The sequence below is a fragment of the Egibacter rhizosphaerae genome (assembly GCF_004322855.1).
GTDB classification, from domain to species: Bacteria; Actinomycetota; Nitriliruptoria; order Euzebyales; family Egibacteraceae; genus Egibacter; species Egibacter rhizosphaerae.
In genome coordinates this window covers 57,672-285,503 of sequence record NZ_CP036402.1, presented here as the reverse complement: position 1 = coordinate 285,503, position 227,832 = coordinate 57,672, and the positions used below count along the sequence as shown (strand labels likewise).

Annotated in this window: 198 protein-coding genes, 3 tRNA genes, 1 other RNA gene and 2 pseudogenes (2 of these 204 running past the window's edge); 117 read left to right on the top strand and 87 right to left on the bottom strand. The window is 72.0% G+C overall.

The genetic code is table 11. The annotated features are described in order from the left end of the window. From ER308_RS01255 to ER308_RS21240, 4 genes are all read right to left on the bottom strand, one after another. Window positions 1-240, bottom strand: the 5' end (the start) of a protein-coding gene (locus tag ER308_RS01255) for a putative PEP-binding protein (protein ID WP_131153329.1). The gene continues 459 nt to the left of window position 1, outside the view; the window shows 240 of its 699 coding nt (coding positions 1-240); the start codon lies at window positions 238-240; its stop codon lies beyond the left edge, outside the window. A 132-nt stretch (window positions 241-372) separates the two neighbouring features. After that, window positions 373-1,521 carry an acyltransferase family protein gene (locus ER308_RS01250; protein WP_131153328.1) on the bottom strand — a complete coding sequence of 383 codons (1,149 nt, stop codon included), beginning with the start codon at window positions 1,519-1,521 and terminating at the stop codon, window positions 373-375. Continuing rightward, window positions 1,518-2,375, bottom strand: a complete 858-nt coding sequence (locus ER308_RS01245) for an HAD-IIA family hydrolase (protein ID WP_131153327.1) — start codon at window positions 2,373-2,375, stop codon at window positions 1,518-1,520. Before ER308_RS01245 ends, ER308_RS01250 begins: the two co-directional genes overlap by 4 nt. 41 nt (window positions 2,376-2,416) lie before the next feature. After that, complete coding sequence (locus ER308_RS21240; protein ID WP_165491713.1) at window positions 2,417-2,563, bottom strand: hypothetical protein; 147 nt, start codon at window positions 2,561-2,563, stop codon at window positions 2,417-2,419. Window positions 2,564-2,882: 319 nt separating this feature from the next. Here ER308_RS21240 and icd point away from each other — a divergent pair, with 319 nt between their 5' ends. The 7 genes from icd (at window position 2,883) to ER308_RS01210 (ending at window position 9,626) form a co-directional block, all read left to right on the top strand. Then, the gene (gene icd, locus ER308_RS01240) at window positions 2,883-4,085 is read left to right on the top strand and encodes an NADP-dependent isocitrate dehydrogenase (RefSeq protein WP_131153326.1); all 1,203 of its coding nucleotides are present in this window, start codon (window positions 2,883-2,885) and stop codon (window positions 4,083-4,085) included. After that, window positions 4,082-4,312, top strand: coding sequence for a hypothetical protein (locus tag ER308_RS01235; protein ID WP_131153325.1), 231 nt, complete (start codon window positions 4,082-4,084; stop codon window positions 4,310-4,312). Before icd ends, ER308_RS01235 begins: the two co-directional genes overlap by 4 nt. Before the next feature lie 75 nt (window positions 4,313-4,387). After that, a tRNA-Cys gene (locus ER308_RS01230) sits at window positions 4,388-4,462 on the top strand. Window positions 4,463-4,711: 249 nt separating this feature from the next. Continuing rightward, complete coding sequence (locus tag ER308_RS01225; protein ID WP_131153324.1) at window positions 4,712-4,969, top strand: hypothetical protein; 258 nt, start codon at window positions 4,712-4,714, stop codon at window positions 4,967-4,969. A gap of 24 nt (window positions 4,970-4,993) precedes the next feature. After that, window positions 4,994-5,302, top strand: coding sequence for a ribonuclease HepT family protein (locus ER308_RS01220; protein WP_131153323.1), 309 nt, complete (start codon window positions 4,994-4,996; stop codon window positions 5,300-5,302). Between the two features lie 297 nt (window positions 5,303-5,599). Further along, a complete protein-coding gene (locus tag ER308_RS01215; RefSeq protein ID WP_205745819.1) occupies window positions 5,600-8,620 on the top strand; it encodes a DEAD/DEAH box helicase in 3,021 nt (1,006 codons plus the stop codon). Between the two features lie 34 nt (window positions 8,621-8,654). Then, entirely contained in the window at window positions 8,655-9,626 is a 972-nt protein-coding gene (locus ER308_RS01210) for an SWIM zinc finger family protein (RefSeq protein ID WP_131153321.1), read from the top strand. 84 nt (window positions 9,627-9,710) lie between these two features. Here the strand turns inward: ER308_RS01210 and ER308_RS01205 are convergent, their stop codons facing one another. From ER308_RS01205 to hutU, 10 genes are all read right to left on the bottom strand, one after another. Further along, on the bottom strand, window positions 9,711-11,741 hold the full coding sequence (locus ER308_RS01205) for a TRAP transporter permease (protein WP_131153320.1): 2,031 nt from the start codon (window positions 11,739-11,741) through the stop codon (window positions 9,711-9,713). Window positions 11,742-11,827: 86 nt separating this feature from the next. Beyond that, a complete protein-coding gene (locus tag ER308_RS21235) occupies window positions 11,828-13,036 on the bottom strand; it encodes a TAXI family TRAP transporter solute-binding subunit (protein WP_165491712.1) in 1,209 nt (402 codons plus the stop codon). 86 nt (window positions 13,037-13,122) lie between these two features. Beyond that, window positions 13,123-14,142: an ABC transporter substrate-binding protein gene (locus tag ER308_RS01190; protein WP_131153319.1), complete on the bottom strand. Its 1,020-nt coding sequence runs from the start codon at window positions 14,140-14,142 to the stop codon at window positions 13,123-13,125. A gap of 74 nt (window positions 14,143-14,216) precedes the next feature. After that, the gene (locus tag ER308_RS01185; RefSeq protein ID WP_131153318.1) at window positions 14,217-14,930 is read right to left on the bottom strand and encodes an ABC transporter permease; all 714 of its coding nucleotides are present in this window, start codon (window positions 14,928-14,930) and stop codon (window positions 14,217-14,219) included. Further along, window positions 14,930-15,610, bottom strand: coding sequence for an ABC transporter permease (locus tag ER308_RS01180; RefSeq protein ID WP_205745818.1), 681 nt, complete (start codon window positions 15,608-15,610; stop codon window positions 14,930-14,932). Before ER308_RS01180 ends, ER308_RS01185 begins: the two co-directional genes overlap by 1 nt. Then, window positions 15,607-16,689 carry an ABC transporter ATP-binding protein gene (locus ER308_RS01175; RefSeq protein ID WP_131153317.1) on the bottom strand — a complete coding sequence of 361 codons (1,083 nt, stop codon included), beginning with the start codon at window positions 16,687-16,689 and terminating at the stop codon, window positions 15,607-15,609. The genes ER308_RS01180 and ER308_RS01175 overlap by 4 nt, the downstream gene beginning before the upstream one ends. Before the next feature lie 101 nt (window positions 16,690-16,790). Then, window positions 16,791-18,104, bottom strand: coding sequence for an imidazolonepropionase (gene hutI, locus ER308_RS01170; protein ID WP_131153316.1), 1,314 nt, complete (start codon window positions 18,102-18,104; stop codon window positions 16,791-16,793). Beyond that, complete coding sequence (locus ER308_RS01165) at window positions 18,101-19,462, bottom strand: formimidoylglutamate deiminase (RefSeq protein WP_131153315.1); 1,362 nt, start codon at window positions 19,460-19,462, stop codon at window positions 18,101-18,103. Before ER308_RS01165 ends, hutI begins: the two co-directional genes overlap by 4 nt. Beyond that, a complete protein-coding gene (locus ER308_RS01160; RefSeq protein WP_131153314.1) occupies window positions 19,459-20,715 on the bottom strand; it encodes an allantoate amidohydrolase in 1,257 nt (418 codons plus the stop codon). Before ER308_RS01160 ends, ER308_RS01165 begins: the two co-directional genes overlap by 4 nt. Continuing rightward, a complete protein-coding gene (gene hutU / locus ER308_RS01155; RefSeq protein ID WP_131153313.1) occupies window positions 20,712-22,382 on the bottom strand; it encodes a urocanate hydratase in 1,671 nt (556 codons plus the stop codon). The genes ER308_RS01160 and hutU overlap by 4 nt, the downstream gene beginning before the upstream one ends. Window positions 22,383-22,613: 231 nt before the next feature. On the opposite strand from hutU, the gene ER308_RS01150 reads away from it, so the two are divergent. Then, window positions 22,614-23,651 (top strand): YeiH family protein, encoded by a 1,038-nt coding sequence (locus tag ER308_RS01150; protein WP_165491711.1) that lies wholly within the window; start codon window positions 22,614-22,616, stop codon window positions 23,649-23,651. A gap of 17 nt (window positions 23,652-23,668) precedes the next feature. Beyond that, entirely contained in the window at window positions 23,669-25,147 is a 1,479-nt protein-coding gene (locus tag ER308_RS01145) for an aromatic amino acid lyase (protein WP_165491710.1), read from the top strand. Window positions 25,148-25,223: 76 nt separating this feature from the next. On the opposite strand, the gene ER308_RS01140 is transcribed toward ER308_RS01145, so the two are convergent. Further along, window positions 25,224-25,589 (bottom strand): Na-translocating system protein MpsC family protein, encoded by a 366-nt coding sequence (locus ER308_RS01140; protein WP_131153310.1) that lies wholly within the window; start codon window positions 25,587-25,589, stop codon window positions 25,224-25,226. A gap of 268 nt (window positions 25,590-25,857) precedes the next feature. Between ER308_RS01140 and ER308_RS01135 the strand changes: the two genes are divergently transcribed. From ER308_RS01135 to ER308_RS01125, 3 genes are read left to right on the top strand one after another with little or no spacing between them, the layout of a single operon-like run. Then, entirely contained in the window at window positions 25,858-26,454 is a 597-nt protein-coding gene (locus ER308_RS01135; protein ID WP_165491709.1) for a cysteine dioxygenase, read from the top strand. Next, a complete protein-coding gene (locus ER308_RS01130) occupies window positions 26,451-26,873 on the top strand; it encodes a rhodanese-like domain-containing protein (protein WP_131153308.1) in 423 nt (140 codons plus the stop codon). The genes ER308_RS01135 and ER308_RS01130 overlap by 4 nt, the downstream gene beginning before the upstream one ends. Next, the gene (locus ER308_RS01125) at window positions 26,866-28,320 is read left to right on the top strand and encodes an aromatic amino acid lyase (protein WP_131153307.1); all 1,455 of its coding nucleotides are present in this window, start codon (window positions 26,866-26,868) and stop codon (window positions 28,318-28,320) included. Before ER308_RS01130 ends, ER308_RS01125 begins: the two co-directional genes overlap by 8 nt. Here the strand turns inward: ER308_RS01125 and ER308_RS01120 are convergent. Beyond that, entirely contained in the window at window positions 28,304-28,972 is a 669-nt protein-coding gene (locus ER308_RS01120; RefSeq protein ID WP_131153306.1) for a DUF1684 domain-containing protein, read from the bottom strand. The genes ER308_RS01125 and ER308_RS01120 overlap by 17 nt on opposite strands. A gap of 234 nt (window positions 28,973-29,206) precedes the next feature. Between ER308_RS01120 and ER308_RS01115 the strand changes: the two genes are divergently transcribed. Together ER308_RS01115 and ER308_RS01110 are read left to right on the top strand one after the other, a co-directional pair. Beyond that, window positions 29,207-29,584 (top strand): hypothetical protein, encoded by a 378-nt coding sequence (locus tag ER308_RS01115; protein WP_131153305.1) that lies wholly within the window; start codon window positions 29,207-29,209, stop codon window positions 29,582-29,584. 236 nt (window positions 29,585-29,820) lie between these two features. Next, window positions 29,821-30,648: an aldo/keto reductase gene (locus ER308_RS01110; protein WP_131153304.1), complete on the top strand. Its 828-nt coding sequence runs from the start codon at window positions 29,821-29,823 to the stop codon at window positions 30,646-30,648. Between the two features lie 3 nt (window positions 30,649-30,651). Here ER308_RS01110 and ER308_RS01105 read toward each other — a convergent pair whose 3' ends face one another. Then, complete coding sequence (locus ER308_RS01105; RefSeq protein WP_131153303.1) at window positions 30,652-30,882, bottom strand: hypothetical protein; 231 nt, start codon at window positions 30,880-30,882, stop codon at window positions 30,652-30,654. A gap of 107 nt (window positions 30,883-30,989) precedes the next feature. Further along, a complete protein-coding gene (locus ER308_RS01100) occupies window positions 30,990-32,513 on the bottom strand; it encodes an ABC1 kinase family protein (RefSeq protein ID WP_131153302.1) in 1,524 nt (507 codons plus the stop codon). 113 nt (window positions 32,514-32,626) lie between these two features. On the opposite strand from ER308_RS01100, the gene ER308_RS01095 reads away from it, so the two are divergent. Genes ER308_RS01095 through ER308_RS01085 form a run of 3 tightly spaced genes read left to right on the top strand, consistent with a single transcriptional unit; the run spans window position 32,627 to window position 34,563 of the window. Beyond that, window positions 32,627-33,187: a LemA family protein gene (locus ER308_RS01095; RefSeq protein ID WP_131153301.1), complete on the top strand. Its 561-nt coding sequence runs from the start codon at window positions 32,627-32,629 to the stop codon at window positions 33,185-33,187. Between the two features lie 2 nt (window positions 33,188-33,189). Further along, the gene (locus ER308_RS01090) at window positions 33,190-34,113 is read left to right on the top strand and encodes a M48 family metallopeptidase (RefSeq protein WP_131153300.1); all 924 of its coding nucleotides are present in this window, start codon (window positions 33,190-33,192) and stop codon (window positions 34,111-34,113) included. Between the two features lie 42 nt (window positions 34,114-34,155). Next, window positions 34,156-34,563, top strand: a complete 408-nt coding sequence (locus tag ER308_RS01085) for a YjbQ family protein (protein WP_131153299.1) — start codon at window positions 34,156-34,158, stop codon at window positions 34,561-34,563. A 98-nt stretch (window positions 34,564-34,661) separates the two neighbouring features. On the opposite strand, the gene ER308_RS01080 is transcribed toward ER308_RS01085, so the two are convergent. Further along, window positions 34,662-35,111, bottom strand: a complete 450-nt coding sequence (locus ER308_RS01080; protein WP_131153298.1) for a methylglyoxal synthase — start codon at window positions 35,109-35,111, stop codon at window positions 34,662-34,664. A 143-nt stretch (window positions 35,112-35,254) separates the two neighbouring features. Continuing rightward, complete coding sequence (locus tag ER308_RS01075) at window positions 35,255-35,671, bottom strand: universal stress protein (RefSeq protein ID WP_131153297.1); 417 nt, start codon at window positions 35,669-35,671, stop codon at window positions 35,255-35,257. 198 nt (window positions 35,672-35,869) lie between these two features. Here ER308_RS01075 and ER308_RS01070 point away from each other — a divergent pair, with 198 nt between their 5' ends. Together ER308_RS01070 and ER308_RS01065 are read left to right on the top strand one after the other, a co-directional pair. Next, window positions 35,870-36,241, top strand: coding sequence for an ACT domain-containing protein (locus ER308_RS01070; RefSeq protein WP_131153296.1), 372 nt, complete (start codon window positions 35,870-35,872; stop codon window positions 36,239-36,241). Window positions 36,242-36,256: 15 nt separating this feature from the next. Continuing rightward, on the top strand, window positions 36,257-41,038 hold the full coding sequence (locus ER308_RS01065) for an NAD-glutamate dehydrogenase domain-containing protein (protein WP_131153295.1): 4,782 nt from the start codon (window positions 36,257-36,259) through the stop codon (window positions 41,036-41,038). A gap of 34 nt (window positions 41,039-41,072) precedes the next feature. Here the strand turns inward: ER308_RS01065 and ER308_RS01060 are convergent, their stop codons facing one another. Continuing rightward, window positions 41,073-42,368: a citrate synthase gene (locus tag ER308_RS01060; RefSeq protein ID WP_131153294.1), complete on the bottom strand. Its 1,296-nt coding sequence runs from the start codon at window positions 42,366-42,368 to the stop codon at window positions 41,073-41,075. 190 nt (window positions 42,369-42,558) lie between these two features. Between ER308_RS01060 and ER308_RS01055 the strand changes: the two genes are divergently transcribed. Further along, window positions 42,559-44,343 (top strand): sugar phosphorylase, encoded by a 1,785-nt coding sequence (locus ER308_RS01055; protein ID WP_165491708.1) that lies wholly within the window; start codon window positions 42,559-42,561, stop codon window positions 44,341-44,343. A gap of 36 nt (window positions 44,344-44,379) precedes the next feature. Here the strand turns inward: ER308_RS01055 and ER308_RS01050 are convergent, their stop codons facing one another. The 7 genes from ER308_RS01050 to ER308_RS01020 all read right to left on the bottom strand — a co-directional run bounded on the left by ER308_RS01050 (window position 44,380) and on the right by ER308_RS01020 (window position 51,158). Beyond that, a complete protein-coding gene (locus tag ER308_RS01050; RefSeq protein WP_131153292.1) occupies window positions 44,380-45,354 on the bottom strand; it encodes a glucosyl-3-phosphoglycerate synthase in 975 nt (324 codons plus the stop codon). After that, the gene (locus ER308_RS01045) at window positions 45,355-46,014 is read right to left on the bottom strand and encodes a plastocyanin/azurin family copper-binding protein (protein ID WP_131153291.1); all 660 of its coding nucleotides are present in this window, start codon (window positions 46,012-46,014) and stop codon (window positions 45,355-45,357) included. A 79-nt stretch (window positions 46,015-46,093) separates the two neighbouring features. Further along, window positions 46,094-46,963: a cytochrome c oxidase assembly protein gene (locus tag ER308_RS01040; protein ID WP_131153290.1), complete on the bottom strand. Its 870-nt coding sequence runs from the start codon at window positions 46,961-46,963 to the stop codon at window positions 46,094-46,096. A gap of 23 nt (window positions 46,964-46,986) precedes the next feature. Further along, window positions 46,987-47,319, bottom strand: a complete 333-nt coding sequence (locus ER308_RS01035; protein WP_131153289.1) for a cytochrome C oxidase subunit IV family protein — start codon at window positions 47,317-47,319, stop codon at window positions 46,987-46,989. A gap of 11 nt (window positions 47,320-47,330) precedes the next feature. Then, window positions 47,331-47,966 carry a cytochrome c oxidase subunit 3 gene (locus tag ER308_RS01030; RefSeq protein ID WP_205745816.1) on the bottom strand — a complete coding sequence of 212 codons (636 nt, stop codon included), beginning with the start codon at window positions 47,964-47,966 and terminating at the stop codon, window positions 47,331-47,333. Further along, entirely contained in the window at window positions 47,966-49,894 is a 1,929-nt protein-coding gene (gene ctaD / locus ER308_RS01025) for a cytochrome c oxidase subunit I (protein WP_205745815.1), read from the bottom strand. The genes ER308_RS01030 and ctaD overlap by 1 nt, the downstream gene beginning before the upstream one ends. 88 nt (window positions 49,895-49,982) lie before the next feature. Further along, a complete protein-coding gene (locus tag ER308_RS01020; RefSeq protein ID WP_131153288.1) occupies window positions 49,983-51,158 on the bottom strand; it encodes a cytochrome c oxidase subunit II in 1,176 nt (391 codons plus the stop codon). Window positions 51,159-51,347: 189 nt separating this feature from the next. Between ER308_RS01020 and ER308_RS22970 the strand changes: the two are divergent. The 8 genes and pseudogenes from ER308_RS22970 to otsB form a co-directional block, all read left to right on the top strand. Then, window positions 51,348-51,857: pseudogene (locus tag ER308_RS22970) on the top strand (GNAT family N-acetyltransferase); the annotation flags it as partial. A gap of 129 nt (window positions 51,858-51,986) precedes the next feature. Further along, on the top strand, window positions 51,987-52,496 hold the full coding sequence (dut, locus tag ER308_RS22965; RefSeq protein ID WP_420826232.1) for a dUTP diphosphatase: 510 nt from the start codon (window positions 51,987-51,989) through the stop codon (window positions 52,494-52,496). A 78-nt stretch (window positions 52,497-52,574) separates the two neighbouring features. Then, window positions 52,575-52,648 (top strand) — tRNA-Gly (locus ER308_RS01010). 118 nt (window positions 52,649-52,766) lie between these two features. Then, window positions 52,767-53,180, top strand: coding sequence for a hypothetical protein (locus ER308_RS01005; protein ID WP_131153286.1), 414 nt, complete (start codon window positions 52,767-52,769; stop codon window positions 53,178-53,180). 55 nt (window positions 53,181-53,235) lie between these two features. After that, entirely contained in the window at window positions 53,236-54,717 is a 1,482-nt protein-coding gene (locus ER308_RS01000) for a wax ester/triacylglycerol synthase family O-acyltransferase (protein WP_165491707.1), read from the top strand. 15 nt (window positions 54,718-54,732) lie between these two features. Beyond that, window positions 54,733-55,512, top strand: coding sequence for an XdhC family protein (locus tag ER308_RS00995; RefSeq protein WP_131153284.1), 780 nt, complete (start codon window positions 54,733-54,735; stop codon window positions 55,510-55,512). A gap of 37 nt (window positions 55,513-55,549) precedes the next feature. Beyond that, on the top strand, window positions 55,550-56,311 hold the full coding sequence (locus tag ER308_RS00990; RefSeq protein WP_131153283.1) for a 5-formyltetrahydrofolate cyclo-ligase: 762 nt from the start codon (window positions 55,550-55,552) through the stop codon (window positions 56,309-56,311). Beyond that, window positions 56,308-57,087 carry a trehalose-phosphatase gene (gene otsB / locus ER308_RS00985; RefSeq protein WP_131153282.1) on the top strand — a complete coding sequence of 260 codons (780 nt, stop codon included), beginning with the start codon at window positions 56,308-56,310 and terminating at the stop codon, window positions 57,085-57,087. Before ER308_RS00990 ends, otsB begins: the two co-directional genes overlap by 4 nt. Before the next feature lie 14 nt (window positions 57,088-57,101). On the opposite strand, the gene ER308_RS00980 is transcribed toward otsB, so the two are convergent. From ER308_RS00980 to ER308_RS00970, 3 genes are read right to left on the bottom strand one after another with little or no spacing between them, the layout of a single operon-like run. Beyond that, window positions 57,102-58,541, bottom strand: a complete 1,440-nt coding sequence (locus ER308_RS00980; protein ID WP_131153281.1) for an alpha,alpha-trehalose-phosphate synthase (UDP-forming) — start codon at window positions 58,539-58,541, stop codon at window positions 57,102-57,104. Between the two features lie 11 nt (window positions 58,542-58,552). Next, entirely contained in the window at window positions 58,553-59,275 is a 723-nt protein-coding gene (locus ER308_RS00975) for a lipoyl protein ligase domain-containing protein (protein ID WP_131153280.1), read from the bottom strand. Further along, complete coding sequence (locus ER308_RS00970; RefSeq protein ID WP_131153279.1) at window positions 59,272-59,583, bottom strand: DUF3467 domain-containing protein; 312 nt, start codon at window positions 59,581-59,583, stop codon at window positions 59,272-59,274. The genes ER308_RS00975 and ER308_RS00970 overlap by 4 nt, the downstream gene beginning before the upstream one ends. Before the next feature lie 95 nt (window positions 59,584-59,678). Between ER308_RS00970 and ER308_RS00965 the strand changes: the two genes are divergently transcribed. The 4 genes from ER308_RS00965 (at window position 59,679) to ER308_RS00950 (ending at window position 62,122) form a co-directional block, all read left to right on the top strand. After that, a tRNA-Val gene (locus ER308_RS00965) sits at window positions 59,679-59,752 on the top strand. A gap of 166 nt (window positions 59,753-59,918) precedes the next feature. Further along, complete coding sequence (locus tag ER308_RS00960; RefSeq protein ID WP_131153278.1) at window positions 59,919-60,974, top strand: alpha/beta fold hydrolase; 1,056 nt, start codon at window positions 59,919-59,921, stop codon at window positions 60,972-60,974. Between the two features lie 197 nt (window positions 60,975-61,171). Continuing rightward, window positions 61,172-61,552, top strand: coding sequence for a cupin domain-containing protein (locus ER308_RS00955; RefSeq protein WP_131153277.1), 381 nt, complete (start codon window positions 61,172-61,174; stop codon window positions 61,550-61,552). Window positions 61,553-61,657: 105 nt separating this feature from the next. Beyond that, complete coding sequence (locus tag ER308_RS00950) at window positions 61,658-62,122, top strand: GreA/GreB family elongation factor (RefSeq protein ID WP_131153276.1); 465 nt, start codon at window positions 61,658-61,660, stop codon at window positions 62,120-62,122. Between the two features lie 13 nt (window positions 62,123-62,135). On the opposite strand, the gene ER308_RS00945 is transcribed toward ER308_RS00950, so the two are convergent. After that, window positions 62,136-64,199 carry a cell wall-binding repeat-containing protein gene (locus ER308_RS00945; RefSeq protein WP_131153275.1) on the bottom strand — a complete coding sequence of 688 codons (2,064 nt, stop codon included), beginning with the start codon at window positions 64,197-64,199 and terminating at the stop codon, window positions 62,136-62,138. Window positions 64,200-64,458: 259 nt separating this feature from the next. Here ER308_RS00945 and ER308_RS00940 point away from each other — a divergent pair, with 259 nt between their 5' ends. Together ER308_RS00940 and ER308_RS00935 are read left to right on the top strand one after the other, a co-directional pair. Then, window positions 64,459-65,574 carry a WD40/YVTN/BNR-like repeat-containing protein gene (locus tag ER308_RS00940; protein ID WP_131153274.1) on the top strand — a complete coding sequence of 372 codons (1,116 nt, stop codon included), beginning with the start codon at window positions 64,459-64,461 and terminating at the stop codon, window positions 65,572-65,574. Next, a complete protein-coding gene (locus tag ER308_RS00935) occupies window positions 65,571-65,897 on the top strand; it encodes a MoaD/ThiS family protein (protein ID WP_131153273.1) in 327 nt (108 codons plus the stop codon). Before ER308_RS00940 ends, ER308_RS00935 begins: the two co-directional genes overlap by 4 nt. 6 nt (window positions 65,898-65,903) lie before the next feature. Here the strand turns inward: ER308_RS00935 and ER308_RS21230 are convergent, their stop codons facing one another. Continuing rightward, a complete protein-coding gene (locus ER308_RS21230; protein WP_165491706.1) occupies window positions 65,904-66,062 on the bottom strand; it encodes a hypothetical protein in 159 nt (52 codons plus the stop codon). A gap of 144 nt (window positions 66,063-66,206) precedes the next feature. Continuing rightward, complete coding sequence (locus ER308_RS00930) at window positions 66,207-67,214, bottom strand: hypothetical protein (protein WP_131153272.1); 1,008 nt, start codon at window positions 67,212-67,214, stop codon at window positions 66,207-66,209. A gap of 65 nt (window positions 67,215-67,279) precedes the next feature. On the opposite strand from ER308_RS00930, the gene ER308_RS00925 reads away from it, so the two are divergent. Continuing rightward, on the top strand, window positions 67,280-67,663 hold the full coding sequence (locus ER308_RS00925) for a hypothetical protein (protein WP_205745814.1): 384 nt from the start codon (window positions 67,280-67,282) through the stop codon (window positions 67,661-67,663). A gap of 29 nt (window positions 67,664-67,692) precedes the next feature. Here ER308_RS00925 and ER308_RS00920 read toward each other — a convergent pair whose 3' ends face one another. From ER308_RS00920 to ER308_RS00900, 5 genes are all read right to left on the bottom strand, one after another. Further along, entirely contained in the window at window positions 67,693-68,238 is a 546-nt protein-coding gene (locus tag ER308_RS00920; RefSeq protein WP_131153270.1) for a hemerythrin domain-containing protein, read from the bottom strand. 106 nt (window positions 68,239-68,344) lie between these two features. Next, on the bottom strand, window positions 68,345-71,119 hold the full coding sequence (acnA, locus tag ER308_RS00915) for an aconitate hydratase AcnA (RefSeq protein WP_131153269.1): 2,775 nt from the start codon (window positions 71,117-71,119) through the stop codon (window positions 68,345-68,347). 34 nt (window positions 71,120-71,153) lie between these two features. Then, on the bottom strand, window positions 71,154-71,843 hold the full coding sequence (locus ER308_RS00910) for an HAD family hydrolase (RefSeq protein WP_165491705.1): 690 nt from the start codon (window positions 71,841-71,843) through the stop codon (window positions 71,154-71,156). Window positions 71,844-71,912: 69 nt separating this feature from the next. Next, window positions 71,913-72,362: a hypothetical protein gene (locus ER308_RS00905; protein ID WP_131153267.1), complete on the bottom strand. Its 450-nt coding sequence runs from the start codon at window positions 72,360-72,362 to the stop codon at window positions 71,913-71,915. Window positions 72,363-72,637: 275 nt separating this feature from the next. Beyond that, window positions 72,638-73,213 carry a DUF4399 domain-containing protein gene (locus ER308_RS00900; protein WP_205745813.1) on the bottom strand — a complete coding sequence of 192 codons (576 nt, stop codon included), beginning with the start codon at window positions 73,211-73,213 and terminating at the stop codon, window positions 72,638-72,640. A gap of 300 nt (window positions 73,214-73,513) precedes the next feature. On the opposite strand from ER308_RS00900, the gene ER308_RS00895 reads away from it, so the two are divergent. The 4 genes from ER308_RS00895 to ER308_RS00880 all read left to right on the top strand — a co-directional run bounded on the left by ER308_RS00895 (window position 73,514) and on the right by ER308_RS00880 (window position 76,550). Beyond that, complete coding sequence (locus ER308_RS00895) at window positions 73,514-73,813, top strand: Dabb family protein (protein WP_131153266.1); 300 nt, start codon at window positions 73,514-73,516, stop codon at window positions 73,811-73,813. Between the two features lie 168 nt (window positions 73,814-73,981). After that, window positions 73,982-75,175, top strand: a complete 1,194-nt coding sequence (locus ER308_RS00890; RefSeq protein WP_131153265.1) for a Nif3-like dinuclear metal center hexameric protein — start codon at window positions 73,982-73,984, stop codon at window positions 75,173-75,175. Continuing rightward, the gene (locus tag ER308_RS00885) at window positions 75,172-75,903 is read left to right on the top strand and encodes a zinc ribbon domain-containing protein (protein ID WP_131153264.1); all 732 of its coding nucleotides are present in this window, start codon (window positions 75,172-75,174) and stop codon (window positions 75,901-75,903) included. The genes ER308_RS00890 and ER308_RS00885 overlap by 4 nt, the downstream gene beginning before the upstream one ends. Then, a complete protein-coding gene (locus ER308_RS00880) occupies window positions 75,900-76,550 on the top strand; it encodes a class I SAM-dependent methyltransferase (protein ID WP_165491704.1) in 651 nt (216 codons plus the stop codon). The genes ER308_RS00885 and ER308_RS00880 overlap by 4 nt, the downstream gene beginning before the upstream one ends. A gap of 6 nt (window positions 76,551-76,556) precedes the next feature. On the opposite strand, the gene ER308_RS22960 is transcribed toward ER308_RS00880, so the two are convergent. Together ER308_RS22960 and ER308_RS00870 are read right to left on the bottom strand one after the other, a co-directional pair. Further along, a complete protein-coding gene (locus ER308_RS22960) occupies window positions 76,557-76,916 on the bottom strand; it encodes a DUF190 domain-containing protein (protein ID WP_420826231.1) in 360 nt (119 codons plus the stop codon). Window positions 76,917-77,393: 477 nt separating this feature from the next. Continuing rightward, on the bottom strand, window positions 77,394-78,857 hold the full coding sequence (locus ER308_RS00870; protein WP_131153261.1) for an LCP family protein: 1,464 nt from the start codon (window positions 78,855-78,857) through the stop codon (window positions 77,394-77,396). 235 nt (window positions 78,858-79,092) lie between these two features. Between ER308_RS00870 and rnpB the strand changes: the two genes are divergently transcribed. Then, window positions 79,093-79,471, top strand: an RNA gene (gene rnpB / locus ER308_RS00865) — RNase P RNA component class A. A 71-nt stretch (window positions 79,472-79,542) separates the two neighbouring features. Then, the gene (locus ER308_RS00860; protein WP_165491703.1) at window positions 79,543-80,334 is read left to right on the top strand and encodes an HAD family hydrolase; all 792 of its coding nucleotides are present in this window, start codon (window positions 79,543-79,545) and stop codon (window positions 80,332-80,334) included. Here ER308_RS00860 and ER308_RS00855 read toward each other — a convergent pair. Next, window positions 80,331-81,362 carry a RecB family exonuclease gene (locus ER308_RS00855; protein WP_131153259.1) on the bottom strand — a complete coding sequence of 344 codons (1,032 nt, stop codon included), beginning with the start codon at window positions 81,360-81,362 and terminating at the stop codon, window positions 80,331-80,333. The genes ER308_RS00860 and ER308_RS00855 overlap by 4 nt on opposite strands. A gap of 176 nt (window positions 81,363-81,538) precedes the next feature. Here ER308_RS00855 and ER308_RS00850 point away from each other — a divergent pair, with 176 nt between their 5' ends. Both ER308_RS00850 and ER308_RS00845 read left to right on the top strand, forming a co-directional pair. Then, window positions 81,539-83,176 carry an ABC transporter substrate-binding protein gene (locus ER308_RS00850; protein ID WP_205745812.1) on the top strand — a complete coding sequence of 546 codons (1,638 nt, stop codon included), beginning with the start codon at window positions 81,539-81,541 and terminating at the stop codon, window positions 83,174-83,176. A gap of 65 nt (window positions 83,177-83,241) precedes the next feature. Next, window positions 83,242-84,138, top strand: a complete 897-nt coding sequence (locus tag ER308_RS00845; RefSeq protein ID WP_131153257.1) for a DUF368 domain-containing protein — start codon at window positions 83,242-83,244, stop codon at window positions 84,136-84,138. 19 nt (window positions 84,139-84,157) lie between these two features. Here the strand turns inward: ER308_RS00845 and ER308_RS00840 are convergent, their stop codons facing one another. From ER308_RS00840 to ER308_RS00830, 3 genes are all read right to left on the bottom strand, one after another. After that, a complete protein-coding gene (locus ER308_RS00840) occupies window positions 84,158-85,936 on the bottom strand; it encodes a S9 family peptidase (protein ID WP_131153256.1) in 1,779 nt (592 codons plus the stop codon). Window positions 85,937-85,989: 53 nt separating this feature from the next. Next, a complete protein-coding gene (locus ER308_RS00835; RefSeq protein ID WP_131153255.1) occupies window positions 85,990-86,466 on the bottom strand; it encodes a YbhB/YbcL family Raf kinase inhibitor-like protein in 477 nt (158 codons plus the stop codon). A 76-nt stretch (window positions 86,467-86,542) separates the two neighbouring features. After that, window positions 86,543-87,730 carry a pyridoxal phosphate-dependent aminotransferase gene (locus ER308_RS00830; protein ID WP_131156837.1) on the bottom strand — a complete coding sequence of 396 codons (1,188 nt, stop codon included), beginning with the start codon at window positions 87,728-87,730 and terminating at the stop codon, window positions 86,543-86,545. Between the two features lie 318 nt (window positions 87,731-88,048). Between ER308_RS00830 and ER308_RS00825 the strand changes: the two genes are divergently transcribed. Continuing rightward, window positions 88,049-88,534, top strand: a complete 486-nt coding sequence (locus ER308_RS00825; RefSeq protein WP_131153254.1) for a Dps family protein — start codon at window positions 88,049-88,051, stop codon at window positions 88,532-88,534. Window positions 88,535-88,571: 37 nt separating this feature from the next. On the opposite strand, the gene serB is transcribed toward ER308_RS00825, so the two are convergent. After that, window positions 88,572-89,810 carry a phosphoserine phosphatase SerB gene (gene serB, locus ER308_RS00820; protein WP_131153253.1) on the bottom strand — a complete coding sequence of 413 codons (1,239 nt, stop codon included), beginning with the start codon at window positions 89,808-89,810 and terminating at the stop codon, window positions 88,572-88,574. Between the two features lie 91 nt (window positions 89,811-89,901). Here serB and ER308_RS00815 point away from each other — a divergent pair, with 91 nt between their 5' ends. After that, entirely contained in the window at window positions 89,902-90,444 is a 543-nt protein-coding gene (locus ER308_RS00815) for a hypothetical protein (protein WP_131153252.1), read from the top strand. 77 nt (window positions 90,445-90,521) lie between these two features. Beyond that, window positions 90,522-91,757, top strand: a complete 1,236-nt coding sequence (locus ER308_RS00810; protein WP_131153251.1) for a MarP family serine protease — start codon at window positions 90,522-90,524, stop codon at window positions 91,755-91,757. Between the two features lie 22 nt (window positions 91,758-91,779). Here ER308_RS00810 and ER308_RS00805 read toward each other — a convergent pair whose 3' ends face one another. Next, the gene (locus ER308_RS00805) at window positions 91,780-93,198 is read right to left on the bottom strand and encodes a class II 3-deoxy-7-phosphoheptulonate synthase (protein ID WP_131153250.1); all 1,419 of its coding nucleotides are present in this window, start codon (window positions 93,196-93,198) and stop codon (window positions 91,780-91,782) included. 138 nt (window positions 93,199-93,336) lie between these two features. Here ER308_RS00805 and ER308_RS00800 point away from each other — a divergent pair, with 138 nt between their 5' ends. Then, on the top strand, window positions 93,337-94,101 hold the full coding sequence (locus ER308_RS00800) for a 3-hydroxyacyl-CoA dehydrogenase (protein ID WP_131153249.1): 765 nt from the start codon (window positions 93,337-93,339) through the stop codon (window positions 94,099-94,101). Between the two features lie 89 nt (window positions 94,102-94,190). Here ER308_RS00800 and ER308_RS00795 read toward each other — a convergent pair whose 3' ends face one another. Beyond that, window positions 94,191-95,798, bottom strand: coding sequence for a hypothetical protein (locus tag ER308_RS00795; protein ID WP_131153248.1), 1,608 nt, complete (start codon window positions 95,796-95,798; stop codon window positions 94,191-94,193). A 104-nt stretch (window positions 95,799-95,902) separates the two neighbouring features. Beyond that, a complete protein-coding gene (locus tag ER308_RS00790) occupies window positions 95,903-96,397 on the bottom strand; it encodes a hypothetical protein (protein WP_131153247.1) in 495 nt (164 codons plus the stop codon). Window positions 96,398-96,582: 185 nt separating this feature from the next. Here ER308_RS00790 and mutM point away from each other — a divergent pair, with 185 nt between their 5' ends. Further along, window positions 96,583-97,467 (top strand): bifunctional DNA-formamidopyrimidine glycosylase/DNA-(apurinic or apyrimidinic site) lyase, encoded by an 885-nt coding sequence (gene mutM, locus ER308_RS00785; protein WP_205745810.1) that lies wholly within the window; start codon window positions 96,583-96,585, stop codon window positions 97,465-97,467. A 9-nt stretch (window positions 97,468-97,476) separates the two neighbouring features. Here the strand turns inward: mutM and ER308_RS00780 are convergent, their stop codons facing one another. Then, a complete protein-coding gene (locus ER308_RS00780) occupies window positions 97,477-97,839 on the bottom strand; it encodes a hypothetical protein (RefSeq protein WP_131153246.1) in 363 nt (120 codons plus the stop codon). A gap of 36 nt (window positions 97,840-97,875) precedes the next feature. Then, complete coding sequence (locus tag ER308_RS00775; protein WP_338029778.1) at window positions 97,876-98,460, bottom strand: ATP-dependent Clp protease proteolytic subunit; 585 nt, start codon at window positions 98,458-98,460, stop codon at window positions 97,876-97,878. A 163-nt stretch (window positions 98,461-98,623) separates the two neighbouring features. On the opposite strand from ER308_RS00775, the gene ER308_RS00770 reads away from it, so the two are divergent. Then, on the top strand, window positions 98,624-99,445 hold the full coding sequence (locus ER308_RS00770; protein ID WP_131153245.1) for an IclR family transcriptional regulator: 822 nt from the start codon (window positions 98,624-98,626) through the stop codon (window positions 99,443-99,445). Here ER308_RS00770 and ER308_RS21225 read toward each other — a convergent pair. Beyond that, window positions 99,442-101,058, bottom strand: coding sequence for a hypothetical protein (locus ER308_RS21225; protein ID WP_165491702.1), 1,617 nt, complete (start codon window positions 101,056-101,058; stop codon window positions 99,442-99,444). The genes ER308_RS00770 and ER308_RS21225 overlap by 4 nt on opposite strands. A 334-nt stretch (window positions 101,059-101,392) precedes the next feature. Between ER308_RS21225 and ftsH the strand changes: the two genes are divergently transcribed. Next, window positions 101,393-103,330 (top strand): ATP-dependent zinc metalloprotease FtsH, encoded by a 1,938-nt coding sequence (gene ftsH / locus ER308_RS00760; RefSeq protein ID WP_165491701.1) that lies wholly within the window; start codon window positions 101,393-101,395, stop codon window positions 103,328-103,330. After that, window positions 103,327-104,034 (top strand): NADPH-dependent F420 reductase, encoded by a 708-nt coding sequence (gene npdG, locus ER308_RS00755; protein WP_131153243.1) that lies wholly within the window; start codon window positions 103,327-103,329, stop codon window positions 104,032-104,034. The genes ftsH and npdG overlap by 4 nt, the downstream gene beginning before the upstream one ends. On the opposite strand, the gene ER308_RS00750 is transcribed toward npdG, so the two are convergent. Beyond that, the gene (locus tag ER308_RS00750) at window positions 104,031-105,437 is read right to left on the bottom strand and encodes an anthranilate synthase component I family protein (protein ID WP_131153242.1); all 1,407 of its coding nucleotides are present in this window, start codon (window positions 105,435-105,437) and stop codon (window positions 104,031-104,033) included. The genes npdG and ER308_RS00750 overlap by 4 nt on opposite strands. After that, on the bottom strand, window positions 105,415-105,651 hold the full coding sequence (locus ER308_RS00745) for a hypothetical protein (RefSeq protein WP_131153241.1): 237 nt from the start codon (window positions 105,649-105,651) through the stop codon (window positions 105,415-105,417). The genes ER308_RS00750 and ER308_RS00745 overlap by 23 nt, the downstream gene beginning before the upstream one ends. Window positions 105,652-105,864: 213 nt before the next feature. Here ER308_RS00745 and ER308_RS00740 point away from each other — a divergent pair, with 213 nt between their 5' ends. From ER308_RS00740 to ER308_RS00725, 4 genes are all read left to right on the top strand, one after another. Further along, window positions 105,865-106,422, top strand: coding sequence for a cob(I)yrinic acid a,c-diamide adenosyltransferase (locus ER308_RS00740; protein WP_131153240.1), 558 nt, complete (start codon window positions 105,865-105,867; stop codon window positions 106,420-106,422). Then, window positions 106,419-107,285: a helical backbone metal receptor gene (locus tag ER308_RS00735; protein WP_131153239.1), complete on the top strand. Its 867-nt coding sequence runs from the start codon at window positions 106,419-106,421 to the stop codon at window positions 107,283-107,285. The genes ER308_RS00740 and ER308_RS00735 overlap by 4 nt, the downstream gene beginning before the upstream one ends. Further along, a complete protein-coding gene (dtd, locus tag ER308_RS00730) occupies window positions 107,273-107,725 on the top strand; it encodes a D-aminoacyl-tRNA deacylase (protein ID WP_131153238.1) in 453 nt (150 codons plus the stop codon). The genes ER308_RS00735 and dtd overlap by 13 nt, the downstream gene beginning before the upstream one ends. A gap of 168 nt (window positions 107,726-107,893) precedes the next feature. Further along, window positions 107,894-109,039, top strand: a complete 1,146-nt coding sequence (locus ER308_RS00725; RefSeq protein WP_131153237.1) for an EAL domain-containing protein — start codon at window positions 107,894-107,896, stop codon at window positions 109,037-109,039. Here ER308_RS00725 and ER308_RS00720 read toward each other — a convergent pair. Continuing rightward, on the bottom strand, window positions 109,017-110,711 hold the full coding sequence (locus ER308_RS00720; RefSeq protein ID WP_131153236.1) for an NAD+ synthase: 1,695 nt from the start codon (window positions 110,709-110,711) through the stop codon (window positions 109,017-109,019). The genes ER308_RS00725 and ER308_RS00720 overlap by 23 nt on opposite strands. Window positions 110,712-110,914: 203 nt before the next feature. On the opposite strand from ER308_RS00720, the gene ER308_RS00715 reads away from it, so the two are divergent. The 7 genes from ER308_RS00715 to ER308_RS00685 all read left to right on the top strand — a co-directional run bounded on the left by ER308_RS00715 (window position 110,915) and on the right by ER308_RS00685 (window position 121,435). Next, window positions 110,915-112,276 (top strand): ammonium transporter, encoded by a 1,362-nt coding sequence (locus ER308_RS00715; protein WP_205745809.1) that lies wholly within the window; start codon window positions 110,915-110,917, stop codon window positions 112,274-112,276. 100 nt (window positions 112,277-112,376) lie between these two features. Beyond that, window positions 112,377-113,702 carry a glutamine synthetase family protein gene (locus ER308_RS00710; protein ID WP_131153235.1) on the top strand — a complete coding sequence of 442 codons (1,326 nt, stop codon included), beginning with the start codon at window positions 112,377-112,379 and terminating at the stop codon, window positions 113,700-113,702. A gap of 23 nt (window positions 113,703-113,725) precedes the next feature. Further along, window positions 113,726-116,731, top strand: a complete 3,006-nt coding sequence (locus ER308_RS00705; RefSeq protein WP_131153234.1) for a bifunctional [glutamine synthetase] adenylyltransferase/[glutamine synthetase]-adenylyl-L-tyrosine phosphorylase — start codon at window positions 113,726-113,728, stop codon at window positions 116,729-116,731. Window positions 116,732-116,801: 70 nt separating this feature from the next. Further along, window positions 116,802-118,025: a poly-gamma-glutamate synthase PgsB gene (pgsB, locus tag ER308_RS00700; RefSeq protein WP_131153233.1), complete on the top strand. Its 1,224-nt coding sequence runs from the start codon at window positions 116,802-116,804 to the stop codon at window positions 118,023-118,025. Continuing rightward, a complete protein-coding gene (gene pgsC / locus ER308_RS00695) occupies window positions 118,026-118,481 on the top strand; it encodes a poly-gamma-glutamate biosynthesis protein PgsC (RefSeq protein ID WP_131153232.1) in 456 nt (151 codons plus the stop codon). A 60-nt stretch (window positions 118,482-118,541) separates the two neighbouring features. Further along, entirely contained in the window at window positions 118,542-119,690 is a 1,149-nt protein-coding gene (locus tag ER308_RS00690) for a CapA family protein (protein WP_131153231.1), read from the top strand. Then, entirely contained in the window at window positions 119,687-121,435 is a 1,749-nt protein-coding gene (locus ER308_RS00685; protein ID WP_131153230.1) for a gamma-glutamyltransferase family protein, read from the top strand. The genes ER308_RS00690 and ER308_RS00685 overlap by 4 nt, the downstream gene beginning before the upstream one ends. 111 nt (window positions 121,436-121,546) lie before the next feature. Here the strand turns inward: ER308_RS00685 and ER308_RS00680 are convergent, their stop codons facing one another. The 8 genes from ER308_RS00680 to ER308_RS00645 all read right to left on the bottom strand — a co-directional run bounded on the left by ER308_RS00680 (window position 121,547) and on the right by ER308_RS00645 (window position 131,262). Beyond that, window positions 121,547-121,972, bottom strand: a complete 426-nt coding sequence (locus ER308_RS00680; protein ID WP_131153229.1) for a hypothetical protein — start codon at window positions 121,970-121,972, stop codon at window positions 121,547-121,549. Window positions 121,973-122,201: 229 nt separating this feature from the next. After that, window positions 122,202-123,599 carry a type I glutamate--ammonia ligase gene (gene glnA, locus ER308_RS00675; protein WP_131156833.1) on the bottom strand — a complete coding sequence of 466 codons (1,398 nt, stop codon included), beginning with the start codon at window positions 123,597-123,599 and terminating at the stop codon, window positions 122,202-122,204. A 197-nt stretch (window positions 123,600-123,796) separates the two neighbouring features. Next, entirely contained in the window at window positions 123,797-124,939 is a 1,143-nt protein-coding gene (locus ER308_RS00670) for a mechanosensitive ion channel family protein (RefSeq protein WP_131153228.1), read from the bottom strand. Between the two features lie 108 nt (window positions 124,940-125,047). Then, window positions 125,048-126,010 carry a lipoyl synthase gene (lipA, locus tag ER308_RS00665; RefSeq protein WP_205745808.1) on the bottom strand — a complete coding sequence of 321 codons (963 nt, stop codon included), beginning with the start codon at window positions 126,008-126,010 and terminating at the stop codon, window positions 125,048-125,050. 86 nt (window positions 126,011-126,096) lie between these two features. Then, window positions 126,097-126,786 carry a lipoyl(octanoyl) transferase LipB gene (lipB, locus tag ER308_RS00660; RefSeq protein WP_131153226.1) on the bottom strand — a complete coding sequence of 230 codons (690 nt, stop codon included), beginning with the start codon at window positions 126,784-126,786 and terminating at the stop codon, window positions 126,097-126,099. Between the two features lie 48 nt (window positions 126,787-126,834). Further along, the gene (gene sucB, locus ER308_RS00655; RefSeq protein WP_240732149.1) at window positions 126,835-128,526 is read right to left on the bottom strand and encodes a 2-oxoglutarate dehydrogenase, E2 component, dihydrolipoamide succinyltransferase; all 1,692 of its coding nucleotides are present in this window, start codon (window positions 128,524-128,526) and stop codon (window positions 126,835-126,837) included. 101 nt (window positions 128,527-128,627) lie between these two features. Then, window positions 128,628-130,034 carry a dihydrolipoyl dehydrogenase gene (gene lpdA / locus ER308_RS00650; RefSeq protein ID WP_131153224.1) on the bottom strand — a complete coding sequence of 469 codons (1,407 nt, stop codon included), beginning with the start codon at window positions 130,032-130,034 and terminating at the stop codon, window positions 128,628-128,630. 142 nt (window positions 130,035-130,176) lie between these two features. After that, entirely contained in the window at window positions 130,177-131,262 is a 1,086-nt protein-coding gene (locus ER308_RS00645) for a glycerate kinase (RefSeq protein ID WP_165491699.1), read from the bottom strand. A gap of 186 nt (window positions 131,263-131,448) precedes the next feature. Between ER308_RS00645 and msrA the strand changes: the two genes are divergently transcribed. From msrA to ER308_RS00610, 7 genes are all read left to right on the top strand, one after another. Next, window positions 131,449-131,943, top strand: a complete 495-nt coding sequence (gene msrA, locus ER308_RS00640; RefSeq protein ID WP_205745804.1) for a peptide-methionine (S)-S-oxide reductase MsrA — start codon at window positions 131,449-131,451, stop codon at window positions 131,941-131,943. A 132-nt stretch (window positions 131,944-132,075) separates the two neighbouring features. Then, on the top strand, window positions 132,076-132,447 hold the full coding sequence (locus tag ER308_RS00635; protein ID WP_131153222.1) for a HesB/IscA family protein: 372 nt from the start codon (window positions 132,076-132,078) through the stop codon (window positions 132,445-132,447). Window positions 132,448-132,606: 159 nt separating this feature from the next. Continuing rightward, window positions 132,607-134,514 (top strand): 2-oxoacid:acceptor oxidoreductase subunit alpha, encoded by a 1,908-nt coding sequence (locus ER308_RS00630; protein ID WP_131153221.1) that lies wholly within the window; start codon window positions 132,607-132,609, stop codon window positions 134,512-134,514. Window positions 134,515-134,537: 23 nt separating this feature from the next. After that, window positions 134,538-135,569, top strand: coding sequence for a 2-oxoacid:ferredoxin oxidoreductase subunit beta (locus ER308_RS00625; RefSeq protein ID WP_420826266.1), 1,032 nt, complete (start codon window positions 134,538-134,540; stop codon window positions 135,567-135,569). A gap of 144 nt (window positions 135,570-135,713) precedes the next feature. Then, the gene (locus ER308_RS00620; RefSeq protein WP_131153220.1) at window positions 135,714-136,244 is read left to right on the top strand and encodes a response regulator; all 531 of its coding nucleotides are present in this window, start codon (window positions 135,714-135,716) and stop codon (window positions 136,242-136,244) included. Window positions 136,245-136,247: 3 nt separating this feature from the next. Beyond that, window positions 136,248-137,327, top strand: a complete 1,080-nt coding sequence (gene trpD / locus ER308_RS00615) for an anthranilate phosphoribosyltransferase (RefSeq protein WP_131153219.1) — start codon at window positions 136,248-136,250, stop codon at window positions 137,325-137,327. A gap of 82 nt (window positions 137,328-137,409) precedes the next feature. Further along, entirely contained in the window at window positions 137,410-139,599 is a 2,190-nt protein-coding gene (locus ER308_RS00610; RefSeq protein ID WP_131153218.1) for a cation:proton antiporter domain-containing protein, read from the top strand. Window positions 139,600-139,605: 6 nt separating this feature from the next. On the opposite strand, the gene ER308_RS00605 is transcribed toward ER308_RS00610, so the two are convergent. Beyond that, window positions 139,606-139,929, bottom strand: a complete 324-nt coding sequence (locus ER308_RS00605) for a WhiB family transcriptional regulator (RefSeq protein WP_131153217.1) — start codon at window positions 139,927-139,929, stop codon at window positions 139,606-139,608. A 212-nt stretch (window positions 139,930-140,141) separates the two neighbouring features. Here ER308_RS00605 and ER308_RS00600 point away from each other — a divergent pair, with 212 nt between their 5' ends. The 4 genes from ER308_RS00600 to ER308_RS00585 all read left to right on the top strand — a co-directional run bounded on the left by ER308_RS00600 (window position 140,142) and on the right by ER308_RS00585 (window position 143,371). Continuing rightward, entirely contained in the window at window positions 140,142-140,948 is an 807-nt protein-coding gene (locus tag ER308_RS00600; RefSeq protein ID WP_131153216.1) for an enoyl-CoA hydratase/isomerase family protein, read from the top strand. A gap of 305 nt (window positions 140,949-141,253) precedes the next feature. Next, window positions 141,254-141,493 carry a hypothetical protein gene (locus tag ER308_RS00595; RefSeq protein ID WP_131156830.1) on the top strand — a complete coding sequence of 80 codons (240 nt, stop codon included), beginning with the start codon at window positions 141,254-141,256 and terminating at the stop codon, window positions 141,491-141,493. Between the two features lie 104 nt (window positions 141,494-141,597). Then, on the top strand, window positions 141,598-141,948 hold the full coding sequence (locus tag ER308_RS00590) for a hypothetical protein (RefSeq protein ID WP_131153215.1): 351 nt from the start codon (window positions 141,598-141,600) through the stop codon (window positions 141,946-141,948). A gap of 73 nt (window positions 141,949-142,021) precedes the next feature. Continuing rightward, window positions 142,022-143,371 carry a M48 family metalloprotease gene (locus tag ER308_RS00585; protein ID WP_131153214.1) on the top strand — a complete coding sequence of 450 codons (1,350 nt, stop codon included), beginning with the start codon at window positions 142,022-142,024 and terminating at the stop codon, window positions 143,369-143,371. 369 nt (window positions 143,372-143,740) lie between these two features. Here the strand turns inward: ER308_RS00585 and ER308_RS00580 are convergent, their stop codons facing one another. Next, window positions 143,741-144,886, bottom strand: coding sequence for a glycosyltransferase family 4 protein (locus ER308_RS00580; RefSeq protein ID WP_131153213.1), 1,146 nt, complete (start codon window positions 144,884-144,886; stop codon window positions 143,741-143,743). Window positions 144,887-145,049: 163 nt separating this feature from the next. On the opposite strand from ER308_RS00580, the pseudogene ER308_RS00575 reads away from it, so the two are divergent. After that, a pseudogene (locus tag ER308_RS00575) lies at window positions 145,050-146,222 on the top strand (diguanylate cyclase domain-containing protein); the annotation flags it as partial. Window positions 146,223-146,350: 128 nt separating this feature from the next. On the opposite strand, the gene ER308_RS22175 reads toward ER308_RS00575, so the two are convergent. Next, a complete protein-coding gene (locus ER308_RS22175; RefSeq protein ID WP_131153211.1) occupies window positions 146,351-147,703 on the bottom strand; it encodes an MFS transporter in 1,353 nt (450 codons plus the stop codon). A 209-nt stretch (window positions 147,704-147,912) separates the two neighbouring features. On the opposite strand from ER308_RS22175, the gene glgX reads away from it, so the two are divergent. After that, a complete protein-coding gene (gene glgX, locus ER308_RS00565; protein ID WP_165491697.1) occupies window positions 147,913-150,141 on the top strand; it encodes a glycogen debranching protein GlgX in 2,229 nt (742 codons plus the stop codon). After that, a complete protein-coding gene (gene treY, locus ER308_RS00560; protein ID WP_131153209.1) occupies window positions 150,138-152,894 on the top strand; it encodes a malto-oligosyltrehalose synthase in 2,757 nt (918 codons plus the stop codon). The genes glgX and treY overlap by 4 nt, the downstream gene beginning before the upstream one ends. On the opposite strand, the gene ER308_RS00555 is transcribed toward treY, so the two are convergent. The 3 genes from ER308_RS00555 to treZ form a co-directional block, all read right to left on the bottom strand. Then, window positions 152,891-155,371 carry a DUF3536 domain-containing protein gene (locus ER308_RS00555; RefSeq protein WP_131153208.1) on the bottom strand — a complete coding sequence of 827 codons (2,481 nt, stop codon included), beginning with the start codon at window positions 155,369-155,371 and terminating at the stop codon, window positions 152,891-152,893. The two genes, treY and ER308_RS00555, sit on opposite strands and share 4 nt — an antisense overlap. A gap of 21 nt (window positions 155,372-155,392) precedes the next feature. Then, the gene (locus tag ER308_RS00550; protein WP_205745801.1) at window positions 155,393-156,346 is read right to left on the bottom strand and encodes an alpha/beta fold hydrolase; all 954 of its coding nucleotides are present in this window, start codon (window positions 156,344-156,346) and stop codon (window positions 155,393-155,395) included. Window positions 156,347-156,441: 95 nt separating this feature from the next. Further along, window positions 156,442-158,274, bottom strand: a complete 1,833-nt coding sequence (treZ, locus tag ER308_RS00545; RefSeq protein ID WP_165491696.1) for a malto-oligosyltrehalose trehalohydrolase — start codon at window positions 158,272-158,274, stop codon at window positions 156,442-156,444. 111 nt (window positions 158,275-158,385) lie between these two features. On the opposite strand from treZ, the gene ER308_RS00540 reads away from it, so the two are divergent. Beyond that, entirely contained in the window at window positions 158,386-160,071 is a 1,686-nt protein-coding gene (locus ER308_RS00540; RefSeq protein ID WP_131153206.1) for a proline--tRNA ligase, read from the top strand. 246 nt (window positions 160,072-160,317) lie between these two features. Here ER308_RS00540 and ER308_RS00535 read toward each other — a convergent pair whose 3' ends face one another. Continuing rightward, the gene (locus ER308_RS00535) at window positions 160,318-160,743 is read right to left on the bottom strand and encodes a GNAT family acetyltransferase (protein ID WP_131153205.1); all 426 of its coding nucleotides are present in this window, start codon (window positions 160,741-160,743) and stop codon (window positions 160,318-160,320) included. Window positions 160,744-160,887: 144 nt separating this feature from the next. Between ER308_RS00535 and ER308_RS00530 the strand changes: the two genes are divergently transcribed. Both ER308_RS00530 and ER308_RS00525 read left to right on the top strand, forming a co-directional pair. Then, window positions 160,888-161,673 carry an O-methyltransferase gene (locus ER308_RS00530; RefSeq protein ID WP_131153204.1) on the top strand — a complete coding sequence of 262 codons (786 nt, stop codon included), beginning with the start codon at window positions 160,888-160,890 and terminating at the stop codon, window positions 161,671-161,673. A gap of 54 nt (window positions 161,674-161,727) precedes the next feature. Further along, complete coding sequence (locus ER308_RS00525) at window positions 161,728-162,909, top strand: NAD(P)/FAD-dependent oxidoreductase (protein ID WP_131153203.1); 1,182 nt, start codon at window positions 161,728-161,730, stop codon at window positions 162,907-162,909. A 6-nt stretch (window positions 162,910-162,915) separates the two neighbouring features. Here ER308_RS00525 and ER308_RS00520 read toward each other — a convergent pair whose 3' ends face one another. Both ER308_RS00520 and ER308_RS00515 read right to left on the bottom strand, forming a co-directional pair. Further along, window positions 162,916-163,737, bottom strand: a complete 822-nt coding sequence (locus ER308_RS00520; protein ID WP_131153202.1) for a hypothetical protein — start codon at window positions 163,735-163,737, stop codon at window positions 162,916-162,918. Between the two features lie 10 nt (window positions 163,738-163,747). Next, window positions 163,748-164,350, bottom strand: a complete 603-nt coding sequence (locus ER308_RS00515; RefSeq protein WP_131153201.1) for a hypothetical protein — start codon at window positions 164,348-164,350, stop codon at window positions 163,748-163,750. 229 nt (window positions 164,351-164,579) lie between these two features. Here ER308_RS00515 and ER308_RS00510 point away from each other — a divergent pair, with 229 nt between their 5' ends. Then, window positions 164,580-166,103: an IS1182 family transposase gene (locus ER308_RS00510; RefSeq protein ID WP_131156828.1), complete on the top strand. Its 1,524-nt coding sequence runs from the start codon at window positions 164,580-164,582 to the stop codon at window positions 166,101-166,103. Between the two features lie 252 nt (window positions 166,104-166,355). Then, window positions 166,356-167,447 carry an IS630 family transposase gene (locus ER308_RS00505; protein WP_131153200.1) on the top strand — a complete coding sequence of 364 codons (1,092 nt, stop codon included), beginning with the start codon at window positions 166,356-166,358 and terminating at the stop codon, window positions 167,445-167,447. A gap of 318 nt (window positions 167,448-167,765) precedes the next feature. On the opposite strand, the gene glgB is transcribed toward ER308_RS00505, so the two are convergent. From glgB to ER308_RS00485, 4 genes are read right to left on the bottom strand one after another with little or no spacing between them, the layout of a single operon-like run. Next, window positions 167,766-169,970 carry a 1,4-alpha-glucan branching protein GlgB gene (gene glgB, locus ER308_RS00500; RefSeq protein ID WP_131153199.1) on the bottom strand — a complete coding sequence of 735 codons (2,205 nt, stop codon included), beginning with the start codon at window positions 169,968-169,970 and terminating at the stop codon, window positions 167,766-167,768. Next, the gene (locus ER308_RS00495; protein WP_131153198.1) at window positions 169,967-171,478 is read right to left on the bottom strand and encodes a maltokinase N-terminal cap-like domain-containing protein; all 1,512 of its coding nucleotides are present in this window, start codon (window positions 171,476-171,478) and stop codon (window positions 169,967-169,969) included. The genes glgB and ER308_RS00495 overlap by 4 nt, the downstream gene beginning before the upstream one ends. After that, entirely contained in the window at window positions 171,478-173,193 is a 1,716-nt protein-coding gene (gene treS / locus ER308_RS00490) for a maltose alpha-D-glucosyltransferase (RefSeq protein ID WP_131153197.1), read from the bottom strand. The genes ER308_RS00495 and treS overlap by 1 nt, the downstream gene beginning before the upstream one ends. Before the next feature lie 35 nt (window positions 173,194-173,228). After that, entirely contained in the window at window positions 173,229-175,196 is a 1,968-nt protein-coding gene (locus ER308_RS00485; RefSeq protein WP_131153196.1) for an alpha-1,4-glucan--maltose-1-phosphate maltosyltransferase, read from the bottom strand. A 351-nt stretch (window positions 175,197-175,547) separates the two neighbouring features. On the opposite strand from ER308_RS00485, the gene glgP reads away from it, so the two are divergent. From glgP to ER308_RS00465, 4 genes are all read left to right on the top strand, one after another. Further along, window positions 175,548-178,181 (top strand): alpha-glucan family phosphorylase, encoded by a 2,634-nt coding sequence (gene glgP / locus ER308_RS00480; RefSeq protein WP_131153195.1) that lies wholly within the window; start codon window positions 175,548-175,550, stop codon window positions 178,179-178,181. Further along, on the top strand, window positions 178,163-179,881 hold the full coding sequence (locus ER308_RS00475; RefSeq protein ID WP_131153194.1) for an alpha-amylase family glycosyl hydrolase: 1,719 nt from the start codon (window positions 178,163-178,165) through the stop codon (window positions 179,879-179,881). Before glgP ends, ER308_RS00475 begins: the two co-directional genes overlap by 19 nt. Before the next feature lie 310 nt (window positions 179,882-180,191). Continuing rightward, window positions 180,192-181,574 carry an NADH-ubiquinone oxidoreductase-F iron-sulfur binding region domain-containing protein gene (locus ER308_RS00470; RefSeq protein ID WP_131153193.1) on the top strand — a complete coding sequence of 461 codons (1,383 nt, stop codon included), beginning with the start codon at window positions 180,192-180,194 and terminating at the stop codon, window positions 181,572-181,574. A 40-nt stretch (window positions 181,575-181,614) separates the two neighbouring features. Continuing rightward, window positions 181,615-182,052 carry a hypothetical protein gene (locus ER308_RS00465; protein WP_131153192.1) on the top strand — a complete coding sequence of 146 codons (438 nt, stop codon included), beginning with the start codon at window positions 181,615-181,617 and terminating at the stop codon, window positions 182,050-182,052. Between the two features lie 186 nt (window positions 182,053-182,238). Here ER308_RS00465 and ER308_RS00460 read toward each other — a convergent pair whose 3' ends face one another. Further along, on the bottom strand, window positions 182,239-184,578 hold the full coding sequence (locus ER308_RS00460) for an HD family phosphohydrolase (protein WP_131153191.1): 2,340 nt from the start codon (window positions 184,576-184,578) through the stop codon (window positions 182,239-182,241). 268 nt (window positions 184,579-184,846) lie between these two features. Further along, on the bottom strand, window positions 184,847-185,251 hold the full coding sequence (locus tag ER308_RS00455) for a hypothetical protein (RefSeq protein WP_131153190.1): 405 nt from the start codon (window positions 185,249-185,251) through the stop codon (window positions 184,847-184,849). Between the two features lie 69 nt (window positions 185,252-185,320). On the opposite strand from ER308_RS00455, the gene ER308_RS00450 reads away from it, so the two are divergent. Both ER308_RS00450 and ER308_RS00445 read left to right on the top strand, forming a co-directional pair. Further along, window positions 185,321-187,333, top strand: coding sequence for an ABC-F family ATP-binding cassette domain-containing protein (locus tag ER308_RS00450; RefSeq protein ID WP_131153189.1), 2,013 nt, complete (start codon window positions 185,321-185,323; stop codon window positions 187,331-187,333). Window positions 187,334-187,415: 82 nt separating this feature from the next. Continuing rightward, entirely contained in the window at window positions 187,416-188,123 is a 708-nt protein-coding gene (locus ER308_RS00445) for a Bax inhibitor-1/YccA family protein (protein WP_131153188.1), read from the top strand. A 117-nt stretch (window positions 188,124-188,240) separates the two neighbouring features. Here the strand turns inward: ER308_RS00445 and ER308_RS00440 are convergent, their stop codons facing one another. Continuing rightward, entirely contained in the window at window positions 188,241-189,491 is a 1,251-nt protein-coding gene (locus ER308_RS00440) for an endo-1,4-beta-xylanase (RefSeq protein WP_131153187.1), read from the bottom strand. 183 nt (window positions 189,492-189,674) lie between these two features. Between ER308_RS00440 and ER308_RS00435 the strand changes: the two genes are divergently transcribed. Then, window positions 189,675-190,241, top strand: coding sequence for a TIGR03086 family metal-binding protein (locus ER308_RS00435; protein WP_131153186.1), 567 nt, complete (start codon window positions 189,675-189,677; stop codon window positions 190,239-190,241). A 60-nt stretch (window positions 190,242-190,301) separates the two neighbouring features. On the opposite strand, the gene ER308_RS00430 is transcribed toward ER308_RS00435, so the two are convergent. From ER308_RS00430 to ER308_RS00415, 4 genes are all read right to left on the bottom strand, one after another. Next, window positions 190,302-191,114, bottom strand: coding sequence for a class I SAM-dependent methyltransferase (locus ER308_RS00430; RefSeq protein WP_131153185.1), 813 nt, complete (start codon window positions 191,112-191,114; stop codon window positions 190,302-190,304). Between the two features lie 2 nt (window positions 191,115-191,116). Then, window positions 191,117-192,151: a phosphotransferase family protein gene (locus ER308_RS00425; protein WP_131153184.1), complete on the bottom strand. Its 1,035-nt coding sequence runs from the start codon at window positions 192,149-192,151 to the stop codon at window positions 191,117-191,119. A gap of 67 nt (window positions 192,152-192,218) precedes the next feature. Continuing rightward, a complete protein-coding gene (locus tag ER308_RS00420; RefSeq protein ID WP_131153183.1) occupies window positions 192,219-192,629 on the bottom strand; it encodes a nuclear transport factor 2 family protein in 411 nt (136 codons plus the stop codon). Continuing rightward, window positions 192,626-193,714: a methyltransferase domain-containing protein gene (locus tag ER308_RS00415; RefSeq protein ID WP_131153182.1), complete on the bottom strand. Its 1,089-nt coding sequence runs from the start codon at window positions 193,712-193,714 to the stop codon at window positions 192,626-192,628. The genes ER308_RS00420 and ER308_RS00415 overlap by 4 nt, the downstream gene beginning before the upstream one ends. Before the next feature lie 184 nt (window positions 193,715-193,898). Here ER308_RS00415 and ER308_RS00410 point away from each other — a divergent pair, with 184 nt between their 5' ends. The 6 genes from ER308_RS00410 (at window position 193,899) to ER308_RS00385 (ending at window position 201,695) form a co-directional block, all read left to right on the top strand. Then, entirely contained in the window at window positions 193,899-196,889 is a 2,991-nt protein-coding gene (locus ER308_RS00410; RefSeq protein ID WP_165491695.1) for an AfsR/SARP family transcriptional regulator, read from the top strand. A gap of 175 nt (window positions 196,890-197,064) precedes the next feature. Then, a complete protein-coding gene (locus tag ER308_RS00405) occupies window positions 197,065-198,972 on the top strand; it encodes an ABC transporter ATP-binding protein (RefSeq protein WP_165491694.1) in 1,908 nt (635 codons plus the stop codon). 99 nt (window positions 198,973-199,071) lie between these two features. After that, the gene (locus ER308_RS00400; RefSeq protein ID WP_131153179.1) at window positions 199,072-199,992 is read left to right on the top strand and encodes an NAD(P)-dependent oxidoreductase; all 921 of its coding nucleotides are present in this window, start codon (window positions 199,072-199,074) and stop codon (window positions 199,990-199,992) included. A gap of 168 nt (window positions 199,993-200,160) precedes the next feature. After that, window positions 200,161-200,400 carry a glutaredoxin domain-containing protein gene (locus ER308_RS00395; protein WP_205745800.1) on the top strand — a complete coding sequence of 80 codons (240 nt, stop codon included), beginning with the start codon at window positions 200,161-200,163 and terminating at the stop codon, window positions 200,398-200,400. A gap of 13 nt (window positions 200,401-200,413) precedes the next feature. Further along, window positions 200,414-201,325, top strand: a complete 912-nt coding sequence (locus ER308_RS00390; protein WP_165491693.1) for a DMT family transporter — start codon at window positions 200,414-200,416, stop codon at window positions 201,323-201,325. A gap of 10 nt (window positions 201,326-201,335) precedes the next feature. After that, complete coding sequence (locus ER308_RS00385) at window positions 201,336-201,695, top strand: arsenate reductase family protein (protein ID WP_131153177.1); 360 nt, start codon at window positions 201,336-201,338, stop codon at window positions 201,693-201,695. A gap of 72 nt (window positions 201,696-201,767) precedes the next feature. Here the strand turns inward: ER308_RS00385 and ER308_RS00380 are convergent, their stop codons facing one another. Beyond that, window positions 201,768-202,412 carry a TetR/AcrR family transcriptional regulator gene (locus tag ER308_RS00380; protein ID WP_205745799.1) on the bottom strand — a complete coding sequence of 215 codons (645 nt, stop codon included), beginning with the start codon at window positions 202,410-202,412 and terminating at the stop codon, window positions 201,768-201,770. Between the two features lie 87 nt (window positions 202,413-202,499). On the opposite strand from ER308_RS00380, the gene ER308_RS00375 reads away from it, so the two are divergent. Continuing rightward, complete coding sequence (locus ER308_RS00375) at window positions 202,500-203,528, top strand: phosphotransferase family protein (protein ID WP_131153176.1); 1,029 nt, start codon at window positions 202,500-202,502, stop codon at window positions 203,526-203,528. A 185-nt stretch (window positions 203,529-203,713) separates the two neighbouring features. Then, window positions 203,714-203,986, top strand: coding sequence for an HU family DNA-binding protein (locus ER308_RS00370; RefSeq protein ID WP_131153175.1), 273 nt, complete (start codon window positions 203,714-203,716; stop codon window positions 203,984-203,986). Between the two features lie 144 nt (window positions 203,987-204,130). Here ER308_RS00370 and ER308_RS00365 read toward each other — a convergent pair whose 3' ends face one another. Further along, on the bottom strand, window positions 204,131-204,925 hold the full coding sequence (locus ER308_RS00365) for a chlorite dismutase family protein (protein WP_165491692.1): 795 nt from the start codon (window positions 204,923-204,925) through the stop codon (window positions 204,131-204,133). A 96-nt stretch (window positions 204,926-205,021) separates the two neighbouring features. Between ER308_RS00365 and ER308_RS00360 the strand changes: the two genes are divergently transcribed. The 6 genes from ER308_RS00360 to ER308_RS00335 all read left to right on the top strand — a co-directional run bounded on the left by ER308_RS00360 (window position 205,022) and on the right by ER308_RS00335 (window position 210,607). Beyond that, window positions 205,022-205,864, top strand: coding sequence for an alpha/beta fold hydrolase (locus tag ER308_RS00360; protein WP_131153173.1), 843 nt, complete (start codon window positions 205,022-205,024; stop codon window positions 205,862-205,864). A 136-nt stretch (window positions 205,865-206,000) separates the two neighbouring features. Continuing rightward, entirely contained in the window at window positions 206,001-207,794 is a 1,794-nt protein-coding gene (locus ER308_RS00355) for an AMP-dependent synthetase/ligase (RefSeq protein ID WP_131153172.1), read from the top strand. A 27-nt stretch (window positions 207,795-207,821) separates the two neighbouring features. After that, window positions 207,822-208,682 carry a rhomboid family intramembrane serine protease gene (locus ER308_RS00350; RefSeq protein ID WP_131153171.1) on the top strand — a complete coding sequence of 287 codons (861 nt, stop codon included), beginning with the start codon at window positions 207,822-207,824 and terminating at the stop codon, window positions 208,680-208,682. A gap of 52 nt (window positions 208,683-208,734) precedes the next feature. Next, complete coding sequence (locus ER308_RS00345) at window positions 208,735-209,346, top strand: SRPBCC family protein (protein ID WP_131153170.1); 612 nt, start codon at window positions 208,735-208,737, stop codon at window positions 209,344-209,346. A gap of 68 nt (window positions 209,347-209,414) precedes the next feature. Next, entirely contained in the window at window positions 209,415-210,080 is a 666-nt protein-coding gene (locus ER308_RS00340) for a hypothetical protein (protein WP_131153169.1), read from the top strand. A gap of 80 nt (window positions 210,081-210,160) precedes the next feature. Beyond that, on the top strand, window positions 210,161-210,607 hold the full coding sequence (locus ER308_RS00335) for an SRPBCC family protein (RefSeq protein WP_131153168.1): 447 nt from the start codon (window positions 210,161-210,163) through the stop codon (window positions 210,605-210,607). A gap of 315 nt (window positions 210,608-210,922) precedes the next feature. On the opposite strand, the gene ER308_RS00330 is transcribed toward ER308_RS00335, so the two are convergent. Further along, the gene (locus tag ER308_RS00330; RefSeq protein WP_205745615.1) at window positions 210,923-212,188 is read right to left on the bottom strand and encodes an IS110 family RNA-guided transposase; all 1,266 of its coding nucleotides are present in this window, start codon (window positions 212,186-212,188) and stop codon (window positions 210,923-210,925) included. Between the two features lie 99 nt (window positions 212,189-212,287). On the opposite strand from ER308_RS00330, the gene ER308_RS00325 reads away from it, so the two are divergent. The 7 genes from ER308_RS00325 (at window position 212,288) to ER308_RS00295 (ending at window position 219,330) form a co-directional block, all read left to right on the top strand. Then, on the top strand, window positions 212,288-213,499 hold the full coding sequence (locus ER308_RS00325) for an ArsA family ATPase (protein WP_165491691.1): 1,212 nt from the start codon (window positions 212,288-212,290) through the stop codon (window positions 213,497-213,499). Between the two features lie 64 nt (window positions 213,500-213,563). Beyond that, window positions 213,564-214,022: a hypothetical protein gene (locus ER308_RS00320; RefSeq protein WP_131153166.1), complete on the top strand. Its 459-nt coding sequence runs from the start codon at window positions 213,564-213,566 to the stop codon at window positions 214,020-214,022. Window positions 214,023-214,074: 52 nt separating this feature from the next. After that, window positions 214,075-215,193, top strand: a complete 1,119-nt coding sequence (locus ER308_RS00315; RefSeq protein WP_131153165.1) for a baeRF10 domain-containing protein — start codon at window positions 214,075-214,077, stop codon at window positions 215,191-215,193. Window positions 215,194-215,230: 37 nt separating this feature from the next. Then, window positions 215,231-216,211, top strand: coding sequence for an ROK family protein (locus ER308_RS00310; RefSeq protein ID WP_131153164.1), 981 nt, complete (start codon window positions 215,231-215,233; stop codon window positions 216,209-216,211). A gap of 149 nt (window positions 216,212-216,360) precedes the next feature. Continuing rightward, complete coding sequence (locus ER308_RS00305) at window positions 216,361-217,119, top strand: lysophospholipid acyltransferase family protein (protein ID WP_240731895.1); 759 nt, start codon at window positions 216,361-216,363, stop codon at window positions 217,117-217,119. Window positions 217,120-217,201: 82 nt separating this feature from the next. Further along, on the top strand, window positions 217,202-218,239 hold the full coding sequence (locus tag ER308_RS00300) for a 6-phosphofructokinase (RefSeq protein WP_205745797.1): 1,038 nt from the start codon (window positions 217,202-217,204) through the stop codon (window positions 218,237-218,239). Between the two features lie 65 nt (window positions 218,240-218,304). Further along, window positions 218,305-219,330 (top strand): GntG family PLP-dependent aldolase, encoded by a 1,026-nt coding sequence (locus tag ER308_RS00295; RefSeq protein ID WP_205745796.1) that lies wholly within the window; start codon window positions 218,305-218,307, stop codon window positions 219,328-219,330. A gap of 28 nt (window positions 219,331-219,358) precedes the next feature. Here the strand turns inward: ER308_RS00295 and ER308_RS00290 are convergent, their stop codons facing one another. Further along, window positions 219,359-221,608 (bottom strand): Stk1 family PASTA domain-containing Ser/Thr kinase, encoded by a 2,250-nt coding sequence (locus tag ER308_RS00290; protein WP_131153161.1) that lies wholly within the window; start codon window positions 221,606-221,608, stop codon window positions 219,359-219,361. Between the two features lie 226 nt (window positions 221,609-221,834). Between ER308_RS00290 and ER308_RS00285 the strand changes: the two genes are divergently transcribed. From ER308_RS00285 to ER308_RS00250, 8 genes are all read left to right on the top strand, one after another. Then, the gene (locus ER308_RS00285; protein ID WP_131153160.1) at window positions 221,835-222,263 is read left to right on the top strand and encodes a hypothetical protein; all 429 of its coding nucleotides are present in this window, start codon (window positions 221,835-221,837) and stop codon (window positions 222,261-222,263) included. Window positions 222,264-222,414: 151 nt separating this feature from the next. Continuing rightward, the gene (gene thiO, locus ER308_RS00280; RefSeq protein WP_131153159.1) at window positions 222,415-223,596 is read left to right on the top strand and encodes a glycine oxidase ThiO; all 1,182 of its coding nucleotides are present in this window, start codon (window positions 222,415-222,417) and stop codon (window positions 223,594-223,596) included. Window positions 223,597-223,601: 5 nt separating this feature from the next. After that, entirely contained in the window at window positions 223,602-223,811 is a 210-nt protein-coding gene (gene thiS / locus ER308_RS00275; protein ID WP_131153158.1) for a sulfur carrier protein ThiS, read from the top strand. A 2-nt stretch (window positions 223,812-223,813) separates the two neighbouring features. Continuing rightward, on the top strand, window positions 223,814-224,665 hold the full coding sequence (locus ER308_RS00270) for a thiazole synthase (RefSeq protein WP_131153157.1): 852 nt from the start codon (window positions 223,814-223,816) through the stop codon (window positions 224,663-224,665). Further along, window positions 224,662-225,318, top strand: a complete 657-nt coding sequence (thiE, locus tag ER308_RS00265; RefSeq protein ID WP_131153156.1) for a thiamine phosphate synthase — start codon at window positions 224,662-224,664, stop codon at window positions 225,316-225,318. Before ER308_RS00270 ends, thiE begins: the two co-directional genes overlap by 4 nt. A gap of 273 nt (window positions 225,319-225,591) precedes the next feature. Next, window positions 225,592-226,530, top strand: a complete 939-nt coding sequence (locus tag ER308_RS00260) for an ABC transporter substrate-binding protein (RefSeq protein WP_131153155.1) — start codon at window positions 225,592-225,594, stop codon at window positions 226,528-226,530. Window positions 226,531-226,998: 468 nt separating this feature from the next. Continuing rightward, window positions 226,999-227,268, top strand: a complete 270-nt coding sequence (locus tag ER308_RS00255; protein ID WP_131153154.1) for a DUF6504 family protein — start codon at window positions 226,999-227,001, stop codon at window positions 227,266-227,268. A 40-nt stretch (window positions 227,269-227,308) separates the two neighbouring features. Then, window positions 227,309-227,832, top strand: the 5' portion of a protein-coding gene (locus ER308_RS00250; protein ID WP_131153153.1) for a nitroreductase family protein. It continues 142 nt past the right edge of the window; the window shows 524 of its 666 coding nt (coding positions 1-524); it begins with the start codon at window positions 227,309-227,311; the stop codon falls past the right edge of the window.

Sequence of the window (227,832 nt, the reverse complement as noted above, 5' to 3'; positions counted from 1 at the left end):
GGTGACCCTGGCCTCCTCGTCGATCCACGAGGCGATGCGCTCGAGCTCGTTCACGTGCGCGACCAACGGCACCATGATCTCGACGTCGGGCGCGTACCCCCCGCCCTTGAGTTCCGCGGCCGCCTCGAGCAGGGCTCGCACCTGCATGCGGTAGAGTTCCGGGCGGAGGATGCCGAGCCGGCAGCCACGGGCACCCAGCGTCGGGTTCACCTCGGAACGCGCGCGAGCGGCGGCGAGCAGCCGCTGCTCCTCGGCGTTGAGCTCGCCGCGGTCCTCGGCGACCGCGCCCTCGACGAGGGTCGAACGGCCCCTCGGCGGCGCGCGAACGGCCCTGTGCGCGGGGGCCCGTGGCGCCGGGGAGCGAGTCCCGAGCTACGCGTCCGACCGGGTGCGGCGCCACCGGTCGGTCAGGGTCCAGGGGGCGTGGAGCACCGCTTCCAGCGGGCCCCGTGGGAACACGGCGCGCCACGCGACCGCGATCGCGATGCTGAGGAGCACGCCTGCCGCCAGCCGAGCCGCGGCCGGCCCCACCTCGTCGGCGGTGAGCTCATCGAACCACTCGTGGAGCGCGAGCAGGTGGCCGACGTAGACCGTGAGCGCGAGCTGGCCGGCGGCCGTGAGCGGCCAGACCGCCCGGGGCGCGAGATCCGCCACGAGCAGCAGCAGGGCCAACACGAGCACGGCCGAGGCCGTCGCGTCGATGATCCACAGCGGCATCTGCCCGTGGGGCTCCAGCGCCCACAGATGGTCCCAGTCGAGGGACTCGGTCACGTCGCCCCACCGCTGCTCGGCCAGCCGCCCGATGCCCTGCGCGGCGCCGGTCACGGCGACGGCACCGACGGCGAGCCAGAGCTGGAGCCGGCGTTGGTTCAGGGGACGACGCGCCAACCACATGCCGATCAAGAACGGCGCTGCCCAGGTGACCAGCGGGTACGGCCCCGAGAGCACCAGGCCGTGCAGGATCTCCAGCGGCGGGTCGCCCATCTCGATGGTCTGCCGGGCGAACGTCTCGGGGTCCTCGCGCTGACCCCACAGGTTGAGGACGGGCCCGAGCAGCGTCGATGCGGCCGCAAGCAGCAACAGCCACCGGTCCCGCAGCCCGAGCACGACGATCCCGAGCAGGAAGAGGACGGCGTAGTCCTGCAGGATCACGAGCACGTTGTGGTCGAGAGTCTGCAGGGCCAGTCCCAGCGGCAGCAGGATCGCCGCGCGCCAGGCCAGCCGAAGTCGGGAGCGGGCAGGGGTCGCCGATCGGGCCCGCGCCAGCAGGGTGACACCGACGCCGGCCAGCAGGCCGAACAGCACCGCGGCCCGTCCGTGGGGTAGTGCGTAAGCCGTGCCCGCGGCTCCCTCGGCGTCGGTGGGGCCGATGTGCACCGCGAACATCCCTGCGATGGCCAGCGCTCGCGCCGCGTCGATGCCCCGCAGCCGCGCCCCCTGGCTCGTGGCGGCGGATGGTGCCCACGCGGTCGGTGGGGCGGGCCCGCCGGCATCGGCATGGCCGTGAGGGTGAGGCGTCACCGGTCGACCCCGGCGGGCCAACCGTCGGGTGCGAGCAGGCTGTCGAGCCGGTCGACGACGAGGTCGGGCCGGTCCTCGGGGGCTGCCGCTCCGACGTCGTCCATCCCGTCGTCCCCGGTGAGCACCAGCGCCGAGGTCGCCCCCGCACGCCGGGCCATGCGGATGTCGGTGCGCAGGCGGTCGCCGATCATGAGGGCCCGGTGCGGGGGCACGTCGAGCCCGCGCAGCGCGGCGTCGAGCATGGCGGGGTCCGGCTTTCCGAGCGTCACCTCGCAGGTCGTGCCCGTGCACGCCTCGATCGCGGCGACGATGGCCGCGCAGTCCGGCTCCCCCCGTCCCGAGGGCAGGGGGCAGTACGGATCGGGGTTGGTGGCCACCAGCCTCGCGCGCTGGTGGAACCAGATCGCGTCGAAGGCGGCCTGGAGTTTGCCGTAGTCGAATCCCCGGTCGTAGCTCGCGACGACCACGTCGGTCAGCGCGGGATCCTGGGTGACGTGTACCCCCGCGCCCTCCAGGGCACGGACGAGCGGGGCCTCGGCGATCGGGTAGACGGCGGCGCCGGGGGCGTGGTCGAGCAGCCATCCGGTCATCGCGACCACCGTGGTCACGATGTCGTCGACGGGGGTGGGCACGCCCAGCTCGGTGAGCTTCCGGGCGTACTGCGCCGGGTCGCGCGTGGGGTTGTTCGTCACGAAGCGGACGGGGATGCCGCGGCCGCGTGCCGTCTCGATGAAGGTGGCCGCTCCGGGCAGCAGCCGGTTGCCCAGGTAGACCGTGCCGTCGAGGTCCAGCACCACGGCGTGGACCTCGTCGAGCCCTCGCGCACGCGGCCGCTCGGCCGGACCCTCGGCCATGGGTGTCCTCCGGAAAAGACGGGCCGGGGTGCTGGGCCTGGTCAGCCGGCCCGGTCGGTGTCCTCCCATGACCGACTCGCCCTGGCCTCGATGCGGGCAAGGGCTGCATCCACCCCGGCGAGGAACGCGTCCGGGTCATCGTACAGCCATGCCCGGTTCGCGAGCTCCTCGCGCAGTTCGCTGGTCATTGGTCCCCCAGAGCCTTCCGGAGACGCCGGATCGCCTCACCGGGGTTCCCCTGTCCCCGAGTCGAGCGGCGCGTGGTGGGTGCGTGACACGCTGGTCGCGCACCTGCCCGAGCGTAGCCTCCGAGCGTTGCCCTGCCGTTGCCTCGGGGTGAAAACGGGCCGACGACGTGTGCGCGGTGCGTGCTCCCGCTGCGGCGTGTGGGTTGTGGCACGGCGGTTATGCTGCCGAGGCACTGCCGCCGCAGCCGATCGTTCGCGGGGGCGTCCTCGCGTGAGGCGCTGGTGGGGGACCCCGACCGCGACAGACAGGAGTTGAGCCGTGGCCGAGATCATCCAGCAGACCGACAAAGGGCTCGACGTACCCGACGAGCCGATCGTCCCCTTCATCGAGGGGGACGGGACCGGGGTGGACATCTGGCCGGCCAGCCAGCGGGTCTTCGACGCGGCCGTCGACAAGGCGTACGGCGGACAGCGTCGCATCTCGTGGAAGGAGGTGCTCGCCGGCGAGAAGGCGAAGAACCAGACCGGCGACTGGCTGCCCGACGAGACCGTCGAGGCCTTCCGTGAGCATCTCGTCGGGATCAAGGGGCCACTGACCACCCCGGTGGGTGAGGGCTTCCGCAGCCTGAACGTGGCGCTGCGGCAGATCCTCGACCTCTACGTGTGCCTGCGGCCCGTCCGCTGGTTCACCGGCGTGCCAAGCCCGGTCAAGCACCCCGAGAAGGTCGATATGGTCATCTTCCGGGAGAACACCGAGGACGTCTACGCGGGCAAGGAGCTCCAGGAGGGTACCGAGGACGCCCGCAAGGCCATCGACTTCTTCCGTGAGACCTACGGCTGGGACATCCGGCCCGACTCGGGTATCGGCATCAAGCCGATCAGCGAGACCGGCACGAAGCGGCTCGTGCGCGCCGCGATCCAGTTCGCGGTCGATCACGGCCGCCAGAGCGTGACCCTGGTGCACAAGGGCAACATCATGAAGTTCACCGAGGGCGCGTTCATGCAGTGGGGCTACGACCTGGTGCGTGAGGAGTTCAGCGACGTCGCGGTCGGCTGGGAGGACTGCGGGGGCGACCCCGGCGACAAGATCCTCGTCCAGGACGTCATCGCCGACGCGATGCTGCAGATGGTCCTCCTGCGGCCGGAGAACCACGACGTCATCGCGACGATGAACCTGAACGGCGACTACATCTCCGACGCGCTGGCCGCGCAGGTCGGTGGGATCGGGATCGCGCCGGGCGGCAACATCAACTACGAGACCGGCGTGTCGATCTTCGAGGCGACGCACGGCACCGCGCCGAAGTACGCGGGCCAGGACGTCGTCAACCCCGGCTCCGTGGTCCTCTCGGGAGAGTCGATGCTGCGCCGCATGGGCTGGGACGAGGCCGCCGACCTCGTCGTCAAGGGCCTCGAGGGCGCGATCGCCGACAAGGTCGTCACCTACGACTTCGCGCGCCAGATGGACGGGGCGACGAAGGTCAAGACGAGCGAGTTCGCCGAGGCGATGATCGAGCGGATGTGAGCCATGCTCCGGCCACGGGGCGCGCGGCTCGCCGCGCGCCCCGCCTCGCGCCCGACGAACGCCTCGCGGGCTACATCACGCGCCGCGGGCGCTTCGCGAGGAAGGACCCGTCGAAGGGGCGCAAGCTTCCCGGGCGGTGGAAGTGGCTCGGGGCACTCCTGTGGGTGGCGTGGCTGGCCTACCCCTTCTGGCAGGGCTGGCGCGAGCGGGCAGCCGACGACGGTTGACGTTCGGTCGGTCGCGGCTCGCGCGCCCGACACGTGGCCGGAGCCGGCGCCGCGTGCGAGACTTGAGGACGCTTCGGCCGGGTAGCCAAGTGGTAAGGCAGCGGACTGCAAATCCGCTATTCACGGGTTCGATTCCCGTCCCGGCCTCCATCCATCCATCCATCGGGTCTTTCGGGTATTCCGGGGTGAGTGTCCCGGATATTCGCGTCCGGGTGTTCATTCGTTAGGTTGAGGCGGGCGCCAGCCGATGGCGGCGGCAAGCCGCTGACGACCTCTGTGTACCGGGCCCGTTCTGGCGCCCGGATACGCTGACCTCGACCGCGGTAGTGACACCACCGCACGCGCCGGCGCTGACGAGCGTCCCCATCGAAAGGAGGTGGAACGGGTAGCATGATTTGCATGACCGACGTCACCAGCTACGAACGCGCCACCGCCGAGCAGGTGCGGGCCCACGCCGACCAGCTTCGTGCTGCCGCACAGGCCGCCGGCCTGTCCAACGTGCGCATACGCGACGACGGCACCCTGGTAGTGCACTCACCCGACCCCGGCTACCGCCAGATCTTCGACCTGGCTGACCGCGCCGAGGACATCGTTGGCTGCTACGTCCACGTGATCGGTGACAACGTGCCGGCCGCTGAGGGCGCTCGCCCCCTGTGAGCCGCGTCGACCAGCGGCTCGACGATGTCGACGCCGCGCTCGCCCACATCAGCGAGCTGCTGCCCGACGACTACGAGGCCTGGCAAACGCGACCCCGCCTGCCAGCTCGCCGTCGAGCGGCTGTGGATCCTCGCCGGAGAAACCAGCGAACGCTACCGACGAGACGCGGGCATCCCGCGCGGCGTCGAGCCGTGGCGCGAACTGCGCCGCTACCGCAACCTGCTCGCCCACCAAGAGCCCGCCGAGCGGGACCCAGGGCGCGTGTGGACCGAGACCATTCGTGATCTCGACAGACTCCGCACCGACATGCGCGCCCACCGGCAACATCCCTAATCCCGCGCCGCCGCCCACCTTCGGGCGGCGGCGCGGCTGCCGTCCGTGCCGCATCTCGCCCCGGCGTCACGGACCGAGCGCCCCGATGTCCGAGATCGCGGCGAGACTGGTGTGCAACCTGGCCCGGTCGCGGGTGCGAGGCACCTCGCCGAGACCGGCCTTGAGCTCCAGGTCGTGGAACGCACAGCGCCGAACTGAGCCTCGAGCGGGGACCCCTATCCCGACGGGGATATGATATCCCCGTACCTTCCCCTTGACGGTTCGCGACGAGTGGTTCGCCACGAGTGGGAGGGCTCAGTGTCCCAACTGGCGCTGCCGGGACGGCTGCAGGCGACCTTCTGGCCCGGCGGCCGTGTGCCGTCCGACGGTCATCTCGCCCTGTGGGGCGTCGACGACCTCGAGGCCGCGGCGACGGCGCATGCGTTGCCCGGGGGCGCAACCGTCACGTTGCCGACGGTGCTCCCCCGAACGCCTCGGGCGCGCACCCGCGTCGTCACGGCTGAGGTTCCCGCACTCCTGATCCCGGTACTCCCTGCGGCTCGGGCGTTGGCGGCCTGGTCCGCACCCGCCGACTGGCCCCCTTGGCAGCGGCCGGCGGATTCGCTGCTCGCATGGAGCGTCGCGGCGAAGATCGCGCTCGAGGTGGTGGCGGCCGGGGGCCTCGTCCCGACGCTGCGGCCGGCGGGCCCCGACGGCGCGGTCGCTTCCTGGCGGCTGGTGCCCCCCCGCGACGGTCGGTGGGAAGCCCTCGGCCAGGCACTGCCTCCGGCCGCTCACGCATTGCCCGACGACGCCGACGAGGCAGCCGTGTGGTCGCCCGTCGCACTGTTCGGCGCATTCGGCGACGCCGTCGCGGACGCGTGTGGCCGGGCGCTCGACGGTCCGGTCGCGGCCGGGGCGTCCGCGAGCCGTAGCTGGGTCGCCGGCCTCATCGGGCCCGATCCGCTCGTGACGATCGACGGTGCACAGCACGGCTCCTGGGACGACGCGGTCGACCACGGGCCTGCCGAGGACGGTCTCGCCGCCCAGGTAAGCGCGTGGGCTGCGCCCCTGATCGATCGCGACGCGCCGACCGCGGCCCGGCTCTGTCTGCGCCTCGATACGCCGGTGACCGACGAGCCCGACGCCCCGTGGCGCGTCGACTACCTGCTGCAGGCGGCGGACGACCCGAGCCTGCTCGTGCCGGCCGACCAGGTATGGGACGCTCACGCGACCACGCTCGAGGCGCTCGGGCGCCACGTCGGCGACCCCCAGGAGTCGCTGGTGCGCGGCCTCGCCGAGGCTGCGCGGCTGTTCCCACCGGTCGAGCGCAGTCTCGCCGAGCCGCGGCCCGCCGGCCTCGAGCTCGACACAGAGGAGGCCGCGCAGCTCCTCACGGACCGTGCTGGCGAGCTTGCCGCAGCGGACGTGGGGGTGTTACTGCCCGCCGAGCTGACCGCCAGCGGTGCGCGACGCCTGCGGGCTCGTATGCGCGTGTACGACTCGCCGCCCGACCCTGGCAAGGGCATCACCGACGCGGGCCTCGACGAGGAGACCATCGCCTCCTTCGAGTGGGAGGTGGCGCTCGGCGACGACACGATCTCGGCCCGGGAGCTCGCCGAGATCGCCGCCATGAAGTCCTCGCTCGTGCGCTGGCGTGGCCAATGGGTGCGCGTCGACCCCGACGAGGCGCCGCGACTGGCGGACATCGCGGGTCAGCAGGGCGAGTTGTCCGGGGTCGAGGCCATCGCGATCGCGCTGTCGGGCGAGCGCGAGGTCGACGAGCTCGGGGAGGTCGAGGTCATCGCTGACGGTGCGCTGGCCGATCTCGTCGCCGATCTGCGCGCGGGCGAGTCCGGGCCCGGCGAGCCACGCCTCGACGGCATCACCGCCGAGCTGCGGCCCTACCAGCGCCGCGGGGTCGCGTGGCTGCAGGCTCTCGCCGACCGGGGCCTCGGCGCGCTGCTCGCCGACGACATGGGCCTCGGCAAGACGCTGCAGACGATCGCCCTGCTCGCCGATCGCGCGGGTGAGCGCCCCAGCCTCGTGGTCTGCCCCACCTCGGTGGTCGGCAACTGGGAGCGCGAGCTCGCCCGTTTCGCCCCGCATCTCGAGGTCGTACGCCATCACGGTGGCGAGCGGGCGGGGTACGCGGCGGAGGTTCCCGCGGGCGCGGTCGTGGTGACGAGCTACGGGCTGGTGCGCCGCGACATCGATCTGCTGGCCGACGTCGCCTGGGAGTGTGTCGTGCTCGACGAGGCACAGCAGGTGAAGAACCCCTCCTCGCAGGGCGCGCAGGCGGTGCGGCGACTCGAGAGTCGTCACCGGGTCGCGCTCACGGGTACCCCGGTGGAGAACCGCCTCTCGGAGCTGTGGTCGGTGCTCGACTTCGCCAACCCGGGCTTGCTCGGCCCGTTCGCCAGGTTCAAGGAGCGCTACGCGGTCCCCGTCGAACGCTGGCGCGACCCCGACGCGACCGCACGGCTGCGCCGCCTCACCGCTCCCTTCCTGCTGCGGCGGGCGAAGACTGACGCGTCCGTGGCTGCCGACCTGCCCGCCAAGCACGAGGTCGACGTCTCCTGCACCCTGACCCGCGAGCAGGCGACGTTGTATCAGGCCGCGGTCGCCACGATCCTCGACGACGAAGGCCTCGGCGAGGGCATCGAGCGTCGCGGGCGGGTGCTCAAGCTCCTCATGGCCCTGAAGCAGATCTGCAACCACCCCGCGCAGTACCTGGGGGAGGACGGCGGCACGCTGGCCGGGCGGTCCGGCAAGCTCGACCGCACCGCCGAGATGCTCGCCGAGATCACCGACAACGGCGCCCGTGCGCTGGTGTTCACCCAGTTCCGCGAGATGGGGGAGCTGCTCGCCCGACAGCTGCAGGCGGCGCTGGGGCTTGCCGACGTGCCGTTCCTCCACGGCGGTGTCGCGCAGCCGGCCCGAGATCGAATGGTCGAGCGCTTCCAGACCGACCCGTCGTGCCCCCCTGTGCTGCTCGTGAGCCTGAAGGCCGGCGGCACCGGGCTCAACCTCACCGCCGCGACCCACGTCGTGCACTACGACCGCTGGTGGAACCCCGCGGTCGAGGACCAGGCCACCGATCGTGCCTACCGCATCGGTCAGAGTCGCGAGGTGACCGCGCACAAGCTCGTCACCGCCGGCACGCTGGAGGAGCGCATCGCCGCCCTGCTGGAGGACAAGCGGGCCCTCGCCGATGCCGTCGTCGGCGAGGGGGAGGCCTGGCTCACCGAGTTGTCCGACGCCGAACTGCGCGAGCTCGTCGAGCTGTCCGATGTCGGCTCGGGGTCGGGCCCCCGTGAGCGGGAGCCCGCCGCGTGAGGGCCGGCGCAGGCGATGTCGGAAGGCCATGGCGATGAGCCCGCCGCGTGCCACGTTCGGCCTCACCTGGTGGGGGCAGCGCTGGATCGGGGCCCTCGAGGCTCTGGGCGCGGCCTACGCCAATCGGCTCCCGCGGGGGCGCACCTATGCCCGCAAGGGCACCGTCGAGGGCCTCACCGTGGACGTGGGCGAGGTGACCGCGCGCGTCGTTGGTTCTCGAGCCACGCCCTACCGGGTACGGCTGCGCCTGCCGGTGTTCACCGACGCGCAGTGGGCGGAGGTGGTGGCAGCGCTCGCCGGTGAGATCCGCCACGTCGCCGCGTTGCTCGACGGGCAGATGCCCTCCGACGTCGATGAGGTGCTCGCCGCGTGCGGCGTGTCGCTCTTCCCTGGTCCGCGCGAACTGGACACGCGTTGTTCCTGCCCCGACGCGGTGAACCCGTGCAAGCACGTTGCCGCGGTGCACTACACGCTGGCCCAGACCTTCGACGCCGACCCCTTCCTGCTGCCCGAGCTGCGTGGGCGGGATCGAGACACCCTGCTCGCCGAGCTGCGCGCGGCTCGCGCGGGTGGCGCGGTGGCGAGTGCTGAGACCGAGCCCGACGAGCCCATCGTGGCGCTTGAGGCGTTGTCGGCGGGTTCGCTGTTCGACGCGCGCGGCGACCTCGCCGCGATCACGGTGCAGCCACGTCCGCCGGAGGATCCCGGCGCGGCGGTCCGTCGCCTCGGGGCGCCCCCGGGTGCGGACGCCGAGGTGCTCGAGGCGCTGGTCGAGGGCGCCGCCGAGCAGGCGTGGGGACTTGCGACCGGGGAGGGGGAGGTCGGCGAGGACCTCGACCCGGAGCTGGTCGACGCGGTCCGGGACCTCGCGCCCGCGACGAGCGCGGAGCTCGCCGAGGCACTCGGAGCGACCGTCGCGGACGTGCGTGAGCGTGTCCGCCCGCTCCTCGAGGCAGGAGCGGTGCGGCGCTCCGGCCACGCGCGCGGGACGCGCTACTGGGTCTGACACCCCACGTCACGACGGGGCCGACCCCTGGTCGTCAGGCAGCGGTCGGAACGCGTGCCCGGCGGTGCTCGTGGGTGAGGGGCGTCAGGTCCCGCTGGCGGCTTGCTCTCGTGCCTGGGCCAGCTCGGCCGCCGCGCGCGCACGCGTGGTCCGCAAGGCCAGGAAGATGGCGGCCGCCACCAGGAGCGCGAGCGGCAGGGCGATCGGCAGGATCGGGTGCGCGAGCAGGCTGACGGACAGGATCCCGAGCACCAGGCGGATCGTGCGGTTGCGCGTCGTCGAGCCGCTGAAGACCGCGTGCAGGCTCGTGATGATCCCGAGCGTCGCGACGAGGACCATCGCCCCGGGCAGCAGCTGCGGCACGCCGGGCTCCTGGACGACCTCCGGCCAGGTGAACAGCGCGACCATGAGGATCAGCAGCGGCAGGCACATCTCGATCGCGCGGATCATCGTCCTCGTGAACGACGCGTCGGCGATTTTCGAGGTGACCGCCGCCGTCACCGAGGTGGGCGGGGACAGCTCGCCGAACGCCGCGATCAGGAACGCGTAGAAGTGCACCTGCCACGGGTCGAGGCCGGCGGAGATCATGAACGGCGCGATGACGACCGCGACGATGATGTAGGTGGGCGCGGGGGGCAGCCCCATTCCGACGACGTAGCCGAACACGAAGGCGACGAGGACGACGAGCACGAGGTTGATGCTCGCGACCTCCACGAGGACCTGACCGACTGCCGTCGGCACACCCGTGATCGTGAACGAGGCGGTGACGAGCCCCAGCGTCGCGAGCAGCAACGTGAGCTCGGACGTCATGCGCGCGAATGTCTCGACGAAGCCCTGGTAGGGAGCGAGGAGGTGGCGGGGCTGTCGCAACTCCCGTGACCGCAACAGGCGGATGACGAGCATGACCGAGAGCACCACGAGGAGGGCGAAGAACACCCGCTGCGCCGACTGCATCGCCGGTGCCCGCTGCACCCCCATGAACCAGATCAGGCCCGCGATGGCCGCCGCGTAGGCGAGCAGGTTCGCCTTGTCGGTGAGGCCGAGGCGCTCGACGTCGGGGACGTAGCCGGCCGCGTTGAACCGCGCGGCCAGGAGGTACACGGCGAGGCTCACGCCGAGGAAGTAGATGATCGCGGGCGCGAACCCGCGTGCCACGATGTCGAAGTAGCTGACCCCCATGAAGTCGGCCATCAGGAACGCCGCGATCCCCATCAGGGGCGGCATGAGCTGCCCCCCGAGCGACGTGGCGGTCTCGATCGCGGCCGCTCGCACCCGGGGAATCCCCGAGCGGATCAGCGCGGGGATCGTGACCGAGCCGGTCGTCGCCGCGTTGGCGGCCCCGCTGCCGCTCACCGCGGCGACACCGAACGAGCCGATCACCGCGGCCTGCGGCAGCAGGCTCGGCGAACGTGACGCCAGGCGCTGCGCACCCTTGAGGATCGAGTCGATCGCGCCGAAGCCGCGCAGGATCGCGAGCACGAGGATGAACGACCCGATCAGCGTGAGGCCGAGCTGGGGGAGCTGCTCGAAGACGCCGGTGCTGGTCTCGAGGCTCATCGACGTGACGACGCGGTCCCACGACATCCCGGAGTGGCCGAACAGGCCCGGGATGAAGCCGCCGTAGACCACGTACGCGATGAGCAGGAGGTTCAGGACGAAGAGGGGGACGTACTTGCGCCGGCTGTACTCGAGCAGCAGCACGATGAGGGCCGCACCCGCGAGCATGTCGGTCTCGTTCCACCGGCCGACGCGGACGGTGCGGATGTCGTCGAACTCCACGAAGAGATAGCTGCCGGCTGCCGCGGCAACGGCGATGAAGACCATCGCGATCGCCGCGCTCACGAGTGGCGGCAGGCGCGGATAGAGCTCGCCGCGGCGCAGGTCATCGAGCGCGGCGAGCACGTACGCGACGGGTACGAGCCCCACGGCCAGCTGCGTCGGTCCCCCGGCACCCGTCGCGTAGTAGTAGAGCAGGGCGGCGGTGAAGAAGAGCGCGACCCCGTAGAAGGCGATCGTGGCGGCCGTCCGCAACCACGCGGGTTGGCGGTTCCCCGAGCGCGCCTCGCCCTCGGGGACGGTGCCCTCCTCGGTCGATCGCTCGGTCTGCTGCGCCATTGGTCACCTGGGATCCGACGGCAAGGACGTCGCGGGGCCACCGTCGCCGGCGGCCCCGCGGATGCTACTACCGCTGCGCGGGTCGATTACTCCGCGATGCGGTCGTCCCACTCGTCGTTCCACACGCCCTGGTCGCGCATCCAGTCGGCCATGCCCGGGTGCACCAGCACGTCGTCGACCGAGGACTCGACGCCGCGCCGCTGGAGGTCGGCGGGATCGTTGGCGAGCACCTCGAACGCCCCGTCGGCGTCCGCGAGTTCGTCCGCGTGCTCGGCGATGACATCGAGCTTCTCGTACACGTCCTCGGCGCTGACGTCCGGGCCTACGTGGAAGCCGTAGAAGAACGGCACGAACAGGGCCTCGTCGACCCCGATGTCGGTGTCGAAGTGGTCGGGGTCGATCGAGACGACCTCCATGCCGGCGTCCTCGATCGCGGCGACCTCCTCGTCGCTCGGGTTGAGGACCTGTCCGTCGGTCTGCAGCAGCCCCTCGTTCACCCAGGGCGCCGGGGTCGTCTCCGAGGTGGTGTAGGCGGGCATCGCGGAGATGTCGCCCTCCTCGAGCGAGCTGCCGGCCACGCCCGTGTCGACCTCGACGTACTCGTGCTCCGCGCCGGCGGCCTCCATCGCGGCCTCCAGGTTCGCGCGGACGTCCCACGGGGCCGGCGAGGTGAACACGGGCTCACCGGTGAGGTCCGCCCACGACTCGAACTCGTCGGCGTTGTCCTCGTGGATCGCGAGCCCGGTCTCCATCGGGTAGGCCCAGAAGGACATCACCAGGTCGCGTTCGGCGTCGTCGCTGAAGCCCTCGTAGCGGTCCCGGTCCTCGGCGGCTTCGGCGAAGCCGATGTCGGCCCCGTAGTAGGCGTCGAAGTCGCCGGTGGCGTAGCCGATGACGCTCTGCAGCGCGCCGCCGGTCGGCAGGACGTCCGTGTGGAAGCCCTCCCACTCGCGGTTCAGCAGCGCGGAGAGGTTGACCAGAGCGGTGTGCCCGGAGGACCCCACGTCCGAGGTCGCCCACTCGATCTCGGTGGCGTCGGGGTCGGTCTCACCCTCGCCCTCGTCGAGCGCGGGCTCCTCCTCGTCCTCCTCGTCCTCCTCGTCCTCCTCGGCCTCCTCGTCCTCGGGTTCGTCGGCCTCCTCGGCCTCCTCGTCCTCCTCGTCCTCGTCGGGCTCGTCCTCGACGTCGTCCTCGTCGACGTCCTCGTCGCCGAGTTCGGCCTCACAGGCCGCGACCAGCAGCGCGAGGCCGAACAGCACGGCGATCAGGGAAAGGATGTGGGGGCGCGTTCTCATGTGGCCTCCGGGTCGGTCGGGGTCTTACGCCTGTCGTAGCGCGGGGGGCGATTGTACGGGGCTGAATCGTTCGATGCGCGGAGTGCCTACTCGACGATCCCTTGCTCGGTCAACCAGTCCTCGGCGACGAGGTCGGGGTCCTCGTTCTGGAGCTCGGTGCGTTGATTCAGGTCCAGAAGCTCGTCGAGGGTGAGCGCGGCCGAGACCTCGTTCAGTGCCTCGGTGAGATCATCGCTCACGGCGTCGTCGCGGACGACCGGCACGAGGTTCTCGCTGGGAACGAGACCCTGGTCGTCCTCGAGCAACACCCAGTCGTTCTCGCGGATGACCGGCTGGGCCGTGAACAGGCGCGCGACATCGATCTCGTCGGTCTCGAGCGCCTCGATGGTGAGTGGCCCGCCGGCGTCGAGCTCGACGAACTCGGCGAACTCGATGCCGTAGACGCGCTCGAGGCCGGGCAGTCCGTCGTCGCGCTCGACGGCCTCCGGCGCACCGCCCATCACGAGCTCGCCGGCGACCGGTTCCAGGTCCGACAGCGTCTCGAGGTCGTACTCCTCGGCGGTCTCGGCGGTGACGACGTGCCCGTTCTGGTTCTGGGCGTCGGCCGGCTCGAGGACGGTGACGTCGTGTTCGGCGAGTTCGCCCTCCAGGTCGGCGTACAGTTCCTCGGCGTCCGTCTCGGCCTCCAGTCCGCCCTCGGTCAGGTGGTTGAGCAGCGACCCCACGTACTCGGGCAGCACGTCGATGTCGCCGTCCTGCATGGCCTGGAAGTACACCTCGCGCGCGCCGATGTTGAACTCGGTCTCGACCTCGAGCCCCGCCTCCTCGAGCGCGAGCGCGTAGATGTTGCCGAGCAGCACCGACTCGGGGAAGTCCGCCGAGCCCACGGTGACCGGTCCGGCCTCCTCGGCGCCGGCGTCCCCGTCGTCGGGTTCGTCGGGTTCGTCGGGTTCGTCGTCCTCGGGTTCGTCGGGTTCGTCGTCCTCGACCGGATCGTCGTCGGGGTCCTCCTCGAGCGGGTCGTCGGCGCAGGCCGCAGCGAGCAACGCGAGGGCGAGGAGCAGGGCCAGCAGCCCACCGGCACGGTTCGTCCTGCTACACCACATCGGGCATCCTTTCGTGTCCCTTGGATCGTACGGTAGACGTTCGCGGTCGACGTGGCGCCCGCTCGAGAAACCCGTCAGGCCACCGGACTGGGTATCTGTTGGGCCGGCTGGGTCGCAGCCTCCTGCTCCTGCAAGCCGCCGGGCACGACCGCTCGTTGCACGAGTGCGAGCACTCCCTCCATGGCCAGCGAGAGCAGGGCCACCAGCACGGCGCCGACGAGCATCTCCGCGAAGTTCAGGCGGGCGAGGCCACCGAAGACGTAGGAACCGAGCCCACCGATACCGACGAGATTCGCCAGCGTGGCGGTCGCGATCACCTGCACCGCCGACGTGCGGATGCCCGCGAAGATGAGCGGGAGCGCGTAGGGCACCTCCACCCGCCAGAGGACCTGGAACCCGCGCATGCCCATGCCCTCGGCGGACTCCCGGACCTCGGAGTTGACCTCGCGCACCCCGGTGTAGGTGTTCGTGAGGATCGGCGGGATCGCGAAGGCGACCAGGGCGATGAAGGTGCCGGTGAACCCGAAGCCGATCAGTATCGCGAAGAGGACGATGATGCCGAACGAGGGCACGGCGCGACCCGTGTTCGCGAGGTTGATCGCGAGCGTCCCGCCTCGCCCGGTGTGCCCTACCCAGAGACCGACCGGCAGCGCGATCGCGATCGCGGCCGCGAGCGAGGACAGCGAGTACCAGAGGTGCTCCAGCACACGGCTGGGGATGCCGCGGCTCCCTGCCCACCGGTCCGGGTCGGCGATCCACTCCCACACCTCGAGCGGTAGGTCAGGCATCAGCTCGCCCTCCGGCGCCAGGGGGTCAGCAGCCACTGCACCGCCAGCAGCGCGAGGTCCAGGGCGACCGCGAGCAGCACCGCGAGCACCAGGCCGACCAGCGCGGGAGTGGGGAAGCGCCGCATGACCGCGTCGGTGAACAGGTCGCCGAGACCCCCCGAGCCGACGAGCGTGGCCACCGTCGCCAGCCCCACCGTCGTGACGGTCGTGATGCGCAGGCCCGCGATGATGACCGGCAGCGCGAGCGGCAGCTCGACGGTGAGGATCTGCCGGGCACGCCGGTAACCCATCGCCTCGGCCGCTTCCCGGACGTCGCGATCGATGCCGTTGAAGCCCTCGACGGTGTTGCGCACGAGGACGAGCAGGGTGTAGATCGCGAGGGGGACCACGGCGGTGGTCATCCCCAGACCGGTCACGCCGACCATCAGGACGAACAGCGCGATGGACGGGACCGTGAACAGCAGGCCCGCGAAGCCGATGAGCGGCGGGTACAGCCACTGCCAGCGCACGGCGGCGAGCGACAGGGGGAACGCGAGCACGAGGCCGAGTGTCACCGGATAGGCGGTGAGCTGGACGTGCTCGACGAACAGCTCGCCGACCATCGGCGCGTTGCGCTCGATCCATGCCCAGTCGACGAGCGGTTGGTCGCCGGTGATCGCGACCGCGGGGGTGGGGCTCATCGCAGCTCTCGGCGGAGGCGCTCGGCGGTCAGCACGCCGCGGTAGCGCCCGTCACCGTCGGTGCAGACCGCGAGGCCGGCCTCGTTGGTCATGATCGTCTCGAGGGCGCGACGGAGGCTGTCGGCGGCGGACACGGTCGGTGCGCGACCGGTCGGGGCCGCGCCGAGCGTGCCGGCGCCGTTGAGCTCCGAGAGACGGACGATCCCGTGCGGGCGCTCGTCGTCGACGATGACGACCCAGTCCGTACCGGCCGTCGCGGCGACGTGCCGGGCCTCGTCCACGCCCGTGCCGGGGCTCGCCGTGGCGCCCGGCTCGGGCGGCAGGTCCCCGACCGTGCGAAGGGCGAGGCGCTTCAGACCGCGCTCCTCGCCGAGGAAGTCCGCGACGAACGAGTTCGCGGGCTCGGCGAGCAGCCGCTCGGGGGTGTCGTACTGCTCCAGGACCCCGCCGACGTTGAAGATGGCGATGCGGTCGCCCATCTTGATCGCCTCGTCGATGTCGTGGGTGACGAACACGATGGTCTTGCGCACCTCGGCCTGCAGGCGCCGGAACTCGTCCTGCAGGCGCTCGCGGACGATCGGGTCGACCGCGCCGAACGGCTCGTCCATGAGCATGATCGCCGGGTCGGCGGCGAGGGCGCGGGCGACCCCGACGCGCTGGCGCTGCCCGCCCGAGAGCTGGTGGGGATAGCGCTGGGCCATCTCGCGCTCCAGGCCCACGAGATCCATGAGCTCGTCGACCCGCGCGGCGATCCGGTCCTTGTCCCAGCCGAGCAGCTGCGGGACGGTCGCGATGTTGCCAGCCACCGTCCGGTGCTGGAACAGCCCCGTCTGCTGGATCACGTAGCCGATGCCGCGTCGCAGCTCGTGGGTCGGCTGGGACATCGCGTCGGACCCGTCGATGAGGATCCGCCCCGCCGTGGGCTCCACCATCCGGTTGACGAGTCGCAGCGTCGTGGTCTTGCCGCAGCCGGAGGGGCCCACCAGGACCGCGACCTCGCCCTCGGCGACGTCCATCGAGAGATCGCGGACCGCCACGGTGCTGCCGTACTGCTTCGACACCGAGTCGAACGTGATCACGAACGTTCCTCGCCAGCAGACGTTCCGCGTGAAGCGCGCATGATAGGGGACCCCAGCCTGTGCGTGGTGTGGCGATCGATGTCGAGCATGCCCCGCGAGCCTCACCGCATCACGCGACCTCCCGTCACGACCCGGCGGCCGTCCTTCAGTACCTCGGCGACGAGGTTGGTGCCGAAGCGGTTGGTGACCGCCGCGGGATGCTCGGCGTCCCAGACGACGAGGTCGGCCGCCTTCCCCGGTTCGAGGCTGCCGCGTTCGTCGGCCACGCCGAGCGCGTGCGCGCCGTTGATGGTGGCCATGTGCCACGCGGCGGCCGCAGACAGCCGGAACAGGCGCACCGCGAGCTCCAGGACCGTCTGCATCGAGCGGGTCGGCGACGTGCCGGGGTTGTAGTCGGTCGACAGGGCGAGCCGGGCGCCGGCGGTCACCAATCGACGCACCTGCTCGGGCAGGTGGGGTTTGGTGACGTGGCCGGTCGGGTCGGGCGTGAGCTCCCCGAGGTGGTGCGCGACCCCCGGCAGGAGCACCCCCACCGTGTCGGCGGCCACGAGCGCGGCGATCGCGTCGGCGTCCGCGTGGTCGAGGTGGTCGACCGAGGTGGCGCCGTGCTCGACGGCGAGCGCCGTGCCCCCGACGTCGGCGGTCTGGTCGGCGTGGACCTTGAGGTCGAACCCGGCCGCGACGGCTGCGGTGAGCAGGCGGTGGCTCTCCTCGCGCGTGAACCCGAGGGGGTCGATGAACACGTCGAAGAACCGCGCGTGCTCGCGGGCCGCGGGGAATGCGCCGATCACCGCGTCGACGAACGCGTCGCGGTCGTCGGCGCGCTCGGGGGGCAGCGCGTGGGCCCCGAGGAACGTGGGGACGAGCGTGATCGGGTGCGTGAGCCCCGCCGAGAGCCGCAGCAGGCGGAGTTCGCCATCGGCGTCCCCGCCGTAGCCGGTCTTCGCCTCGCTGGTCGTCGTCCCGTGGGCGAGCATCACGTCCAGATCGGCCAGTGCGCGCTGGCGCAGCTCCTCGTCCGGGGTCGCGGCGGTGTGGGCGATCGTCGCGGGGATGCCGGTGGCTGCGCCCTCCGGTGGGGGCACGCCCCGGATCCTGCGATCGTACTCCTCGTGACGGGACCCCCCGTGGGCGAGGTGGACGTGGCTGTCGACGAAGCCGGGGGTCACCAACCGCCCCTCCGCGTCGACGATCGCGGCCTCGCGGTACCGCGGCCGCAGAGTCTCGGTCGGGCCCACGTCGGCGACGCGACCGTCGGCGACCGCGACCGCCCCGCCGGGGATGGTCTCGAGGTCGTCGAGGGCGTGCCCGCGCGCTCCCCCCGGTGCGGTGCGCGCCGTGACGAGCCGCCCGGCGTTCACCACGAGCAGCTCGACGGGATGGGCGAGCGGTGTCCCGGCGGCCGCCGAGCTCATGCGATGGCCTCCTCGACCTCGGCGAGCGCGCGGGCCAGCGCGTCGGGCACGTCGATGCGCTGGTGCACGCGGTCGCGGACGACGGGTTCGCCGCCGACGATCACGTCGGTCACGTCGCTCGCGGTGGCCGCGAAGATCGCGTGCGCCCCGGCGGTGGCGGCGGTCGCGCCGGCGGTGCGCGGGCTCGCGAGGTCGATCGCGACGAAGTCGGCCAGCGCGCCGGGTCGCAGCGCGACGTCCCAGCCGAGTTGGCGGTGCCCGTCCGTGGTCGCCGCGGCGAGCAGCCGCTCGGGGGAGTGGTGGCCACGCTCGCCGGTCACCAGGCGCTCGTTTAGTTCGATGGCTCGGGCCTCTTCGAACAGGTCGATCACCGCGTGGCTGTCGCTGCCGACGCACAGGGGGCTGCCCGCGTCGGCGATCGCCCGTGCGGGACCGACGCCGTCGGCGAGCTCGCGCTCGGTCGTCGGGCACAGGCACACGCCGTTGGTGGCGCCACCGAGCGCCGCGATGTCGGCGTCGTCGAGGTGGGTCGCGTGGACCGCCGTCAATCGCGGACCGAGGACGCCGTGTTCGGCCAGCACGCCGGTGGGCGTGCGGCCCGTGGCCTCGCGGCACGCGGCGTTTTCGGCCGGCTGCTCGGAGACGTGGACGTGCAGCGGCGCCTCGCGGGCGTCGGCCCAGGCGACGACGGTGGGCATCGCGTCGGCCGGCACCGCGCGGACGCTGTGGATCGCCGCTCCCCGCCGTAGCCGCGGGCCGTCGGACAGGTCGCTCGCGCGCGCCGCCCAACGGTGCACGTCACCGTCGCCGAAGCGCCGCTGCGGCCCGGTCAGCTCGCGGCGGTCGAAGCCCCCGCGCAGGTAGCAGGTGTCGAGCAGGGTGAGGCGGATCCCGGCCGCCCGTGCGGCCTCGGCCAGGGCGCGGCCCATCGCGTTGGGGTCGGCGTAGCTCGCGCCGTCGGGTGCGTGGTGCAGGTAGTGGAACTCGCCGACGGCCGTGACCCCGGCGAGCGCCATCTCCGCGAACACCGCGGTCGCCAGTCGGTGGTACCGGTCGGGGTCGAGGACCCCGGCGATCGCGTACATCCGTTCACGCCACCCCCAGAAGTCACCGGCTCCCTGATGGGTGCGCGCGCGCAACGCCCGGTGGAAGGCGTGTGAGTGCACGTTCGCCAGCCCCGGCACCACGAATCCGTCGAGCCGCGTCGCCTCGGCCGGCGGGGAGGTCCCGGCGCGGACGTCCACGATCCGCTCCCCCTCGGCGAGGATCGTGACATCGGATCGAGCGGCGCCGTCGACCCACGCCAGTTCGGCGTGATGGACCCGGCGCGTCCCGGCGGACGCGGCATCCGGGCTCATGCCGCCAGCTCCCGGAGGACCGCCGCCAGCGCCCGCACCCCCTCGACGCAGTCGTCGGCGTCGGCGTGCTCGCCCGGGCTGTGGCTGATGCCCTCGCGGTTGCGGATGTAGAGCATCCCCGTCGGGATCGCCGCGGCGAGCGCCCCGGCGTCGTGCCCCGCCGCGGTCGACAGCGACACCGGGCCCCACTCCGCGGCCCGCAGGATGCCGTCCAGGCGCGAGCGCAGCGCGGGATCGAACACGACGCCAGGGGCGTAGGCCTCTCGCCGACGTTCGCAGGAGACCCCGGTGGCCTCGGCGGAGGCCGAGGTGGTCGCGGTGACCGCCTCGAGCAGTGCTTCGACGGTGGCGTCGTCCTGCGCGCGTGCGTCGAGCCAGGCGCGCACCCGCCCCGGGACGGCGTTGGTGCCCCCCGGGTGGACCTCGACCCGCCCCACGGTGGCGACCGCGTCGCGCGCGAGCGCCTCCCGACCGGCCGCGCCGATCAGCGCCGCGAGTGTTCCCATCGGGTCGCGGCGGTCGGCCATGCGGGTGGTGCCCGCGTGGTTGGTCTCGCCCGAGAGCGTGAAGGCCCAGCGCCCGTGCGGGCGGATTCCGGTGCCGATCCCGACCGGCTGATCGGCGAACACCAAGCCACGGCCCTGTTCGACGTGCAGCTCCACGAACGCTCCGACGCGGCGGAGCCGGTCGGGATCGGGGCCGATGGCGTCCGGGTCCACACCGGCGGCCGCGAGGGCGTCGGCGAGGCGGATCCCGTCACGGTCGCGGCGCTCGAGCACCGAGTCGGGGGCGAGCGTCCCGGCGGCGAGCCCGCTGCCGAAGCAGGGTGTGTCGTACCGGGCGCCCTCCTCGTCGGCGAACGCGCCGACCGCCAGCGGCCGCGACGGCGTGAACCCGTCCGCCCGCAGCGCCTCCACGGCACTGAACCCGCTCACGACGCCGAGCGCGCCGTCGAACGCGCCGCCGTCGGGCACGGTGTCCAGGTGGCTGCCGGTGACCACGGCCGCGCCGGGCGCGAGGTCATTCAGCCGCCGGTCGTCGGGCCACCACCACGCCCACCGGTTGCCGTTGCGGTCGATCTCGACCTCGAGTCCCAGGTCGTCCGCTTGTCGATCGAACCACCCCGCCGCGGCCGCGTCCGCGTCGGTCCAGGCGAAGCGGTGGTAGCCGCCGGTCACAGGGTCGCGGCCGATGTCCGCGAGCGGGTCGAACCGGGCGGCGAACGCCGCGTGCGGGTCGCGTTCGACGTTCACGGACGCTCCCGCATCGGCAAGCGCTGCCCGCGTGTCCGAGCGACCTCGGCGGCGCGCTCGTAGCCGGCGTCCGCGTGGCGCATCACCCCCGAGGCGGGGTCGTTGGTGAGCACGCGCTCGAGCTTCTCGGCGGCCAGCTCGGTGCCGTCGGCGACGGCGACCACCCCCGCGTGCAGCGAGCGGCCGATCCCCACACCCCCGCCGTGGTGGAAGCTCACCCACGAGGCGCCGCTGGCGGTGTTCAGCAGCGCGTTCAACACCGGCCAGTCGGCGATCGCGTCGCTGCCGTCGGCCATGGCCTCGGTCTCGCGGTGCGGCGAGGCGACCGACCCGCTGTCGAGGTGGTCGCGGCCGATCACGATCGGTGCGCTGACCCGACCGGTGGCAACCAGCTCGTTGAAGTGGGCACCGAGCCGGTCGCGCTCGCCGAGGCCCAACCAGCAGATCCGCGCCGGCAGCCCCTGGAAGGCGACCTTCTCGCGGGCCTCGCGGATCCAGCGCACGAGCCGATCATCGTCGGCGAACTCGGCGAGTGCGGCTTCGTCCGTGGCAGCCAGGTCGGCCGGATCGCCCGACAACACCGCCCAGCGGAACGGACCGCGCCCCTCACAGAACTGCGGGCGGATGTAGGCGGGGACGAACCCGGGGTAGTCGAAGGCGCGCGGATAGCCGCCGAGCTGGGCCTCACTGCGCAGGCCGTTGCCGTAGTCGAACACCTCGGCGCCGGCGTCGAGGAACGCGACCATCCCGGCGACGTGCTCGACGATCGACTCGCGGGCCCGCCGGCGGTACTCCTCGGGGTCACGCGCGCGCAGGTCGTCGGCCTCCTTCAGCTCGAGCCCGGTAGGCACGTACGCGTGCAGGTCGTGCGCCGAGGTCTGGTCGGTCACGACGTCGGCGGGAAAGCCCTGCTCGGCGAGGTCCGGCACGACCTCCGCGGCGTTGCCGCGGACGCCGATCGACAGGGGCCTGCGCTCGTCCCGGGCCGCGGTGGCCCGGCGCACCGCGTCATCGAGATCGCCGGCCACCTCGTCGAGATAGCCGTGCTCGAGGCGGCGCTCGATCCGGGCGGGGTCGACCTCGACGCAGACCGCGACCCCGTCGTTCATGGTGATGGCCAGCGGTTGCGCGCCGCCCATGCCGCCGAGCCCCGCGGTCAGCGTGATCGTGCCGGCCAGCGAGCCGCCGAAGCGTTGGGCCGCCACGGCCGCGAAGGTCTCGTAGGTTCCCTGCAGGATCCCCTGGGTGCCGATGTAGATCCAGCTGCCCGCGGTCATCTGCCCGTACATCGTGAGCCCGGCCTCCTCCAGCCGGCCGAACTCGCCCGGGGTCGCCCAGTCCGGGACGAGGTTCGCGTTCGCGATGAGCACCCGCGGCGCCCACTCGTGGGTCCGGAACACCCCGGCCGGCTGACCCGACTGCACGAGCAGGGTCTCGTCGTCGCCGAGGTCGCGCAGCGTCTCGACGATCGCGTCGAACGCCTCCCACGACCGCGCAGCCCGCCCCGAACCCCCGTACACCACGAGATCCTCGGGACGCTCGGCCACCTCGGGGTCGAGGTTGTTGCACAGCATCCTGAGCGCCGCTTCCTGGGCCCAGTTCCGGCAGGTGCGCTCGGTGCCGCGCGGCGCGGTCACGGGCCGGGCCGTGGGGCCGTCGTCGGGCATGCCCGGTACTCCTCGAACAGGGGCGGGCCACGGGCGTCCCGCGTCGAGATTGACGCGTAACGTCGTCATGCCGCAGGATTGGCGGCGCATCGCACCATCCCGGTCGGGGGGCGTCAAGCCGCTGCCACGGTCTTGTCACGTCCGCACACTCGGTGGGATGGGGCCGCGTCGACGGCGGCCGCCGGTGATGTGACCTTCGTGCACCCGCTGCCCAGGAGGGCCCCACCCACCGTGATCGAGTCGCGCCGCTCGTCGGGCGCCGACGGGGTCGTCCCGCGCTGGGTCGGGCGCCTGCCCGGGCTCGCGACCGTGGCCGGCCTCGCCGGGATCGGGTTACTGGTCGAACGCTGGGTGCCCCTGTTCGGCGCGGCGGTCGTAGCGGTGGTGGCCGGGGTGCTGGTGCGCTCGATCCTCGGGTTGTCCGAACGTCTGCGTCCGGGGGTCGGCTTCGCGGCGAAGCAGGGGCTGCAGATCGCGATCGTCCTGCTCGGAACGGGGTTGGGGCTGCAGCAGGTCGGGGGGATCGGGGGCTCGGCCCTCGCGGTGCTCGCCGTTGTCGCGCTCGGGGGGATCGCGGGCATCTGGGGGCTCGGCCGGCTGCTGCGGGTTTCGTGGGAGCCCCGCGCCTTGCTCACCGTCGGCACCGTGGTGTGCGGGGGCACCGCGATCGGCGTGCTGGCCCCCACCATCCGCGCGCGCAGCGACGACGTCGCCGTCGCGATCGGGGTCGTGTTCGGCATGAACCTGCTCGCGCTGCTCGTGTTCCCCCCGCTGGGGGGTGCGATGGGGCTCGACCAGGCGGCGTTCGGGGTGTGGGCGGGCGCGGCGATCAACGACACCTCCTCGGTGGTCGCGGCCGGCTACTCAGTCGGCGAGGAGGCCGGCGACGTCGCGACCGTGGTCAAGCTCGTCCGCACGACGTTGATCCTCCCACTGGTCATCGCCTTCGGGTTGTGGGCCCAGCAGCGGGCCGCGGAACAGGCGGGCCTCACCGCGGGGCAGGCCCTGCGCACCCTGCCCGCCTTCCTGCTCTGGTTCGTGGCGGCGGCCGGGCTGCAGAGCGTCGGCGTGATCGACGCGCTCGGGCTCGGCTTCCTGCCGGAGGTCGGACGGACGCTCATGGTGATGGCGCTGGCCGGAGTGGGGCTCGGCGCCGACCTAGGGGCGGTCAGGCGTGCCGGTCCCCGGCCCCTGGTCGTGGGCGCGGCAGGGTGGTTGCTGATCGCCGTCCTCGCTCTCGCCACGATGGCGGCCACCGGCTGGTGGTGACCCGCAAGGAGCGCCTCGTGCCCACCGTTCGGCACCCCGACGACCTCGACCGCTCCACGCTGGAACGGGTCGCCTTCGAGGGCGCGCCGCTGTCGATCGAGCCGGCGCTGCTCGCCCGCGTCGACGAGCACCGGGAACTGATGCTCACCGCTCTGGCGGGCGAACGGGTCTACGGGGTGACGACCGGCATGGGGTTTCTGTCCACGATCGACCTCGACGACGAGGCCCGCGCGAGCCACCAGCGGCGCCTCCTGCTCGGTCGCGCGGTCGGCTCGGCGCCGTGGCTGCCCCCCGAGGAGGTGCGGGCGATCATGCTCGCGCGCCTCGCGGAGTTCCTGCACGGCAACTCGGGGGTCAGCGGTGCCCTGTGCAGCTACATCGCCGACCGGTTGAACGACGGCTTCTGCCCGGCCGTTCCCGAGCGCGCCGTGGGTGCCGCCGGGGAGATCCAACCGCTGGCGCACCTGTTCCAGACGTTCGTCGGGGTGGGCCTCGTGCTCGGCGATCGGGGCGGCACCGAGGAGGCGGAGGCCGCGCTCGCCGGTCGCGGCGTCGCGCCCTACGAGCCGGGACCCAAGGAAGGACTCGCGCTGCTGGCCGGTGCCCCCGCGGCGGTCGGGCTGAGCTCGGCGCGGCTGCGGGTGGCGGAGCGGCTCTCGGCCCAGCAGACCGTCGTGGCCGCCGCCGCGTGCGAGGGCATCGACGCCCCACGTAGCCCGTACTCCTCGGAGCTCGGCGGCCTCGCGCGCGACCCCGTGCTCGCCGGTGTCCTCACCGAGCTGTCCGGGTTGCTCGGCGACGGTGTCGCCGACGCCGGTCACCAGGCTCCGGTGTCGTTCCGGGTCGTGCCGCAGGTCCTCACCCAGCTGCGGCGCACGGTCGTGCGCCTCGGCGAGGACACCGATCGTCGTCTCGGGGCGGTCACCGATTCGCCCGCCTTCGTCGACGGCCGCTTCGTGACCTCGGGCGCGTTCCATGCGATCGACCTCGCGAGCGGACTCGATCACCTCGCGCTCGCGCTCGCGCAGGTGGGGGAGCTCGCGGTGCAGCGGACGCATCGACTGCTCGACGAGCGCGTGACCGGCCTTCCCGCGCAGCTCACCCGTGAGGCCGGCGGCTGCGGGCTCGTCGTCGTGCACAAGCGCGCGGTCGGGGCGCTGAACGAGCTGCGGCGGCTGGCTGCGCCCGTGTCGCTCGGGGCCGCCGACACCTCGCTCGGCCAGGAGGACGTCCAGACGTTCACGTTCGAGGCCGCCGCGCGGCTGCGCCGCGTCGAGGAGCTCGCCACGGAGATCACCGCTTGCGAGCTCCTCTGCGTCCGGCAGGCCTGGTGGCTGCGCGGGCGCGCGCCGGAGCACGGCGTACTGGGTGCGCTCGCCGGCGTGGTCGCCGGAGCGGTGCCTCCGGTGGAGGAGGATCGTCCGCTCGGCCCCGAGATCGACCGGCTCGTGGCCCTGCTCGATGCCGACGGTCTGCCACCTCCGCCGTCCGCATGACCTCGCCGGTGCCCCCCTCTGGGCGGGAGTGTGTGCGTGAGTGATCAGAACCCCGCCCGGACGCGCCGGTCTCCGGCTAGTCCGCCTCGCGGAGTTGGCTGTCGAAGACGAACACGCGCGCTGCGTAGCCGGTGAGCGGGTCGACCCTCGCGAAGTACGCATCCGGCTCATCACCGACGATCGCGGCCACCTCGCTGCAGAAGTCGTCCTTGGTCGCGAGGTGCAGCGCGTCGTGGTGGGCGAGCACCGAGCTCATCTCCCCGCGATCCACCAGCGTGCGGTCGGCGACCGTCAGGGTGTCGAGGCTCAGCACCGTCACGATCTCCGGGTCGCCCTCGCTCGTCGACACGCGCACCGAGCTGGGCCCGCGCCCGTAGAAGTCCCGTTCGAGACGCGTGACCGCCTCGCCGATGGCGGCCCGCTGGTCCTTGCTGATGGCCATCCGGGAGTGTCCTCTCGCTTGCACGCGAGCGAGCTCGCGCCGATACCATCAGCGTATCGGGCTCGCCCGGTCGGCAGCGGCCGGGCGGGACCGGACGGACACAGGCTCGTCACCGGTGAGGCAGCGCACGCGCGTTGGCGCACAGGTGGCGGGCGAGGCTAGGGGAGGCCGTGTCCGGGTGTACGGCCGGCGCGCCTCGACCGTCGCCGGTCCGGTGGTGCTGGTCGCTCGCTCGCTCGGACCTCCCCGCGTCGGTGGAGGACTGACCGTGTCGACAATCACGCACATCGAGATCCGCGACCCCTACCTCATCGACCATCCGGCGGTTCAGGAGCTGCCCGAAGGCCCCCTCGACCGCGACTCCCTCGGCCGGCTCGCGCGGGAACTCGCCGCCGATCCCCGAGTCTGGCGCCCCTACGTGCGACACGACCCCTCGGGCCGTTGGTTCGCGCGCTTGCTCTGGCGCCCCGAGCTGGAGGTCTACGTGCTCGGTTGGGCACCCGGCCAGGAGACGACGATCCACGACCACGGCGAGACCGCCGGCGTGTTCTGCGTCGCCGAGGGGCGGCTGCACGAGGACCACACGCGACGCGCCGGACGGGTCCCGACGGGAGACCGGTTGCTCGCCCGCACGCTGGGTCCCGGCGACGTCGCGACGTTCGGGCCGGAGTACCTGCACAACCTCGGCAACCGAGAGCAGGGTCCGGCGACGAGCATCCACGCCTACTCCCCGCCGCTGTCGGTCATGCGGTTCTACGACGACGTCGACGGCACGCTCGGACCGGTCTCCGAGTGGCGGATCGAGCCGCCCACGGCCGATCCGGCGCTCGCCACGGCGACATCGGGTCAGCGGGACACGCGATGAGCGCGACCGAGACCCGGGAGCCCGTCGGCATCGCTCGGATGCTCGCCGACGCACGGGCACGCCTGCGCCGGCTCGGACCGGAGGAGGCCGCGGAGGCCGTGGGGCGCGGGGCGGTGCTGGTCGACATCCGACCGCAGGCCCAGCGGCGGCGGGAGGGAGAGGTGGCCGACGCTTGGGTCATCGAGCGCAACGTGCTCGAGTGGCGCTTCGATCCCCGGTGCGAGGCGCGCCTGCCGTGGGTGCGCGATCACGACGTCGAGGTCGTGGTCATGTGCTCGGAGGGCTACACCTCGAGCCTCGCGGCCGCGAGTCTTCGGGAGCTCGGCCTGCACCGCGCCACCGATCTGGAGGGCGGCTACTGGGCCTGGGTGGCCGCCGGGCTCCCGACGGTGCCCGGCGGACGCGAGCCCGATGGGTGAGACCCCACCCGGCGCCCGCGAGCCGCTCGACGGGGAGACGCTCGATCCCGCCCGGGTCGCCCGGATCGCGGCCGAAGGGGGGCGGGCCGACCTCACCCGGGGTGCCCGCGAGCGCAACGAGCAGGCAGCTCGCCTGGCCGACGACCTCGTGTCACGGGGCGAGTCGCTGTACGGGCGCAACACCGGCGTGGGGGCGCTCCTCCGGGAACGTGTGGAGCCGGTGGACGCGGGTGACCACTCGCGACGGCTTCTGCGCAGCCACGCCGGCGGCGCCGGGGAGGTCGCGTCCATCGAGCGCGCCCGCGCGCTCATGGTCGTCCGAGCCAATCAGCTCGGTGCAGGCGGCGGCGGGGTCAGCTCATCGCTGCACGAGGCGATCGTGCGGGCGCTCAACGCGGGCGTGGCCCCGGCGGTGCACCGGATCGGCTCAATCGGCACGGGCGACCTCACGGCTCTGGCCGAGCTCGGGCTCGCGCTCGCCGGCGAGGGCCGCTGGCTCGGGCACGCCCACCCACCGGAGCCGGTCGACATCGCACCGGGTGACGCGATCGCGCTGATGTCGTCGGGGGCCGCCACGCTGGGGGAGGCCGCGCTCGCCAGCGACGAGCTGAAGCGACTGCTCGCCGGCGCGGAGATCACGGCCGGGCTCACGTTCACCGCAGCCCGTGCGAACCCCGCTGCCCTTGACCCGAGGGTCCACGCCGCCCGGCCGCATCCGGGGCAGGTCGCGGTGGCGCGTCGCCTCGCCGAGCTCGTGGGGGCGGCAATGCCCGCGCGCTCGCAGGATCCGGTGAGCCTGCGGAGCATCCCGCAGGTCCAGGGGGCTGCGCGCGACGCGGCGGACGAGCTGGGGCGCGTGCTGCAGGTCGAGCTCAACGCGGCGGCCGAGAACCCGCTGCTCGACGTCGAGGTCGGGCGGGCACTGAGCAACGGCAACTTCCACCTCGCGCGCCTCGCGCTCGTGCTCGACCAGGTTCGGGCGTCGCTGGTGCAGGCCGCTGCGCAGTCGGTGCGACGGGTGGCGGCACTGTGCGACGAACGGGTGACCGGCCTCTCGGCGTTCCTGGCCGGCGAGGACGCGCCGGGCAGCTCGGGGGCGATGATCCTCGAGTACACCGCGAGCGCCGCGCTCGAGGAGCTGCGGGCGGCCGCGGCACCGGCGACGTTCGCACCGCCGGTGCTCGCGCACGGCCAGGAGGACCACGCGAGCTTGGCACCGCAGGCCGCACGCGGTCTGAGTCGGGCGCTCGAGCACTACACGACCGTCGTCGCGGTCGAGCTCGTCGCGGCGGTCCGTGCGCTCCGGCTGGCGAGCCACCGACCGGCTTCGGCCGCTGGCGAGCGCGCCTACGACGCCGCGGCGTCGACGCTGCCCACGCGAATGGAGGATCGCGACCTCTCGCGGGACATCGCCGCTGCGGCCGACCATCTCACCAGCGGCGGCTAGTCGGCGAGGCATTCACCGATTGGGCGAGGCATTCACCGACCGGCACCGCCACGTCCAACCAGTTGCTCGGCGGGGCCAGCGGGCAGGACCACTCCGCGTCGTAACAGCACGACGGGTGATAGGCGAAGTTGAGGTCCAGCACCAGTTCGCCGTCGGGCGTCGTCCCGAGGTCGGCGCCCTTGCAGGTGTCGAGCAGGTAGCGGCCGCCCCCGTAGGTCGTGTCGCCGTTGGTGGCGTCGCGGAACGGCACGAACAGGCCTCCGCCGTAGGCGTGCAGCCAATAGACCTCGAGCGAGCCGACGGGCAGGGCCACCCGCCCGATGCGTTCGAAGAGCAACGGGGGACCGGTGCTGATCGGCAGTTCGAATCGCTCGTGGTCGACGTCGGTCTCCACGGGCGCGGTGAACGCGAACGAAGGGTCGTAGGCGAAGTAGGGCACGGGCGGGCCGGCGGTGGGGTCGAAGGGCGCCGTCGGCAGCGGTGACTCGGGATGGGTCGCGAAGAGTTCGGCCCGCCGCTCGCGCCATTCCTGGTGGGCAGTCGCGGGGTCGCGGGGCCACCGGGCGCGGACGTCGGCGTAGAGCCCGTGCACGCGCCGCCGCCAGTCGGCGAGCGCGAGGGCCCCTGGTTGGGTGGGCCAGGGGTCGATCATGGTTGGGTGGGCCAGGGGTCGATCATGGTTGGGTGGGCCAGGGGTCGATCATGGTTGGGTGGGCCAGGGTCGATCATGGCCCGCGAGCCTTCCCCGTTTCCCGCGGGCCAACCGGCGCGTTCCGTGGCACCGACCACGGGAGCGTGCCGCCCGTGTCGGGCTATCATCGGGTGATCGATCGACCCGCACGGTGCCGGCGCGCCGACGGGTCCCGACCGTCGAACGTTGCGAGCGATGGCCAACCGCAAGCCGTCTTGGGACGACCGGGAGTGGGAGCAGGTCTGGGATCAGCTGCTCGGACCGGCTGAGCGGCACCAGATCATGCGAGACGTCTGGTTCGGCAGGCTGCCCGAACAGCCCTTCGAGCGTCGCGTGGCGATCGAGTTCGCCCGGCGCTGGCGACGGCGTGCGATCTGGTTGTCGCTGCTGTGGTTCGTGTGGGTCGGGTACTGGATGCTCTCCCTGGTCGGCGAGCTGACGTGGGCGACCCACACGCCGCCGCCGAGCTACCCCTACGTGATGGCGCTGGTCGGGGTGCTCGGTGTGGTCGCCTGCTTGCACGGTCGGCGCCGCATCCTTCCGGTCGCGGTGACGCCGGAGGGACCGCGCTAGCGTCATCCACGCGCTCGCCGCGGCGACCCCCGGGCGGTGGGGGCGGCACCTCCCCGTCCGCCGTGCCGAGGAACCGACGAGCCGCAGCCCCGACGAGCCGCAGCCCCGACGAGCCGCAGCCCCGACGAGCCGCAGCCCCGACGAGCCGCAGCCCCGACGAGCCGCAGCCCCGACGAGCCGCAGCCCCGACGAGCCGCAGCCCCGACGAGCCGCAGCCCCGACGAACCGGAGTCCCCGTGAGCCATGTGACCGTCCGCGGCGAGGATGTGCCGGCCCTCGGCCTCGGCACCTTCCAGCAGTCCGGCGACGAGTGCTACCGCGCGGTGGGGCACGCCCTCGCTGTCGGCTACCGCCATGTCGACACCGCCCAGATGTACCGCAACGAGGCCGAGGTCGGGCGGGCGATGGCCGAGGCGTCCGTGCCCCGCGACGCGGTGTTCGTGACCACGAAGCTCGCGCCCCGCAATCTCACGCCCGACGCGGTCCGCAGCAGCCACGAGCAGAGCCTGCGCGATCTGCGCGTCGACGGCGTCGACCTGCTGTTGATCCACTGGCCCAACCCGGACGTTCCGCTCGAGGACACGCTCGAGGCGATGGAGACCCTGCGCGCCGAGGGCAAGGCCCGCCACTTGGGGGTGAGCAACTTCCCTCCGAGTTGGCTGGATCGCGCGGCCAAGCAGACGGAGTTGCTCTCGAACCAGGTCGAATACCACCCCTACCTGAACCAGCGCGACCTGCTGGAGCGGTGCGCGCAGCACGACCTCGCCCTCACCGCGTACTCGCCTCTGGCGAGGGGAGCGATCTCCCGGGATCCGGAGATCCGTGCCATCGCGGACGCCCACGGGCGCACGCCGGCACAGGTGGTGCTGCGCTGGCTCTTGCAGCAGGACCGCGTCGTCGTGATCCCCAAGGCGACCGCGCCGGCGCGTGTCGAGGAGAACTTCGACGTCTTCGACTTCGAACTGGCCGGGGACGAGATGGCCGCGATCCACGCCCTCGACCGCGGCAACGCCGGACGCGAGATCGATCCCCCGAGCGCGCCGGACTGGGAGCGGACCGACTAGCGGCTAGCAGCGCGGGGAGGCGGGCAGCACCCCCGCCGCTCGCTCCCCGAGGCCGCGCGCGCCGGCGATCGTCGCCCCGACGACCCCGGCGCCCCCGTCGCTCCACGGGAGGTTGTCCCCCCAGAAGGCGTAGGCCAGCAGTACGAGCACGATGAAGGCGAAGACGGCGACGGCCCGTCGCTTGCTGACCCGGCGCGGGCGCCGGTTCGCGTCGTCCTGCTTGACCCGGGCCATCCCCTCAGCGGAAGAGTGTGTCAGCCCGGCCCGGCTGTTCATCAGGGCGCTACCCCAACCGAACATCGAGCGCCTCCCCGCGTGTGGTGGCGACAATGGTAACGGCGCTACGCGAGGTAGGGGGAGGCGTCGATGAACGGCCGCTCGGCCCGCCCGAGCTCGGTCTCGGGCGGCGCGCCTTCCCAGAACTCGTGCATGATCCGGTACCAGTTCGCGTGGGCACGCAGGCGTCCCAGGATCGAGTTGACCCCCCACTGGATGCGGTTCAGCAGCAGGTAGTCCGCCGGGAGGTTCAGGCGCCGCAGCATGTCGATGTGGCCGAGCCGGGGGTCGGTGGTGGTCCGGATGACCTCGCGGGCGAACTCGGGGGTGTAGGTCCACTGGCGGTCGGCGAGGACCGGCGCGTTGATGATCGCGAACCAGTCGAAGACCCGCTGCGGGTCGATCCGAGCGCGTGGCGGGATGAACCCCGCGTCCTCGAGGACGGTGACCAGCCGGTCGGCGTCCCCGTTCGACACGGCCTGGAGCGCCTCGGTGAGCGTGTTCCGGGTCTGGCTACGGAACAGCTTCACGCTGCCGAAGTCGAGGAACACCACGGAGCCGGCTTCGGGGCCGGAGGTGGGGAACAGGTAGTTGCCTGGGTGCGGGTCGGCGTTGAACAGGCGGAAGCGGTGGAGCGACCCGTAGACGAAGCGGAAGATGATCTCCCCGTACCGGCGCTGCTCCTCGTCGTCGCTGGTGGCGAGCATGGTGTCGAAGTCGCGGCCCTCGAGGTACTCGGTCACGAGGACGCGCGGACGGCACCAGTCGGAGAAGACGTGCGGCACCCGGATGAACGGGTGCCCGTCGTAGCGCACCGCGAACGCGTGCTGGTACTGCGCCTCGCGTTGGTAGTCGAGCTCGTCGATGAGGCGCTCGCGCATCTCCTCGAGCAGCGGACGGATCTCGAGGTTGGGGGAGACGACCCGCGCCATCGGGGCGAACGCCTCGGCGTTGGAGAGATCGGCCTCGATCGCCTCGGCGACGCCCGGGTACTGCACCTTGACGACCACCTGGGTGCCGTCCGGTAGCGCGGCGCGGTGAACCTGCCCGATGCTGGCGGCCGCGAGGGGCTCCGGCTCCCAATCGGCGAACACCTCCTCGGGGCGTGCGCCGTACTCGTCCCGCACCACGCCGGCGATCGACTCCGGATCGGCCGCGGGGGCGTGATCGGTGAGCTGGCCCAGCGTCTGCTGGTAGGCGCCGGCGATCTCGGGAGGCAGGTCGAGATCCACGAAGCTCGCGATCTGCCCGATCTTCATGGCCGCGCCCTTCATCGAGCCCAGCATCTCGAGCATCCGCTCGGCGGTCTCGGCGTGGAACTCGGGCTCGGCCTCGGCGTCGCGCAGACCGCGCAGCCGTGAGCTCACGTAGCCGGCGCCCGTCGTGGCCGACAGTCGCGCGAGGTCAGCGCCGCGCTGGGCCCGGCTGCCGAGCCCGTCCCGCGTGCGGCGGGGTGCTCGCGCGGAGCGTCGGGGTCCGGCGGTGGCGGGACCGGTGGCGGGACCGTCGTCGACGGCGTCGTCCCCCTCGTGGCCGACGCGATCGTCGTTTGGGGAACCCGGGTCATCGCCGTCGCGGGATGAAGGCATGCCCCCATTGTGCCGACCGGGGTACGGGGGGCCCGTTGCGCCGATGGGCGATCAGGGTGGGTTCCCGTCTACGATGAGGATCGCGGAGCCGACGGGAGAGGAGGGCAAGCGGGATGCTCGAGCTGGTCCTCGTGCTGCTCGCGGCCGGCGTGCTGCTCGCCGCGATCCTCGGGGTGAACCGGCTCGTGAAGTTGCGCAACCGGGTGTCCTCGGCGTGGGCCGACCTCGAAGTTCAGCTCACCCGCCGGCGCGAGCTGATCCCGAACCTCGTCGCGACGGTGGAGGGCTATGCTCGCCACGAGCGGGACACGCTCGAGGCCCTCGCCACCGCCCGGGCGGCCGGGGACCGATCGCGCGAGGACCCGCGCCGGTCCGCCGACGCTGAGGAGCAGGTCGATCGCCGACTGGCGTCGGTGGTCGCACTTGCCGAGGCCTATCCTGATCTCAAGGCGGACGAACGGTTCCGCGAGCTGCACAACGAGCTGGTCGGGACCGAGAACAAGATCGCCTTCAGCCGTCAGCTCTACAACGACACCGTGACCGCGTACCGGACCGCGACGCGATCGTTCCCCGGCGTGTTGTTCGCCCGGCGGCTCGGCTTCGAGCCACCGGCCCTGTTCGACGCCGACGTGGGCGAGCGCGGCGCAGCCACAGTCCAGCTCGACCGGGAGTAGCCGTGCTCTACGACCAGCTCGACCGCAACCGCTGGATGACCGCGCTCATGTTCGGCGGCTTCGCCCTCCTCGTCCTCGTGGTCTCCGTCGCGATCGAGGCGGTGGTGACCGGGGGGAACGTGTCGGCGGCGTCGGGGATCATCGCGACGGTCATCGCCGTGGTGGCCATCCTGATCGCGTGGTTCCAGGCCGACCGGATCATCCTGTCGTCGCTGGGCGCGCGCGAGCCGAACCCCGATGTCGCCGAGGAGCGCCGGATCGTCGACCTCGTCGAGAACCTCGCGATCGCCGCGCAGGTGCCCGCACCGAAGGTCTACATCATCGACGATCCCGCGCCGAACGCCTTCGCGACCGGTCGCAGCCCCGAGAAGGGCGTCACCGCCTTCACCACGGGTCTGCTGCAGAAGATGAACCGCCAGCAGACCGAGGCCGTCGCCGCGCACGAGCTGAGCCACATCGTGAACCGGGACGCGCTGGTCGGGGTCGTGGCGGCGGTGCTGGTCGGCGTGGTGCTCATCGTCTGCCGCCTGCTCCTGCGGGTGCTCATCTTCGGCGGCGGACGCCGGCGCGGTGGCGGAGGAGGGGGGCATCCCGCGATCATGATCCTCGGGATCGTCGTGATCGTGCTGGCGCCGATCTTCGCGATGCTGTTGCGCTTCGCCGTCAGCCGGCGGCGCGAGACGCTCGCCGACCTCAACGCCGTGAAGCTCACCCGTAACCCGGACGCGATGATCGGCGCACTCGAGGTCCTCAACGGCGACGAGACCCAGGTCGACTTCGGCCACGGGCTGGCGAGCCACCTCTGGATCGAGGGGCCCGAGCACGAGCGCGGCTCGTGGCTGGATCGGCTCACCGCGACCCACCCCCCGATCCCCGAACGAATCGAGGCCCTGCGCGCGGTGGCCGGCGACATGCGGTTCCGCTAGCTCCCCGTTCCCCGCTGCGCACGACCGACTGAGGAGGCTGTGATGGAGTCGACCGTGCTCGAGGTGACGACCGGATCCTCGCGCGGGGTCCACGATCTCACCGACGAGGTCGCCGGATGGTGCGCCGGTCGCGGCGACGGGCTGCTGCACGTCTTCGCGCCGCACGCGACCTGTGGTCTCGCGCTCGTGGAGACCGGGGCCGGCAGCGAGCACGATCTCCTCAGCGCCGTCGACGAGCTGCTGCCCCGCGACGAGGGCCGGTGGCAGCATCGGCACGGCCCGCCGGGCCACGGGGCCGATCACGTGCTCCCTGCGCTCGTCGCGCCGTTCCTCGTGCTACCGGTCGACGCGGGTGAGCCGGCGCTGGGCACGTGGCAGCGCGTGTGCCTGGTCGACCCGAACGCCGACAACCCCCGCCGTCGGGTGCGCGTGAGCTTCCTCGCCGGGTAGCAGAGCCGAGGCGGCGCGGTCCCGCCCGGAGGCGAGTCGGCGATGCACGCCGGATGGCCCGATCGTCGGTGTGGGTCGGTGACGGCCCGGCCTCGGTGTCAGGCGGCCGATCCCGACGACTCCCGATCACCGGCGAACTCCGGCATCGTGCGCTCGTAGGGCGCGTGCAACAGCGGCGAGGACACGAGATAGTCGGCTGTGGCGCGGTTGGTCGCCACCGCCACGTTCCAGACCGTGGCGATCCGCAGGAGCGCTCGCACGTCGGGGTCGTGGGGCTGTGCCTCGAGCGGGTCCCAGAAGAAGATGAGGAGGTCGACCGCGCCCTCGGCGATGCGCGCGCCGAGCTGCTGATCGCCACCGAGCGGCCCGGACAGCATCGTCTCGACCTCCAGGCCCAGCTCGTGGGTCAGGATGCTGCCGGTCGTCCCGGTGGCGACGAGCTCGTGTGCGGCCAGGATGTCGCGATTGAACGCTGCCCACTCCGCGAGGTCGACCTTGCGGTGGTCATGCGCGACCAGGGCGATGGTCTTGCGGCCGGTCCGAGACATCGCCGCTCCTTTCGTTTCGTGGGCGACGAAGCCATACGTACCAGCTTCGGGCGGGCGGGGAATTACCTGACCGTGTCGATCGGGCACGTCCCCCGTGAGCGGACCACGTTCGGTGGCGGGCGCCCGGCCGCCGAGGCCGGTCCCTAGGCTCCCTCCGCCTCGGAGTCCGCCTTCACCGCGAGCACGGGGCAGTCGGCGCGGAGCAGGATGTCCTGCGCGTTGCTGCCGAGCACCAGCTTGCCCACCGGACTGCGGCGACGAAGCCCGATGACGATCAGGTCGACGTCCTCCTCGGCGCTGAACTCGATCAGGTCCTCGGCGGGCGATTGGCCTCGCACCAGCTCGCGCACCTCGTAGTCGATGTCCTCGGCGCCCAGCTGTTCGTGGATCTGCTCGAGCTGCTCGCGGTAGGTGATGACCTGCTCCGCTTCGTCACGCGTCCCGCCCCGCATCGAGTGCAGCACGACGAGCTTCGCATCGCGCAGCCGCGCCTCGGCGACCGCCGCCTCCAGCGCCGCCTGTCCCTCGGGTGAGATCAGGTAGCCGACCAGGATGCGCACATTGGCTCCGTTCTCTTGGCGCCCGCACGGCGCGACCGTCGGTTCGGTAGCGTAGTCTGCATCGCGCGGCAACAGGAGACCGGGTCCCGGACCGCCCACGGGGCTGCCCCGATGCGCTCGTCGGGGCATCCGGAGCGCGCGGGGAGGGGACGCTCACTGCGCCGCGGGCGAACGCGATGCCGACGCGAGGGAGCGACCATGGCCAAGGACATCGTGCTGATCCCCGACGACCGGCCCGGCATGCTCGCGCGCCTCGGGGAGGCGGCGGAGCAGGCCAACATCAACATCGAGGGCGTCGCCGCGTTCACCGGCGAGGGCAAGGGCGTGGTCCACGTGCTCGTTCCCGACGCCGAGCACGCGCTCGAGGCGCTGCGGGCTGCGGGACTCGACGTTCGGGCCGCACGGGACGTCCTGGTCGTGGACTGCCCCGACGAGCCGGGGGCGCTGGGCAAGATCTGCCGCCGACTCGCCGACGCGGGGGTGAACATCCAGCAGGCCTACCTGGCGACGCAGACGCGGCTCGTGCTCGCCGTGGACGATCCGGACACCGCTCGCAACGTGCTCGGCTGACGAGTCTTCGCGGCGATGTCCAACGGCCCCAACACCCGGGACCCCGGTGGGTCCTCCGAGTCGGACGTGCACGCGAGGGTCGCGGCCGGTGCGCCGGACTCCTCGGCGGGGGATGGCGAGGCCCCCGTCGATGACTCGATCGCGGCGGCGGCCTCCGCCGCGGCCACCCGTGCCGCCGACGCGGGGCCCGACCCGGTGCTCGAGGGGCTCGCCCTCGCGGTGGCCCGCCGCCTCCCGCCACGGGAACGTGATCCGGACGCCATCGCGGAGGCGGTGCGCCACGCGGTGGCGGTGCTCGAGGGTCGGCGCGGGAGACAGCTGCACATCGCCATCGACGAGCACGGGGTGTCCGGGGGCGGGGAGCGGATCAGCTCCCGTCACGGCGCGACCACCATCGATGTGAACTGCCCGGACGGGCCCTACCTGCTGGCCACCGCGCTCGCCGAGTTGCGCCGCCGGGACCTGGCTCCCGCATGGGTGCTGCACCCGGTGCTCGGCGTCGCGCGTGGGCCCGAGGGGGAGCTGCGGACGGTTCGGCCCGCCCGGTCGGCCACGACCCGCGAGGCCTGGCTGCACCTCGTGCTGGATCGCCGGCTCGAGGTCCACGAGCGCGCCGAGGTCGCCACCGACCTCGAGGAGGTCCTCGAGGACGCGCGAGCCGTCGGCGCCGCCGAAGGGGAGATGCGCGACCGGGTGGCCGGGGTGGCACGACAGCTCGCCGACGCCGCGAGCGACGACGGAGCCCCGCAGGCGTCCCACGAGCTCTCGGCGTTGCTGGACTGGCTGCTCGCCGGGCGCTTCGCGCTGCTGGGCCTCGTCGACGCCGAGGGGCGCCGGTACGGGCTGGCCGGCCGGCGGATCGACCTGCCCCCGCCCCCCGGCGACCTCAGCGGTCCGGACGCTCTCACCGTTCGCCGCCGCCCGCAGGTAAGCAGCGTCCTGCGTCGCGAACGGCTCGTGGAGATCGCGACCGCGGGCGTGCGGCTCGTCGGCCTGTTCGAGCGCGAGGCCCACGCCGACCCGGTCGACGTCGTTCCCGTGGCACGACGACGCCTCGCGGCGCTCATCGCGGCCGAGGACCTCGTCGAGGGATCCCACGACGAGCGTGGCCTGCGGGGGCTGTTCGCCTCGCTGCCCCTGCCCGAGCAACTGGGTCGGGAGGTCGGCGCGCTGCGTCGCGACCTCGTCCCGCTCCTCGCGTTGCGAGAGCGTAGTGGCGTGGCCGTGCGCGGACGCGTGGGCGAGGACGGCGATGCTCGGGTGTTGGCCACGCTCCCGCGCGAGCGCTACTCGCCCGCGGTGCGTGAGCTGCTGGTCGCCGCGCTGGTGGCCGAGCTCGGCGGGGTCGGCGCCGAGGCACACGTCTCGTTCGGCGACGCGTCGGTCGGCGATGCCGGTGGGATCCTGCTGCACTTCACCGTCCATGCGGGTAGCGAGCCGCTCGCCGAGCCCGATCTCGCACGGCTCCAGGAGCTCGTCCGTGACGGCACGCGGACCTGGCCGGACCGGGTGGTGGCTGCTGCGGGAGAGGGGGAGCAGCAACGTGTCGCCGATTGGGCGCGGCTCCTGCCCGAGGGGTACCGAGCCGAGACCGACCCGGACGAGGCCCTGGCGGACGTGCGGGTGCTCGAGTCCCTGCTCTCCCAGCCCCACCCCGCCCGGGTCCGTTTCGCCGTCGAACCCGACGGTCGCGTCACCGCGCGCCTCTACCACCGCGGGGAGCCGATCGAGCTCTCGCGCCTCCTCCCGGTCGTCGAGTGCCTCGGATTCGTCGTGGCCGACGAACGCCCGCACCGCGTCGAGCGGGCGGGACAGGTCTGGCACCTGCACCGGCTGGGGCTGCGACCTGCGACCGGGGGACCGGCCCCGGAGCAGGTACGGGCGCACGCCGACCAGGCGGACGCCGCCGTTGTGGCGGCACTCCGAGGCCGGACCGAACCGGACGAGCTCGACCGGCTGGTCCTCACCGGCGGTCTTCGCTGGGACGACATCGCGGTGCTCCGCGCGTACCGGAGGCTGCGCCGCCAACTCGGCGTCGGGTTCACCGAGGCGTACCAGAACGCGGCCCTGACCGGGTATCCCGACGTGGCCCGCGGCCTGCTCGACCTTCTCGCGGCGCGTCTGCACCCCGAGGAGCCAGCGTCCAGCCGCGCGGAGCGCGTGACGGCGGCCCGTGAGAACCTCGACGGGGCGCTCTCGGAGGTCGAGCGGTTCGACGAGGACCGCATTCTGCGCGGCTACGCGGGGCTCATCGAGGCCACCAATCGCACCAATCGCTGGCGAGCGCGTGACGACGTCCGATTGGCCCTGAAGCTCGACAGCGCGGCGGCAGTGCGGGCCCTCGGGGCGACCCCTGCTCGCACCGGGCCCCGCGTCGAGACCTTCGTGTACGCGCCCGAGGTCGAGGGCGTGCACCTGCGCGGCGGCCGGATCGCTCGGGGCGGGGTGCGGCACAGCGACCGGCGTGAGGACGTGCGCGCGGAGGTCGCCGACCTCGCACGCGCCCAACAGCAGAAGAACGCGGTGATCGTCCCCGAGGGGGCGAAGGGAGGCTTCGTTCCGAAGCGGGACACCCCGGCCCTCGACGCCTACTCCATGTTCGTGCACGCCCTGCTGGACGTCACCGACAACGTGGAGGCGGGGGAGGTCTCCCCGCCCGCGGACGTGCACCCCTCGGACGGGGACGATCCGTACCTCGTCATCGCTCCGGATCGAGGCACCGCGACCTTCAGCGACAGCGCGAACGCGATCGCCCTCGAACGCGGCTTCTGGCTCGGGGACGCGTTCGCCTCCGGAGGATCCACCGGCTTCGACCACAAGCGCATGGGCATCACCGCGCGTGGTGCGTGGGTGGCTGTACGTCGACACCTGGCCGCACTCGGTATCGACGTCGACCGTGATCCCGTCACCGCCGTCGGCATCGGCGACATGTCCGGCGACGTGTTCGGCAACGCCCTCTTGCAGAGCCGCGCGGTGCGGTTGCTGGCTGCCTTCGACCACCGCGACATCTTCCTCGACCCGCACGCCGACGCGTCGGAGGGGTACGAGGCGCGCGCGGAGCTGGCCCGACAGCAGCGCTCGAGTTGGCAGGACCTCGACCGCCGCGCGCTCGGCTCGGGGGGCGGGGTCTGGTCGCGCGCCTCGAAGGCGATCCCGCTCTCGGACGAGGTACGCGAGTGGCTCGGGTTCGACGCTGGGAGCGCCAGCCCACCCGAACTGGTGCGCGCGATTCTGGGTGCGCCGGTCGACCTGTTGTTCGCGGGCGGCGTCGGCACGTTCGTCAAGGCGTCGGACGAGCGGCACTCCGATGTGGCCGACCGTGGGAACGACGGGGTGCGGATCGACGCGAGCCACCTGCGGGCCCGGGTGGTCGGCGAGGGCGCGAACCTCGCGCTCACCCAACGTGCTCGCGTGGAGTACTCCCGCCGCGGGGGCCGCTGCCACACCGACGCGATCGACAACGTTGCCGGCGTGGCGACCAGCGACGTCGAGGTCAACACGAAGATCCTCCTCGACGAAGGGGTCGCCACCGGACGGATCGACCCCGAGGAGCGGGACGCGCTGCTCGCTCGCGCGGAGTCCGAGGTGGCCGAACGGGTACTCGCCGATTGCGACCGGCAGGTCCGGGCTCTCGCCCGTGAGGTCGACGCGAGCGAGGGTCAGCTGGATGCGTACGCGAGCCTGGCCGAGCGACTGGAGGGCGTCGGACGCCTCGACCGAGACGCGGACGTGCTGCCCGACGACGATGAGCTGGCCCGGCGTCGGCGGGCGGGCGCCGGACTGGTGCGCCCCGAGTTGGCGGTGCTGCACGCGGCGAGCAAGCAGGATCTGCGGGCCGCAGTGCTCGCGAGCGACCTGCCGGATGACCCTTCGCTGTCCGGCCTGCGCGACGATGCGTTCCCCGCCACCGTCCGGGCCCGGGTCGGGTCCGAGGACCTCGAGCGACATCGCCTGGCTCGCGAACTGGTTGCCGCCCGCCTGTCCAACGAGCTCGTCGACCGGATGGGGCCCACCTGGATCGACCGTGTGGCCGACGAGCTGGGCGTTGCGCCCCCACTGGTCGCACGGGCGTGGTGGATCGCGCGCGGCGTGCTGGGCGCGGCCACGCTCGCCGACGAGCTCGGGGCGCTCGGCGCGGACGTCGATGCGGGCATGGTGCGCGCGGCGGAACGTTGGCTCGTCGACGTCACCGACCGGACGGCCCGGAGTTACGTCGCCGACGGACGAGCCGCGGACGAAGCGCTGGCCGGGGACCTCCCGGTGGTCGAGGCCGTCGATCGGGCGCTCAGCACCGCTCCCGGCCGACGCCGCGTCGGTGCGCCCTGGACCCGGGAGCTCCCGGCCCCGCTCGTGGAGCGGCTCGCCGCCGCTGGGGCGCGCGAACTGGTCCCCGACGTGGCCGCCGTCACCCGTGATGTCGGGGTCGACCCGGTGCACGTCGCGGCCACCTTCGCGGCGGCTGAGGCGGCCCTGCCGTTCCAGGACGTGAGCAGCCACCTGGCCGACGCGCCACGTGAAGGCGTCTGGGTGCGTCGCCAGCGGGCGGGTCTCGCGGACGACCTTCGGCGCGCCCGGCGAAGGGTCGCACGGGTCGCGGTGCGTCTCGCGCCGGCCGACCCGCCCGAGGACGCGGTCCGGGCGCTCCTGGAGGCTCGGGAGAGCCTCCACGAGCGCGCCCTCGAGATGGTGGCCGCACTCGCGGACGAGGCCCCGCCGAGTCTCGACGCGATCGGAGTGGCGGTGCGCGCACTCCGGGACCTGGCGACGACCGGCGAGGGGGTCGCCCGCAGCGGTTGACGCGGCCCGCGCGGGTCAGCCCGACGCGCGGGGGTCAGCCCGACGTGCGCTCCTCGATGCCCCGGTACTCGCGCTCGGGGTGGCCGGTGTAGATCTGCCGTGGACGGCCGATGCGGTTGTCGGGGTCGGCGTTCATCTCGCGCCACTGCGCGATCCACCCCGGCAGCCTCCCGAGGGCGAACAGCACGGGATACATGTCGATCGGCAGCCCCATCGCCCGGTAGATGAGCCCCGAGTAGAAGTCGACGTTGGGGTAGAGGCGACGCTCGACGAAGTAGTCGTCGTTGAGCGCGGTCTCCTCGAGCTCCTGCGCGATCTCGAACAGGGGGTCGCTGCCGGCGAGCTTCCGGATGACGCGGTCGGCGGTGTCCTTGATGATCCGCGCCCGCGGGTCGTAGTTCTTGTAGACCCGGTGTCCGAAGCCCATGAGGCGGAACGGATCGTCGGGGTCCTTCGCGCGCTGGATGAAGTCGCTGGTGTCGCCGTCCGCGTCGCGGATCCCCTTGAGCATCTCCACCACGCGCTGGTTCGCCCCGCCGTGCAGCGGCCCCCAGAGCGCGTTGATGCCGGCGCTGACCGACGCGAACATGTTCGCCTGACTCGAGCCCACCAGGCGCACCGTCGACGTCGAGCAGTTCTGCTCGTGCTCGGCGTGCAGGATCAGAAGTTCGGTGAGGGCGCGGGCGAGGTCCGGATCCACCTCGTACGGCTCGGCGGGGACGGCGAACATCATGTGCAGGAAGTTCGCGGCGAACTTGAGGTCGTTTCGGGGGTAGATGTAGGGCTGCCCGATCGACCGCTTGTAGGCGAACGCTGCCACCGTGGGCAGCTTGGCCATGAGCCGGTAGGTCGAGACCTCCACGTCCCACGGCTCCGTGGGGTCCTGTTGGTTCTGGTAGAAGGTTGACATGGCGCTCGTTCCCGCCGAGAGGATCGCCATGGGGTGCGCGTCGCGGGGGAAGGCGTCGAAGAAGGGCTTCATGTCCTCGCGCAACAGCGTGTGGTAGGTGATCGACTCGCGGAAGCTGTCGAGCTGTTCGCGGGTGGGCAGGTCGCCGTAGATCAACAGGTACGAGGTCTCGATGAAGTCCGAGCGCTCGCAGAGCTGCTCGATCGGGTAGCCGCGGTAGCGGAGGATCCCGTTCTCGCCGTCGATAAAGGTGATCTCGCTCTTGACCGAGCCGGTGTTGCCGTAGCCCGGGTCGTACGTGACCAGGCCGGTCTCGCTCCGCAACTTCCGGATGTCGATCGCCTGCTCGTTCTCGGTCCCGGTGAAGACCGGACCCTCGTACGCATGCCCGTCGAACTCGATCCGTGCGTGATCAGTCATCGATCGTTCCTCTCGCCGGATGCCGGACCGCGACGCGCGGCATCAACCGGACGTAGCCTACCTTGTCGATCCCAAACCGATGGGCCTTCGGGGGTCCTGTTGCTCGGTCATCGCTTCGCTCGCTCGACGGACCTGCGCACCCATCGATCCGCCGAGCCGCCCACCCTGCGTTCTGCGAGCCTGTGCCGCCATGACCACTCCTCACCCCCGCAAGCAAGTTGCTGACGACTACGTCCGCCGGTTGCGCGACCACCTCGACCGCATCTACGGGCCGGGGGCAGCCGCCGGTGTCCACGAGCGGCTGGTGCGGCTCGTGCAGGACACGGCGACGCGGTTGGCCGATCGGCGTCCCACCGCGCCTGCCGATCCGCCCTTCGACGAGCGCGACGTGCTCCTCATCACCTACGCGGACCAGATCCGCGAGCCCGACGCTCGCCCGCTCGACACGCTGCACCGGTTCACTCGAGCCCACCTGCAGGACGTCGTGAGCGGCGTCCACCTACTGCCGCACTACCCCTCGACGTCCGACGACGGGTTCGCGGTCGCCGACTACACGGCGGTCGATCCGAGCTACGGCACTTGGCGCGACGTGGTGCGGCTCGCCGAGGACGTCGACCTGATGCTCGACGCGGTGGTGAACCACACGTCGGCGGGTTCGGTGTGGTTTCGCAAGTGGCAGCGCGGCGACGAGGCCTTCCGCGACTTCTTCATCGAGCTCGACCCGGAGGCCGACACCGGCTCGGTCGTGCGCCCGCGCACCTCGCCGCTGCTCACACCCGTGGACACCGCCGACGGCCCCCGCTGGGTGTGGACGACGTTCAGCCCCGACCAGGTCGACCTCAACTACGCCAATCCCGAGGTGCTGCTCGCGGTCAGTGAGGTCCTGCTGTTCTACGTCGAGCACGGCGCCCGGCTCTTGCGGCTCGATGCCATCGCCTTCCTCTGGAAGGCCCTGGGCACCGCCTGCATCCACCTGCCGGAGACGCACGAGATCGTGAAGTTGTGGCGCACGATGCTCGACGCCGCCGCGCCCGGAACCCTGATCGTCACCGAGACGAACGTCCCGCACCACGAGAACATCAGCTACTTCGGCAACGGGGACGACGAGGCGCATCTCGTCTACCAGTTCCCCCTCCCGCCGTTGGTCCTCGCAGCCTTTCACTGGGCTGATGTCCGGACGCTCCGCGACTGGCTCAAGACGCTGGAGACTCCCTCGGATCGGACCTCCTTCCTCAACTTCCTGGGCTCCCACGACGGGATCGGGCTCCGGCCGGTCGAGGGCCTGCTCACCGACGGGGAGATCCGCCACCTCGGCGAGCTCGTGCAAGCCCATGGGGGAGGGGTCTCGTACCGCGCTCGGCCGGACGGTTCCCAGAGCCCCTACGAGCTCAACACCGTGTACTTCGACGCCCTGAATCCGGCGGACACCGTGGAGTCCACCGAGCGGCAGGTCGCTCGGTTTCGGGCGGCTCATTCGATCCTGCTCGCGCTGCAGGGTGTGCCCTTGCTGTACATCCACGCCCTCCTGGGAAGCCGCAACTGGACCGACGGTGTCACACGCACCGGTCGGCTGCGTACGATCAACCGCGAGAAGCTCGCTCGCGGCGAGCTCGAGGCCGAGCTCGCCGATCCGTCATCGCTCCGGCGGATGGTGCTCGACGCGCTCGCGGGGCTGATCCGGGTTCGCCGTGAGGAGCCGGCGTTCCACCCGGCCGGGGCGCAGCGGATCCTCGACGGGACGCCCGCGGTGCTCGCGATCGAGCGGACGAGCCTCGACCGCACGCGTCGCGTCCTGGCATGCACCAACGTCTCGGGTGTGCCGCAGCGGTGCCGACTCGGGCGGGACGAGGGGCTGGAGCGCCCCGGACGGTGGCGCGAGATCCTGCACGGGGGCTGCGTCCGGGGCGATCGCGACGGGACGTTGGAGGTCGAGCTGCCCCCGTTCGGCGTCGCGTGGCTGGCTGACGAGGCTTGAGGCGGGCTCGTTCCGTCGTGATCGCGTCCCCGGCGTCTATGCCAGGGAATCGAGGACCTGCGCGATCGGGGGGCGTTCCCGTACCCCGACGTCGTGGTGCACGGATTCGACGCGGTCGTCGGAGTCGCGCACGAACTGCGTGAGACTTCGCGGGATCTCGCCGTCGCGAAAGAGGGTCGTGGGGTCGATGCGGCCCTCGGCCGCGAGCCGGTGCATCGCGACCTGGGCGATGGTGGCCGCCATCCGCGAGAGGTCGGGCAGCGGTTGGTGGTGATGGATGCGCTCGCCCACGTCGACCTGAGCGAGCGCCTCGGGGCCCGCGTGGGCGAACGTGTCGACGAGCAACCCGAACTCCACCCCGTAGCCGGTGAAGAAGGGGAGCTGCTCGAGCAGCGACCGCCGTCCCGCGTACTCACCCGCGAGCGGCTGGACGACCGCGGCGAGCTCGGGCCAGAACAGGTTCAGCAGTGGCCGGGCGAGGAGCTCGGTGACCCGGCCGCCCCCTTCCTCGGCGCTCCCGCGGTCCCCGACGGATCGCTCGTAGAACGCCTTGACGAGTTGCACCTCGGGCTCGGCCAGGAAGGGCACGAGCAGTCCCCACACCAGCGCTGGATCCGGCTTGTGCAGATCGGCGTCCACGAAGACGACGACCTGGCCGCTCGTGACCGCGAGGGAGCGCCAGAGCGCGTCACCCTTTCCCAGGGAGGGCTGATGCTCGGCGAGGATCGCCGTGTCCCGGTGCACGCGGGCGCCGGCCGCAGCGGCGCGTTCGGCCGTGGCGTCCTCGCTGCCCCCGTCCATGACGACGAGTTCGTCCACAACGTGCTCGGGAAGGGAGGCGACCATCGAGACGACGTCCGCGATCGTCGCCGCCTCGTTGCGCGCCGGGATCACCACGGAGACGGTGAGCTCGCTCTCCATCTTGCGGGCAGCGACCTCGTAGGGATGGTGGTCCAGAGCACGATACGTGCGACGCGCGAACCACTCGTCGCTGCCTCGTGCGGGCGACACCTAGTCGGTCACCTCGAGGGTGAACTCCATCCCTGCTTCCCGGTGGCCGGGCACCGAGCAGTAGAGCGTGTAGGTACCGGGCTCGAGCTCGACGGTGCCGGTCCCGGTCTCTCCTCCGCTGGTGAGCGGGACGATCTCCTCGTCGCCGAGCTCCTCGACATGGATGTCGTGTTCGGTCTGGCCCTCGTTCTCCATCACGAAGCCGATCTCGCCTGCGGAGACCTGGTCGGGGACGTCCTCGTAGTACATGTCTCCCGCCACGAGCTCGACGGTCTCGTCGGCGTCGAGGTCCTCGGCGTCCTCTTCACCGTTCTCCTCGCCGTTCTCCTCGTCCGCGGGCTCCTCCTCGCCGTGCGCGGTGGGGGGAGTGATCTCGCGGGGACCGACCGCGTTGGCGATGATGCCCGCGCCGACCACCGCGGCGAGGCCGACGGCGATGCTCACCGACAGCGTTCGGACGGGCACGTGCTTGCGGCTGCCCACGAGCGACGCGACGAACAGGACGTAGCCGGCGAGCAGTAGGGCGACCAGCGTCGCCCCGATCGCGGGGATGGCCAGGAAGATCCGGGACATCGAATAGCCGAAGAGGGCGATCGCACCCAGCACGCCGAGCGGCAACAGCAGCGGGGTGAAGTAGCGCTTGCGGAAGTTCTCGTTCATCTCGCGTGGCCTCGTCGTCGCAGGTCGGCATGGGCAGCGGCGGTCGTCCGCGTGGGTGATGGCGTCTCACGCGTGCAGCCTAGGGCTCCGGGGGCGGGTCGGCCCGTCGGGGATGACGGGCGCCCTGCGGCAACTCGGGCGCCACGTCGCGCCAGTACCGTATGTCCGGGGCCCCGTTCTCCTCCTCATAATGCCAGCGCAGGAACAGCGCCAGGATGACCCCCCAGAGCAGCAGGACGCCCCCGATCTTGAACACGAGTCCGGCGATCTGCTGGTCGAGGAGGGGATCCAGCCCCCACAGGGGTGCGGTTAGCGCGTAGGCGTCGAACCAGGCCTCGCCGCCGTAGGTCAGGACGCTGGCGGGGACCGCGGGCAGCGTCGACTGGGCGAACAGGTAGGCGATCGCCCACGGGTACTCGAGGGGTGGCATCTCGGGCAGCGGGGACAGCACCGGCCACCACAGCACGAAGGCGACCGCGACCAGCGCGAGGTGCGTGCCCGTGTGCAGCAGATGATGGGTCGCGGCCGTGTTGACGAGCGCCGGCCAGTGCAACGCGATCAGGGCGCTGTTGAAGAGCAGCAGGGCGGTGAGGGGGCGGGTGAGCCACCGCCAGGCAGCGCGCAGCGGTGCGGGTGAGAGCATGCCGCGCAGCAGCCAGCCCGGGAGTCCGAGGAGCAACAGCGGGACGGCGACGAACGCGAGCAGCAGGTGCTGGACCATGTGGGCCGCCAGCATCTCGCTGGCCAGCGCGTGCAGCGGCCAGTCGAGGGTCAGCCAGAGGACGAGCACGCCGGCCGCGAAGGCCCACAGCTGCGACCGGGAGACGGCCCGCGTGGCCGGAGCGCCCGGGGTTCGCGAGCGCAGCACGGCCGCATAGGCCACCAACAGGCCGCCGGCGAGCAGCCAGACCTCGGGGTGCGGCTCCCATCCGAACGCGGACGGTCCCACGGGACGGCCTCAGGTGTTGAGGGCTACAGGGACATGATGGCGGTGACCAGGAACAGCACGGACGCGAAGGCCAACCCGATCGCGAACAAGCGACGGAAGAGGGGCGTGTCGAACCGCAGGTGCATGAACCAGAGGATGACGAGCAGGAACTTCATGATCGTGAGCACGATCAACACGGGAACCGCGACCCTGCTCGCGATCGGCAGGAAGTGGATCGCCACCTCCATCGCGGTCAGGACGGCGAGGATGGCCGCCACCTCGATGTACTCCCTGACGCCGGGGTGGTTGTGGTGGTCGTCGCCGTGCTCGAGGTCCTCGCCCTCGGTCGTCGACTGCTCGGTGGTGGGGTTGGCCATGCGTGCCCTCGCTACTCGACCGGGACCAGGTAGATGAGCGTGAAGATCACGATCCACACGATGTCGACGAAGTGCCAGTAGAGGCCCACGTTCTCGACGATCTCACTCCTGCGGTGGTTCAGCTTGCCCATCAGCGACCGCGACCACAGGATCAGCAGCATGAGCACCCCGACGGTCACGTGCACGCCGTGGAAGCCGGTGAGCACGTAGAAGCTCGTCGTGAAGGGGCTCGTCGAGAGGGTCATGCCCTCCTCGATGAAGACCGTGAACTCGTAGATCTGCCCCGACAGGAAGATCGCGCCCATGAGCGCGGTCGCGAGCAGCCACGTCCGCATCATGCGCTCGTCGCCCCGTTGCGCTCCTGTGAGGGCGAGCACGATCCCGAGAGAGCTCATCAGCAGCACGAACGTCGAGACGGAGGTGAACGGGATGTCGTAGATCGTCCCGGGGTTGATCTCCGGCGAGTCGCCGTACGACGTCATGTAGATCAGGTACGCGGCGACGAAGGCCCCGAAGAAGAGGCATTCGGAGGCGAGGAACACCCACATGCCGAGCTTCTCGTTGCTCACCCCGAGGCTCGGGGCGGGGTGGTCGCCTCCGCCCGCGGGCTCGCCCCCGCCGTCGGTCGTCGTCGTGGCCTCGGCCATCAGTGCTCCTCCTCGGCGGTGGGCTCGAACGCCCAGCCGAACGCTCCGAACAGCAGGATCGCGATCCCGGTCGCGATGATGCCCCACATGAGCGCACCGCCGGTGAACGGGCCGTAGCCCATCACGAAGATCCCCAGGGCGACGATCAGCGGGTAGAAGGATCGGTCCGGCATGTGGATGTGCTCGGGGTGGTGCTCGCCCTCGTCCTCGGGGCCCGCGTGGTCGTGCGACGCGCCGGCGGGCACCCGGACCCCGCGACCACGTCCGACCGCGTACTTGCGGTGCCAGAGCTCGTCGCGGGCGGTCACCTCGGGCACGACGTCCCAGTCGTGCTGGGGTGGCGGCGAGGTCGTCATCCATTCGATCGTGCGGGCGTCCCAGGGGTCGTCACCGGCGATCTCGCCGTGGCGCTTGCTCCACACGACGTTGATGAGGAACAGCAGCACGCTGAACGCGATGATGAAGGAGCCCCAGGTCTCCACCTGGTTCCAGAACTCCCAGCCGTAGCCGGCGGGGTAGCTGTCGATGCGTCGGGGCATCCCCTGCAACCCCACGATGTGCATCGGCGCGAACGTGAGGTTGAAACCGATGAAGGTGAGCCAGAAGTGCCACTTGCCGATCCGCTCGCCCAGCATGCGGCCGGTCATCTTCGGGAACCAGTAGTAGACCCCCGCGAAGATGCCGAACATCGTGCCGCCGAAGAGCACGTAGTGGAAGTGCGCAACGACGTAGTAGGTGTCGGTGTGCTGGTAGTTGTGCGGGACGATCGCGTGGGTCACACCCGAGAGCCCGCCGATGGTGAACATCGCGACGAGCCCGAGAGCGAACATCAGCGCCGTCGTGAAGCGGATGCGACCGCCCCATATCGTGCCGAGCCAGTTGAAGATCTTCACCCCGGTGGGGACCGCGATGAACATCGTGGTGAGCGCGAAGGCGCTGTTGGCGACCGGGCCGAGCCCCGAGGCGAACATGTGGTGCGCCCAGACGCCGAACCCGAGGAAAGCGATCGCCAGCCCGCTGAACACTAGCGCGGAGTAGCCGAAGACCGGCTTGCGGCTGAACACCGGCAGCACCTCGGAGACGATCCCGAAGGCCGGCAGGATCAGGATGTAGACCTCGGGATGGCCGAACAGCCAGAACATGTGCTGCCACAGGATCGGGTCGCCGCCCTGGGTGGGGTCGAAGTACCGTCCGTCGAAGCGGACGTCGAACATCAATTGCCAGAGCGCGACCGCGATGATCGGGATCGCGAACAGCAGCAGGAAGTTCGTGACCAGCGACATCCAGGTGAACACCGGCATCCGCATGAGACGCATGCCGGGCGCTCGCATGTTGAGGATCGTGGTCACCATGTTCACGGCCTGGATCAGGGACGCGAGCCCGACGATCTGCAGCCCCACGGAGTAGAACAGCATCCGTGACGCGTGGCCGGCGTACACGTCGGTGTTGCCGGGGTCGGGCCCGACCTCGCTCGACAGCGGCGCGTAGTTGAACCAGCCGCCGTCGGGCATACCCCCGAGGAAGATGCTCGAGTAGATGAAGATGCCGCCCAACAGGAACACCCAGTACGACAGGGCGTTCAGGCGGGGGAAGGCGACGTCGCGCGCGCCGATCTGCAGCGGGAGCACATAGTTGAAGAACCCCGCGGACAACGGCATGAGCGCGAGGAAGATCATCGTCAGGCCGTGCATCGTGAACAGCTGGTTGTACTGGTCCGCGTTCAGGACCTGCCCGTCGGGGCCGGCCAGCTGGACGCGGATCAACAGCGCCTGGATGCCGGCGATGACGAAGAAGGTGAAGGCGGTGACGAAGTAGAGGATGCCGATCCGCTTGTGATCGACGGTCGTCACCCAACTCCAGAAGCCCGTCTCCTTGCTGGGCCGCCGGAGCAGCCGGCTCGGCTCCGGTGCTTCGGTCATGGCGCTCATGCGCTCGGCTCCTGTCGGACCTGCTCGCTGTCGGATCGGTGGATCGTCGGTTTGGCTTCGCGGGCTCGGGCGTTGGTCCGCACCGTCGCTACTCGAGGCTCATGAGGTACTCGACCAGCGGCTCGACCTGCTCGGGGTCCATCTGCTCGTCCTCGATGAGGTTGGGCATCTGCGCGCCGGGCTTGAACTCCTGTGGGTCCTCCAGCCACGCGCGCAGGTTCTCGCGGTTGGACTCACGGAAGCCGCCGGCCATCGTGTCGCGGGTCGCGAAATGGGTGAGGTCGGGGCCGATCCGCACCTCGGCGGCTTGCCCGTCCGGTCCCTCATAGCCCTCGATGGCGTGACACTGGATGCACGCCGCCTCGGTGAAGGCCTGCTCGCCCTCGGCCACCAGGTCCTCGTCGGCCTCGTCGGCCGGCTCGGCCGGTTCGGACTGCTCGTCGAGCCACGCCTGGAACTCGTCGGGCTCCTGGGCGATGACCTGGAACCGCATGCGGCTGTGCGAGAGCCCGCAGAACTGGGCGCACTGGCCCTCGTAGCGCCCCACCTCGTCGGCCTGGATCGACATGTTGCGCACCTGGCCCGGCACGATGTCCTGCTTGCCGGCGAGGCGGGGGACCCAGAACGAGTGGAGCACGCCCTCGGCCGCACCGCCCTCCTTGGGTCCGACGCCGCCGGGATCCGGCTGCTGGGCCGACAGCGCTTCCATGTGGAGGTAGACCGGCTGCTCGGTCGGGATGTGCAACTGCGTCGACGTGACGACGTCCTGCCCCTCGTCACCGAGGTACTCGAACTCGAACCAGTACTGCTTCGCGACGACTCGAACCTCGAGGGCATCGTCGGGCTGCGCCGCGAGGTCGAAGGTCGTCTGGATGGTCGGGACCGCGATCACCGCGAGGATCACGGCCGGCACGAGCGTCCAGAGGATCTCGAGGCGGGTGTTGCCGGCCACCTGCCTCGGGAGCTCGGAGTCGTCCTCGTCGGACCGGCGGCGGAAGCGGACGATCGCGAAGATCAGGATCCCGTTGACGAGGATGAAGACCCCGACCGCGATGGGGAACACGATGTTCCACAGCTGGTCGGGCGCTTCCGCGAAGGGCCCGGCGGTATCGAACGTGTCCTGCGGCGCGTCCGGTGCGCAGGCGGCCAGCACCGACACGAGCAGCCCGAGCACCGCGGCGCGAAGGAGGCCGCGGCGCCACCTGCCCCGGGTGGGACCGGTCACCGGCCCCCTCGCGGCCGAGCGGGTCGCCGGAGCCTTCATGAACCCTCCTGGTGGACGTCGTGACGACGAGCTGCCGCCCCCGCGCGGGGAGCGGACCCCGCCCGCGGGCCGCGGAGAGTCTACCGCCGGGCGGCGGGAGCGCCGCCATCTGGCGGACCAGGCGGACCAGGATGAGACGTCGGTGCGAGCGTCGCCGGATCGGACGATGGTCACGGCGTCAAGTGTGGCATGGAGGAGCTTGGGGACCCAAACCTGATCGGGAGCGCGATGTCGGGTGATCCGCCGCGGGCGCTAAGGTTCCGGGTCGTGTCCGGATCCAGAGTTCAACTCATGCGCAACCCACCGGTCGACGATCGACTCGAGGCGCGCATCGTCGACCTGTGGGTGCGGGTGACCAACGCCGGCGGTGCGGTCGGGTTCCTCAACCCGACGAGCCACGAGGCGGTCGCCCCCCTTGCGCGGCAGCAGCTCTCCGCGGTGACCGCTGGGCGGGACGACCTCGTCGTGGCCCGTGACGGGGACGAGGTGCTGGCCCTCGGGTTCCTCGCCACGCGAGCCAGCGAGGTGTCCGGACACGTCGGGACGATCCAGCGGTTGCAGCGCGACCCGCAGGTGCGGGGCGGTGGGCTGGGGGCCCGAGTGCTCGCGGAGCTCGAGCAGGCCGGCTGGGAGCGGGAGCTCAGCCGGCTCACGCTGACCGTCCGTGCCGGCACCGGTCGCGAGGCCTTCTACCTCGCGCACGGGTGGCAGCTCGACGCGCGCCTGCCCGGGCGCTTGCTGGATGCGATCGGTGCCGAGGTCGACGAGCTGCACCTCTCCAAGCCACGGCCGGCCTCGGACCCCCGGCCGAGCGGGGAGGTCCCGCGGCTGGTCGACGGTGAGGCCCCGCGAGCGTCTGGCACCGGGAAAACAGCCGCGCCGCTGCCCGTGCGACGCCTCGATCTCGACTTGCCCCTCCCGGATTACGCGCACCCGGGTGATGCCGGCCTCGACCTGTACGCGGCCGAGGACGTGCGCCTGTCGCCGGGAGCACGGGCAGTGGTGGGCAGCGGACTCGCGGTCGCGATCCCCGAGGGACACGTCGGGTTGGTGCATCCTCGATCCGGCCTCGCGGCGCGGCACGGCGTCACGCTCGTCAACGCGCCCGGCACGATCGATGCTGGCTATCGCGGCGAGGTGAAGGTCGTGCTCGTCAACCTCGATCCCGCTGAGCCGGTGACGCTGCACCGCGGTGACCGCATCGCGCAGCTCGTGGTGCAATCGGTCGCGCACGTGGCACCGGTCGAGGTGGACGAACTGCCCGAGTTCGAGGATGCGCACGAGCAGACACCGGGGGGTGCGCGGGGCGCCGGCGGGTTCGGGTCGACGGGTCGGTGAGCAGGGGTGACGACCCTGGCGTCCGGGACCGCCGGAGAGTTGCGGTCCCGTGACGGCTGCGGCAGCATGTCCATCGACGCGGACGTAGCTCAGCTGGTTAGAGCGTCTCGTTGCCAACGAGAAGGTCGCGGGTTCGAATCCCGTCGTCCGCTCGGTCCGACCCCGGTGTGGCCGGGGTCGACGTGTGTCGGGCGGACCAGGGACGACGGCGCCGGTCCCGCGGGTAGGGCCCCGACGCCGTCCGGATGCCGGGGGCGAGGAGCGGCAGCCATGGGTGACATCGGAGCCATCCGACCGCTGCTCGTCTCCGTGGATGGGGACGATCCCGTGCGCGTCGCCCTCGAGTGGGAACGCGAGCTGTACGTGGGGGAGGCCCCGGGTCCGTCGAGCGGGGACGCCGGTGACCGCCGGCACGAACGGGTCGTGGCGGCCGGTGGCGCGACGCTGCAGGCCCTCGATCAACTGACTCCGTCCGCGGTGACGTTCGCGCTCGAGTGGGCGGCCGTGGTGCACACCGCCGCCGAGCTGCCCGACCTCGTCGTGGCGATGCCCCGCGTGGAGGTCGCGGGCGTGCCGATGCGGTATGCCGGGGCGGTGGTCGACGACGGGGACGATCCCGCGTTGCTGGCGGCCAGGGCCACGCTCGATGCGCTCAACCGACGGCTGGGGGTCACCGGACTCTAGACTGGCGACGTCCGCGGCCTGCGGACATCGCCAGTCTCCGTGCCGTGGGGGGCCCATGCACGACCGCCTCGGGGCGCTGGATGCGTCGCTGCTCGCCCTCGAATCGCCATCGACGCTCCTGCACACCGGAGGGGTGAGCATCTTCGGGCCCGGGCTCGACTCCACGAGCGTGCACGATCGCCTGCGCGAGCGCCTCCCCCGGGTCCCGCGAGCCCGTCAGCTCCTGCGTCCGACGCCGCTGGGCGGCAAGCCCGTGTGGATCGACGCACCCGCCTTCGACCTGAGCTACCACTTGCGGCACGCGGCGCTACCGTCGCCCGGGACACTCGAGCAGCTCGGGGATTACGTCTCACGCCTCATCGGGCGACAACTCGACCGGTCCTACCCCCTGTGGGAGCTGTACGTCATCAAAGGGCTCGAGGGCGGCCGCACCGCCCTGTTCGGCAAGATCCACCTCGTCATGGCGGCGGAACAGGAGCAGGAGGGGGATCCGTTCGCCGCCCTGCTCGACGAGGCGCCCGACGCGGAGGAGGCCTCCGCCCCCAGGATCGACTCGGAGCCCGAGCCGCCGCCTTCCCCGCTGGAGCTGACCGTCGATGCGGTGCGGGAGCGCACCGTCGCGGCGGTACGACTCGGTGCGCGGGCCGGCGGTGCGGTACGGCGGCCCGCGCAGGCACGCGCAGCCGCTTCGGCGGTCGCGACGTCCGCGCTCGGGCTCGTGGCGCGCGCGGCGCGGACCGCACCGCCCAGCCCGCTGAACCGGCCGCTCACCCGCCACCGACGGTTCGCGTTCGCGTACGCGGAGCTCGCCCAGCTGCGCGACGTACGCAGCGCGTACGGGGGGACGATCAACGACGCGGTCGTGGCGGTCGTGGGCGACGCCGTCGGGCGGCTGCTGCGCAATCGTGGCTACGATACGAAGGACCTCGACCTGCGGGTCATGGTGCCGGTGCGTGTGGAGGAGGCCGGCACGGGCGAACCGCTGCCCGGCGCGCACACGCTCCGGGAGGGGGCGGTGGGGGTGCTCGCGCCCCTGCCGGTCATGGAGATGGACCCCGTCGCGCGCCTGTACCGCGTGATGGGGGAGCTCGCGCACCTGCGCGACAGCGGTCAGGCGGTTGCCGCGGACCGGCTCGCGAAGGTCGCCGGATTCGGTCCGCCGGGCCTGCACGCGATCGCCGCCCGCCTCGCGATCGGCGAGCAGCGCTACAACCTCGCGCTGTCGAACGCGCCCGGCCCGCAGTCACCACGGTGGCTGGCTGGCGTGCCGCTCGAGGCCAGCCACCCGTTCATCCCGCTGGCCGGCGACGCGGGCCTGTCGGTCGCGGTGAGCTCGTATGCGGGCTCGCTGTGCTTCGGGCTGCTCGGTGACCGGCGCGCGGTGCCCGACGTCGAGGACCTCGCCGGCCACCTGCACGACGCGGTCGTGGATCTCGTCGCGGCCTGTGGGGCGCGCACCCGCGACGGGGTGCACCCACCGTGCCCGCGCGCCGCCGACGGGCCCGAGGACGAGGGCGGCCCCGACGAGTCGGGATAGGCTCGGAGGATCACGATGGAGATCTACGATGCGCTGGCCAAGGCTCGCGGCCGGGGGGAGCGAGCGGTCCTCGTCACCGTGCTCGAGGTCGCCGGGGACGCGCCGAGCCATCCGGGCGCCAAGCTCGTCGTGACCGACCAGGGCCCGGTCGCCGGCACCCTCGGGTGCAGTGAGTTCGACCACGCCGGGCGGCGGCTCGCCGGCGAGGCTCTCGCGGGCGGCGAACCACTGCGCCGGCGCCTCGACTTCGACGAGCACGGGCACGAGCGTGCCCTCGAGCTGTTCGCGGAGGTGCACGAGCCCGAACCCGCGGTGCTGATCCTCGGCACGACCCCGGTCGGTCGTGAGGTGGCCGCGCTGGCGCGCCGGCTGGAGCGGCGGGTCACGCTCGTCGGCCCGGGGGGTGACGCGACGGTTCCCGCCGGCGTCGAGGTGCGCGCCGACGACCCTGAGCGGTACCTGCTGAACGCCCCGCCGGGGTCCTCGGATGCCGTGCTCGTCACCGACCACGACGCCCCCTGGGTCGAGGAGGTCCTCCGCGTCGCACTCGCCAGCGAGGCCTACTTCGTGGGGATGCTCGGCAGCCGCCGCCACGCGCCCGACGCGGTGCGGACACTACGCGCACAGGGAGTGCCGGAGGCGCACATCGCGAAGCTGCGCGCGCCCGTTGGGCTCGACATCGGCAGCCGGACGCCCGCCGAGATCGCCCTGTCGATCATCGCCGAGATCGTCGCGGCCGAGCGCGGCGCCGACGGGGGTCGGCTCGGCCTCGACTGGTCGGCGCAGCCAACGTGAGCCCGCCCGGACCCGGCGCCGAAGGGAGCCTGCGCGCGTGAGCCGTGACCACGACGCCGACGCCGGGGGCGACCCCGCGGTCCTCGGGGCCAAGCGGGCGCTGCGTGAGGAGGTCTGGCAGGCGCTGTCCGACGCCGGTGCGGCGCGGTTCCCGGGCGCGCGCAACCGCATCCCGAACTTCTCCGGCGCCGAGGAGGCGGCGCAGCGGCTGGCTGCGCTGCCGGAGTGGGATCGGGCCGACGCGGTTAAGGCCAACCCGGATGCCCCACAGCGGCCGGTGCGAGCCCGCGCGCTCGAGGACGGGTTGGTGTGCTACCTCGCGGTGCCACGCCTGGCGGGTGAGAAGCCCTTCCTGCGCCTGGATCCCGACCGGCTCGAGGTCGCACCCCGGGACGCGGCCTCCATCAAGGGAGGGGAGGCGCACGGCGAGCTCGTCGGTGTCGACGAGATGGAGCCCGTCGACCTCGTCGTGAGCGGGTGCGTCGCCGTGGATCGGCGCGGCGCGCGTCTCGGCAAGGGTGGCGGGTTCGCCGACCTCGAGCTCGCGCTCGCCGTCGAGGCCGGCGTGGTCACCGAGGACACCGTGGTGGCGACCACGGTCCATCCCCTGCAGGTCGTCGAAGCCGACCGAATCCCGCTGGCCGAACACGACACCACCGTCGACGTGATCGTCACTCCCACCGAGGTGATCCGCTGCCCCCGTGAGCGGCCCCGACCGGCCGAGATCGCGTGGGACGCGCTGACCGACGAGAAGATCGCCGCGATCCCGTTGCTCCGGCGGCTCGTCGGGCGCGCATGACCCCCGAGGAAGCCGCTCAGCGGCTCGCCGCCGACCCCGGGCGCACCGCGTTGTGCTGTGACTTCGACGGGACCCTCGCCCCGATCGTCGACGACCCTGCGGACTCCGCGCTGCCGGAGGGGACCCGGGAGGCGCTGTGGCTGCTCGCGCGACGGCTGGGCCGCGTCGCGCTCGTATCGGGCCGTCCGGCCGGCTTCCTCCTCGAGCGGGCTGCCATCGAGGGGATTGCACTCTACGGCCTCTATGGGTTGGAGGAGGCCGAGGCCGACGGGACGGTAAGGCCGCATCCCGACGTCGCTCCGTGGGAGGACGCCGTCGGTGAGGCGAAGGCGTGGCTCGCCACCGAACTGGACGGTCATCCCGGCATCGTGATCGAGGACAAGGGGCGCTCGGTCGCGGTGCACTGGCGTCACGCCCTCGATCACGCGCGGGCCGAGCTGATCGTCGGGGTCACCGTCGACACGATCGCCGAGGCCACCGGGCTGACGGCCGAGCCGGGCAAGCTCGTCGCGGAGCTGCGTCCGCCCGTTCCGGTCGACAAGGGCGACGTGGTCGCCCGCGTGGCTGCCGACGCGGCGGTGGTCGCCTACGCGGGGGACGACCGTGGCGACATCCCCGCGTTCGCGGCGGCTCGTCGGCGGGGAGGCATCGCGATCGGCGTCGACCACGGCGTCGAGACGGCGGACGAGGTCCGGGCCGCCTGCGACGTGCTCCTCGACGGGGTGGCCGCGTTCGGGACCTGGCTCGATGGCCTCGCGGCCCGTCTCGCTCCCTGACCTCGCCGGATGGCTCACCCTCGGCGGGCCTCGACCGCCTCGCGCAGCAGACGCCGCTGTTCGCCCAGCCACTCCTCGGGCGCGCCGATGGTCACGGCACCTCGCAGGCGATTGGCCCGCTCGGCGCGTTCGCCAGCGTCCATCGTGAGCGCCAGGTGTAGCGCGGCTGCTTGATCCTCCACGTCGAACGGGTTCACGGTGATCGCGCCGCCGGACAGCGTCGTCACCGCGCCCGCCTCTCGTGAGAGCACCAGAACCCCGTCCGCGTGGTTGAGTGCCGGGCCCTCCTTGGCCACCAGGTTGGTCCCGTCGCGGACGGGGTTCGCGAGCAGCACGTCGTAGCGCTGCAGCGCCGCGATCGCCGCCGGGTAGTCGTCCACGACGCGCAGGTCGATCGTCTGCTCGCCGAAGCGCTCGGCGATCCGTGCGGCGAGCTGCTCGCAGTGCTCGACGTAGGCCCGGTAGGCCGGTACGGACTGGCGCGAGGGATTGCAGATCGCGAGGTGCTGAACGCGCTCGCGGTGCTCGGGATGGCGTTCCAGGAGGAGCTCGAACGCCTGCAGGCCACGCGCGATGTTCTTCGACAGGTCGGTCCGGTCGACGCGCACGATCAGCCGACGTCCGTCACGGGAGGCGTCGAGTCGCTCCCCGGCCTCCCGGGTCGCGGGCGCGTCGGCCGCGCTCACCAGGGCGGTCTCGTCGACGCCGAGCACGACGTCGGTCACACGCGTGCGGCCCCATTCGTGCTCCACGGTCTCGCCGGAGAGGCGCGCGCCGAGGGTCTCGTGGGTGCATCGCCGCAGGGCCGAGGACCATTCGGGTGCGCTGGTCACGACGACGTCGGCCTGCAACAGGCCCTCGAGGGCGTCGCGGGCCACCTCGTCGGGCAGCATCGCGAGCTCACGGGGCCGCGCCCACGGGGTGTGGATGTAGCTGAGGATCGGCGCCTCGGGCCAGTGGGCGCGGATCGTCCTGCCGGCGGTGAGCAGGTGGTAGTCGTGCAAGTGGACCTCGGGCCGGTCGCCGCCGGCCTCCAGGACGGCCTCGGCGACCTGCCGGTTGACCGGCAGGTAGCCGTCGCGCCAGTCCGACGACCACGGGCGGTGGGGTTCGTACGGCGCGTTCCACATGCCGTGCACGGTGAACCACAGCAGCTCGTTGGCGATGCGGTTGTAGTACGCCTCGAAGCGCTCGTACCCGGGATCGACGAGCGACAGGCGGAAGCGGCTGCCGTCCGCGTCGACCTCGAAGGTGCCCGGATGCTCGGCGGCCACCCGGCGATCGGTGTCCGACAGAGCGACCGACACCCAGGTGCCCGGCTCGTCCTGCAACGCGCCCCCGAGCGCGGTCACCAGGCCGCCGAACCCCCGCCGACTCTCGAGGTCGCCGTTCTCGTCGTACGCGAAGCGCACCGGACCGCGGTTGCTGGCGATGAGAAGCTGATCGGTCTGCATGGTGTGGCCTCCTACCCATCCACACGGTCGGTGAACGCCCGTTCCACCGTGCGCACGATCGTCGTGTCGTCAGGGGGTGGATCCAGGACGTCGTCGAGCCCGACGGCCGCGTCGTGGATCTCGGGATCGGACGGATCGGCTCCCAGCGCGGCCAGGAGGCGCTCGGGGCACCACCGGCGCAGGAGTCCGCACTGCACCAGCGCGCCGTGACGGCGTCGACGTTGGGCGAGGCCGACGAGCTTGCGGCCGCCAACCAGGACCTCCCCGCGTCCGGGGACCGCGTAGCAGACGGCCGCCAGGAGCTGCGCGCGGGGGTCGGTGCCCGGCGGGGGAGCGGCGTCGGGATGGACCGTGAGATCGGGCACGCCGAGGTCGGCGAGCGCGGTGCGCCAGGCCTCCCCGACGGTGAGGAAGACCCCGCTCAGCTCGTGCGTGCCACGCGGACCGAGCCACTCATCATCCGCGGGCAGGAGCACGTCGAGTGAGAGCATCCCCGGATCGAGCAGCACCGCACCACCGCCGGAGCCGCGGGTCACCTCCTCGATGCCGACGGTGCGGCGCAGGGTCAGGTGTCGTTGCCCTCGGCCCCGCACGATCGCGGTCCGGCTCGCGCGGTACCAGCGCAATCGCGGTACCGGGTCGTCGGCGAGCCGGTCGAGGAGCGCCTCGCTCCGCGCGAGCAGCGACGTCGGCTCGCCGACCTCCAGCGGATCGATGACCCACGATCGGCTCATCCCACGTCGCGGACCATCCCGTACTTGTCCTCGTACGTGGTCATGTTCGTGTTCAGCGCGTTCATGACCTTGCCGACCATGGTCGGGGCGATCTTCACTCGTGAGACGACCTCCGCTCGCGCCTTGCCGCCCTCGCCGCCGGGCAGCACCTGGCAGAAGTCCAGCGTGAACTCGTGTGGCGAGTGGCTGATCACCAGGAAGTTCGCGTAGACCCCGTGCTTCATCTCGTCATCGACGTGGACGCTGACTTGGCGTCCACCCCCGCTCTCGGGCGGGGTCGGCTCGGGTGGGGTGGGATCGTCGCTCATCGCGCGCTCCTGTTGGTGGGTTGGCTGCAGGGGATCCTAGGTCCCGGGCCGTCGAGGCGTCGGTGGCGATGACCGGTAGACTCGACCCCTGTCGCGGGCGCTTAGCTCAGATGGCGAGAGCGCGTGCCTTACAAGCACGAGGTCGCTGGTTCGAGTCCAGCAGCGCCCACTGCACTGTCGGAGGTGGCGCGTGCCCGACCTCCACGCGGCAGACCCGGAAAACCCGGTAGACGTCACGTGCTGGCCGCACCGACTCGTCGTCGCCGAGTGTGCTGGGCCGGCAGTGGCCCAGCGCGGGGTGGAGGGCCGCGGAAGCAGGTTCGAAGGGGCGCGACATGGGGTCGAGCGTCGCCACCGTTGAGTTCTGTCGGCTCGCCGACGGGTCGCGCGTGGCGTACGCGACCGTTGGTCACGGTCCGGCACTGGTGATGCTGCCCGGGTGGCTGTGCCATCTCGAGGAGAGCTGGGCGCATCCGGCGGCGGCGAGTGCGCGTGCCAAGTTCGCGGGGGCGCGCCGGTTCGTGTGGTACGACCGGCTCGGCTGCGGGTTGTCGGACCGTGAGGGGTTCGAGCCGTCGCTGGACAACGACGTCGACCAGCTGGTGGCGGTGTTGGACGCAGCCGGCATCGACCGGGCCGATCTGATTGGCTACTCCTTCGGGGCGCCGCCCGCGGCGGTGTTCGCCGCTCGCTATCCCGAACGTGTCGACCGGCTGGTGTGCTACTCGGCCTTCGCCCGCGGCACCGCCATCAGTACCGCCGAGGGGTCCGAGGCGCTGAAGCACCTGATCCGCCTTGACTGGGGGCTGGGGTCGCGCGCGCTGGCCAGCAGGCTGGTGCCCAACGCCAGCTCCAGGGACCTGGCATGGTTCGACCGCTTCCAGCGCACCGCGGCGTCGGCGGAGACGGCCTGCCGGCTCCTGGATCACCAGTGGACGATGGACGTGCGCGAGGCGCTGCCCGCCATCCGCGCGCCGACGCTGGTGCTGCACAACCGCGACGACCGCGCGGTGCCCCTCTCGGCTGGGCAGGAGATCGCCGCCCTGGTTCCCGGCGCGGAGCTGCGCGTGCTCGACGGCAACGAGCACGACCCGTTCATCCGGGATTCCGGATCGGTCGTCGAGTCGATCCTCGCCTTCGTCGATGGACGGCCCCAGCCGGCCGAAGCCGCCCCGCCACCCCCCGGGGTCGTGCTGACCCCGCGGGAGCGGGAGGTGCTAGTGCTGATCGCGCGCGGAGCGGCCAACAAGCGGATCGCCACGACGCTGGGGGTGACCCTGGCGACGGTGGAGCGTCACGTCACCAACCTCTACCGCAAGCTGGATGCCAACGGGCGGGCGGATGCCGTGCTGGCCGCGGTCGACATGGGGCTGGTCTCCCCGACGAGGTAGGTGCCGGGGGTTCCGCGGGGCCGCGCGATGAACGCGGCCATCGGACCTACGGGGTTTCCATGAGTTGACCCTGCGGGGGGTCCGCGACGCGGACCGCGTGCTTTCGGCCGTAGCGTCCCTGCCGTCGTCCCACGGCGTCGTTGACCGGGATCAGCCGTGGCACGGCACCAGCACGCCCGCGATGGATAGGAGGGCTCATGCCGCGAACGGAACCCATCAACGTGCCGATCGAGGAGATGCCGGTGGAGGTCGCCGACGGAGACCTCGTGACCCGCTATGCCGAATGGGGTGATCTCGCCGTTCGTCACCTGGACCTGCCGGCCGGCACCGACCTCGCACCGGTGCTCAAGGGGCTGCCGGACGATCGATGTGTCAGTCCGCACTGGGGCATGATCCTCGAAGGCGCCGTTCACCTCGAGCATGCCGACGGTCGACGCGACGTGGCCCACGCCGGCCAGGCGTACTTCTGGCCCGCCGGTCACCTGGCCTGGACCGAGCAGCGCACCGTGTTCTTCGAGGTAGGGCCGCTCGCGGAAATGCGCCACGTCCACGAGCACATCACCGGGGACGGCGGCTGACCCCGGTGGAGTGACCGCCGGGCCTAGCGTGTTTACTCGAAGGGGGTATCATGAAGCAAAGCTTCATCGAACCGCCCCTTATCGACGCGCCGGGAAGTGAGCCCCATGACCACCGAGACGCAGGCACCAGCAGCTCCGCCGGTCCTGACCAGCGACGGTCGAGCGTGGCTGCAGGGACGTCGCGACCGTGCCGCCGCACGCCTCGCCCAGGTCGAGGAGGAGCTGACCCTCGACCGTTCCGAGGGACTGTTCGAGGAGCGACGTCAGCTGCAGGCCCAGATGCACGACTGGGACGCTCTCCTCGCCCGCGCGGTGGCCCCCGGCGAGCTGCGCGACGACCCGACATTGGTCGAGGTCGGCGACGAGGTCGTGGTCGAGCTGCCCGACCGGACGCGCGAGACGCTGTTGATCGTCCACCCCGCCGAGGCGGCCATGGACGCGCACCGTACGTCCAGCGCTTCCCCGCTCGCGCAGGCGGTGCTCGGCCACCGCCCCGGTGACCGGGTCACCGTGCAGACGCCGGCGGGCGTCTACGGCTGCACGATCGTGGCGCGCGAGCGCAGCTCGTAGCGAGCCACCGCGATCAGGGGTCGCCAGCGGGTCCCTGCGGGTACGGCCAGCCGTTCGGCACGCACGCCCCGGTGCTGATCGTCTGCTGCTTCATCACCGGCGCGGGGGCGCCCTGACTGGGGCATGCGTGGTGGCCGTAGCCGAGGCCGTGGCCCACCTCGTGGTTGACGAGGTAGGCGCGGTACTGCTCGATCGGCCGGCCGTCGAACGGCTCGGCACCCTCGCGCCAGCGCATCGCGTTCAGCGCGGCGAACTCACCGTTCCAGCAGCTGTAGCGGCCGGCCGTGTGCAGGCCGGCCCGTGCGCACAGTTCGTCGGTGGTGTCGGGTGAGGTCAGCGCCACGCGGATGTCGGCGTCGTCGGGTTCGACGCGCTGGAGGCGGTACGCGTCCTGGGAGGCCCAACCCCGCTCGTCGTCGGTGAGGATCGCCGCGGCCGCGGGGACGAACCCGGCCGGGTCGACGCCGGCCTGGGGCTCGTACTCCAGTGAGTAGGTGAGGAGTTCCCCGTTCTCACCGACGATCTCGCCGACCCCGGTGACGGCCTCGAAGCCCTCCGGGGTGGTGCGCGTGCGCGGTGGGGCGGTGAGCGTGAAGGTGCCCGACAGCGGAGCCCGCCCGGCCACGTCCTCCTCACGACCGTGGGCCTCGCCGGGTTCCCGTGTGTGCAACGTGCCCGACAGCCGCACCTCCACCTCGCCACGGGTGTCGAGCGCTTCCGGGAGCTCGGTGAGCTCGACGGTCAGGCGCTCGTCGTCGAGCTGCACGTCGAGATCGAGCGCCTGCTCACCGGCGTGGAGCTTGACGGTGCTGTCCTCGGTCGGGGTGCCGTGCGCGTCGGTGATCTCCAGGCTCAGACGGCCGGCCTCGCGCTCGCTGAGATCGACCGTGGCGCCGGAGGCGGGATCCAGTTCCGGTTCCGCGACGTGACGGCCGACGCCGCCGACGAGGCGGGCGAGGCCGTCCACGGCGCGGTCCGAGAGCACCGTGGTGCCGCCCAGCACGGTCGTCGACTCGGGCGTGCGCTCCAGGAGCACCGCACCCAGCGCGCGCGGAGGGTAGTCGGCGGGGGAGAGGGCGAGCATGCCCCCACCGGCGGCCGCGAGGGAACCCCCTGTCAACGCATCGGGGAAGTCCTCGCCCGTCGCCACCACCAGCGGATCCGTGTCGTCGCCGGTCTGATGGTCATGGAACCGCTCCGCGAGCGCCGCGCTGGTCTCGTAGCGTTCCGCCCCCGCGGTGCGCGTGACCTCGAGGCCGAGGTCCTCGAGTGCATCGACCACCTCCTCGCCGACGGCGCGCTCGCCACCCGCGAGCTCGACGCGGTCGACGTCCCATTCGTCGAGCAGCTCGCGGGTCGGAGCGGGCAACTCGTCCTCGCGGGTGAGCACCAGGGGCCAGCCGTTCGCGGCCGCCGGGACCGACAGGGCGAGGGCGTCGGGGAACGTCTCACCGGAGGCCAGGGTGATGGTCTCGGGCTCCCCACCCCGGGCCTGGTCGTCGAACCGGTCGCTGATCGTCGAGGGATCAGAGGCGGCGCGGGCGATCTCGGCTGCCGTGCCGTGCCGGTCGTCGCCCGCCAGTCGCAGGACCTCCCGGCCCTCGGACTCCAGCGCCTCGGCGACGGTGGGGTCCAGCGCCGCGCTCCCCCCGAGCAGCACCACCGTGGCCTGGTCGGCGAGATGCTCGTCGAGGAACCCCGCGACGGGCTCGGCGAGCCGGTCCCCGTGGGTGAGCAGCAGCGGCGCGTCGACCCCGTGGGCCAGCGGCACTCCCGCGAGGGCGTCGGGGTAGTCGTCGGCGCGGGCCACGACCGCGGTGTCGAGCGCGCCCGGGGCCTCGCGCTCGGCCAGCGCGGCTCGGGCCGCCTCGACCGAGGTCTCGACCCGGTCCGCACCGGCCACGCGCACGATCTCGCTCGACGGCTCGTCGCCGGGCTCCTCAGCGGTTGCGGGTGGGGCCGGGCCGAACACCGCCACAGCCAGGACCAGCACGATGGCCGTCGCTCCCGCGGCCGGTGTCGCGCGCAGCCGGCGACCGGCACCGGGATGAGGCCTGCCCTCGGCCGAGCTCGTCACGCGTCACGCCTCCCTGAGCCCGCATCACGGGCATCGGCGTACGATGCCTTCGTGCGGCACCCACCTTGACGCGAGCGAGTCGGTTCACCGGCCGGTATCCCGGCGCCGACCCGTGCCACCGGACATGTCACCGCGCCGGGGGTCCCCGGCGGGCGATGAGTTCTCGCGGCCGCGGGGGTCTATTTGCTGGGGCCGTCCTGCTGCGTGTCGCTCGGGGGTCGTCGGCCCGGCCGAGAACGGACGATCGAAGGAGCGTGGGATGACTGGTGTGCGAGTGCTGGTCGGGACGAGCAAGGGGGCGTTCCTGCTGACGTCCGACGGTCGCCGGCAGGACTGGACGGTCGAGGGACCGCTCTTCGGCGGCTGGGAGATCTACCACGTCGCCGGTTCGCCGGCCGATCCGGACCGGCTGTACGCGTCGCAGTCGAACGGGTGGTTCGGCCAGGTCGTGCAACGATCCGACGACGGCGGAGCGAGTTGGGCGCCGGTCGGTAACGACTTCGCATACGAGGGCGAGCCGGGCACGCACCTGTTCTACGACGGCTCGTCGATGCCGTGGAGATTCACCCGCGTGTGGCACCTGCTGCCCTCCGCGGAGGATCCGGACGAGCTTCTTGCCGGGGTCGAGGACGCAGCCCTGTTCCGCAGCCAGGACGGTGGCGTCTCGTGGACCGAGTTGCCCGGCCTGCGCACCCACGCGTCAGCCTCCTCGTGGGCTCCGGGGGCAGGAGGGCTGTGCTTGCACACGATCCTTCCCCTGCCCGATGACCCGGACAGGATGCTGGTGGCGATCTCGGCAGCCGGAGTGCTCGCCACCGACGACGCCGGAACGACGTGGCATCCCTCCAACGCGGGGCTCAGTTCGGAGTTCATGCCCGACCCCGAGGCGGACGTCGGCCACTGCGTCCACAAGCTCGCCCAGCATCCGGCGCGACCGGATGTGGTGTTCATGCAGAAGCACTGGGACGTGATGCGGTCGGACGACCGGGGCCGCTCCTGGCGTGAGGTGAGCGGGAACCTCCCGACCGACTTCGGGTTCGCGATCGACGTGCACGCGCACGAACCGGACACCGTCTACGTGGCGCCGATCACCAGCGACGAACAGCACTACCCACCGGACGGGCGGCTGCGCGTGTACCGGTCCCGCACCGGGGGAGGGGAGTGGGAGCCGCTGGGCGAGGGGTTGCCCCAGGCCAACTGCTACGTCAACGTGTTGCGTGACGCGCTCGCGGTGGACTCGTTCGATCCGTGCGGCGTGTACCTGGGCACCACCGGAGGGCAGGTCTACGTCTCCGCCGACGAGGGGGACCACTGGCAGCCGATCGTGCGGGACCTGCCGCGCGTCCTCTCGGTCGAGGTGCAGACGCTGCCATGAGCGAGCGTGCGCGCACCGAGGCTGCCCGCATCCGGTTGGTGGTGCCCCACCAGCTCCGCACCCTCGCGCGCGTGAGCGGGGAGGTCACCGTCGAGGTCGCGCGGCCGGCCACGGTGGAGGCCGTCGTTGACGCGCTCGAGGCCGCCCACCCGTCGCTGGCTGGCACCGTCCGGGATCGTGCCACCGGCCGCCGGCGGGCGATGATCCGCGTGTACGCCGACGGCGAGGACTACTCCGATGCCTGGACCGAGGCCGAATTGCCCGCCTCGGTCATCCAAGGCCGGGAGCCGGTGCGGCTGATCGGGGCGATCGCCGGGGGGTGACCCGTTCTACGGGCGGGACGCGCGGCCGCGGCCCAGGAACCCGCTGACGATGCTGGCGATCACCAGCGCCCCGGCGATGATGAGCATCCACCACAGCGCCTCGACGGCGAGTCCGACGCCCCCGATGATCAGCGCAATGAGAATCAGCGCAATGGCCAGTCCCACGAGGTTCTCCTTCGGTTGATGGCAGGGCGAGCCGTCCGGCTCGGTCGCCCCCCGATACCCGTATTGCGGAGATCGAACCGTGGGAGAGCCGTCGCGTCCGCTCACCCCGCGGGCGGAGCGAGGCGTCGGGTACCTTCCCGCGGCCTAGACGGCCCGTGAATCGGGGCGGACGGTCTCGCCGGCACGGTGGCGAGCGGCATCGCGCTCCAGCACGAACAGCCTTCGGCGCACCGCGTCCCACGCCTCCGTGCCGAGGGCGAGCCATCGCAGCTCCTCGGCGATCCGGCCCAACGCCCGTTCGTCGACGGGCTCGCCTCGCTCGAGCGCCTCGCGCAACGCCAGCATGCGATCCTCGAGATCCTGGCCGGGAGCATCCCAGGTCAGGTACAGGGGCGCTTCGCTGATCCCCTCGTTGAGCAGCGCCATCACGTACGCGACCTCGCGCCGTGGACCCACGGCGGTCAGGTCGGTCCCGTGGACGGTGAGCTCCACCTCGCGCTCGTCGACCCCCACGGTCAGTTGGAGCATCCCTCCGTCCAGCTTCCGGTCGAAGATGTCGGAGAGGACCCACGCGAGGCCCCTGAAGAGCGCGCGGATCGGGAGTTCGGCCTCGGTACGCCTCGTCGACAATCCCACACGCTGGAGGATGGCCTCGACCCGGTCGCGGCACTCGGCGAGGTCGTCGTCGCGCACCATGATCGTCTGGTGTCGGACGTCGCGCAGGCGGGCGACCTGGCGCAGCTTCACGATCGGTACGACCAGCAACACGGCGACGACGAGCACGGCGATGATCGGTGCGTAGACGTACCCCTTGAGGATCTGTCCCACGGTGGAGCGGCCCGCGACCCGATGGTTGACCGTGAACGCCGTGAGTCCACCGACCACCGCGGGCACGAGGACGAGCAGCACGGCCGCCACGGTCCGCACCAATTGCTCGTCGCCGCCGAGGAACGGCAGGACGAGTTCGCCGACCTCGGGGAACAGCACGGCGACCGGCAGGACGATCCACGCGAGCGACAGCAGCCCGACCGCCGCGATCTTGGTGTCGTCGCGGGACGGCATGCGACCGAAGAACGTGATCGTCGCGAGCCCGAAGAGCTTGCTGAACGTCTTCGAGATGGCCAGGGCGATCAGGCGGATGACGGCAGGCATGGTCACTCCGGCGGGTGGCTGCGGCGGTAGGTTGCGCGATGGCCCGAGCGGCGACAGGAGTGGGGGTGGGCTGGACCGAGGCGAGAGTCGAGGACGCGCGCTTCGTGCTGCGCGAGGAGCATCACCGCCCGGCCCTCGAACGGCTGCTGCGACTGGCGCGGGAGACGTTCCACTACGATCTCTCGGACCTCCAGCTCCGCGACGTGGACGGGTTCCTCCGGCTGCTCGGATTCGCCACCGAGCGCGATGGCGGCGACATCGTCGGCCTCGCGTTCGAGGACAAGCTGGTCCCCGAGATCGAGGACGTCTTCGACGCCCTCGCCCCCTACCTCGAGGCGGGCTCCTACGTGCGGATGCACGGCGGGACCAACGCCCGGTGGCGTTACGACTTCGACGGCAACGTGTGTCACCGCCGCGACGAGCCCCCCGACTACTGGAAGGGCCGCTGAGGGCTTGCCGACGGCCGGCGCCGGCCGCGCTACTCGAGGTCGCCGCGCTCGCGCACGCGTTCCACCAGCTGGCGCACCTCCTCGCGGCTGCCCGGGCTCGCGTCGAGCCACTCCCGACGCACGCGCAGGAAGCGTTCGCCCAGGTCGGCGCGAACGTCATCGGGCACGTTCTCGCGCGCGGCGTTCAGGACGTCGCGCTCCTCCTCGTCGAGATGATGGGTCACCGTCTCCACGAGCTCCTCGAGCTGCGCCTCGAACGCGTCCGACTGCGGGTTCTCGACCTCGAGGAGCGCCAGCAGCTCCTGGTGGCCCTCCGCGTGCTCCTCGGCGCTGTGCGCGATCTCCTCGTCCTCCTCGGGTGCGCGGTGGCGCAGGCTCGGGTAGACCTCGCGTTCCTCGGCCTCGGCGTGCGCCACGAGCAGGTCGGCCAGCTCCCGCAGCCGCGTGGGGCGGTCCTCCTCGCGGTCGCGCAGCCGTCGGAACAGGCGCTCGAACTCGCGATGATCGGCGAGGATCAGCTCGACGACGTCGTTGCTCTCGCGGACCGACGCGCCGCCGGGGACGGGTTCGGACATGGGTCGCCTCCTCTCGGGTCGGACCGCACCGATTCCCCCTCGCCGAGGAATCAACCATGTGCCGGCACTCCGCGGACGGTGGAGGAGCCGCCCGTCGCCGCACCGGTCACCCGTGGAGCTCACCCGTGGAGCGCGCCCTCGCCCCCGCGTGGGCGCGGGCGCGATCGCGTGCATGCAGCCGCCGCAGCGCGTAGGGGAGGATGCCGCCGTGGGCGTAGTAGTCGGCCTCCTTCGGCGTGTCGAGGCGTACGCGGACCGGGAAGCGCACCGGCTCCTCGTCCGGCTCGGACCGGGCGGTGACCTGGAGGGACGTGGGGGCCCGGTCGGGCTCGCCGCTCCAGCCGTCGAGCCCGTGGAGGCCGAACGTCTCGGTGCCCGACAGGCCGAGCGCGTCAGCCGGCTGCGGGAGCTCCAGCGGCAACACGCCCATGCCGACGAGGTTCGAGCGATGGATGCGCTCGAAGCTCTCGGCCAGCACCGCGCGGACGCCGAGCAGCCGCGTGGCCTTGGCTGCCCAGTCGCGGCTCGAGCCGGAACCGTAGAGGCGGCCGGCGAGCACGATGAGCGGGACGGCGTCACCGGCGTATCGCTGGTGGGCTTCGTAGATCGACAGCTGCTCGCCCGACGGCAGGTAGGTCGTCACGCCGCCCTCCGTGCCGGGCGCGAGCTCGTTGCGCAACCTCGGGTTGGAGAAGGCACCGCGCAGCATCACCTCGTGGTTGCCCCGGCGCGAGGCATACACGTTGAAGTTGACCGGGCGGACCCCCCGGTCGGCGAGGTACCCGGCCGCGGGGCTTTCGGCCGGGATCGCGCCGGCGGGGGAGATGTGGTCGGTGGTGACCGAGTCGCCGAGCTTCAGGAGCGCGCGGGCGCCGACGATGTCGGCGGGTGGGGCGGGCTCGGTGGCCACGCCGTCGAGGAACGGCGGACGGCGCACGTAGGTCGAGTCGGGATCCCAGGCGAAGCGGGCTCCGGGGGGCGCGTCGACCTCCCGCCAGGGACCGTCCCCGGAGAAGATGTCGGCGTAGCGCTCGCGGAACAGGTCCGTGGTGACGTGGGTCCGGGTGACCTCGTCGATCTCGGCGTGGGTCGGCCAGAGGTCGGCGAGGTACACTGGTTCGCCGGCGGGGTCGTGGCCCAAGGGCTCGCGGTACAGGTCGATGTGCACGGTCCCGGCCAGCGCGTAGGCGACCACGAGCGGGGGCGAGGCGAGATAGTTCAGCCGGCAGTCCGGGTGGATGCGGTCCTCGAAGTTGCGGTTGCCCGACAGCACGCTCGCGACGGTGAGGTCGTGCGCGCGGACCGTCTCGGCGACGCCGTCGAGCAGGTCGCCCGACTGGCCGATGCAGGTGGTGCAGCCGTAGCCCACGAGATGGAACCCCAGCTCCTCGAGGTGGGGGAGGAGGCCGGCGCGCTCGTAGTAGTCCATGACGACCTTGGAGCCCGGCGCCAGCGACGTCTTCACCCAGGGCTGACGCGCCAAACCCGCACGGGTGGCGTTGCGGGCGACCAGGCCGGCGCCGACCATCACCTCGGGGTTGGACGTGTTGGTGCAGCTCGTGATCGCGGCGATGACGACGTCACCGTGGGTGAGCTGCGTCCGGCGGCCGTCGGTCAGGGTGACCGGTGCGCGCTCGGCCTCCGGCGAGTCGTCGCCGGTGATGACCCGGGAGGCGGGATCGCGGGGTGCGGGTGAGGACGGCAGGACCTCCCCGGCATGCCGCTTGGCCACGGAGAGGCGCACGCGGTCCTGGGGGCGGCTGGGGCCGGCGAGGCTCGGCTCGACCGTGCCGAGGTCGAGGGAGAGGTGCTCGCTGTAGACCGCCGCGCGGTCGGGGTCGTGAAACAGCCCCTGCGCCCGCGCGTAGGCCTCCACCAAGCGCACGTGGGCGGGGTCGCGGCCGGTGAACTCGAGGTAGCGCAGCGTTTCCTCGTCGATCGGGAAGATCGCCGCCGTCGATCCGTACTCCGGGCTCATGTTGCCGATGGTCGCTCGTGTGGCCAGCGGCACCTGTGACACGCCGGGCCCGTGGAACTCGACGAACTTGCCGACGACCCCGTGGTCGCGCAGTTGCTCGGTGATGGTCAGCACGAGGTCGGTCGCGGTCGCCCCCTCCGGCAGCGCCCCGGACAGCTCGAACCCGACGACGCTGGGCGTCGTCATCGAGATCGCCTCGCCGAGCATCGCGGCCTCGGCCTCGATGCCGCCGACGCCCCACGCGAGCACCCCGAGCCCGTTGATCATCGTGGTGTGGCTGTCGGCCCCGACTGTCGCGTCGGGGAACGCCCATCCGTGTCGCGAGGTCACCACGTCGGCGAGGTACTCGAGGTTGACTTGATGCATGATCCCGGTGTTCGGCGGGACGACCCGCAAGTCCCCGAAGGCCTGCTGGGCCCACTTGAGGAACCGATACCGCTCGCCGTTGCGCTCGAGTTCGATCGTGGCGTTGCGCAGGAACGCGTCCGGCACCCCCGAGATCGCGGCCGGGATCGAGTGGTCGATGACCAGGTGCGCGGGTAGGCCGGTCTCCACGGCGGTCGGGTCGTCACCGAGCTCCGCCAGGGCGTCCCGCACGGCCGCGAGGTCGACCGCCGCAGGCACGCCGGTCGTGTCGTGCAGCAGGACGCGACCGGGGGTGAAGCGCACCTCCTCGGCCTCTTGCTCGGGGGACCAGTCCGCGAGGCGCCGGATGGTCGCGGCGGTCACGTCCCGACCGTCCTCATGGCGCAGCAGGTTCTCGAGCAACACCTTCAGGCAGAAGGGCAGGCGTTCCGTGCCCGGGATCGCGTCGAGGCGGCAGTACCACCACCGCTCGCCGTCGACGCGGAGCTCGTCGACGCTCCCGAAGCTGTCGGCCGGGCGGGCTGCATCGTCTGCCACGTGACGTCCTCTCGGTGCTGGTGCGGCCCCGGTCTCACTCGTCGACGAGGCCGAGGATCCGATCGGTCTCGGTCAGGTCCGCGACCACGGCGTCGGCGCCGAGGCCCTCCAGTTCATCGCGCTCGAAGCGTCCCGTGGCGACCAGCAGGCAGTTGGCCGCTCCCGCCCGGGCACAGGCCACGTCGTTCGGCGTGTCGCCGATGACCCAGATCCGGTCCGGGTCCCGCCCGAGGGTCATCGCGGCTCGCTGTCGAGCGACCGGGACGAGCTCGGCGCGGTCGGGGTGGTCGCTACCGTAGGCACCGAGCCGCCAGTCGAGCCAGGCATCGACGCCCACGGCCGCGGTCTTCGCGCGCGCGTTCGGCGCGACGTTGCCCGAGAGGATGGCCTGCACGACCCCGGGTCGCGCGTCGAGCGCGGCCAACAGCTCCGGCACACCGGGCAGGGCCCGCGCCTCGCGGCGCAGCCGATCGTCCTCCTCGGCCAGCCGAGCCACGAGGCGATCGAGGATCTCGGGGACCCGGTCGGCTGCTCGCGTTGCGGGCTCCTCCATGGACGCGAGGATCTCGACGGTGATCTGCGGATCGGTCTTGCCGCTCATCGCCACGCCGTGATTGTTCGGGTGACGGCCGGTGACATCCTCGATCGCTCGGTCGAAGACCTCCCTGGCCAGCGGCCCCGCTCGCAGCAGAGTGCCGTCGATGTCCCACAGGATGAGGTTCACCCGGCACAGCCTAGATGGGGTCGACGCCGCCGGCGGCCGTGGCCCACGGTCTCGCCGGCTCGTCCGGCGTCACTGCTCGCTGGGCTCCAACGACGGATCGCGGGAGGCCAGCCGCCACCACGAGACCCCGTAGGCGAGTGTCAACGCGGCGAGGGCGGCCACGACGACCCAGCCGGTCGCGCTCCCCCAGATCGCGGTCTGCTGCATGAACGCCCAGAGCGTGCCCACCGCGCTCGCGGTGAAGAGCGCACCGAGGACGCTCGACCCGGCGTCCGCCAGCGCCCTGGCGCCGACGAGCAGGACGGCGCTGAGCGTGACCGCGAAGACGCCGATCATGCGTAGAAGCGCGAGCCCGGCGTAGAGCTCGGGCACGTTCGCCGCGTCGTCACTGGGGGCACCCACGCTGACGTGAAAGCTCTCGGCGACCACCACGGGGGCGACGAGCAGCATCACGCCGACGACGAACAACACGCCGCCGTGGACCTTGAACAACCGCAGTCGCGCGGTACGGGTTCGCATGGCGGTGGCCCTCCCGCTCCCGAATGGACTTGGCAGCGAATCACATGATGCGCTCGGTGCGGGACGGGAGGCAAGGGGATATCGGCTCGTGGCGACGTCGCGGAGCCGTGGGGCCGCGAGTGTGGCCGCGGTACCGCGGGGTGGTTCCGACGGTTCCGCGCCTGCAGCACGAGGGCGGACGTGTCATCGGGCTCGCCCGGCCGACCGGCTCCACGGGCGCAGACGGGCCGCGGCGCGCATGGCGCCGCGGCCCGCGTCCTGCGACCCCGCAGGCCTTATTCGACGGTCACCTCGACCGTGTCGGTTCCCCCGTACGTCTGGTGCGCACCATCACCGATCTGCACGCACAGCTCGTAGTCCCCCGGCTCGAGGTCGAGCTCGAACTCGTCGCTGCCATCGCTGAGGTGGTAGTACCCGTCGTCCTCGGCGTCGTCACTGGGGCCCGGAACCACCCCACCGTCCTCGACGCAGCCGATGTCGACCAGCAGGTGCAGGTGCCCCTCACCCACATCGACCCCGTTGACCTCCGCGAGCTCCACGTTCTCGACCTCGAACTCCATCTCGACCGGCGATTCGACGGTGTCCCCGTCCTCCGGCGAAAGAAACGTCACCTCCGCATCGTCCGGCTGAGCGCCGAGGTCGTACTCTTCGTCCTCGTCTGCCTCGTCTGCCTCGTCTGCCTCGTCGTCCTCGTCCGCTTCGTCGTCCTCGTCCGCTTCGTCGTCCTCGTCCTCGGGCGCCTCGACCTCTTCGTCCTGGTCGTCCTCGGGCTCCTCGTCCGGGTCCTCTTCGACCTCGCACGCGGCGAGGGCCAGGAGTCCGAGGACGAGCACTGCGATGAGTCGCCGCATCAACTCTCCCATCTCGCCGATGGCCCCTCCGCGACGAACAGGCAACGCGGAGGCCATCGGCCCCCCTCAACGGTCAGATCGGCCGCACTCCAACGCGTCGCTTGTGAGCACGACTGATCCCATGCTATTGGGTTGGGCGGAACACGCCACGATTCTCAGACCTCCACGATTACGTGGCGTCCGGTCCCCCGGGCTGGGATCGTTCCCGGTCATGGGCTGCGGTCCGCTAGGCTGCGAGGGTCCGCCCGGCGGTACCCGCGACAGCGACGGGTACCGATCTCGCGAGCGAAAGGAGCGGACATGGGGGTGCGCCACGTCGCGTTGTTCCGGTTCGTCGAGGGCACCAGTGACGAGCACGTGCGTCGCATCGACGAGGCGCTCGCGCAGTTGCCCGAGGAGATCCTCGAGCTGCGCTCCTACGTCTTCGGGCGTGACCTGGGGGTGAGCGGCGGCGCGTGGGACTACGGCGTGGTGGCCGACGTCACCGACGTCGATGCGTTCGTGGCGTACCGCGATCATCCGAGCCATCGCCGGGTGGTCGACGACCTGATCGGGCCGGTCGTCGCCGAGCGCGCGTCGATGCAGTTGGCGACCCCCTGATCAGCGACCTGCTGACCGGCCATCCCCGTCTGACCGGCCGTCCCCGTCTGACCGGCCATCCCCTTCCGACTGGCCGTTCTCCGGGCGCCGCCTGCCTGGGCAGCCTTTCCCTGGGCGGTTGTCCGGGCGCGGTGCGGCGATCCCTCGCACCCCGTACGATTCGCCCCGATGGCTGACCGTGTGGCGGACTGGGCCGGACTCGTCGCTCGACGTTATCCGCCGGCCGACGCGCAGTCCTGGGATCGGGTCGGACTGCAGGTGGGTGCGCCCGACGATCCCGTCACGCGCGTGCTCGTCACGCTCGACGTGACCGAGCAGGTCCTCGACGAGGCCGCGGAGGTCGGCGCCGACCTCGTGCTCGCGCATCACCCGCTGCTCCTGCGGGGGGTCGAGCGGTTGACGCCCGACACCGCGCCCGGTCGGCTGGCGCTGCGGGCCGCCCGTCAGGGGGTGGCGGTGCTGGCGGCTCACACCAACCATGACGTCGCGGCGCGCGGCACGACCGAGCCGACCGTCGAGGCGCTCGGGCTTCGCGAGGTCGTGCCGCTGCGACCGCAACGCGACCCGGACGCCGAGATCTGCAAGCTCACCACCTTCGTGCCCACCGACGCCACCGACGCGGTCGCTGCCGCGCTGTCCGAGGTCGGTGCCGGAGTGATCGGGGAGTACGAGCAGTGCACGTTCCGGGTCACCGGTACCGGCACGTTCAAGCCGAGCGCACAGTCGGCACCGGCTCTGGGGGAGCGCGAGACCCTCAATCGGGTGGAGGAGGAGCGGCTCGAAGTCGAGGTCGCCCGAGCGGACCTCGAGGCCGCGGTGGCGGCCCTCGAGCGCGCGCACCCGTACGAGGAGGTCGCGTTCGACGTCTACCAGCTCGTGCCGGTCGGTGATCCCGGCCCGAAAGGGCTCGGCCGGATCGGGGTGTTGCCCGAACCGTGCTCGCTGCGCACGGTTGCCGATACGCTCGCGAGCGCGCTACCCGCGCCCCACTTGCGCGTCGCGGGCGATCTCGAACGCACGGTGCGCACCGTCGCGGCGTGCGGGGGCGCCGGGGATGCCCTGATCGACGACGCGCACCGAGCGGGCGCGGACGTCTACGTGACCGGCGACCTGCGCCACCACCCCATGCTGGACGCGTTGACCCAGGGACTGGCGCTCGTCGACGCCGGCCACTACGCCACCGAGGCGGCGGCACTGCCCGAGGTCCGCGCCGCCCTCGACGAGGACGCCCGCGGGCAGGGCCTGTCGTCCGGTGTGGTGGTGTCGCAGGTGCGCACCGAGCCCTGGGCGTCCTACCGTCCCCCGGCCGGACCGGCCGGCGGGCTCGCCCCTAACCCGGCGACGCGCGAGGAGCCCACATGATCGCGGCCACTCCCGATCAGCAGCGCGAACTGCTGGCGCTGCAAGGCACGGACACCGCGATCCGCCGACTCGAGCACCGCCGCGCCCACCTGCCCGAGCAGCAGCAGCTCGACGAGGCGGACGAGACGCTGGCCAAGGTGACGCGCGAGCTCGCGAACGCCCGCGACGAGCTCGCGGACGCGGAGCGCCGGAACAAGCGCCTCGAGGACGACATCGCCGCGGTCGAGTCGCGCCGCAAGTCGGAGGAGGCGCGCATGTACTCGGGTCAGATCTCCTCGGAGAAGGAGGTCGAGGCGATGCGCGCGGAGCTCTCGTCGCTGAAACACCGCAAGAGCGACCTCGAGGACGAGCTGCTCGAGGTGATGGAGCGTCGCGAGGAACTCGACAGCCTCATCGCCGAGCTGTCCTCGCGACAGGAGGAGTTGCAGGCGGAGGTCGAGCGTCTCACGGCTGCGCGGGACGAGGCCGCGAGCGGCCTCGACGCCGAGCTGGCCGAGCAAGGACAGCGGCGCGCAGGCCAGGCGGGCGCCCTCCCCGATGAGCTGCTCGCCACGTACGACCGTGTGCGCGAGCGCCGGCAGGGGGTCGGTGTGGCGGCGCTCGAGCACGGCACGTGCTCGGGATGCCGCCTCGAGCTGACCGCCATCGAGCTCGAGCAGGTGCGCGCGGATGCCAAGACGGGGCTCGCCACCTGTGAGCACTGCGAGCGCATCCTCGTGCCAACGTGAGCGGCGGCATCGCCCGGGCGGTGCGTAGCGTGTCCGACGCGGCGTGGGCGGCCGGTTACGACCTCGTCTGTGGGCACGCCGATCGGGGGGAGGGGGCAGCCCACCGACGGGCGCTCGTCGCCACAGCCAGTGGCGTCGTCTGTGAACTCGGAGTCGGCACGGGGCGCAACCTCTCCTGGTACGGGGGGGTGGCGAAGGTCGTCGGCGTGGACCCGAGCCCGGCGACCCTGGCCCGGGCCCGGCGCCGTGCCCTGCACGCCGGGATCGAGACGGAGCTGCTCGTCGCCCGGGCCGAGGCGTTGCCGCTGCCCGACCAGTCGGTCGACACGGTCGTCGCGAGCCTCGTCCTCTGCACGGTGGGCTCGCCCGCGGAGGCACTGGCCGAGGCTCGTCGTGTGCTGGCCCCCGACGGGCAGCTGCTCTTCTACGAGCACGTCCGCGATCGGGATCCCCGGGTGGCTGCGCGCCAGGCGCGGCTCACCCCCGCGTGGCGGCGCCTCGCCCGGGGCTGTCATCTGGACCGCGACGCGCTCGGCGAGGTCGTGTCCGCGGGCTTCGTCGTCGATGCGCTGATGGAGGCGCCACTGGATCGCGCACCGGGGGTCCTGCGCCGGCACTTGATCGGTCGTGTATCCCTACCGACCTGAGCCGGCCTAGTCCACGCGGCCCTCGTACTTCACGACCTCGACCCGCTCCCGCAGTACCAGTCCACCCTCCACGAGCTCCTCGACGTCCCCGAGGAACCGCTCGACGCGCTCGGGGGCGTCGACGACCATGAGCACCAGCGGCAGGTCGTCGGACAGGCTCAGCAGCGCGGCCCGGTGCACCACGTTCGAGGCGCCGAAGCCCTCGATCCCGCGGAGCAGCGTCGCTCCGGCCAGGCCGTGCTCGCGGGCGCGGCGGACGAGCTCGCTGCCCACCGGGCGGCCGTCGTGTGTGTCGGACTCCCCGAGAAGGACGGTGAGGCGCACCGCGGTGGCCGGCAGGCGATCGCTGCGCCCGCTCGGGACGATGAGGTGGGTGAACGGGAGGTTGGTGACGGCCCGCAGCCGGGCGGGCAGCTCCTCCCCGAGCCAGCGGGAGATCCCCGCCGGCCGGGTCGACACGACGATCTCGTTCGGCGCATCGTCGCGCAGCGCCTCCTCCACCGCCGCGACCGGATCGGGGTCGGTCACCGACCCTTCGACGCGCACACCCAGCGACGAGAGCGACTGCACCGCCCGAGCCAAGCGCTGGCTCGCGGTGTCGACCTCGTCGGTGGGCGAGGGGGCGAGGACCCGGATCTCGCACGGCCCGCGGGCGACCGTCGCGGCGATGTGGGCGCGCAGCTCCTGGCTGTCCAGCGTGCGGTTCGCGACCACCAGCAGGCGGTGCATCGGTGCGCTCCTCCCCGGGAGCGTGCAGGGTACGCGGTAAGCTGCGCCGCGTCGTGCCCCACGCTCACCAGCCCCGCCCGGCGGGAACGGCTTGAGCACCGGGGTGGGGTGGTGCTAGCAGCCCGGTCCGCGGTCGGCGCCGATGTAGTTGCCGTCGGCGCCCCCCAGCGGCCCGTCGACATCCGGATCGTCGACCGGATCCTCCATGGTCCCGGTGTCCTCGTGCGACCCGTCCTCGCCCCCGATGCCTTGCGAACCCTCGGTCGCCCCGGGATCCTCCTCGACGGCCTGCCGGTCGTCATCGGTCACGCCGTCGTCGTCGCCCGCCGGCCCCGTGTCGTCGCCTGCGGGCCCCGTGTCGTCGCCTGCAGGCCCCGTGTCGTCGCCTGCGGGCCCCGTGTCCGTGCCCCCAGCCTCCTCGGCCGTACCGTCTCCCCCCGACGAGGACGGGCCTGGGTGCGAGTCGCTGTCGTCCTCGTCCGCGTCGGTGGTGTCCTCGGCCACGTCGCCGAGCGCGCCGTCCACGAAGGCCGCGGACAGCTCGGCGACGTCGACGGGGTCCACGTGGGTGACATACGGCGGCTCGTCGGCGATCTCGCCCGGCATGGTGGCGGTGTGGATGTCCTCGCTCGGCACGTCGAGCCCCGCCACGGCCAGCTGGCGCATACGGTTCAGGGTGAGGTCCTCGTCGACCTCGAGTGAGCTGGCAGCGGCATCGGTCAGGTCGAGCAGCCGCCGGGGGCTGACGGCGGTCTGTCCCGAGACCACTTCGTCGCGCAGCTCGACGAGGAGCCGCTGCTGGCGGGCGATTCGCCCGAAATCGTTGTCGATCGACCGTGCACGGGAGAAGGCGAGGGCCTCACCGCCGTTGAAGACCTGGCAGCCCGCCTCGACGTCGAGGTTGGCGTCCTCGTCCTGGATCGGTGCCTCCATCCACATCTCGACCCCGCCGACCGCGTCGACCAGGTCGACGAAGCCGCGGAAGTCGATCTTGGCGTAGTGGTCGGGGGTGATGCCCGTCCAGTTGGAGATCGTCTGGACCAGGCACGTTGGTCCACCGACATCGCTGCGCTCGCCGATGCCGTACGCGGTGTTCAGCCGTCCGAGGCTCCCGTCGCAGAGCTCGACGTAGGAGTCGCGCGGCAAGCTCAGGATGTCCGCTCGCGGGCCGTCAGGGTCGAGCCGCACGAGCATGTTCGTCTCGGTGCGCTCGCTGTTGCGGTCGCCACCGGTGCCGAGCTCGGCCTGCTCCTCCTCGGTGAGGACGCTCCGGTCGTCGGATGCGGCGACGAGCACGGTCACGACCTCGTCGACCGGGTCAGGGAGCTCGACGTCGTCCTCGGCCGTGTCCTGCGTCCCGTCCCGGTCCTCGTCGCTGTCCCGATCGTCCGGCTCCCCGGGGTCCTCCTCGGCAGCCTCCTCGCCCTGCGACGCCTGTTCGGAGAAGTCGACGTCCCGGCGCTCGATCCCTTGGTCGAAGCGCCACACGAGCGCTGCGGCGGCCGCGGAGGCGCCCAGCACGAAGACGCCGACGGCGACACTCACGCCGATCAGTACTCGGCGTCGTTTGCGACCCATGCGTTCTCCCATGTAGCTCGTCTTGCGTGCCCGCCCTCCGACGTCCGAATGAACGACGCGTGAGGAGTCCGAAAGGTTCCGGACGTGCGGGATGCTCCTCTCGTCTGCCCGGCCAGGACAGCGAGTCCCCGGTTCGCGCCAATCCTACGTGCTCTCGGCGCGCGGCGGACCGGAAGCGCTCCCGCCCCGTCGCTGTGCCCGTCGGAGCAGCCCGATACCCTTGTCCGGGAGGAGGGGAGTCGGCCAGGCGGCCGCGGCGGCCCGCTTGTCGGGTCGCCGAGGAAAGTCCGGACTCCAGAGGGCAGGACGCTGGGTAACACCCAGGCGCGGGCAACCGCGCGGGACAAGCCAACAGAGAGCAGACCGCCGAACGGCGCCCTCCGGGCGCGCGTGGCAAGGGTGAAAGGGTGCGGTAAGAGCGCACCGGCGCCGCTGGAGACAGCGGCGGCCAGGGAGCCCCGTCCGGAGCAAGGCCAAGCAGGCGCGATACGAGGTGGCCCGCCCAGCGCCAGGTAGGCCGCACCGAGCCGGGACGGCAACGTCCCGGCCCAGAGAGATGGCCGCCACCCGTCACCGCACGGGCACAGAATCCGGCTTATCGGCCGGCTCCCTCCTCCCACCTGCAGTCTTGGTCCACCAACTCCGCACGATCAGCCGAACGTTCGACGGCTCGAGAGTCCCCGTGGTGCAAGTCGTCGCGACCGATCTGGACGGCACGCTGTTGCGCAGCGACGGTGCCGTCTCCGCCCGCACGCGCGCCGCGCTGCACGCCGTGCAGCGCGAGGGCCGGTGGGTCGTGCTGGCAACGGGACGGCCCATCCGCTTCGTCCATCGCCTCGCGGCCGACCTGGGGGGACAGGGACCCGTGATCTGTGCCAACGGCGCCGTCGTGTACGACGCGGCACGGGACCGGGTCGTCGAGGAACGGGCCCTTCGCCCCACGACGACCCGCGAGGTGATCGCGGCCCTGCGGGCACAGGAGCCCGACCTGGCCTTTGCCTGGGAGACCACCCGCGAGTTCCGCTGCGAACCGGGCTTCGCCGCGCTCGCCGAGTGGCCCGTTCCCGACGGGGCCGTTCTCGACGAGAGCGTGCGCGACACGCACGACGGAGTGGTCAAGCTGCTCGCTCGCCATCCCGCCGGAGACATGTCCTCGATGTTCGATGGGCTGGCCGCGCAGGTCGACGGGCTCGCGACCGTCACGCACTCGACCGCCACCCTGGTGGAGGTCTCAGCGGCGGGTGTGGACAAGGGCACCGCGGTGGCGCAGTTCGTCGCGGAGCGCGGCTTCGCCCCCGAACACACGATCGCGTTCGGGGACATGCCGAACGATCTGGCGCTGCTCGACTGGGCGGGCTGGTCGGTCGCGGTCGCCAACGCGCACCCGCTCGTGCGGGCTCGGGCCGACACGATGACGGCGAGCAACGACGAGGACGGTGTCGCGCTGGTGCTCGAGGGACTGCCGAGGGGCCCTTAGGAGGACTCGTCCGGGTCGAGCTCGACGAGCGCGTCCGGTCCGAGGCGGTCCGCGACGAGTTGCTTCAGCTCGTCGATGCGTCGGGCGTCGCGCGCCTGCCGGCGCTTGAGGCGGCGCAGCTCGCCGACCGCGACGCCCGGCAGGTCGGGTCCTTCGTCGCCCCCCGCCGGGCACTCGGTGCGGAAGTCGCACCAAGCGCAGAGGCGCGACGGCTGCGGCTCGAAGGCCTCGGAGCGGATCCGGGCGGCGGTCTCGCGTACCTTCGCGACGGCGGCGTCGACGTCGATCTCTTCGCGCGGCACCGTCACGCGCATCCCGGGCACGACGAAGTCGAGGGCGACCCAGTCGGGATCGTGTCCCCACAGATGGCGTGCCGCGAGCGCGTAGATCGCCAGCTGCAGGTCGCCGGCGACCTGCTCACGGGTCTTCGCGCGGCGATTGGTCTTCCAGTCGATGATCCCGAGCCCGTTCGAGGCCGCGCCACTCGAGGCGTCGGTGCCCGCGCCGGTGGGCACCACCAGGTCGATTGAGCCGACAACCACGATGTCGTCGGGCAGCGGCACCTCGAACCACTGCTCGACGGCGACCGGGGGGACGTAGTGCTCGGCGAAGCGGGCGTGGTGGCGGGCGAGGACGTCACGGGCGTGGGTGTACCAGCGCAGCTGTTCCTCGCGTTCCATCCCGGCGAACCCCGTCGTGTCCCACGCGTCGTAGAGGGCTTGCAAGAGCTCCTCGAGCGGTGGGGGATCGGGCAGCTTCCGGTCCCACCAGCGCTCCAGGGCCCCGTGCACCGACGACCCGAACGACAGGTGCGGGCTCGGGGGCTGGGGCAGCTTGTCGATGTACGCGTAGCGGTACTGGCGCGGGCACCGGCGGTACGTGTCCACCCGCGAGAACGACAGGCGCAGCGGCTCGTCCGTGACCGGCTCGCCCAGCAGCGTCGTGCCGGATGCGGGTCCGGCCGCTGCGCCGGTCGGCGTTGCGGCCGTCGGTGCCTCGACGTGGGATGGCTCGGAGGGACGTTCCATGTGGGGCAGGGTACTGACCGGGTGTGACCACGCGCGGCAGGGACGGTCGACCTGGGGACGGGTGCCGTCCGCGGGATCACGGCTGCGGCCTCGCGTAGCATCGGCGCCGGAACACGTCGTCGACCCGAGAGGTCCCGCGAGTGCATCGAGCCGGGCGTCGCTGGAGCATGCGGGCCGTGGTCGTGCTCGCGCTGCTGGTCTGGGGCTGCGACGACGCGGCGCTCGAGTCGGACGCACCGGACCCGCCCGACGAGGCCACGGACGCCGGAACGGGAACGGGCGAGGCGGGCAGCGAGGCTGGCGGCGGCACCGCTGACGACGATCCCACGGAGTCCCAGGAGGACACCGCAGGGGCGCCGGGAGATCCCTCGGCCGACCTGCCCGAAGGGGTGTTGTTCGCCGCGATCGGTGACGCCCCTGACACCCTCGATCCCCACGAGGCGACCGGACTCACGCGGCTGGCCGTGCTCGAGAACGTCTACGACCGGTTGGTCGAGCCGAACGGGGTCGACGGCGTGGAACCCGCTCTCGCGGAACGTTGGGAACCGGTCGACGGGGGCCAGCGGTGGGTCTTCGAGCTGCGCGAGGGGGTGCGCTGGCACGACGGTGCCGAGCTCGACGGGCACGACGTGCGGTACTCGATCGAGCGGGCGAAGTCGGCCCAGCAGCCGGACCGGCTGGGCGATGTCTCGTCGGTCGAGGTGCCGGACGAGCACACCGTGGAGGTCGTCCTGGAGGAGCCGCGGGCCAACCTGCCGGCCGATCTCGGACGCGGGCGGGGCGTGGCGATCGTGCCGGAGGGGTCGGGCGAGGTGCTCCGTGACGACCCGGTCGGCACGGGCCCGTTCGCGGTGGCCGACGCCACCGGAGCGACCGAGCTGGAGCTGGAGGCGTTCAGCGACCACTGGGGCGGTGCTCCCGAGCTCGACGGGATCACCTACCGCACGGTCCGGGACGACACGGCGCGGATGGACGCGCTGGCCGCCGGGGAGGTGGATTGGGCGCACCGGGTGACCGCCGAGGTGCGCGCACGGGACGCGGACGGGGAGCCCGAGTGGGACGACGTGATCATCGGCACTCGGCCGCGCCCCGCGACGGTCGCCTACGCGCTCAACCACGACCGGCAACCCTGGGCCGAGGCACCGGTGCGGGAGGCGCTGGCCGCCGCAGTGCGGCGCGGGACGATCGCCGAGGCGGCGCGGCGCGGCGCGGCCCAGCCCGGCCGGACCGCGCTGCCTCCGGGCACGCGGTACCACATTCCCGGGCCGCCCGGTCTCGGGGCGGGCGGGGCCACGGCGGATCCCCTGGGGGCGGCCGGCCTGGAGGAGGACGCGCTCGAGGGTCTCGAGCTGGATCTGCTGGTACCCGACGATGACGAGGCTCGACGGGTCGGTAGCGCCCTCGCCGCGCAGTGGCGCGGCATCGGCCTCGACGCCCGGACCCGTGTGGCCGCACCGGAACGCTACGAGAGCGCACTCCGCGACGGCGCGTTCGATGCGACCCTGGTCCGCTTGGAGGACCACCGCGACCCCGCCGACACCTACGAGGCCCCGCTCCACTCCGAGGGGGCGCACAACGTCCACGGCTTCGTCGACGAGGAGGTCGACGCGATCCTCGAGGAGGCGCGGCAGATACTCGACCCTCAGGAGCGGGCCGAGGCGTACGAGCGCGCCGTGGACCGGATCCGAGAGCAGCACGCCCTCACGTACCTCTACCATCCGCTCGAGATCCAGGGTTGGCGGGCCGACGTCACCGGCTACGAGATCCGCGGCGAGGGATCGGTGCGGTTCGAGGACGTGAGCGTCGAGCGGTAGGCCGCACCCGAGGGACGCGAACGAGGCGATGGGCCGGCTCTCGGACGCCGCGTAGCCTGGGATCCATGCGCCCGCCCGAGCCGCTCGTCCACGCCGCTCGTGGCGTCCTCATGGGCGCGGCGGACATCGTGCCGGGCGTGTCGGGCGGCACGGTCGCGTTGATCGTGGGGATCTACGACCGCCTCGTCAGGTCGGTGGGGGCCTTGGCACGAACGGGAGCGGCGTTGCTCGCCCTCCGGTTCCGCGCCGCGCGGGAGCACGTCCGCGATGTCGACCTGCGTCTGCTGATCCCGCTCGCGCTCGGCGTCGTCGCCGCTCTCGGACTGGGCTCCCTCGTGATCCCCCCGCTGCTCGACGGCTATCCGGCCGAGACGAGCGCGGCGTTCTTCGGGCTGATCGCCGCCTCGCTCCCGCTGCCCTGGGGCCGGATCGAGCGGCCGACCCGTCGCCTCGCCGCCGTGGTCGGCGTCGCCGCCGTGACGGCCTTCGTCCTGGCGGGCCTGCCGCCGCGCGAGATCGTGGACCCGGCACTGCCGATCGTCTTCCTCTCGGCGATGGTCGCGCTCTGCGCGATGATCCTGCCGGGGCTGTCCGGTGCCTACCTCCTGCTGATCCTCGGGGTGTACGGGGCCAGCCTGACCGCCCTGCGCTCGGGGGACGTCGTGTACGTCGCGACCTTCGCCGCGGGTGGGGTTCTCGGCCTCGGGTTGTTCAGCCGCCTGCTGGATCATTTGCTCACCCACCGCCACGACGTGACGATGGCGGCCCTGGTCGGGCTCATGGCGGGGGCGTTACGGGCCCTGTGGCCGTGGCAGACCGAGGACCGCGAGCTGCTGGCCGTGCCGCTCGAAGCGCAGACGCTGACGACGGTCGGCGTGGCGGTCGCCGCGTTCGTGCTGCTGCGACTCGTGGTCCGGCTCGGGACCCGGGCGGCGGCGGGCTCGTCGCCGCCCGCTCGCTAGCGGGTCACCGGCGAGCCGCTCATCGCTCCGCCGCCGACGTCCCGAGGTGGCGCGCGACGAAGTCGATCGCCAGGGCGGTCTGGCGGATCTGCTCGTCGACCGCGAGCGAGCCGTGACCCGCGTCGAACACGTCGTACTCGTGGGGAACGCCTCGTGCCGCCAGCGCGTCGACGTACCGATCGACCTGACGGCGCGGGCAGCGGGTGTCGTTCTCGCCCGTGATGATCAGCACGGGAGCGCGGACCGCGTCGACGTGCGTGAGAGGGGAGCGGTCCCGCCACAGCTCGGGCCGCTCCTCGGGCCCTCCGCCGAACAGCGAGCGATCCAGCGCCTGCAGGTCGGGCGACTCGTCCTCGTAGGCCGTCAGGTAGTCGGCCACCGGCACCACGGCCACCCCGGCATCCCACGCCTCGGGGGCGATGCCGAGGCCGAGCAGCGTCACGTAGCCACCCCACGAGCCACCGGTCAGCACCACCTGCCCGGGGTCCGCGATGCCGTCGGCGACGAGGTGGTCCCGTCCGGCCCGGCTGTCGGCGACCTCGGGCCGTCCCGGGTTGCCCTCGAGCGCGTCCTCCCAGGCCTTGCCGAACCCGGTCGAGCCGCGATAGTTCGGCTGCAGCACCGCGAAGCCGTGGTCGACCCAGGCCTGCACCTGGGGGTCGAAGGCGTCGTCGACCTGGGCCATGGGGCCTCCGTGCACCTCCACGACCAAGGGGAACGGGGCCTCACCGGCGGGCAGCGCGAGGAACGCGTGGACCTCGCCCCCCTCGTCGTTCGGGTACCGCACCGCGGTGTAGGGCATGCCGTCGGGTGCGCGCTCCCCGGGTGGCGCGAGCAGCACGTGATCGGTGTCGTCCTCGAGGCTGCGGACCTCGCTCTGCCGGTCCCCGGACGAACCGACGTACCAGACCGGACCGTCGTCCCGCACGCGCGCACCGGTCACGGTCCCACCGCGGGTCGGCAACCGCGTCGCGGAGCCCGCGTCAAGGTCGTAGCGCCACAGTTCGCTGCGGCCCTCGTGATCGTGGGTGAGCAGCAGCGCACGTCCCCCCGGCCACCACCCGCTGGCGGAGACCTCCCCCGGCAGGTCGAGGCGCAGTGGCTCGCGGCGCCCGACGCGCGGCTGCCAGATCTCCGGGCGCATCCGTCCCGAGCGGTCGCTGTGCAGCACGAGCCGCTCGTCGCCCATCTCGCGCGTGAACGGGCCCGGCACCTCGGTCACGCCGTCCCCGCCGCCCGGGTCGGCGACGGTCTCGCCCGTGGCGCGGTCGACCACGCGCGCGGTGGGGTGCAGCGAGTCGCCGTGGTCGGTGTGGCTCAGGGCTACGAGGGTCCCGTCCGCGGAGACCCCGTCGACCCCGAGCGGTTGCTCGGACACGAGCAGCCGGTCCGCCGAGGTCCCGGTCCGCGCCCCATGCAGGCGCCACACCTCGTACCCCGCTCGGGTCGCGACCCCGACGACGCCCCCGTCCGGTTCGAGGGCGAGTCCGGTGGACCATCCCTCGGGCACGTCGGGCGCGAGCGGGGCGTGGGGTCCCCCATCGAACGGGGTCACCACCCACCGGCCCACCTCGTCGCCGTCGTGGTCGTCGAACCACACCACGCCCGAGCCGTCGGGCAGCACCGCCCCGGCGCGCACACCCGTGACCTTGTCGGTCAGACGGCGGTGGGTGTCGGTCGTGGCGTCCCAGGACGAGAGCTGCCAGACGCCCTCGGCGTTCGACGCGTACACGAGGCGATGGGGGGCGTTCCGTGCCCACCGGGGGAGGCTCACGCGGGCGGCGCGGAAGCGTCGCATCCACGCTGGCTCGTCGGCACCGGCGGCGCCGGGCACCGGTTGCGGAGCGGCCATCAGGCGATGCCCACGAACTCGGTGGACTCGATCACGTGACCCTTCGCCGAGGCCCGCAGCTCCTCGCGGGTCACGCCCGGCGGCACGTCGAGCAGTTCCACGTCGAGGGCGTGCAGCCGGAAGAAGTACCGGTGCGGCCCGCGATCCTCGGCCTCCTCGCGCTGGGGACCCACGTACCCGACTTCACCGAACTCGTTGAGGCCCTGCACGACCTCCACGGGCTCCTGGATGACCGCGCTGCGTGGCAGGCCCTCCGGGAGGCCGTCGACGTCGGGGGGGATGCCGTAGGCGAGCCAGTGGGTCAGCACCCCCTCGTCCGCATCGGGATCCTCGCACACGAGCACGAGCTCCTGCGTCCCCTCGGGCACTCCCTCCCACTGCAGGGGCGGGCTGCGGTCCTCGCCCCAGCCCGTGTGGGCGTCGGGGATGGGGCCGGCGTCGTCGAAGGCCGGGCTCGTGAGCCGGAAGGCGGCCATAGGGGTGCGGTCCTCCTGGTTGGGTCGGCCGGGGAGCGATCGGACGTGGGCACGGGGTACGGGCTGGGTCGGTTCCCTAGGCTCGGGTCAACAGGTCGCGGATCCGGTCGAGGCCTCGCTCGAGGTCGTCGTCGCCGAGGGCGTAGGACAGGCGAACGTGTCCGGGCGCCCCGAAGCCCTCGCCGGGGACGAGCGCCACCCGTGCCGTGTCGAGCAGGACCTCGCAGAGGTCGAGCGAGGTGTCGACACGCCGGCCCGCGACCTCGGTGCCGAGCAGGCCCTCGACCGAGGGGAAGACGTAGAAGGCGCCCTCGGGCAGCGGGCAGGTCAACCCCGGCAGGTCGCGCAACCGCTCGTAGGCGAGGCGGCGCCGCCGGTCGAAGGTCGCACGCATGCGCTCCACCTCGTCGCGGGGGCCGTTCAGCGCGGCGATGGCGGCGTGTTGCGCGATGTTCGCGACGTTGGAGGTCGTGTGGCTCTGCAGGCGGCCCATCGCCGCGCTGACCGGCTGGGGCGCGATGGCCCAGCCCACGCGCCACCCGGTCATCGCGTACGTCTTCGCGACCCCGTTGGCGAGGATGCACTGGTCGGACAGTTCGGGCACCTGGGTGACCATCGAGGCGTGTTGCGCGTCTCCATAGACGAGATGCTCGTAGATCTCGTCGCAGACGACCCAGATGCCCCGATCGAGTGCCCAGCGTCCGATCGCGGACACCTCGTCCGGCGGGTAGACCGCGCCGGTCGGGTTTGCCGGGGAATTGAAGATCAGCAGCTTGGTGCGGTCGGTCACGGCGGCGTCGAGCTGTTCGACGGTCACGCGGTAGCCCGCGTCGGCACTCGCCGGAAGTTCCACGGGGGTCGCCCCCGCGAGGCGGATCTGTTCGGGGTAGCTCACCCAGTAGGGAGCGGGCAGGAGGGCCTCGTCACCGGGGTCGAGGAGCGTCTGGAAGACCGCGTACAGCGCGTGCTTACCCCCGTTGGTGACGAGCACCTCCGCGGGCTGCGTCGGCCTCCCCCCGTGGCGCTCGGTGTCGGCGGCGATGGCCGCCTTCAGCTCCGGCAGCCCACCCGCCGCCGAGTACCGGTGGGTCGCGGGGTCGGCTGCCGCCGCCTGCGCCGCCTCGACGATGTGGGTGGGGGTGTGGGCATCGGGCTCCCCGGCGCCGAAGCCGATCACGTCGGCGCCGTCGGCACGCAGCGCCTTGGCCTTCGCGGTGATGGCCAGCGTCGCGGACTCGGTCAGGCCCGCCACACGCGAACTCAGCGCAGGGGTACGCGCGGCGTCACCCCCGCCTCCTGCCGCCGTCCCCGCGGTGCCCTGGGTCGTTCGGGATGTGCTTGTCATGAGTCTGCGTCCTGTGCTCGGTCATGCTCGGGCCGCCACCGGCCACCGTCAAGCGGGGGGCGCACGAGTGGCCAGGGATCCCCGGACCGCCGTCGTGTCGCCCTCCGCTCGAACGGGAAGGTACACGCCGCGACATCGCGAATCGCGGTCCCGTCCGGGATCTGCTCGCTGCGTTCGTCCCGACTCGACCGCGAACACCCGACACCGCCGGATCTCGACGAGAAGGAGTGCATCACGATGGGTCGCTATACCGTGCCGGGCCTGGACGCGGACACCGGGGCGAAGGTTGCGCAACTGCTCCAGGGGCGCCTCACGGCCACGATCGATCTGCAGCTCACCCTCAAGCACGTCCACTGGAACGTCGTGGGCCCCAACTTCGCCAGCGTGCACGAGATGTTGGATCCGTGGGTCGACGCGACGCGACAGATGTCCGACGCCCTCGCCGAACGTATCGCGACCCTGGGGGCCGAGCCGGTCGGCACCCCGGGCTTCGTCGCGCACCACCGAACGTGGGAGGAGTACTCCCTGAACCGCGCCGACGCCTCGCGGCACCTCGCCGAACTTGACAGCGTCTACTCCGGCGTGATCGGCGACCACCGGGCCGCCATCCACGAGTTGGAGGACCTCGATCTGGTGAGCCAGGACATGCTCATCGGTCAGGCAGAGAAGCTCGAGATGCAGCAGTGGTTCGTGCGGGCCCACCTCGACGACGGCCGCGGCTAGTCGTTTCGGACGGGGCACGGCCACGGCACGTGCGCACCTATCGTGTCGCCGTGGCGGCCGTGGCCGTCGCGAGCGTCGGTCCTCCATGGCTCCCGGGACCGTCCTGGGCGTCGGCGGCCTCGACCTCGTCCCGTGCGATGCCCAGGATCGACAGGATCGCGTCCAGATAGGGCACGCTGACACGGGTGTCCGCCGCGGCTGCGACGACCGGCTTCGCGTTGAAGGCGATGCCCAGCCCAGCGCGGCCGAGCATGCCGAGGTCGTTGGCCCCGTCGCCGACGGCGACGGTCTGGCTGATCGGGACGCCGGCGCTGGACGCGAAGTCCTCGAGGGCTCGTGCCTTGGCGGCGCGATCGATGATCGGCCCGACGAGCCGCCCCGTGAGGCGGCCGTCAACGATCTCCAGCGTGTTCGCGCGCGAGTAGTCCAGCCCGAGCTCGGTGACGAGCTGGTCGGTCACCTGGGTGAACCCACCGGACACGATCGCGAGCTCGAAGCCGAGGCGCTTGAGCGTGCGCGTGACGGTCCGAGCGCCCGGCGTGAGGCGCAGCTGGTCGCGGACCGTCTCGAGGGCCGACGCGTCCACCCCCTCGAGGAGCGCGACCCGCTCGCGCAACGAGGCCTCGAAGTCGAGCTCGCCCGTCATGGCGCGCTCGGTCACGCGGGCGACCGCCTCGCGTTGGTCCACCAGCGCCGCCAACTCCTCGATCACCTCGCCCTGCACGAGGGTCGAGTCGACGTCCATCACGATCAGCCGCTTGGCCCGCCGGTACAGCGAGGCCTCCTGAACCGCGACGTCGATCCGCTCTCCGGCCGCGGTGGCCGCGAGCGCGTCCCGCAGCTGGGCGCCGTCGCCCCCGGCGACCTGCAGCTCCACACTCATGATCGGGTAGCGCGACAGGCGCACGATCCGATCGATGTTCGCGCCGCACTGGGCCAGTGAGGCCGACACCGCCGCCAACGAGCCCGACGGCAGCGGTTGACCCAGCACGACGACGTGGTGCCGCTCGGACTCGTCACGGGGCCGTCCCGGCACCGTCTCGAACTCGAGGCCGACTCCGAGCTCGTCCGCCGTCTCGGTGAGGGCGACCCGTGTGGCGGTCTCGTCCTGGCCGCACGAGACGAGCAGTCCAAGCAGCAAGCGCCCGTGGATCGCGGTTTGCTCGATGTCGAGGATGCGGGCACCCCGGTCCGCGAGGGTCGCGCACAGCCGTGCGGCGATGCCGGGGCGGTCCTGTCCGGTCACGGTGATGAGCAAAGCATTGGTGTCGTCCATGGCGCGCAACCCTAGCGGCTTCCGGCGTGCCCACAGATCCACGCGGGGGTGCCCGGCGGAGCGGCCGGTGCACCGGCTAGCCTTTGTGGCCATGACGGACGAGGCCGAGGAGTTGCCCAAGCCCCGAGAGCTGCTCGCGGCGCGTGTCGCCGCCGAGGAGCTGTTCGATACGTTGCGGGACTGGTTCGACGTGCCCGACGAGGTCACGATCGACCTCCGGGCGGTGGACTCCGCGGTGAGCGAGCTCAGCGATCCGCAGTACGTCATGGCCATGGCGATGCGCAAGCTGCAGGCGCTGCACCTGCTGACCACCCCCGGCGTCGTGACGACCACCGACGTCGTCCTCACGGTGATCCAGGACCTCGAGCGGGCGCTGCTCCAGGCCCCCTCGATGCACCTGCGCAACGCCGCCGCGGAGACGGACTGGGACGCCGCGCTCGCCGAGCTCGACGAGGACCCCATCGACCCGGCGGGCGGCCACGACGGCGAGGGGGGCGAGGGCGAGGGCGAGCCGGCGGAGGCCGGGGCCGCGGGGGACCGGATCGAGGCGTTCCGCCGCCACCATTCCGCGCTGCACGAGGCCGCGCGGGCCGTGCTGCGCGCCAGCGACGGGGAGATTCGCCGCCTGATCTAGACGATCCCACAACGGTCGGTGACCGGTCGGGCGGATTGTGACGCGGAAGGGGCCGGAGAGGCTGGCAAGCTGGCAGCGTGGACCCGAACATCCTCGACCTGATCCTGGCCCTCGTGGTCCTGTTCGCCGCGTTCTCGGGTTGGCGGCGCGGCGCCCTCGCGCAGATCGCGACGTTCGTCGGTGCCGTCGGTGGCGTGGTGCTCGGGGCGGCCTACGCGCCGTCGCTGGCCAGCCGGTTCGCGGTGGAGCCGGGGGTCGGGCTGGCGGCCCTGACGCTGGTCGGGGTGCTGCTGGCCTTCCTCCTCGGACAGACCGTGGGAGCGATGCTCGGCGCCCGCCTTCGTCGCGGGGCGGCGCGCATCGGGATCGGCCCGGTCGACTCGCTGCTCGGGCTCGGCGTCGCCGTGGCCGGGGTGTTGATCGCGGCGTGGTTGCTGGCCAGCGCGCTCACGCAGGGACCGAGCCAGTCGATCGCCGCACAGATCCAGGGCTCGGAGGTGCTCACGCGGCTCGACGACGCCCTGCCGGATCCACCCGACGTCGTCAACCGCGCGGGTACCTTCCTCGACTCGCGGGGCTTTCCCCAGGTCAGCACCGGGATCGGTGCACCGGTGGGGCCGCCCGTCGACGACCCCGAGGACGGCGACGTGCGGGCCGCGGTCGACGCCGCCGCGGACAGCGTCGTGCGCGTCGAGTCGCAGGGTTGCGGGAGGACGAGCCAAGGGTCGGGCTTCGTGACGGTGGCCGGCCACGTCGTCACGAACGCCCACGTGATCGCCGGCGGCGACGACGTGAGCGTGGCCGGAGTCGGAGGCACCCACGAGGCGACGGCGGTGGCGTTCGACCCTGCCACCGATCTCGCCGTGCTGCGCGTCCCCGACCTCGACGCCCCCGGGGTCCCGTGGGTGGAGGAGCCCGCGGAGCGCGAGACGACGGGGGCGACGCTCGGGTTCGCCGGCGGGTCCCGAGACCTCATCACCCGCTCGGCGACGGTCTCGACACGGCAGAGCATGATCGGACGCGACATCTACGGTGACGATCCGGCGACCCGCGAGGTCCTGACCGTCACCGCCGGTGTCGAACGTGGCGACTCGGGCGGCCCGTTCGTCACCCGCGAGGGCAGGGTCGGCGGGGTGGTCTTCGCGGCCTCCACGGCGCAGGAGGGCCACGGCTACGCGCTCTCGGCCGAGAGCGTCCGCGACGCGGTCGCCCGGGCGGTCGACCGTCCGGACGGGGTCAGCACCGGGGACTGCCGAGTCGCCGAGAGCTCGCCGGTGCAGGGCGCCCCGGCACCGCTGCCCGTCGGTCGTTAGCCGGGCTCGTTAGCCGGGCTCGTTAGCCGGACTCGTCGGTCCGCAGGAGCTCGGCGACCTGGAAGGCCATTTCCAGCGCCTGTCGGTTGTTGAGTCGCGGGTCACACGCGCTCTCGTACCGCGTGCCCAGCTGACCGTCGACGATCTCCTGCGCGCCACCGAGGCACTCGGTCACGTCCTCGCCGGTCAGCTCCACGTGGATGCCTCCCGGGACCGTCCCCTCCTCGGCGTGGACCGCGAAGAACGTGCGGGTCTCGGTGAGCACGTCCTCGAAGTGGCGGGTCTTGAAGCCGTTGTCGCTGGTGAACGTGTTCCCGTGCATGGGGTCGCAGGACCAGACCACCGGCAGGCCGCGGTCGCGCACCGCCCGCACGAGCTCGGGCAGACGATCGCCTGCGTGTTGCGCGCCCATGCGGCTGATCAGGGTGAGGCGCCCCAACTCGCCCTCGGGGTTCAGCCGCGCGGCCAGCTCCTCGACCTCGTCGACGGTGCTCTTCGGACCGAGCTTCACGCCGATGGGGTTGCCAACGCCCGACAGGAACTCGACGTGCGCCCCGTCGAGCTGGCGGGTGCGCTCACCGATCCAGAGCATGTGCGCCGAGCAGTCGTACCACTGGCCGGTGAGGGAGTCGCGGCGGGTGAGTGCCTCCTCGTACTCGAGCAGCAGGGCCTCGTGGCTGGTCCAGAAGTCCACGGTGTGGAACGTGGGATCGTTCTCGACGTCGACACCGCAGGCCTTCAGGAAGGCCAGCGCGCGCGTGATCTCCTCGGCCAGCTGCTCGTACCGCCGGCCCTGAGGGCTCTCGGCGACGAACTGCTGGTTCCACTGCTGCACGCGCTCGAGATCCGCGAACCCGCCGCGTGTGAACGCGCGGAGCAGGTTCAGCGTCGCCGCGGCCTGGTGGTACACCTGCACCAGGCGGTGCGGGTCCGGGGTGCGGGCCTCCTCGCTGAACTCGAGCGCGTTCACGGCGTCGCCCCGGTAGACCGGCAGCTCCACCCCGTCGCGGGTCTCGGTGTCCCCCGAGCGCGGCTTCGCGAACTGGCCGGCGATGCGGCCGACCTTCACGACGGGGAGCTGTGCGCCGTACGTGAGTGCCACGGCCATCTGCAGCAGGACCTTCAGCTTGTCGCGGATCGCGTCGGCACCGAACGCCGCGAACGTCTCGGCACAATCGCCGCCCTGCAGCAGGAAGGCCTCGCCCCGTCCCACGGCTGCCAGTTGGCTCCGCAGCGCGCGGGCCTCGCCGGCGAAGACCAGCGGCGGCAGCGCGGACAACTCGCCCGACGTCGCGGCGAGCGCGTCGCCGTCCGGCCACGTGGGCTGCTGCCACGCGGGCCGTGCGCGCCAGGAGGAGGGCGTCCAGGTCCGGTCGTCGACCGGCGGGGCGACACCACCGCCGGCACCTTCGTCGCGGAGTGGAGCGATCGTGGGATGCATACCAGCATGGTGGCGACCCGCGCGACCGCCTGCAATTCCGCGGGTCGATGCTTCCGGTGGCCGCCCGGGGCGCAACCTCGCTGTGCACCGGTAGCCTGCGTGCGCGACTCGGCCGACCGATCGACGGGAGCACTCGCGATGGAGATCGAGGGAACGGTCGCGCTCGTGACCGGAGGCGCGTCGGGGCTCGGACGCGCGACGGCCGAACGGCTGGCCGCGCGTGGCTGCCGGGTCGTGGTGCTCGACCTCCCCGACGGCGACGGTCCCGAGGTGGCGCAGGAACTCGACGGTGTCTTCGTCGGCGCCGACGTGACCGACGAGGAGCAGGTCCGGGATGCCGTCGCGACCGCGCGCGGTGAGGGTGAGCTGCGACTGGCGGTCAACTGTGCGGGCATCGGCCCACCGGCGCGCGTGCTCGGCAAGGAGGGAGTCCACCCGCTGGAGCAGTTCGAGCAGGTGGTGGGGGTGAACCTGGTCGGCACGTTCAACGTGCTGCGACTCGCGGCGGAGGCCATGGCCGCGCTCCCTCCGGTCGGGGAGGACACGCCGGAGCGCGGCATCATCGTCAACACCGCGTCGGTCGCCGCGTACGAGGGCCAGATCGGCCAGATCGCCTACGCCGCCTCGAAGGGCGGCATCGTGTCGCTCACGCTGCCGGCCGCCCGGGACCTCGCGGGCCGGCTGATCCGCGTGTGCACGATCGCGCCGGGACTGTTCCGCACGCCGCTGCTCGCGGGGCTGCCCGAGGACGCGCAGGCGTCGCTCGGCGAGCAGGTGCCGCATCCCCGGCGGCTCGGGGCACCGGAGGAGTACGCCGCCCTGGTCGAACACATCGCGACGAACCCGATGCTCAACGGGGAGACGGTCCGTCTCGACGGGGCACTGCGGATGGCTCCCCGGTGACCTCCCAGGGCAGGTGACCTCCCAGGGCAGGTGACCTCCCCGGTCCGGCGAGGATCCGGCGAACGGGCTCGGGTACGCCGTGCCGGTGGCTATCGCCCGCGGCTGACCAGGCCCCGCAGCAGGGCGAACCCGAGCACCGATCGTGGATCGAACGGGTTTCGCCAGAGGCCCGCGTGGTTCGCGGCCTCGGTGAAGAGTTCGGCGGGGTGGGCGAGCACGCGCTCGGGCTGGCCCGCGGCGGCCTCGTGGCGCAGGTCGTGCACGAGCAGCAGGGACTGCAGCGCGGTGGTGGTCGCCGGCTCGAAGATCTCGATCCCGAATGCCGGGGCGCCCCGGTACGCGGTGGCGAGGGCGCGGTTCTTGGTCACCGAGCGCGTGGCCGTCGGGGCGGCCACGTTCGCGGACACGACGCGGCCGTCCTCCGCGGCGGTGAGCGCCCGCCAGCGCTGCACGCGCTTGGCGAGCAGGTAGCTCGCGCCCTGCTGAGGGATGATCGTGTCCGCGATCCCGAACGCCCAGCCCTCGCTGCTGGTCATCGTCTCGGGGTAGTTGGGAGCGAACGTCCGACCTCGCGAGACGCCGCGCGCGAGGTTCTGGGCGCGCCCTCGCGCCCCACGGGCACGGAAGCGGCGACGGGCGTGGGCCACGGCCTCCTCGGGGGCCGCGAACGCGTCGGTGGGGGTCACGAAGTGCGCGACCGCGACGTCCTCGCGGATCCCGGTGAGGTGTGCGGTCAGAGCGTCCGCGGCGAGTGCTGCCCGGATGTGATCCGGCCCGTCGGCGTACACGGTGTTGAGCACCACGAGCGGTCCGGGTCGGTCGCGGACCCACGCACACAGCTCGGGCAGGTCGGTGGTGAGATCGGCTCCGGCCCGGTCGGCGAGCGCGTGGTCGCCGGCGCCGCCCTCGGAAGGCCCGCGCGTCGGGACCACGCCGCGCCCCCGCCCCTCGTGCAGAGTGGCGAGCAGCCCCTCCCAGCGACCGGCCCCCGGGAGGTCGATCGGGAGCACGGTGGCGCCCCACTGCGACAGCCACCACACCGGGCTCAGCTCCGCACCGGCGCCCAGGGCCACGATGGTCACGTCCGACAGGTCACGCCAGTCGGGCTGGCGCACGACGGTACGCACGGCTTCAGCCAGGGACGGCTCCACCGTGCCCTCGTCCACCCAGTGGCCGAGCTGCGCGAACAGCGAGTCGCCGCGCAGCCGGCCTCCCCGGTACGGCACCACCGCCTCGGAGGTGCCAACGCTCTGCCCGTGCACCTCGACGTCGTGCAGCGGCCGGCGCGGGGGCAGCGACGCGGCCTCCGCCAGGGGGACGCTCCCGTCCGGCCCGTCCGGCTGTTCCGGCGGCAGGAACTCGAACCGCTCGTGGGCCTCGGCGAGTCCGGCGCGTGCGACCGCGACGAGATCGTCGGCCCGCAGCGTCTCCCGAGCGACCAGCCGGCGGGCGTGCCGGTGATAGCGGCGGCGCCAGTCGCGCTCGGCGCGGATGGACTCGGCGAGCTCGGCGTCGACTGCCGAGGCCGCCGCCGCGAACACCGCCCGCCCCGCGCCGCGCGTGCTGCGGCGTCCATCGGTGCGGGGGATCGCGACACCCTGCTCGGCGCCCGGTTGCTCGTGGTGCTCGTGTTGCTCATCGCGGGCCGGACGGGCGCCGGCGGAGGCGGAGGCGGGGGCTTCGTCGGGCTCGGGCACCGTGACCTCGGCGATTGGGCGAACGTGCGGCCCCGATGCTCTCCCACCCGGGCGATGTTGTCGATCCGGTCGTGACGGCCGGCCCGCCGCGCCGGGCGTTGCGTTCAGTCCGCGACGGGTTCGGAACGCGGCCGCCGGACCGCGGCGATCGTCCGCGAGGTGTGCGTCAGCAGCTCGCGTCGACGGAGCTCCTCGAGGCGCGTGACGACCTCGGCGGGCAGGTTCGCGTCGGGTCCCCGTTCCAGGATGGCCCGCAATCGCCCGTGCAGCGCGTAGAGCTCCGCGACGGCGTTCGCGAGATCATCGCCCCCGACGGCTCGAGCCGCTCGCGTCACCGTCAGCCATCCCTGGTGCGGCGGCACGGGTGGGTCGCAGCCGCTGCCCTGCAGGCAGGCGTCCAGCTCCTGCCGGCGGGCCTCCAGGAACGTGACGATGTCGTCGGCGGCCGAGGGAGCGGCGGCAGGGACCCCCGTGATGGCTGTGCCGGCCGGAACCGGTTCTTGCGCCGTCCCCCACACCTCGCCCCCGACCTCCACCACGATCATTTCCTGTCCTGTCGTCTTCTTGCCGGTCCCTCGTGGAGCCGTCCTACCGCTCATGTCCGGAGTGTCGGCATAACGCTCCGTAGTCTGAGGGGCATTTGGTCGGGTCCCCCGGGTGGGCTACCCGGTCTAGTCCCTGTCGTCCGGTGTTCGACCATCCGTCGCGGCGTGTCGGGGGGTGAGGACGGGTGACGGCTGGGCCCCACCGGAGTCGATGACGGCTGGGCCCACCGGAGTCCCACGTGCCGTTTCCGGCCCGCTGCCAGCCGCTGCGCGATTATGGGGACGTGCCCGAACTTCCCGAGGTCGAGAGCGTCCGCCGCCAGCTCGCGCCGCGCCTGGTCGGCCGGTCGGTGCTGGACGTGACCTACGAGTCACAGGACCGCTTCGAGGGGCTGGAGCGGGTCGGCGGCACGCGGGTGCTCGACGTGCGGCGCCGCGGCAAGTACCTGCTCGCTCACCTCTCGGGGGCTCCCACGGGCACGGTCGATCGTGAGCTCGTGATGCACCTCGGGATGACGGGATCGTTCCGGTTCCGGGGCGAGCCCGCGCCGGTCGGCGGCACCGCGTGGACGCCCGATGCCTATGTGCGCGCGACCTTCACCCTCGACGACGGGGTGCTCGACTTCCGCGACGTTCGCCGATTCGGCAGGCTCACCGTCGTTCCGGCCGGGCACTACGACGGGATCGCCACGCTCGCGGCGCTCGGCCCGGAGCCGCTCTCGGACGACTTCGACGCCGAGGTGTTCGCTCGCGCGCTCGCCCGCTCGCGGGCGCCGGTGAAGACGCTGCTCCTGAACCAGCGGCTCGTCGCGGGCGTCGGCAACATCTACGCCGACGAGGCGCTCTGGCGAGCCCGGATCAACCCGCGGGCCCGGCGAGTCGGGCCGGCGCGGGCACAGCGGTTGTGGCGGGCGCTGCGGGAGGTCCTGACCGAGGCGATCGAGCGGGAAGGCACGACGTTCCGCGACTACCGGATGGTCAACGGCGAGTCGGGCCGCAACGCCGACTTCCTCGTCGCCTACGGCCAGGAGGGGAAGCCGTGTCCCCGCTGCGGCGATCCACTCCGCAAGATCACGCTCGGTGGACGCGGGACGACCTACTGCCCCCGCTGCCAGCGCCGCTAGCGGGACCGCTCAGACGCCGGATTGCTCCCGGGCCTTGCGTGCCGCGACGAACGACCGGATCCCGAGGCCCACGTACACGGCACAGGCCACGGCCGCGAGCGTGCCCACGACCGGCGCGATGCCGGTGTCCCCGGTGACGAGGGCACCCACCTGGCGCAACGAGCCGAGCGCGCCGAGCAGGGCGAGGACGAGCGCGGCGTGGACGAAGTGCTGGTGAGCGGAGACGAGCGCGGCCACGATGCCCAGCACGAGGACGACGGCGCCGAGGCCCGCGGGCAGCAGCGCGGTCCAGTGCTGGGTCTCGCCGAGCGTGTAACCGGCCAGGCCGAGCGCGATAAGCAGCACGCCGAGCCCTTGGGTGAGGCGGATCATTGCGGGACCCTCCGTGACGGTGCTGAGTGACGCAGGCTAGACGCCGCCGCGGGTGCGGACCTCGTCGATCGCGCCGTAGTCGACGGCCTCCTCGGCCGAGAGCCAGAAATCGCGGTCGGCGTCCCTGCGGATCGTCTCGAGCGACTGACCCGTGCGCTCGGCGAGGATCTCGTAGAGGCGCTCGCGCAGGTAGACGATCTGCTTCGCCTGGATCTGGATGTCGATGTTCTGGCCGCGGGCACCGCCGAGCGGCTGGTGGAACATGATCCGCGCGTTCGGGGTGGCCGCCCGCGTCCCGGTCCCCGTAGCCAGCAGGAACGCCGCCGCCGACGCCGCGACGCCCACGCAGACGGTGTTCACCTTGGCGTTCATGATGTGCATCACGTCATAGACGGCGAACATCCCCGAGACCAGCCCTCCGGGGGAGTTGATGTAGAGGGTGATGTCCTTGTCGGACTCGGCGTCGAGCGACATGAGCTGTGCCACGAGAGTGTCGGCGACCGTGTCCTCGATGGGTCCCTTGAGGTAGAGGATCCGGTTCTCGTAGAGCCGATGGAATACGCTCGCGCTGGCAAGGTTCTCGAAGGGGATCTCGTCGTCCGCGGCGCGGTACATCGTCATCGTGAAGCGTCCCTTTCCAGCACACGGCCCTCCTCGTCGCGCGGGGCAGACCCCACAGCCTAGCAGGGCCATTGGCCCCGGCGGCTTGACGCCCGTGGGCTCACGCGGAAAGACTGCACGAGGTCGAGGACGCCCGGGTGACGGGGACGAGTAGGGGGATGTGATGGACGCGGGATCCTCTGGAGGCGGATCCCGGACGCTGTCCCGGGGCCTCACGGTCCTGAGCGCGCTCGGAACCGATCCCGAAGGGCTGACCGTCGCGCAACTCGCGGACCGCACGGGACTCGACCGGGCCGTTCTGTACCGCTTGTTGACCACGCTCTGTGAAGAGGGGCTGGCGGTACGCGACAACGACTCCCTGCGGTTCCGCCTCGGGGTCGCGCTCGTTGCGTTGGGCGCGGGTGCGGCCCGTGGGCTGCCGGTGCGCCGGCACGCCCGGCCCGGGATGCGCGCGCTCATGGAGCAGTGTCGGGAGGCCGTGTGCCTGGCGGTGCGGGACCGGGACCACGCCGTGGTGGTCGACCGTGTCGAGCCCCCCGGACGCTCCGCTCGCATCGGCTATCACGTCGGCTTGCGGCACCCGCTCGATCGGGGCGCTCACGGCAAGGCGGTGCTGGGCTCCCTCGAGGACGGGGATCCGGCGTTGGCCGCGTTCGAGAGCGCGAGCCCGGAGCTGCCCAACGGGTACGCAGTCGCCGAGGGCGATCTGGAGGGCGGGATCGTCGGGGTGGCCGCACCCATCCGCGAGGCCGACGGGACGGTCGCGGCCAGTGTCGGGATCGTCGCCCCCGCGACCCGTCTGCCCGATGCGGGCGCGCTCGGTCCGAGCGTGCGTGCGCTGGCCGACGAGGTCTCGAGACGGCTCGCCGACGGCGAGAGCCGCGCCGGGAGCGCGGCACGGCGGACCGAGCATGCCGGTGATGGTGCCGGCGACGGGCGCGGCACGGGCAACGCCGCCGTCCCGGTGCGGCCACGCCAGACCTAGCCCATCAGGAACCGGATCGCGACGAGGGCGACGACCCCGCCGGCGGCGAACAACAACAGCGCTCCCAGGATCGTGAGAAAGGCCGTGGCGAGGCGGCCCCGCCCGCGGGCCTCCGGCTCGGTCCCGCCCGGGCTCTGCCACGCGAGCTCGGTCGTCTCCTCACGCGACGAGATGGGCATCGGCGAACGCGAGGTGCCCCAACCGTTGCCCCGCGGGGACAGCGGCTCCTCGGCCGGCTCCTCGGCCGGCTCCTCGGCCGTCGAGGGGAGGCCGTCGTCGACCCGCTTCGCCCACGGTTCGCCGGCGGCGTCCGGCGCTGGTTGCCCGGTGGGCTCGGCCGCGGCTTCGTGGGCAGGTTCGGCCGCGGTTTCGGCCGGGGGTTCTGGGGAGGGTTCGTGGGCAGGTTCGGCCGTCGGTTCGGGAGCAGCGTCGGCCGCGGGCTCGTAGGCCGGGGTCTCATCGGCCAGCGGTCCCGGATCCGGTGCGGCCGTGCGCGACGCCGGGGGTGGCGGTGAGCTCGGGGCCTGCCGGTCGGCCGGTTCGTCCGACGTCTCGGTGAGCGGCGGGTGCCCCTCCGGTGCGGTCGTGAGCCCGGAGGTCGCCTGCTCCGGTGCCGGTGTCGCGGCGGGCTCGGGCTCAGTGCCCTGATCGTGCGCCACCTCGCGCTCGGCCCGTGGGGGCGGCGGATCAGCCTCCGGTAGCGAGATCTCGAGCACCGAGTCCGGTTCGCCCACCGCAGACGGGGCGGTCGACGCGTCGGGCGCGCTGGCTCCGGCGGCGGACACCCCCGCCGACGCCGCCGGGTCATCGGCCGCTCGGTCGACCCCCGCCTCCGGCACGAGCTCCTCGGGCGCCGGGGTGCTCGGCTCGCGTGCGGCGAGCGCCCGCACCAGCACGCGATGGCCCAGGTCCGGGGTCGGCGGTAGTCCCTCGAGACGCCGGCGACCCCGCCGCATCGCCCGGACGAGCTCCCGGCACCGGCGGCGACCCGCGGCCGCGCCCGCGCGTCCCGCCTCGGTGTCGCCGAGGAGCCCCAGCGACCAGTCGGCCAGCAACGGCTCGTCGCACTCGCCGTGCTCGACCTCCTCGCCGGACAGCTGCACCAGGGCGCGCGTGAGGTCCTCGCCCGCGGTGTCGAGCCGCTGGTTCTCGGTCGGCACGCCTCGGTCGTGGGCGAGCAACAGCGCTCGGAGCGCGTCGTCGTCCAGCGCGTTCACGTCCCGTTCGACCGGCGCCTCGGGAGGCGGCGGGTCGGGGGTGTCGCGCAGGAGCAACCCGGCGGTGGGCGACGCGGCCGGCCGTCCCTCGGCCTGCAGGCGCTCGCGCCCGGCGACGAAACAGCGACTGCGGACCCAGGCCTCGAGGGGCGCGTCGTGCGGCACGTTCCTCCAGAGGTCCGTGTAGACCTCGACGAGGAGTTCCTCCTCCTGCCCATGGCCCATCAGTCGCTGGGCGACGGCGTGCGCGGCCGATGCGGTGCGGTGATAGACCTCCGCCAGCGCGAGGGGGTCGCCGGCCAGGAGCGCGGCCCGCAGCTCGGCCTGGGTGCTGCGACGATGATCCCGGCGCGCGATCTCGGCGCCCGTACTGGGGCTTGCCTGGTCGACCGACACGCGAATCCTCTCCCCATCCTCGACGACGTCCCCGGAGGCCGACGGTGGCCACTGGTGCCACGCGCGTCGGACCGTGCTCCCAGCGTAGAGGACCGAGCCGCGATCTCCGGCGGATTTTCTGCGAAGGTGCGGCCGACCGCCGGCGCCATCCCGCGGCGGGGCGCCGGCTCACTGGGTACGGTGCAGCCCGCGCGGGTACACCGGTGGTCACGGCGCGCGTGCCCGTGTCACGCCGCGCGCTGAACGTCCGACGGGAAGTATCATCGGACTGCCGGACTTCCCGACAGGCGAGATGCCCCCGCGTCCCCGTCCCCGACGGATCGAGGCCCCCGGAGTGGATCGCAACACCCGTATCCGGCTGCTGGTCGCGGTGTCGCTGATCGCGATCCTGTTGATCGCGTTCGCGACCCTGCAGCCCGACGACCGGATCACGTACCAGGAGTTCGTCGACGAGGTGGAGAGCGGTGAGGTCGAGTCCGCGACCTTCACGGGCCAGTCGGTCGAGGGCGAGTTCGTCGACGAGGAGCGGGGCACGTTCTCCACGGTCGTGCCGCCCGAGCTCGTGGTGGGCCGGGACGGCATCGAGGACTTCCTCGTCGAGAACGACGTCGAGCTCGACGCCGAGGTCGAGACCGACGGGGGCTTCACGCTCCTGCTGTTCTTCCTCTTCCCGCTGCTGCTCTTCGTCCTCTTCTTCTGGTACCTGAACCGTCAGGCCAAGGGCCAGATGGGAGGGCTCGGCAACGTCGGCAAGTCGAAGGCGAAGGTCCACAAACCGCACGAACCCACCACCCGCTTCAGCGACGTCGCCGGGTACAAGGAGGTCAAGCAGGAGATCGAGGAGACCGTCGCCTTCCTGCGCGAGCCCGAGCGCTTCCGGGCCGCCGGCGCGAACATCCCCAAGGGCATGCTGATGGTCGGTCCGCCCGGGACCGGGAAGACGCTGCTCGCCAAGGCGGTCGCCGGGGAGGCCGGTGTCCCGTTCATCTCCGTGACCGGCTCGGACTTCATGGAGATGTTCGTCGGCGTCGGCGCCAGCCGCGTCCGTGACATGTTCAAGACCGCCCGCGAGCACGCGCCCTGCATCATCTTCATCGACGAGCTCGACTCGATCGGGCGTAAACGAGGAGCGGGCCTCGGTGGCGGTCACGACGAGCGGGAGCAGACCCTGAACCAGATGCTGGGCGAGATCGACGGGTTCGAGGGCAGCGAGGGCGTCGTGATCATGGGCGCCACGAACCGGCCCGACGTCCTCGACCCCGCGCTGCTGCGCCCCGGCCGCTTCGATCGGCAGGTGACCATCCCGTTGCCCACGCTCGAGGAGCGCATCGAGATCCTCGACGTACACCTCAAGGGCAAGCCGATCGACGACACCGTCGACCGCGAGGTGATCGCCCGCGGAACCCCCGGCATGGCCGGCGCCGACCTGCAGAACCTCATCAACGAGGCCGCGCTCATCGCGGTGCGCAACGACAGCGAGGTCATCCGCATGTCGGACATCGAGGCCGCTCGCGAGCGCCAGACGATCGGGCGGGAGCGGTCGAGCGTCCGGCTCGACGAGCAGGAGAAGCGGGCGGTCGCGTACCACGAGGGGGGCCACGCGCTCGCGGCCTTCATCGAGGAGGAGGCCGACCCGGTCTACAAGCTGACGTGCCTGCCGACCGGCATGGCCCTCGGTGTCACCGAGCAGCTGCCCATCGACGAGCGCCACATCTACCTGCGCAGCTACCTCGACGCGCGCCTCAAGGTCATGCTCGGCGGCCGAGCCGCGGAGCTGGTGGTGCTCGGCCAGCCGACCACGGGTGGGCAGCACGACCTCGTCCAGGCCACGCGGCTCGCACGGGCGATCGTCCGTGAGTACGGGATGAGCGACGCGGTCGGGCCGGTGGGGTACGGGGACCAGCAGCAGGTCTTCCTGGGCGAGGAGCTCGCGCGCGGGTCGGAGCACTCGGAGAAGACCGCCGAGGCGATCGACGCCGAGGTGACCCGCATTCTTCGGACCTCGCTCGACGAGGTGGTCGAGAAGTTCCGCCAGCTCCGAGGGGGGCTCGACGAGATGGCCGCTGAGCTGGTCGAGCGCGAGACGTTGTCTGGCGAGGAGGCTCTCGAGGCGGTGCGCCGCGGCGTGTCCGAGGAGCTCGCCGAGGAGCTGCTGCGGGGCAGCGCCGTCCCGGGCAGCACCTGGGAGGCGATGGGTGGCTCGCGCAACGGGCAGGGCCCCGATGACGATGAGCGGTCCGACGACCGCGAGGAGCGGGCGGGGATGGCGTGAGCGCCCTGTCGTCGATCGGGTTCGTGGGCGGCACGGGTCCTCAGGGTCGGGGCCTCGGCGTGCGGCTGGCGCTGGCGGGCCATCGCTGTGTGATCGGGTCCCGCACCGCCGAGAAGGGCGCGGAGGCCGCCGAGTCGGTGCGGTCCGTGATCGCGGAGGCCGGCCGTGAGGGGGAGCTGCCCCACCCGATCGTGGGCACCGACAACGCGGGCGCGGCCGAGTGTGACCTCGTCGTGGTGGTGCTGCCCCAGGAGGCGCAGGCGAAGACGTTGCCGCCGCTCGCCGACCGGTTGTCGGGCAAGATCGTCGTGAATTGCGTGAACGCGATCGGCTTCGACGACGCGGGGCCCTTCCCGCAGCGTGTCCCGGCCGGCTCGGCCGCGGAGGAGTGCCAGCAGCTCGTGCCCGAGGCCCGCGTGGTCGGTGCGTTCCAGAACGTCTCCGCGGTCAAGCTGCGCAAGCTCGACGGTCCGGTCGAGACCGACGTCGTGCTGACCGGTGACGACCAGACCGCCCGCGAACAGGTCGCCGCGCTCGCGAGCGCGATCCCGGGGATGCGCCCGGTCCACGCCGGGCCGCTGCGTCTCACGGGCCCCGTCGAGGACATGACCGCTCTGCTCGTCGCCGTGAACAAGCGCTATCGGGTGAACAGCAGCCTGCGGCTGTCGGGCATCCCGGACGACAAGCTCGGCGCGGACGCCTAGGACCCGGCGGCCGCGGGACGCAGGGGGAGCGCCGGAGGGCCCCTCGGCGAGGCCGCCCTCGGCAGCCGGGCGCCGGTCGCCCGCGCGAACGCGGCGGCCTTGTCCATGGCCTCCTCGTGCTCGGCGGCAGGATCGCTGTCGGCGACGATGCCCCCGCCCGCTCCGTAGCGTGCGACCCCGCGTGCGATCGTCGCGGTGCGGATCCCGACGCTCAGCTCGAGCCCGCCCCGCGAGAGCGTCCCGATCGCGCCGCAGTAGACCCCGCGCCGGGTGGGTTCCAGCAGGCGGGTGCGCGCGACGGCCATCCGTTTCGGCGCGCCGGTCACCGACCCGCACGGGAACAGCGCCGCGAGGAGGTCGGCCACGCCGACCCGTCGGGCGAGGCGCCCCCGCACCGTCGAGGTGAGGTGCCACACCGTGGGGTGCGACTCGAGGGCCGCGAGCTCTGGCACCCGCACCGAACCGGTGGCGCACACCCGCCCGAGATCGTTGCGCTCGAGATCGACGATCATGACGTGTTCGGCGTGGTCCTTCGCGCTGGCGAGCAGCTCGTCGGCGGCCCCGGCGTCGGAGGCGGGGTCGTCGTGGCGCGGACGCGTGCCCTTGATGGGGCGGACCCACACGACATCGCCCTCGGTGCGCAGGAACGTCTCGGGTGAGACCGACGCCACCTGGGCACCGCCGAGGTCGAGCCACGCCGCGTGTGCCGCGTGGGGGTTCGCGTGCCACAGGCGGTGCGCGAGGTCGATCGGCGGCGCGGGCCACGGCACCGCGATCTGCAGCGTCAGGTTCAGCTGGTACAGGTCGCCCGCGGAGATCCATTGCTGCGCGCGCTCGACGGCGGCTCGGTGGGCCTCGCGGTCGAGGGAGCAGCGGGCCGCCTCCCCCCGCACGCTCGGGGACTGACGGGCGTGTGGACGCCGGGCGGCCTCGTCGAGCTGGGCGGCCAAGCGGTCCAGCCGGTCCTCGACTGGCTCACGGCTGTACCCCGGCACGTCGGCGGCGACGAGCGTGACCTCCTCACCGTCGGGGGGCCAGCACGCGGCCGTGTCGTAGACACCGAAGGACAGGGCCTCGAGGCCGGCGACCGGCGGCCTCGGGTCCGGCGGCAGGTCGAGCCAGGCATCGCCGGCGTGCTCGGCGATCGCGCCGACGGCCCCGCCATGGAAGGGCGGTTCGTCGGGACCGGGTGTGTCGCGCCAACCGACCGTCTCGGCGAGTGCGTCGAGCGCGGGCGCGCTCGCGAGCCGAGCGAGTGGCTCGCCGACGACGAGGGTCCAGCCGCGGCGCACGACCGCAGCGGTGTCGCGGCGACCCGCGAGGCCGGCCAGGTCGAGCGGTGTCGCCGAGGTCCGCTGACGTCGGGAGTGGACCCGGGCCTCAGTGGTGGGTGGGGACGCCATACTTGCGCCGGAACGTGGCGTCGTCGAGGGTCTCGAGGTCGCCGGTGACGGTCGCCTCGTACGCCTCCGCCTCCGCCTGGTGGCTGAACGTCTGCGCCCACAGCAGGTTGCCGGTGTCCTGGGCCTGCAACTGCACGTCGTACATCGTTCCGCCTGCGGAGCCGCCGCGCGTGCGGGTGAGGACTCGGAAGTGGCGGCGGGCGGTTTCGGTCACGGCAGCCCCTCGACGGTCGGACGCTTCTGCGGATCGATCGGAGGGTTCGCGGCAGGTCGGCGCCGGCCCCCCAGGATGGAACCCCCGGCCCCCTGAGGTTCCAGGCCACAGCGTACTGCAGCCCGAGACCGGGGGGAAGCCACCGGGCGGACGGATGTCGACGGGCGGCGGTCTAGACTTCACGACGTGGACCCGACCCGTCAGGAGCGTCGCGTGAAGCTATACACACGCCGCGGGGACGACGGCACCACGGGACTCTTGTTCGGTGGCCGCGTCGACAAGCACGATGCCCGCACCGACGCGTACGGCACGACCGACGAAGCCGTCAGCGCGTTGGGCTTGGCGCGCGCCGAGCTCGCCACCGATGCGCAGCGGGAGTGGCACGAACGGGTGCTCGAACTCCAACGTGAGCTTTTCGTCGTCGGCGCGCAGCTCGCGACCGATCCCAGCAACTGGGGCCGTCTGGAGCCGGGCGTGTCGCGCTGCACCGATTCCATGGTCGAGACGCTGGAAGCGCGGATCGACGAGACCACCGACCGCTACCCGCTCCCCCAGGAGTTCACGGTCCCCGGTGGGAGCCGTGCCGGTGCCGCGATCGACCTGGCGCGCACGGTGGTGCGGCGGGCCGAGCGCCAGGTGAGCGCCATGTATCGAGCGGAGATCCTCCCCGACGACGTCGCGTTGCGCTACCTGAACCGGCTGTCCGACTACCTCTTCGTGCTCGCCCGCGCGGTCGAGGGAGGCGCCCACACCCCCACGCGAGACCGGTGAGCGGCCCGGCAGGCGACAGCGCCGACGCCGCCGGGTACACCCGCGCCGGTGCGGGGCAGCCCGAACGCGTCGTCTCGCTCGTGCCCAGCCTGACCGACCTCGCGGCCCGGCTCGGTGCGGGCCCGCGCCTGGTCGGGGTGACCGACTGGTGTCGACACGGGGCCCCCGCCGGGGTCGCCCGACTCGCGGGGACGAAGACGCCGCACCTTGCCCGAACGGTGGCGTTACGGCCCGACCTCGTCCTCGCGAACACCGAGGAGAACCGCTCCGGCGATCTCGAGCGGCTGCGGGCCGAGGGCATCGCGGTCCACGAGACGTTCCCGCGTCGTGTGGCGGACGTGCCCGCGATGATGCGCGGGGTGGGGGAGGCGCTCGGCATCGACGCGGAGCCGCTCGCCGCCGAGCTCGAACGGGCACTCGCCGACGCGCCGAGCGCCGGAGCCTGGCCCCGCGTCCTGCTCCTGGTCTGGCGGAAGCCGTGGATCGCCGCCGGCCCCGACACCTACTCGAGCGATCTGCTGCACGCCGCGGGGCTGCGTAACGCACTCACCGAGGTCGTCGAGGGCGACGAGCGCTGGCCACGGGTCGATCGGGAGCGCGTTGCCGCCGCCGCGCCGGACGTCGTGTTGCTGCCCAGCGAGCCCTACGCGTTCGGCACCGAGGATCTCGATGCGGTGGCCGAGCTCACCGGCGGGTGCGCGGCACGGTTCGTCGATGGCGAGGCGCTGACGTGGCACGGCCCCCGCACGGCCGCGGGCCTGCGCGAGCTCACCGGGGTGGTGGCAGACGTCGGTCGGCATCGCGGCACCCGGTGTGCCGACACCCCGTCGGCGGCCGACTCGGCGTCACCATGCGCCTGGTGATCCAGCGCGTGACCCGGGCGGCGGTGTCCGCGGACGGTGAGATCACCGGCTCCATCGGCCCTGGTCTCGCCGTCCTGGTCGGCGTCGGCCAGCGGTCCACGGTCGAGGATGCGCGCTGGCTGGCCGCCAAGACCGAACAACTGCGCGTGTTCCCCGGCGAGGGCGGCCGCATGGCCCGATCGGTGGTGGAGCTCGGAGGCGGGATCCTGGCCGTTTCGCAGTTCACGCTGTACGGCGACACCCGCAAGGGGCGGCGTCCTTCGTTCACCGCGGCCGCGGGGCCCGAGCAGGGCGAGGAGCTCTACGACGCGTACTGCGCGGCGCTCTCGGTCCCCGTCGCGACCGGTCGGTTCGGGGCGTACATGACCGTTGACCTCGCCGCCGACGGTCCGGTCACCCTGCTCCTTCGCAGCGAGGACGGCGAGCGCGAAGGTCCTTGACCTCGGCCGGGTGGCCATGTGTACGGTGCAGGCAACGGGTGGGCGGTGACCGCCGTGAGGCGGTCGGATGAGCACCCGGGAACGGCGGCTTAAGTTCCGTGCGCGGCCCGCCGACGGGTCAGGCAATGCCCGTGTGGGTCGCCCCCGATCGTATCGACGAGTGAGCACATGCCATCACCTTCCCCGCACGCCCGCGGCGTCCCGTGGGCGGTTGGCACGACCTCCTCGCTTGCTCGGCTCCTCGCCCTGGCGGGCGAGGAGCTCGATGCCGACGTGCAATTGCTCCCCCCGCACGCCGAGCCACGGCGGCCCGAGCACGGGCGGCTCCTGCGGCTCTGCTACCCGGACGGGCGGCTACGGGCGTGGCTGTCGATCGCGCCCGACCGGCGTGCCCGCCTGAGTTCCGACACCGAGCGGATCGTCCGGCTCATCGCGCGGTTCGTCGACGGCGAACTGGCCGAGGCGATCGACGTCACGACCGTGGACCGGGAGTGTGAGGCGGGGATCCGCACCGTCCTCGAGCGGGGCCACCTGCGGATCGTCTACCAGCCGATCGTCGACCTGGCCACCGGGGACGTGGTCGGTGTGGAGGCGCTCTCGCGCTTCCCCGAGCCTCCACAGAACCCGCCGGACGTCTGGTTCGCGCATGCCGCCACCCTGGGGCTCGGGATCCCCCTGGAGGTGCTCGCCGTCCGCCGTGCCGTCGAGGTTCTGGATCAGCTCCCCGCGTCGGCCTACCTATCGGTGAACGTCAGCCCCGCAGCGGCCGCCAGCGACGAGCTCGCCCGTGCGTTGGCCGACGTGCCCGTCGATCGGCTGGTACTCGAGATCACCGAGCACGCCGAGGTCAGCGACTACGCCGCCCTGAACGCTGCCGTGGACCGACTGCGCGCGCGGGGTGCGCGGCTCGCCGTCGACGACACGGGATCGGGCTTCGCCAGCATGCGGCACGTGCTGCGGCTGGCTCCGGACATCGTCAAGCTCGACACGACGCTCACCAGTGACATCGACTCGGACTCGTTCCTGCGCGCCCTGGGCTTCAGCCTCCGGTCGTTCGCGTCCGCGATCGACGCCGAAGTGGTCGCGGAGGGCATCGAGACCGGACGCGAGCTCGACGCCCTGCGGTTCCTCGGCGTGCGGTACGGCCAGGGTTACTATCTGCGGCCGCCGGGGCCGCTCGCGCTGGAGCCCCCGCTATCGCTCGCGGGGCGCCTCGGTGAGGGCGAGACCGCGCCGCTGCACCGACCACGTGAGTCGGGTGGCCGGGGGGACGTGCAGGACATGGGGTCGTTCAGCCGGGCCACGCCTGCGTGATCGGCCAGCGTCGATCGCGGCCGAAGGCCCGCGCGGTGACCTTGATCCCGGGCGGCGCCTGACGGCGCTTGTACTCCGCACCGTCGACGAGGCGGGCGACCTCGCGCACGACGTGGCGGTCGAAGCCGTCGGCGACGAGCTCGTCGACTGAGCGCGCCTCCTCCACGTAGCCGCGCAGCACCGGGTCGAGGACCTCGTACGGCGGGAGTGAGTCCGTGTCCTGCTGGTCCGGCCGTAGCTCGGCCGACGGGGGCTTCGTGATCGAACGCTCGGGGATCGCCGGACCGTCCGGACCCAGCCAACCCTCTCGACGACCACCGTTGCGGCGCCGTGCGAGTGCCCAGACCGTGGTCTTGTCCACGTCCTTGAGGACAGCGAGGCCCCCGGCCATGTCGCCGTAGAGGGTCGCGTAGCCGACCGCGTACTCGCTCTTGTTGCCCGCCGCGAGCAGCAGGGCGCCGAACTTGTTCGACTGCGCCATGAGCAGGGCGCCACGGATGCGGCTCTGCAGGTTCTCCTCGGCGACGTCGGGCTCTGTGCCGGCGAACACGGGCGCGAGGGCCTCCTCGAAGGCCTTCATGGGGCCCTCGATCGGCAGGACCCGATAGGGGGTGCCAAGGAGCGAGGCCAGCGCCTCGGCGTCCTCCAGGGAGCCTTGCGAGCTGTACGGCGAGGGCATCGCGACGCACGTCACCCGAGCGGGTCCCAGGGCGTCGACGGCGATCGCGGCGGCGAGCGCGGAATCGATCCCACCGGACACGCCGACGATCGCGTCGGCGAAGCCGTTCTTGCCCAGGTAGTCGCGGGTGCCGAGGACCAGGGCGTCGTAGATGGCCGTCTCGGGCTCGAGCCGCGTGGCGGTCGTGGGGACCGCGGACGCCGCCGGCCCGACCTCGGTCAGCACGATGTCCTCGGTGAACTGCGCACCCCGGGCGGTGACGGCGCCGTCGGGTGCGACCACGAACGAGTCCCCGTCGAACACCACCTCGTCCTGGCCGCCGACCAGGTTGCAGTAGACTAGCCACGTCCCCGTCGACCGAGCGTGATGCACGGCCCAGTGTTCGCGCTGTTCGCGCTTGCCCCGCTGGTAGGGGCTCGCGTTCAAGCTGAGCAGGACGTCCGCGCCGGCGGCGGCGGTGGCGGGCAACGGTCCGCCGTCCCCCCAGAGGTCCTCGCAGATGGTGACGCCGACGCGGCACGACCGGGTTCCGTGGCTGGGGACCTCCAGCAGGAGGGTCCCGGATCCGGGCTGGAAGTAGCGGGCCTCGTCGAACACGCCGTAGTTGGGGATGCGCTGCTTGCGGTACACGTCCACGATCCGACCGTCGCGCAGCACTGCGGCAGCGTTGGCCAGCGTGCGGGTCGTCTCGGCCTCGCTCATCACCGTGTCGACCGTGGTCTCGTCCTCGCCCTGCACGTCCTCGACGAAACCGACCACCAGCGTCACGGAGCCGGTTGAAGCGGCGAGCTCCTCGAGCCCGCGCGCCGTGGCGCGGACGAAGGCGGGCTTGGTGACCAGGTCCTCGGGCGGGTATCCGGTGAGGCCGAGCTCGCCGGTGACCACGAGATCGGCGCCCGCGTCGACCGCCCGCCGATATCCCCCCAGCAACGCGGCGAGGTTGCCCCCGAGGTCGCCGACGGTCGGGTTGAACTGGCAGAGGGCCACGCGCATCGCGGTTTCCTTCGGGCCGGGTCCGTTCGGGGGCGGGGCCAGGATCGCGCAGCATGCGTGCGCGTGTCGAGACAGCTCCAGGTTTTACCGGGAGGAAACGTCCTGGTGACGGCCCTGCAGCAGCCCCTGCCTAGCTTGCGCTCGCCGGGACGGTCGACGGCCCACGCTCGGCGAGGGCCCAGCTATGAGGGGAGGCAACGAGGATGAGGCGAACGACACGACGCGTGCTCGTCGTGGGAGCGCTGCTGGCGGGCTTGCTGATCGCCATGGCTGCGCCCGCGCTCGCGCAGGACGCGCTCGACGTGCACACAGAGACCACGGTGACCTTCTACCTGCTGGTGATGGTGCTGGTCTTCCTGATGCATCCGGGCTTCTCGATGCTCGAGGCCGGTCTCACGGCCTCGAACAACGCCGCGAACATCATGATGAAGAACATGATGGTGATCTCCATCACGTTCATCGCCTACTTCGCCGTCGGCTGGGGCTTGCACTACGGCGTGAGCGCCGGAGGGCTGTTCGGGACCAACGAGTTCTTCATCGTCCCGGGCACGTACGGAGCGGAGCTGGGCGACTTCGCGTTCCTGTCGAGCGAGTTCATGTTCGACGCCGTGTTCGCGGCGACCGCCGCGACGATCGTGTCCGGCGCGGTCGCGGGGCGGATGAACCTCTGGGGCTTCATGGTCCTCACGCTCGTGATGACCGCCGTGATCTACCCGGTCGTGGGGCACTGGGGTTGGGGCGGTGGCTGGCTCGAGGAGGGTGGCTTCGTCGACTTCGCCGGGTCCACGATCGTTCACCTCACCGGGGGCGTGGCGGCCATCACCGCGGCCGCGATCCTCGGCCCGCGGCCCGGGAAGTACGACGATCGGGGCAAGGCGCGGATCACGCCGGGGCACTCCTCGCCACTCGCGATCCTGGGCGTGTTCCTGCTCTTCTTCGGCTGGTTCGGGTTCAACGGGGGCTCGGTGTTGCCGGATCCCGACACGATCGACGGCCCCCTGTTCCTCGAGATCGGCCCGGTCCTGCTGACCACGGCGCTCGCGGCCAGCGCGGGGGCGATCACCGCCGCGGTGATTTCGGCGATCCGCTCGGGCGGGAAGACGGACGTGTCGATGACCGGCAACGGCCTGCTGGCCGGCCTCGTCGGGATCACCGCCGGTGCGGACCTCGTGGAGCCGTACGCCGCGATCCTCGTGGGGCTCGTCGCGGGCATCCTCGTCTCGATCGCGGTGCCGCTCGTCGAGCGGATGGGAGTCGACGACGCCGTCGGCGCCTTCAGCGTGCACGGCGTCTGCGGTGTTCTCGGGACCTGGTGGGTCGGGTTCTACGCGGTCGACGGAGGGTTGTTCTACGGCGGTGGCTTCGATCTGGCCTCTTGGGCGATCATCGGGACCGTCGCGGTGACCGTGTTCGTCGCGTTGATGACCGCGGTCGTCTGCTACGCGCTCAAGTCGGCCGGGCTCCTGCGGGTCGACGACGGCGCCCTGGAGGAGGAGGGCCTCGACGTCCACGAGCACGGCATGGCCGGCTATCCGGAAGGCGCCCTCGCCGGCAACACCGAGTAGGTGCTCCCCGCCGTCCGCCGCCGGCCACTCGTGGCGTCGCGGTCCCGAGGCCTCGGGTCCGACCGCTAGGATCGCGGTCACGATCGAGAGGGGGAGCGCCGTGGACAAGCAGCAGGAGTACGTGCTCCGCACCGTCGAGGAGCGGGACATCCGCTTCGTGCGCCTCTGGTTCACCGACGTGCTCGGAATGCTCAAGTCGGTGGCGATCACCTCGAGCGAGATCGAGGGTGCGTTCGCGGAGGGCATCGGGTTCGACGGCAGCGCCGTTGACGGCTTCGCGCGGGTCCAGGAGTCCGACATGCTCGCGGTGCCGGACGCCTCGACCTTCCAGGTCCTGCCGTGGCGGGGTGAGGAGGCCGGCGTCGCCCGCATGTTCTGCGACATCCAGACCCCCGAGGGCGAGCCGTTCGCCGCGGACCCGCGTCACGTGCTGCGTCGCAACCTCGCCCGAGCGGGGGACATGGGCTTCAGCTTCTACGTCCATCCCGAGATGGAGTTCTTCCTCTTCAACGGGCCCGACGACCCGACGCCGCTCGACCAGGGCGGGTACTTCGATCTCACGCCGCTGGACGTGCAGTCGGACTTCCGGCGCCAGGCGATCCAGACCCTCGAGGCGATGGGCATCTCGGTGGAGTACAGCCACCACGAGGTCGCCCCCAGCCAGCACGAGATCGACCTGCGGTACGCGGACGCGCTCGCGATGGCCGACAACGTGATGACCTACCGCCTCGTGCTCAAAGAGGTGGCGATGCGGCGGGGGATCTACGCGACCTTCATGCCGAAGCCTCTCGCCGAGCACTGGGGCTCGGCCATGCACACGCACGTGTCGATGTTCGACGGCGACACGAACGCTTTCTACGACCCGAGCGACCCCCACCACCTGTCCGACATCGGCAAGAAGTTCGTCGCGGGCGTGCTCGCGCACGCGCGTGAGATCACCGCCGTGTGCTGTCAGTGGGTGAACAGCTACAAGCGGTTGGTGCCCGGCTTCGAGGCGCCGGTCTACGTCTCGTGGGGCCGTCACAACCGCTCTTCGCTGATCCGCATCCCCATGTACAAGCCCCACAAGGGGGCGTCCGCCCGCGTGGAGTTCCGGGCGCCCGATCCCGCGTGCAACCCCTATCTCGCGTTCAGCCTGATCCTGGCCGCCGGCCTGCGCGGCATCGAGAAGGGCTACGAGCTGCCCGCCGAGGCCGAGGACAACATCTACGAGATGACCCAGGCGGAGCGGGCCGCGGCGGGGATCGACCGGCTGCCGCACAACCTCGGTGAGGCGCTGCACGTGATGGAGGACTCGGAGCTGGTCGCTGAAGCACTGGGCGAGCACGTCTTCGACTTCTTCCTCCGCAACAAGCACACCGAGTGGGAGCAGTACCGCGCCCAGGTCACGCCGTTCGAGATCGACAAGTACCTGCCGATGCTGTGACCGGCAGCACGTAAGGCGAGCCGATGGCCGAGCCCGGGGCAGGGTCCCCGGCCCACCTCCCGGCGAACGCCGCGGAGGAGCGGACGGACCCGGCACGGAGCACGCGCGACCCCACCTCCGCGCTCTTCGCGCGGATCGGCGTGTCCAGGGAGGAGGGCGCCCAGTCGCTCTCGACGCTCGGTGTCTGGACGGCGGACGGGCCGGTGTGGGAGGACGACCGGGGGTGGACCGCGCCGGCCGTGGTCGACGCGTTGACCACGGCGCCCGCGCCGGCCCCGGCCCTGCGCGGGCTCGTGCGGATCGTCGAGACCTACGGCGTGGCGGCCGTGCGCGGGGACCCGCACCTTATCGCCCGGCTCGCGGCTCTCGCCGCGGTCAGCGACGCGCTCGTCGACGTGGCCATCACCCATCCCGAGGTGTTGGAGCTCCTGGCGGGTGTGCTCGATCCCGACCTGGTTGAGCGCGTCCGCCAGCGGGCGAACCAGGCACTGGCCGGCCAGGACGACGAGGGGGCCGCAGCCGGCTTGGCGCGCGTCCAGCGGCTCGGGCTCCTGCGCATCGCCGCACGCGACCTGATCGGTCTCGCGGACACGCCCTCCGCCAGCGCGGAGCTCGCCGACCTGGCGGCCGGCCTCCTGCGAGCCGCTCTCGACCGGGCACAGCGGGACGAGGACGTCCGGGTCGCGGTGATCGGCATGGGTAAGCTCGGCGGACGCGAGCTCAACTACGTCTCCGACGTGGACGTCATGTTCGTGCACGAGGGCGACGGGGACGCGGCGACCCGCGTCTGTCGGCGCTTCCTCGCCCTGCTGCGCGAGCGCACCGCCGACGGCCAGGTCTACGACGTCGACGCCAACCTGCGCCCCGAAGGGCGCGACGGTCCGCTCTCGCGCACGCTCGACGCCTATCGGGCGTACTACGACCGGTGGGCGCACACCTGGGAGTACCAGGCGCTGCTCAAGGCGCGTCCCGTGGCGGGGGATCCCGAGCTGGGGCGGGCGTTCGCCGAGCTCACGGCCCCGTACGTCTGGCCCGACCGGCGCGAGCGGGATGCGATCGGCGAGATCCAGGCCATGAAGACCTCGGTGGAGGAGAGTGCCGCGGTCCAGAAGGCGGGCAGCCGGGAGGTCAAGCTGGCACCCGGTGGGATCCGGGACATCGAGTTCGCGGTCCAGCTCCTGCAACTCGTCCACGGGCGCCACGACCCCGCGCTGCGGAGCCCCAACACCCTGGAGGCGTTGGCCAGCCTCGCCGATCACGGCTACGTCGACGAGGGCGACGCGAACCTGTTCGGCGACGCCTACCAGTTCCTTCGCACGGTCGAGCACCGGCTGCAGTTGCGCGGCCTGAGGCGAACCCACGTGGTGCCGCAGGACGAGGCGCGCCGTGACCGTCTGGCACGGGCGTGCGGGTTCCGTGACATCCGGGCCGAGACGGCCGCGAGCCAGTTCGACCGCGAGTACGCGCGGGTGCAGAGCTACGTGCGGCGCCTCCACGAGAAGCTGTTCTACCGTCCGCTCCTCGGTCGCTTCGCGGAGCTCTCGGCCAGCGACCAGCTCGTCGTCGACGGTGCCGAGAGCGAGCTCGGGCACCAGGCCGCGATCGAACGGCTGGCCGCGCTCGGCTTCGCCGTCCCCGAGCGGGCGCTGCGCGACCTCGAGGCCCTGGCGGGTGGCGTGTCGCGCCGAGCACGGTTGTTGCGCGCCCTGCTGCCGGGCATGCTCGCGACGTTCGCCGAGGCGCCCGATCCGGACGGGGGGCTCTCGGCCTTCCGGGAACTGGCCGAGCGGCTGGAGAAGACGCCGCAGTTCCTGCGCACCCTGCAGGACAACCCGCCCGTCGGGGACGTCCTCGCGCGGGTCCTCGGGCAGTCGCGCCTGGTCGGGGAGTGGCTCGCGCGCCAGCCGGAGCTCCTGCCCGGCCTCGACGGGCCCGAGTTGCCCGGCGCGGAGGACCTGCAGCGGCAGGCGCAGGGTCTGTTGCGTCGCGGTGAGGAGGCAGCTCGGGCATCCGACAGCCTCCGCCGGTTGAAACGCCGCGAGATCGCACGCACGGCGGTGGCCGACCTCCTCGGCCGCGCCGACCTCGCCGCCGTGGCCGGTCAGCTGACCGCGCTCGCCGAGGCTTCCCTCGACGCGGGCGTGACGCTCGCGACGGGTGAGCTCCCGATCTCCTTCGCGGTCATCGGGATGGGCAAGCTCGGTGGGGGGGAGATCGGCTACGCGAGCGACCTCGACGTCATCCTCGTGTTCGAGCCGGCCGAGGCGCGCGCCGAGGCGCTCGAGGTCGCCGACGGACTCGTGCGTTCGCTCTCGGAGATCACCCGCGAGGGCTTCGCGTTCGAGGTCGACCTCGGGCTGCGGCCGGAGGGCCGCGACGGGCCGATCGCGCGAACACCCGACTCGACGGTCACGTACTACCGACAGTGGGCGGACTCCTGGGAGTTCCAGGCACTCACGCAAGCCCGGCACGTCGCCGGCGACGCCTCGCTGTCCGCCCGCGTCCTCGAGGCCCTGACCCCCCTGGTCTACCCCGTCGAGCCGTCGTCGGCTCGGGAACAGGCCATCCGGCAGATGAAGGCGCGGGTGGAACGGGAGCGCGCGGGCGGACGTCGCGGGATCGGGGTGCGCCGGGGTGACCGCACGGACCTGAAACTCGGCCCCGGCGGCTTGGCGGACGCCGAATGGACGGCGCAGCTGCTGCAGTTGCGCCACGGAGGAACGCACGAGTCGCTGCGGGTGCCCGGTACACTGCCCGCGCTCGACGCGCTCGAACGCGAGGTGATCCTGGAGGCCCGGGAGGCCGCGTGGCTGCGCGACGGGTGGCGGCAGCTCGCGAGGATCCGCAACGCGCTGTACCTGGCTGGCCACCGCGAGACCGGCCTCCTGCCGACCGGTCCCGGCCAACTCGATCACGTCGCGCGCATGCTGGGCTACGAGGCGCCGGGCGGCCAGGCGTTGACCGAGGACGTGGGGCGTGCCATGCGTCGGGTCCGGAAAATCCACGAGCGTCGCTTCTACGCTGGCTAACGAGCGGGTATACGGACAACGGCCCTCGGCCCGCGCGGCTGCCCCGACGACCCGGCCGCGCTCTGGAGAGATGACACCTTTCGGGACCTCTGACGACGTCGTCTTCCTGGCGGCACTGTGCGCGGCTCTGCTCCTGCTCGTTGCGGGCATCGTGGAGCGGCGCCGACATCGGGCGCGCCTGGGCGCGGTCGAAGTGCGTGTCGCGGTGAACGGGAGCAGGGGCAAGTCGACTGTCGTGCGTCTGGCGACCGGCGCGCTCGACGCCGGTGGCTTCCGGACGCTCGGGAAGACCACCGGGTCCGAGCCGCGCCTTCTCCGCGCGTGGGAGGGCGAGGAGGAACCCATCCACCGGCGCCCGGAAGGGCCGAACGTGGGCGAGCAGTTGGGGGTCGTCCGTCGCGCGGCGGACCTGGGAGCGGACGCACTCGTCGCCGAGGTCATGGCGATCAACCCGGATTACCAGCGCAGCTTCGTGGACGAGCTGACGGCGGCGAACGTCCTCGTCGTCACCAACGTGCTCGGCGATCATCTCGAGGAGATGGGCCCCACGACCGCGGACGTCGCGGCCGCCTTCGGGGACGCGATGCCCGATCGCGGCACCGTCGTGATCGCCCCGGGACCGCATGCCGACGCCCTGCGATCGGCGGCGCGAGCCCGCGGCAACACGGTCGTGACGGCCGACCCCGAGGCCGTGGATCCCGCCGTCCTGCGCGGGTTCGAGCACCTCGTGTTCGCCGAGCACGTCGCTCTGGTGCTCGCGCTCGCCGACGTGCTGGGAATCCCGGCCGACGCGGCACTGCTTGGCATGCGCGCCGCTCCCGTGGACCCGCTCGCGACACGACTTCTCCCGGTCGGCGACCCCGAGCGTCCCGCGCTGTTCGTCAATGCATTCGGTGCGAACGACCCCACCTCGTCCCTGGCGGTGTGGCAACACGTTCTGGACCGCGGCCACGCCTCCGACGGGCTCGTGACGATCATGAACTGCCGCGGCGATCGCATCGGCCGGACCCGGCAGTTCGTGGAGGAGGTGTTGGGGCATCTGCCGATCGACACCCTCGTCGTGACCGGATCGGCCACCCAGCCGGTGCTCCGGGCGGTCGAGCACGGCGACCTCCGGGTACACGAGGTGCGCGACTACACTGACCTGGCACCGAATCGGGTCGTGGAGGCCCTCCTGCCCTTGCTGACCGATCGGGTGTTGCTCGGCGTCGGCAATCTGCATGGTGGCGGCGTGGAGATCGTCCGAGGCCTCGAGCAGCACGCGGTCGGTCAGCGAGCAGGAACGAGCGGCTAGATGTTCGGAACCGAGCTTTACGTGTCCCTGGTCGTGGGGGTGGTGCTGAGCCTCCTCTACGCCGAGCGCACCGGCGTGATCCCGGCCGGGCTCGTGGTCCCCGGCTACCTGGCGCTGATCTTCGACCAGGTCGTGTTCGTGTCCGCCGTGCTGCTGCTGTCGTTCCTCGCGTTCCTGATCGTCGAGCGCGGGGTGGAGCGGGTGGTGATCCTGTACGGCCGCCGACGGTTCGTCGCCATGCTCTCGGTGGGCATCCTGCTGAAGCTGGCCTTCGATGCCCTGTACCCGACGATGCCCTTCGAGGTCTACGAGTTCCGCGGCATCGGTGTCATCGTGCCCGGGCTGATCGCGAACGCGATCCACCGCCAGGGCGTGCCGCACACGCTCTTCTCCACGTTGTTGCTCTCGGGTCTCACGTTCCTGATCGTGTGGGCCCTCGGCGTGGTGCTCGGGTAGCGCTCGGTGTCGGACGAAGCCACGTCGGCGCGTGTCGGGCTGCGATCCCGGCTACAGCGCATGATCCGACGACACCGTGGGACCGCCACGCGCGACTGCATCCTCGGTGCGGTGGTCGTGCTCGGGATCCTCGTCCTGCTCGGAGACCCTCCCGAGGTGGCCGATGCGGACCAACCCGATCCCGGGGCCGGTCAGGACGGAGCCCGCGCGGAGACCGTGTTCTCGGCCGCGATGGTCGGCGACCTCATGTTCGGGCGCCACGTCGAGGAGGTCACCAGGCGGCAGGGTCCCGAGGCCCCGCTCGAACCGGCGGCCCCGTATCTGGACGCGGACTACGTGTCGGGGAACCTGGAGCAGGTCGTGAGCGAACGCGACGATCTACCCGAGGCGGACAAGCTGATCCACTTGCGCACGGGACCGGCGCCGCTCGAAGCGCTCGACGAGGCGGGCTTCACGACGCTGACGCTCGCGAACAACCACACCATGGATCACGGTCTGCCGGGCCTGGCCGACACGATCGCTGCGCTCGACGAGATCGGCCTCGACCACGTCGGAGCGGGGGAGGACCTCGACGATGCCAGCGACATCCTCTACCAGGAGTTCGGCGATCTCACCGTGGCGACGCTCTCGTTCACCGATGTCTTCGTCGAGGGCTTCGTCGCGCGGGCGTTCCAGGGCGGGGTGCGGTCCGCGGACCCGGATGCGGTCGTCCCCGCGATCGAGCGCGCCCGCAGCGAGGCGGATCTGGTGATCGCCCAGTTCCACTGGGGCGAGGAGTACGACTTCGGACCGAACGCCGATCAACGGGATCTCGCCGAAGTGGCCGCACAAGCCGGCGCCGACGTGGTGGTCGGCCATCATCCGCACGTGCTCATGCCGGTCGAGACCATCGACGACACCCTGGTCCTCTACAGCCTCGGCAACTTCGTGTTCGACCAGGGGTGGACACGCACCCGGGAGACGGCGGTGGCGCGCTACGAGCTGGGGCGGGACGGTGTCGCTCGGGTCGTTTTGGAGCCGATGTACATCCGGGAGGCGACACCGCGCCCGCTCTCGGGGATCGACCGCCCCTATCGCCGCGCGCGCATCCACGATCAGCTCGCCGGGGATCTTGACTGGGAACGCGCGGGAGATGCACTGGTCGCCGAGATCGACCACGGCCATGTTCTGGAGCAGGCGACGGACGAAGGCGAGGGGACCGGCCCGTGACGAACCGTTGGATCAACGTCGTCCTGGGCGTCGTGGTCGTCGCCGGCCTGATCGGCGTGGCGATCTACGAGCAGCCGCGCAGGGCCGAGGAGCGCGCCGAGCTGCTCGGGGAGGAGGTCGACGTCGTCGAGGGGGAGATCGATGCGGATCTCGAGCCGGTGCGTCCCTCCGACGAGGAGGCGGGTGACGGGGTCGACGAGGGTGACGGGGAGGAGGATGCGCCTGCGGAGACGACCTCCTCCGGGGACACCACGTACGGGGTCAGTGCGGGCCATCCGTTGGCGGTCGACGTGGGCATGGACGTGCTCGAGGACGGCGGGAACGCGATGGACGCCGCGGTGGCCGCCTCGTACGCCCTGGGGGTCGTCGAACCGTTCGGCTCGGGCCTCGGCGGCGGGGGAGCGCTCGTGCGCCACGAGCCCGGGGAGGAGCCGCAGGCGTACGACTATCGAGAGATCGCGCCGCAGAGCGGAGAGATCCCGGCGTCCGACATCGGCGTCCCGGGCTTCGCAGCGGGCATGGCCCACGTGCACGAGGCTCACGGCACGGGCGACCTCGAGCGGCTGATCGAGCCGGCGATCGCCCTCGCCGAGCAGGGCATCGAGGTCGACGACTACCTCGCTCAGCGGCTGGAGGACGCCGCCCCGCGCCTGCCGATCAATCGGCTGCCACGGATGTTCCCCGAAGGCGAGCCGCTCGAGAGCGGGGACGCGCTGGTGCAGCCGGAGCACGCCGAAGCACTCCAGCGGGTGCGCGATGAGGGTCCCGAAGCGATCCACGGGGGTGAGATCGGCGAGCGCGTCGCCGAGGAGGTAAGTGGTCTCGAACTGGGCGACTTCGAGCCGTACGAGGTCGAAGAGGTGCCGGTCGCGCGAGGCTCGTTCGCTGGGTACGAGGTCCTGGCCGGGGGTCCGCCCGTCTCCGGTCCGCCGTTGGTGCAGCAGCTGCAGATCAGCGAGGCACTCGGGGTCGAGGATCTCGATCCCGAGGGGGCGGCCTATCATCACGCCGTCGCCCAGGCCTGGCGCAGCGCGGAGGAGGACCGCACGGTCTTCGTCTCCGACCCCGCCTTCGAGGACGTGCCCCTCGAAGAGCTGCTCGACACGGAGTACACCGACGAGAAGGCCGCGGCGATCCCGGACGACGGGTTCGTCGAGGTCGACGAGGAGACGGGCACGACGTCCCCCGAGTCGGAGACGACCCATCTCGTGGTCGTCGATCCCGACGGGACGATGGTCTCGGTCACGAACACCCTGAGCAACTTCTTCGGCTCGGGCCTGCAGGTCGAGGGCTTCTTCCTCAACGACCAGCTCAAGAACTTCTCCCGGGATCCCGAGTCAATCAATTCGGTGGAGCCCGGGAAACGCCCTCGCAGCTTCATCACCCCGGTGATCGTCGCCGACGGCGACGAGCCCCTCCTCGGTCTCGGCTCGCCGGGCGGTCGCAGGATCCCGAGCATGCTCGCGCAGGTGTTGATCCGATGGGCCCACCACGACGAGACGCTGGCGGAGGCCACCGAGGCGCCCCGGTTCCACCTGGAGGGCCGCGAGCTGGAGATGGAGGAGTCGCCGTCCGGCGACCTCGAGGACGGGCTTGTCTCGCGGGGCTACGAGATCGTGGACGACGTGCCGTTCACCGAGTACTTCGGCGCGGTCCAGGCGCTCTCGCGCGACCCCGGCACCGGCGACGTCAGTGGCGTTGCCGACGATCGCCGCACCGGCTCGTGGCGTGCCGTGGGGGACTGACCGCTCGGCGACGCCGGATCCCGCCGCGAGCCGGTACGGTCCGCACCGACGAGACCGCGCCCGGCGGAATCCGCCGGGCGCGGGACGTCACTGGTGCGGGTTGGTTGCCCCTCAGCCACTGGGCACGGGCTCGGCGGCCCACTGGGTCGCGGCGTTGGTCACCAGTCCGGTGATCGCGCCGTAGATCAGGTAGCCGAGGAGGTTGAACCACGCCGCCTCACCGAAGACGAAGAACTCGCCCCCGGTGATGGCGGGCTGGATGAGCAGCACACCGAGGATCCACCAGATCACACCGTGTGCGAGCCCGAGGAGCGCTCCGCGCCCCCAGCTGTGCTCCAGACGCCCGAAGGTCACGGCGTACACGAGGCCGAGGACGCCGGTGACGATCAGCAGGGTCAGCCAGCCGACCCCGACCCCCTCGTTGCCGACGAGGTTACCCACCGTGGCGATGGTCCCACGGGCTTGCAGGATCACTCCGAACACGACGCCGCCGGTCAGACCGCCGACGACGCCGCCGAGCAGCTTCATGCGGTCCATGGGGGCTCACCCCCTTCCTGGCTCGTTTCGGACGAGGCGTTCACCTGTCACGACGGGGATACCCGCGACCGAGCAGGACCCGATCCGCCGAGTCCCCGATCGCCCTCGGAGGATGCCCGTCTCCGGCGCGGGTTACCCCTGGGGGCGGCGGGCACGTGTGCCGGTGAACACGCGTCGGGGGCCACCCGTGGGCGGCCCCGACCAGGTCCCGGTGTCCTACCGCGGTGCCTTACAGGTCATAGTAGAGGTGGAACTCGTAGGGGTGCGGGCGCAGACGCACCTGCTGCACCTCCTCGTCGTACTTGTACTCGAGGTAGGTCTCGATCAGGTCCTCGGTGAAGACGCCACCCTCGAGCAAGAACTCGTGGTCCGCCTCCAGCGCCGACAGCGCCTGCTCGAGGCTCTCCGGCACGGCCGGTAGGTTCTCGAGCTCGGATCGCGGCAGGTCGTAGATGTCCTTGTCGACCGGGTCCGGGGGCTCGATCTTGTTCTTCACCCCGTCGAGGCCCGCCATCAGCATCGCGCTGAACGCGAGGTACGGGTTGCAGGAGGGATCCGGGACGCGGAACTCGATCCGCTTGGCCTTCGGGCTCCGGCTGATCAGCGGGATGCGGCAGGCCGCCGACCGGTTGCGCTGGCTGTACACCAGGTTGACCGGCGCCTCGTAGCCGGGCACCAGGCGGCGGTACGAGTTCGTGGTGGGGTTGCTGAAGGCCAGCACGCTGGGTGCGTGGGCGAGCAGTCCGCCGATGTAGTACCGCGCGGTGTCCGACAGCTGAGCGTAGCCGGCCTCGTCGAAGAACAGGGGCTCACCGTTCTTCCACAACGACTGGTGGGTGTGCATCCCCGAGCCGTTGTCCTCGAAGATCGGCTTGGGCAGGAACGTCGCGCTGCGCCCGTTGCGCCGGGCGACGTTCTTGACGATGTACTTGAACATCATCGTCTTGTCGGCCATCGCGAGCAGGCTGTCGAACTTGATGTCGATCTCGGCCTGGCCGGCGCTACCGACCTCGTGGTGCTGGAGCTCCACCTCCACGCCCGCGCGCTCGAGTTCCAGCGTCATCTCGCTGCGCAGGTCCTGGAAGTGGTCCATGGGCGGGACCGGGAAGTAGCCCTGCTTGTGTCGCGGCTTGTAGCCGAGGTTGGGCTCTTCGTTCTTGCCGGTGTTCCACGGCGCCTCGACCGAGTCGATGTAGTAGTAACTGTGCCCTGGCGTCGTGTCGAAGCGGATGTCGTCGAAGACGAAGAACTCCGCCTCGGGCCCGAAGTAGGCGGTGTCGGCGACGCCGCTCCCGGTCAGGTACTGCTCCGCCTTCTGGGCCACGTAGCGGGGGTCGCGGGTGTAGCTCTCACCCGTCACGGGGTCCTTGACGAAGCAGTTCATCACCAGCGTCTTGTGCTGGCGGAACGGGTCGATCGCGGCGGTCGTCGGATCCGCGACGAGCACCATGTCGGATTCCTGGATCTCCTGGAACCCGCGCACGGACGAGCCGTCGAAACCGAGGCCCTCGCTGAATGCGTCCTCGCCCAGCGCATGGGCCGGGATCGTGAAGTGCTGCATCAGGCCGGGCAGGTCGCAGAACCGGAAGTCGACGAACTCGACCCCCTCGCTCTGCACCCGGCCCATGATCTCGTCTGAGCTCCCCAACTTGCGCTCCTTTCGTGTCACTGGCGTTCCGCACGGGCCGCCGTTGGGGTCAGGGGGCGAACCACCTGACCGCCGTCGCAAGCGGAGACTACGGGCCCGGCTTGTCGCGGCCATTACCCCCTTGTTTCCGACCCGTTACGGGAGTGCCGGAGCGCTCGCGGAGGGCGTTCGGATGCTCAGTCTGACTCCGACTGGTCGTGGGCCGACTGGTCGTGGTCGGGGAGCATCGCGTCCTCGTCCTGCGGCGTTGGCGAGCTGCGGTAGGCCGCTGCACTCGACGGGGCGCGGCGGGTGATGGGCCCCACGTGCTCCTCGTCGGTGCGGGTCCAGATCGTACGCTGCGGGAACGGGATCTCGATGCCCTCGCTGTCGAAGGTGGCCTTGAGGCGCTTGCGGATCTCCCGTTCGACGCCCCACTGCTTGCCGGGCTGCGTCTTCACCACGAGGCGGATCAGGATCTCGCTGGGCCCGAAGTCCTGCACGCCCCAGACCTCGGGCTCCTCGACGAGGAGCACGCGCCACTCCTCGTCACGCCAGAGCTCGTCGGCGACGCCCTTGATCACGTGCATCGCCTTGGGGATGTCCGTGTTGTAGGCGACCCCGATGTCGAGCAGGCTCTGGGCCCACTGCTGGCTCATGTTCCCGATCCGTGTGATGGTCCCGTTCGGGATGTGCCAGACGGTCCCGTGGATGTCGCGGACGCGGGTCGTGCGCAGCGTGATGCCTTCGATCACCCCGATGGCCTCGCCCGCATCGACGATGTCCCCGAGGCCGTACTGGTCCTCGATCAGCATGAAGGTCCCGGCGAGGAAGTCCTGCACGAGCTTCTGGGCGCCGAAGCCGAGGGCGACGCCGACCACGCCGGCGCCCGCGATCAGCGGGCCGAGGTTGATGTCGAACTCCCCAAGGATCATGAAGATCGCGATCGCCCAGATCGCCGCGCCGGCGAGGCTGCGCAGCACACCACCGATCGTCTCGGCCCGCAGGGTCGCGCGACCCAGGTCCATCGGCGTGGTGTCCGCAAGCGGTGCCCGGTTGCGGAGCGTGCCGAGCCGGCCGAGCCCGTCCCCGGCCGCGATGCGGCGGGTGGTGCGTTTGATGAAGCGCCGGACGACCCGGTGGGCGAAGTACGCGATCGCCAGGATCAGCACGATCCGCAGCGCCGGCGGGACGATGGTTTGCGCGAGCTGGGCGATGCCGCTGCGGTCGGTGAGGTCGAGCACGAACTCGTACACCGCACCGCCGGCCTCGGCGGCCGCCTCCCCTGGGCTGGTAGCGAGCAGGGCGTTCGCGGCCATCCCTGCCACTGGGCTGAGCATGACACGGTCCTCGGGTCGGTGGGATGCGACCGCGCAGCCTAGCGAGCGGCCCCTCGTGCGACCGTGTCCGGTGGTCGGAAACGGTGGCGTCGGGGGCGGTGCGTGGGTCTAGGCGTCGACCGGGCTGGGGAGCGAGCCGCTCGGACGGCGCCACACGCCCGCGCTGATGGCCTGCTCGCCCGCTCGGTAGGACGACCGCACGAGCGGTCCGGACTCGACGTGGGCGAAACCCAGCTCGGCGCCGACCGCGCGGTAGCGTTCGAACTCCTCGGGGGTCACGTAGCGCTGCAGGGCGAGGTGCTTGTGCGTTGGCTGCAGGTACTGGTTGACCGTGAGGATGTCGCAGCCGACCCCGGCGAGGTCGCGCATCGCCTCGATCACCTCCTCCTCGGTCTCGCCCATGCCGAGCATGAGGTTGGACTTGGTCGCGCTGTTCGATCGTTCCTTCGCGCCACGCAGGAGCTCGAGGCTGCCGTCGTAGTCGAAGGCGGGCCGCACGTGGCGGAACAGGCGCCTGGGGGTCTCGAGATTGTGCGCGAGGACCTCGGGTTCGGCATCGAGGACGAGCTGCAGCAGATCGGGATCGCCGCGGAAGTCGTCGATGAGCAACTCGACCCCGCAGTGGGGGAGGCGCTGCTTGATCTGGCGGCACGTCTCGGCGTAGAGCCACGCGGCCTTGTCCGACAGGTCGTCGCGGGCGACGCCGGTCACGACCGCGAAGTGCAGGCCCATCGCCTCGACGGCCTCGGCGACCCGCACCGGCTCCTCGGTGTCGTACTCCTTGGGCTTGCCGGTCGCGATCTCGCAGAAACCGCAGCGGCGCGTGCAATCGGGGCCACCGATCAGGAACGTCGCTTCGCGGTTCTCCCAGCACTCGTGGATGTTGGGGCAGTCCGCCTCCTCGCAGACCGTGTGGAGGTCGAGATCCCGCATCGTTCGCTTGATCTCACGATAGTTCGCCCCCGCGAGCGGGGTGTCGCGCTTCAGCCACTTCGGCTTGCGCTCGGGGATCTGTGGTTTGCCCACGACGGTCAGGCGCGTGGCGCCCTCGGGGATCAGCGACGTGGTCACCGGCGACTCCTCCATCGGGTCGGATCGGCCATCCTATGGTCGGCATTCGGCGCGGGTCGGCAACGGGCGATCGTCACGTGCCGGGCTCAGGGCTTGCTGTGTGCCGGCTCGCGGTCGAGCGTGAGGCCGAGGTCGCTCGGTCGAGCCGGCTGGAGCGACACGCCGAGGGCCTCGCCGAGTCGCGGCACCAGCCGTCGGCGGACCTCGTCGACGTGGGTGTCCACGCCCTGCGCGACGAGCGAGGTCACGCCGCGGTCACCGAGCCCGCACGCGACGATGCCCAGGTAGTGGCTGAGGTCCGGGTCGACGTTCAGCGCGAGTCCGTGGCTGGTCACCCGCCCATCGACGGCGACGCCGATCGCGGCCAGCTTGTCGCGAGCCACCCAGACGCCGATGGGGGCGTCATCGTCCAGTTCGTGCGACGCCCGAGCCTGCACGCCGTAGCTGCGCGCGGTCTCCGCGCAGGCCCGCTCGAGCGCTTCGACGTGCGAGCGCACCGCCTTCGCGTGCGGGAGCTTGCGGATCGGGTAGCAGACGATCTGCCCCGGGCCGTGGTACGTGACGTCGCCGCCCCGCTCGACCTCCACGAGGCGGATGTTGCGGCGACCGAGGACGTGGGCGGCGACATCGGCCCGCCGCCCCGCCGTGTAGACGGGGTCGTGCGTGAGCACGAGCACCACGTCGTCGATCTCGTCCGCCGCGCGTGCCGTCACGAGCTGACGCTGCCACCGCAGCGCGTCCTCGTAGGGCACCTCTCCGCACCAGACCGCGAGCATGCTGGTCGTCCTGTCCGGCGTCACCGACGGTTCCGGGCGCGCAGCTGACTAGTAGCCGATCTCGCCCGCCCAGTCGTGGGTCTCGACGACTTCCTTGACGTCGGTCACGTAGCGGGCGGCGTCGGCCCCGTCGATCAGCTGGTGGTCGTAGGTGAGGCACAGATACACCATGTGCCGGATCCCGATCGAGGGTCCCGCGTCGTCGTGGACGACCACCGGGCGCTGCTGGATCGCGCCGGTGCCGAGGATGCCGACCTCGGGGTAGTTCAGGATCGGCGTGTCGAGCAGCACGCCGCGGCTGCCGGTGTTCGTCACCGTGAAGGTGCCGCCCTCGATGTCCTGCATCTCGAGCTTGCCCTTGCCACGGGCCTTGTCGGCGGCGGTGTTGATCGCGCGCGCGAGGGCCGGCAACGTCAGGTCGTCGGCGCCCTTGACGTTGGGGACGAGCAGTCCCTTCTCGGTGTCCACCGCGAGACCCAGGTTCACGTAGTCCCGCAGCTTGACCTTGCCGGCCTGCCAGTCGGCCTGGGCGTTCATGTACGGGTGGCGCTTGAGCGCGAGGACCGCCGCGCGGGCGAGGAACACGAAGGGCGACAGCGACACGCCCTCGTGGGCGCGGAAGGTGTCCTTGTACTGCTCACGCAGGTTCATGATCCGCGTCATGTCGGCTTCTTGGACCGTCGTGAGCTGTGCGGTGTTGGCCAGCGACTCCTTCATCTTGGCCGCGATCCGCTGCCGCACGCGGGACAGGTCCTCGAGGCGCTCCCGCTCCCCGCTGGTCGGGGCGGCGGCGGGTTGTGCGGGCTGGGCGGACTCGGCGGCGGGTGCGGCAGCCGGTTGGGCCGCGGGGGCCGGCTCGCTCGGGGCGGGCTGGCTGGGGGCCGGCTCGGTCGAGGTGGCCTGACCGGAGATCACCGACTCCACGTCCTCGCGGGTGATCCGCCCGCCCTGGCCGGACGCGGGGATCTGTGAGGGGTCGAGGTCGTGCTCGCGGATCAGGCGGCGCACGATCGGCGACATCGGGGTGCCGTCCGTCACCGCCTCGCCATCCCGTGAGGTCGAGGTCCCCGCCTGCGCGGGCGCAGCCTCCTGGGAGGCCGCGGCCTCCTGGGATGCCGCGGCCTCCTGGGCCGGCTCGGGCTGGCGGGTCGACTCCTCGGTGGCCGGTTCCTCGGCCGGTTCCTCGGCCGGGCCTCGCTCCTCGGCCTCCTCGGCGGGGCCCCGCTCCTCGGGGGCCTCCTGCGTCGTCGCGCCGCCACCCTCGGCACCGTCGCCGCCGCCGATGACGGCCACCACCGTCCCGACCTCGACGGTCTCGTCGACGGCCACCTTGATCTCCTGGAGGACGCCGCTGGCGGGTGCGGGCACCTCGGTGTCGATCTTGTCGGAGCTCAGCTCGAACAGGGGCTGGTCGGCCTCGACCTGGTCGCCCTCGCTCACGAGCCAGGACGTGATCGTGCCCTCGGTGACGGACTCACCGAGCTGTGGAAGGGTGACTTCGGTGGCCACGGCGGTGCTCCTCTCGGCTGGTGCGGGCTCGGACGGCTCCACGGCGGCGCCCTCTCCGGGCGGCGGCTGAGCCGCGGGCGCGGGCTCGTCCGTGTCGTCCTCGGCCGGTGTCGCGGGCTCTGCGTCGGGTGGCTGCGGTTCGGGCGTGTCGTCGCTCGGGGCGACGCCGCGACGTCGGCGCCGTGGCTCCTCCGGCGAGCCGCCCCGTCGGCGGCGTCGCGGCTCGCGCACACCGGGTGGGGCGTTGGGTCTGCGTCGCGTCCCGTCGGCCACGTCCACGGTCTCCTTCGCCTCGCCGGTTGGTGGCGTCACCGCCGTTCGCGGCTTGCGGATCAGCCGTGCAGGGCCTTGCCGGCGATCGCGAGGTGGGCCTCCCCAACCGCCTCCGACAGGGTCGGGTGCGGGTGAATGAACTGCCCCACCTCGGTGGGCAAGGCTTCCCAGTTGTAGATGAGCTGTCCCTCGGCGATGAGGTCGGTGGCCTTGGGCCCGACGATGTGCACGCCGAGCACCCGGCCGCCGTCCTTCACGGCGAGCACCTTCACGTGCCCGCTCTCCTTCATCATCATCGCGCGACCGTTGTGGCTGAACGGGTAGGTCGTCTTCTCGAACGCCACCCCCCGCTCGGTCAGTTCCTGCTCGTTGTAGCCGACGCTTCCGACCTCGGGATGTGAGTACGTGACGCGCGGGACGCCGGCGTAGTCGATGGGCACCACCGGCAGCTCGGCGGCCTGCTCGGCGACCAGGAACCCCTCCTGGAACGACGAGTGCGCGAGCCCCAGGGTGTAGGGGGGCAGGATGTCGCCGACCGCGTAGAGGCCCTCGGGGCCCGTGCGGGCGTACTCATCGATCTGGACGAACCCGCGGTCGAGGCGGACCCCCGCCTCCTCGTAGCCCAAGCCCTCGGTGATCGGTCGGCGGCCGATCGCGACCATGAGCACGTCGCCCTCGACGGTCTCCTCGCCCTTCGCCCCCTCGAACGTGACCCGCACGCCGTCCTGGCCCTTCTCGACGGCGTTGACCTTGGCGCCGGTGTGCGCGGTCATGCCGCGGCGCTTCAGCTGCTTGCCGAGCTCCTTCTGGGTGTCGACGTCCTCGTTCGGCACGACACCGTCGAGTGCCTCGATCAGCGTGACCTGCTCGGAGCCGAAGGCGTTCCAGACCGAGGCGAACTCCACGCCGATCGCGCCAGCGCCGATGATGACCGGACGATTCGGCACGTAGTCGAGGTAGAGCGCGTGATCGCTGTCGATCACCCGCTCGCCGTCGGTCTCGGCGCCCTCGATCGGCAGTTGGCGCGGCACGGATCCGGTCGCGAGCACCACCCCGCGGTTGGCCCGCAGGGTGCGCTCGCCCTCGTCGGTGCGGACCGTGACCGTGGCGTGGTCGGAGAGGTGTCCGGTGCCGGCGATCGTCTCGACGCCGCGGGCCTTGAGCGTCATCTGCAGGCCCTTGTGGTTCGCGTCGACGATGCCCTTCTTGTACTCGAGGACCGCCGCCATCTCCACGGCTTCGAAGGTGGCCCGCACCCCGAACTCGTCGGACTTCTGGGCGTGCTCGGCCACTTCGGCGGCCTGCAGGAACGCCTTGGTGGGGATGCAGCCCCAGTGCAGGCAGGTCCCGCCCACCTTGTCCTTCTCGACCAGGGCGACGTGCATGCCGAGTTGTGCGGCGCGCAGGGCGGTCGAATAGCCACCGGTTCCGCCGCCGAGGACGATCAGGTCGTAGGTGTCGGCCATCGCAGCTCCTGCTCTCGGTGAGGGTCGGTCACGGTCAGGGTCGGTCGCGGTCAGGGGCCGCCCTTGCGCGCCGCGCACGGCCTCACCCCGTGCCCCAACGGTGGGCGGCTCGCGCCTGCGCCCCGCATCCTAGCGGGCGCCGTCAGGGGAGGCGGCCGGCGAGTTCCGCGGCGCGCTCGGCCACGAGCTCCGCCGCGCGCTCGAACCCGTGCGGGCCCAGATCCGCCGCGTCATCGAAGGCCGCGCCCGCGTCCTCGAGGATCTGCCCGGCGATCGCGAGGGCCCGGGCCCCGGCGGCGTGGGCCCGGTCGCGGACCCAGCCGGGTGCCTTGCTGTGTCTGGTCTGGGCGTCCAAACGGCCCTCGCCGGTCACGACCACGTCGGCGTGGTCGAGCGCGCGGTCGAGTCCGGTGAGCGCGGCGACGGCAGCCGCGCCGCCCTCGAGCCGGGCGTCGCAGAACGCCGCGAGCGCGAAACCGAGGCCGCCGGCGGCGCCGGCGCCGGGCACTTCCCTCCACGGCCCACCGGGGAGCGTGCCCTCGACGACGTCGGCGAACCGGGTCAGTGCCTCCTCGAGGCGGGGCAGGTCCTCGGGGCTCGCGCCCTTCTGCGGGGCGAACACCGCAACGGCGCCGTCGGGGCCGAGGAGCGGGTTCGCGACGTCCACCGCCGCGGTCACCGGGACCTCGAGGGCGGGCGCGGGCTCGATCGTGGCGAGGTCGAGGAGCGGGAGGGCCCCGACCTTCACCCCGTTGCCGTCCGGGCGGCGCAGGCGGTGGCCGAGTGCGAGCACCGCGCCGGCGCCGCCGTCGACGGTGGCGGTTCCCCCGAGCGTGACGACGATGCGGGTGACTCCGGAGTCCGTGGCCGTCCGGATCAACTGCCCGACGCCGTAGCTCGTCGCCCAGCGCGGGTCGCGGTGCTCGGGGGACACGTGCGCGAGGCCGCACGCCTCGGCCCCCTCCACCAGCGCCGGCCCGCTCGGCAGCGCCACCCAGCGTGCGGTGCGCGCGTGCCCGGTGGCGTCCACCACCTCGGCCTCGTGGACCCGCACGCCGCTCACCGCGTCCGCGACGACGTCGAGCGTGCCCTCGCCGCCGTCGGCGGTCGGGATGAGCGCCAGCTCGTCGTCGGGTCGTGCCCGTCGCCATCCGCGGGCCACGGCCTCGGCGGCCTCTCGGGCCGACAAGGTGCCGGCGAACTTGTCCGGGGCGACGACGACACGCACGTACGGCTCCTCGATCGTCCGGTCACGCGGCCTTGCCCGGGCGTTCCCGCGTCGCTCGCGGGTCCCACGCGGAACGCGGGGAGTGTAGGTGGGCCCGGCCTTCGCGGGCGGCAGCCGGGCGGGGCCCGGGACCGTCGCGATGCATCGCCGTCGTCTGGGGCATACTCCGGGCAGATCGGATTCCTGATGCAGTCAAAGGGAGGCGTCGCGCGCATGACCGCCGAGGCGATGTTCGGAGCCGGGTGCTTCTGGGGCGTCGAGGTGACGTTCCGCAACGTCCCCGGCGTCACCGACGTGCGGGTCGGCTACGCGGGTGGAACGACCCCGCAGCCGACCTACGAACAGGTCTGCCGGGGCGACACGGGGCACGCGGAGGTCGTGCGGGTCACCTACGACCCCTCGGAGGTCTCGTACGATCGGCTGCTCGACACGTTCCTCGAGGCCCACGACCCCACCCAGGTGAACCGCCAGGGACCCGACGTGGGGAGCCAGTACCGCTCCGTCGTGTTCGTCGCGGACGAGGCGGAACAGGGCGCGGCGGAGAAGGCGGTGGCCCGGCACCAGCAGCGGTTCGATGCGCCCATCGCCACGCAGATCGACGACGACGCGACGTTCTGGCCCGCCGAGGACTACCACCAGCAGTACTTGGTCAAGCGCGGCCTGGCGAGCTGCCGCATCTAGGGGGGCCGTGCCGGGCGCTCGGGACGATGGCCGGCCCCCGTGGTGCGCTCGCGCCTCGACGCTACACTGCAGAGTGCCCTCAGCCCGAGTAGCTGCGGGCGACATTCACCAGCGACTCACGAGGTTCTGCCGATGAGTGACGGCATCTCGATCCCCCTGACGGTCACGACGAAGGAAGAGCCGATCATCCTCACGGATGGCGCGGCCACCAAGGTCAAGGAACTGATGGCCCGGGAGGAGAACGCCGAGGACATCGCCCTGCGTGTGGCCGTGCAGCCCGGCGGGTGCTCAGGGATGCGGTACGCCCTGTTCTTCGACGACCGCGAGCTCGAAGGCGACGTCGTCGCCGACCAGCACGGCGTGCCCGTGCGGATCGACAAGATGTCGGCACCGCACCTCAAGAACACGCAGATCGACTGGGTCGACAGCCTGCAGGGTGCCGGGTTCTCGATCGAGAACCCGAACGCGCAGTCCAGCTGCGCCTGCGGCGACAGCTTCCACTGACCGGGGCTCGAGCCCGGGGCCCGGCGGAGCGACAGCACGGCTCCCGGCTCCCCGTCCCTCGTCCCGGCCTGCCCGCGATGTCGGCGGGCACTCGATGCTCGGTTGTGGGACGCGCGTTCCGGCCAGCGCTGTCGGCACGACTGTCTGCAGGGAGGATTCATGACGACCAAGCCCGTCGAGCGGGTCGACACGGTCACGGTCCGCTTCGCCGGCGACTCCGGGGACGGGATGCAGTTGGCGGGTACCCGCTTCACCTCGGTGACGACCGCGCTCGGCAACGACGTCGCGACGCTGCCCGACTTCCCCGCCGAGATCCGGGCGCCCGCCGGCTCGCTTCCGGGCGTGTCGGGCTTTCAGCTGCACTTCGCCGACCACGACATCCTGACGCCCGGTGACAGCCCGGACGTGCTCGTGGCCATGAACCCCGCGGCGCTGAAGACGAACCTCGGTGATCTGGAACGCGGCGCGACCCTCGTGCTGAACACCGACGCGTTCACCCCGCAGAACCTGCGCAAGGCGCGCTACGAGTCCGATCCCCGCGAGGACGGGACGCTCGACGGCTTCAAGGTGCACGAGGTGTCGATCACGACGCTGACGATCGGGGCCCTCGAGGGCTACGCGGAGCTGGGCAAGAAGGAGAAGCAGCGCGCGAAGAACATGTTCGCCCTCGGGCTGATGTCGTGGATGTTCTCCCGGCCGACCGAACCGACGCGAGAGTGGTTGCGCGAGAAGTTCGGGGAGCAGCCGCGCGTCGCCGAGGCCAACATCGCCGCGTTCGACGCCGGTTGGGCCTACGGCGAGACGACCGAGGCGTTCGACCACGCGTACGAGGTGGCCGCGGCCGAGCTGCCGCCGGGCACCTACCGGCAGATCACCGGCAACCTCGCGATCTCGTACGGGCTCGTCGCGGCGTCCCAGCAAGCCGGGCTGCCGCTGTTCCTCGGCGGCTACCCCATCACCCCCGCCAGCGACGTGCTGCACGAGCTGTCGAAGCACAAGAACTTCGGTGTGCGGACGTTCCAGGGCGAGGACGAGATCGCCAGCGTCGGGGCGGCCTTGGGAGCGGCGTTCTCGGGGCACCTCGCGGCGACCGTGACGAGCGGTCCCGGCGTCGCGCTGAAGACGGAAACGATCGGGCTCGCCGTGGCGGTCGAGCTGCCGCTGCTCGTGCTCAACATCCAGCGCGGAGGGCCGTCGACCGGCCTGCCGACCAAGACCGAGCAGGCCGACCTGCTCCAGGCGCTCCACGGCCGCAACGGGGAGTCGCCGGTCCCGGTGATCGCCGCCTCCACGCCGGGCGATTGCTTCGACGTCGCGATCGAGGGCGCGCGGATGGCGCTGACCTACCGCACCCCCGTCTTCGTGCTCTCGGACGGCTACCTCGCCAACGGCGCGGAGCCGTGGCGGGTACCGGACGTGGCCGCCTTGCCGGATCTGCGCGGCGCCGTGCGGTTCGCGGTGGCGGCCGGTGCCAACGGCGAGAACGCCGAGCACGGGTTCGCGCCGTTCGATCGCGACCCGGACACCCTCGCACGACCCTGGGCGATCCCCGGCACCCCGGGGCTCGAGCACCGCATCGGGGGACTCGAGAAGGCCGACGGGTCCGGTGACATCTCCTACGACCCGGACAACCATCACCGCATGACCGAGCTGCGCCAGGCGAAGGTCGACCGGATCGCCGGCGACATCCCTGCTGCCGAGGTCGATCGGGCCGACCCCGGCGCCCGTGTCCTGGTCGTGGGGTGGGGCTCCAGCTACGGGCCCATCGCCGCCGCCGTGCGCGCCTGCCGCGCCGAGGGACTGGCGGTGGACCAGCTGCACCTGCGCCACCTCAACCCGTTCCCGCCCAACCTCGGGGAGGTCCTCAGGCGCTACGAGCGTGTGCTCGTGCCCGAGATGAACATGGGGCAGCTGCGGTCCCTGCTGCGTGCGCGCTTCCTCGTCGACGCGCGGGGCTACAACCGAGTGGCCGGCCTGCCGTTCGGGACGGGGGAGCTGCGGGACGCCATCGCCGACGAGGTCGCGGCCGCCGAGGGCCGCGGCGAGCCGGAGAGGAGCCTCTCGTGAGCACCGACACGTCCGAAGGGCTGTTGCCGCAGGTCGGCGACGGCGCGTCCAACGGCGATGCGCGCGAGCTCACCAAGAAGGACGTCACCAGCGACCAGGAGGTCCGCTGGTGCCCCGGGTGCGGGGACTACGCGATCCTGGCCAACGTGCAGAGCGTCCTGCCCAAGCTGGGCGTGCCCCGCGAGAACTTCGTGTTCGTGTCCGGCATCGGGTGCGCCGCTCGGTTCCCGTACTACGTGGAGACCTACGGGTTCCATTCGATCCACGGCCGGGCTCCGGCGATCGCGACGGGCATCAGCACCGCGCGGCCCGAGCTCAGCGTCTTCGTCGTGACCGGCGACGGCGACGCCCTCTCGATCGGCGGCAACCACCTGTTGCACGCCATGCGCCGCAACGTGGACCTCACGGTGCTGATGTTCAACAACCAGATCTACGGGCTCACCAAGGGGCAATACTCGCCCACCAGCGAGGTCGGGAAGGTCACGAAATCGACGCCCGTCGGCTCCCTCGACCATCCCTACAACCCCGTCAGCCTCGCCCTGGGTGCCGAGGCGACGTTCGTCGCCCGGTCGGTCGACAACGAGCGCCAGCACCTCGCCGACCTGATCGAGCGGGCCGCCCAGCACCGCGGCACCTCGTTCATCGAGATCTATCAGAACTGCAACATCTTTAACGATGGGGCGTTCGATGGGGTGCGAGGAAACAAGCCCAACCAGATCCGCCTGGAGCACGGTACGCCGATCCGCTTCGGCGCGGAGGGCGAGCACGGGGTCGCCATGGGGGCCAACGGCGAGCTCGAGGTCGTGGACGTCGCCGAGGTGGGGGAGGAGGCGCTCCTCGTCCACGACGCGCACCGCGACGATCCCGGGCTCGCGTTCATGCTCTCCCGTCTCGCGCACACGCCGCACGGGCCCACGCCGATCGGGCTGTTCCGCCAGACCGAACGGCCGGTCTACGGCGACGAGGTCGCTGCCCAGCTCGACGACGCCGTGGCACGCAAGGGGCCCGGCGATCTGCAGGCGCTCCTGCGCGGCCGCGACACTTGGACGGTCTAGGCAGCCGTCCTCGCGGGGACGCTCGGCTCGCCTGTCGGCCCCTGCGGTGGCATGATGCGGGAGCGGTCGGTTGGCTCATGCGAGGCCGACGGCCGGGCAGCCCCAGGCACCATCGTCCAGACCACCCCGACCCAGGAGCCAGCGTTGCGGGTACTGCTCGTGTCGAGCGGGCCGCGTGTGACCGACCAGGTCACCACGGCCCTGACCGGTGACGGCGAGGTCCATTTCACCGAGGTCCGTCGGCCGGAACGCGCGGTCCTTCTCCTCGATGCGATCGCGGACGGCCGGAGCGACGACGAGCCGTTCGACGTCGTCGTGGGCGACAACGACACCCAGCCGACGGGCGGGTTCTACCTCTCCCGTGAGATGAAGGCTCGTGAGCGGATGGGCCGCCCGATGCCGCCGGTGATCCTGCTCATGCATCGCCGCCAGGACGAGTGGCTCGCCCGGTGGGCCGAGGCGGACGCATGGGTGATCAAGCCCGTCGATCCCTTCGACCTGGCCGACGCGGTCGAGGCGTTGGCCGAGGGGAGGCCGATCCCGCGCCTGCCGGGGGTGGTCACCTTCGAGGAGGCCGGCCCGGTGAAGGGGCCCGGCCAGCCCGGTGAGCTGCCGGGCCGTCCCGAGTCCCGGGAGCGGGCGCTCGGCAGTGGCCGCGAGGCGACCCATCGGTAGGCGATGACGACCCCTGAGGTGCTTCCCACCGCCGTCGGAGCCGCCGGCCCCGCCGAACGGCTCGACTGGGCCGAGCTCCTCGACGGGCTGGTGCGCGGCGAGGATCTCGACGAGGCGAACGCACGCGCGGCGCTCGATGCGATCATGCGCGGGGACGTTCCACCGGCCCAGGTCGCCGGCTTCCTCGTGGCGCTGCGGGCCAAGGGGGAGCAGGCATCCGAGCTGGTCGGGCTCGTGGCGACCATGCGGGCCCACGCGGTCCCGGTCCGAGCACCGGACGGGGCGGTCGACACGGCGGGCACCGGGGGCGACCGCTCGGGTACCTTCAACGTCTCCACGCTCGCGGCCGTCGTGGCGGCCGGTGCGGGGGCGGTCGTGGCCAAGCACGGCAACCGCGCCGCGAGCGGGCGCTGCGGCTCGGCGGACGTCCTCGAGGCATGGGGGCTCGTCACGGACCTGCCGCCTGAGGGGGTCGAGCGCTGTCTGGCCGAGGCCGGGATCGGGTTCTGCTACGCGCCGAGCTACCACCCCGCGACGCGCCACGTGATGCCGGCTCGCCGCGAGCTGGGCATCCGGACCGTCTTCAACGTGCTCGGTCCGCTCACGAACCCCGCCGGCGTGCGCCACCAGACGGTCGGGGTGAGCGACGTGCGGATGGCCCCGCGCATGGCGGAGGTGCTCGCCCGCCTCGACGCCCGCCACGCACTGGTGTTCACCGGCCCGGGCGGGATGGACGAGCTCAGCACGACCGGGCCGAGCAACGTGTGGGAGGTCCGCGACGGGACCGTCACCGAATGGGAGCTCGAGCCCGAGTCGCTCGGCTTGCGCCGCGCGAGTCTGGCCGAGTTGCAGGGCGGTGACGTGCCGCTCTGTCGCGGGATCGCCGACGAGGTCTTCAACGGCGCGCCGGGGGCGCCGCGCGACATCGTGGCGCTCGGCGCCGCCGCGGCCCTCTACGCGGCGGATCGCGCCGCGTCCCTCGGTGAAGGACTCGAGGCCGCGTTCGCGGCGATCGACGAGGGGCGTGCAGCGGCGACGCTGGACCGCTGGGTGACGGTCGCACGGGAGGCCGCCGCCACCTAGCCTTCTCGAGGCGCAACGGGTCCCCGCCGGTCCGCGCGCCCGACTCTCGGTCTCACCTGCCGCCGATCCTGTCGAGGTTGCCGTGGAGCCGCTCTCGAGCGACGAACTGCTGGTCTTCTGGGTCCAGCTCTCGGTCATCCTGTTGACAGCGCGCGGCCTGGGCACGCTCATGCGCAGGATCGGGCAGCCCTCGGTGATCGGCGAGCTCGCGGCGGGCCTGTTGATCGGGCCGACGCTGCTCGGACGACTGGCCCCCGAGGTCCACGGGTGGTTGTTCCCCCAGGAGCCCGTGCACAGCGGCCTGCTGCTCGCGTTCGCGTGGGTGGGCGCGGCGCTGCTGCTCACCGTCACCGGCTTCGAGACGGACCTCGGCCTGCTCAGGAAGCTCGGTCGTCAGACGTTCTGGGTCTCGACCGGGAGCCTCGTCGTGCCGTTGCTGCTGGGGTTCGCCATCGGGTGGGCGATGCCCGCGCTGTTCATCGGGGCAGCGGGGGACCGGGTCTCCTTCGCGCTCTTCGCCGGGATCGCGCTGGCCATCTCCGCCCTCCCGGTGGTGGCGCGGATCCTCATGGAGATGAGCCTGATGCGACGGAACTTCGGGCAGGTGACCGTCGCAGCCGCGATGGCCAACGACCTCGTGGGGTACTTGCTCGTGGGGGCGGTCTCGGGGCTCGTGGCGGCCGGCGGGTTCGATCTCCTGGACCTCGGCGTCACGCTCGCGCTGTTCGCGCTGTTCGTCGCGGTGACCTTCCTGTACGGCCAGCGGGGGGTGGACCGGCTCCTGCGGGCGGCACGGCGAGGCGAGCACGGCCAGGAGCGGTCGTTCACGGTGCTGCTCGGGGGCACGTTCGTGGCGGCTGCGATCGCGCAGGCGATCGGGGTGGAGGCGGTGCTGGGTGCACTGCTGGCCGGCATCGTGTTCGGTCGTTCGCGCTACCTGCGGCCGGAGGCCCGCGCGTCGATCGAGACGCTCACGAGCTCGTTCGTCGCCCCCCTGTTCTTCGCCACGGCCGGGCTGTTCGTCGACCTCGGGCTGTTGCTCGACCCGGAGATCGCGCTGTGGGCGGTGGTGGTGCTCGTCGTGGCGGCCGCCTCCAAGCTCGTCGGCTCCTACCTCGGGGCGCGGATGAGCCGTCTCGGACGGCTCGAGGGCCTCGCGCTGGGGATCGGTCTGAACGCGCGGGGAGCGCTGCAGGTGGTGATCGCGACCATCGGTCTGGGCATCGGTGTGCTGAACACCGAGTCCTACACGGTGATCATGGTCACGGCGATCGTCACGTCGATGATGACCCCGCCGCTGCTGCGCGCGGTGCTGCAGCGGTTCGAGACCTCGCCGGAGGAGCGCGCTCGCCTCGAGCGCGAGGAGATCCTCTCCCGCTCCATCATCGCCCGCACGAGCAGCGCGCTGCTGCCCACGCGCGGCGGTGGGAACTCGGTGCTCGCTGCGCAGCTGCTGCATCAGTCGCTGCGGCCGGAGGCGTCGGTCACGCTCCTCACCATCCATGGACCGGACGCGGACGCCATGGATCGCCGCAGCGCCGAGGAGGCGGTGGCGGAGGCGCGCGAGGTCTTCGCGGGGCGCAACGTCGACCGCGTCGACAAGCAGTCGCGCGAGATCCCCGCGGCGATTCGCACCGAGGCCTCCCTGGGGCACGGCCTGCTCGCGCTCGGTCTGACCGAGGCGTTCGCCGGCAGCGAGGCCGTCTCACCGGTGCTGGCCCGCACGATCGCCCAGGCGCCGGTGCCGGTGCTGCTGGTCAAGCACGGGGTGGGCGTCGACGGACACAGTCAGCCGCTCGACCTGCGCCGCATCCTGGTGCCGATCGGCGGTGACCGCGTGTCGCGGGCGGCACAGGAGATCGCCTACACGCTCGGTGAGCGCTCCGGTGCCGGCGTGGACGCGCTCCACGTGGTCAATCGCCCCGACCGGATCGGGGAGAGCACGTACTGGCAGCCCGGGTCCTATTGGCACCCGGGGGCCGGCGGCGAGTCGGACGCCAGCTCGCTGGCGATCGCCGCGCGCGTGCTGCGGCAGGCCGACGAGCTCGCCGAGCAGTTCGGGTGCACGGTGACCCCGCTCACCCGAACCGGTCCCTCGCTGGGCGCCGAGGTCGCCGCCGCCGCGAACGAACGGGGGTCCGACCTCATCGTCGTGGGTGCGGTGGGACGCTCCACGGACGAGGGGTTGTTCCTCGGCCACGGGGTCGACTACCTGCTCGAGAGCGCGCAGCAGACCGTCCTGGTCGTGGTCTTCCCCAGCGACGGGATGTAGGCCGCGTCAGGCCGCGTCGGGCTGCTCGGCAGCCTGTCGCAGCTCCCGGCGGCGCTGCCGTTCCGTCTGCCCACCCCAGACCCCGAAGCGCTCCCCGGACGCGAGGGCCACGGCGCGACAGGGTTCCACGACCGGGCAGCGTCGGCAGATCCTCACGGCGGCACGGATGTCCTCGGCCCGGTCGGAGAAGAACAGGTCGGGACTCGCGTCCCGGCAGGCGGCCTGCGCCACCCACGTGTCGTCCTCGGGCAACGTGCTGACCGAGTGGCCCGCTGCCGGGTGCTCGTGGCGGTCCGACCGGGTGTCGCTCGGGCTCGCTGCGTTGCGCATCGATCCTCTCGCCTCGCACGGCGCTGTCCGTGTACCGGACAACGAGCGGGCAGAGGGTCGAGTTCCCGCGCGGGTGTCTCGGTGGCCGTCCGGGAGCGGGGAGCCGTAGGCTGCGCGCCGAGCCGGTTCGGGGGCCGGGACGGTCCCGATCCCTCGGCGGCCGCCGAGGGGCCGATCCGGAAGTGCCCGCGTGAGCCGCACGAGGAGGCAGGATGCCCACCGACACGCCGACCCGCCTGTCGGTCAGCGACACCGACGGCGTCACGACCATCACGCTCTCGCGGCCAGACAAGCTGAACGCCATCGATCAGACGATGGGCCGCGAGCTGGAGGCGGTGCTCGATGCTCGCGACGCGGATCCGGCCGTCCGAGCGATCATCCTCACCGGACAGGGGCGAGGGTTCTGCGCGGGCGCCGACATCGCGGCGCTGGCCGAGATGGCCGGCACCGATGCGCGTCCCCCGGCGGTGCGCCGCTCGATGCGCTCGGGCTCACAACGCCTCGCCCAGCGCCTGCTGGCACTGGAGACACCGCTCGTGGCGGCGGTGAAGGGGCCCACCGCCGGTGCGGGACTGGGTATCGCGTTCGCGGCCGATGTCGTGCTCGCATCCGAGGAGGCCTCGTTCGCCTTCGCGTTCGCCCAGCGGGGTCTCGTGCCGGACTTCGGCGTCACCTTCCTGTTGCCGCGCATGGTCGGCCTGCGCGCCGCGCGCGAGCTCTGCTTGCTCGGGGAGACGGTCGACCCCGTCCGGGCCGAGCGACTAGGACTGGTGACCCGGGTCGTCGCCGCGGACGACCTGCTCGAGGAGGCGAACCGGGTCGCCGCGACCCTCGCCCGAGGTCCCACGGCGGCCCTCGGGATGACCAAGCGCTTGCTCCTCGACGCCTTCGACTCTGACGCGCAGACGGCGCTCGACCGCGAGTTCACGGCACAGGCGATCGCCTTCGCGGGGGAGGACGCGGCGGAGGGGGCCGCGGCGTTCCGCGAGCAGAGAGCTCCCGAGTTTCGCGGGCTCTAGTCGGCCGGGGTCGGCGGCGGTGCGCCTCGATCCAGTCGAGCGTGCGCTGCGCTCGGGTCCTCGTGACGGAACGGTTGCGCCCTGCGCGGTACGAACACGTCGTCGCAGGCGAGGCGGCTGATGTGGGTGGTCCGCGGGTGGACGTTACCCTCGAACCGTGGGCCCACGACGCCCCGTGGCATGCGCACACCCCCAGGTTGAGCGCGTGCTCCGAGCCGGCGGCCGGCTCACCCGTCGTTGATCCCGAGGAGGAGGAACCCGTGGCCGATGCACCAGTTCGTACGCCGGACGCCGCCGAGACCCGCCTGGGCCTCGCCCCCGGAACGCGGTATCGCTGCGCCCAGTGCGGCAACCTGACGCGCTTCGACGTCCGCACGACCGAACGGCTCTCGCGCTTCTGGCACTTCGATCTGTCCGGTGCGGGGACGCCCGAGGAGCAGGAGATCCGCGACCTGGAGATCGAGGAGGTGCGCTGCCGTTGGTGCAACACCGGTGACGGCGTGCACGTCGTGCGCACCCCGGGGCCGGAGGCAGCCGACGCCTGAGCGCCGCCGGCCGGTCGACAGGGCCGGTTGTCGCACCCCTTCCGTACGGTCGTGGCGTAGGCCGAGCCGAACGCCCGGTGAACCGATGACAGAAGGGAGTGCCGGTGGACGCGAACTTCCCCGAGGCCGCCACTGTCCGCAATGGGCCCCGTGACGGGGCCCACGACGGGCCCCGCACCCGAGTGGACGGCGTGCCGTCCCGCGTCGCACCTGCGTCCGTGAGCCTCGACGGCGCCATCCTGGCCGGGGACGCCCCGGCCGCCGAACCGATCGTCCTCGACTGCGAACCGTGTCCGCACACGCGGTCGTCGGAGTGCGACGACTGCCTCGTGGGTGCGCTCATCGCAGCGGAGGACGCGGCCCGTGCGCCCGGGTCGGGGACCGGCGACCGGCCGGGCGGCCGGGAGCGGGTCGGATTGTCGGTCTCGGCGCCGGAGCCGACAATGGCGCGCTGATCCGGGGCGTCCGGCGATATGGCGGACTCGTCCTGGAAGGTGTCGCGATCGGTGCCGACGATGCGGAGCGGTGGTGGCGACGAGAATCGAGGAGGCCGGGTCGCCCGGGCCCACCCGTCGTCGGCCGCTGTGGCCGCTACACGTGCTCACCGCCGTCGTCGTCGTGGCCGGGATCGCAGCGGTGGCGCTGCGCCCGCTCGCGCCCGATCTCGGCGGCGTTCCCGATCCCGCGCGATGGTTCGACGCCGACCACCTGGCCGCCGTCGAGGCCTATCACGGGCCGCGGTACCTGCTCAGGCTGCTGGGTCTTGCCCTTCGGATCGCGATCCCCTGCCTCATCGCCTTCACGCCCACGGGCCGCCGCGTCGTCGCTGGTCTGGTCGACCGCATGGGTGGATCGACTCGTCCCGTGCTCGCGGGCGCCGCCGTCGTGGCCGCGATCGTCGTGATCGTCGACCTGGCCGTGCTGCCCCTCAACGTGTGGCTCGGCTGGTACCACGACGGGATGTGGGGGTTCTCGACGCAGTCGTTGCCGGAGTGGCTCTGGCACTGGACTCGCAACATGGCGGCGATCTGGTTGATCGTCGCGGCCGGCGCCGCAGGAGCGTTGGGCCTGGCTCGTCGCGCACCGCGAGCGTTCGCTCCGCTCGCCGGGCTCGCGGGCGGCGCGGCCGCGGCGCTGCTCGTGCTCGCGGCACCGCTCGTGCTCGAGCCCCTGCAGCACCGAACCGTGCCGCTGCCCGAGGGCGAGATGCGCACCGACGTCTCCCGCGTGATCGAGGCAGCGGGCGAGGACATGGACGAGATCCTGGTCGCCGAGGCGAGCGCCCGGACGACCCGACAGAACGCCTACGTATCGGGGTTGGGGGCGACCCGGCGGATCGTCCTGTACGACACGTTGCTCGAAGCACGGCCACCGGAGGACGTCGGGATGGTGGTCGCCCACGAGCTGGCCCACCATCGCAACGGCGATCTCGCCCGCGGCACCGCGGCGGCGGCCGCGGGAGTGGTCGCCGCGGCCTACGTCCTCGCGGGCGTCATGGGTCGGCGAGTTCGCGCCGGGAAGCAGCGGACGCTCGCGGACCCTCGCGGCGCCGCGGTCGCCGTGGCCGTGGTCGTGCTGCTCGTCAACGGTTCGGCGCCGGTGGCGATGAACGTGTCACGCGACATGGAGGCCGCCGCGGACCTGGGCTCACTGGAGCTGACCGGGGACCGCGACGTCTACCTGCGCCAGAAGGCCGAGATCGGCCGGGCGAACCTCAGCGATCCCGCGCCACCCACCTGGGCGCGCCTCCTCTGGTCCTCGCACCCTCCGGCCGCGAGTCGGCTCGAGATGGGCGAGCGCTGGCCGCTCGACTGGAGGGGCCCGGTCCGTCCCCATCTACGGGTAGGAGGCCTGGACGAGGAGCAGCAGGACCGGTGAGATGGGCAGCAGCACCGGCATCAGCGCGTGCCGATGCTCGACGCAGCGACCGAGGCGGTCCGCAGCGTCACTACCACGGTCCGCGCCCGCACCCGCTCGGTCCGGGTGCGGTCATGTCCGGCCTATCGTCTCCGGCTGGAGCCCCCGCGGGAACGCGAACGACTGGGTGAGGAGCCACCCCTCGACCGGGAACCGGACCGCGAGCGCGAGCCACCCGAGCGCGCCCGGCGACCGCGGCTCGACAGCGCCGCGTCCGCTCCGGCTTCCGCACCCTCGCTGGGCTGTTCCGCCAGCACAGTGCACGGTGATGAGCCATGGTGGGATTCTCCGCCGGGTCGCTGTGCCGGTCCATTCGGACCTCTGGACAGGCTAGCCCGAGGCGGTCGAGCCGGGCGGGAGACGGCGGGTGCGCAGCGTCGCGAGGTCTCGGCCGAGGCGGTCGACGATCGCGTCCCAGGCGAACTCGCTGGCAACGAAGCTCCGGGCGGCATGGCCCATCACACTCGCGCGCTCGCGGTCGGCCACGAGGCAGCCGACCGCCGCGGCGATGGCCGCCGGGTCGGCGCCGTCGACAGTTAATCCGGTACGGCCCTCGAGCAACGCTTCGGGGGAGCCCCCGCTCGCGCCGGCGACGACGGGGGTGCCGCAGGCTTGCGCCTCGAGGAACACGATCCCGAACCCCTCCTGCTCGAGCCCGCCCCAGCGATCCCGGTTGGGGTGCGCGAACACGTCCGCCGCCGCGTGGAACGCGGGTAGGTCGTCGGCGGTCACGGTGCCGGTGAGGACCACCGCGCCCGGCGGGAGCGCGGCCGCGGCCCGTTCGAGGCGCGGGCGCAGGCGACCGTCGCCCACCAGGACCAGGCGGGCGTCCGGCGCGTGGGCGCGGATGCGGGGGAGGGCGTCGAGGAGTCGGTCCTGACCCTTGCGGGGAACGAGGCGTCCCACGCACAGGATCATCGGCGCGTCGCCGAGGCCCAGCCGTCGCCGCACCGCGGTGCCGTCCGCCTCCGGCGTGAAGCGCTGCGGATCCACACCGTTGCGCAGCAGGTGCACCGGCGGACCGCCGGGCCCCACGAGCCGTCGGATACGGTCGGCGGTCCACTCGCTCACGGCGAAGAGCCCGTCGGCGCCTCGCAGCGCGCGACGGATGCGCCCACCGACTATCGGGGCCCGACCCGGGATCTCGATCTCCGCCCCGTGCGAGACGACCGCCCAGGGCACGGTGAGCGCGTGGCCGAGCAGGGCGAGCGGGACGGGTGACAAGAAGAGCACCGTGTCGGCCCGGTGCCGGTGGACGGCGTGCCGCAGCGCGCGGTGCGTGCGGGGTTCGGGTAGCAGGTACCGCGCGGGCGCGCGCCACACGGGGACCGACAGGTCCCGGTCGTGCGGGCCCGCGTCGGGATGCTGTGGCGCGAGGACGGCCGCTCCGGGCAGCCGTGTGGCGAGCTCGACCGCGAAGCGCTGGATACCGCCGACGTCGGGTGGGAAGTCGTTGGTGACGAGCAGTGTGCGCATGGGTGAACCGTGACGCTAGCGCACGTGGACGGGTCGGGGATGTGGAACGGGTCACCACATCGTCGCTTCCGTGGCGTACCCTGACCGGTGGCGGGATGGATCCCATGCGGATTCATCGAGGAGCGGGAAAGGGAACCGGGTGGGTCCGGACGCACGGGGCGACATGCGTGTCCTCCGCGGAATCCTCCCGCCGATCGTGGGAGCCCTGCTGGGGCTCGTGATCGGCGCAGCGGGCATTCTCGTGGCTCAGACGGGGGTTCTCGTGGCGCAGGTCGTGCTGCTCGTCGCGCTCGCCGGTATCGGTGGCGCCACCGCGCGCCATCTCGCGGGCATCCTCGGCGCGCGACGCGATGCCGAGCAGCAGGCGGAGCACCGGGCGGAGTTGCTGGCGACGGTCGTCTCGGCCGGGCGTGGGATGACCACCGCCGACTCGGGGGCGGTCCTGTCCGCCGTCGCCGACGCGGCGGCGGAGTTGGGCTTCGAAGCCGTCGATCTCTCGTTGTACGACGACGGCAGCCAGCGGTGGAGGGCGGTCGCACGGCGTGGTGACGCGGAGTCACTGCCGACGACCGGGCCTGCCGAGGACGGCATCCTCGAGGCCGTCGCCGCATCCGGCGACGTCGTCGAGCTCGAGGATCCCTCCGGCTGGACCGTCCCCTCCGGCCGGGACGCGGGGGACGGGGTCTCCGGAATGCGCACGGTCCTCGGTTGCCCGGTCTGGAACGGGGATGCCCTCACCGCCGTTCTGACCGTCGGTACGACCCGTTCACGGGAGGTCTCGGCCTACGAGCGGGAGTGCCTCGAGTTGCTCGCGCGGCAGGCGGACGCGGCACTCGCGCTGGCCCAGCAGTTCCTCCGCCAACGCAACCTCGAGCGGGAACTGCTGCGACAGGCCGCGACCGATGCGCTGACCGGCGCGGCGAACCGCACACGCTTGTTCGAGCGGATCGACGACGCCGTCGTCGCCGACGAGGCTCCGATCGCGGTGCTGTTCCTCGATCTCGACGGGTTCAAGGCCGTCAACGATCGCCTTGGTCATCAGGCCGGTGACGAGTTGCTCCGCATCATCGCCCAACGGCTGCAGCGCTGCCTGCGGCCCCACGACCTCCTCGGCCGCCTGGGGGGCGACGAGTTCGCGGTGTTGCTCACCGGCGTGGCCGACCCCGAGGCAGCCCTGGTCGTGGCCGAACGGATCCAGGAGGCGATTCGCCAGCCGATCGCCTTGACCGCCGGGGAGGTCGAGCTCGTCGCGAGCGTCGGCATCTCGTACCGGGAGCGAGGGGACTCCAACGATCGTGAGCGGTTGCTCTCCGATGCCGACACGGCGATGTACGAGGCCAAGGCCGGCTCCGCCCGGGGCATCCGGTTGGGGCGCACGTGCGCCGTCGCGCTCCCGGAGAGCGACTCCGGGCCGGCTGCCGGTCCGGAGTCCCGTCCCTCATCCCTGCGGGGGACGGACGCGCGTCACGGGGTGGCCGAGCCCGCCGAGTCCGCCGAGGTCGGGGAGGTCGGGGAGGTCGGCGAGCCCGGCGAGGTCGGGGAGGTCGGCGTGCCCGGTGAGGTCGGCGAGGCCGTGGTCTCGACATCGTCGGGCAACTCGCGGTCGCGGGTTTCCGGTAGCAACCAGTAGGCGCCGGCCAGGACGACGATCGGCACGAAGAGCGTGAGCGCGGCGGGCTGCGGACCGATCGCCTCCCAGAGCGCGCCGAACAGGGCGAGGCCGCTGCTGGCGCCGAGCACGCCGGCGACGGTGAGCCAGCCAGCGACCGTGGCCCGCACCCGGGTGGGGAACAGCTCCGCGTCCATGGCGCCGGCCGGAGGACCGTACGCCGACTGGCCGAGCAGGCTCAGGAGGTAGCCGACCACGACGGCGGTCGCCGTTCCGCTGTAGAGCACGATCGCGCCGCAGCCGGCCAGGGCCATGCCGAGCATGCAGCTCGGCCGGCGGCCCAGGCGGTCGGCGGCCCAGCGACCAGCCAGCAGACCCAGCAGCCCGATCGGACCCGCCGACAAGCCTGCCAGCGTGAGGGTGCGCAACGGCAGGCCCACGACCTGTTCGCCGAACAGGAAGACGTAGGTGTTGGCCGGGCCGGTGACGAACCCGATGCCGAACGTGAGCGCTCCGAGCAGCACGAGGCGTGGGACCAGCGGACGCGGCACGGCGCCGAGTCGCCACCGGGTCGCGGGGGTGGAGCGGCGCGCGGAGGCGAAGACCGTAGGTTCGCGAAGTGCTCGGGCGGCGAGCGGGAGCAGGAGCACCAGCAGCGCCGCCGACGCGAACAGGCCGCGGAACCCGAGGACATCGCCGGCGAGGTCGCGCACGAGCAGCGTGACGCCGGTGCCCAGCCCGTAGCCAGCGGCGATGACGGCGATCGCTCCTGCCCGGTCACGGGTCGGTACGTGCTCGGCGGCCGTCACCCCCGCCACCGCGTTCGTCGCCGAGAGGAACGGGCGGCCGAGGGCGAAGATCGCCACGAACCACCAGTACGAGCCCGCCAGCGCCGAGAGGCCGGTGAGCACGAGCCCGAGACCCGTGGAGACGAGGAGGACTCGTCGTCGGCCAGCCCGATCGGCGAACCCGGCGAGCGTGAGGCTGCCGAGCGAGGCGAGGCGGATGATGGCGAGACCGAGCCCGACCACGGATCCCGGCAGCGCGAGCTCGGTGACCCGGTCCGGCTCGAGGGACGGGTCACCGAACGCGGTGGAGATGTCCGCGAGGGCTGCGGCGGGGCCGAACTGGGCGAACCCCGCCATCGCCGACAGCGCAGCGGCCGTGAGGACCGGGCCGGAGAGCCACCCGCGAGGTGTGCGGCTCACGGGCGCGTCGGTGCCTTGGCGCGCGGCGCGCGGCGCTTGGTGACGGTCACAGGGGTAGGGCTCCCTCAGGAGGGAATGGTGGGCGCGCCGACCACGGCACGGGGCATCCGCTCGCGCGAGCGGTGTCCCGTGGCACTGTACTCTGGTCGGCTGCGCTGTCCGCGCCGGACCGGTACGACCGGGCCCATAACACCGGTACGACCGGGCCCATGACAAGGAGATCCCCCGTGCATCACTGGCCTGGACGTCCCTACCCGCTCGGTGCGACCTGGGACGGGACGGGGACGAACTTCTCGCTGTTCAGCGAACACGCCGAGGAGGTGGAGCTGTGCTTGTTCGGCGCGCGCGGCAAGGAGCGCCGCATCACGATGGCCGACCGCACCGCATACAACTTCCACTGCTACCTACCCGGCGTGGGGCCCGGCCAGCGCTATGGCTTCCGGGTGCACGGCCCCTGGGAACCCGAGGCCGGGCACCGCTTCAACCCCGACAAGCTGCTGATCGATCCGTACGCGAAGGCGATCGACGGTGGCGTCGACTGGGACGAGTCCGTGTTCGGTTACCGGATGGGCGAGGACGACCGGGTCCGTGATGACCGCGACAGCGCGCCGCACGTCCCGCGGGCGATCGTGGCGAACCCCTACTTCGACTGGGGCGAGGACCGCCACCCGTTGACGCCGTGGACCGATACCGTCATCTACGAGACCCACGTGCGCGGCCTCACGATGCAACACCCCGATGTCGAGCCCGAGCTGCGCGGGACCTACGCCGGGCTCGCGTCCCCACCGGTCCTCGAGCACCTGATCGATCTCGGCGTCACCGCCGTCGAGCTGCAGCCGGTCCACCATTTCGTGCACGACCACTTCCTGCACGAGCACGGGCTGCGCAACTACTGGGGCTACAACTCGATCGGCTTCTTCGCTCCTCACGACGAGTACGCGGCGTGGCGGCACACCGACGGCCAGGTCCAAGAGTTCAAGCAGATGGTGAAGGAGCTCCACGCCGCGGGCCTCGAGGTGATCCTCGACGTGGTCTACAACCACACCGCCGAGGGCGACCACATGGGCCCGACCCTGTCCTTCCGCGGGATCGACAACCTGGCGTACTACCGCGTGGTCGAGGACGAGCCGCGCTACTACATGGACTACACGGGTACGGGCAACAGCCTCAACGTGCGCCACCCTCACGTGCTGCAGCTCATCATGGACAGCTTGCGCTACTGGATCCTGGAGATGCGCGTGGACGGCTTCCGCTTCGATCTGGCGGCCGCGCTCGCGCGCGAACTGCACGACGTGGACCGCTTGTCGAGCTTCTTCGACATCATCCAGCAGGACCCGGTGATCAGCCAGACGAAGCTGATCGCCGAGCCCTGGGACGTGGGGGAGGGCGGCTACCAGGTCGGCAACTTCCCGGTGCTCTGGACCGAGTGGAACGGCAAGTACCGCGACACGATCCGCGACTTCTGGCGCGGCGATTCGGCGGTGCTGGGGGAGACCGCGACGAGGTTGTCCGGCTCGAGCGACCTCTACGAGCACACCGGGCGGCGGCCGAACGCGTCGATCAACTTCATCACCGCCCACGACGGTTTCACGCTGCGCGACCTCGTGAGCTACAACGAGAAGCACAACGAGGCCAACCTCGCCGACCCCGACTCGGGCGAGTCCCACAACCGTTCCTGGAACCACGGGGTCGAGGGCCCGACCGACGATGAAGATGTCAACGCGCTGCGGCAGCGCCAGCAGCGCAACTTCCTCGCGACGCTGTTCATCAGCCAGGGTGTGCCCATGCTGCTCGGTGGCGACGAGTTCGGGCGGAGCCAGCGGGGCAACAACAACACCTATTGCCAGGACAACGAGCTCGCCTGGTACGACTGGAGCTGGCTCGATCCCACGGATGCGGACGAGCCGAACGAGGCCGCGGGCGGCATGACCCCCGGCGAGCAGCGGTCGCTGTACCAGTTCACCCGGACGCTCATCCATCTGCGTCGCCAGCATTCGGTCTTCCGGCGCCAGCAGTTCTTTCGGGGCCGCGAGGGCACGTCCGAGGGCAGTCGACGCGGCCCCATCGGCATGGTCGACCTCGACTGGCTCCGGCCCGATGCGAGCGCGATGACCGACGAGGACTGGGACACCGCGCGGCTTACGGCCCTCATGTTCTTCCTCAACGGGCGCGCCCTCCCGACCCGCGACGACCGTGGGCGGCGCGTGCTCGACGAGTCCTTCCTGGTGCTCTGCAATGCTGACGCGGTCGACGTCACGTTCCGGGTGCCGAGCTCACGCTACGGGGAGCGGTGGCGCGTGCTGCTCGATACCGCCATGCTGCGGGAGGCCGACGGCTGGCTCCTCGGGGCGGGCGACGAGCGCGAGGTGACCAATCGCAGCCTGGTCGTGCTCCGCCGGCTCGACGACGCCGCGGAGGTCGGGGCTCGTCCTCGATGAGTGCCCCGGGCAGCACCTACCGCTTGCAGTTGCGGCCCGACTTCCTCGACTTCGCGACGGCTGCGGACCTCGTCGGATACCTCGCCGATCTCGGCGTGAGCCACCTCTACTGCTCGCCGATCCTCGCGGCGCGTGCCGAATCCACTCACGGCTACGACGTCGTGGATCCGACCCGCGTCCGCGAGGAGCTCGGCGGCGAGCAGGGCCTTCGGGACCTCGCCGCGCGAGCGCACGCGCACGGCCTGGGGGTCGTCGCGGACCTGGTGCCGAACCACGTCGGCACGGGGCCCGAGAACCCGCTGTGGGAGGAGCTGCTGGCCGGGGGCCGTCTGTCGGCGGCCGCAGCCGTCTTCGACGTGGATTGGGACCATCCCTTGCCGGGGGCGCGGGGACGGGTGGTGCTCCCGATCCTCGGTCGTCCCTACGGGGAGGTCCTGCACGCGGGCGAGCTCGCGGTCGAGGCCCGCGAGGACGGGTATCGGCTCCGCTATCACGAGCACGACCTGCCGCTGGCCCCCGAGACCGTGGGGCTCGTCCTCGAGGCGGGCGGTCCCGCGGGACTCGCGGGCTCCCCGGGCGAGCCCGCCAGCTGGAGTGCGCTGCACGGGCTCATCGAGGCGCAGCACTATCGGCTCGTCCACTGGCGCACCGGCGGGTCCCTCGTCAACTACCGGCGCTTCTTCGCGGTCGACGACCTCGCGGCGGTCCGCGTCGAGGATCCCGACGTCTTCGAGCGCACGCACGGCACGATCCTGCGGCTGGTCGCCGACGGGGTGCTCGCGGGGCTGCGCATCGACCACCCCGACGGTCTGCGCGACCCCGGCGGGTACTTCCGCAGGCTCGCCCGGCGCAGCGGTGGGGTGTGGACGGTCGCGGAGAAGATCACCGAGCCCGGTGAGGTCCTACCCGATTGGCCGGTGGCGGGCACGACGGGTTACGAGTTCGCGCGCGACGTGCTCGGGTTGTTCGTCGACCCCGGGTTCGAGTCGGTGGTCGACGCGTTCTTGCTCGAGGTGCTCGGGGAGCGCGGCGGGGACTTCCGGGCCGGGGTGGTGCGAGCCAAGGGCGAGGTGCTCGCCGACGATCTGGCCGCCGACGTCGACCGACTCGCTCGTCTGCTGTGGCGGGCGGCGGAGAGCCGGCGCGAGGTGCGCGACACCGTGTTCGCCCAGTGCCGGGAGGTGGTCACCCGGCTCGCGCAAGCGATGCCCGTCTACCGGACCTACGTCGACCCGGAGAGCGGCCGGTCCGATCAGGTGGATCGCGAGCGGCTGGACAGGGCAGTTCGGGTGGCCGCGGGCACCCTCCCCGACGGATCGCGCGCGGAGGCCGTCGAGCGGCTGTACGCGTTCGTGGGGGACGTCCTGACGGGTCGGAGCCTGCGACCGGACACGGCCCCCGCGGTCGCCGATCCCGTTGCCGCGGCGGACGATGCGGCGGAACGGGAACTGCGTGCGCGCTTCCCACAGCTGTCGAGCGCGGCGATGGCGAAGGGCCTGGAGGACACGCACCTCTATCGTGATCTCCGGCTGGTGGCGCTGAACGAGGTCGGCGGCGATCCGACCACGATGGGGCTGGACGCCGATGGGTTCCACGCGAGCCAGGCGGAGCGGCAGCGCCGCCAGCCCACCGGGATGCTGACGACGTCGACCCACGACACCAAACGCGGTGAGGACGTCCGGCTGCGGATCGCGGCGATCAGCGAGCGGGGGATGGACGTCGTCGCGGCCGCGCGCCGCTGGATCCTCGCCGAGGTCCCCCGGCAGTTCGAGCAGGAGTTCGAGCAGGAGTTCGAGCAGGATGTGGAGCGGGGTTCGCCGCACCGGGCGCCCGACGCGGCGATGCAGTGGCTCGCCTACCAGACGCTGCTCGGGGTGTGGCCCCTCGATGGTCGCTGGCCGAACGACGAGCTGCGCGCCCGCGTCGTCGACTACCTCGTGAAGGCGGGCCGGGAGGCCGCGACGCACACGAGCTGGCACGAGCCCGGTCACGCGTACGAGGAGCGGCTCGGCTCCTTCGTCGCGTGGTTGCTCGACCCGGACCACGGTCCCACCTTCGCCCACGAGCTGTCCGCGTTCGCGCACGAGGTGGCCGAGATCGCGATCGTGAGCGGCCTGGCGCAGACGCTGTTGCGCGCGACGTCCCCGGGCGTCCCGGACACCTATCAGGGCACCGAGCTGTGGGGTGACGACCTGGTGGATCCCGACAACCGGCGACCCACCGACTTCGCGCGTCGGCGCGACATGCTGCCCGGGCTGGACCGGGCGGACCCGGCCGAGCTCTTCGCCGCGCGGCGCGACGGCCGGGTGAAGGCGTACGTGTTGCGGGAGGCCCTGCGCCTGCGTGCGCGGCGGCCTGCCGCGTTCGGCTCGCAAGCCGGCTATCAGCCGTTGCCCGCCCGTGGTGAGCGCGCGGACCACGTCGTCGCGTTCGCACGGTCGGCACCTGACGGCGCGGGGGCGGTGGCCGTCGCGCCTCGCCTGCCCGGAAGGATCATGGCCGAGGCCGGCCACCCACCGGTGGGTGAGGCGTGGGGCGACACGCGGGTCACGTTCCCGGCCCTGGACCCGGGCTCGTGGCGCGACGTCTACACCGGGCGCCATCACCAGGGACCGATCGCGGATCTCCGCGAGGTCTGCGCCGTACTCCCCGTCGCACTCCTCGAACCGGCGGGCACGGCACCCGGCGCCCAGGACACTCCCGACCGGAGGACTCCGGAGGGCTCCCCGGCCCCGCCTCGACCGCAGGGTTAGCCGGCGCGCCGCTCCGCCGCAGCCTCGGAATGCCGGAGCTCTCCGTACTCCTCGTCGCGTTGCCAGGCCGCCGGCGCGAGGCCGAGCGCGGTTCCGAGCTCGGCCAGCACGGCGGTGGCGTCCGGCGAGAGGCGCCCCGCTCGTGCGCGCTGGGCGAGCGCGTAGGCGTCCTCCTGGGCGCGGGAGAGGTCGGGTTCGATCCCCAAAGCGACCGCCTGGTCCAGCCACCCCCGCACACGTCCGGCCAGCTCGGGGGTGAGATCGGCGCACGCCTCCGCGGTGGCGGCCTCGATGTGACGCTCGAGGGCGAGGCGTGCCGGTTCCACGTCGAGCTGGTAGCCGTGATCGTGCGCGTGCTGCACGAGGTCGACGATCGGTGCGAAGCGCGCGGGGTCCCCGCCGGGACGATCGTCGAGGGCGTGGATCTCGGTGTCGAGATCGCGGGCGAGCGTGAGCTCCGCGGCGGCACGCAGGTCGCGCGGGAGCTCGTAGCCGGCGGCGCGCAGCATCTCGAGCGTGCGCCGGTGGTCCTGGTAGAGCCGCGAGTACTGCTCGTGGAAACGGCCCGTGAGATCGGCGAAGACCGCGTCGACGATGGCCACCCGCCGTGACGGGAGCGCGGCCTCGAGACCGAAGGCGTGGCCCCCCACGCTCGAGCGGTCGCTGCCGAGCTCGTCGACGCCGCGCAGCAGCCGTGCGAGCGGGGCGGTCGGGAAGTGCTCCCACAGGTCATCGAGGTCGAGCGCTCCGCCGGGGTCCTCGGCGACGGAACCGTGGAAGTCGAGGCCGCCGAGGTGGGCGAGCGCGACCGCGAACCGCCGCTCGCGGGTCGTGGCCGTCGACCGCACCCTGAGGGCGCCGGTCGTCAGCCCGAGTCGGCTGTGGGAGGCCGAGCGCCACGACGTGACGGTCACCTCGTGGCCGGGCACCGTGCTGGGCTCGCGGTCGCCTCCGCTGCCGTTGACCGCGTGCTCGAGGGCGACGTGCGCGGCCACCCGCCAGGATGGCACGGCCTGCGGCAGGACGTCGCGATGCCAGATGTCGGCGCCGCTGCCGAGGTCGGGCTGATTGCTGCGCGCTTCCGCGAGGCGTTCCAGTACCGCCTCGCGGGGGGCCGGTGCTCCCGCCTCGTCGAGGAGGTCGAGCACGCGCGCGGCGAACCGCATCACGTAGGTCGCCTCCAACCCCCCGATGTCGGCGAAGAACCATCCACAGCTCGTGTACATCCCCATCGCGTGCCGCCCCGCCTCGAGGAGCGTCCACACATCGGGCTGCCGGTTCCCCGCCAGACCCCGCCGACCGTGCTGCTGCAGGAACGAGAGCGGCGACTGGGCGCCCGTCAGCACGTCGATGTACGCATCGCGTGCGACCCAGGGGTCGCGTAGTAGCTCGGCGTCGGTCAACGCCTCGGCGGCCGCGTCACGGACCACGTCGAGCGCCGCACGCAGCGGGGTCCGCCACTGCTGGTCCCAACCGGGACGCCCTTCGCTCGCGCACCCGCAATCGCGGATCCACCGATCGACGCCGTGGCTGCAACTCCACGAGCTGCCCTCGCCGTCGAGGATCTGGACCTCGGCTTCGGGCGGGCGGGCGGCGAGCGCGGCCGCGTAGTTCGTCGGCTCGAGGCCCTCGCTCCTGGCTGCCCCCGCGAGCACGTAGGCGAGGCCGAGCTCGCCGAACGGGTGGTGGTGGCCGAACGTCTCGCCGTCGAGGGCCGCGTGCACCAGCCCGCCGTGGTGACCGGCCTCGCGGATGGCGCGGAGCATCGTCGAGGAGTCCATCGCCTTGCGGTCGAACGCGAGACGTTGTGCGAGCGGCCCGTCGTAGAACCAGATCGCGAGCTCGCGTCCGGACCCGTCGGAGTGGGCGCAGCGGTACGGCCTCCCCACGTCGAGTCCGGCTTCGACCTCCTGCCAGTCACCGCCCGGTTCACGGATGCGGGCGGCCTGGTGCGGCGCCAGCACCGTGAAGCGGAGCCCCTCGTCGATCAGCGCGTCGATCGTGGCCGGGTCGGCGGCGGTCTCGGGCAGCCAGAGGCCCTCGGCCTCGCGGCCGAACCGGCGCCGGAAGTCGGCCAGCCCCCACCGCACCTGGGTCCGCCGGTCCTGGTCGTTCATGAGCGGCAGGATCGTGTGGTGGTAGGCCTGCGCGATCGCGCCTCCGTGACCCGTCCGGACCGAACTGCGCCAATCGGCGTCCAGGATCCGGGCGTAGGTGTCCGGTTCCTGGAACGCCAACCAGTTCAACAGCGTCGGTCCGACGTTGAACGACAGCTGCTCGAAGTTGTTGACCAGCTGCTCGACCCGGCGATTCGCGTCGAAGATCCGCGCCACCGCGTTCGCGCGGTAGCACTGCCGGTGGATCCGCGCGTTCCAGTCACGGTCGGGCGAGGCCGACGGCTCGGGTTCCAAGCGGCCGGTCCACGGGTTCGCGCGGTCGGGCTGGTAGAAGTGCGCGTGGATGACGAAGGGTTGCACGTCGCGAATCCTAGCCGTGGCTCATGTGTAGGCAGGCCGCGCGGATCCGGGGGAGGCGGTGCCGGACTCGTCGGTCCCCCCGGCGGTTTCGGGCATGGCCTGCCGCGCGATGTCGGCGGGCGACGGCTCGCTGCCGGACACGAAGTCGGTGACCGTCGCGGCGAAGTCCTCGGGCACCTCGCGATGCGGGAAGTGCCCCACGCCCGGGAACGTGACCAACTCGGCGTGCGGGAGCACCGCGGTGGCCCGACGGCCGTGCTCGACCGGGATGATGCGATCCTGCTCGCCCCACGCCAGCATCACCGGCACGTGCGAGAGCAGGTGCAGGCGGTCGATCGCGCTGACGCGCTGCCCGCGGACGTCGACCGTCGACCGCAGTGTGTGCAGGAACGCCGATCGGGCCGGGGTGGTCGCCAGGCGTTCGCAGGTGACCCAGGTCTGCGCTGCCGCGCGGGTCGGGCGCAGACCGACGCGCCCCAGCGTGCGATGGATGGCCCGGCCCACCTCGATCACGCGCCGATGCAGGATCACCGGGAGCACGAGCTCGGACCCGGGGAGTGACGCGGCGCGCAGTGGCAGGCTGACCTCGGCGCCGAGGCCACCGCTGGCCACGAGCACGAGGCGCTCGCAGCGTTCCGGGAAGAGGTAGGCGAACTGCAGGGCGATCCCGCCCCCCAGCGAGTGCCCCACGATCGTAGCGCGCTCGTGACCGAGCATGTTGAGAAGGTCGCGCACGCTGCTCGCGTAGGCGCCCAGGGAGTAGTCGGCCCGCGGCTTCGCCGACTCGCCGTGGCCGAGCAGGTCGGGTGCGATCACCGGGCGGTCACGGCCGAGGCGGTCGAGTACCTCCGCCCAATCCTCGGAGCTGCCCGCGATGCCGTGCAGCAGCACCAGCGGGGAGGTCCCATCGCTCGCGTGACCCGCCTCCCGGTACCGCACCAGGTGGCCTTGGATGTGGGCCTCGCGGATCTGCATGGTCCTCAGACTACCTTGGCGTAGGGGTCCGACCCCTGCTGGCGGCCCCGTCGGCGATGCCCCGGATACCGTCCCGTCGGGCCCGTCGGCCGGTCTCATCCTCGGTTGAGCGCGGCGATGCTGGCGGCGCGTGCGGGCACGCTCACGCGGACCCCACCGTCAGCCTCGGCGAACTCGGGGGCTGCGCCGCTGCCCCCGTAACGCGGGTGCTCGGTCGAGAGCCGCACCGTCCAGGATCCGGCACGACCGGATTCGCGCGAGGCGGTTCCCAGCTCGAGCTCGCGGGGCGCGTCGTCGAGGTTGGCGACGACGAGGCAAGCCACGCCCGACGGGTGCGCCCGGCGGATCGCGATCGCGCGGTCGTCGACCCAGCAGACCTCCACGAGATCGCGGCGCCCGGAGGCGAGGGCGGGCTCCCCCCGACGCAGCGCCAGGAGGTCCGCCCAGAGGGCCCTCCAGGAACGACCCGCGGCCTCCCGGGACTTGCCGTGGTCCACGATGCTCGCCGCGAAGGTGGTCGGGTCCTGTGGATCCGGTACCTCGCCGTGGAACCCGGGGAAATCGGCGAACTCCTCGCGCCGGCCCCGGCGGACGGCCTCGGCGAGCTCCGGCTCGGGATGGCCCGAGAAGTACAGGAAGGGGTTCGTCTCCCCGTGCTCCTCGCCCATGAACAGCATCGGGGTCGAGGGTGCCGCGAGCAGCAGGAGCACGGCGGCCCGCAACCGCCCGTGGTCAACGGTCGTCGTGAGGCGATCGCCGGTGGGCCGATTGCCGACCTGGTCGTGGTTCTGCAAGCACGTCACGAGCCGGTGGCTCGAGAGCGAGCCGAGTGCCGCCCCGACGGTGCGCTGGCGGCCCGGCGAGTACCGGCCGTCGTAGACGAACCCCCGGCTGTAGGAGCGCGCGACGTCGGGCAGTCCCGTGTAGTCGGCGTAGTAGCCCTCGCGCTCTCCGGTGAGCGCGACGTGCAAGCCGTGGTGGAGGTCGTCGCACCACTGGCCGTCGAGCCCGAGCCCGCCCGCCTCGCGCGGGCGGATCGTGGCCGGGTCCTGCCGGTCCGTCTCGGCGATCAGCTCCAGGGGACGCTGCACTCGGGTCGCGAGATCCGCCACCGCGTCGGCCATCTCGGCGAGCACGTGCGTGGACGAGGTGTCGATGAGCGCGTGGGTGGCGTCCAGGCGGAGCCCGTCGACATGGAAGCTCTCGAGCCAGTGCAGCGCGTTGCCGACGATGAAGCCCCGCACCTGGTCGGCGCCGGGACCGTCCAGGTTGAGCGCCTCGCCCCACGGCGTCGCGTACCGATCGGTGAGGTAGGGGCCGTACCGGGGCAGCACGTTGCCGCTGGGGCCGAGGTGGTTGTAGACGACGTCGAGGATCACCCCGAGCCCGCGGCGGTGACAGGCGTCCACGAAGCGGGCGAAGCCCTCGGGTCCGCCGTACGACTCGTGGGCCGCGTACCAGAAGACCCCGTCGTAGCCCCATCCGCGCTCGCCGTTGAACGCGTTGATCGGCATCACCTCGAGGTGGGTCACGCCGAGCGCCGCGACCGCGTCGAGTCGCTCGGTTGCCGCATCGAACGTGCCACCGGGGGTGAACGTCCCGATGTGCAGTTCGTAGATCACCGCACCCGCCAACGGCGCGGACCTCCAGCGGGCCTCCTCGGGCGACCACGCCAGCGCCGAGACGTCGAACAGCGCGCTCGGCCCGTGCACGCCGTCCGGCTGGCGGCGGCTCGCCGGATCGGGAAGGAGCTCGCCTCCATCGAGCCGGAAGCCGTAGCGGTCACCCGTGCGGGCGGGCACACGTGCCCTCCACCACCCGTGCGCGCGCTGCTCGAGCGGCACGGGCTCGGTGTCGCCCACCTGCACCGCCACGCTGCGCGGTCGTGGAGCCCACAGATCGAAGGTGGTCGTGCCGTCGTCGTGCACCGTGGGGCCGTGGGGCTGTGCGTCGATCGCTGCGCTCCTCGGTCGTGCCTCGCACCGGCGCCCCGCAGCCTAGGCGACCGATCCGGCGTGGGCGTATTAGCATCCTGCCCCATGCGCCAGTCCCAGCTCTTGCTCCAGACCCTGCGCGAGCCGCCCGGCGACGCGGAAGCCGCCAGCCATCGCCTTCTCGCCCGCGCCGGCTACATCCGCCGGCTGGCCTCGGGCATCTACTCCTATCTGCCGCTCGGACTGCGAGCCCTGCAGAACGTGGAGCGAATCGTCCGGGAGGAGATGGACGGCATCGGTTGCCAGGAGCTCCTGTTGCCGGCCCTGCACCCCGAGGAGGTGTGGATCGAGTCCGGGCGCAGCGAGGCCATGGACGAGGTCCTGATGCGGGTGGACGCACGAGCCGGGCGGTTCGTGCTGGGGCCCACGCACGAGGAGGTCGTCACGGCGCTCGTCGATGCCGAGGTGTCGAGCTATCGGGAGCTGCCGCGGCACGTCTACCAGATCCAGACGAAGTTCCGCGACGAGGTGCGGCCACGGTTCGGCCTGCTGCGCGTGCGGGAGTTCGGCATGAAGGACGCCTACTCCTTCGACACCGATGCCGAGGCGATGCGTACGACCTACCGGCAGTTCTACGACGCCTACCGCCGGATCTTCGATCGCTGCGAACTGCCGTACACGGCCGTCGAGGCGCTTGCTGGCGCCATCGGTGGCGACGTGAACCACGAGTTCATGGTGCCGAGCCCCATCGGCGAGGACCGCTTCGCGTGGTGCACGGGCTGCGGCCACGCGGCGAACATCGAGGCCGCCGGTGCCGGGTGGCCCGAGAAGCGGCCGCAGGGCGAGCAGCCCCTCGAGACCCACCACACCCCCGGGGCCGACACCATCGACGGCCTGGTCGAGTTCTTCGCCGACCGGGGGATCACCGCTCGTGACTGCCTGAAGACGATGGCGGCCAAGGATCCCGACGGCAACGTCGTCGTGCTGCTCGTACCGGGGGACCGGGACTTCCGCCTCGGCGGCCTCGAGCCGCTCGACGACGAGGGCTTCGCCGTCAACCCGGCCCTGTCGCGCGGGTACCTGGGGCCGATGGGGTTGCAGGAGCACGGGGTCGAGGTGGTCGCCGATCCGCTCGTCGCAGGCAGTGGTCCGTGGATCACCGGTGCCAACGTGCCGGAGCATCACGTCACCGGAGCGACGCTGGACCGGGACTTCACGGTCGACACCTGGCGGCCCTGCGCGACCGTCGCCGACGGCGACCCCTGTCCCGAGTGCGAGACCGGGGAGCTGCGGGTGGAGCAGGCGGTCGAGGCCGGTCACACCTTCCAGCTGGGCACGACCTACTCCGCGGCCCCCCCGGGGGCGACCTACGTCGACGAGCACGGCCACGAGCAGGTCATGTGGATGGGCTGCTACGGCATCGGGATCGGTCGGACGCTCGCGGTGGCCGCCGAGGCCCACCACGACGACGAGGGGCTCGCCTGGCCGATCGAGGTGGCCCCGTTCGCGGTGCACCTGCTGGCTCTCGGTGGGCACCGCAACGCTCAGGTCGCCGAGGCCGCGGAGCGGCTCTACCGAGAGCTCGCCGGCGCCGGGATCGCGGTCCTCTACGACGACCGTGAGACCAGTCCGGGCGTGAAGTTCGCCGACGCCGACCTCCTGGGCATGCCGACCCAGCTCGTGGTGGGCGGCAAGGGGCTGGAGCGCGGTGTCGTGGAGCGCAAGGACCGCCGCTCGGGTGAGCGGGACGAGCTCCCGCTCGATGACGCGGTCGGGCTGCTCGCCGGGTAGGGGATGAGGCGGTAGGGGATCAACCCCATCGGCGGGCGGCGCGGAAACGTGGTGCAGTTACCTGCGCCGGCGCGGGTAACTGCACCACGATCCGGTCGGACTGCGGGACGCGCGCGCTGTCCGGACGCCAGCCGGTCGTTCGCGGTACGCCGACCCGCGCCGGCGCGGGTCGGCGTACCGTTCCTCGCGGCGTTCGGTGTCGGCTCGTCCGGATCTGGACCGCTCCGCGGGCAGGTCTGAGACGGCTCAGGGGTCCGTCGGGTCGAGGTGGCGGCTCATCAGCACGACGGGCGCGCCTCGGCGGTAGCCCACCGACTCCCAGAAGGACTGGGCCTCCTCGTTGTCGGCGAAGACCAAGAGGTTCACGCGCGCACAGCCCCGCTCGGAGAGCCGGCGCTCGGCCTCGCTCACGAGCGCCGAGGCGACGCCCGCCCGGCGGGCCGACGACGCGACGGCCAGGCGCATGAGCCAGCCGCGTCGGCCGTCGAATGGCGCGAGGACCGTGCCGACGACCGCACCCTCGAGATCGGCCACGAGGGCCAGCCCCGGATCGTGGCGCAGGAGACCGTGTAGCTCGTCGTGGGGGTGTGGGGTGTAGGCGAGCATCCCCGCCTGCTCCCACAGGCCAACGATCGCTTCCAGGTCGGGTTCGGCGGCGCTGCGGATCTGCATCGCGCGGGAGGGTAGTGCGCCGGGGCACGGGCGACCGCATGCTGCCGCGGTCGGGGGGGATATGGTGACGCCACCACCGTCGTCGGCGTCCACACCGTCGGCGTCGATCGCCGCGACCAACGCGCCCGAGGGAGAGGATCCGACGTGCCGACCGTTTCGTCGCGCCCGGGTGACGGCACCGCCAGGGCACCGGCCGTGCGCCGGCCCCCGGTGCGCATGCTGGCGAAGCCCGGGATGTCGGCGGTTGCCCTCGCCTCGACCCGGATGCGGGCGCGCAGGCTCACCGCCGCCGAGCACGCCTGGTTCGCACGGATCCGAGCGCTGCGTCGCGAGCTCGCCGTGACGCACGCGGTCGTCCCCGGGCGCAGGAGCGAACCGCGGACGGTGTCCGGCGTCCTCGCCACCGCGGCGATGCCGGAACGCCACTGCGCGGCGCTGTTCCACCTCGTGCGGGCACGCTCGCCGCGGGTCGGGATCGAGCTCGGCACCTCCCTCGGCCTGTCCAGCGCCTATCAGGGGGCCGCGCTCGCGCTGGCCGAACCGGAGCCTCGAGCGCGCGGCCGGTTGATCACCCTGGAGGGTTCCGAACCTCTCGCGACGCTGGCCCGCCACAATCACCGCCGCCTCAGCCTCGGTCATGTCGACGTGGTGGTCGGCTCGTTCGAGGAGCAGTTGCCCGGTGTCCTCTCCGAGCTGCACCGCCGCGACGAGGGGATCGGCTGGGCCTTCGTCGACGGCGACCACCGCGAGGACTCCACCCGCGAGTTCTTCGCGCGACTCGCCGAGGCGTCCGAGCCGGGCGCGGTGCTCACCTTCGACGACATCGAATGGTCCGACGGCATGCAGCGGGCGTGGACTGCGATCGCCTCGGACGAGCGCGTGCGATGGGCGACGCGCACCAAGCGGCTCGGGATCGCGGTGATCCGCTGAGGCCACCGACACCGCCGGCGCGCGCGGGGCCCCGAGGCGGCAGGATGGCGGCTCATGGACGGGCCGTGGGACGTGGTCGTGGTGGGCGCGGGGCCTGCGGGGTCGGCCGCCGCGCTGGCCGCTCGCCGGGCCCGCCCGGAGGCCAGTGTCCTGTTGCTCGACCGCGCCGAGTTCCCCCGCGACAAGTCCTGCGGCGACGGGATCGCTCCACACGCCATGGACGTCCTCGCCCGGCTCGGTGTCGGTGACGTGGTCGACGACTACCAGCAGGTCACGAGGCTCTCGCTCGCCGCCCCGTCCGGTCGCACCGTGACCCGCCCACTGTCTCGCCCGGACCGGGTCGTGCCCCGCGCCGTATTCGACGCACGGCTCGTTGTCGCTGCCGAACGGGCCGGTGTGGTCCACCGGCAGCATCGCGTGCGCAGCCTCGTCACCCGTCCGGGACGCGTGGTCGTCGACGGCGAGATCGCCGCACGGACGCTCGTCGCTGCCGACGGCGCGCACTCGGTGGTGCGCCGAGCGCTGGGTCTGGCTCGCAATCCCGATCACGCGCTGGCGGTGGCGATCCGGGCCTACGCGCCCGCGCACGACGCCGTGCAACGGATCCATCTTGTGGCCGCGCACTGGCCCTCGTACGCGTGGACGTTCCCGATCGGAGACGGGCGGGCCAACGTCGGCTACGGCGCCTTCCGCGCGGACTTCCCCGGCCAGCGCAAGGACTTCCTCGGCGCGCTGGAGGACGCGCTCGGCCCGACGGGTCTCGATCCCGACACCGTGCTCGGCCATCCGCTGCCGGTGAGCAGTCATCGGCCGCCCGCTGCGGTGGGCCGCATCCTGCTCGTGGGCGATGCCGCGAGCCTCATCAACCCCGTCTCGGGCGAGGGGATCTACTACGCCCTCGCGAGCGGTGAGCTCGCGGGCAGGGCGGCGGCCGGCGATCCCCGGACCGCAGCCCGTCGATACCCAGCCGATCTGCATTCCCTACTCGGACGGCATCTGCGGCACACCGGCACGCTGGCTCGCCTGGTGCGCACCAGGGCCGTCGCCGAGGCGGGTGTCGCAGCCACCGCACGCCGACAGGGCGCGTTCGACGACCTCTGTGAGCTCACTCTGGGGGGCGGCCACATCACGCCTCGGCTCGCCGTGGGGACGGCGGGCCACCTGCTCGTCGGTCGGCGCTCGGGGCCCCGCGATCCGGTGCTGTTCGGCAGCGGACCCGTCAGCACCCACGAATAATCGAGGCTAGCCCCCCGAGCGCGTCAGCGTCTCGGCGCTGTCAGACCATTCGTCCTCGTCCAGGGCTCTGAGACCCTCGACCTCGAGGTAGCTGACCGGCACTCCGTCGGCCGTCTCGCGGTACTCGAGGATCATCCCGCTCCCTTCGTGGGCGACCTGCTCGACCTCGACGTCGATCTCACCATCGCTGTCGCCGCAATAGGCCGACTGCTCGTGGCGGCAGTCGATGATGCTCGCCTCCGCGGAGGAGACCAGTTCGTCCTCGCTGATGTCGAGGCGCTCTGCGACTGTCGCCTGCGCCTCGACCGCGTCGTGGGGGGCGGCGCGAACGGCCTCGAGATCTGCCGGGCGCAGATGCGGATTGGGAGCGATACGTTCCTCGGGCGGATGGTCGCGCGTTGTCTGCCATCCTTCGGAGCAGCTCTGGATTGATGTGCGAAGCGTGTCGGGGGTCCGCTGCGTGCAGGAGACCAACTCGCCGTCCCGGTCGTAGCGGGCGTCGAACCAGTCGTTCCAGGCGGCGGCCCGGAACACGTGGGTTACGCTTTCCACTCGCCCTTCCGTGCCGGGCTGCACCGTGCCACCGAGTATGTACTCAATCTCCACTGGCCAGTTCAAATCCTCAGGTCCCAGCGTTTCCGCGGCTGCGCTTTTCGCTGTCGACGTGGAACCTTCCTCGCCGGGCGAGAGAAGGGCGGCATCCTCCCCATCGGCTGGCAGGCAACCTTGCAACACGACGACGGTGCCACAAAGGAGAAGCACACGGAGGATCAATGTGCCCCCAGCGTGCGGAGACAGGCGACGTTGACTGCGTTGCTGCATGCTCATAGTGCTCCCTTTAGCAGTTCAGTTCGCACGTCGCTAGGTCTTCGGGCTCGGCGCCATTGGAGTTCACGATCCAGTGCATGTCGGAGGAGAAGCTGAAGTTCGGGTTGTCCTCGTCTGCGTGGTGTACATGGAATGTCGAGCGAAGGACTCTATCCGAATAGGCAGCGTTCGTCCACGGCTGATAGGTAGCCCCCGACTCAGAGCCGTACGGGTAGCAGTTGGTGCGCTCCCAGGATGACCCGGGAATGGACTCGACCGTGTGGTCCTCATACTCGTGAGTGACAACTGCTGAGGCGGCAACCCAATGGTCGATGCCGGATGGATTGCTTTCGCATGGGGAGTCGGCTGTGCCGCCCCGGAAATGCACTCTCTCGACGTGGTAGTAGAGGCGTCCTTGGGAGGTGTAGGTTTCCCACCACACTGCCGTGCCAAAGTATTTTGCTAGACCCGCGGGCGCGTAGTATGGCGTCCTGCCGGAGTCGAGGAGTTTCATGTCCGTGAGTTCTTCCGGGGTGTCCGGACTCTTGACGGGCTCATCGTCTCCATCGGCGTACGCAGCGCCGGTTATGGCGAGAACAGCAGCGCCCATTACGCCGAAGACAATCGTGAGCATGACGAGGGGGGAGAGTGGCAGCCGCTTTGGATGTATCAACATGTACCCTTCGCCCTAGATGGACGGTGAGTGCTACTAGTAGGCAACGAGACCTGCTCAGCATGACGGTGGACACGGATGTAGTCAAGAGGTAATGAAACATCGGCTACACATGGGAGTGCTAGGGCGCTGCTGAAGAATCCGTCGAGGTTCCGCGGTTCTGGCGGTGGGGTGCGCGAGAATGCGCTTCATGCTGGGATCAAGCGTGGCGGACCGGGAGTTGTTGGACACGGCGGCGTTGTGCGGGCATCTGGTGCCGGCGGGGTCGGTGTATGCGTTCCTCGCCGAGCATCGGCGGCGGGTGTTTCCCGACGAGATGTTCGCTGACTTGTTCCCGTCGGGGCGGGGCCGCCCGTCGGTGCCGGCGGACGTGATCGCGGCGGCGTTTGTGCTCAAGGAGTTGGAGGGCTTGTCGGACCGTCAGGCTGCGGCGGCGCTGTCGCGCGACATCGCGTGGAAGGCCGCCTGCGGCATGGGGCTGGACGAGGACAGCTTCGACGCGTCGGTGTTTGTGTACTGGCGGCGTCGGCTGAACGACTCCGAGCGCCCGCACCGCATCGACGAGGCGGTCAAGACTGTCGCTGCGCAGACTGGGGTGTTGGCCGGCAAGGCGCGGCGGGCGTTGGATTCCACGGTGCTCGACGATGCGGTGGCCACTCAGGACACTGTCACCCAGCTGGTGGCCGCGATCCGCAAGGTCAGAAGGCTGGTGCCCGAGGCCCGCCAGGTCGTGGTCGGCGCGCATGACTACGATCATGGCGGCAAGCCTGACATCGCGTGGGACGACGAGGTCGCTTGTGACGCGCTGGTGTCGGCGCTGGTGGCGGATGCGATCGCGATCATCGACTGTCTGCCCGTGACCGGTTTGGACGAGGAGGCCGAGCGGGCGGTGGCGTTGCTGGCGCTGATCGCCGGCCAGGACGTCGAACCTGGCGAGCAGCCCGGCACGTGGCGCATCGCCCGAGCGGTGGCCAAGGACCGCGTGGTGTCGGTGGTCGATGACGAGTCGCGGCACGCGCACAAGTCGCGGGCCTCGTATCGCGACGGCTACAAGGGCCACATCGCCTGCGAGCCCGAGACCGGGCTGGTGACCGCCAACACCGTCACGCCCGGCAACACCGGCGACGGCGAGGTCGCGGTCGAACTGCTCGAGGGTGAGGACGAGCCCGTCGAGGTGCTGGCCGACTCCGCCTACGGCGGCGGGGCCACCCGCTCCGACCTCGACGCCACCGGGCACACCGCGGTCATCAAGCCGCTGCCGCTGCGCCCCGCGGTGCCCGGCGGCTTCGACCGCGACGACTTCGCCGTCTGCCACGATGCGGGCACGGTCACCTGCCCGGCCGGCCACACCGTGGCGATCAGCGCCAAGGGCCACGCGACTTTCGGGCGCCGCTGCGACGGCTGTCCGCTGCGGGACCGTTGCACCACCAGCCGATCCGGACGCAGCCTGCGCATCGGCCGCCACGACCGCGAGCTGGTCGCCGCCCGCGCTCAAGCGGCCACGCCCGAGTTCGCCGAGACCTACCCGCGACGGTCGTTGGCCGAGCGGTCAATCTCCTGGCTCATGAAAGACGGACACCGCCGCTGCCGCTACCGCGGCGTCAAACGCAACCAGCTCGGCTTGAGCCTCCGCGTCGCGGCGGTCAACCTCACACGCCTGCTCAACCTCGGCATGCACTACGACCACGGCTGGCAGATGCCCGCAACCACCTGATGAGGACCCCAATACCCCTCGAGAACGCCTACAAGCCGACGCCGCCGGGCCGACGGCGCCTCCCATCGGCCGTCAAGCGCACCGGCGGCCGCAACGACCGCCACCGAAACCACACCAGAGCGGTCGCGGACCCAACCACGACCACTGACCAACGATGTTCAAAGCGACTACTTCAGCAGCGCCCTAGTGTCCTGAATCGTAAGTTCGTTGCATAATGTGGTACGATCCCTTCCTCCGATGAGAGGATGGGCGATGGCGGCTCGTGGCAGGCCAAAGGCCACGTTGGAGCTGTCCGATGAGGACCGGGCGACGCTCGAGCGGTGGGCGCGCCGTCCCAAGACGTCGCAGCGGTTGGCGCAGCGCTCGCGGATCGTGCTGGCGTGCGCGAGGGGCGCGTCGAACCGGGAGGTCGCCGCCGAGCTGGGCGTCAGCGAGGCGACGGTGGGCAAGTGGCGGCGACGGTTCGTCGCTGGCGGTGTGGACGCGTTGGCGGATGCGCCGCGGCCGGGCGCGCCCCGCCAGATCACCGACGCCGACGTCGAGCGGGTGATCACCAAGACCTTGGAGGAGGCCCCGCCGGATGCCACGCACTGGTCGACGCGGTCGATGGCCGCCGCGGCGGGCATGTCGCAGACGGCAGTCAGCCGCATCTGGCGCGCGTTCGGCCTCAAGCCGCACCTGACCGAGACGTTCAAGGTCTCCACCGACCCCGACTTCATCGACAAGGTCAGAGACATCGTCGGGCTCTACCTCGACCCGCCCGAGCGCGCGGTCGTGCTGTGCGTGGACGAGAAGTCCCAGACCCAGGCGCTCGACCGCACCCAGCCGGTGTTCCCGCTGCTGCCGGGCACCCCCCAGCGGGCCACCCACGACTACGTCCGCCACGGCACCACCAGCCTGTTCGCCGCCTTGGACCTGGCCACCGGCAAGGTCATCGGCCAGCACCGCCGCCGCCACCGCGCCGCCGAGTTCAAGACGTTCCTCAACCAGATCGACGCCGAGGTGCCCGACCACCTCGACGTGCACCTGGTGCTGGACAACTACGCCACCCACAAGACCCCAGAGATCCAACGCTGGCTGCTGCGCCACCCGCGCTTCCACCTGCACTTCACGCCCACCGGCGCCAGCTGGCTCAACCTCGTCGAGCGCTGGTTCGCCGAGCTGACCACCAAACTGCTGCAGCGCAGCACCCACACCTCGGTGCAAGCCCTCGAATCCGACATCCGCGACTGGATCGCCACGTGGAACGAGAACCCCCGCCCGTACGCGTGGCACAAGACCGCCGACGAGATCCTCCACGCCCTCTCCGAATATTGCCAACGAATCTCCGACTCAGGACACTAGGAGCCCGCGTCGGTAACGGCGAGCCTGGGGGGTAGAACGGCCGCTGTCCCCGGGACTGGCCCTGGACCGCAGAGCTCCTGGCCGCGTTCACGAGACTACGCGCGCTGCCCCCCCGGCCCACCTGAGCCCGCCGACCGGCGCGCCTTGACAACCCAGCCCAGCACGACAAGCGGTCACCCGGCCGGCTCGGGCTGCCCCGACACCCGCCCCAGCAAGCATCACCGCGGCCCGACCCCGGCATCCTCGAGGACCCCGCCGACCTCAGGGCCGCACGTCGCTACCGAGCGGACCCGTCAGCACCCCCACAAGTAGTCGAGGTTAGGCGGTGTCGTCGGGGACAAGCCAGATCACCCCGAGCGGCGGTAGGACGACCTCGGCCCGGGCGGGCAGCTGACCGAGCGGCTCGGAGTCGGCGACGACCTGGCCGCCGTTGCCGACGTCCGATCCGCCGTAGAGCCCGGCGTCAGTGTTGAGGACCTCGTGCCACGTGCCCGCTGCGGGCAGGCCGAACCGGCGACCCTCGCGCGGCTGGGGGGAGAGGTTCGCGAGGCACACGAGCGGGGAGCCGTCGGCGGCGAACCGGGCGAACCCGATCACGTTCTCGTCGGCGGCATCCGCCTCGATCCACTGGAACCCGTCCGGCTCCGAGTCGCGCTCGTGCAGCTGCGGCAGCCGTCGGTAGGTCGCGTTCAGGTCACCGACGAGATGCTGGAGTCCGGCGTGGTCGGGCTCCTCGAGGAGATGCCAGTCGAGACCGCGCTCCTCGGACCACTCCTTCCACTGCCCGAACTCGCCGCCCATGAACAAGAGCTGCTTGCCAGGGTGAGCCCACATGTACGCGTAGAGCGCGCGCACGTTCGCGAACTTCTGCCACCGGTCCCCGGGCATCTTGTCGAGCAGGCTGCGCTTGCCGTGGACGACCTCGTCGTGGGACAACGGCAGCACGTAGTTCTCGCTCCACGCGTAGAGCAGACCGAAGGTCAGCTCTCCGTGGTGGTGCTGGCGGTGGATCGGGTCGCGGGAGAAGTACGACAGCGTGTCGTGCATCCATCCCATGTTCCACTTGAAGCCGAAGCCCAGGCCGTCGAGGTGGACCGGGCGTGACACCCCCGGCCACGCCGTGGACTCCTCGGCGATCGTCACGGCGCCGGGGTTGCGGCCGTAGACGACGGCGTTCAGCTGCTTGAGGAACTCGATCGCCGCGAGGTTCTCGTTGCCCCCGTACTCGTTGGGCACCCACTCGCCCTCGTCGCGCGAGTAGTCCAGGTAGAGCATCGAGGCGACCGCATCCACTCGGAGGCCGTCGACGTGCAGCTCCTCGATCCAGTACAGCGCGCTCGCGAGCAGGAAGTTGCGGACCTCGTTGCGGGCGTAGTTGAAGACCAGCGTCCCCCAGTCGGGATGCTCGGCCTGCCGCGGGTCGGCGTGCTCGTAGAGGGCCGTCCCGTCGAAACGGGCCAACGCCCAGGAATCCTTGGGGAAGTGCGCCGGCACCCAGTCGACGATCACGCCGATCCCGCGCTGGTGCAGGTGGTCGACGAGGTAGCGGAAATCGTCCGGGTTCCCGAGACGGGCGGTCGGCGCGAACTGGCCCGTGACCTGGTACCCCCACGACGGCGCGTAGGGATGCTCGGCCACCGGCAGGAACTCGACGTGGGTGAAGCCGAGTGCTTCGCAATGGTCGGCCAGCCGGTGCGCCAGCTCCCGGTACCCGACGGGCTCGAGGTCCTCACGGTCGGGCTGGAGCCACGATCCGGGGTGCACCTCGTAAATCGAGAAGGGCTCGTGCAGCAGGTCACGCTCGGCGCGTCGCGCCAGCCACTCATCGTCCTGCCATTCGTGGGTGGAGTGGAAGACGACGCTCGCGTTGCCCGGCGGCACGTCGGTGTGGAACGCGTACGGGTCCGCCCGCAGCGCGAGCTCCCCGTCCGCGGTCACCATCTCGAACTTGTAGCGGGAGCCCGGCCCGACCTCGGGGACGAAGAGCTCCCACACACCTGAGGAGCCGAGGCTGCGCATCGGGTGCAAGCGTCCGTCCCAGCTGTTGAAATCGCCGACCACCCGCACACTGCGCGCGTTCGGGGCCCAGACCGCGAACGCGACGCCCGGCTGGCCGTCGACCTCGACGACGTGCGCGCCGAGCCGGCGCCAGAGTTCCTCGTGTCGCCCCTCCCCGGCGAGATGGAGGTCCACCTCGCCCAGCGTGGGCCAGAACGCGTACGGGTCGCGCAGGTGGTAGGTGGCGTCGGGATAGGCGACCCGCAGCCAGTACTCGGTGGGCGCGAGCGTTCGCGGAGCCACCGCCTCGAAGAAGCCGCTCTCGTCAGTGCGCTCGGCCGGGAACTCCTCGCCGTTCGCCGTGACGACCGCCACCTCGGAGGCCTCGGGCCGGACCGCGCGCACCACCGCGCCGCCGTCCGGCAGTTCGTGGATGCCGAGGAGTGCGTGCGGGTCGCCGTGCGCGCCCTCGAGCAAGCGGTCCACCTCGGCACGCGGCGCGCGCCACTTCGTCGGTGCGCTCATGGCTCCTCCTCGTCCCCGCTGGGGTTGTCGGGCCCGGATGGTTCGTCGGGGTCTGTCGGGTCCGGGTCGCGCGCGCTGTGGGAGGCACGCAGCACCCTCAGGATCCCACCGGCCGGGATGGCGAGCCACCCCGGCCGGTTGCCGATCTCGTACGCGAGCTCGTACACGGCCTTGTCGAGCTCGAACGCGTGCAGCAGCGCCTGGGAGGCCGTGGCACCGGGCAGCAGCGGCCCGGCGCGGCGAACGTACCCACCGAGGAACCTTCGGCGTGCCGCGTCGCGCCACGCGCCGGCGGCGAGCGGGGGCTCGGCCCCGTTGGCGCCGTCACGTTCGACGGAGGCGGCCGCGGCGTAGTCGAACGACCGCAGCATGCCGGCCACGTCCCTCAGGGGGGACGTGCGCGCGCGGCGCTCCTCGAGCGACTTCAACGGTTCGCCCTCGAAGTCGAGGAGCTGCCAGCTCGACTCGGGCGGCGGGATGCGGAGCACCTGACCCAGGTGCAGGTCGCCGTGCACGCGGACCAGTCGCCCGGCGTCGCGCAGGCTCGCGAGCTCGTCGAACACGGCGCGCAGGTCGTCGGCCGCGGCGAGCACCGAGGCGGCGGCTTCCGGCGCGCGCGCCTCGGCCAGGGCGAGGACCCGGTCGAGCTGCCCGCGCATCTCGGTCGCCCACGCGGCGCCGTGCCGCGCGTCGGCCTCCTCGACCCCGAAGGCCTCGCCCAGCGTGAGGTGCAGGTCGGCGGTGACCTCCCCGAGCCGATCGATGTCGCCGAGCAGGCCGTCCGGCTCCGAGGCCACCTCCTCGATGGTGCGTTCACCGGACGCCAGCGCGCGGGTCTGCGCGAGCGCGAGATCCCAGCCCTCGCGCCCGCCCGCGAGGAACGTGGACAGGATCGCCAGGGCGGTCTGGTTCTCGTCGTCGTCGGTGGTCGGAGCGCGCACCAGGGCACCGTGCTGCGCCGGGACGTGGGTGAAGCCCGCGGCCGTGAGGGCGCCGGTCACCTCCACATCGGGATGGATGCCGGTCTCCAGGCGGCGAAGCACCTTCAGGACGAACGCGTCGTCGATCACCACCGAGGAGTTCGATTGCTCGGCCCCGAGGGCACGGGCGGACGCGGTGTCGTCCGGGCGGGAGCCCGTGATAGGGCGAGCGGTCAGCCGCGCGCCCGCGAGGGTGGCGGTGCTGCCGTCGACGGTGGCTCGGGCCAGGTCGAGGCAGGCCCGGGGGTCGGCGAGCGCGTCCCCGAGGCCCTGCCCCTCGAGCTCGAACAGGGCGCCGACCTCGGCGGGGGCGAGGGGAACGTGGTAGTCCGCGGTGCCGCCGTCGGCGAATCGGGCCTCCACCAGCAGGACCAGCAGCCGATCGCTGAGACGGGCCGCGTCACGGACCTGGACCGCCGCGAGCTCTCGGGCCTTGTCCTGGTACCAGCGCTGGTGCGGCAGCCACGCGGCCAGGTCGGCCGCGAGTCGGCCGAGGCCAGCGTCGTCGGTGAGCGTCGGAAGGGACATCAGCGGTGCTCGACCTCGGTGAGGCGGAACCAGTAGAAGCCGTGCCCCCCGAGCGTGAGCAGGTACGGCAGCTCACCGATGTCCGGGAAGTAGGCACCCCCGATCAGCTCGACCGGGGTCTTCCCGGCGAACTCCGCGAGGTCCAGCTCGACCGGCTGGGCGGTGGCGGCGAGGTTGGCGACCACGAGGACCACGTCGTCCTCGGCCTCGTCGGTCGTCTCCGGTTGCTCGTAGCGGCGGAGGAACGCGAGGACCCGGTCGTTGGAGGGCTTGAGGGCATGGAACTGGCCCGTGCCCATGACCGGGTGCGCCTTGCGGATGTGGAGGAGGCTGCGCACCCAGTGCAGTAGCGAGCCGGGGTTCTTGCGCTGCGCCTCGACGTTCAGCGCCGGGAAGCCGTAGACCTGATCGAGGACCGGTGGGAGGTAGAGCTCCGCGAACTCCGCGCGGCTGAAGCCGCCGTTGCGGTCGGCGGTCCACTGCATCGGGGTCCGGACCCCGTCCCGATCACCGAGGAAGATGTTGTCGCCCATCCCGATCTCGTCGCCGTAGTAGAGGATCGGGCTGCCGGACAGGCTGAACAGCAGGGCGTGGAACAGCTCCATCTTCGCCCGCGAGTTGTCGAGCAGCGGGGCCAGGCGCCGGCGGATCCCGACGTTCATCCGCATGCGCGGGTCGATTGCGTACTCGCGGTACATGTAGTCGCGTTCCTCGTCGGTGACCATCTCGAGCGTCAGCTCGTCGTGGTTGCGCAGGAACACGCCCCACTGGCAGCCGTCGGGGATCTCCGGCGTCGACTCCATGATCTCGACGATCGGGCGGGCCTCCTCCCGCCGGACCGCCATGAACATGCGCGGCATGACCGGGAAGTGGAACGCCATGTGGCACTCGTCCCCGTCGCCGAAGTAGTCGACGACGTCCTCGGGCCACTGATTGGCCTCGGCGAGCAGGACCTTGTCGCCGAACTCCGCGTCGACGACCTTGCGGATCCGCTTCAGGTACTGGTGCGTCTCCGGCAGGTTCTCGCAGTCGGTGCCCTCCCGCTGGAAGAGGTAGGGGACCGCATCGAGGCGGAACCCGTCGAGGCCGAGGTCCAGCCAGAACCGGATCACGTCGAGCATGCGTTCCTGGACCTCGGGGTGGTCGTAATTGAGGTCCGGCTGGTGGCCGAAGAACCGGTGCCAGTAGTACGCGCCCGCCTGCGGGTCCCAGGTCCAGTTCGACGTTTCCGTGTCGACGAAGATGATCCGCGCGTCCTCGTAGCGCTCGGGCGTGTCCGACCACACGTACCAGTCCCGCTTGGGGCTCTCGGGGTCGCGCGACTCCTGGAACCAGGGGTGTTGGTCGCTCGTGTGGTTCATGACGAGGTCGGCGATCACACGGATCCCCCGGGCGTGGGCCGCTTCGAGCAGGTCGCGCACGTCCTCGACGTCGCCGTACTCGGGGAGGACGGAGAAGTAGTCGCTGATGTCGTAGCCCCCGTCCCGCAGGGGCGACTGGTAGAAGGGCAACAGCCAGAGGCAGTCGACCCCGAGCCACTGCAGGTAGTCCAGCCGGTCGATCAGGCCCCGCAGGTCCCCGGTCCCGTCGTTGTTCGAGTCGAAGAAGCCGCGGACGAGCACCTCGTAGAACACCGCGGTCTGGTACCAGCGGGGGTCGTCGCTGAGAGCGAGGTTGCGGGGACTCCCGGTGGGCGCGGGGGCTCCGTCGGTCATCGGCGTCCTCGCAGGGTGTCGTCGGCGTGCGGCGGCTACAGCGCGCGCAGGTGCAGCACGTGGCTCGGCTCGACGTCCGGGTCGAGCCGAACGTAGTTGTGGGGGCCGTGCCAGAGGTAGGTCGTGTCGGTCAGCAGGTCGTGGGCCTCGAACGGGCCGATCCCCTCCAGGCCGAGCTGCCCGAGGTCGAGCGCGGTGGTGGCCTCACGCGGGTGGTGCGGATCGAGATTGACGATCACCAGGATCGGATCCGTGCGGCCCGGGGCGACCTTGGAGAAGCACAGCATGGCCGGATCGCTGATCTCGTGAAACCACACGTTCGAGAGGTCACGGAGTGCGCGGTGCTCACGGCGGATCCAGTTGATGCGCGCGATGTACGGGGCCAGGGAGTCCGACCGGTCCCACTCGCGGGGACGGAACCGGTACTTCTCGCTGCCGAGGTACTCCTCGCTGCCGGGTTCGAGCGGGACGTTCTCGCACAGCTCGTAACCAGCGTAGATCCCGTACGAGGGGGAGAGCAGCGCCGCGAGGACCAGGCGCAGCTTGAACGCCGGCCGCCCCCCGGTTTGGAGGAACTCGGTGAGGATGTCCGGCGTGTTCGGCCAGAAGTTCGGCCGGTAGTACTTCGCGACCTCCCCGTAGGCGAGCTGGGTCGCGTACTCCGTGAGCTCCTCCTTGGTGTTGCGCCACGCGAAGTAGGTGTAGCTCTGGTTGAAGCCGAGCTTCGCCAAGGTCGCCATCATCTTCGGCCGGGTGAACGCCTCGGCCAGGAAGATGAGCTCGGGGTGCTCGCGTCGGAGCTCGGCGATCACCCACTCCCAGAACGGCAGCGCCTTGGTGTGCGGGTTGTCGACGCGGAAGACGCGGATGCCCCGGGCGATCCAGAACTCCAGCACCTCCCGCAGCGCCTGCCAGAGGTTCTCCCGATCCGAGGTGTCGAAGTCGAGCGGGTAGATGTCCTGATACTTCTTCGGCGGGTTCTCGGCGTAGGCGATCGTGCCGTCGGAGCGGTGGCGGAACCACTGGGGGTGCTCGGTCACCCACGGATGGTCCGGCGAGCACTGGATGGCGTAGTCCATCGCGACCTCGAGGCCGTGGCGCTGTGCCTCGGCGACGAACGCGTCGAAGTCCTCGAGGGTCCCGAGGTCGGGATGGATCGCGGTGTGGCCGCCCTCGGGCCCCCCGATCGCCCACGGCACGCCGGGGTCACCCGGCTGCGGATCGAGGTCGTGGGGGCCGCCCGAGCCCTTTCGGTAGGTCCGTCCGATCGGGTGCACGGGCGGGAGATAGACGACGTCGAAGCCCATCTCGGCGATCGCCGGCAATCGCTTCGCCGCCGTCTCGAACGTGCCGCTGCGGGGGGAGCGATCGTCCCCCTCGGCGGGCCAGAACGCACCCTCGGACCGCGGGAACATCTCGTACCAGGCGGAGAACCGGGCACGCTCGCGGTCGATCCACAGCGGATACTCGGCGCTCCACGTGAGGTCGAGCCGCTCGGGGTGCCGTTCGAGGAGCGCCAGCAGGTCCGCGTCGGTGGCTGCCGCGACCTTGTCGGACAGCGTCCCCGTTCCGCGGAGCACGGCGATCACCTCGGCGATGACCTCCGACGCGGCGGCGGGGAGGTCGGTGCGCCGCTCCAGCAGGCGCGCCCCGTCCTCGATCGCGACGTCGAGGTCGGTCTGCCCGGCCGCGTGCTTCTTGCGGATGCCGTCGGCCCACGTGCCGTAGTGGTCGGTCCATCCCCCGACCGCGAACGACCACGGCCCCATACGGTCGACGCCGAACGTCCCCAGCCACCGGTCGTTGGTGTCCAGGCGCATCGGCGTCTCCCGCCACGAGCGCTCCCCAGGGGCCCGGTAGGCCACCGCTGCCGCGAGATGGTCGTGGCCCTCCCGCAGCAGGTCGGCGCCCACCGTGACCTCGTCGCCGACCACCGCCTTGGCGGCGTAGCGACCGCAGTCGACCACGGGCTCGACTTCGGCGATCTCGATCCGTCCGCGCATCCCACACCTTCCAGGCGTCAGCCGGGCGTGAGCCGTACCGCGTCGCGGCCCCCTTCACACCCGCGGGCGGACGCGACGTGCGCGAGCCTACGCTCTGAGCGGCCGCGGCGCGCCCGGGTCGGGTCGGGCGGGCCTCGGTCGATCGCCGGACCGTCGCGATGCTCGTCGCGAATATCGTGGCGACCGCCCGAGCGACGCCTCGGGCGGATCCTGAAACGTAGACTGCGCCGCCCGCGGCGCTCTCGTGAGACCGAGTCCCGCTGATCCCGGAAACCGAGTCCCGCTGATCCCGGAAACCGAGTCCCGCTGATCCCGGAAACCGAGTCCCGCCGATCCCGGAAAAGGACGCCCATGACGAAGCAGGACGAGCAGGTCCCACCCACGAAGGCTCTGTCGACCTTTCGGGTGAACCCGTCGCTGCCCGAGCAGCTCGAGCCGCTCACCGGGTTGGCGTACAACCTCCGATGGGCGTGGGACGCGCCCACGCGGGAGCTGTTCCAGCGGGCGGACCCCCAGGCGTGGCTCGACTCCGGTCACAACCCCGTCGCCGTGCTCGCGCGTCTCGGCCACCAGCGCATGCAGGAGCTCGCGTCCGATGCGGACTTCCTCGCCGACCTCGAACGGCGGCGCGCGGCGTTGCAGCGGTACCTGACCGAGGAGCGGTGGGCCCAGCAGGAGGACCCGCCGCCGCCCGCCGTGGCGTACTTCTCCCCCGAGTTCGGCCTCACGGCGGGCATGCAGGTGTACTCGGGCGGGTTGGGCGTGCTCGCCGGTGACCACCTGAAGGCGGCGAGCGACCTCGGCCTCGACCTCGTCGGCGTGGGCCTGCTCTACCGGCACGGGTACTTCCGCCAGTACCTCGATCACGACGGATGGCAGCACGAGCAGTACCCCGATCTGAATCCGCACGACCTGCCGCTCACGCGTCTCGAGCGGGGCGGCGCGCCGGTCACCGTCGAGGTGGAACTCGCCGAGCGCACGGTGGGGTGCGCGATCTGGCGCGGCGAGGTCGGTCGGATCCCCCTGCTCCTGCTCGATACCGATCTCGAGGAGAACGACCCGTCTGACCGCCCCATCACCGACAAGCTGTACGGCGGGGATCGGGAGCACCGCTTACGCCAGGAGATCGTGCTCGGCGTCGCCGGGGTCCGTGCGCTCCGTCGAGCCCGTGAGCTCGGCGAGGTCCCCTTCGAGCCCATCGTCTACCACTCGAACGAGGGCCATGCGGCGCTGCTGCAAGTGGAGCGCGTCCGCGAGCTCGTCGTCGAGGAGGGCCTCGAGTTCGACGAGGCCGTCCAGGCCGCTCGGGCCCCGGTGCTGTTCACCACGCACACGCCCGTGCCGGCTGGGATCGATGTGTTCGAGCGCGACCTCGCGGCCCGCTACCTGGCCCCGATGGCCGATGCGTGCGGAGTCGACACCGACCGGATGCTCGCCCTGGGACGACACCACGGCGACGAGTTCAACATGGCCGTGCTCGCGCTGCGGCTGTCGTCCGCGGCGAACGGGGTGTCCCGACTGCACGGCCACGTCGCGCGCGACCTCTTCGACGATCTTTGGCCCGAGCTGCCGGCCGCCGAGGTCCCGATCACGAGCGTCACGAACGGCGTGCACGGCTCGACGTGGATCGGCCCCGAGATGACCTCGGTCTACGACCGCCATCTTCCGGCCGACTGGCGGAGTGACCCCGACGCGTTCGCCGTCGCGGCCAAGATCGACGACGAGGTCATCTGGCAGGCACGGCAGCGCGAGCGCGAGCGCCTCGTCACGAGCGTGCGAGAGCGGGTCCGCCATCAGCGGGAGCGCCGCGGCGAGCCCGCGTACGGTCTCGGGTGGACCGAGGAGGTCCTGGACCCGGACGCCCTTACGATCGGCTTCGCGCGCCGGTTTGCGCAATACAAGCGCGGCACGTTGCTGCTGCGCCAGCCCGAGCGGCTGCGCGAGCTGCTGTTGTCGCCCGAGCGACCCGTCCAGCTCGTCTTCGCCGGAAAGGCCCATCCTCGTGACGACGGCGGGAAGGACCTCATCCGCCAGCTCGTTCACTTCGGTGCCGACCCGGCCATCCGCGACCGCTTCGTGTTCCTCGAGGACTACGACATGGACCTGGCGGCCGCCTTGTACCACGGCGTCGACGTGTGGCTGAACACGCCGCGCCGGCCCTACGAGGCCTGCGGCACCAGCGGGGAGAAGGCGGCGCTGAACGGGGTGCTGAACTGCTCGATCCTCGACGGATGGTGGGACGAGATGGCCGACGCGGAGAACGGCTTCTCGATCGGCACCCGCGAGACGCATCCGCCCGAGGAACAGGACGCGCTCGACGCCGAGGCACTGTTCGACACCCTCGAGCACGGCGTCGTGCCCACCTTCTACGAGCGTCGCGACGGCTCGATCCCGCGCCGGTGGGTGGGGATGATCCGCCACTCGATCGCGTCACTCGGGCCACGGGTTCTGGCGAGCCGCATGGTGCGCGAGTACGTGACCGAGCTGTACGCGCCGGTGGCGGCACGGGCGGAGGGGCTGATCGCCGAGGGGTACCGCGGCGCACGCGAGCTCGCCCGCTGGAAGCAGCGGGTGCAGGAGGCATGGCCGGCCGTGCGTGTCACCGACGTGCGCACCGATCCCGGGGAGGCGGATCTCGGCGATCGCCGGGAGCTGCGGGTGCAGGTCGAACTGGGCCCGTTGTCCCCGGACGACATCGCCGTCGAGCTGCTGCACGGATCCGTCGATGCCGACGGGACGATCAGCGCGCCCGCCCGGCAGTCCCTCGAACTCGTCGAGCGGCACGACGGGACCGCGGACTTCGCCGGCTCCTTCGCCGTGCGAGACGTCGGAGAGTACGGGTACGCGGTCCGTGCCCTGCCCGACCACACCGGGCTCGCGAGTCGCGCGGAGCTCGGCCTGGCCCGGTTCGCCGCCCCGGAGGCGGCCGGCGACGAGGTCGGGCCCGAGGAGTCGGGCGAGCCGGTGTGGGAGGCGTCGACGTGACCGGGGCCGCCGACCGGCCGTGGTGGTCGGACGCCGTCGGCTACGAGGTGTACATCCGCTCCTTCGCTGACGGGGACGGCGACGGGGTCGGTGACCTCCACGGGCTCGCGGACCGCCTCGATCACCTGGCGTGGCTCGGGATCGACATCGTCTGGATCTCGCCGTGCTACCCCTCGCCCCGTCACGACGGCGGGTACGACGTCGCCGATTACCTGCGAGCCGCGGACGATCTCGGCGGGGACGCCGCGCTCGACCGTGTCATCGGCGGCGCCCACGACCGGGGGATGCGGGTCGTGCTCGACCTGGTACCCAACCACACCTCCAGCGAGCACCCCTGGTTCCAGCGGGCGCGGCGTTCGCGTGACGCGCCCGAGCGATCCCGGTACCTGTGGCGCGACGGCGCCACTCCCGGTCCACCCGAGCAGGGCGGCACGCCGCCGAACAACTGGGTGAGCCATTTCGGGGGGCCCGCGTGGTCCTACGATCGCGTCACGGACCAGTGGTGGTGTCACCTGTTCCTGCCCGAGCAGCCCGACCTGGACTGGTCCGATCCCGAGGTGTCCGCGGCCTTCGAGGAGATCCTGGAGAGCTGGTTCGCGCGGGGCGTGGACGGATTCCGGATCGACGTGGCGCACGGGCTGGTGAAGCACCCGGACCTTCCGGACCTTCCGCCGGCCACGGGCCCCGACCGGGTCGACCCGGCCGAGGCGGCGAACCCGGTCGACCCGGCCGAGGCGGCGAACCCGATCGACCCGGATGACCCCTTGGATGCCCACGACCAGCTCGACCACCGCTACGACGTGAACCAGGAGGGCGTCCGGGACGTGTACCGACGATGGCGCCGGATCGCGGACCGCCACGGCGCTCTGCTGCTCGGCGAGGTCTACCTCCTCGATCCCGAGCAGCTGTCCCCGTACCTCTCGGGGGACGGGCTCCACCTCGCCTTCTGGTTCGGGTCCGTGCACACCGAGTGGGACGCCGCGGCCGTGCGGGGGGTGTTGCGCCGCGGCGCGGACGTCGCGCCAGGGCACGTGGCGTGGATCATCGGGAGCCACGACGTGTCCCGTGCGCCGACACGATTCGGCGGGGGCGACATCGGTCGCCGACGTGCTCTCGCGCTCGCGACCCTCCAGTTCTGCCTGCCGGGGGTGCCCTTCGTGTACCAGGGGGACGAGCTGGGGCTCGAGGATGTCGCCGTTCCCCCCGAGCGCGCCGATGATCCGATCGTCACTCGGGCCGGCGTGACCGCCCGCAGTCGGGACGTGTGCCGCACGCCGATGCCGTGGGCCCCCGGGCCGGGCCTGGGGTTCAGCGGCGCGGCGGACCCGTCGCCCGAGCCGTGGCTGCCGATGGGGCCGCGCCGCGACACCGACACCGTGAGTGTCCAGCGCGAGGACCCTGACTCGCTGCTGCACCGGTGGCGCGCGCTCGTCGCGTTGCGTCACAGCGAGCCCGCTCTCGTCGAGGCCCCCGTGGAGTGGTTGACCGAGGAGGGGCCGGTCATCGCGTTCCGACGCGGGCCCTTGATCACCGTGGCGAACGCGGGGTCGGTGGCGGAGACGTGGGCGCCGCCGGGCCAGTCCAGCGCGTGGGTCCTGGCCTTCGACGCGGCCGGTCGTGGTGACGGGCAACGACTGACCGGACCGCTCGAGCTCGCGCCGGCCGACGCGGTGGTGCTGCGGTCGGATGAGCACTCGTGACCGGGGTGGCGGCGGGCGTGGGTCCCGTGTCGGCGGGCGTGGGTCCGCTGTCGGCGTCGCGCCCGTTGCTGCCGGCAAGGCTGGTTGGCACGAGAAGGAGCCGACCGCGCGGGCCCGAGCCGATAGACCCGTCGCGGCCGGCTCCGAGGGGCGGTCGTTGCAAACGCAGGGCGTACCCTGCGAGCGAGGGTGGACGACCAGCCGCGGAGGAAGGTAGCCGCGTCCAGTGGCGACGAGGTCGCGGAGCGGTGACGAGCATGTAAAACGTGGGACGGTGCCCGGAACGAGCCCGATAGGAGGCCGGAAGAGCATGGCGGACGGCGTGTACCAGATCCTGCCCGAGAAGCCCGTCGAGACCCTCGAGGCCTACGTCGCCCAGGGGGGCGGCGAGGGCTTGGAGAACGCGCTCGCGATGACTCCCGACGACATCGTTGCGGAGATCCGTGCCGCGGGGCTGCGCGGCCGGGGTGGCGCGGGCTTCCCGACCGGCATCAAGTGGCGCGGGGTGCGCGACGCCGGGATGGCGGACGGGCGTTGCTACGTCGTGTGCAACGCGGCGGAGGGCGAGCCGGGCACCTACAAGGATCGCCCGCTCATGGAGCGAAATCCGTACCAGATCCTCGAGGGGATGCTCATCTGCCTCTACACGACGGCGGCCGCCCACGCGTACATCGCCACCAAGGAGCGTTTCACCGAGGCCTATCGGCGACTGATCGAGGCCCGCGACGAGATGATGGCCGCCGGGTGGGAGGGTGCCGAACACCTCACGGTGGTTCCGGGCCCGGACACCTACCTCTTCGGTGAGGAGAAGGCGTTGCTCGAGGTGATCGAGGGCAAGCTCTCGATGCCGCGCCTCGTGCCTCCCTTCCAGGTCGGTCTGTTCGCGACGACGACCCAGCCGAACCCGGCGGTGGTCAACAACGCCGAGACGTTCAGCCACGCCACCCAGATCATCGCCAAGGGCGCCGACTGGTTCCGCACCGAGGGCACCGAGGAAACGCCGGGGACGTTCCTGTTCGCCATCTGCCAGGACGTACCGAATCAGGGGGTCTACGAACTGCCCATGGGCACCTCCCTGCGCACCCTCGTCTGCGACATCGGCGGCGCGGACCCCGACGACGTCAAGGCGATCTGGTCTGGCGTGTCCAACCCCGTCATGACGCCGGACCTGCTCGACCTGCCGCTGGACTTCAACTCGATGGCCGAGGCGGGGTTCGGTCTGGGCAGCGGGGGCTATGCCGTCTACGGCCAGCACCGTGACATGGTGCAGGTCACCCAGCAGCTCGAGCGGTTCCTCGCAATCGAGTCCTGTGGTCAGTGCAACGCCTGCAAGACCGGCAACATCTTCATGGCCGAGCGGCTCTGGCAGCTCGTTCAGGGCGAAGGCACGCGTGCGGACATCGACGCGCTCATGCACCGCACCGAGATCGTCACGGACCAGAACCGGTGCTACCTGCCCGTCGGAGCGGCGTTCGTCGTCCGCAGCGCGATCGAGACGTTCCCCGAGGAGTTCCACGGCCGGGTCGGTGCGGGTCCGGTGCCGGAGGAGATCCGGGTGCTCGCGCCGAAGATCATCGACTGGGACGAGGACGAGGGGGTGCTCGTGTTCGACCCCGAGTACTACCGCAAGCGCCCGGACTGGACGTACGCCGCGCCCGAGGCGGTCGAGGTCCCGGGAGAGCTGCTCCCGTGAGCCGCCAGCGTCGGCGCACCCGTCGACTGGCCTGATCAGCGTGTCCGACGAGTCCACGGAGGACGGTGCCGCCGAGGAACCGCCGCTCGCACGCCGCCCGATCGGCGTCGCGCTGCTGGCCGGGCTGATGCTGGCGTTCCTCCACACGGTCGGGGTCGTGGTGCTCGGTGTGCTCTCGGCGGCGCTGACTGCGGGGCCGGCGACCGCGGGCGGCGGCTGGGACGTCGTCGTGTGGGTCGCGGGCTTGCTGCCCGGTGGCGCTGCCGCGCGGCCCGTGCTGCGCCGCGCATCGCGCCCGGCGATCGCGGGGGTCCTCGCCGGGTTCGTCGCCGCCGGTGCCTACGCGCTGCTGGCCAGCCTCGGGGATCCCGCGAGCGTCCCCGTGTTCGGGTGGCGGGTGCTGTCGCTGGTCGCCGTGGGGCTCCTCGCGGGGCTCCTCACACCCATCGGCCCACTGCGGGGCGATCCCGGGTCGTAGCCGGTGTGGACTCATCCATCGGCTTCAGGTGCCCGTGGCGTCCACGCCCTCGGTTCCGAGGTGTGCGATGGCCGCATATCCCGCACGCTGTGGACACTTGTGCTGCCCGTGGGGGGCGCTGGCGCCCACACCTGGCGGTCGGCTCGTCAGCCCCGGCCGCCAGTCGTCAGCCCCGGCTGCCGGTCGTCAGCCCCGCCCGCGGTCGGTGTCCTGCTCGCTGTCGGTGGCGTCCTCGTCGGAGACCCGCACCGGATCGCCGTCCCGAGCACCGACCGACTGCCCGTTCGCGGCCGCGCGGGGCGGGTCGGCGGCCGGTTCGGGCGCGTTGGTCGCCCGGGGATCCCGGGTGGCCTCGACCCCCGGCGACTCCGGCCCGGCATCCGCGTCTCCCGCGTCCCTCTCCTCGGCGGGCGTCCCGCCGGTACTCCCGTGCGAGGCGCCCGCGGGCGTCGGGGGATCGCCGTCGAGCTTGGGGTAGGCGATCCGGGGGTGATAGACACCGACCAGCGTCTCGACGAAGGTGTCCTGCACGATCGCCAGCTCGCGGAAGGTGAGGTTCGCCTCGTCGAGCTGGCCGTCCTCGACCCGGTCGGTGACCAGGCCCCGGACGATGCCCTCGAGGTCGTCCCGGGTGAGGTTGCGGTCCGCGAGCGCCGCGGCGCGGCTGGCGCCTTCGCAGCAGTCCGCGAGCATGAGCACCGCCATCTCCTTGCTCGCGGGCTTTCGTCCGGGGTAGCGGAAGGCGCCCTCGTCGACCTCCTCCCGACCGCGGGCGTTGACCGCCTGGCGGTAGAAGTAGTCCACGCGCGTGGTGCCGTGATGGCTGGCGATGCCCTCGACGACCTCGGCCGGCAGTCGGGACGAGCGGGCCATCTCGATGCCGTCGTCGACGTGCGCCTGGATGATCTCCGCGCTCGCCTCCGGCGGGAGCTCGTCGTGCGGGTTCGCGATCCCGAACTGGTTCTCGACGAAGAAGTACGGTCTGCGCACCTTGCCGATGTCGTGGTAGAGGGCCGCGACGCTGCCCAGGAGGCTGTCGGCCCCGATCCGTCGGCACGCCCGCTCGACCATCGTCGAGACCATGATCGAGTGGTTGTAGCTGCCCAGGGCCTTCTGCTCCAGCTCGCGCAGCAGCGGGTGGTTGCGATCCTGCAGGTCGAGAAGGCTCGTGGCGGTGAGCACCCCGAACAGTGACTCGAGGAAGGGCAGGCTCCCGTTCACGATCACCGCCGTGGCGACCCCGTTGAGGAGCCCCGCCAGTGCGGCGATCTCGATCGGTCCACCGAACGTGGCCGCCAAGACGACCGCGAGCAGGATGTAGACCAGCGTCGACTGCCACGCCGCCTTCCGCAGGTCCCCGCGAGCGGACAGTCGCGAGACGAGCGGGACGCTCGCGAGGGAGGCCAGGATGGTGAACACCAGAACACCGGGCTCCTGCGGCATCGAGAACGCCACGAGCACGGCCATCGGGATCGTGGACAGCACTCCCACCGGTGGGTCGAACAGGATCGTCGCGAGCATCGCGATCGCGCCGGCCGGGAGGACGTACAGCCAGCCGCTGGTCGGGTCGGGCGCGAACAGCGCCACCGTCTCGGCGAGGGCGGCGAACAGGGTCACGAGCACCGCGAACAGCAGCAGCTTGCGTGACGAGGCCCACACCTTGCGCCGGTACGCCCGCAGATAGAAGGCGACGGCCGCCCCGGTCACGAACGAGACCGCGAGGGCCCGCAGGACCCACTGCCAGGGCTCTGCACCTTCCAGACCGAGCCGCTGCAGCGCTTCCATCTGGATCTCGTCGACCGGCTCACCCGCCTCGACGATCGAGCCGCCCCCCACGAACGCGCGCACCACCTCGTCGACCTCGCTCGCGGCCTCCTGGCGAGCTTGCGCCGTGGCCTGCTCGTCGACCCGGACGGTGGGTCGGGCCGCTTCCTCGATCAGTGGCGCGACCGCGACCTCGCCGACCTCCCCAGGGAACGAGCGCACGGCGAGCTCTCCGCGCAGCTGGTCGGCGACGACCTGGTCGACCTCGCCCTCCTCGATTTCCTGACGGGCGAGCTGCTGCGCGATGTCGACGGCATCGGACCGCGCCTCGGCGAGCTGCTCGTCGTTGAGGTCGACCAGGGCGGCGAGTCCTCGCTCGTCGAGCAAGTCCGTGCGCTCGGCCAGGCTCTCGACCTGCTCCTCCTCCGGTGGAGCCTCGTCGTCCGGACCGGCCTGGCGAGCGGTCTCGACACGCGAGAAGACGTCGCGGACGTCCTGCACGAAGTCGCTGCGGGCCTCCTCGTCGTCGACCAGCACCGGTTCGACGGATTCCTCCGCGGCCCGTTGCTCGCGCTCGGTGGCCTCGGGATCGGCGATCTGGACGCCTTCGGGGGCGAAGACCGTCCGCGGGCTCGGCTCGCCCTCACGGATCGGGGTGTCCCCGAGGAAGGCGGAGACGCTCATGATCGCCGGGACGACGAGCGCGGCCAATAGCAGCGCCGCGATGCGCTGCAGCCACTCCGGTCCGGTCAGCGGAGCCACATCACTCCTTCACGGAACACGAGGATCGATGACGCGAACGGCGATGCGTGACGGCGTTGCGTGCCTGCGGCGAGACCGTGGACGGACGCGTCCCGGCCGTTGCCGTTGTTCGCGCGGCCCACGGGGGACGGTTGAAGGGCCACGATGCACGGTGCCGAGCCCGCACGAGGGAGGCCATGCTGCGAGACGCGCCTGATCGGCCCGGCAGGACGTCGAGGTCGAGACCGTACCTCGACAGTACATCGTTCGCGGCGGCCGCGCGCCCCGTTCATCCCATCCCGGCGCCCGTCATCCACGCGCGTGCGGTGAGGCCGAACAGCACGAGGCCCGCGACCGCGAAGATCGTGTGCGGCGAGCGCCGCCCCTCGAGGCTCCAGCGGTGCGCGAACACGAGCGTCACGATCGGAAACACGAGGCCGTAGAGGATGTGGAAGACGTTGTCGAACCATGCCGCCCCCCAACTGCCGCCGACCGGGATTCGCCCGATCAGCAGGAGGACGAGCCCCACGAGCAGCTGACCGAGCAGCAGGATCTGCGCCAGCGCCACGAACCGCCAGAACGTCGGCGTCTCCTCGTAGCGCAGCAGCCGCAGGGCGAATCCCCAACCGGCGACGATCGCCCACGAGCCGACGATCGCGTAGCCGACCCAGTTGTGCAGGAGCGCCAGCGTCATCGCGCCCAGGGTACTGCTCGGGTCCGGCCACTCGGTTCGTGCCGACGGGGACCGCTACCCTCGCCCACGATGCTCACGCTGTCCGGTGTCGCGGCCCGTCACGGCCTCAACGAGCTGTTCGCCGGGGTGGATCTGCAGCTCACCCCCGGTCGGCGGATCGGGCTCGTGGGACCGAACGGGGCGGGCAAGACGACCCTGCTGCGGATCATCGCGGGCGATCGCGGGCCCGACGACGGGCTGGTGAACCGCGCGAAGGGCACCGTCGTGGGGTACCTGCGCCAGGACGTGGCCGAGACGCGAGGCCGCTCGGTGCTCGAGGAGACCATCGCGGCCGCGGGCGATCTCACGGCGCTCGAGGAGCGCCTGCGAACACTCGAGCAACGCATCGCGGACGCCGCCGAGCGCGGCGAGGACGCCGACGACCTGCTCGCCACCTACGCGCGGGTGCAGGAGACGTTCGAGCTCCGCGGCGGCTACGAGCTCGAGGCCCGGGCCCGCAAGGTGCTGGCCGGCCTCGGCTTCCGCGACGAGGAGATGACCCGTGACGTCGGGGTCTTCAGCGGCGGCTGGATGATGCGGATCGCCCTGGCCCGCCTCCTGCTCAGCGCACCGGACGTGCTGCTGCTCGACGAGCCCACCAACCACCTCGATCTCGACAGCGTCGGCTGGCTCGAGCAGTTCGTCGCGGGCTACCCTGGGGCGGTCCTCATCGTCAGCCACGACCGCGACTTCCTCGATGCGACCTGCAACCGCATCGGCGAGCTCAGCGGTGGTCGCCTGACCGAGTACGTCGGCGACTACGAGACGTTCGTCACCGAACGCGAGCTGCGCCGCGAACAGCAACGCAAGGCGGCACGCAACCAGCAGCGCAAGCTCGCGCAGGACCAGCGCTTCATCGACCGGTTCCGGTACAAGGCCTCCAAGGCGAAGCAGGTCCAGAGCCGCATCAAGATGGTCGAGAAGACCGAGCGGATCGAAGAACCGGTCGACGACCAGCCCCGGTTCTCGTTCCGCTTCCCCGAGCCACCGCGGTCGGGCCGCGACGTCGTGCGCCTGGAGCAGGTCGCCAAGGCGTACGGCGATCACACGGTCTACGGCGCGCTCGACCTGGTCCTCGAACGGGGCCAGAAGGTGGCGCTGGTGGGACCGAACGGCGCGGGGAAGTCGACGCTGCTCAAGCTGCTGGCCGGGGTGCTCGACCCGGACGCGGGGGAGCGGGTCTACGGGCACAACGTGCGGGTGGCGTACTACGCGCAACACGCCCTCGACCAGCTCGTCGAGACGCGCACCGCCCTCGAGGAGGTCACCGCCACCGTCGACACCCGACGCGTCAACCCGCGGAGCGTGCTGGGTGGGTTCCTGTTCTCGGGGGAGGACGCCGACAAGCGTGTCGGGGTCCTGTCCGGGGGCGAGAGGGCTCGGCTCGCGCTCGCGAAGCTGATGAGCGACCCGGTCAACCTGCTCTGCATGGACGAGCCGACCAACCACCTCGACGTCGCCGCTCGCGACGTGGTGGAGGAGGCGCTGGTGGCCTACCCGGGGACGGTCGTGCTCATCACGCACGACCGCCACCTGATCCGTTCGGTCGCGGACGCGATCGTCGAGGTGCGCGACGGCGACGCCGTGCTACACCCGCTCACGTACGAGGAGTACTTGGCGCGGCGGGGTGGTCACGCGGCGGCGGGCATGGAGGCCGTCACGGACGGGTCATCTCCTGCGGCCGCGATGGGGGAGGGCCACGCGACCACCCCTCAGCCCGTCCGGCGGTCGACGGAGGGCCGGGAGGAGGAGGCCGCGCGCAAACGCGCGGAGGCGGAGCGTCGCAACCGCCGTTACCGCGCGACGAAGGTGCTGCGCGAGGAGCTGACGCGCGTGGAGGCCGAGCTCGAGGAGGCCGAGGCCGAGGAGCGCCGTCTGGAGCGCGAGCTCGCGTCCCCGGAGGTGTACGACGACGGCGAGCGGGTCCGCGAGCTCACCACGAGCCACCACCTCGCCACGGAGCGCGTCGCCGAGCTCCTGGAGTCGTGGGAGCGGACCGCCACCGAGCTCGAGCAGGCCGAGGCCGAGCTCGCCACGGGGTGAGCAGCGCGGCATGTATCATCGTCCTAAGGCCCGTTGAGCCTTCGGGCGCGCACCACCGTCAACGAGACGAGGGGATCGCACGATGAGCGACATGGGAGGCGGCGCCACCGCAACACGGCCAGTGTCCGAGGCGGCCCCGGGGGTCCGCACCGGATTCATGAGCCGCGATCCCGCCCACCTGGTGGGCGGGATCGCGGCGTTCATCGTGTTGCAGTGGTGGATGTTCGACACGGGGGTCGCGCAGGCGCTCTTCGAGTTCGTCGCGGGGACGAGCTGGCTCATCATCCTGGGTGGGTTCATGATCGTGAGCTGGCTCGCGACGCGCCTGTCCTACTCGGCGCGCAGCACCGGTGCCGCGTACGGCGCCTACGCGCTGCTGATCGCCGCGAACGCGACGATCTTCGCGCCGTTGCTCTTCCTGGTCACCACGATCGAGCAGGCCGCGGGAGCGGTCACCACCGCCGCGCAGCTGTCGGCCATCGCCTTCGTCGTCCTCTCGGCGATCGCCATTAAGACCAGCAAGGACTTCTCGTTCCTGCGCGGCATCCTCATGTGGGGCTTCTTCATCGCGATCGCGCTCATCGTGGGGTCCGTGTTCCTCGGCGCGGCACTCGGCACGTGGTTCGCCGTGGCGATGGTCGGCCTGGCCGGCGCGGCGATCCTCTACGACACCCAACGCATCTACCACCAGTTCCCGCCCGAGCTGGTCGTGCCCGCGGCGATGCACCTGTTCTCGTCGGTCGCGCTCCTCTTCTGGTACGTGCTCCTGCTGGTGATGGGCCGCGACTAAGCAGGCGGTTCGGGCGGTCGCTCAGTCGGTCGCCGGTCGACCGGTCGCGCACGGCACGCCGCCGTGCGCGACCGCCCTCGAGGTGCCGTCACCTCGAAGGCGCTGCTCGTGGCGGTGCTAGCCGCCGTGGTCAGATGACCAAGGACCAGGCCTGGGGTGGGGCCAGTGTCCCGGCCGCGCCTCGTGCAGGCGGTCGCGCAGGGCGAAGTACGCAGGCTTGCGCTCGTAGTCCTCGTCCATGATGAGGGGAGCGCCCTCGCCCTCGAAGGAGTGCGGGACCCATGAGTGCTGGTCGCTGAAGCCCCACACGGTGAACGAGTCGCAGCCGTCGACGGCCAGGCAGGCGTCGAGGAGCTGTTCGTACCACTCGGCCTGGGTCGCGATCTGCTCCTCGGTGGGTTCGTCGTTCTCGAGCTCCATGCGGACATCGACCTCCGTGAGCGCGGTCGCGAGTCCGAGGTCGTCGAATCGCTCCAGGTTCTCCTCGACGTCACCGGGGATGTCGTACTGGAGCCCGAGGTGCCCCTGTGCGCCGAAGCCGTGGATCGGCACGTCGTCGGCGAGGAGGTCCTGCACGAGGTCGTAGTAGGCGTCGCTCTTCGCGTTGATGCCCTCGACGTTGTAGTCGTTGAGGAAGAGTTCCGCCTCGGGGTCCGCCTCGTGGGCCCACCGGAAGGCATCCGCCACGATCTCGATGCCGAAGCGCTCCAGCCAGATCGACTCGTCGGTGCGCAGCTGGGGCGGGTCGCCGTCGTCGAAGACCTCGTTGGCCACGTCCCACTGATCGATCTGGCCGGCGTAACGGCCCACCACGGTGTGGATGTGGTCGCGGAGATGGTCACGCAACTCGTCGTCGGTGAACTCGCCCTCCTCGAGCCATTCCGGGTTCTGGCTGTGCCACAGCAGGGTGTGGCCGCGCACGTCCTGTCCGTGGCGCTCGGCGAACGCGATGATCTCGTCGGCCCTCTCGAAGTCGAACTCGCCCTCTTCGGGCTGGACCATCTCCCACTTCAGCTGGTTCTCGGGAGTGACCGAGTTGAACTCCTTGGCCAGGATGCGCCGGTACTGCGGGTCGGTGCGGAACGGCTCCGGCTCGTCGGTGTCCTGGTGATGGCCCCCTCCGGCCACCGCGCTGCCGATGTTGAAGTCCTTGGGCGCGGCCCAGCTCAGCGAGTCCTTCTTGTCGAGCCCCGGTGGGACGAAGCCGTCGCCCTGACCGGGCGGGCCGCCCTCGTCCCCGGGACCATGCCCCGGGCCCGGCGCGTGCGCGAACGCCGGGGCGGCCGCGAAGGTGAGTAGCGCGAACGCGAGGAGTGTCGATACCGCGCGGCTGCGAGCACGGCGCCGTGTCGTCGGATGTCGCTGCATGTCGGCTCCTTTCGCTTGCAGTATGTTTCGGTCAGCAACAAAACACTGCGAATTCTCGGGTGACGCCGATCGGGCGTCAAGAGGTCCGCGAAGGCGGGCGACCCCGGGCCGCGTGGCGGAGCGAACGCGTGACGAGTCGCGATCGCGGAAACGGGAGGGGAGACGCGACCGGGAGGATTCGTCATGGCTGATTTGGTCCGGTTCCACCACCGAGCGCTCGGCGCACTCGACGAGTCGATCGAGCATGTCGACTCCGAGGACTGGCCGCGGCCGACCCCCTGCGAGAGCTGGTCGGTGCGCGGCCTCGTGAACCACCTGACCGCGGAGGCCCTGTGGGCACCGCACCTGCTGAGGGGCGAGACGCTCGAGGAGGTGGGGCAGCGCTACGAGGGCGACGTCCTCGGCCCGCGCCCGCACGAGGCGTGGAAGGAGGCCGGTGAGGCCGAGCGACGGGCGGTCGGGGCGGAGGGGGCGTTGGACGGGACCGTGCACACCTCGATGGGCCAGCTCGACGCCTCCACCTACCTCGCCCAACGGCTAACCGACCTCGTCGTGCACCGCTGGGACCTCGCGCGGGCCCTCGGCCACGACGGGACCGTGCCCGAGGACATCGCCACCTACTTGTACGAACGGTGGGCGCCGCATGCCGAGGGGCTCGCTGCCAGCGGCCTCTTCGCCCCGCCGGTGGAGGTCGGGCCGGACGCGAGCGCGTCGGACCGCCTGATCGCGCTCCTGGGCCGACGGCCGTGAGACCTCGCCTGATCGCGCTCCTGGGCCGACGGCCGTGAGGCCTCGCGCGGCCCGGTGCCGTCAGGGCGCGCGCGCTCGCAGCGCCAGCATGACCACCGACGAGGGCAGTCGGGACGAGAGGGCCGCGACGGCTTCGGCGCGGAGCCGCCGCCGGGCTCCGGCTTCGAGCCCCGCCACGAACCCCAACGTGTGCGGCATGTTGAGCCGCCACTCGACTGCCCGCTCCGGATCGTCGAGTCCCACGTCGACCTCCACGCGCTCGACCCGGGGGTCCGCGAGCCCCGCGGCGACCGCGGCTCCGGCGAAGGCCTCGGCCTCGCCGGTGAGCGCCGCGATGTGGTCCTTGAACGTCCGGTACCAGTCCGGACGCCGGTACCCGAACCGCTCGAGGACGGCTTCGACGACCGGCTTGGCGGGGTGCTCGACGTCGTTCGGGAACGTGCTCGCGAGCACGGGGCTGCCGGGACGGGTCACCCGGCGGCACTCGGCAAGCGCCGTCGCGGGATCGGGCACGTGATTCAGGCAGAACGCGGCGACGACGGCGTCGAAAGTCGCCTCGGCGAACGGCAGCGCCAGGGCGTCGGCGACCACGCCGGGAGGCCGCCGTGCCCGCCGGTGCGCCAGCATGGCGTGCGCGAGATCGACCCCGACCGGGTGCGCTCCCGCCTCGGTCAGCGCGTCCGACGCCACCCCCGTACCCGCCCCGAGATCCAGGACGAGACGCCCGGCCAGCGGTCGCGGCGTCGTCGCCAACAGAGCGGCGGCCATGCCCCGGTAGATCGAGGCGGGTCCGTTCGCCCAGGCCTCGGCCGAGCCCTCATAGGCTGCACGGACCTCGTCGGCGAGGCGTTGGTCCGGCCCGACCTCGCGCACCGTCACAACTCCCGGGCACCGTCGAGCGCTCGCGCCCTCCACCACGCGAGATCCTCGAGAGCCCCCTCGTCCTCGCCCCACGCCTTCTCCCAGCCGAACATCAGCAGGGTCCCGAGCAGGGAGAGGGCGCACTGGCGATCCCACCACGGACCCGTGTCCATCCCGTGCCGTTCGAGTGCCTCCCGGTACGCGCGCAGGGTGGCGTCCTTGGACTGGGGCAGGCGCGCCCGGTTCAGGCACACGTAGTGGGCGATCTCCGCGCACGGCGGACCGGCCCCGGTGACCGCCCAGTCCAGGAGGATCGTCCGCCCATCGAGGTCGCGACCGAGGTTGCCGGCCTTCCAGTCGCCGTGGAGGAGCGTCGCCGGCGTGCTCGCGAGCCCGCGCACGAGCGGCGAGGCGTCCTCGAGGAGCGCGAGGACGACCGGTGCGGCGTCGGGGGCGCGCTCGGCGAAGCGATCCCACCCCTGGGGGACGAGCCGCGTGGGCACGGCCGCGGTGCTGCCACGCGCGCGTTCGACGTCGGCCAGGTGTGGCCCGAACCACACGTACCGCTGGGACAGGGGGAGCAGGCCGACGGTGTCGCGGAACCCCCAGAACGTCGTGTGCAGCCGGGCCATGTGGTCGACGAAGGCGAGGTGTGCGTCCAGGGGGATCTCGACGTCCCCCTCGGGCAGCAGCCACTCGCCCACGTCGCGCATCACCACGACCGCACCGCGTCCTTCGGGGCGGTCGTCCCACGCGGCCCCGACGGTCGCGTGGTCGAAACAGTCAGGCAGTCGGTCGAGCAGCCCGCGGCGCCAAAGGGTGATCGGGCGACCGGCGAGGTCGCCGGTCGCCCGCATGATCCAGTCGTCGGCCACGTGAAGGTGCTTGAGGACGTAGCGCTGCCCGTCGACCACGACGCGCTCCATCCGCACCCCGGACTTGCCGTCGCCATGCACGAAGGGCTCACGGTGCGCACCCGGGCCCAGGATCTCCTCGATGCTCGCCGCGACCCGGCGCACGTGGGTCCGACCGTCCGGCTGCGCGCTCACGGGCCCTCGCCTCGCTCGTTTCCGTGATCGTCGTCCGACGGCAGCCACGGCGTCAAGCTCGGGGTCATCACGGGCGCACCAGTGGGGCCTCGACGGCCATCCGCTGCTGCAGCTCCCGGTCCCACACGCCGGCGCAGAAGACGAGGTGCTCGGTGATGCGGCCGTCGCGCAGCCGCCACGCGTGGAGCTGGCGCACGAGCGCGTCGCCGGTGGGCCCGTTCTGGCGCCACTCGAAGCGCACGAGGAGGCCATCGCGGGTCGCCTCGCCGTCGAACGTCGTGAACCGTCCCGGCCGGGGCAGGACGCACACCTGTTCGGCGATCGGCCGCCGGCCCTCGACCTGGAAACGCCAGTGCGGCACGTGGACGTCCAGCAGGGCACCCGGATCGTAGAGCGGGATGAGGACGCGGGGATCATCGGCTTCCACGGCCACTCGGTACCGGGCCGCGAGATCGGCGGTGGCTCGGGTGCCGCTCATGGCCGCGCCTCCAGGACCATGTTGACCGGTGCGTCCGCGGTGCGGCGGACACGGGTGAACCCGGCCTGGGCGAGCACGTCCCGCAGGGCCTGCTCCCCGGCCTGCGCGCCGAGCACCGGGTGGTTGCCCTGCGCGATCCCGTTGGCGGTGCAGACCAGCGTGGAGGCCGCGTAGAAGAGACGGCCGACCGGCGTGAGGTTCTCCTCGACGCGGTCGCCTGCCAACGGCTCGATCAGCATGACCGCACCGTCGGGACCGAGCGCCTCCCGAGCGCGTACGAGTGCCCCCACGGGGTCACCCATGTCGTGGAGTGCGTCGAAGAAGCACACGAGGTCGTACCCGTCACCGGGCAGCTCGGTGGCCAGGACCGTCTCGAAGGTCGTGCGGTCGGCCACTCCCGCCGTGGCGGCACGCTCGCGCGCGGTCGCGACGGAGGCGTCGTGCGCGTCGAACCCGTGCACCCGGGACGCCGGGAACGCCTTGGCCATCTCGACCGTCGACACCCCGTGGCCGCAGCCCACGTCGGCGACCCGCCCACCGGCCCGAAGCCTCGCCTCCGCGCCGTCGAGCGAGGGGATCCACTCGGTGGCGAGGAAGGTCTCGTAGCCCGGCCGGAACAGCTCCTCGGTGCCCGAGAAGAGACGCGCGTCGTGTGCGTGCCACGGCACACCCTCGCCCGCGGTGAAGTCGTCGGCGACCGGCCCGGCGGCCGCCCAGATCCCCGCCATCGCGTCTGTCGCCCCGCTCAGGTACGCGGGGCTCGACGGCTCGGCGAGGACCGCCGCGTGTTCGAGCGGAAGCCGGTAGGCCCCCCGCTGCGGGTCGTACTCCACGTAGCCGCTCGCCGCCTGAGCGCCCAGCCACTCCCGCACGTACCGCGGATGCGCCCCGGCACGCTCGGCGAGCTCGTGCGGGTCGACCGGGAGGCCGTCCGCCATCGCCGTGTAGAGCCCGGCGTGGTGTCCGATGTAGACCGTGGCACCGGCGAGGACCGTGCCGATGTCACTGATGACCTGTCCGGCGAAGGCCTCGACCTTGGACTCGTCCAGGGGCGTGTGGCCGGTGCCGACTGTCTCGATGCTCATGAGGTGCCCCTTCGCGTCGATGGGTCGATCGCCGTCGCGCCTGTCCGGCGGCGGCGATGACAGCGTCCCGGGGCCTGCTCGCGCGTCGCTTGCGGCCCGCTTGCGGCCCGCTCGCGCCGTTCCCGGCCCCCTTGTTCCGGGCCACCGGGCGCCCTACGTTCACGGTTCCACGCGGGGAGGCGTCATGGACTTCAGGGTCCTCGGTCCGATCGAGGTCGCCCACGATGACGGCGGGCGACTGCGCATCGGCAGCCGGATGCAGCGGCGCCTGCTCGCGGTGCTGCTCGTCCAGGGCGGGTACCACGTGAGCGCCGAGCGGCTGGTGGACGTGCTCTGGGACGGCGCGCCGCCGCCGAGTGCGCCGGCGGGGCTGCACACCTACGTGTCGCGACTTCGACGCGTGCTCGGCGACGCGACGGTGTTGGAGTACGACGCGCAGGGGTACCGCTTGCTCGCTCACGACGATCAGGTCGACGCCCGGCGCTTCGAGCGGCTCGTGGCCCGCGCGTGCACCCAGCTCGAACAGGCGCCGGCGGAGGCGGCCGCAGGCCTCGCCGAGGCCCTCGCCCTCTGGCGAGGACGCGCGTACGCCGAGGTCGCGGACGAGGACTTCGCGCGCCCCGAGGCGGTGCGCCTCGAGGAGCTGCGCCTGGGCGCGATCGAGGACGCGTTCGCGGCGCGGCTGGCAACCGGGGACACGGGGGTGGTCGCCGACCTGGACGCGTTCGCACGGGCGAACCCGCTGCGAGAGCGGCCGCACGCGCAGCTCATGACCGCCCTCGCTCAGGCCGGACGGCAGACCGAGGCGCTGTCGGTGTTCCAGCGGCTGCGCGGTCGGCTGGCCGACGACCTCGGGCTCGAGCCGTCCCCGTCGTTGCAACAACTGCAAGCCGACATCCTGCGCCAGGCACCGAGCGTCACGCCCCCGGCGACCCCGGCGCGCACCGGCGAGGATGCCGAATCAGCACAGGGCAACCTCCCTCGGCCGGTGACCAGCTTCGTCGGACGGCAGCACGAGACCGAGGCCGTCCGCCGCCTGCTCGACAGGGGCCGTCTCGTGACGCTCACGGGGGTGGGCGGGGTCGGCAAGACCCGCCTGGCCCTCCAGGCGGCGGCCACCGTCGCCGACCGCTATCCCGACGGGGTGTGGTGGTGTGACCTTGCTCCCGCGGATGCCGGCGCGGTGGGACACACCGTCGCGACGGTGCTGGGGGTGCATCAGCAGGCGCACCGCGACGTGGCCGACAGCCTCGTGGCCGCGCTCGCGGGCAAGCGCCTCCTCCTCGTGTTGGACAACTGCGAGCACGTCGTCGAGGCGACCGCGCGGCTCGCCGAGCACCTGCTGCGCAACGCGCCGGGGATCTCGCTCCTCGCGACCGGTCGGGAACCGCTCGCCGTCGACGGGGAGCAAATGTGGCTGGTACCTCCCCTGACACTGCCCGCGGACCGGATGGGCGGTGAAGACACGGACGCGCCCGCCGCACGGCTCTTCTGGGACCGGGCGACGAGCCACTGGGCCGACATCAGCGGTGACGACGCGACCGCGGCGGCCGTGGCCGACATCTGCCGACAGCTCGACGGTCTGCCGCTGGCCATCGAGCTCGCCGCCGCCCTCGTCCCTGCGCTCGAACCCGCGGAGATCGCTCGTCGCCTCGGGCAGCGGTTCCGGCTCCTCACCCACGGACCGCGTGCCGATCCGCGACACCGGAGCCTGGACGCGGTCGTCGAGTGGTCGTACCAGCTCCTCGATCCGGCGGAACAGCGCCTCTTCGACCGGCTCGGGGTGCTCGTGGGCGGGTTCACCCTCGCGACGGCCGAAGGCCTGTGCGCCGACGAGGAGCTCAGCGCGGAACGGATCGCGGGACTGCTCACCGGTCTCGTGAACCGCTCGATGGTCGCCGTCGACCGGGACGCCCACCCGGCTCGCTACCGCCTTCTGGAGACGCTGCGGCAGTACGCCGTGCAGCGGCTGGCCGCCCGGGGGGAGGAGGACGTCCTTCGGGAGCGGCACGCCGTGTGGTTCGTCGCCCTCGCCGAGCGGGCCGACGTCGAGGTCCGCGGACCCGGCGAGGCCGAGGCGGTGGCGGTGCTGGAAGCGGAGCTCGCGAACCTGCGGGCAGCCCATCGCTGGGCCATCGAGCACGAGGACTCCGATCTGGCGCTGCGCCTCGCCGCTGCCCTCTACGTCTTCGCGCGCTGGCGGCTCCGCGACGAGGTGTCCGCATGGGCCTCGGAGGCCGCGGAACTCGCGGGCGTCTGCGATCATCGCCTGCTGCCGCTGGTCCGAGGGGTCGTCGCCCACGGTCTGAGCCAGGCGGGGGACCTCACCCGAGCGCGCGAGCTGGCCGAGCGCGCGCTCGAGGAGGCGTCGAGCGGCGTGCCCGGGCTCTTCGTGCCGCTGCGTGTGCTCAGCTCCGTCGCGCTGTACGAGGGACGGCTCGAGGAGTGCCGGGCGCTCACCGAGCGGGCACTGGCGGCGGCCGAGGGCGACGGCGACGCCTACTCCGCCGTCTGGATGGGCATGCACGATGTCCTGTCGCTCGTGTACGGAGGCCACCGGGAGGCGGCGCTCGAAGCGGCCGCGCGGCAGTGGGAGGCCGCCGAGGCCCTGGAAAGTCCCAACATGCGGGGATGGGCCCTCTACGTGCAGGCCGAGGCCTGCGGCGACGCCGAACCCGATCGAGCCCTCGAGCTCCTCGAGCGCGCGATCACGCTCGCCCGGCCCGTGAACGACCGCTATCTGGAAGGGGTGTCGCGCGTCGCCCTGATCGCCCTGCGTGCGCGCCACCAGTCCCCCCACGAGGCGTTGTCCGCCTTCCCCGAGGTCATCCACCACTGGCGCCGCGCGGGTGACTGGATCCATCAGTGGACGACCTTGCGCAACCTCGTCCCGTTGTTGGTCCGCCTCGGAGCGGACGAACCCGCGGCTCGACTCTCCGGGGCGGTGCACGGAGCGGGAACCCCGGCGCCACCCTTCGGCGCCGATGCCGTGCGGGTCGAACACGCGCGCGAGTCGTTGTCCGAACGGCTCGGTGCGGAGGCCTTCCGGGCTCTCGCCGAGGAGGGAGCGGGGCTCGACGGGCCACAGGCCGTCGACCTGGCGCTGACAGCCAGCGCCGAGGTGCTGGGCGGCGAGACCCCGTCGCCGGCCCGCGCGGCACCGACCGGGCCCTGAGGGATCCCGGTGGGACCGGTGCGCAGCCGGTCCGTGCGAGGCCGGTCGGTTCGGCTCGGGTGGCATCCTGGCCCCCGATGGTTGCGCGAACGAACACCCCTGCCCCGATCTCGCGACGTCGGCGGGCCGCCGATGTCGCGGCTTCCGCTGCGGGCGGGTGTCGATGAGCTGGTCGATGGGATCCCCACGGCTCGGTGGCGGGAGCGGCCTGAACCCCGGTGTCGGACGGGTGCACCGGGGTCAGGACGGCCTCGAGGGCAAGAAGCTGCCCAGAGGGCTCATCGCGCGCGTGTGGCGCGAGTTCGCGCGCCCGTACCGGGGTCGGCTGCTGCTGCTGCTCGTCGCGATCGCCGGCGCCTCGGCGTTCACGGTCCTGCCGGCGCGTGCCATCGGTGAGATCGTCGACGTCATCGAGTCACCCGGACCGGATGCGCTCGCCATCCTCAACCTCTACGTGGGGCTGCTGGTCGCGATCGCCATCGGTGCTGCGGTGTTCAGCCTGTGGCAGCGCTACCTGTCCGCGCAGGTGGGCGAGTGGCTCATCGCCGACCTGCGCCGTTCGGTGTTCGATCACGTCCAGCGCCTGCCGATGGCGTTCTTCACGCGCACTCAGACCGGTGCGCTGGTCAGCCGTTTGAACAACGACGTGATCGGTGCCCAGCGGGCCCTGACCGGGACGTTCGGGACCCTTGCAGCCAACGTCGTGCAGGCCCTCGTCGCGATCGCGCTGATGATCCGCATCTCCCCGGTCCTCACCGCCCTCGTGCTCGCCGTGCTGCCGATCTTCGTGCTGTTGGCACGCAAAGTCGGGGAGAAGCTGCAGCAGCTGACGCGTCGGCAGATGGCGCTGAACGCCGAGATGAACACGCAGATGACCGAACGGCTCAACGTCGCCGGGGCGTTGCTGGTGAAGCTGTTCGGACGCCCCGCGACCGAGAGCGCGGCCTTCGCGGAGGACGCCGACGCCGTCGCGGAGGTCGGGGTGCGCACGGCGGTCGTCGGGCGACTCTTCTTCGTGATCCTCACGCTGCTCGGCGCGCTCGGGACGGCCTTGGTCTACTGGGTCGGCGGGCGCGGGGTGTTGGAGGGCACCTTCACTGCGGGACAGGTGGTCGAGTTCGGGATCCTCGTGACCCAGGCCTACCAACCGCTCGCCGCGCTCTCGAACGCGCCGGTGGAGGTGCTGACCGCGCTCGTGTCGTTCGACCGGGTCTTCGAGGTGCTCGACCTGAAGCGCCCCATCGACGAGAAGGACGACGCGGTGGAGTTGGGTCGGGACGTGCCGCTCGAGGGGGAGGTGCGCTTCGACGGGGTGTGGTTCCGCTATCCCTCGGCGGCCGACTCGTCGCTGGCGTCGCTCGAGCGGGGGTTCTCCGAGGTCCTCGATGCGGAGCCGGGTCCGCTCGTGCTCCGCGATGTCTCCTTCGTCGCCCCCGCGGGGAGCACGGTGGCGCTGGTCGGGCCGTCCGGAGCCGGCAAGACCACGGTCTGCCATCTCGTCCCGCGCCTCTACGACGTGGAGCAGGGGTCCGTGTCGATCGACGGGTTGGACGTGCGGGACACGACGCTGGGGTCGCTCGCCGATGCCATCGGCGTGGTGACGCAGGACGCGCACTTGTTCCACGACTCGGTGGCGGCGAACCTGCGCTATGCCCGCGAGGACGCGACCGACGAGCAGCTCGTCGAGGCCTGCCGAGCGGCTCGGATCCATGACGTCGTGGCAGCACTGCCCGACGGGTACGACACGATCGTGGGGGAGCGCGGCTACCGCCTCTCGGGCGGCGAGAAGCAGCGTCTCGCGATCGCCCGCGTGCTGCTCAAGGATCCGGCGATCGTGGTGTTGGACGAGGCGACCGCTCACCTCGACACCGAGTCGGAGGCCGCGGTGCGACGGGCGCTCGACGCGGCGCTCGAGGGGCGGACCTCGCTGGTCATCGCCCATCGGCTGTCCACGGTGGTCGATGCCGACGAGATCCTCGTGCTCGACGGCGGTGAGATCGTCCAGCGTGGCACCCACGATGAGCTCCTCGCGGCCGGGGGTCTGTACGCGCAGCTCTACCGGACCCAGCTCGCGGGCGCGTAGCGAGCCCAGCTTCCTCCACTCGTGGCCCGGGGGAGGACGTTTGCGTGCCCGGTGCCCGGTCAGGATGATCCGGCGGACGCCAGCGAGGAGGAGGGTGTGATGGCCGTCGACAGCGGGCGCGGTGATCGGGTCGGGTGGGTCGGCACCGGGGTGATGGGCGCCCCGATGGCCGGGCACCTGCTCGACGCGGGGCACCCGACCGCGGTCCACACCCGGACCCGAGAGCGTGCGCAGGACCTGCTGGACGGCGGGGCCGCGTGGGCGACGAGCCCCGCGGAGGCGGCGCGCGACGCGGACGTCGTGGGGGTGATGGTCGGCTCGCCCCAGGATGTCAGGGAGGTCGTGCTCGGCGACGACGGCGTGCTCGCCGGGGCCTCGCAGGGTGCGGTGCTGATCGACTTCACCACCAGCGATCCCCGTCTGTCGCAGGAGGTCCACGCGGCGGCTGCCGAGCAGGGGGTCGCGGCGCTCGACGCGCCGGTCTCCGGCGGCGACGTCGGCGCGCGGGAGGCTCGCCTCTCCATCATGGTCGGTGGGGACGCCGAGACGTTCGCCCGCGCACGACCGCTGCTCGAGCGGCTCGGACGCAGCGTCGTGCTCCAAGGGCCCCCCGGCGCGGGGCAGCACACGAAGATCGTGAATCAGCTGTTGATCGCGGGGATCATGCTGGGCCTCGGCGAGGGGCTCGTCTATGCCGTGCGGGCGGGACTGGACCCGGGGCGGGTCATGGAGTCGGTGGCGGGCGGGGCCGCGGGCTCGTGGTCGCTCGACACGTACGGGCCACGGATGCTCGAGGGAGACTTCGACCCCGGGTTCGCGATCGAGCACTACACCAAGGACCTGCGGATCGCTCGCAGCACCGCGGACGAGCTGGGGATCCCGGCCGGGGCTGCCGCGCAGGCCGCGGAGCTCTACGAGTCGCTCGACGAGCGTGGTTTCGGCGACCGGGGGATCCACGCGCTGGTGTTGGAGCTCTGCCGCCGCGCCGGGGTTACCTGGCCTGGTGGGCCCGGGGAGTAGTGGGCCTGGTGGGCCCGGGGAGTAGTTGGGTCACCCGTCCGTTCGGGTCCGGCCCCATTCGGATGGCCCGGTGTCGAACGTTGGGAAGGTTCGGTTCCGGGGGCACGTTGGGGAGCGACGGCTCGATGCGCGGGTCGTGGTGCAAACCCCCGACGGAGGAGTGGGACGGTGACGCAGGGACTCACGGTGTATTGGCGCCCGATGTGCGGCTACTGCACGACGCTGAAACGTGAGCTCGCGCGCAGGGAGGTCCCGTTCGAGGACGTGAACATCTTCACCAATCGGGAGGCCGCGGAGACCGTACGGGCGGCCAATGGGGGCGACGAGTTGGTCCCGACGGTGCGCGTGGGTGAGACGTTCCTCCCCAACCCGAGTGTGGAGGAGGTCCTCGCGGTGCTGGAGGAGTGAGCGTGGTGCGCGCATGAGCCGTATCCGCAGCACGCTCGCCGGCCCCGGCGGGGGCTTCGCCGCGGTGCTGGGGGCGATGGTCGCCTTCTCGACGGGGTTCCCGATCGTCAAGGGGATCGACCTGCCCGCGGCGTCGATCGCCTTCTGGCGCTTGGGACTCGGTATCGCCGTGCTGGGGGCGCTCGCGGTCGCGTTTCGGACGCCGTGGCCACGGCGTCTCGGTCCCGTGGTGGGCACCGGACTCGCCTTCGTGACCCACCAGTTGATCTTCATCGAGGCGACCAAGCTCACGTCGATCGCCGTCGTGACACTGGTCGCCGCGATGCAGCCCCTGCTCGTCGCGCTCGTGAGTCGCCGGACCGTCGGCGAGCGTGTCCCGTTGAGCCTGATCGCGTGGTCCGGGGTCGCGCTCGCGGGCGTGGCCCTCGTTCTGATGCGGACCGCCGGGGACGACAGCCGCGACCCGCTGGGAGACGTCCTCGCGGTCGTCAACCTCTTCGCCTTCACCGCCTACTTCCTGGCCGCGAAACGGGCACGAACGACCGGCGCGCCGACGCTGACGTTCACGGCCTCGTTCCTGGCCGTGGGGCTCGTCGTTGTGACGCCGTTCGCGTTCGCCGCGCCGACGCTGGTGCCGGCCACCGCGTTCGACGTGAGTTGGCTGGTGATCCTGGCGTTGATCCCCGGCAACGGGCACCTGCTCCTGAACTGGGCGCACCAGCGGGTCAGTGCGGCGTTGGCGTCGATCGCGCTGGCGGGGATCCCACTTCTGGGCTCGCTGTGGGGCCACCTGTTCTTCGGGGAGCCGTTCGGTCTCGTCCACGTGGCCGGCATCTCGCTGGTCGCGGCGGCGGTCGTGGGGAGCCGCGTGGTCGAGCACCGGCGAACCCGGGAGTCGAGGGCCGAGCCGGTCGCCGAGCGATAGGGAGAGTCCCGTGGAGGTCATCCTGATCGGTCATCCGAAGTCGAAGTCCACGAAGGCCGCGCAGCGGTTCTTCTCGGAACGGCGCGTGGCCGTCCACGACCGGGATCTGCGCAAGCGGTCCGCGAGTCCCAAGGAACTGCGTCGCTGGTCCGACCGGCTGGGCATCGAGTCGTTGCTCGACGAGACGTCGCGTTCGTACGTCGACCACGGGTTGGCCTACCTGTCGCTCGACACGGACGCGTGGCTCGAGCGCCTCGCCGAGGATCCGGGGCTGTTGCGCCTGCCGCTGGTGCGCTACGGCGACATCGTCACCGCGGGTCACGACCCCGACGGCTGGCAGCGGATCGCGGACGAGGTCCGGTCGGAGTGATGGTGTGCAGCCCGTGCGGTCCGAGCGGCCTGGGCGACCCGCAGCGGGTCTCGCGAGGACCCGTGCGACCCGTCATGGCGCCGGCTTCCCGTCCGGGGTCGCGCCGACGGCCGCCCCGTCCAGGAAGAGGGACGTGGCGCGCTCGAGGTCGTTGACGAGTGGGCGTGGCTCCGGCCGCTCCGCCCAACCGATCACGTTGTCGAGCCAGAGGATCGTCAGGGCTTGTGCCAGGCGCACCGGGGATTGATCGTCGCGGATCGCCCCGACCTCCTGGCCGCGCGCGAGGATCGGCTCGATCACTGCGGACAGGGCACGTCGCCGACCGAGCACGCGGAGCCAGTCGCTGCGGTGCCCGATGATCTCCCGGACCATGCGACCGGACACTGCGCGCGGCGTCCCCGCCTGGGCAGCGACGAACCGCTGGGCGAGCGCGTGCAGGGCGGCGCGCGGCTCGTCGGGGAATGGCCGTGCATCGAGGTCCCCCACGAGCGCGGCCGCGTGTTCGAGCAGCACGTCCTCCTTGCGCTCGAAGTGCACGTAGAACGTTCCCTTGGCGACCTTCGCGGCCTGGGTGACCTGGTCCACGCTCGTCGCCTCGACCCCCTGGGCGGCGAACAGGGTCAACGCGGACTCGACGAGCGCTGCCCGTGTGCGGTCTCCGCGCCGGCTCGTCGGGGGGACGGGTTCGGGTGCCGACATCGTGGCGTCGTGCGACACGCGATCTCCTCCTCCCGCGGCTTGCCCTGCCGCAGCGCGCTCGGCGACCATGACCCCGGTCAGCCTAGCCCCACGGTCGAGCGAGGGATGCACGTGCTGGAGACCGACGAGGTCGTGCCGCGGGAATCGGTGCAGGCTTGGCTGGACCGCCACGTGCCCGAGCTCGGGGGTGGCTCGCTCGAGGTCGAGAAGATCGGTCGGGGGCGGAGCAACCTGACGTTCCGCCTGACGCGCGAGGCCGGTCACGCGGTGCTTCGGCGCCCCCCGATGGGAGAGATCCCCGAGACCGCCCACGACATGCTCCGCGAGCACCGTGTACTCGCGGCACTGGCCGACACGGAGGTGCGCTGTCCACGGCCGCTGGCGGTGTGCGAGGACCCGGCGGTGATCGGTGTGCCGTTCTACGTGATGGAGGAGGTGCCCGGGCGTGTGATCCGGGAGGAGGCCCCCGACGAGCTGGACGAACCCGCGCGACGACGGGTGGGGGAGCGGCTGGTCGACGCGCTCGCGGAGCTGCACCGGGTGGACTACCGGGCGGCGGGGCTGGGCGACCTCGGTCGTCCCGACGGCTACACCGCGCGGCAGGTCCGCAGGTGGAGCAAGCAGTGGGAGGTCATGGCCACACGCGAACTGCCGGATGTCGAGGCCGTGGGGGACTGGTTGGCGACGAACGTCCCCGCCGACGGCCCGTCGGCGATCGTGCACGGCGACTTCAAGCTCGACAACGTCGTCGTGTCCGACCCGCCCGAACCCGACGTGGTCGCGATCCTCGACTGGGAGATGGCCACGCTCGGGGATCCGCTCGCCGATCTCGGCTACCTCCTCGTGTTCTGGCCGCAGCCCGGCGAGGGCCACCTCGCCGGGCTGCCGCAGCCGACCACGGCACCGGGGTTTCCCACGCGGCAGGAGCTCGTCGAGCGGTACGAGGCCGCCACGGGGCTGGCCACCCGGGAGCTGACCTTCTACCGGACCCTGGCCCTCTGGAAGCTCGCCGTCCTGACCGAGGGCCTGTACAAGCGCTACCTGGCCGGGCACGCCGACAGCGAGTGGTTCGGGGTGCTGGAACACGCCGTGCCGGAGATGGCCGCGCAGGCGCGGGGGTGGTGTGGTGCGTAGCCGCGCTTGTCCTCCTACCGGACTCGTGGGGTGGCGACTCAGCCGTGCCGGGCCTCTCGACCGTCGAGGTTCCTTGCGCTCGCGCCCACGGTTCGGCACGGTATCCCGCGATGCCGGCCAACCGCGTGCCTCCCCGGCGCGCTCGGAAGGGTCGGTGGAACCATCCCCGATACGAAGGATGCGACGTGAACAAGTCCCAGCTGATCGACGCGGCCGCCGACGAGGCCAACATGAGCAAGAGCGACATGGCGGACGCGTTGGACGCCATCACCAAGACGATCACCGAGCAGGTGGCCCGTGGAGAGAAGGTCGCGCTGACCGGGTTCGGGACCTTCGAGCGGCGGGAGCGTGCCGCTCGGACCGGGCGCAACCCGCAGACCGGGGAGCAGATCAAGGTGAAGGCCTCGAAGACGCCGGCATTCAAGGCGGGCAAGGCCTTCAAGGACGCCGTTTCGTAGCGTCCGCTCACCACACGTCGGCCGGCGGTTGGTCCGACCCGTCGGGTCGGGTCGTCCGCTGGCCGGCGCCCGCCGCAGTGCCCTGCCTCGCGTGTGTGCCTCGGGCCCGCCACGGTTCGTCGGGCGGGTCGTCGTCGAGCGGCTCTACGTGAGGTGGAGGTGGCGGAAGAGTTCGTCCGGCTCGCAGACGAGCCCGGTGACGAACGGGCCGAAGTCGGAGTACCGGGCACTCACCTCGTCGAAGCGCATCGTGTAGACGACGTCCTTGAGTGCCTTCGGATCGTCGGCGAGCAGGGTCACCCCCCACTCCCAGTCGTCCAGCCCGGTCGAAGCGGTGATGAGCTGGGTGATCCGATCGCTGAAGCGGCGACCGGTCTGCGCGTGTGCCCCCATCAGCCGACGGCGCTGCTCGAAGTCGAGCAGGTACCAGTTGTGCTCGCCACCCCGTCGCTTGCTCATCGGGTAGAACCCGATGACCTGGCGCTGCGGGAGGTCCGGGTAGAGGCGGTGGCGGGCATAGGCCTCCATCCGCTCGCGGAACGCGGCGAGCTGCTCCTCGTGCGCGTCCGTGCCCGGCTCGATCCCCTCGCGGCGCAAGCGCTCGACCTCCTCCTCCTCGGTCTGGCCGTAATCGCTGAGTTCGGTGAGCGACAGGTAGCTGGCGGCCGGGAGGAGCGCCTGGCCCAGCGGGCTGCCGGCGAGCTCGGTGTGCAGCCCGTCGAGTGCCGCCAGGTCCGGGCCGAGCGCCATCACACCGAAGTCCGCTTTCTGACCGAGCACGCTGAAGGCGAGGACCTGGTAGCCGTCACGATCGTCGAACGCCTTCAGGCGCCCGGCGAAGTCGCGCGCGGCCCCCTGGGCGCCCTCCAGCAGCTCGCGGCGCACGTGGAAGAACAGGTGCAGGACTCCCCAGCCCTCGGTCGGGACGACGGACGGCACGACGGTCTCCTTGACGGTGTCGGGTGGATCGGGGCACCTCGCGCCAGCGTAGTCATCGTCGCGATGGTCGGAGCGCACCCCTAGGCTCCGGCCTCGGTGACACGCTCCGATGCCTCCCCGTCCGTCGTGTGGGTCGACGGCCGCCCGCTGGCGTACGTCGCGGCCCGGCCAACCGGTGGTCGGCAACGGCGCGTCGCTCCCCTGCTGCTCGTCCACGGCTTCACCGGCTCGAAGGAGGATTTCGACGCGGTCCTACCCGGCCTCGCGGCGGACCGCATCGTGGTGGCGATCGATCTGCCGGGGCACGGGGATTCGCCCGGGCCCCGACGTCCCGAGGCCTACGATCTCCCCGCACTGGCCGGCTGGGTGCTCGGTGCGGCCGGGTCCCTGGGCTGGGAGCGGTTCCACTTGCTGGGGCACTCACTGGGAGGCCTCGTCACCCAACGCGTCGCCGACATCGCCAGTACCCGTTTGCGAGCGCTCGTGCTCGCCGACACGGGTGCCGGCGCGCCGGCCGACGAGGCGATCGAGGGACTCGAGGCGATCGCGACAGCGGTCCGGCGCGACGGTCTCGCCGCGGGCTGGCACGAGCGGTCCCGGCGCGCCGCGGCGCGGGCTGCAGGCGCGCCGGACCCCGCCCGCGAGACGTTCGACCGCCGTCGGTTCCACGAACTCGAGCCGGGAGCCGTGATCGGCGAGGCACGGGCCCTGGTGACCGCGACCCCCCTGCGCGCGTTGCTGTGTGGTTTCGAGGTCCCCACCCTGATCCTGCACGGCGAGCACGAGGACATCTGGCCGGAGCCCGATCAGCGCCTGCTCGCGGGGCTCATCCCGGGGGCACGGCGGGTCGTCGTGCCGGGTGGACACACACCCCAGCTCGACGCGCCGCAGGCGTGGCTCGGGCCGGTGCGGGCGTTTCTCGCCGAGGCCGACCGGTAACGGTGGGAGGCACACGCCGCACCCTGTTCACGGGTCGCTCACGCCCAGTAAACTGGCGCGACGGGGCCGTATCAGCGTGGAAGGGCTCCGGAGGTTCGAGCCGACCCACCGCCCGAAAACCCGAGGAGGAGTCGCCATGGTGCAGCGCACCGCGAACGGGCCCACCCCCGTGGAGGTCCCCAAGGAGCGCAACCTCGTCTCGACGCTCTGGGAGCGCGCTGACGCCGGGGATCAGCGCCAGATTCTCCGCTTCTACGAGGACGGCGGTTGGCAGGGTCTCACGTGGCCGCAGCTCGCCGAGCGGGTCGAGGCCATCGCCGCCGGCCTCATGGCCGCGGGCGTCGAGCCCGGCGACCGCGTCGCGCTCCTCAGCCCGACACGCGTCGAATGGACGATCGCCGACCTCGCCATCCTCGCCGCTGGTGGCGTCACGGTGCCGATCTACGAGACGAGTTCGGTGGATCAGACCGCGTGGATCCTGGAGGACTCGGGGGCGAAGCTGGCCTTCGCGTCGAACGCGGACTTCGCCAAGGTCCTCGACCAGGCTCGCTCGCAGGCGCCCGGGCTCGGGGAGGTGTTCGTCTTCGACGACGGCGGCCTCGACGCCCTGGCCGAGCGCGCCGGTGACACCGAGCGCGCCGGGGTGCGCGAGCGCGCCGCCACGCGCACCGGCGACGATCTGTTCAGCCTGATCTACACGTCGGGCACCACCGGCAACCCCAAGGGTTGCATGCTCACGCACCACAACATGCTGTGGACCGCGGAGCAATCGGGTGTGGTGCTGCAGTCGATGCTCAAGAAGGAAGACAGCACCCTGCTGTTCCTGCCCCTCGCGCACGTGTTCGCGCGGTTGGTCCAGTACCTGTTCCTACAGGCCAATGTCCCCATGGGGTACGCCCGCAGCAGCGACACGCTCATCGAGGACCTGCCGTCGTTCCGGCCCACGTTCCTGCTCGCCGTGCCCCGCGTGTTCGAGAAGGTGTTCAACGGGGCGCAACGCAAGGCGACGGGCGTCAAGCGCAAGATCTTCGACTGGGCCGTGCAGGTCGCCTACAAGTGGTCCGAGGCCGTGGATGCCGGTCGCAGTCCGGGCCTGCTCACGAGTGCGCAGCACGGCTTCGCCGACAAGCTCGTCTACTCCAAGCTGCGCGACGCCATGGGCGGTCAGGTGAACCACTGCGTCTCCGGCGGAGCACCGCTGGCGCCGCATCTCGCGCACTTCTTCAACGCTGCGGGCATCACGATCCTGGAGGGGTACGGGCTCACCGAGACCACCGCCCCGGCGACGGTCAACAGCCCCGACCAGATGCGGATCGGGACCGTCGGCGTGCCGTTGCCCGGTGTGGAGGTGTCGGTCGCGGACGACGGCGAGGTGCTGATCCGCGGGGGCAACGTCTTCCCCGGCTACTTCAACAATGACGAGGCCACCCGCGATGTCCTCGACGAGGACGGCTGGTTCCACAGCGGTGACCTGGGCGAGCTGGACGAGGACGGCTTCCTCGCCATCACCGGGCGCAAGAAGGAGATCATCGTCACCGCCGGGGGCAAGAACGTCGCGCCCGCGGTCCTCGAGGAGCGCCTGAAGGCCCACGCGCTCGTCTCCCAGGCGATGGTGGTCGGTGACAACCGGCCGTTCGTCGCCGCGCTCGTCACGCTCGACGCCGAGGAGCTCGCCTCGTTCGCGAGCGAGCGCGGGCTCGAGGGCTCCACCGCGGAGCTCGCCGGGCACGAGGCGGTCCGTGCCGAGATCGACAAGGCGGTCGAGCACGCGAATGCGGCGGTCAGCAAGGCCGAGACGATCCGCAAGACGAGGATCCTCGAGCGCGACTTCACCCAGGAGAACGAGGAGCTGACCCCCACGCTGAAGCTGCGACGAAACAACGTGGTCCAGCACTTCGCCGACGAGATCGAGGGGCTCTACGAGCAGTGAGCCTCGCGGTGCCGCTACCGTGGCCGAATGAGCGAGAGCGCGTCGTCGTCGCCGCCGCCGGCGGTCTGCTACCGCCATTCGGACCGTGAGACGCGGCTGTCGTGCACCTCGTGCGGGCGACCGATCTGCGTGGAGTGCACGGAGCCGGCCTCGGTCGGCCAGTTGTGTCCCGACTGCGTGGCCGAGCGGGGTCGCCAGGCGACGTACACGCGTGAGAGCCTCGCCCAGCTCAGGCGCCGCAGCGCCCGCGCGACGGTGACGATCCTCGGCGTGTGCGTGGGGATCTTCGCGGTCACGTTCCTGCTGCCGTTCATCGGCCTTCCAGAGCCCCGCACGGTGCTGTTCGAGCTCGGCGCGCAGTGGAACCCCGGGGTCGCCGACGGACAGCTCTGGCGCCTTCCCACGTCGATGTTCCTGCACGCCGGCATCCCGCACATCCTCTTCAACATGTTCGCCCTGTGGATCTTCGGCGGCGAGCTCGAGCGCGAGGTCGGGACGCCCTCGTTCCTCGCCCTCTACGCGGCCAGCGGGCTCTCGGGCGGGGCGCTCTACTTCCTCCTCGACCCCCTCGGCCCCACACCGGCCGTCGGGGCGTCGGGCGCGATCTTCGGGCTGTTCGGGGCCTGGATCGTCGCCATGTACCGCAACCGCCACACGCGGCAGGGCCGAGCAGGGCTCCAACAGCTGCTGTTGTTGCTCGGCATCAACCTCGCCCTCCCGCTGTTCGTCCCGAACATCGCGTGGGAGGCGCACCTCGGCGGGCTCGTCGCCGGAGCGCTCATCACCCTCCTCTGGACCACCACCGCGCTGCGCGCGCGTCCGCGTGCCCGCGTGGCCGTGGGCGTGGGCGTGGCCGTCCTGGCGATCGCCCTCGTGGCCGGGTACTAGTGCCTCGGATGGCCTACAGGAGGTCGCGTGTGCGGCCGATATCCTGACCACGATGTCGTCCCGACGGATCGAGACCAGCGACGACGTGTTCGTTCGGGCACGGCGGCGCGACGTGCACCCGTACCTGCTCGACGTCGCCGGGTACGGGGCCTGGTGGCCCGGGTGCCGTGCGCGGCCCGCTGCCGGTGGCGCCCAGCTGCTGCTGCGCGCCGGCGGGCACCCACGGCTCACCGACCCGCTCCGGTGGGGGCGTGCGCGGGTGCAGCGAGTGTGGTTGCAGCCGACGAAGGTTCGCCCGGATCTCGGCATCGACTTCAGCGTCCGCGGTGACCTGGTCGGGACGGCAGAGTGGTACTACCTGGACGAGCCCGACGGTGTCACCGTGCACTGGCTGCTCCACGCGGTGGTGCGGCACGGTTCGCCCGGGCGGACGCAGGACGCCCATCGGGCGGCCGTACGGGCCGGCCTGCACGCCCTCAAGGACCTGCTCGAGTCGGGTCGGTATCCCGGGCAGGAGCCGTCCGCCGCGCTGCTCGAGGACCAGCAGGACGCCATCGCCGCGTTCGAGGAGGGCGTGCGGGCACACCGGGCAGCGCGCACGAACGAGCCTGCACGCACGGGGTCAGGTCGGGCCATGAGCTCCGAGATCGACGAGGGTGACTGATGCGCTGTCCCAGTTGTGGTGCCGCGAACCGGGGGGACGCAGCGTGGTGCACCCTCTGCTTGGCCAGCATGCAGCCGTCGCCCGGCGCCGCCGCGGTACCCACCGGCGTCGCGGGGGCGAGTGCGACGCCGGCGGACCCCGTGCCGACGGAGCCCACGGCGGCCGACCCCCCGGCCTCCGCCCGCCAGGACTCGGCCCCGAACCCCGCTCAGGCCGCCGGCCCCAGTGCCGCGATCGTGCGATCGGGTGGGCAGGGTCTGGAATGGGACTGCCCCACCTGCGGTCTCGCGAACCCGATCATCGAGGACCGCTGCACCGGATGCGCCGCGTCCTTCGCCCAGAGCCTCAAAGGGGGCAGCGAGGGACCGCCCCGCGTCACGATCGGGGCGCTCCTGGCCAGCTGTCTCATCCCGGGGATGGGGCACGTCGCGGTGGGTCAGACGGGCACGGGCGTGGCGAGGGCGGTCCTCTTCTGTCTGTGGGCCGCCGGTGGCGCGCTGCTGCTCGGGGCCGGGGCCGGGGCCGGTCCGGCCGCCGCACCCCTGCTCCTCGGCGCGTTCGTGCTCTGGGTCGGCAGCATCGTCGACCTGCTCGGTCTGCCCTACGGGGCGCGACCGTTGCTGGGCGGACGGATGCTGCTCTGGGTGGTCGTCGCGGTCGTGATCCTCGCGCTGCTCGGCGGCTTCGTGGCCGCCGGTTCGGTCACGAGCGCCGCGGACGGGAGCGCCGCCTGACGCGGCCGCGATACCGCACGTAGGATGCGGCTCGGTCCGCTTGGCGGCCGACCCGCCACCTGCCCGCGGAGGACGGCACCGTGAGCAACGCCGTGCACGACTCGATCCTCGTCGCTGCCGCGCTCGAGGAGGTCTTCGATGTCGTCACCGATCTGGAGCGATATCCGGAATGGCAGGACGAGATCAAGGCCGTCGAGGTTCTCGAGACCGACGAGGGGCAACGCCCGCTGCGTGCGTGGTTCCGCATCGATGCGCGGCTGTTCCAGACCACGTACACCCTCGCGTACGAGTACCACGACGATGACGGCGAGCGCGTCATGTCGTGGGATCTCGTCGAGGGCGACAAGGTGAGCGAGCTAGACGGGTCCTACCGTCTCGCCGAGCGTGATCCGGGGTCGACCGAGGTCACCTACGAGCTGACGGTCACCCCTCGGGTGAAACTGCCCGGCCTGGTCCGCCGGCAGGCGGCACGTCGGATCGTCGACGGGGCCCTCAAGGGTGTGAAGCAGCGTGCCGAGGCCTCCTAGCTGGCCGTAGGTCTTGTCAAGCATCGTGTACGACATCCTTGGCAGCCCCCGGTGTGCGCGGGGGCTGGCGGGATGCTTGTGTGGCGGTGGGGTGCGAGGTCGGCGGGGCCGTAGGCCCACGCTGATCTATGCGACCTCCACTGAGGGTGGGGTCAGCTGGCTTCGTTCGGGCTCTGAGACGGGTGGAAGGCCGGGCGTCAAGCTAGGAGCGGCGTGACCCGCGAACGAGTCCGCCATAGCCCGTACGACGTCTGATCCGGCCTTCCTGTCCGCGAGCCTCGCACGATCGACCGCGGATGGGAAGGGTCCGGTGTCCTACTCCTTGCTGGCCCAGCAGGCGGGGTCGTACAGCGTCTGGTCGCGGACCATCGCGAAGGCGATCTTGTTCGCCCGGCGGGCCAGGGCGGTGGCGATGATCGCGCCGGGCTTGCCGCGCTCGCGCAGCCCGGCGGCGTAGCGGCGGGCGGCGGGATCTTGGTGCCACAGGCCCACGCCGAGGTCGAGGATCGCCCGGCGCAGCGGCACCGATCCCTCCCGGCTGATGCCGCTGTCACGCCGTCGTCCGGCGGACTCGTACTGGGCGGGGTTCAGCCCGGCGGCGCGGTACACCTGCCGGTGCGAGGGCCAGCGTGCCGGGTCGCCGACGCCGGCGGCGTAGCCGGCCGCGCGGACCGCCCCCCAGCCCGGCCCCGACGTCAGCACGCGGTAGCGGGTGGCGGGCACGAGCGCGTCGATGCGCGCGTCGACCTCGGCGAGTTGGCCGTCCAGGCCGTCGAGCAGCGCCAGATCGGCGGCCAGGACCTGACGGGCCACCGCCGCGTCGGGCGTGGGCAGCGCGTCGCGGGCCGCGGCCACGAGGCGCTCGGCCAGCGCCACGCTCACGCGCACGTCGCGGCGCGCCGCGAACGCCCGGAAGCGGGCCACGCCGAGCCGGGCGAGCCGATCGGGGTCTGAGAACTCGGCCGCGACAAGGCGGCCGACCTTGGTGCCCAGCACGCTCGACAGACTCGCGCCCAGCCCGGGAAAGCAGCGGTCCAGCTGACCGGTCAGCTGGTTCTTGACCGCCGAGCGGGCCTGCACCCGCCGGCGGCGATGCGCCGCCCACGCGCTCAGCTCGACCAGCAGCTCATCACCGACGGCCACCTCGTAGCCGCGGCCGGCCAGCAGCAGATCCGCGATCGCGGTCAAGTCGATCGGGTCGGTCTTGGTCCGACCCGTGCCGTTGACCCGCCGCTGGGCTGACACCCACGCCGGGTTGTGCTCCACCAGCTGCCAGTGCCCGGGCAGCACCCTCGAGGCGACCAGCGGCCGATGATAGTGCCCGCACGCCTCCACCCCCACCCGCACCAACGCCGTCTCCGCCGGCAGAACCCGCTCGACCCGAGCGACGAACCCCGCCACCCCCGACCGGTCGAGAGCGAACTCGAACGGCGCGGCCAGCCGCCGACCCGAGAAGTCGACCACCATCGCCATCGCCGCCGACTTGCCCACATCCACCGGCACCGCCACCAGCCGATCCAACCCCACGCCGACCGTCCGCGCCGAAAGTTGCTGCGCTCGAATACCATGCATGTGCATCATCAAGCCCACCTCCCGGTGGTGTCAGGAGAACCAGGCGCGACAACGCCCGACCCTCGGAACCTGTGCGGGTCCCTTCTGACACCTCCGGAGGCGAAACCCATGGAACCGCTACCGGCAGGTCATATCAGCCCCGTGCGCGTCCTGCTCGTCACCGGCAAGGGGGGCGTCGGCAAGACCTCGGTGGCAGCCGCCACCGCCCGGCGCCTCGCCCGCGACGGGGCCCGTACGCTCGTGCTCTCGACCGATCCGGCGCACTCGCTCGCCGACGCCCTCGATCACGGGATCGGTCCCGAGCCGACCGAGGTCGCCCCCGGACTGCACGCCGAGCAGCTCGACGCGCAACAGCGCCTCGCGGCCCAGTGGACGGAGATCCGCGGTTACCTGTCGACGCTGCTCACGGCCGGCGGCCTCGACTCGCTCGAGGCCGAGGAGCTGACGGTCGTGCCCGGCCTCGAGGAGCTCTTCGCGCTGCTCGACGTGCAGCGACACGCGGAGGACGGGCACTACGACGCGGTCGTGGTCGATTGTGCGCCGACCGCCGAGACGCTGCGACTGCTCGCGCTGCCGGATGCGCTCGCGAACTACATCGATCGTGGCCTCGCGGGAGGAGGGCGCGTCGCTCGTGCGGTGTTCGAGCGCACCGGTGGCGTCCCCCTGCCGGGTGACGACGTGCTGCGGGCCGCCGACCGACTCCAGCGGCGCCTCCGCGACGTCCGTGCGCGCCTACTGGACACCCGGCACGCGACGGTGCGTCTGGTCACCAACGCCGAGCGGGTGGTGGTGGCCGAGACCCGCCGCACGCACACGGCGCTGCACCTGTTCGGGTACCACGTCGACGCGGTGGTGGTGAATCGCCTGCTGCCCGAGGCGGTCACGGATCCCTGGCTCGAGGGCTGGAAGCGTCGGCAGGCGGAGACGCTCGACGAGATCCACGACGGTTTCGCCGGCGTTCCCGTGCTGACGGCCCCGCTGCTCGAGGAGGAGGCCGTGGGCGGCACCGCGCTGGACCGGCTGGGCGACGCCCTGTACGCCGACCTCGATCCCGCCGGCGTTCTTGCCGACGGAGAACCGCTCTCGTTCTCGTCGCTCGGCGGAGGCGTCACGCGCATGCGCCTCGCGCTGCCGTTCGCGGCCGCCGAGGACGTGACCGTGCACACCTCGGACGCGGAGTTGTTCGTCACGGTCGGCGGGCGGACGGGACGGGTCGCGATGCCGCCCTCGTTGATCGACCGGCCGGTCACGGCCGCGCGTGTTCGGGACGAGGCGCTCGAGGTCGACTTCGCCGCCGCCGAGCCCGCTGCGGCCAGCTGAACGCCGCCGTCGGGTGGCGAGGACGTGCCCCGACAGGCCGCGAACGGTCTAGACTTCGCCCTCCATGGACGTGCCACCGCGAGCGCGAGACGCCTTCGGCGATGCGTCGCACACGTGCGACCCCGAGGACGAGTCGGGGTCCGGGGCTCACGACGATCCCCGGGAGTCCCCGAGTGGCGACCGCAGGTGCCCGCTCTGTACGGCCCTCGACGCGTGGGAGGCGGCGGCCCCCGAGGTGCGGGCACACCTGCGGGCTGCCGGGCAGGAGTTCGCGCGGGCGGTGATCGCTGCCGTCGAGCACGCGGGCGCGTCATCGTCGGCGGGCGACCACGATCCCGCTGCCGCCTCCCCACCTCATGGCGAGGATGCCGGTGAGGCCGCGTCCCCGGGCCCGACCGGCTGGGCGCGCCCGCCCGGCCGGCCCCGCGGAGGCGGGAGCGGAGCGGCCGAGCCGGCCGAGGCGTCGCGCGACGCGGGAGACCGGCCCCGCTTGCGGCGGGTCGAACTCGACGAGTCCGGCTGAGGGCGCCGGCCCACGAAGGACTCCAACCGACCGCCGAGGGAGAGGAGCACTCGTGGAGGTCACGACGAGGGAGATCCGCGAGCTCATGGAGCGCCCGGCCAGCGGTTCGCCGGTCACCACCGTCTACCTGAACACCGACGGTGCGCGCTACCCGCGACCGGCCGACTACGAGGCACGCCTCGACGGCCTCCTGCGGGAGGTCCAGCAACAGGCGGAGGCGCTGGACAGCGGCGCCCGAGAGTCGGTCGGCGCCGATGCCGCCGCCGTCCGGAAGTGGGTCCGGGACGTGTTCGATCGGGGCGACACGCGCGGGCTCGGCTTGTTCGCGACCGGGGGAGAGGTGTTCGAGACCGTCCAGGTCGCGCTGGGGGTCCGCAACGTCGCCCGCCTTGGTCCCCGCCCCTACGTGGTGCCGCTCGAGGCGCTCGTCGGCCGCCAGCATCACATCGCGCTGGCCCTGATCAGTCGCGACCGGGCCCGCGTCCTGCGTTACCGGCTCGGAGTCCTCGAGGAGCACCGCGCGATCGAGGCGGAGGTCCACGGACAGCACGAGCAGGGCGGTTGGGCACAGGCCCGTTACCAGCGCGGGATCGAGCACGACGTCCTGCACCACTACAAGGACGTGGCCGAGGTGCTGCTGGCACTGCACGAGGAGGAGCCCGTCGACGCGCTCGTCGTCGCCGGGGGCGAGGCCGAGACAGCCGAGTTCGATCGTTCCCTGCACCCGTATCTGCAGGCCGTGCGCCGGCCGACGCCCCACGCCCTCCCGTTCCAGGCCGCACCCGACGAGATTCGCGAGTTGCTCGCGGAGGTGGAACAGGACCTGGTGAGCACCCGTCGCCGCAAGCTGCTCGAGCGCCTCGCCGCCGGCACCGGCCAGGCCGGGGCCACCGCCCGGGGGATCCGTCACGTGCTCGAGGCCGTGAACGCCAAGCGCATCGACACGCTGTTCGTCGTCGAGGGGGCCGGCGAGCCCGGTTATCGGAGCGCGAGCGGAGCGCTGGCCCTGCACGCCGACGAGGCGGCGGCGTACGGGGAGCCCGTCGAGGCGGTGACCGACGTGGTCGACGAGATCATCGAGGAGGCCGTGCGCTCCGGCTCGCACATCGAGCTCTTCCGCGACGACGAGCGGCTGGACGGGCATCCGGTCGCTGCCCTCCTGCGCTTCTGATGTCGCCGGGCCTCGTGAACGGGGAAGGTCACCGGCGATGAGCGGCACCGCGGTCGGTGTCGACATCGGCGGGACGAAGATCGCTGCTGGCATCGTGTCGCCTGACGGCTCCGTTTCGATGCACAGCCGCGTCGGCACACCGTCCGGCGATCCCGTGCGCATGGCGGACGCGGTCGTCGAGCTCGTGCAGAGCCTGGGCGCGGCATGGACGGAGCCGGCGACGTCGACGGGAGCGGTCAGGCCGGCCGCGCTGCCGGTCGGGGTCGGAGCGGCGGGCATCGTCGATCGCGACGGCAGGGTGCGCTTCTCGCCGAACGTGCCCGGCTGGCTCGATCACCCGTTGCAGGAACAGCTCTCCGAGCGCCTCGACGCACCCGTCGCGGTCGAGAACGACGCGAACGCGGCGGCGTGGGGCGAGTTCCGCGTCGGCGCGGCGCGTGGAGCCGGACGCAGCGCCGCGCTGTTGACCGTCGGCACGGGGGTCGGCGGCGGGATCGTCGAGGACGGCCGCCTCATCCGGGGGGCGAACGGGCTCGCCGCCGAACTCGGGCATCTCATCGTGGCCGAGGGGGGCGTCAAGTGCGAGTGCGGGAACCGCGGGTGTCTCGAGTCCTACGCGAGCGGGACGGCGATCGGTCGGACGGCGCGCGACCGGGTCCGGGACGGGTCGTTGCCGCCCGACTCGGAGCTCATCGCGCTCGAGCCCGACGAGTTGACCGGCGTCGCGGTCACCCGGGCGTCGCAGCGCGGCGACGAGGGGGCCCAGGCGGTGCTCGCCGAGTGCGGCTCGTGGCTGGGCGTGGGGCTCGCCAACGTCGTCAACGCGCTCGATCCCGAGGTCGTCGTCGTCGGCGGCGGCGGCGCGCAGGCAGGGGAGCCCCTGCTCGCGCCAGCGCGTGCGGCGTGTGAGGAGCGGCTCGTCGGCCGTGACTACCGGCGTGTCCCGCCGGTCGTGCCCGCCGAGCTCGGGGAGGACGCCGGGATCATCGGTGCCGCGATGCTGTTGCTCGACGGTTGACCGGCGACACCGCCGAACCGGCTCGATCCTCGTGCATCCGGTGACCGCATACACTTCACGTCGAACGTGCCGTTGTCGGGTAGGCAGCCCCCGTGCCCGCGCGCACGTTCGACGGTCCGCCGTGTCGACGAGGGAAGGTGGTGTCGCAGGTGACGCGCCCGCTCGCGCGCGACCGTGCACCCCTGTTGTACCGAGGGCTGCACAAGGTCGTCCCTGCCGCACTCAACGCGCTGTTCAGACCCTCGGTCGAGGGCATCGAGAACGTTCCGGACCGTGGTCCGGCGATCCTGGCGTCGAACCACCTGTCCGGCCTCGACGTGGTGCTCATGCCCGCGGTGCTGCAGCGACCGTTGTTCTTCGTGGGCAAGAGCGAGTACTTCCGCGGGCCGGCGCGTTGGTTCTTCCGCAACGTGGGGGTGATCCCGGTGGCCCGCCACGGCGGGGACGCGGCCGAGGCCTCCCTGCGCAAGGGGCAGGAGATCTTGGAGTGTGGCCAGTTGCTCGGGATCTATCCCGAGGGCACGCGGTCGCCGGACGGGCGTCTGCATCGCGGCAAGACGGGGCCGGTCCGCCTCGCACTGCGCACGGGTGCACCCATCGTGCCGGTGGCGATGCTCGGCACGAATCGTGCGGTCGTCCGCAAGACCCCGGTGCCGCGGCTCGGGCGCGTCGGGGTGCGGTTCGGTGAGCCGATCGACGTCCAGCGGTACGCGCACCGCGGAGACGAGAAGTTCGCCTTGCGCAGCGCGACCGACGAGGTGATGTACGAACTGATGCTCCTCTCCGGTCAGGAGTACGTCGACGAGTACGCCGCCGCGGTGAAGGCCGGTGGGGTGCCACCCGACGTCGAGCTCGATGCGTTCGGACAGTTGCCCGACGACGTGTTCGCGCTGCCCGAGGCGAGCTAGGCTCCCCCGGCGGTGGGCCGGTGCCGGGAGCAACGGCCGAGTCCTCGCCGTGCATGAACGGGCCGTCGATCAGGAGCTTGTCGTGACCGAACGCATCGGGGTGCTGACCGGGGGAGGGGACTGTCCCGGCCTGAACGCGGCCATCCGCGCCGTCGTCCGTCACGGCCTCGAGAGCCACAAGCTGCGGGTGCACGGGTTTCGCAACGGCTGGAGGGGCCCGCTCGACGTGACGGCGCAGACCCTCACCCTCGAGAGCACTCGCGGGCTGCTGCACCTCGGTGGCACGTTCCTCGGCACGAGCCGCACGGATCCGATCGCCGAGCCCGACGGGGTCGCCCGGATCCACGAGGCCCTCGAGGTGTACGAGCTCGACGGGTTCATCGTGATCGGCGGCGAGGGGACGTTGTCCGCCGCCAACACGCTGGCGGCCGAGCACGGCGTCCCGATCATCGGTATTCCCAAGACGATCGACAACGATCTCGGTGGCACGGACTACACGATCGGTTTCGCCACCGCGCTCGACATCGCGACGGACGCGGTGGACCGCTTGCACTCCACCGCGGAGAGCCACAACCGGGTGATGCTCCTCGAGGTCATGGGACGCAACGCCGGCTGGATCGCCACGCACGCGGGCATCGCCGGGGGTGCGGACTCGATCCTCATCCCCGAGCACCCCTTCGATGTCCACCAGGTGTGCCGCCACCTCAAGCGCCGCCACGGCTCCGGGCGGTCGTTCTCGATCGTCGTCGTCGCCGAGGGCGCGGTGCCGGCCGACGACACCCTGAACCTCACCGACTACGAGCTGGACCAGTTCGGTCGCCCGGTCCTGGGCGGGATCGCCTCGTCCCTCCGTCCGATCATCGAGGCGCAGACAGGGTTCGCGACGCGTGAGACGATCCTGGGCCACGTGCAGCGCGGTGGTACGCCCAACCCCTTCGATCGGGTGCTCGCGACGCGCATGGGCGTGCGCGCCGTCGATCTGGCCGTCGCGGGGGAGTGGGGACAGATGGTCGGGCTCGTCGGCGGTGAGGTGAAGCCCGTGCCGCTCGCGGAGGCCACGCGCTCCCTCCGCCGCGTGCCGGAGGATCACTATCGAGCCGCCGAGGTCTTCTTCGGGTAGCCGATGCCTTCTTCGGGTAGCCGATGTCTCCCGGTCCCCGTTCGCCGACGACTGGTGAGTGCCCCGTGATCGATCTCCGCAGCGACACCGTGACCCGGCCGAACCCCGCGATGCGTGCCGCGATGGCGGACGCGGAGGTCGGCGACGACGTCTACGGTGAGGATCCGACCGTTCGGCGCCTCGAGGAGGCCGCGGCGGCACGCTTCGGGCGACAGGCCGCCCTGTACTGTCCCAGCGGGGTGATGTGCAACCAGCTGTGGTTGCGGGTGCTCGCGCCCGGGGGCACCGAGGCGATCGTCGAGGACAACGCCCACGTCGTGAACTACGAAGCGGGCGCGGGCGCGCTCCTGGGGCACGTGCAGTTCCGCACCGTGCCGGGTAGCCGGGGGGTTCTCGACCCCGAGGTGGTCGCCGCGGCGATCCGCCCGGACGTGTTCCCCCTGACGCCGACGTCCCTCGTCTGTGTCGAGCAGACCCACAACCGCCGTGGAGGGGCGGTCACGCCCCTGGAGACGCTCGACCGGCTGCGCCGGCTCACCGACGAGGCCGGGGTCGCGCTCTACCTCGACGGGGCTCGCGTGTTCAACGCCGCCGTGGCTGCCGGGGTCGACGTCGCGGACTACGCCGCCCTGGTGGACGGCCTGTCGTTCTGCACCTCCAAGGCCCTCTCCGCGCCGGTCGGCTCCGCGATGGTCGGCGACGCCGACGCCATCGTCGAGGCGCGCCGGTGGCGGCGGCGCTACGGCGGGGGGATGCGCCAGGCCGGCGTGATCGCCGCGGCCTCTCTCGTCGCGCTGGAGCAGATGACCGACCGGCTCGTCGAGGACCACGCACACGCGCGCCTGCTCGCCGACGCTGTGGCCGAGGTGTATCCCGAGGGCCTCGAGGCCGGGACGGTGGAGACGAACATCGTCTGCATCGAGAACGTCGATGCCGCCGCCCTCGTCGAGGCGCTCGCCGATCGCGGCGTGCGGGCTGGCGCTCTGGGACCGTCGACCGCCCGGCTGGTGACCCACCCCGACGTGACCGAGGACGACTGCCGACGCGCGGCGGCTGCCCTGAAGGACGCGCTGGCCGACGTGGCTCGTTAGGCGCGTCGGGGCTGGCGGGACGGGTCCGCTACTCCTGGTAGGTGTACAGGGTCACGGTCTCGCCGCGGACGACGGCATCGCCCGGTGTGGGCAGTTGTTCCTCGACGAGCCCGATCTCCCCGCGGGTGAACGGTCCGAACGTCGGACGCGGGATGCCCTCGACGACCACCTCGAGGTGCCGGTCCTCGAGCTCGGCCTCGGCTGACTCGACCCCGTCGCCACGCACGTTCGGCATCTCGATCGTCTCGGGACCGAGCGAGACGGTGAGATCGACCGTGCTGTCCCGGTCGACGGTCGCGCCGGGATCCATGCTCTGACCGATCACCGTGCCTGCGGTGGGATGCTCGTCGCTCCAGGTCGTCGCGATCTCTCCGAGGGTCAGGTCCGCGTCGTCCAGCGCGGCGGTCGCCGCGCCCTCGTCCTCGCCGACGACGTCGGGCACCTCGACCTGCTCGATGCCGAGCGAGACCACCACCTCGACCTCGTCCCCCTGGCGCAGCTGCTCCTCGGACGTGGCGGTCGGCGCGGGCGTCTGCTCGATCACGTGACCCGAGGGCACCTCGTCGTCGTGACGCTCCTCGCGGACCGGCTCCAGCTCCGCGGCCTCGATCTCGTCCAGCGCCTCGGACTCCGGTAGGCCCGTGACGTCGGGAACGTCGGCGAACCGCCGCCCGAGCGACACGGTGATCGCGACGTCCTCGCCCGGGCGCAGCTCCTGCTCGGGGCTGGGCGCCTGCTCGATCACGTGGCCCTCGGCCACGTCGGGGTGGTGCTGCTCGTCGGCGATCACGTGGTTGAACCCGGTGTCCCGCAACTCGGCGAGCGCCGCCTCCTGCTCGATGCCGACCACCGACGGCACCGCCGTCAACGGTGCGTGCACCCAGTGCCACCAGGCCAACCCGCCACCGGCCGCGCCCACCAGCAGCCCGAGGGCGAGCAGGCCGACGACCAGCACTCGGCGGCCGCGACGCCGCGGACGGGCCGTCGCGGCGCTCGACTCGGCATCCGCCTCGACGCCGGCGCCCCGGCCGTCCACCGCATCGCCCCCGTCGGGCCCGTCGCCGTCGATGCCGTGGGCCCCGTCGCCATCGATCCCGTCGGGTCCCTCGGTGCCGTGGTGGGACGGCATGCCCGGGTCGGGCGCGGGCGGTCCGAAACCGCCGGGTGCGGGCGGACCATGAGGGGCGCCCTCGACCCCCGGGTCGGGCGGGGTGTGGACGAGACCCGCCGGGGGCGTGGTCGCCGCCCCGATCACGAGCGTGACCCCGTCGGGATCGTCGGGCGCGGTCAGCACCACGGGCTGGGGACCATCGGGCACGGCCGCCCCGAGGGCGTCCGCGAACGCGTCGACATCGGTGAACCGGTCGGCGGCGTCCTGGGCCGTGGCGCGCCCGACGACCTCGTCGACCTCGGTGGGGATCTCGGGGACGCTCTCGCTGGGCGGAGGGACCGGCTCCCGCACGTGTCGCAAGGCAACGGCCATCGGCGTGTCGCCGGAGAACGGGCGCGCTCCGGTGAGCAGCTCGAAGAGCACGATCCCGAGCGCGTACTGGTCGGTCGCGCTGTTCGCACGGGCGCCATCGACGAGCTCGGGTGCCATGTAGTGCACGCTGCCGATGAGCGCGCCCGTCTGGGTGTGGTTCGTCCCGGCCAGGAGCCGCGCGATCCCGAAGTCCGCGATCTTCGGGGTGCCCTCGGGGTCGATGAGCACGTTCTCGGGTTTCACGTCCCGGTGCACGACCCCGGCCTCGTGCGCGCGCCCGAGCGCCCGAGCGACCGGCGCCAGCGCGGCCATCGCCTCGGCCGGGGACAGGCGGCCACGCTCCCGGAGGACGTCACGCAGCGACGGACCGTCGACGAGCTCCATCACGATGTAGGGGAGGCCCGCGACTCCCTCGTCGTGCACGGCGACGATGTGGGGGTGACTCAACGCGGCTGCTCGTCGACCCTCGCGGGCGAAGCGGGCGAGCAGGTCGGAATCGTCTGCCAGATGAGCGTGCAGGACCTTGATCGCGACCGCGCGCTGCAGCCGCTCGTCCCGCCCGCGGTGGATCGTGCCCATGCCCCCGGCGCCGATGCGGGCTCCCACCCGGTACCGGCCGTCGAGCAGCTCACCCGGCCGCACGACGGCATCGCGATGGGGATCGGGCCACACGCCGGCCTCGGAGTGCGCCTCCCATTCCTGCTCGTGCCACTCGTGCTGACGGTCGAACAGCAGGGGCGAGCTGCGCAGCTCGGAGTCCGGCGGCGCGGGGGAAGGATCGTCGGCGCTGCGCATCGCCTACCAAGTGTAGGCCGGCGAGCGTGCGCAGCGCGGTAGGCGCCCCGCCCGCGCGACCGAGAGGCGAGGCTCGCTGCAGACAGCGCCTGCGCGGGGCCAGCGCCCCGCCCGCGCGGCCGAGGACGGCTCGGGACCGACCGGATCGGTCTCACGGGGGAGCGCGGTGCGCCCGCAGCGGACCCGAAGGGCTGTCGCTCGGGACGCCCGAGGGTACGTTGCGGCCATGGTCGAGCCACCTCCGCCCGAGCCACCTCCGCCCGAGCCACCTCCGCCCGAGCCACCTCCGCCCGAGCCACCTCCGCCCGAGCCGGCCGACCCCGGCGGTGAGTTCCTGGAGGGCCTGGACGCGTTGGGCTTCGCGTTCGTCCAGGAGGACCGCCACGGCACGCGGCAGTTCGCGCGCACCCCGAACCGCTACCTCACCGAGTGGGTTCACGACGACGGACGCGAGGCACTGTTCACCTGGGAGTTCTCCCTGGGCGAGTGGGCGCGATCGCAGGAGTGGCAGATCGGCGCCGCCGACACCTCGTCGCAGCTCCTGTTCCCCAGCCACGATGCGCGGCTCGAGCGCGACATCGAAGCGGTGGCCGCCGAGATCCAGCGCCTCGAGAGCCACCTCGCCCACCTCGACCTCTCGGATCCGGCGCTCTGACTGCGATACGGTCGGGCACGGCACGGGAGCCCGCGCGCGGCGGGCTGAGAGGGCGCCACGCGGCGCGCCGACCGTCCGAACCTGAACCCCGGTCACGCGGGCGCAGGGAGCCTCCTCGGCCCCGGCACCCGCGACGTGAGGAGGTGCCGCCATGGCCGACGCGATCGTCGTCGGCGGGGGCGTGATCGGTCTCTCCAGCGCTTGGCGACTGGCCCAGCAGGGAGCGGAGGTCGTGTGCTGCGACCCGTCGCACGGCCGGGGCGCCTCGTGGGCGGCCGCCGGCATGCTCGCGCCGGTCACCGAGGTCACCTACAGCGAGGCGGCGCACCTCCGCCTGAATCTCGCGAGCCGGGAGCGTTGGCCCGCGTTCGCGGAGTCGCTCACCCGGGTCACGGGCAACGACGTCGGTTTCCGCGAGTGCGGCGCGCTGAAGGTCGCGCGCGACGCGGGCGACCGCGCCGAGCTCGAACAGCTGACCGAGTTCCAGCACCAACTCGGGCTCGACGTGACGTTGCTGCGCAGCCGTGAGGCACGTCGGCTCGAGCCCGCCCTTGCCCCCGGTGTGCGTGGTGCGATCGACTGCCCCCAGGACGCGCACGTGGACAACCGCGAGCTGATCGAGGCGCTCTCACAGGCCGCGCGCGATGCCGGGGCGACGCTGCCCCCCGTCGAGGTCGAGCGGGTGCGCTCCGACGGCTCGCGCGTGCTCGGGGTGCGCCTCGCCGATGGGGGCTCGATCGACGCGCCCACCGTCGTCGTGACGGCCGGGGCCGGCACCGCGGCGCTGGCCGGGCGCACGGAGCCCGACGAGGCCGTCGCACAGGCCCTCCCGCCGGTGCGCCCGGTCAAGGGGCAGCTGCTGCACCTGCACGCCGAGCCCGGCGAGCCCCCGATCGCCGAGCGGCTGATCCGCGGGCTGCTCGTCTACATCGTCCCGTTCCCGGACGGGCACGTCGTCGTCGGCGCCACCGCGGAGGAACGGGGCTGGGACCGGCGGGCCACGGCCGGCGCGGTCCACGACCTGCTGCGCGACGCGACGGAGCTGCTGCCGGGCCTGCTCGAGCACGAACTCCTCGAGACCGCGACCGGGTTGCGTCCCGCGACGCCCGACAACGCCCCCGCACTGGGGCCGAGCGGTCCCGACGGCCTCATCGTCGCGACCGGTCACTGGCGCAACGGGCTGTTGCTGGCTCCGATCACGTCGGAGGCGGTGACCGCCTGGGCGGCCGGTGACGCGCCGCCGGAGGAGGCCCACGGCTTCGGGGTCGAACGGTTCGAGCCCCGCACGAGTGGGGAGGTACCCGCGGTGGGCGCGGACCCCGAAGGAGGATGAGGGGCATGGCCCGTATCCACGTGAACGGCGAGCCCCGGACCGTCACCGAGGGCGCGACGGTCGCGGATCTCGTCACCGAACTCGGGCAGGACCCCGAGCGCCCGGGCGTGGCGGTCGCCGTCGACGGCGAGGTCGTGCCGCGCGGACAGTGGACCGAGGCGGCGCTCGTCGAGGGCGCCCAGGTCGAGGTCGTCGGCGCCGCCCAAGGAGGGTAGCCATGGCCGCTCCCGTGACGAGCCCGACCGACGTGCCCGACCCCGGGCCACTGGTCCTGGCCGGGCAGCCCCTGTCGAGCCGCCTGATCCTGGGCACCGGCGGGGCCCCCAGTCTGCAGGTCCTCACCGAGGCGATCGAGGCGAGCGGCAGCGAGCTCGTGACCGTCGCGATGCGGCGTCTGGGCGCGGGCGGCGCCGGGGGCGGTCGCGGAACGCTGCTCGGGACCATCCAGGAGTGTGGCGCCGCCGTGCTCCCCAACACCGCGGGTTGCCAGACGGCGGTGGAGGCCGTGCGCACCGCCCATCTCGCCCGCGAGGCGCTCGGCACCGACTGGGTGAAGCTCGAGGTCGTCGCCGACGAGCGGAGCCTGCTCCCCGACCCCGTCGAGCTCCTCGACGCCGCCGAGCGCCTCGTGGACGAGGGCTTCGTCGTCCTTCCGTACTGCGGTGACGACCCCGTCGTCGCGCGGCATCTCGACGAGATCGGCTGCGCCGCCGTCATGCCGCTGGGCTCGCCGATCGGGTCCGGCGACGGCATCCGCAACCCGGCGAACATCGCGACGATCACCGAGGCGGCGTCGGTGCCCGTGATCCTCGACGCCGGCATCGGCACCGCCAGCGACGCGGCGATCGCGATGGAGCTCGGTTGCGCCGGCGTGCTGATCGCGAGCGCGGTCACACGGGCACAGGACCCCGCCCGCATGGCCGCGGCCATGCGGGCAGCCGTCGCGGCGGGGAACCTGGCCGCCTCCGCGGGACGAATCCCGCGGCGCCTGCACGCGCGGGCCTCCACCGACCCGCACGGCATGCCGCAGCTCGGCACCGCCGCAGGGGAATCACGGGGTGACACGTGACCGACCGTGACCGCGCTTGGCGCCGTACCCGCCTGGCCAGCGCTCGGCTGTACCTCTGTGCGCCGGCCACCCGGCCCGATCACGACCTGCTGGGGTTCCTGGGCGCGGTCGCGGGCGCCGGTGTCGATCTCCTCCAGCTCCGCGACAAGGAGGCGAGCACCGACCGTCAGCGTCGTGCCGCCACCGCGTTCCGAGCCGTCGCGGCCGCCGAGGAAGCGCTGTTCATCGTCAACGACGATCCCGAACTGGCGGGCGAGGTCGATGCCGACGGCGTGCACGTCGGCCAGGAGGACGGATCGGTGGAAGCCGCCCGCGCCATCGTCGGGGAGGATCGGATCGTCGGCCGATCCACCCACTCGATCGAGCAGATCGACGAGGCCTTGGAGACCGACGCAGACTACCTCGGGGTCGGCCCGGTGAACCCGACGCCGACCAAGGAGGGCCGTGCGGGGATCGGCCTCGAACCCGTGCGCCACGCCGCGGCGGTCGCCGACCGGCCGTTCTTCGTGACCGGGGGCATGTCGCTGGACACCGTGGATCCGGTCCTGGAGGCGGGCGCTCACGGGGTCGTCGTGGTGCGTGCGCTGACCGAGGCCGAGGAACCCGCCCGGGTGGCCGGTCACCTCGCCAAGCGCATCGAGCGGGCCGGCTGACGCGTCCGACCGCCTCGGCCTCGCGGTCGGCAACGACCGCTGCGAGCACCTCCGCGGTCGGGCATCGTCGGCCGGGCAAGCTTGTCGATGGATCACTGACGACAGCGGGAACGCCGGAGGCTCGAACGGCGGGCGAGCGGTCTGCTCGCGCGGGGTGAGCGACTCCCAGGAGATGCCGGATCGGGGGGGTCAACCGGCGCACGGGCACGCGCTGGCGCGCCGATATCGAGTCGTCGATGTCGGAAGCCGCGGTGCTTGGCACACTGAGCCCGGATGCGACTCCGACTGCTCACCGGCGCGGTCGTGCTGCTCGGCGCGGCGGGCTGTGGCCTGTCTTCGGCCGCGCAGTCCGAGCCGGTCACCGTGGGGGTCGGTGCCCTCGGGGAGCAGCAGGTGCTGGCCGCGCTCACGGTCGAGGCACTCGAACGGGCCGAAGTGCCGGTCGAACGCAGCGATGAGCTCGGGACGACCGTGGGGCTGCGCCGCGAGGCAGCGCGCGACCGGGTCGACCTCTATTGGGACTACACCGGGGCGGCCTGGTCACGGGGGATGCGCGAGCCCGCCCCACCCGCCGACCCGATCGAGTCGTGGGAGCGGGTCCGTGAGGCGGACCGTCGCAACGGCCTGCTGTGGCTGGAGCCGACCGACGCGGACGCCACCTTCGCGCTGTTCGTCAGGGAAGGGTCGCGACCGAACCCCGAGGCCGGTATGAGCTGGCTCGCGGGTGAACTCTCCGGGGGCGAGCGCACGCTCTGCGCCGACGCGGACTTCATCGAGCGTCCGGGGGGCCTCGACGCGCTCGCCGACGAGTACGCGATCGACCTGACCCGCCTCTCGCAGCAACCGATGAGCGAGGAGGAGGCCATCGCAGGGGTCGCCTCGGGCACGTGCTTCGCGGGCCTCGCGACCGCGACCTCCGGAGCAGCGCACGCGGAGGGACTCGTGCCCGTCGCCGACGACCTGTCGGTCTTCCCCTCGTTCCTCGTGGCACCGGTGGCGCGACAAGGATCCCCCGCTGACCGCGGCGAGATCCGGGAGGTGCTCGAACCGCTGGTTGATGCCCTCGACAGCGCCACCTTGCGAAGGTTGAACGCGGAGCACGAAGGCGGCGAGGCGCCTGACGAGCTGGCCGAGCGGTTCCTCGACGAGTTGGACGAGCTCGAGGAGTCCCCGGACGACGCCGAGCTCGATGGGTCCCCGGACGACGGATAGGGCCCGGATGGCCCGAACTCGTCGCCGGCGTCCGGTTGACGAACCGGTCGAGCTGACGTACCGTCCCCTCTGATCGAACGTACGTTCGGTCAGGCCGGCCGGGGCGGCCGGGGCGTGAAGGGAAGGCACGCTCCGGTCGCCGCTCCGGCCCCTCTCCCCGCATCCCTTCCGCGGGCCTGCCTTCCCAGGGCCAGCTTCCGGCCCACCTTCCCAGGGTTCGTCTGCCGGGCCCACCTCCCCAGGGTTTGTCTGCCGGGCCCGCCTTCCCAGGGTTTGTCTGCCGGGCCCACCTCCCCAGGGTTTGTCTGCCGGGCCCACCTCCCCAGGGTTCGTCTGCCGGACCCACCTCCCCAGGGTTTGTCTGCCGGGCCCACCTCCCCAGGGTTCGTCTGCCGGGCCCGCCTTCCCAGGGCTCACCTTCCCAGGGGTCCCTTGTGGCACGCAGGTGCGCCGATACGTGGAGGGGTGATGACCAAACGCGTGCGGGAGAGGGTCGAAGTGGTCGATACCCTGCCCGATCGACGGGCGAACGACGGCGCTCCGTCGAGGTTCCGTTGGAAGGGCCGGATATATCGGGTCCGTTCGATCCTGGGCTTCTGGCGGGAGGACACGGGACCGTGGTGGAGGCACGGGCTGGAGGTCCCACAACGAGACCTCTGGCGCGTGGATACCTCCCTGGGCATCATCGAACTCGTCCACGAAAGAGGGGAGTGGCGGGTCACCCGGGTGTGGGATTGACCCCCGTCCCGCCCACCGCTGATGCCTTACGCTGCGTTCGATGGATGATCCTGCTGTCCGTTCCACCTCCCACGAGCGTCGCGCTCGGCCAACTCGTCCGGCGCCGACCGATGTCCCGATCCACCCTCTCCTCGCCGGACGGTGGAGCCCACGAGGGCTCGACCCGGATCGCTCGGTCGATCCCGCCGACGTGCGAGCGCTGCTCGAGGCCGCCCGATGGGCCCCGTCGAACGGCAACGTCCAACCCTGGAGGTTCGTCGTCGCCGACGACGAGGACCCGGCCGCCCGGGAGCGGCTTCGTGACTGCCTGCACACCGGGAACGCCTGGGCGCATCGTGCACCGGTGCTGTTGCTGAGCCTGGCCGCCCGCGAGTTCCCCGCCCGCGAGGACAAGCCGTCTCGCGAGAACCCGTACGCGTGGCACGACGTCGGCGCGGCGACGCTCGCCGCGGCCATCGAGGCCACCTCGCGGGGTCTCGGGCTGCACCCGATGGCCGGCTTCGATCGCGCTGCTGCCGCCGAGGCCGTCGGCGCCCCCGAAGGCCTCGAGCCCGTGGCGTTGCT

Excerpts from the sequence above, each read along its gene's own strand:
- ER308_RS00375 (WP_131153176.1), top strand. The coding sequence starts at position 202,500 with ATGCACGTGCTGGAGACCGACGAGGTCGTGCCGCGGGAATCGGTGCAG.
- ER308_RS00270 (WP_131153157.1), top strand. The coding sequence starts at position 223,814 with ATGGCCGCTCCCGTGACGAGCCCGACCGACGTGCCCGACCCCGGGCCA.
- ER308_RS00470 (WP_131153193.1), top strand. The coding sequence starts at position 180,192 with ATGGCGGACGGCGTGTACCAGATCCTGCCCGAGAAGCCCGTCGAGACC.
- ER308_RS00310 (WP_131153164.1), top strand. The coding sequence starts at position 215,231 with ATGAGCGGCACCGCGGTCGGTGTCGACATCGGCGGGACGAAGATCGCT.
- treY (WP_131153209.1), top strand. The coding sequence starts at position 150,138 with ATGAGTGCCCCGGGCAGCACCTACCGCTTGCAGTTGCGGCCCGACTTC.
- ER308_RS00975 (WP_131153280.1), bottom strand. The coding sequence starts at position 59,275 with ATGAGCCGATCGTGGGTCATCGATCCGCTGGAGGTCGGCGAGCCGACG.
- ER308_RS01220 (WP_131153323.1), top strand. The coding sequence starts at position 4,994 with ATGTCGACGCCGCGCTCGCCCACATCAGCGAGCTGCTGCCCGACGACT.
- ER308_RS00690 (WP_131153231.1), top strand. The coding sequence starts at position 118,542 with ATGATCCGACGACACCGTGGGACCGCCACGCGCGACTGCATCCTCGGT.
- ER308_RS01095 (WP_131153301.1), top strand. The coding sequence starts at position 32,627 with ATGCTCGAGCTGGTCCTCGTGCTGCTCGCGGCCGGCGTGCTGCTCGCC.
- ER308_RS00950 (WP_131153276.1), top strand. The coding sequence starts at position 61,658 with ATGACCACCGAGACGCAGGCACCAGCAGCTCCGCCGGTCCTGACCAGC.
- ER308_RS01125 (WP_131153307.1), top strand. The coding sequence starts at position 26,866 with ATGGGTGAGACCCCACCCGGCGCCCGCGAGCCGCTCGACGGGGAGACG.
- ER308_RS00800 (WP_131153249.1), top strand. The coding sequence starts at position 93,337 with ATGGAGATCGAGGGAACGGTCGCGCTCGTGACCGGAGGCGCGTCGGGG.
- ER308_RS00980 (WP_131153281.1), bottom strand. The coding sequence starts at position 58,541 with ATGCAGACCGATCAGCTTCTCATCGCCAGCAACCGCGGTCCGGTGCGC.
- hutU (WP_131153313.1), bottom strand. The coding sequence starts at position 22,382 with ATGCCCGACGACGGCCCCACGGCCCGGCCCGTGACCGCGCCGCGCGGC.
- pgsC (WP_131153232.1), top strand. The coding sequence starts at position 118,026 with ATGTTCGGAACCGAGCTTTACGTGTCCCTGGTCGTGGGGGTGGTGCTG.
- ER308_RS00520 (WP_131153202.1), bottom strand. The coding sequence starts at position 163,737 with ATGAGCATGCAGCAACGCAGTCAACGTCGCCTGTCTCCGCACGCTGGG.
- glgP (WP_131153195.1), top strand. The coding sequence starts at position 175,548 with ATGACGAAGCAGGACGAGCAGGTCCCACCCACGAAGGCTCTGTCGACC.
- ER308_RS01130 (WP_131153308.1), top strand. The coding sequence starts at position 26,451 with ATGAGCGCGACCGAGACCCGGGAGCCCGTCGGCATCGCTCGGATGCTC.
- otsB (WP_131153282.1), top strand. The coding sequence starts at position 56,308 with ATGACCCCCGAGGAAGCCGCTCAGCGGCTCGCCGCCGACCCCGGGCGC.
- ER308_RS00420 (WP_131153183.1), bottom strand. The coding sequence starts at position 192,629 with ATGAGCGGCACCCGAGCCACCGCCGATCTCGCGGCCCGGTACCGAGTG.
- ER308_RS00285 (WP_131153160.1), top strand. The coding sequence starts at position 221,835 with ATGGTCGAGCCACCTCCGCCCGAGCCACCTCCGCCCGAGCCACCTCCG.
- ER308_RS01055 (WP_165491708.1), top strand. The coding sequence starts at position 42,559 with ATGACCACTCCTCACCCCCGCAAGCAAGTTGCTGACGACTACGTCCGC.
- thiS (WP_131153158.1), top strand. The coding sequence starts at position 223,602 with ATGGCCCGTATCCACGTGAACGGCGAGCCCCGGACCGTCACCGAGGGC.
- ER308_RS00600 (WP_131153216.1), top strand. The coding sequence starts at position 140,142 with ATGCCCACCGACACGCCGACCCGCCTGTCGGTCAGCGACACCGACGGC.
- ER308_RS00895 (WP_131153266.1), top strand. The coding sequence starts at position 73,514 with ATGGGGGTGCGCCACGTCGCGTTGTTCCGGTTCGTCGAGGGCACCAGT.
- ER308_RS00720 (WP_131153236.1), bottom strand. The coding sequence starts at position 110,711 with ATGCGCGTGGCCCTCTGCCAGTTCAACCCGACCGTCGGCGACCTCGGG.
- ER308_RS00855 (WP_131153259.1), bottom strand. The coding sequence starts at position 81,362 with ATGGAACGTCCCTCCGAGCCATCCCACGTCGAGGCACCGACGGCCGCA.
- ER308_RS00805 (WP_131153250.1), bottom strand. The coding sequence starts at position 93,198 with ATGCATCCCACGATCGCTCCACTCCGCGACGAAGGTGCCGGCGGTGGT.
- ER308_RS00920 (WP_131153270.1), bottom strand. The coding sequence starts at position 68,238 with ATGTCCGAACCCGTCCCCGGCGGCGCGTCGGTCCGCGAGAGCAACGAC.
- ER308_RS00885 (WP_131153264.1), top strand. The coding sequence starts at position 75,172 with ATGATCGCGGCCACTCCCGATCAGCAGCGCGAACTGCTGGCGCTGCAA.
- ctaD (WP_205745815.1), bottom strand. The coding sequence starts at position 49,894 with ATGAGCGCCATGACCGAAGCACCGGAGCCGAGCCGGCTGCTCCGGCGG.
- ER308_RS00350 (WP_131153171.1), top strand. The coding sequence starts at position 207,822 with ATGAGCGAGAGCGCGTCGTCGTCGCCGCCGCCGGCGGTCTGCTACCGC.
- pgsB (WP_131153233.1), top strand. The coding sequence starts at position 116,802 with ATGACACCTTTCGGGACCTCTGACGACGTCGTCTTCCTGGCGGCACTG.
- ER308_RS00605 (WP_131153217.1), bottom strand. The coding sequence starts at position 139,929 with ATGCGCAACGCAGCGAGCCCGAGCGACACCCGGTCGGACCGCCACGAG.
- ER308_RS00260 (WP_131153155.1), top strand. The coding sequence starts at position 225,592 with ATGCGACTCCGACTGCTCACCGGCGCGGTCGTGCTGCTCGGCGCGGCG.
- ER308_RS01210 (WP_131153321.1), top strand. The coding sequence starts at position 8,655 with ATGAGCCCGCCGCGTGCCACGTTCGGCCTCACCTGGTGGGGGCAGCGC.
- ER308_RS00540 (WP_131153206.1), top strand. The coding sequence starts at position 158,386 with ATGCGCCAGTCCCAGCTCTTGCTCCAGACCCTGCGCGAGCCGCCCGGC.
- ER308_RS00435 (WP_131153186.1), top strand. The coding sequence starts at position 189,675 with ATGGCTGATTTGGTCCGGTTCCACCACCGAGCGCTCGGCGCACTCGAC.
- ER308_RS01190 (WP_131153319.1), bottom strand. The coding sequence starts at position 14,142 with ATGTGGTGTAGCAGGACGAACCGTGCCGGTGGGCTGCTGGCCCTGCTC.
- ER308_RS01005 (WP_131153286.1), top strand. The coding sequence starts at position 52,767 with ATGGGTGACATCGGAGCCATCCGACCGCTGCTCGTCTCCGTGGATGGG.
- ER308_RS00445 (WP_131153188.1), top strand. The coding sequence starts at position 187,416 with ATGAGCGACATGGGAGGCGGCGCCACCGCAACACGGCCAGTGTCCGAG.
- ER308_RS00870 (WP_131153261.1), bottom strand. The coding sequence starts at position 78,857 with ATGGGTCGCAAACGACGCCGAGTACTGATCGGCGTGAGTGTCGCCGTC.
- ER308_RS00390 (WP_165491693.1), top strand. The coding sequence starts at position 200,414 with ATGAGCCGTATCCGCAGCACGCTCGCCGGCCCCGGCGGGGGCTTCGCC.
- ER308_RS00630 (WP_131153221.1), top strand. The coding sequence starts at position 132,607 with ATGACGACCAAGCCCGTCGAGCGGGTCGACACGGTCACGGTCCGCTTC.
- ER308_RS00900 (WP_205745813.1), bottom strand. The coding sequence starts at position 73,213 with ATGCGGCGACTCATCGCAGTGCTCGTCCTCGGACTCCTGGCCCTCGCC.
- ER308_RS00635 (WP_131153222.1), top strand. The coding sequence starts at position 132,076 with ATGAGTGACGGCATCTCGATCCCCCTGACGGTCACGACGAAGGAAGAG.
- ER308_RS01185 (WP_131153318.1), bottom strand. The coding sequence starts at position 14,930 with ATGCCTGACCTACCGCTCGAGGTGTGGGAGTGGATCGCCGACCCGGAC.
- ER308_RS00940 (WP_131153274.1), top strand. The coding sequence starts at position 64,459 with ATGACTGGTGTGCGAGTGCTGGTCGGGACGAGCAAGGGGGCGTTCCTG.
- ER308_RS00455 (WP_131153190.1), bottom strand. The coding sequence starts at position 185,251 with ATGACGCTGGCGCTCCTGCACAACTGGGTCGGCTACGCGATCGTCGGC.
- ER308_RS00515 (WP_131153201.1), bottom strand. The coding sequence starts at position 164,350 with ATGCTCACGATTGTCTTCGGCGTAATGGGCGCTGCTGTTCTCGCCATA.
- ER308_RS00905 (WP_131153267.1), bottom strand. The coding sequence starts at position 72,362 with ATGCGAACCCGTACCGCGCGACTGCGGTTGTTCAAGGTCCACGGCGGC.
- ER308_RS21235 (WP_165491712.1), bottom strand. The coding sequence starts at position 13,036 with ATGAGAACGCGCCCCCACATCCTTTCCCTGATCGCCGTGCTGTTCGGC.
- glgX (WP_165491697.1), top strand. The coding sequence starts at position 147,913 with ATGACAAGGAGATCCCCCGTGCATCACTGGCCTGGACGTCCCTACCCG.
- ER308_RS00930 (WP_131153272.1), bottom strand. The coding sequence starts at position 67,214 with ATGCCTGCCGTCATCCGCCTGATCGCCCTGGCCATCTCGAAGACGTTC.
- ER308_RS00725 (WP_131153237.1), top strand. The coding sequence starts at position 107,894 with ATGCCATCACCTTCCCCGCACGCCCGCGGCGTCCCGTGGGCGGTTGGC.
- ER308_RS01245 (WP_131153327.1), bottom strand. The coding sequence starts at position 2,375 with ATGGCCGAGGGTCCGGCCGAGCGGCCGCGTGCGCGAGGGCTCGACGAG.
- ER308_RS00405 (WP_165491694.1), top strand. The coding sequence starts at position 197,065 with ATGGGATCCCCACGGCTCGGTGGCGGGAGCGGCCTGAACCCCGGTGTC.
- ER308_RS00450 (WP_131153189.1), top strand. The coding sequence starts at position 185,321 with ATGCTCACGCTGTCCGGTGTCGCGGCCCGTCACGGCCTCAACGAGCTG.
- ER308_RS00715 (WP_205745809.1), top strand. The coding sequence starts at position 110,915 with ATGAGGCGAACGACACGACGCGTGCTCGTCGTGGGAGCGCTGCTGGCG.
- ER308_RS00770 (WP_131153245.1), top strand. The coding sequence starts at position 98,624 with ATGGACGCGGGATCCTCTGGAGGCGGATCCCGGACGCTGTCCCGGGGC.
- ER308_RS00410 (WP_165491695.1), top strand. The coding sequence starts at position 193,899 with ATGGACTTCAGGGTCCTCGGTCCGATCGAGGTCGCCCACGATGACGGC.
- ER308_RS00340 (WP_131153169.1), top strand. The coding sequence starts at position 209,415 with ATGCAGCCGTCGCCCGGCGCCGCCGCGGTACCCACCGGCGTCGCGGGG.
- ER308_RS00995 (WP_131153284.1), top strand. The coding sequence starts at position 54,733 with ATGGAGATCTACGATGCGCTGGCCAAGGCTCGCGGCCGGGGGGAGCGA.
- ER308_RS01030 (WP_205745816.1), bottom strand. The coding sequence starts at position 47,966 with ATGGCCGAGGCCACGACGACGACCGACGGCGGGGGCGAGCCCGCGGGC.
- ER308_RS00495 (WP_131153198.1), bottom strand. The coding sequence starts at position 171,478 with ATGTCCCTTCCGACGCTCACCGACGACGCTGGCCTCGGCCGACTCGCG.
- ER308_RS01060 (WP_131153294.1), bottom strand. The coding sequence starts at position 42,368 with ATGACTGATCACGCACGGATCGAGTTCGACGGGCATGCGTACGAGGGT.
- ER308_RS01115 (WP_131153305.1), top strand. The coding sequence starts at position 29,207 with ATGGCCAACCGCAAGCCGTCTTGGGACGACCGGGAGTGGGAGCAGGTC.
- ER308_RS00320 (WP_131153166.1), top strand. The coding sequence starts at position 213,564 with ATGGACGTGCCACCGCGAGCGCGAGACGCCTTCGGCGATGCGTCGCAC.
- ER308_RS00825 (WP_131153254.1), top strand. The coding sequence starts at position 88,049 with ATGGGTCGCTATACCGTGCCGGGCCTGGACGCGGACACCGGGGCGAAG.
- ER308_RS00780 (WP_131153246.1), bottom strand. The coding sequence starts at position 97,839 with ATGATCCGCCTCACCCAAGGGCTCGGCGTGCTGCTTATCGCGCTCGGC.
- ER308_RS00400 (WP_131153179.1), top strand. The coding sequence starts at position 199,072 with ATGGCCGTCGACAGCGGGCGCGGTGATCGGGTCGGGTGGGTCGGCACC.
- ER308_RS01070 (WP_131153296.1), top strand. The coding sequence starts at position 35,870 with ATGGCCAAGGACATCGTGCTGATCCCCGACGACCGGCCCGGCATGCTC.
- ER308_RS01120 (WP_131153306.1), bottom strand. The coding sequence starts at position 28,972 with ATGATCGACCCCTGGCCCACCCAACCAGGGGCCCTCGCGCTCGCCGAC.
- ER308_RS01020 (WP_131153288.1), bottom strand. The coding sequence starts at position 51,158 with ATGAAGGCTCCGGCGACCCGCTCGGCCGCGAGGGGGCCGGTGACCGGT.
- glnA (WP_131156833.1), bottom strand. The coding sequence starts at position 123,599 with ATGGGCCGGGTGCAGAGCGAGGGGGTCGAGTTCGTCGACTTCCGGTTC.
- ER308_RS00840 (WP_131153256.1), bottom strand. The coding sequence starts at position 85,936 with ATGCGACGCTTCCGCGCCGCCCGCGTGAGCCTCCCCCGGTGGGCACGG.
- ER308_RS00355 (WP_131153172.1), top strand. The coding sequence starts at position 206,001 with ATGGTGCAGCGCACCGCGAACGGGCCCACCCCCGTGGAGGTCCCCAAG.
- ER308_RS01065 (WP_131153295.1), top strand. The coding sequence starts at position 36,257 with ATGTCCAACGGCCCCAACACCCGGGACCCCGGTGGGTCCTCCGAGTCG.
- ER308_RS00485 (WP_131153196.1), bottom strand. The coding sequence starts at position 175,196 with ATGCGCGGACGGATCGAGATCGCCGAAGTCGAGCCCGTGGTCGACTGC.
- ER308_RS01045 (WP_131153291.1), bottom strand. The coding sequence starts at position 46,014 with ATGAACGAGAACTTCCGCAAGCGCTACTTCACCCCGCTGCTGTTGCCG.
- ER308_RS01205 (WP_131153320.1), bottom strand. The coding sequence starts at position 11,741 with ATGGCGCAGCAGACCGAGCGATCGACCGAGGAGGGCACCGTCCCCGAG.
- ER308_RS00835 (WP_131153255.1), bottom strand. The coding sequence starts at position 86,466 with ATGGCCGCCTTCCGGCTCACGAGCCCGGCCTTCGACGACGCCGGCCCC.
- lpdA (WP_131153224.1), bottom strand. The coding sequence starts at position 130,034 with ATGGCCGACACCTACGACCTGATCGTCCTCGGCGGCGGAACCGGTGGC.
- glgB (WP_131153199.1), bottom strand. The coding sequence starts at position 169,970 with ATGAGCGCACCGACGAAGTGGCGCGCGCCGCGTGCCGAGGTGGACCGC.
- ER308_RS00680 (WP_131153229.1), bottom strand. The coding sequence starts at position 121,972 with ATGGACCGCATGAAGCTGCTCGGCGGCGTCGTCGGCGGTCTGACCGGC.
- ER308_RS00815 (WP_131153252.1), top strand. The coding sequence starts at position 89,902 with ATGACGGACGAGGCCGAGGAGTTGCCCAAGCCCCGAGAGCTGCTCGCG.
- ER308_RS00935 (WP_131153273.1), top strand. The coding sequence starts at position 65,571 with ATGAGCGAGCGTGCGCGCACCGAGGCTGCCCGCATCCGGTTGGTGGTG.
- ER308_RS01140 (WP_131153310.1), bottom strand. The coding sequence starts at position 25,589 with ATGGCCATCAGCAAGGACCAGCGGGCCGCCATCGGCGAGGCGGTCACG.
- ER308_RS00345 (WP_131153170.1), top strand. The coding sequence starts at position 208,735 with ATGTCGTCCCGACGGATCGAGACCAGCGACGACGTGTTCGTTCGGGCA.
- ER308_RS00290 (WP_131153161.1), bottom strand. The coding sequence starts at position 221,608 with ATGCGCAGCGCCGACGATCCTTCCCCCGCGCCGCCGGACTCCGAGCTG.
- treS (WP_131153197.1), bottom strand. The coding sequence starts at position 173,193 with ATGACCGACGGAGCCCCCGCGCCCACCGGGAGTCCCCGCAACCTCGCT.
- ER308_RS01000 (WP_165491707.1), top strand. The coding sequence starts at position 53,236 with ATGCACGACCGCCTCGGGGCGCTGGATGCGTCGCTGCTCGCCCTCGAA.
- ER308_RS00505 (WP_131153200.1), top strand. The coding sequence starts at position 166,356 with ATGGCGGCTCGTGGCAGGCCAAAGGCCACGTTGGAGCTGTCCGATGAG.
- ER308_RS00775 (WP_338029778.1), bottom strand. The coding sequence starts at position 98,460 with ATGACGATGTACCGCGCCGCGGACGACGAGATCCCCTTCGAGAACCTT.
- ER308_RS21240 (WP_165491713.1), bottom strand. The coding sequence starts at position 2,563 with ATGACCAGCGAACTGCGCGAGGAGCTCGCGAACCGGGCATGGCTGTAC.
- hutI (WP_131153316.1), bottom strand. The coding sequence starts at position 18,104 with ATGAGCTCGGCGGCCGCCGGGACACCGCTCGCCCATCCCGTCGAGCTG.
- ER308_RS00670 (WP_131153228.1), bottom strand. The coding sequence starts at position 124,939 with ATGCTCAGCCCAGTGGCAGGGATGGCCGCGAACGCCCTGCTCGCTACC.
- lipB (WP_131153226.1), bottom strand. The coding sequence starts at position 126,786 with ATGCTCGCGGTCTGGTGCGGAGAGGTGCCCTACGAGGACGCGCTGCGG.
- ER308_RS00255 (WP_131153154.1), top strand. The coding sequence starts at position 226,999 with ATGACCAAACGCGTGCGGGAGAGGGTCGAAGTGGTCGATACCCTGCCC.
- ER308_RS01080 (WP_131153298.1), bottom strand. The coding sequence starts at position 35,111 with ATGTCTCGGACCGGCCGCAAGACCATCGCCCTGGTCGCGCATGACCAC.
- ER308_RS00330 (WP_205745615.1), bottom strand. The coding sequence starts at position 212,188 with ATGATGCACATGCATGGTATTCGAGCGCAGCAACTTTCGGCGCGGACG.
- ER308_RS00325 (WP_165491691.1), top strand. The coding sequence starts at position 212,288 with ATGGAACCGCTACCGGCAGGTCATATCAGCCCCGTGCGCGTCCTGCTC.
- ER308_RS00525 (WP_131153203.1), top strand. The coding sequence starts at position 161,728 with ATGGACGGGCCGTGGGACGTGGTCGTGGTGGGCGCGGGGCCTGCGGGG.
- ER308_RS00580 (WP_131153213.1), bottom strand. The coding sequence starts at position 144,886 with ATGCGCACACTGCTCGTCACCAACGACTTCCCACCCGACGTCGGCGGT.
- ER308_RS00705 (WP_131153234.1), top strand. The coding sequence starts at position 113,726 with ATGGCCGAGCCCGGGGCAGGGTCCCCGGCCCACCTCCCGGCGAACGCC.
- ER308_RS00510 (WP_131156828.1), top strand. The coding sequence starts at position 164,580 with ATGCTGGGATCAAGCGTGGCGGACCGGGAGTTGTTGGACACGGCGGCG.
- ER308_RS00440 (WP_131153187.1), bottom strand. The coding sequence starts at position 189,491 with ATGCAGCGACATCCGACGACACGGCGCCGTGCTCGCAGCCGCGCGGTA.
- dtd (WP_131153238.1), top strand. The coding sequence starts at position 107,273 with ATGCGCCTGGTGATCCAGCGCGTGACCCGGGCGGCGGTGTCCGCGGAC.
- ER308_RS01225 (WP_131153324.1), top strand. The coding sequence starts at position 4,712 with ATGACCGACGTCACCAGCTACGAACGCGCCACCGCCGAGCAGGTGCGG.
- ER308_RS00415 (WP_131153182.1), bottom strand. The coding sequence starts at position 193,714 with ATGAGCATCGAGACAGTCGGCACCGGCCACACGCCCCTGGACGAGTCC.
- ER308_RS01100 (WP_131153302.1), bottom strand. The coding sequence starts at position 32,513 with ATGCCTTCATCCCGCGACGGCGATGACCCGGGTTCCCCAAACGACGAT.
- ER308_RS01180 (WP_205745818.1), bottom strand. The coding sequence starts at position 15,610 with ATGAGCCCCACCCCCGCGGTCGCGATCACCGGCGACCAACCGCTCGTC.
- ER308_RS00790 (WP_131153247.1), bottom strand. The coding sequence starts at position 96,397 with ATGAGCGGTAGGACGGCTCCACGAGGGACCGGCAAGAAGACGACAGGA.
- ER308_RS00535 (WP_131153205.1), bottom strand. The coding sequence starts at position 160,743 with ATGCAGATCCGCAGCGCCGCCGAACCCGACCTGGAAGCGATCGTTGGC.
- ER308_RS00970 (WP_131153279.1), bottom strand. The coding sequence starts at position 59,583 with ATGAGCGACGATCCCACCCCACCCGAGCCGACCCCGCCCGAGAGCGGG.
- serB (WP_131153253.1), bottom strand. The coding sequence starts at position 89,810 with ATGGACGACACCAATGCTTTGCTCATCACCGTGACCGGACAGGACCGC.
- msrA (WP_205745804.1), top strand. The coding sequence starts at position 131,449 with ATGCAGTCAAAGGGAGGCGTCGCGCGCATGACCGCCGAGGCGATGTTC.
- ER308_RS00955 (WP_131153277.1), top strand. The coding sequence starts at position 61,172 with ATGCCGCGAACGGAACCCATCAACGTGCCGATCGAGGAGATGCCGGTG.
- ER308_RS00890 (WP_131153265.1), top strand. The coding sequence starts at position 73,982 with ATGGCTGACCGTGTGGCGGACTGGGCCGGACTCGTCGCTCGACGTTAT.
- ER308_RS01035 (WP_131153289.1), bottom strand. The coding sequence starts at position 47,319 with ATGGCCAACCCCACCACCGAGCAGTCGACGACCGAGGGCGAGGACCTC.
- ER308_RS00845 (WP_131153257.1), top strand. The coding sequence starts at position 83,242 with ATGCGCCCGCCCGAGCCGCTCGTCCACGCCGCTCGTGGCGTCCTCATG.
- ER308_RS01105 (WP_131153303.1), bottom strand. The coding sequence starts at position 30,882 with ATGGCCCGGGTCAAGCAGGACGACGCGAACCGGCGCCCGCGCCGGGTC.
- ER308_RS00960 (WP_131153278.1), top strand. The coding sequence starts at position 59,919 with ATGGGGTCGAGCGTCGCCACCGTTGAGTTCTGTCGGCTCGCCGACGGG.
- ER308_RS01085 (WP_131153299.1), top strand. The coding sequence starts at position 34,156 with ATGGAGTCGACCGTGCTCGAGGTGACGACCGGATCCTCGCGCGGGGTC.
- trpD (WP_131153219.1), top strand. The coding sequence starts at position 136,248 with ATGACGACCCCTGAGGTGCTTCCCACCGCCGTCGGAGCCGCCGGCCCC.
- ER308_RS00750 (WP_131153242.1), bottom strand. The coding sequence starts at position 105,437 with ATGGCGTCCCCACCCACCACTGAGGCCCGGGTCCACTCCCGACGTCAG.
- ER308_RS01165 (WP_131153315.1), bottom strand. The coding sequence starts at position 19,462 with ATGAGCCCGGATGCCGCGTCCGCCGGGACGCGCCGGGTCCATCACGCC.
- ER308_RS00550 (WP_205745801.1), bottom strand. The coding sequence starts at position 156,346 with ATGCAGATCCGCGAGGCCCACATCCAAGGCCACCTGGTGCGGTACCGG.
- thiO (WP_131153159.1), top strand. The coding sequence starts at position 222,415 with ATGGCCGACGCGATCGTCGTCGGCGGGGGCGTGATCGGTCTCTCCAGC.